This is a genomic window from Microbacterium phyllosphaerae, from assembly GCF_050628115.1.
Classification (GTDB): domain Bacteria; phylum Actinomycetota; class Actinomycetes; order Actinomycetales; family Microbacteriaceae; genus Microbacterium; species Microbacterium phyllosphaerae_A.
Window position 1 is genome coordinate 2424027 of the sequence record NZ_CP192502.1, and the last position, 226149, is coordinate 2650175.

General features: G+C 67.9%; 215 protein-coding genes, 3 tRNA genes, 3 rRNA genes and 1 riboswitch (2 of these 222 running past the window's edge). Of the genes, 148 read left to right on the forward strand and 73 right to left on the reverse strand.

Annotation, left to right across the window (positions count from 1 at the left end):
- Positions 1-1186, forward strand: the 3' portion of a protein-coding gene (gene mmsB, locus ACQ4LY_RS11445; RefSeq protein WP_431071562.1) for a multiple monosaccharide ABC transporter permease. It extends 173 nt beyond the left edge of the window; 1186 of the gene's 1359 nt are visible here — the last part of the coding sequence; its start codon lies beyond the left edge, outside the window; it ends in the stop codon at positions 1184-1186.
- A gap of 63 nt (positions 1187-1249) precedes the next feature.
- On the forward strand, positions 1250-2371 hold the full coding sequence (locus tag ACQ4LY_RS11450; protein ID WP_431071564.1) for a substrate-binding domain-containing protein: 1122 nt from the start codon (positions 1250-1252) through the stop codon (positions 2369-2371).
- 65 nt (positions 2372-2436) lie between these two features.
- On the opposite strand, the gene ACQ4LY_RS11455 is transcribed toward ACQ4LY_RS11450, so the two are convergent.
- From ACQ4LY_RS11455 to ACQ4LY_RS11465, 3 genes are all read right to left on the reverse strand, one after another.
- Positions 2437-3363, reverse strand: coding sequence for a spermidine synthase (locus ACQ4LY_RS11455; RefSeq protein ID WP_431071567.1), 927 nt, complete (start codon positions 3361-3363; stop codon positions 2437-2439).
- Between the two features lie 204 nt (positions 3364-3567).
- Entirely contained in the window at positions 3568-3963 is a 396-nt protein-coding gene (locus ACQ4LY_RS11460) for a hypothetical protein (RefSeq protein WP_431071569.1), read from the reverse strand.
- Between the two features lie 1081 nt (positions 3964-5044).
- Positions 5045-6403 (reverse strand): DUF222 domain-containing protein, encoded by a 1359-nt coding sequence (locus ACQ4LY_RS11465; RefSeq protein ID WP_431071571.1) that lies wholly within the window; start codon positions 6401-6403, stop codon positions 5045-5047.
- Positions 6404-6523: 120 nt separating this feature from the next.
- Between ACQ4LY_RS11465 and ACQ4LY_RS11470 the strand changes: the two genes are divergently transcribed.
- From ACQ4LY_RS11470 to ACQ4LY_RS11495, 6 genes are all read left to right on the forward strand, one after another.
- Positions 6524-7321, forward strand: a complete 798-nt coding sequence (locus ACQ4LY_RS11470) for a phosphotransferase (RefSeq protein ID WP_431071575.1) — start codon at positions 6524-6526, stop codon at positions 7319-7321.
- A 39-nt stretch (positions 7322-7360) separates the two neighbouring features.
- Positions 7361-9172, forward strand: a complete 1812-nt coding sequence (locus tag ACQ4LY_RS11475) for an ABC-F family ATP-binding cassette domain-containing protein (protein WP_431071577.1) — start codon at positions 7361-7363, stop codon at positions 9170-9172.
- Positions 9173-9294: 122 nt separating this feature from the next.
- Positions 9295-11118 (forward strand): Na+/H+ antiporter, encoded by a 1824-nt coding sequence (locus ACQ4LY_RS11480; RefSeq protein WP_431071580.1) that lies wholly within the window; start codon positions 9295-9297, stop codon positions 11116-11118.
- A 91-nt stretch (positions 11119-11209) separates the two neighbouring features.
- Complete coding sequence (locus ACQ4LY_RS11485; protein ID WP_431071582.1) at positions 11210-12130, forward strand: MetQ/NlpA family ABC transporter substrate-binding protein; 921 nt, start codon at positions 11210-11212, stop codon at positions 12128-12130.
- Between the two features lie 99 nt (positions 12131-12229).
- The gene (locus tag ACQ4LY_RS11490) at positions 12230-13273 is read left to right on the forward strand and encodes a methionine ABC transporter ATP-binding protein (RefSeq protein ID WP_431071585.1); all 1044 of its coding nucleotides are present in this window, start codon (positions 12230-12232) and stop codon (positions 13271-13273) included.
- The gene (locus tag ACQ4LY_RS11495) at positions 13273-13932 is read left to right on the forward strand and encodes a methionine ABC transporter permease (protein WP_056312350.1); all 660 of its coding nucleotides are present in this window, start codon (positions 13273-13275) and stop codon (positions 13930-13932) included. Before ACQ4LY_RS11490 ends, ACQ4LY_RS11495 begins: the two co-directional genes overlap by 1 nt.
- Here ACQ4LY_RS11495 and ACQ4LY_RS11500 read toward each other — a convergent pair.
- Positions 13919-14842 carry a pseudouridine synthase gene (locus tag ACQ4LY_RS11500; RefSeq protein WP_431075675.1) on the reverse strand — a complete coding sequence of 308 codons (924 nt, stop codon included), beginning with the start codon at positions 14840-14842 and terminating at the stop codon, positions 13919-13921. The two genes, ACQ4LY_RS11495 and ACQ4LY_RS11500, sit on opposite strands and share 14 nt — an antisense overlap.
- An 18-nt stretch (positions 14843-14860) precedes the next feature.
- A complete protein-coding gene (locus ACQ4LY_RS11505; RefSeq protein ID WP_056513455.1) occupies positions 14861-15355 on the reverse strand; it encodes a MarR family winged helix-turn-helix transcriptional regulator in 495 nt (164 codons plus the stop codon).
- A 71-nt stretch (positions 15356-15426) separates the two neighbouring features.
- Here ACQ4LY_RS11505 and ACQ4LY_RS11510 point away from each other — a divergent pair.
- From ACQ4LY_RS11510 to ACQ4LY_RS11535, 6 genes are all read left to right on the forward strand, one after another.
- Positions 15427-15498: transfer RNA gene (locus ACQ4LY_RS11510), tRNA-Gln, on the forward strand.
- A gap of 1 nt (position 15499) precedes the next feature.
- Positions 15500-16930, forward strand: a complete 1431-nt coding sequence (gene glmU / locus ACQ4LY_RS11515) for a bifunctional UDP-N-acetylglucosamine diphosphorylase/glucosamine-1-phosphate N-acetyltransferase GlmU (RefSeq protein WP_431071589.1) — start codon at positions 15500-15502, stop codon at positions 16928-16930.
- A 9-nt stretch (positions 16931-16939) separates the two neighbouring features.
- On the forward strand, positions 16940-17974 hold the full coding sequence (locus ACQ4LY_RS11520) for a ribose-phosphate diphosphokinase (RefSeq protein ID WP_431071592.1): 1035 nt from the start codon (positions 16940-16942) through the stop codon (positions 17972-17974).
- Between the two features lie 85 nt (positions 17975-18059).
- Positions 18060-18527, forward strand: coding sequence for an FMN-binding protein (locus ACQ4LY_RS11525; RefSeq protein WP_431071594.1), 468 nt, complete (start codon positions 18060-18062; stop codon positions 18525-18527).
- 16 nt (positions 18528-18543) lie between these two features.
- Complete coding sequence (locus ACQ4LY_RS11530; protein WP_431071598.1) at positions 18544-19401, forward strand: FAD:protein FMN transferase; 858 nt, start codon at positions 18544-18546, stop codon at positions 19399-19401.
- A gap of 27 nt (positions 19402-19428) precedes the next feature.
- On the forward strand, positions 19429-21003 hold the full coding sequence (locus ACQ4LY_RS11535; protein ID WP_431071601.1) for a flavodoxin reductase: 1575 nt from the start codon (positions 19429-19431) through the stop codon (positions 21001-21003).
- A 349-nt stretch (positions 21004-21352) separates the two neighbouring features.
- Here ACQ4LY_RS11535 and ACQ4LY_RS11540 read toward each other — a convergent pair whose 3' ends face one another.
- The 4 genes from ACQ4LY_RS11540 to ACQ4LY_RS11555 form a co-directional block, all read right to left on the reverse strand.
- Positions 21353-22825 (reverse strand): sensor histidine kinase, encoded by a 1473-nt coding sequence (locus tag ACQ4LY_RS11540; protein ID WP_431071604.1) that lies wholly within the window; start codon positions 22823-22825, stop codon positions 21353-21355.
- Positions 22826-22851: 26 nt separating this feature from the next.
- A complete protein-coding gene (locus ACQ4LY_RS11545; protein WP_056312334.1) occupies positions 22852-23580 on the reverse strand; it encodes a response regulator transcription factor in 729 nt (242 codons plus the stop codon).
- Positions 23581-23748: 168 nt separating this feature from the next.
- On the reverse strand, positions 23749-25197 hold the full coding sequence (gene gndA, locus ACQ4LY_RS11550; RefSeq protein ID WP_431071607.1) for an NADP-dependent phosphogluconate dehydrogenase: 1449 nt from the start codon (positions 25195-25197) through the stop codon (positions 23749-23751).
- 124 nt (positions 25198-25321) lie between these two features.
- Positions 25322-25447, reverse strand: a complete 126-nt coding sequence (locus ACQ4LY_RS11555) for a hypothetical protein (RefSeq protein ID WP_256381367.1) — start codon at positions 25445-25447, stop codon at positions 25322-25324.
- 221 nt (positions 25448-25668) lie between these two features.
- Here ACQ4LY_RS11555 and ACQ4LY_RS11560 point away from each other — a divergent pair, with 221 nt between their 5' ends.
- Both ACQ4LY_RS11560 and pth read left to right on the forward strand, forming a co-directional pair.
- On the forward strand, positions 25669-26277 hold the full coding sequence (locus tag ACQ4LY_RS11560) for a 50S ribosomal protein L25/general stress protein Ctc (RefSeq protein ID WP_431071611.1): 609 nt from the start codon (positions 25669-25671) through the stop codon (positions 26275-26277).
- Positions 26278-26396: 119 nt separating this feature from the next.
- A complete protein-coding gene (pth, locus tag ACQ4LY_RS11565) occupies positions 26397-26978 on the forward strand; it encodes an aminoacyl-tRNA hydrolase (RefSeq protein WP_431071614.1) in 582 nt (193 codons plus the stop codon).
- A gap of 42 nt (positions 26979-27020) precedes the next feature.
- Here pth and ACQ4LY_RS11570 read toward each other — a convergent pair whose 3' ends face one another.
- Positions 27021-27767 carry a hypothetical protein gene (locus ACQ4LY_RS11570; protein WP_431071617.1) on the reverse strand — a complete coding sequence of 249 codons (747 nt, stop codon included), beginning with the start codon at positions 27765-27767 and terminating at the stop codon, positions 27021-27023.
- Between the two features lie 24 nt (positions 27768-27791).
- Positions 27792-28769: a tryptophan--tRNA ligase gene (gene trpS, locus ACQ4LY_RS11575; protein ID WP_431075676.1), complete on the reverse strand. Its 978-nt coding sequence runs from the start codon at positions 28767-28769 to the stop codon at positions 27792-27794.
- Positions 28770-28853: 84 nt separating this feature from the next.
- On the opposite strand from trpS, the gene ACQ4LY_RS11580 reads away from it, so the two are divergent.
- The gene (locus tag ACQ4LY_RS11580) at positions 28854-29186 is read left to right on the forward strand and encodes a hypothetical protein (protein WP_431071619.1); all 333 of its coding nucleotides are present in this window, start codon (positions 28854-28856) and stop codon (positions 29184-29186) included.
- A 36-nt stretch (positions 29187-29222) separates the two neighbouring features.
- Here the strand turns inward: ACQ4LY_RS11580 and ACQ4LY_RS11585 are convergent, their stop codons facing one another.
- From ACQ4LY_RS11585 to sdhC, 6 genes are all read right to left on the reverse strand, one after another.
- A complete protein-coding gene (locus ACQ4LY_RS11585) occupies positions 29223-30065 on the reverse strand; it encodes an exodeoxyribonuclease III (RefSeq protein ID WP_431071622.1) in 843 nt (280 codons plus the stop codon).
- Positions 30066-30075: 10 nt separating this feature from the next.
- The gene (locus tag ACQ4LY_RS11590) at positions 30076-31281 is read right to left on the reverse strand and encodes a YihY/virulence factor BrkB family protein (protein WP_431071625.1); all 1206 of its coding nucleotides are present in this window, start codon (positions 31279-31281) and stop codon (positions 30076-30078) included.
- Positions 31282-31359: 78 nt separating this feature from the next.
- Positions 31360-32127 (reverse strand): succinate dehydrogenase iron-sulfur subunit, encoded by a 768-nt coding sequence (locus ACQ4LY_RS11595; protein WP_056312315.1) that lies wholly within the window; start codon positions 32125-32127, stop codon positions 31360-31362.
- Positions 32128-32129: 2 nt separating this feature from the next.
- Positions 32130-33956 (reverse strand): succinate dehydrogenase flavoprotein subunit, encoded by a 1827-nt coding sequence (gene sdhA, locus ACQ4LY_RS11600; RefSeq protein ID WP_431071628.1) that lies wholly within the window; start codon positions 33954-33956, stop codon positions 32130-32132.
- A gap of 19 nt (positions 33957-33975) precedes the next feature.
- On the reverse strand, positions 33976-34419 hold the full coding sequence (locus ACQ4LY_RS11605) for a succinate dehydrogenase hydrophobic membrane anchor subunit (RefSeq protein ID WP_056312310.1): 444 nt from the start codon (positions 34417-34419) through the stop codon (positions 33976-33978).
- Positions 34419-34853 carry a succinate dehydrogenase, cytochrome b556 subunit gene (gene sdhC, locus ACQ4LY_RS11610; RefSeq protein ID WP_116636409.1) on the reverse strand — a complete coding sequence of 145 codons (435 nt, stop codon included), beginning with the start codon at positions 34851-34853 and terminating at the stop codon, positions 34419-34421. The genes ACQ4LY_RS11605 and sdhC overlap by 1 nt, the downstream gene beginning before the upstream one ends.
- A 176-nt stretch (positions 34854-35029) precedes the next feature.
- Here sdhC and ACQ4LY_RS11615 point away from each other — a divergent pair, with 176 nt between their 5' ends.
- The 10 genes from ACQ4LY_RS11615 to ACQ4LY_RS11660 all read left to right on the forward strand — a co-directional run bounded on the left by ACQ4LY_RS11615 (position 35030) and on the right by ACQ4LY_RS11660 (position 46548).
- Positions 35030-36145: a mannose-1-phosphate guanylyltransferase gene (locus ACQ4LY_RS11615; RefSeq protein ID WP_431071632.1), complete on the forward strand. Its 1116-nt coding sequence runs from the start codon at positions 35030-35032 to the stop codon at positions 36143-36145.
- Positions 36146-36293: 148 nt separating this feature from the next.
- On the forward strand, positions 36294-37406 hold the full coding sequence (locus ACQ4LY_RS11620) for a BMP family lipoprotein (protein ID WP_431071635.1): 1113 nt from the start codon (positions 36294-36296) through the stop codon (positions 37404-37406).
- 161 nt (positions 37407-37567) lie between these two features.
- Entirely contained in the window at positions 37568-39082 is a 1515-nt protein-coding gene (locus tag ACQ4LY_RS11625; RefSeq protein ID WP_431071638.1) for an ABC transporter ATP-binding protein, read from the forward strand.
- A complete protein-coding gene (locus tag ACQ4LY_RS11630; RefSeq protein ID WP_431071641.1) occupies positions 39079-40398 on the forward strand; it encodes an ABC transporter permease in 1320 nt (439 codons plus the stop codon). The genes ACQ4LY_RS11625 and ACQ4LY_RS11630 overlap by 4 nt, the downstream gene beginning before the upstream one ends.
- Entirely contained in the window at positions 40395-41681 is a 1287-nt protein-coding gene (locus ACQ4LY_RS11635; protein ID WP_431071644.1) for an ABC transporter permease, read from the forward strand. Before ACQ4LY_RS11630 ends, ACQ4LY_RS11635 begins: the two co-directional genes overlap by 4 nt.
- A gap of 7 nt (positions 41682-41688) precedes the next feature.
- Complete coding sequence (locus ACQ4LY_RS11640; RefSeq protein WP_042536471.1) at positions 41689-42087, forward strand: cytidine deaminase; 399 nt, start codon at positions 41689-41691, stop codon at positions 42085-42087.
- Positions 42084-43376 (forward strand): thymidine phosphorylase, encoded by a 1293-nt coding sequence (locus ACQ4LY_RS11645; protein ID WP_431071647.1) that lies wholly within the window; start codon positions 42084-42086, stop codon positions 43374-43376. The genes ACQ4LY_RS11640 and ACQ4LY_RS11645 overlap by 4 nt, the downstream gene beginning before the upstream one ends.
- Before the next feature lie 51 nt (positions 43377-43427).
- Positions 43428-44543: an adenosine deaminase gene (locus ACQ4LY_RS11650; protein WP_431071649.1), complete on the forward strand. Its 1116-nt coding sequence runs from the start codon at positions 43428-43430 to the stop codon at positions 44541-44543.
- Between the two features lie 57 nt (positions 44544-44600).
- Positions 44601-45665: a polysaccharide deacetylase family protein gene (locus ACQ4LY_RS11655; RefSeq protein ID WP_431071652.1), complete on the forward strand. Its 1065-nt coding sequence runs from the start codon at positions 44601-44603 to the stop codon at positions 45663-45665.
- 31 nt (positions 45666-45696) lie between these two features.
- Positions 45697-46548, forward strand: a complete 852-nt coding sequence (locus ACQ4LY_RS11660; RefSeq protein WP_431071654.1) for a carbohydrate kinase family protein — start codon at positions 45697-45699, stop codon at positions 46546-46548.
- Positions 46549-46574: 26 nt separating this feature from the next.
- On the opposite strand, the gene ACQ4LY_RS11665 is transcribed toward ACQ4LY_RS11660, so the two are convergent.
- The 8 genes from ACQ4LY_RS11665 to ACQ4LY_RS11700 all read right to left on the reverse strand — a co-directional run bounded on the left by ACQ4LY_RS11665 (position 46575) and on the right by ACQ4LY_RS11700 (position 54363).
- Positions 46575-47324, reverse strand: coding sequence for an alpha/beta hydrolase (locus ACQ4LY_RS11665; protein WP_431071657.1), 750 nt, complete (start codon positions 47322-47324; stop codon positions 46575-46577).
- A 48-nt stretch (positions 47325-47372) separates the two neighbouring features.
- Entirely contained in the window at positions 47373-48680 is a 1308-nt protein-coding gene (locus ACQ4LY_RS11670) for a flavin-containing monooxygenase (protein ID WP_431071659.1), read from the reverse strand.
- 104 nt (positions 48681-48784) lie between these two features.
- Positions 48785-49942, reverse strand: a complete 1158-nt coding sequence (locus tag ACQ4LY_RS11675) for a mannitol-1-phosphate 5-dehydrogenase (RefSeq protein ID WP_431071661.1) — start codon at positions 49940-49942, stop codon at positions 48785-48787.
- Positions 49942-50373: a PTS sugar transporter subunit IIA gene (locus tag ACQ4LY_RS11680; protein ID WP_431071664.1), complete on the reverse strand. Its 432-nt coding sequence runs from the start codon at positions 50371-50373 to the stop codon at positions 49942-49944. The genes ACQ4LY_RS11675 and ACQ4LY_RS11680 overlap by 1 nt, the downstream gene beginning before the upstream one ends.
- 84 nt (positions 50374-50457) lie before the next feature.
- A complete protein-coding gene (locus tag ACQ4LY_RS11685) occupies positions 50458-52089 on the reverse strand; it encodes a PTS mannitol transporter subunit IICB (RefSeq protein ID WP_431071667.1) in 1632 nt (543 codons plus the stop codon).
- Positions 52086-53711, reverse strand: coding sequence for a phosphoenolpyruvate--protein phosphotransferase (gene ptsP, locus ACQ4LY_RS11690; RefSeq protein WP_431075677.1), 1626 nt, complete (start codon positions 53709-53711; stop codon positions 52086-52088). Before ptsP ends, ACQ4LY_RS11685 begins: the two co-directional genes overlap by 4 nt.
- Positions 53712-53767: 56 nt before the next feature.
- Positions 53768-54049 carry an HPr family phosphocarrier protein gene (locus tag ACQ4LY_RS11695; protein ID WP_311245848.1) on the reverse strand — a complete coding sequence of 94 codons (282 nt, stop codon included), beginning with the start codon at positions 54047-54049 and terminating at the stop codon, positions 53768-53770.
- Positions 54046-54363: a PTS sugar transporter subunit IIB gene (locus tag ACQ4LY_RS11700; RefSeq protein WP_431071670.1), complete on the reverse strand. Its 318-nt coding sequence runs from the start codon at positions 54361-54363 to the stop codon at positions 54046-54048. The genes ACQ4LY_RS11695 and ACQ4LY_RS11700 overlap by 4 nt, the downstream gene beginning before the upstream one ends.
- 169 nt (positions 54364-54532) lie before the next feature.
- On the opposite strand from ACQ4LY_RS11700, the gene ACQ4LY_RS11705 reads away from it, so the two are divergent.
- Positions 54533-56455, forward strand: coding sequence for a BglG family transcription antiterminator (locus tag ACQ4LY_RS11705; RefSeq protein WP_431071673.1), 1923 nt, complete (start codon positions 54533-54535; stop codon positions 56453-56455).
- 21 nt (positions 56456-56476) lie between these two features.
- On the opposite strand, the gene ACQ4LY_RS11710 is transcribed toward ACQ4LY_RS11705, so the two are convergent.
- Genes ACQ4LY_RS11710 through ACQ4LY_RS11720 form a run of 3 tightly spaced genes read right to left on the reverse strand, consistent with a single transcriptional unit; the run spans position 56477 to position 59252 of the window.
- The gene (locus ACQ4LY_RS11710; RefSeq protein WP_431071676.1) at positions 56477-56746 is read right to left on the reverse strand and encodes an HPr family phosphocarrier protein; all 270 of its coding nucleotides are present in this window, start codon (positions 56744-56746) and stop codon (positions 56477-56479) included.
- A gap of 5 nt (positions 56747-56751) precedes the next feature.
- A complete protein-coding gene (locus ACQ4LY_RS11715; RefSeq protein WP_431071679.1) occupies positions 56752-58422 on the reverse strand; it encodes a phospho-sugar mutase in 1671 nt (556 codons plus the stop codon).
- Positions 58419-59252, reverse strand: coding sequence for a purine-nucleoside phosphorylase (locus ACQ4LY_RS11720; protein WP_431071682.1), 834 nt, complete (start codon positions 59250-59252; stop codon positions 58419-58421). The genes ACQ4LY_RS11715 and ACQ4LY_RS11720 overlap by 4 nt, the downstream gene beginning before the upstream one ends.
- A gap of 48 nt (positions 59253-59300) precedes the next feature.
- On the opposite strand from ACQ4LY_RS11720, the gene ACQ4LY_RS11725 reads away from it, so the two are divergent.
- A complete protein-coding gene (locus tag ACQ4LY_RS11725) occupies positions 59301-60755 on the forward strand; it encodes an NAD(P)H-quinone dehydrogenase (RefSeq protein ID WP_431071685.1) in 1455 nt (484 codons plus the stop codon).
- 56 nt (positions 60756-60811) lie between these two features.
- A complete protein-coding gene (locus ACQ4LY_RS11730) occupies positions 60812-61693 on the forward strand; it encodes a hypothetical protein (protein WP_431071688.1) in 882 nt (293 codons plus the stop codon).
- A 56-nt stretch (positions 61694-61749) separates the two neighbouring features.
- On the opposite strand, the gene ACQ4LY_RS11735 is transcribed toward ACQ4LY_RS11730, so the two are convergent.
- The gene (locus ACQ4LY_RS11735; protein ID WP_431071691.1) at positions 61750-63516 is read right to left on the reverse strand and encodes a biotin carboxylase N-terminal domain-containing protein; all 1767 of its coding nucleotides are present in this window, start codon (positions 63514-63516) and stop codon (positions 61750-61752) included.
- 78 nt (positions 63517-63594) lie between these two features.
- On the reverse strand, positions 63595-64233 hold the full coding sequence (locus tag ACQ4LY_RS11740) for a Maf family protein (protein ID WP_431075678.1): 639 nt from the start codon (positions 64231-64233) through the stop codon (positions 63595-63597).
- 23 nt (positions 64234-64256) lie between these two features.
- On the opposite strand from ACQ4LY_RS11740, the gene ACQ4LY_RS11745 reads away from it, so the two are divergent.
- From ACQ4LY_RS11745 to ACQ4LY_RS11765, 5 genes are all read left to right on the forward strand, one after another.
- On the forward strand, positions 64257-65486 hold the full coding sequence (locus tag ACQ4LY_RS11745; RefSeq protein WP_431071694.1) for a class I SAM-dependent RNA methyltransferase: 1230 nt from the start codon (positions 64257-64259) through the stop codon (positions 65484-65486).
- Between the two features lie 38 nt (positions 65487-65524).
- A complete protein-coding gene (locus tag ACQ4LY_RS11750; RefSeq protein WP_431071697.1) occupies positions 65525-66187 on the forward strand; it encodes a response regulator in 663 nt (220 codons plus the stop codon).
- The gene (locus ACQ4LY_RS11755) at positions 66177-67409 is read left to right on the forward strand and encodes an ATP-binding protein (RefSeq protein WP_431071700.1); all 1233 of its coding nucleotides are present in this window, start codon (positions 66177-66179) and stop codon (positions 67407-67409) included. The genes ACQ4LY_RS11750 and ACQ4LY_RS11755 overlap by 11 nt, the downstream gene beginning before the upstream one ends.
- Positions 67406-68416 carry a hypothetical protein gene (locus tag ACQ4LY_RS11760; RefSeq protein ID WP_431071703.1) on the forward strand — a complete coding sequence of 337 codons (1011 nt, stop codon included), beginning with the start codon at positions 67406-67408 and terminating at the stop codon, positions 68414-68416. The genes ACQ4LY_RS11755 and ACQ4LY_RS11760 overlap by 4 nt, the downstream gene beginning before the upstream one ends.
- 297 nt (positions 68417-68713) lie before the next feature.
- The gene (locus ACQ4LY_RS11765; RefSeq protein ID WP_431071706.1) at positions 68714-69913 is read left to right on the forward strand and encodes an ROK family transcriptional regulator; all 1200 of its coding nucleotides are present in this window, start codon (positions 68714-68716) and stop codon (positions 69911-69913) included.
- A gap of 211 nt (positions 69914-70124) precedes the next feature.
- Here the strand turns inward: ACQ4LY_RS11765 and ACQ4LY_RS11770 are convergent, their stop codons facing one another.
- The 5 genes from ACQ4LY_RS11770 to ACQ4LY_RS11790 all read right to left on the reverse strand — a co-directional run bounded on the left by ACQ4LY_RS11770 (position 70125) and on the right by ACQ4LY_RS11790 (position 74705).
- Positions 70125-70370, reverse strand: coding sequence for an acyl-CoA carboxylase subunit epsilon (locus ACQ4LY_RS11770; RefSeq protein ID WP_431071710.1), 246 nt, complete (start codon positions 70368-70370; stop codon positions 70125-70127).
- Positions 70367-71956, reverse strand: a complete 1590-nt coding sequence (locus ACQ4LY_RS11775) for an acyl-CoA carboxylase subunit beta (protein WP_396653427.1) — start codon at positions 71954-71956, stop codon at positions 70367-70369. The genes ACQ4LY_RS11770 and ACQ4LY_RS11775 overlap by 4 nt, the downstream gene beginning before the upstream one ends.
- A gap of 103 nt (positions 71957-72059) precedes the next feature.
- Positions 72060-73061, reverse strand: coding sequence for a hypothetical protein (locus ACQ4LY_RS11780; RefSeq protein ID WP_431071713.1), 1002 nt, complete (start codon positions 73059-73061; stop codon positions 72060-72062).
- A gap of 80 nt (positions 73062-73141) precedes the next feature.
- A complete protein-coding gene (locus ACQ4LY_RS11785; RefSeq protein WP_431071714.1) occupies positions 73142-73834 on the reverse strand; it encodes an NTP transferase domain-containing protein in 693 nt (230 codons plus the stop codon).
- 280 nt (positions 73835-74114) lie between these two features.
- The gene (locus ACQ4LY_RS11790) at positions 74115-74705 is read right to left on the reverse strand and encodes a hypothetical protein (protein ID WP_431071716.1); all 591 of its coding nucleotides are present in this window, start codon (positions 74703-74705) and stop codon (positions 74115-74117) included.
- Between ACQ4LY_RS11790 and ACQ4LY_RS11795 the strand changes: the two genes are divergently transcribed.
- Genes ACQ4LY_RS11795 through ACQ4LY_RS11805 form a run of 3 tightly spaced genes read left to right on the forward strand, consistent with a single transcriptional unit; the run spans position 74665 to position 77856 of the window.
- Positions 74665-76008: an ATP-binding cassette domain-containing protein gene (locus tag ACQ4LY_RS11795; protein WP_431071718.1), complete on the forward strand. Its 1344-nt coding sequence runs from the start codon at positions 74665-74667 to the stop codon at positions 76006-76008. The two genes, ACQ4LY_RS11790 and ACQ4LY_RS11795, sit on opposite strands and share 41 nt — an antisense overlap.
- The gene (locus ACQ4LY_RS11800; protein WP_431071720.1) at positions 75984-77549 is read left to right on the forward strand and encodes a hypothetical protein; all 1566 of its coding nucleotides are present in this window, start codon (positions 75984-75986) and stop codon (positions 77547-77549) included. Before ACQ4LY_RS11795 ends, ACQ4LY_RS11800 begins: the two co-directional genes overlap by 25 nt.
- A gap of 40 nt (positions 77550-77589) precedes the next feature.
- Positions 77590-77856, forward strand: a complete 267-nt coding sequence (locus tag ACQ4LY_RS11805) for a DUF3039 domain-containing protein (protein ID WP_046013003.1) — start codon at positions 77590-77592, stop codon at positions 77854-77856.
- Positions 77857-77878: 22 nt separating this feature from the next.
- Here the strand turns inward: ACQ4LY_RS11805 and ACQ4LY_RS11810 are convergent, their stop codons facing one another.
- Positions 77879-79204, reverse strand: coding sequence for a nicotinate phosphoribosyltransferase (locus ACQ4LY_RS11810; RefSeq protein WP_431071723.1), 1326 nt, complete (start codon positions 79202-79204; stop codon positions 77879-77881).
- A 75-nt stretch (positions 79205-79279) separates the two neighbouring features.
- Here ACQ4LY_RS11810 and murI point away from each other — a divergent pair, with 75 nt between their 5' ends.
- From murI to ACQ4LY_RS11835, 5 genes are all read left to right on the forward strand, one after another.
- A complete protein-coding gene (gene murI / locus ACQ4LY_RS11815) occupies positions 79280-80113 on the forward strand; it encodes a glutamate racemase (protein ID WP_431071725.1) in 834 nt (277 codons plus the stop codon).
- Between the two features lie 49 nt (positions 80114-80162).
- Entirely contained in the window at positions 80163-80897 is a 735-nt protein-coding gene (gene rph, locus ACQ4LY_RS11820; protein WP_056312237.1) for a ribonuclease PH, read from the forward strand.
- A complete protein-coding gene (rdgB, locus tag ACQ4LY_RS11825) occupies positions 80897-81490 on the forward strand; it encodes an RdgB/HAM1 family non-canonical purine NTP pyrophosphatase (RefSeq protein WP_431071727.1) in 594 nt (197 codons plus the stop codon). The genes rph and rdgB overlap by 1 nt, the downstream gene beginning before the upstream one ends.
- A 60-nt stretch (positions 81491-81550) precedes the next feature.
- Positions 81551-82126 (forward strand): dihydrofolate reductase family protein, encoded by a 576-nt coding sequence (locus ACQ4LY_RS11830; protein ID WP_431071729.1) that lies wholly within the window; start codon positions 81551-81553, stop codon positions 82124-82126.
- Between the two features lie 83 nt (positions 82127-82209).
- Positions 82210-83130, forward strand: coding sequence for a cation diffusion facilitator family transporter (locus tag ACQ4LY_RS11835; protein ID WP_056312233.1), 921 nt, complete (start codon positions 82210-82212; stop codon positions 83128-83130).
- Positions 83131-83134: 4 nt separating this feature from the next.
- Here ACQ4LY_RS11835 and ligD read toward each other — a convergent pair whose 3' ends face one another.
- Positions 83135-85117 (reverse strand): non-homologous end-joining DNA ligase, encoded by a 1983-nt coding sequence (gene ligD / locus ACQ4LY_RS11840; RefSeq protein ID WP_431071731.1) that lies wholly within the window; start codon positions 85115-85117, stop codon positions 83135-83137.
- A gap of 58 nt (positions 85118-85175) precedes the next feature.
- Here ligD and ACQ4LY_RS11845 point away from each other — a divergent pair, with 58 nt between their 5' ends.
- Positions 85176-86030: a Ku protein gene (locus ACQ4LY_RS11845; protein ID WP_120493966.1), complete on the forward strand. Its 855-nt coding sequence runs from the start codon at positions 85176-85178 to the stop codon at positions 86028-86030.
- Positions 86031-86062: 32 nt separating this feature from the next.
- On the opposite strand, the gene ACQ4LY_RS11850 is transcribed toward ACQ4LY_RS11845, so the two are convergent.
- On the reverse strand, positions 86063-86833 hold the full coding sequence (locus ACQ4LY_RS11850) for a DedA family protein (protein WP_431071734.1): 771 nt from the start codon (positions 86831-86833) through the stop codon (positions 86063-86065).
- A gap of 66 nt (positions 86834-86899) precedes the next feature.
- Positions 86900-86981 (reverse strand) — tRNA-Leu (locus ACQ4LY_RS11855).
- 120 nt (positions 86982-87101) lie between these two features.
- Between ACQ4LY_RS11855 and ACQ4LY_RS11860 the strand changes: the two genes are divergently transcribed.
- The 7 genes from ACQ4LY_RS11860 to ACQ4LY_RS11890 are packed head-to-tail and all read left to right on the forward strand — an operon-like array spanning position 87102 to position 91546.
- On the forward strand, positions 87102-88289 hold the full coding sequence (locus ACQ4LY_RS11860) for a CpaF family protein (protein WP_431071736.1): 1188 nt from the start codon (positions 87102-87104) through the stop codon (positions 88287-88289).
- A complete protein-coding gene (locus tag ACQ4LY_RS11865) occupies positions 88286-89143 on the forward strand; it encodes a type II secretion system F family protein (protein ID WP_431071738.1) in 858 nt (285 codons plus the stop codon). The genes ACQ4LY_RS11860 and ACQ4LY_RS11865 overlap by 4 nt, the downstream gene beginning before the upstream one ends.
- Positions 89140-90078: a type II secretion system F family protein gene (locus ACQ4LY_RS11870; RefSeq protein WP_431071740.1), complete on the forward strand. Its 939-nt coding sequence runs from the start codon at positions 89140-89142 to the stop codon at positions 90076-90078. The genes ACQ4LY_RS11865 and ACQ4LY_RS11870 overlap by 4 nt, the downstream gene beginning before the upstream one ends.
- A gap of 20 nt (positions 90079-90098) precedes the next feature.
- Positions 90099-90296, forward strand: coding sequence for a hypothetical protein (locus tag ACQ4LY_RS11875; RefSeq protein WP_431071742.1), 198 nt, complete (start codon positions 90099-90101; stop codon positions 90294-90296).
- Between the two features lie 14 nt (positions 90297-90310).
- Positions 90311-90721 carry a TadE/TadG family type IV pilus assembly protein gene (locus ACQ4LY_RS11880; protein WP_431071744.1) on the forward strand — a complete coding sequence of 137 codons (411 nt, stop codon included), beginning with the start codon at positions 90311-90313 and terminating at the stop codon, positions 90719-90721.
- Entirely contained in the window at positions 90714-91145 is a 432-nt protein-coding gene (locus ACQ4LY_RS11885) for a TadE family protein (RefSeq protein ID WP_431071746.1), read from the forward strand. Before ACQ4LY_RS11880 ends, ACQ4LY_RS11885 begins: the two co-directional genes overlap by 8 nt.
- The gene (locus ACQ4LY_RS11890; RefSeq protein ID WP_431071748.1) at positions 91142-91546 is read left to right on the forward strand and encodes a hypothetical protein; all 405 of its coding nucleotides are present in this window, start codon (positions 91142-91144) and stop codon (positions 91544-91546) included. The genes ACQ4LY_RS11885 and ACQ4LY_RS11890 overlap by 4 nt, the downstream gene beginning before the upstream one ends.
- Positions 91547-91574: 28 nt before the next feature.
- Here ACQ4LY_RS11890 and ACQ4LY_RS11895 read toward each other — a convergent pair whose 3' ends face one another.
- Positions 91575-92129, reverse strand: a complete 555-nt coding sequence (locus tag ACQ4LY_RS11895) for an NUDIX hydrolase (RefSeq protein ID WP_431071750.1) — start codon at positions 92127-92129, stop codon at positions 91575-91577.
- Entirely contained in the window at positions 92126-93358 is a 1233-nt protein-coding gene (locus tag ACQ4LY_RS11900) for an MFS transporter (RefSeq protein ID WP_431075679.1), read from the reverse strand. The genes ACQ4LY_RS11895 and ACQ4LY_RS11900 overlap by 4 nt, the downstream gene beginning before the upstream one ends.
- Before the next feature lie 107 nt (positions 93359-93465).
- On the opposite strand from ACQ4LY_RS11900, the gene prfB reads away from it, so the two are divergent.
- Positions 93466-94575, forward strand: coding sequence for a peptide chain release factor 2 (prfB, locus tag ACQ4LY_RS11905; protein WP_431071752.1), 1110 nt, complete (start codon positions 93466-93468; stop codon positions 94573-94575).
- A gap of 7 nt (positions 94576-94582) precedes the next feature.
- Here prfB and ACQ4LY_RS11910 read toward each other — a convergent pair whose 3' ends face one another.
- On the reverse strand, positions 94583-95734 hold the full coding sequence (locus ACQ4LY_RS11910) for a DUF2510 domain-containing protein (protein ID WP_431071754.1): 1152 nt from the start codon (positions 95732-95734) through the stop codon (positions 94583-94585).
- Positions 95735-95757: 23 nt separating this feature from the next.
- The gene (locus tag ACQ4LY_RS11915) at positions 95758-97233 is read right to left on the reverse strand and encodes a DUF2510 domain-containing protein (RefSeq protein WP_431071756.1); all 1476 of its coding nucleotides are present in this window, start codon (positions 97231-97233) and stop codon (positions 95758-95760) included.
- Between the two features lie 138 nt (positions 97234-97371).
- Between ACQ4LY_RS11915 and ftsE the strand changes: the two genes are divergently transcribed.
- The 3 genes from ftsE (at position 97372) to smpB (ending at position 99922) form a co-directional block, all read left to right on the forward strand.
- The gene (gene ftsE, locus ACQ4LY_RS11920) at positions 97372-98433 is read left to right on the forward strand and encodes a cell division ATP-binding protein FtsE (protein WP_431071758.1); all 1062 of its coding nucleotides are present in this window, start codon (positions 97372-97374) and stop codon (positions 98431-98433) included.
- On the forward strand, positions 98430-99344 hold the full coding sequence (gene ftsX, locus ACQ4LY_RS11925; RefSeq protein ID WP_431071760.1) for a permease-like cell division protein FtsX: 915 nt from the start codon (positions 98430-98432) through the stop codon (positions 99342-99344). The genes ftsE and ftsX overlap by 4 nt, the downstream gene beginning before the upstream one ends.
- Before the next feature lie 101 nt (positions 99345-99445).
- Positions 99446-99922: an SsrA-binding protein SmpB gene (gene smpB, locus ACQ4LY_RS11930; RefSeq protein ID WP_056312202.1), complete on the forward strand. Its 477-nt coding sequence runs from the start codon at positions 99446-99448 to the stop codon at positions 99920-99922.
- Here the strand turns inward: smpB and ACQ4LY_RS11935 are convergent, their stop codons facing one another.
- On the reverse strand, positions 99923-101782 hold the full coding sequence (locus tag ACQ4LY_RS11935; RefSeq protein WP_431071762.1) for a prolyl oligopeptidase family serine peptidase: 1860 nt from the start codon (positions 101780-101782) through the stop codon (positions 99923-99925).
- 44 nt (positions 101783-101826) lie between these two features.
- On the reverse strand, positions 101827-102513 hold the full coding sequence (lexA, locus tag ACQ4LY_RS11940) for a transcriptional repressor LexA (protein WP_431071764.1): 687 nt from the start codon (positions 102511-102513) through the stop codon (positions 101827-101829).
- Positions 102514-102795: 282 nt separating this feature from the next.
- Between lexA and ACQ4LY_RS11945 the strand changes: the two genes are divergently transcribed.
- The 4 genes from ACQ4LY_RS11945 to hisH all read left to right on the forward strand — a co-directional run bounded on the left by ACQ4LY_RS11945 (position 102796) and on the right by hisH (position 105578).
- Positions 102796-103158 (forward strand): LysM peptidoglycan-binding domain-containing protein, encoded by a 363-nt coding sequence (locus ACQ4LY_RS11945; protein WP_431071766.1) that lies wholly within the window; start codon positions 102796-102798, stop codon positions 103156-103158.
- A gap of 73 nt (positions 103159-103231) precedes the next feature.
- A complete protein-coding gene (locus ACQ4LY_RS11950) occupies positions 103232-104326 on the forward strand; it encodes a histidinol-phosphate transaminase (protein ID WP_431071768.1) in 1095 nt (364 codons plus the stop codon).
- The gene (gene hisB, locus ACQ4LY_RS11955) at positions 104323-104940 is read left to right on the forward strand and encodes an imidazoleglycerol-phosphate dehydratase HisB (RefSeq protein WP_341954504.1); all 618 of its coding nucleotides are present in this window, start codon (positions 104323-104325) and stop codon (positions 104938-104940) included. Before ACQ4LY_RS11950 ends, hisB begins: the two co-directional genes overlap by 4 nt.
- Positions 104937-105578, forward strand: a complete 642-nt coding sequence (gene hisH / locus ACQ4LY_RS11960; protein ID WP_431071771.1) for an imidazole glycerol phosphate synthase subunit HisH — start codon at positions 104937-104939, stop codon at positions 105576-105578. The genes hisB and hisH overlap by 4 nt, the downstream gene beginning before the upstream one ends.
- 21 nt (positions 105579-105599) lie before the next feature.
- On the opposite strand, the gene ACQ4LY_RS11965 is transcribed toward hisH, so the two are convergent.
- Positions 105600-107408 (reverse strand): AAA family ATPase, encoded by a 1809-nt coding sequence (locus ACQ4LY_RS11965; RefSeq protein ID WP_431071773.1) that lies wholly within the window; start codon positions 107406-107408, stop codon positions 105600-105602.
- Positions 107409-107617: 209 nt separating this feature from the next.
- Here ACQ4LY_RS11965 and priA point away from each other — a divergent pair, with 209 nt between their 5' ends.
- The 3 genes from priA to ACQ4LY_RS11980 are packed head-to-tail and all read left to right on the forward strand — an operon-like array spanning position 107618 to position 109604.
- A complete protein-coding gene (gene priA, locus ACQ4LY_RS11970; RefSeq protein ID WP_056312186.1) occupies positions 107618-108364 on the forward strand; it encodes a bifunctional 1-(5-phosphoribosyl)-5-((5-phosphoribosylamino)methylideneamino)imidazole-4-carboxamide isomerase/phosphoribosylanthranilate isomerase PriA in 747 nt (248 codons plus the stop codon).
- Positions 108348-109172 (forward strand): SseB family protein, encoded by an 825-nt coding sequence (locus ACQ4LY_RS11975; protein WP_431071775.1) that lies wholly within the window; start codon positions 108348-108350, stop codon positions 109170-109172. Before priA ends, ACQ4LY_RS11975 begins: the two co-directional genes overlap by 17 nt.
- 39 nt (positions 109173-109211) lie before the next feature.
- Positions 109212-109604: a hypothetical protein gene (locus tag ACQ4LY_RS11980; protein WP_431071777.1), complete on the forward strand. Its 393-nt coding sequence runs from the start codon at positions 109212-109214 to the stop codon at positions 109602-109604.
- 171 nt (positions 109605-109775) lie between these two features.
- Here ACQ4LY_RS11980 and ACQ4LY_RS11985 read toward each other — a convergent pair whose 3' ends face one another.
- Entirely contained in the window at positions 109776-110174 is a 399-nt protein-coding gene (locus ACQ4LY_RS11985; protein ID WP_056513077.1) for a DUF1844 domain-containing protein, read from the reverse strand.
- 232 nt (positions 110175-110406) lie between these two features.
- Here ACQ4LY_RS11985 and infC point away from each other — a divergent pair, with 232 nt between their 5' ends.
- The 23 genes from infC to argH all read left to right on the forward strand — a co-directional run bounded on the left by infC (position 110407) and on the right by argH (position 134962).
- On the forward strand, positions 110407-111057 hold the full coding sequence (infC, locus tag ACQ4LY_RS11990; RefSeq protein ID WP_311245886.1) for a translation initiation factor IF-3: 651 nt from the start codon (positions 110407-110409) through the stop codon (positions 111055-111057).
- 73 nt (positions 111058-111130) lie between these two features.
- Positions 111131-111325, forward strand: a complete 195-nt coding sequence (rpmI, locus tag ACQ4LY_RS11995) for a 50S ribosomal protein L35 (protein ID WP_017828564.1) — start codon at positions 111131-111133, stop codon at positions 111323-111325.
- 32 nt (positions 111326-111357) lie between these two features.
- A complete protein-coding gene (rplT, locus tag ACQ4LY_RS12000) occupies positions 111358-111744 on the forward strand; it encodes a 50S ribosomal protein L20 (protein WP_045252681.1) in 387 nt (128 codons plus the stop codon).
- A gap of 102 nt (positions 111745-111846) precedes the next feature.
- Complete coding sequence (locus ACQ4LY_RS12005; protein ID WP_431071781.1) at positions 111847-112659, forward strand: TrmH family RNA methyltransferase; 813 nt, start codon at positions 111847-111849, stop codon at positions 112657-112659.
- A 74-nt stretch (positions 112660-112733) separates the two neighbouring features.
- Positions 112734-113402: a response regulator transcription factor gene (locus ACQ4LY_RS12010; RefSeq protein WP_431071783.1), complete on the forward strand. Its 669-nt coding sequence runs from the start codon at positions 112734-112736 to the stop codon at positions 113400-113402.
- Positions 113403-113408: 6 nt separating this feature from the next.
- Positions 113409-114785, forward strand: a complete 1377-nt coding sequence (locus ACQ4LY_RS12015; protein WP_431071785.1) for an ATP-binding protein — start codon at positions 113409-113411, stop codon at positions 114783-114785.
- 29 nt (positions 114786-114814) lie between these two features.
- Positions 114815-115762 carry a TAXI family TRAP transporter solute-binding subunit gene (locus ACQ4LY_RS12020; protein WP_431071787.1) on the forward strand — a complete coding sequence of 316 codons (948 nt, stop codon included), beginning with the start codon at positions 114815-114817 and terminating at the stop codon, positions 115760-115762.
- A gap of 353 nt (positions 115763-116115) precedes the next feature.
- Positions 116116-116865 carry an amino acid ABC transporter ATP-binding protein gene (locus ACQ4LY_RS12025; protein ID WP_431071789.1) on the forward strand — a complete coding sequence of 250 codons (750 nt, stop codon included), beginning with the start codon at positions 116116-116118 and terminating at the stop codon, positions 116863-116865.
- 46 nt (positions 116866-116911) lie between these two features.
- On the forward strand, positions 116912-117820 hold the full coding sequence (locus tag ACQ4LY_RS12030; protein WP_431071791.1) for a glutamate ABC transporter substrate-binding protein: 909 nt from the start codon (positions 116912-116914) through the stop codon (positions 117818-117820).
- Positions 117821-117880: 60 nt separating this feature from the next.
- The gene (locus ACQ4LY_RS12035) at positions 117881-118537 is read left to right on the forward strand and encodes an amino acid ABC transporter permease (protein ID WP_431071793.1); all 657 of its coding nucleotides are present in this window, start codon (positions 117881-117883) and stop codon (positions 118535-118537) included.
- Positions 118534-119475: an amino acid ABC transporter permease gene (locus tag ACQ4LY_RS12040; protein ID WP_431071795.1), complete on the forward strand. Its 942-nt coding sequence runs from the start codon at positions 118534-118536 to the stop codon at positions 119473-119475. The genes ACQ4LY_RS12035 and ACQ4LY_RS12040 overlap by 4 nt, the downstream gene beginning before the upstream one ends.
- A 48-nt stretch (positions 119476-119523) precedes the next feature.
- Positions 119524-120564, forward strand: a complete 1041-nt coding sequence (pheS, locus tag ACQ4LY_RS12045; protein ID WP_431071797.1) for a phenylalanine--tRNA ligase subunit alpha — start codon at positions 119524-119526, stop codon at positions 120562-120564.
- A complete protein-coding gene (gene pheT / locus ACQ4LY_RS12050; RefSeq protein WP_431071799.1) occupies positions 120564-123068 on the forward strand; it encodes a phenylalanine--tRNA ligase subunit beta in 2505 nt (834 codons plus the stop codon). The genes pheS and pheT overlap by 1 nt, the downstream gene beginning before the upstream one ends.
- A gap of 116 nt (positions 123069-123184) precedes the next feature.
- A complete protein-coding gene (locus ACQ4LY_RS12055) occupies positions 123185-123901 on the forward strand; it encodes a DUF402 domain-containing protein (protein WP_431071801.1) in 717 nt (238 codons plus the stop codon).
- A 64-nt stretch (positions 123902-123965) separates the two neighbouring features.
- Positions 123966-124931: an NAD-dependent epimerase/dehydratase family protein gene (locus ACQ4LY_RS12060; protein ID WP_431071803.1), complete on the forward strand. Its 966-nt coding sequence runs from the start codon at positions 123966-123968 to the stop codon at positions 124929-124931.
- A 23-nt stretch (positions 124932-124954) separates the two neighbouring features.
- Positions 124955-125048, forward strand: a riboswitch (TPP riboswitch).
- Complete coding sequence (thiM, locus tag ACQ4LY_RS12065) at positions 125039-125887, forward strand: hydroxyethylthiazole kinase (RefSeq protein WP_431071805.1); 849 nt, start codon at positions 125039-125041, stop codon at positions 125885-125887. It overlaps the preceding riboswitch by 10 nt.
- Complete coding sequence (locus ACQ4LY_RS12070) at positions 125884-128034, forward strand: bifunctional hydroxymethylpyrimidine kinase/phosphomethylpyrimidine kinase (protein WP_431071807.1); 2151 nt, start codon at positions 125884-125886, stop codon at positions 128032-128034. The genes thiM and ACQ4LY_RS12070 overlap by 4 nt, the downstream gene beginning before the upstream one ends.
- Positions 128035-128277: 243 nt before the next feature.
- Complete coding sequence (argC, locus tag ACQ4LY_RS12075) at positions 128278-129330, forward strand: N-acetyl-gamma-glutamyl-phosphate reductase (RefSeq protein WP_431071809.1); 1053 nt, start codon at positions 128278-128280, stop codon at positions 129328-129330.
- Complete coding sequence (gene argJ / locus ACQ4LY_RS12080) at positions 129327-130484, forward strand: bifunctional glutamate N-acetyltransferase/amino-acid acetyltransferase ArgJ (protein WP_431071811.1); 1158 nt, start codon at positions 129327-129329, stop codon at positions 130482-130484. The genes argC and argJ overlap by 4 nt, the downstream gene beginning before the upstream one ends.
- The gene (argB, locus tag ACQ4LY_RS12085) at positions 130481-131398 is read left to right on the forward strand and encodes an acetylglutamate kinase (protein ID WP_431071813.1); all 918 of its coding nucleotides are present in this window, start codon (positions 130481-130483) and stop codon (positions 131396-131398) included. The genes argJ and argB overlap by 4 nt, the downstream gene beginning before the upstream one ends.
- Positions 131395-132606 carry an acetylornithine transaminase gene (locus ACQ4LY_RS12090; RefSeq protein ID WP_431071815.1) on the forward strand — a complete coding sequence of 404 codons (1212 nt, stop codon included), beginning with the start codon at positions 131395-131397 and terminating at the stop codon, positions 132604-132606. The genes argB and ACQ4LY_RS12090 overlap by 4 nt, the downstream gene beginning before the upstream one ends.
- Positions 132603-133532 (forward strand): ornithine carbamoyltransferase, encoded by a 930-nt coding sequence (gene argF, locus ACQ4LY_RS12095; RefSeq protein WP_056312147.1) that lies wholly within the window; start codon positions 132603-132605, stop codon positions 133530-133532. The genes ACQ4LY_RS12090 and argF overlap by 4 nt, the downstream gene beginning before the upstream one ends.
- The gene (gene argH / locus ACQ4LY_RS12100; protein ID WP_431071818.1) at positions 133532-134962 is read left to right on the forward strand and encodes an argininosuccinate lyase; all 1431 of its coding nucleotides are present in this window, start codon (positions 133532-133534) and stop codon (positions 134960-134962) included. Before argF ends, argH begins: the two co-directional genes overlap by 1 nt.
- Positions 134963-135072: 110 nt before the next feature.
- Here the strand turns inward: argH and ACQ4LY_RS12105 are convergent, their stop codons facing one another.
- Entirely contained in the window at positions 135073-135663 is a 591-nt protein-coding gene (locus tag ACQ4LY_RS12105; RefSeq protein WP_431071820.1) for a DUF1349 domain-containing protein, read from the reverse strand.
- A 59-nt stretch (positions 135664-135722) separates the two neighbouring features.
- On the opposite strand from ACQ4LY_RS12105, the gene ACQ4LY_RS12110 reads away from it, so the two are divergent.
- From ACQ4LY_RS12110 to ACQ4LY_RS12125, 4 genes are all read left to right on the forward strand, one after another.
- On the forward strand, positions 135723-136367 hold the full coding sequence (locus ACQ4LY_RS12110; RefSeq protein ID WP_431071822.1) for a SatD family protein: 645 nt from the start codon (positions 135723-135725) through the stop codon (positions 136365-136367).
- Positions 136364-137254 (forward strand): hypothetical protein, encoded by an 891-nt coding sequence (locus tag ACQ4LY_RS12115; protein ID WP_431071824.1) that lies wholly within the window; start codon positions 136364-136366, stop codon positions 137252-137254. Before ACQ4LY_RS12110 ends, ACQ4LY_RS12115 begins: the two co-directional genes overlap by 4 nt.
- 60 nt (positions 137255-137314) lie before the next feature.
- On the forward strand, positions 137315-138616 hold the full coding sequence (gene tyrS, locus ACQ4LY_RS12120; RefSeq protein WP_431071826.1) for a tyrosine--tRNA ligase: 1302 nt from the start codon (positions 137315-137317) through the stop codon (positions 138614-138616).
- A 95-nt stretch (positions 138617-138711) separates the two neighbouring features.
- Entirely contained in the window at positions 138712-139509 is a 798-nt protein-coding gene (locus ACQ4LY_RS12125) for a DUF4184 family protein (protein ID WP_431071828.1), read from the forward strand.
- On the opposite strand, the gene ACQ4LY_RS12130 is transcribed toward ACQ4LY_RS12125, so the two are convergent.
- A complete protein-coding gene (locus ACQ4LY_RS12130; protein WP_431071830.1) occupies positions 139494-140828 on the reverse strand; it encodes a CoA transferase in 1335 nt (444 codons plus the stop codon). The two genes, ACQ4LY_RS12125 and ACQ4LY_RS12130, sit on opposite strands and share 16 nt — an antisense overlap.
- A gap of 593 nt (positions 140829-141421) precedes the next feature.
- Here ACQ4LY_RS12130 and ACQ4LY_RS12135 point away from each other — a divergent pair.
- The 3 genes from ACQ4LY_RS12135 to rrf all read left to right on the forward strand — a co-directional run bounded on the left by ACQ4LY_RS12135 (position 141422) and on the right by rrf (position 146679).
- Positions 141422-142944 (forward strand): 16S ribosomal RNA (locus tag ACQ4LY_RS12135).
- A gap of 409 nt (positions 142945-143353) precedes the next feature.
- Positions 143354-146456: ribosomal RNA gene (locus ACQ4LY_RS12140) — 23S ribosomal RNA — on the forward strand.
- A gap of 106 nt (positions 146457-146562) precedes the next feature.
- A 5S ribosomal RNA gene (rrf, locus tag ACQ4LY_RS12145) occupies positions 146563-146679 on the forward strand.
- The 16S, 23S and 5S rRNA genes sit together here, the layout of an rRNA operon.
- Before the next feature lie 45 nt (positions 146680-146724).
- On the opposite strand, the gene ACQ4LY_RS12150 is transcribed toward rrf, so the two are convergent.
- Complete coding sequence (locus ACQ4LY_RS12150) at positions 146725-148203, reverse strand: hypothetical protein (RefSeq protein ID WP_431071832.1); 1479 nt, start codon at positions 148201-148203, stop codon at positions 146725-146727.
- Here ACQ4LY_RS12150 and ACQ4LY_RS12155 point away from each other — a divergent pair.
- From ACQ4LY_RS12155 to ACQ4LY_RS12240, 18 genes are all read left to right on the forward strand, one after another.
- On the forward strand, positions 148162-148980 hold the full coding sequence (locus ACQ4LY_RS12155) for a hypothetical protein (RefSeq protein WP_431071834.1): 819 nt from the start codon (positions 148162-148164) through the stop codon (positions 148978-148980). The genes ACQ4LY_RS12150 and ACQ4LY_RS12155 overlap by 42 nt on opposite strands.
- Positions 148980-150017 carry an HAD-IIA family hydrolase gene (locus ACQ4LY_RS12160; RefSeq protein ID WP_431071836.1) on the forward strand — a complete coding sequence of 346 codons (1038 nt, stop codon included), beginning with the start codon at positions 148980-148982 and terminating at the stop codon, positions 150015-150017. Before ACQ4LY_RS12155 ends, ACQ4LY_RS12160 begins: the two co-directional genes overlap by 1 nt.
- A 77-nt stretch (positions 150018-150094) precedes the next feature.
- Positions 150095-150271: a hypothetical protein gene (locus ACQ4LY_RS12165; protein WP_431071838.1), complete on the forward strand. Its 177-nt coding sequence runs from the start codon at positions 150095-150097 to the stop codon at positions 150269-150271.
- Entirely contained in the window at positions 150268-151065 is a 798-nt protein-coding gene (locus ACQ4LY_RS12170) for a TlyA family RNA methyltransferase (RefSeq protein ID WP_431071840.1), read from the forward strand. The genes ACQ4LY_RS12165 and ACQ4LY_RS12170 overlap by 4 nt, the downstream gene beginning before the upstream one ends.
- The gene (locus ACQ4LY_RS12175; RefSeq protein WP_431071841.1) at positions 151062-151976 is read left to right on the forward strand and encodes an NAD kinase; all 915 of its coding nucleotides are present in this window, start codon (positions 151062-151064) and stop codon (positions 151974-151976) included. Before ACQ4LY_RS12170 ends, ACQ4LY_RS12175 begins: the two co-directional genes overlap by 4 nt.
- Positions 151973-153664, forward strand: coding sequence for a DNA repair protein RecN (gene recN, locus ACQ4LY_RS12180; protein WP_431071843.1), 1692 nt, complete (start codon positions 151973-151975; stop codon positions 153662-153664). Before ACQ4LY_RS12175 ends, recN begins: the two co-directional genes overlap by 4 nt.
- A 17-nt stretch (positions 153665-153681) precedes the next feature.
- Positions 153682-155379, forward strand: coding sequence for a CTP synthase (locus ACQ4LY_RS12185; protein ID WP_431071845.1), 1698 nt, complete (start codon positions 153682-153684; stop codon positions 155377-155379).
- A gap of 14 nt (positions 155380-155393) precedes the next feature.
- The gene (locus ACQ4LY_RS12190; RefSeq protein ID WP_431071847.1) at positions 155394-155972 is read left to right on the forward strand and encodes an NUDIX domain-containing protein; all 579 of its coding nucleotides are present in this window, start codon (positions 155394-155396) and stop codon (positions 155970-155972) included.
- Positions 155973-155974: 2 nt separating this feature from the next.
- A complete protein-coding gene (gene xerD / locus ACQ4LY_RS12195) occupies positions 155975-156877 on the forward strand; it encodes a site-specific tyrosine recombinase XerD (RefSeq protein WP_431071849.1) in 903 nt (300 codons plus the stop codon).
- A 166-nt stretch (positions 156878-157043) separates the two neighbouring features.
- Complete coding sequence (locus ACQ4LY_RS12200; protein WP_056517281.1) at positions 157044-157877, forward strand: ParA family protein; 834 nt, start codon at positions 157044-157046, stop codon at positions 157875-157877.
- Positions 157861-158748, forward strand: a complete 888-nt coding sequence (locus ACQ4LY_RS12205) for a segregation and condensation protein A (RefSeq protein ID WP_431071851.1) — start codon at positions 157861-157863, stop codon at positions 158746-158748. The genes ACQ4LY_RS12200 and ACQ4LY_RS12205 overlap by 17 nt, the downstream gene beginning before the upstream one ends.
- A complete protein-coding gene (scpB, locus tag ACQ4LY_RS12210; RefSeq protein ID WP_431071853.1) occupies positions 158738-159340 on the forward strand; it encodes an SMC-Scp complex subunit ScpB in 603 nt (200 codons plus the stop codon). Before ACQ4LY_RS12205 ends, scpB begins: the two co-directional genes overlap by 11 nt.
- Before the next feature lie 154 nt (positions 159341-159494).
- Positions 159495-160283, forward strand: coding sequence for a pseudouridine synthase (locus ACQ4LY_RS12215; RefSeq protein WP_431071855.1), 789 nt, complete (start codon positions 159495-159497; stop codon positions 160281-160283).
- Entirely contained in the window at positions 160280-161425 is a 1146-nt protein-coding gene (locus ACQ4LY_RS12220; RefSeq protein ID WP_431071857.1) for a prephenate dehydrogenase, read from the forward strand. The genes ACQ4LY_RS12215 and ACQ4LY_RS12220 overlap by 4 nt, the downstream gene beginning before the upstream one ends.
- Positions 161418-162092, forward strand: a complete 675-nt coding sequence (gene cmk / locus ACQ4LY_RS12225; protein ID WP_431071859.1) for a (d)CMP kinase — start codon at positions 161418-161420, stop codon at positions 162090-162092. Before ACQ4LY_RS12220 ends, cmk begins: the two co-directional genes overlap by 8 nt.
- A complete protein-coding gene (gene der / locus ACQ4LY_RS12230) occupies positions 162085-163605 on the forward strand; it encodes a ribosome biogenesis GTPase Der (protein ID WP_056306901.1) in 1521 nt (506 codons plus the stop codon). The genes cmk and der overlap by 8 nt, the downstream gene beginning before the upstream one ends.
- A gap of 227 nt (positions 163606-163832) precedes the next feature.
- Positions 163833-164765, forward strand: a complete 933-nt coding sequence (locus tag ACQ4LY_RS12235) for an NUDIX domain-containing protein (RefSeq protein ID WP_431071862.1) — start codon at positions 163833-163835, stop codon at positions 164763-164765.
- Positions 164765-165232, forward strand: coding sequence for a hypothetical protein (locus ACQ4LY_RS12240; protein WP_431071864.1), 468 nt, complete (start codon positions 164765-164767; stop codon positions 165230-165232). The genes ACQ4LY_RS12235 and ACQ4LY_RS12240 overlap by 1 nt, the downstream gene beginning before the upstream one ends.
- 95 nt (positions 165233-165327) lie before the next feature.
- Here the strand turns inward: ACQ4LY_RS12240 and ACQ4LY_RS12245 are convergent, their stop codons facing one another.
- From ACQ4LY_RS12245 to ACQ4LY_RS12270, 6 genes are read right to left on the reverse strand one after another with little or no spacing between them, the layout of a single operon-like run.
- Positions 165328-166782 carry a DUF222 domain-containing protein gene (locus tag ACQ4LY_RS12245; protein ID WP_431071866.1) on the reverse strand — a complete coding sequence of 485 codons (1455 nt, stop codon included), beginning with the start codon at positions 166780-166782 and terminating at the stop codon, positions 165328-165330.
- Between the two features lie 37 nt (positions 166783-166819).
- Entirely contained in the window at positions 166820-167206 is a 387-nt protein-coding gene (locus ACQ4LY_RS12250) for an RNA-binding S4 domain-containing protein (RefSeq protein ID WP_431071868.1), read from the reverse strand.
- Positions 167206-167871, reverse strand: a complete 666-nt coding sequence (locus tag ACQ4LY_RS12255) for a lysoplasmalogenase family protein (protein WP_431071870.1) — start codon at positions 167869-167871, stop codon at positions 167206-167208. The genes ACQ4LY_RS12250 and ACQ4LY_RS12255 overlap by 1 nt, the downstream gene beginning before the upstream one ends.
- A gap of 38 nt (positions 167872-167909) precedes the next feature.
- Entirely contained in the window at positions 167910-168365 is a 456-nt protein-coding gene (locus tag ACQ4LY_RS12260) for a hypothetical protein (protein WP_431071872.1), read from the reverse strand.
- Between the two features lie 20 nt (positions 168366-168385).
- Complete coding sequence (locus ACQ4LY_RS12265; RefSeq protein WP_431071874.1) at positions 168386-168583, reverse strand: hypothetical protein; 198 nt, start codon at positions 168581-168583, stop codon at positions 168386-168388.
- Positions 168580-169164, reverse strand: a complete 585-nt coding sequence (locus ACQ4LY_RS12270; RefSeq protein WP_431071876.1) for a GNAT family N-acetyltransferase — start codon at positions 169162-169164, stop codon at positions 168580-168582. The genes ACQ4LY_RS12265 and ACQ4LY_RS12270 overlap by 4 nt, the downstream gene beginning before the upstream one ends.
- Positions 169165-169282: 118 nt before the next feature.
- On the opposite strand from ACQ4LY_RS12270, the gene ACQ4LY_RS12275 reads away from it, so the two are divergent.
- Positions 169283-169356, forward strand: a tRNA-Pro gene (locus ACQ4LY_RS12275).
- Between the two features lie 65 nt (positions 169357-169421).
- Here ACQ4LY_RS12275 and ACQ4LY_RS12280 read toward each other — a convergent pair.
- Positions 169422-170258: a hypothetical protein gene (locus ACQ4LY_RS12280; RefSeq protein ID WP_431071878.1), complete on the reverse strand. Its 837-nt coding sequence runs from the start codon at positions 170256-170258 to the stop codon at positions 169422-169424.
- Positions 170259-170412: 154 nt separating this feature from the next.
- Here ACQ4LY_RS12280 and ACQ4LY_RS12285 point away from each other — a divergent pair, with 154 nt between their 5' ends.
- The gene (locus ACQ4LY_RS12285; protein ID WP_431071880.1) at positions 170413-170577 is read left to right on the forward strand and encodes a hypothetical protein; all 165 of its coding nucleotides are present in this window, start codon (positions 170413-170415) and stop codon (positions 170575-170577) included.
- A gap of 83 nt (positions 170578-170660) precedes the next feature.
- Here the strand turns inward: ACQ4LY_RS12285 and ACQ4LY_RS12290 are convergent, their stop codons facing one another.
- A complete protein-coding gene (locus ACQ4LY_RS12290) occupies positions 170661-170936 on the reverse strand; it encodes a hypothetical protein (protein ID WP_431071882.1) in 276 nt (91 codons plus the stop codon).
- Positions 170937-171001: 65 nt separating this feature from the next.
- Positions 171002-171487 carry a MarR family winged helix-turn-helix transcriptional regulator gene (locus tag ACQ4LY_RS12295; protein WP_431071884.1) on the reverse strand — a complete coding sequence of 162 codons (486 nt, stop codon included), beginning with the start codon at positions 171485-171487 and terminating at the stop codon, positions 171002-171004.
- A 74-nt stretch (positions 171488-171561) separates the two neighbouring features.
- Between ACQ4LY_RS12295 and ACQ4LY_RS12300 the strand changes: the two genes are divergently transcribed.
- The gene (locus ACQ4LY_RS12300; RefSeq protein WP_431071886.1) at positions 171562-172461 is read left to right on the forward strand and encodes a VOC family protein; all 900 of its coding nucleotides are present in this window, start codon (positions 171562-171564) and stop codon (positions 172459-172461) included.
- A 67-nt stretch (positions 172462-172528) separates the two neighbouring features.
- On the opposite strand, the gene ACQ4LY_RS12305 is transcribed toward ACQ4LY_RS12300, so the two are convergent.
- Both ACQ4LY_RS12305 and ACQ4LY_RS12310 read right to left on the reverse strand, forming a co-directional pair.
- Positions 172529-174118, reverse strand: a complete 1590-nt coding sequence (locus ACQ4LY_RS12305; protein WP_431071888.1) for an amidohydrolase — start codon at positions 174116-174118, stop codon at positions 172529-172531.
- Positions 174118-175353, reverse strand: coding sequence for an MFS transporter (locus ACQ4LY_RS12310; RefSeq protein WP_431071890.1), 1236 nt, complete (start codon positions 175351-175353; stop codon positions 174118-174120). Before ACQ4LY_RS12310 ends, ACQ4LY_RS12305 begins: the two co-directional genes overlap by 1 nt.
- 182 nt (positions 175354-175535) lie before the next feature.
- Here ACQ4LY_RS12310 and ACQ4LY_RS12315 point away from each other — a divergent pair, with 182 nt between their 5' ends.
- Positions 175536-176138, forward strand: a complete 603-nt coding sequence (locus ACQ4LY_RS12315) for a TetR/AcrR family transcriptional regulator (RefSeq protein WP_431071892.1) — start codon at positions 175536-175538, stop codon at positions 176136-176138.
- A gap of 31 nt (positions 176139-176169) precedes the next feature.
- Here ACQ4LY_RS12315 and ACQ4LY_RS12320 read toward each other — a convergent pair whose 3' ends face one another.
- Entirely contained in the window at positions 176170-177036 is an 867-nt protein-coding gene (locus ACQ4LY_RS12320; RefSeq protein ID WP_431071894.1) for a DUF72 domain-containing protein, read from the reverse strand.
- 423 nt (positions 177037-177459) lie between these two features.
- Between ACQ4LY_RS12320 and ACQ4LY_RS12325 the strand changes: the two genes are divergently transcribed.
- Positions 177460-177852 (forward strand): hypothetical protein, encoded by a 393-nt coding sequence (locus tag ACQ4LY_RS12325; RefSeq protein ID WP_431071896.1) that lies wholly within the window; start codon positions 177460-177462, stop codon positions 177850-177852.
- 40 nt (positions 177853-177892) lie between these two features.
- Here ACQ4LY_RS12325 and ACQ4LY_RS12330 read toward each other — a convergent pair whose 3' ends face one another.
- From ACQ4LY_RS12330 to ACQ4LY_RS12340, 3 genes are read right to left on the reverse strand one after another with little or no spacing between them, the layout of a single operon-like run.
- Positions 177893-181354, reverse strand: coding sequence for an error-prone DNA polymerase (locus ACQ4LY_RS12330; protein WP_431071898.1), 3462 nt, complete (start codon positions 181352-181354; stop codon positions 177893-177895).
- Complete coding sequence (locus ACQ4LY_RS12335; RefSeq protein WP_431071900.1) at positions 181354-182892, reverse strand: DNA polymerase Y family protein; 1539 nt, start codon at positions 182890-182892, stop codon at positions 181354-181356. Before ACQ4LY_RS12335 ends, ACQ4LY_RS12330 begins: the two co-directional genes overlap by 1 nt.
- Complete coding sequence (locus ACQ4LY_RS12340; RefSeq protein ID WP_431071902.1) at positions 182889-183686, reverse strand: hypothetical protein; 798 nt, start codon at positions 183684-183686, stop codon at positions 182889-182891. Before ACQ4LY_RS12340 ends, ACQ4LY_RS12335 begins: the two co-directional genes overlap by 4 nt.
- A 132-nt stretch (positions 183687-183818) precedes the next feature.
- Here ACQ4LY_RS12340 and ACQ4LY_RS12345 point away from each other — a divergent pair, with 132 nt between their 5' ends.
- From ACQ4LY_RS12345 to ACQ4LY_RS12365, 5 genes are read left to right on the forward strand one after another with little or no spacing between them, the layout of a single operon-like run.
- Positions 183819-184289, forward strand: a complete 471-nt coding sequence (locus ACQ4LY_RS12345; protein ID WP_431071904.1) for a prepilin peptidase — start codon at positions 183819-183821, stop codon at positions 184287-184289.
- 35 nt (positions 184290-184324) lie between these two features.
- Positions 184325-184537, forward strand: coding sequence for a response regulator (locus tag ACQ4LY_RS12350; protein WP_311244413.1), 213 nt, complete (start codon positions 184325-184327; stop codon positions 184535-184537).
- A complete protein-coding gene (locus tag ACQ4LY_RS12355; RefSeq protein ID WP_431071906.1) occupies positions 184530-185174 on the forward strand; it encodes a CYTH domain-containing protein in 645 nt (214 codons plus the stop codon). Before ACQ4LY_RS12350 ends, ACQ4LY_RS12355 begins: the two co-directional genes overlap by 8 nt.
- 54 nt (positions 185175-185228) lie before the next feature.
- Positions 185229-186383 (forward strand): type III polyketide synthase, encoded by a 1155-nt coding sequence (locus ACQ4LY_RS12360; protein WP_431071908.1) that lies wholly within the window; start codon positions 185229-185231, stop codon positions 186381-186383.
- Positions 186380-187090 carry a methyltransferase domain-containing protein gene (locus ACQ4LY_RS12365; RefSeq protein WP_431071910.1) on the forward strand — a complete coding sequence of 237 codons (711 nt, stop codon included), beginning with the start codon at positions 186380-186382 and terminating at the stop codon, positions 187088-187090. The genes ACQ4LY_RS12360 and ACQ4LY_RS12365 overlap by 4 nt, the downstream gene beginning before the upstream one ends.
- 57 nt (positions 187091-187147) lie before the next feature.
- Here the strand turns inward: ACQ4LY_RS12365 and lpdA are convergent, their stop codons facing one another.
- Both lpdA and ACQ4LY_RS12375 read right to left on the reverse strand, forming a co-directional pair.
- Entirely contained in the window at positions 187148-188545 is a 1398-nt protein-coding gene (gene lpdA / locus ACQ4LY_RS12370; protein WP_056306947.1) for a dihydrolipoyl dehydrogenase, read from the reverse strand.
- A 9-nt stretch (positions 188546-188554) separates the two neighbouring features.
- On the reverse strand, positions 188555-189205 hold the full coding sequence (locus tag ACQ4LY_RS12375) for a copper resistance CopC family protein (RefSeq protein WP_431071913.1): 651 nt from the start codon (positions 189203-189205) through the stop codon (positions 188555-188557).
- Between the two features lie 99 nt (positions 189206-189304).
- Here ACQ4LY_RS12375 and ACQ4LY_RS12380 point away from each other — a divergent pair, with 99 nt between their 5' ends.
- From ACQ4LY_RS12380 to ACQ4LY_RS12390, 3 genes are all read left to right on the forward strand, one after another.
- Positions 189305-189790, forward strand: a complete 486-nt coding sequence (locus ACQ4LY_RS12380) for an FHA domain-containing protein (protein ID WP_056306951.1) — start codon at positions 189305-189307, stop codon at positions 189788-189790.
- On the forward strand, positions 189790-190476 hold the full coding sequence (ftsR, locus tag ACQ4LY_RS12385; RefSeq protein ID WP_431071915.1) for a transcriptional regulator FtsR: 687 nt from the start codon (positions 189790-189792) through the stop codon (positions 190474-190476). The genes ACQ4LY_RS12380 and ftsR overlap by 1 nt, the downstream gene beginning before the upstream one ends.
- Positions 190477-190575: 99 nt before the next feature.
- Positions 190576-191121 carry a MerR family transcriptional regulator gene (locus ACQ4LY_RS12390; RefSeq protein WP_056306955.1) on the forward strand — a complete coding sequence of 182 codons (546 nt, stop codon included), beginning with the start codon at positions 190576-190578 and terminating at the stop codon, positions 191119-191121.
- Between the two features lie 78 nt (positions 191122-191199).
- Here the strand turns inward: ACQ4LY_RS12390 and ACQ4LY_RS12395 are convergent, their stop codons facing one another.
- Positions 191200-192012, reverse strand: a complete 813-nt coding sequence (locus tag ACQ4LY_RS12395; protein ID WP_311244406.1) for a ParA family protein — start codon at positions 192010-192012, stop codon at positions 191200-191202.
- Between the two features lie 93 nt (positions 192013-192105).
- On the opposite strand from ACQ4LY_RS12395, the gene ACQ4LY_RS12400 reads away from it, so the two are divergent.
- The 3 genes from ACQ4LY_RS12400 to def all read left to right on the forward strand — a co-directional run bounded on the left by ACQ4LY_RS12400 (position 192106) and on the right by def (position 198254).
- Complete coding sequence (locus tag ACQ4LY_RS12400) at positions 192106-195513, forward strand: pyruvate carboxylase (RefSeq protein ID WP_431071917.1); 3408 nt, start codon at positions 192106-192108, stop codon at positions 195511-195513.
- Between the two features lie 66 nt (positions 195514-195579).
- On the forward strand, positions 195580-197763 hold the full coding sequence (locus ACQ4LY_RS12405) for a MinD/ParA family ATP-binding protein (protein ID WP_431071919.1): 2184 nt from the start codon (positions 195580-195582) through the stop codon (positions 197761-197763).
- Complete coding sequence (gene def / locus ACQ4LY_RS12410) at positions 197763-198254, forward strand: peptide deformylase (RefSeq protein ID WP_431071921.1); 492 nt, start codon at positions 197763-197765, stop codon at positions 198252-198254. The genes ACQ4LY_RS12405 and def overlap by 1 nt, the downstream gene beginning before the upstream one ends.
- 63 nt (positions 198255-198317) lie before the next feature.
- Here def and ACQ4LY_RS12415 read toward each other — a convergent pair whose 3' ends face one another.
- Positions 198318-200150, reverse strand: coding sequence for an AMP-dependent synthetase/ligase (locus ACQ4LY_RS12415; RefSeq protein ID WP_431071923.1), 1833 nt, complete (start codon positions 200148-200150; stop codon positions 198318-198320).
- Positions 200151-200301: 151 nt separating this feature from the next.
- On the opposite strand from ACQ4LY_RS12415, the gene ACQ4LY_RS12420 reads away from it, so the two are divergent.
- Complete coding sequence (locus ACQ4LY_RS12420) at positions 200302-201000, forward strand: lysophospholipid acyltransferase family protein (protein ID WP_056311564.1); 699 nt, start codon at positions 200302-200304, stop codon at positions 200998-201000.
- Positions 201001-201038: 38 nt separating this feature from the next.
- Entirely contained in the window at positions 201039-202379 is a 1341-nt protein-coding gene (locus ACQ4LY_RS12425; RefSeq protein WP_056306963.1) for a class II 3-deoxy-7-phosphoheptulonate synthase, read from the forward strand.
- Between the two features lie 102 nt (positions 202380-202481).
- Here the strand turns inward: ACQ4LY_RS12425 and pknB are convergent, their stop codons facing one another.
- Positions 202482-204428, reverse strand: coding sequence for a Stk1 family PASTA domain-containing Ser/Thr kinase (gene pknB / locus ACQ4LY_RS12430; protein ID WP_431071926.1), 1947 nt, complete (start codon positions 204426-204428; stop codon positions 202482-202484).
- A gap of 79 nt (positions 204429-204507) precedes the next feature.
- Positions 204508-205701 (reverse strand): LysM peptidoglycan-binding domain-containing protein, encoded by a 1194-nt coding sequence (locus tag ACQ4LY_RS12435; RefSeq protein ID WP_431071928.1) that lies wholly within the window; start codon positions 205699-205701, stop codon positions 204508-204510.
- A 259-nt stretch (positions 205702-205960) separates the two neighbouring features.
- Between ACQ4LY_RS12435 and ACQ4LY_RS12440 the strand changes: the two genes are divergently transcribed.
- Positions 205961-206266, forward strand: coding sequence for an Rv2175c family DNA-binding protein (locus ACQ4LY_RS12440; protein ID WP_431075680.1), 306 nt, complete (start codon positions 205961-205963; stop codon positions 206264-206266).
- Positions 206267-206329: 63 nt separating this feature from the next.
- On the opposite strand, the gene ACQ4LY_RS12445 is transcribed toward ACQ4LY_RS12440, so the two are convergent.
- Positions 206330-207430, reverse strand: a complete 1101-nt coding sequence (locus ACQ4LY_RS12445) for a polyprenyl synthetase family protein (protein WP_431071930.1) — start codon at positions 207428-207430, stop codon at positions 206330-206332.
- An 85-nt stretch (positions 207431-207515) separates the two neighbouring features.
- Between ACQ4LY_RS12445 and ACQ4LY_RS12450 the strand changes: the two genes are divergently transcribed.
- The 19 genes from ACQ4LY_RS12450 (at position 207516) to ACQ4LY_RS12540 (ending at position 226047) form a co-directional block, all read left to right on the forward strand.
- Complete coding sequence (locus ACQ4LY_RS12450; RefSeq protein ID WP_431071932.1) at positions 207516-207887, forward strand: DUF3040 domain-containing protein; 372 nt, start codon at positions 207516-207518, stop codon at positions 207885-207887.
- A 295-nt stretch (positions 207888-208182) separates the two neighbouring features.
- Entirely contained in the window at positions 208183-208614 is a 432-nt protein-coding gene (gene mraZ / locus ACQ4LY_RS12455; RefSeq protein WP_056306971.1) for a division/cell wall cluster transcriptional repressor MraZ, read from the forward strand.
- Positions 208615-208731: 117 nt separating this feature from the next.
- Positions 208732-209670: a 16S rRNA (cytosine(1402)-N(4))-methyltransferase RsmH gene (gene rsmH, locus ACQ4LY_RS12460; RefSeq protein ID WP_431071934.1), complete on the forward strand. Its 939-nt coding sequence runs from the start codon at positions 208732-208734 to the stop codon at positions 209668-209670.
- Positions 209667-210266 (forward strand): hypothetical protein, encoded by a 600-nt coding sequence (locus tag ACQ4LY_RS12465; protein ID WP_431071936.1) that lies wholly within the window; start codon positions 209667-209669, stop codon positions 210264-210266. The genes rsmH and ACQ4LY_RS12465 overlap by 4 nt, the downstream gene beginning before the upstream one ends.
- A 39-nt stretch (positions 210267-210305) precedes the next feature.
- Positions 210306-212087 (forward strand): peptidoglycan D,D-transpeptidase FtsI family protein, encoded by a 1782-nt coding sequence (locus ACQ4LY_RS12470; RefSeq protein ID WP_431071938.1) that lies wholly within the window; start codon positions 210306-210308, stop codon positions 212085-212087.
- A 28-nt stretch (positions 212088-212115) separates the two neighbouring features.
- Positions 212116-213528: a UDP-N-acetylmuramoyl-tripeptide--D-alanyl-D-alanine ligase gene (locus ACQ4LY_RS12475; protein ID WP_431071940.1), complete on the forward strand. Its 1413-nt coding sequence runs from the start codon at positions 212116-212118 to the stop codon at positions 213526-213528.
- The gene (mraY, locus tag ACQ4LY_RS12480; RefSeq protein WP_056306980.1) at positions 213525-214637 is read left to right on the forward strand and encodes a phospho-N-acetylmuramoyl-pentapeptide-transferase; all 1113 of its coding nucleotides are present in this window, start codon (positions 213525-213527) and stop codon (positions 214635-214637) included. Before ACQ4LY_RS12475 ends, mraY begins: the two co-directional genes overlap by 4 nt.
- On the forward strand, positions 214627-216165 hold the full coding sequence (gene murD, locus ACQ4LY_RS12485; RefSeq protein ID WP_431071943.1) for a UDP-N-acetylmuramoyl-L-alanine--D-glutamate ligase: 1539 nt from the start codon (positions 214627-214629) through the stop codon (positions 216163-216165). The genes mraY and murD overlap by 11 nt, the downstream gene beginning before the upstream one ends.
- Positions 216134-217372 (forward strand): putative lipid II flippase FtsW, encoded by a 1239-nt coding sequence (gene ftsW / locus ACQ4LY_RS12490; protein WP_431071945.1) that lies wholly within the window; start codon positions 216134-216136, stop codon positions 217370-217372. Before murD ends, ftsW begins: the two co-directional genes overlap by 32 nt.
- Complete coding sequence (locus tag ACQ4LY_RS12495; RefSeq protein WP_431071947.1) at positions 217369-218445, forward strand: UDP-N-acetylglucosamine--N-acetylmuramyl-(pentapeptide) pyrophosphoryl-undecaprenol N-acetylglucosamine transferase; 1077 nt, start codon at positions 217369-217371, stop codon at positions 218443-218445. The genes ftsW and ACQ4LY_RS12495 overlap by 4 nt, the downstream gene beginning before the upstream one ends.
- 64 nt (positions 218446-218509) lie before the next feature.
- The gene (gene murC, locus ACQ4LY_RS12500; protein ID WP_431071949.1) at positions 218510-219907 is read left to right on the forward strand and encodes a UDP-N-acetylmuramate--L-alanine ligase; all 1398 of its coding nucleotides are present in this window, start codon (positions 218510-218512) and stop codon (positions 219905-219907) included.
- Between the two features lie 3 nt (positions 219908-219910).
- Positions 219911-220852, forward strand: coding sequence for an FtsQ-type POTRA domain-containing protein (locus ACQ4LY_RS12505; RefSeq protein WP_431071951.1), 942 nt, complete (start codon positions 219911-219913; stop codon positions 220850-220852).
- 176 nt (positions 220853-221028) lie between these two features.
- Positions 221029-222180 carry a cell division protein FtsZ gene (ftsZ, locus tag ACQ4LY_RS12510; protein ID WP_431071953.1) on the forward strand — a complete coding sequence of 384 codons (1152 nt, stop codon included), beginning with the start codon at positions 221029-221031 and terminating at the stop codon, positions 222178-222180.
- 62 nt (positions 222181-222242) lie between these two features.
- On the forward strand, positions 222243-222881 hold the full coding sequence (locus ACQ4LY_RS12515; protein ID WP_431075681.1) for a YggS family pyridoxal phosphate-dependent enzyme: 639 nt from the start codon (positions 222243-222245) through the stop codon (positions 222879-222881).
- A 43-nt stretch (positions 222882-222924) separates the two neighbouring features.
- Positions 222925-223404 (forward strand): cell division protein SepF, encoded by a 480-nt coding sequence (locus tag ACQ4LY_RS12520; RefSeq protein ID WP_056306994.1) that lies wholly within the window; start codon positions 222925-222927, stop codon positions 223402-223404.
- 3 nt (positions 223405-223407) lie between these two features.
- A complete protein-coding gene (locus tag ACQ4LY_RS12525) occupies positions 223408-223707 on the forward strand; it encodes a YggT family protein (protein WP_235559839.1) in 300 nt (99 codons plus the stop codon).
- A 154-nt stretch (positions 223708-223861) separates the two neighbouring features.
- Positions 223862-224464 (forward strand): DivIVA domain-containing protein, encoded by a 603-nt coding sequence (locus tag ACQ4LY_RS12530; RefSeq protein ID WP_431071955.1) that lies wholly within the window; start codon positions 223862-223864, stop codon positions 224462-224464.
- A 9-nt stretch (positions 224465-224473) separates the two neighbouring features.
- The gene (gene lspA / locus ACQ4LY_RS12535; protein WP_056306998.1) at positions 224474-225124 is read left to right on the forward strand and encodes a signal peptidase II; all 651 of its coding nucleotides are present in this window, start codon (positions 224474-224476) and stop codon (positions 225122-225124) included.
- 2 nt (positions 225125-225126) lie between these two features.
- A complete protein-coding gene (locus ACQ4LY_RS12540; RefSeq protein ID WP_431071957.1) occupies positions 225127-226047 on the forward strand; it encodes an RluA family pseudouridine synthase in 921 nt (306 codons plus the stop codon).
- A 5-nt stretch (positions 226048-226052) separates the two neighbouring features.
- Here the strand turns inward: ACQ4LY_RS12540 and ACQ4LY_RS12545 are convergent, their stop codons facing one another.
- Positions 226053-226149 carry the 3' end of a TetR/AcrR family transcriptional regulator gene (locus ACQ4LY_RS12545; protein WP_431071959.1) on the reverse strand. 503 nt of this gene lie beyond the right edge of the window, so the window shows 97 of its 600 coding nt (coding positions 504-600); its start codon lies off the right edge, out of view; it ends in the stop codon at positions 226053-226055.

Genomic DNA, 226149 nt, shown 5'->3' on the forward strand with positions numbered 1-226149 from the left:
GACGCTGACGTCGGGAAACCTGATCAACGTCATCAACCAGTACTCGTTCATCCTGATCCTCGCGATCGGCATGGTGATGGTGATCATCATGGGCCACATCGACCTGTCGGTCGGATCCGTGGCCGCGTTCACCGGCATCATCGTCGCGAAGGCGATGGCCGACTGGAACCTCCCTTGGCCGCTCGCGATCGTGCTCGGACTCGGTGTCGGTGCGCTGGTCGGCGCCTGGCAGGGATTCTGGGTCGCGTATGTCGGGGTGCCTGCGTTCATCGTGACGCTCGCCGGCATGCTCCTCTTCCGAGGCGCGCAGCAGTGGATCGGCGATGCGCAGACGATCCCGGTGCCCAAGGGCTTCCAGATCATCGGAACCGGTTATCTGCCCGAGGTGGGTCTTCCTGTTCCGTTCAACGTGCCGACGATGATCCTCGCGCTGGTCGCGGTGGCATGGCTGGTCTTCTGGGAGATCCGCACCCGTCGCCAGCAGCACAAGATGGGTTCCGACAGTGCGCCGCTGTGGGTCAGTGTCGTCAAGGTCGTGCTGCTCGCGATCGTCGTGCTCGTCGCCGCCTGGATGTTCGCGACCGGTCGCCCGGGCACGAGCTTCCCGGTGCCGGGTCTCATCCTGCTGGCCCTGGTCATCATCTACTCGTTCATCACCCGCAACACCGTGTTCGGCCGCCACATCTATGCCGTGGGTGGCAACCGTCAGGCTGCGCGCCTCTCGGGCGTGAAGGACCGCTGGGTCGACTTCTTCGTCATGATGAACATGTCGATGATGGCGGCGCTGGCCGGCATGATCTTCGTCGCCCGTTCGCAGGCCTCCGGCCCGAACGACGGCACCGGCTGGGAGCTGGATGCCATCGCATCCGTGTTCATCGGTGGCGCTGCCGTCGCCGGTGGTATCGGAACGGTGATCGGCTCGATCATCGGTGGTCTCGTGATGGCGTTCCTCAACAACGGCCTCGCATTGCTCGGTCAGGGTGCCGACGTCGTCTCGATGATCAAGGGCATCGTGCTCCTGTTCGCGGTCGGCATCGACGTCTGGAACAAGCAGCAGGGTCGTCCCTCGCTCATCGGTCTGCTGACGCGCCGGTCCGCTCTCCGGAGCGACCCGGAGGCCAACGCGATCTTCGAGCCCAACAAGACTTACCAGGCTCCGCCCGTCGACAAGACGCGGGGCGAGTAAGCGGATTCGACGCGCAGTGCTCGCGCGCAGGATCCGTCACACCACCACACAGAAAGAGATCACATGAAGAAGATCATCGTCACAGCGACAGCGCTCGTCGCGACGGCTGCCTTCGCACTCACGGGTTGCTCCGGTGAGCGCGGCGGCGGAACCGACACGGGATCTGGCGAAGAGGCCGCAGCGGGCTTCGAGGCCGGCTCCTCGATCGGTGTCGCACTTCCCGACAAGACCAGTGAGAACTGGGTTCTCGCAGGCAAGCTGTTCACGGACGGCCTGGAAGAGGCCGGCTTCAAGGCCGACGTCCAGTACGCTCCGGCGAGCAACACGGTCGCCGAGCAGCAGAACCAGATCCAGGCCATGGTCACCAACGGCGCCAAGGTCATCATCATCGGCGCGAAGGACGGCAAGCAGCTCGCCACGCAGGTGCAGGCCGCCAAGGACGCCGGCGCCTACGTGATCGCGTACGACCGTCTCATCGAGAACACCGAGGCTGTCGACTACTACGTCGCATTCGACAACTTCAAGGTCGGCCAGCTGCAGGGCCAGGCTCTGCTCGACGGTCTCGCCGAGCGTGCCGGTCACGAGGCTCCGTACAACATCGAGCTCTTCTCCGGTTCGCCTGACGACGCCAACTCGAAGGTCTTCTTCGACGGCGCCATGGACGTGCTGAAGCCGGAGATCGACAACGGCAACTTGGTCGTCGTGTCGGGTCAGACCGAGATCGCGCAGACCGCGACCGAGGGCTGGCTTCCGGAGAACGCTCAGAACCGCATGGACACCCTGCTGACCTCGTCGTACAGCGGTGACACCGTCGTCGACGGTGTGCTGTCCCCGAACGACACCCTTGCTCGCGCCATCATCACCTCGGTGCAGCAGGCCGGCAAGCCGGTTCCGGTCGTCACGGGTCAGGACTCCGAGGTCGAGTCGGTGAAGTCGATCATGGAGGGCATCCAGTACTCCACGATCAACAAGGACACCGCGCTGCTCGTCGAGCAGTCGATCAAGATGGTCGGCCAGCTGCAGAAGGGCGAGGACGTCGACGTCAACGACACCGAGTCGTACGACAACGGCGCCAAGGTCGTTCCGGCATACCTGCTCGACCCGATCATCGTCACCAAGGAGAACGCTGCCGAGGCTTACGCCAACGTGCCGAGCCTCCTCGAGATCGTGAAGTCGTACCAGTAAGCGATTCCGCTCGAACAGCGACGAGCCGTCCGGACCTTCGGGTCCGGGCGGCTCTTTGCCATGCGCTAGCCCCAGAGGGGGTCGTCGGGATCGGGAGAGTCGGTGCCGTCGGCATCTGTCATGATGCGCGCTTCAGCGATCCACGACGTCAGAGGGCGATCGCGGAGGAGATGAGGTCGCGGTGTGTCGAGCAATACGGAGGCGGTCACCTTGTCCAGCGGCTCATCGCTCGCGAAAATGACGACGTTGCCGAGTGGCCCTTCCGCATCTTCCGGCTCTGCGTCGAGCACGACAGCGACGTGATCGAACACGGTGCTCAGGGTCGCGGCCTGTCGTCGTGAGTATTCGAACGGATGCCCGTCGAGCAGGTTCACGGCGACCATGCCCGCTGCTGCGGAGCGCGCGGCGACCCGGCGATAGAACTCCTGGCTGGCCACACGATGCCGGATGACGGCGGCATCCCAGAGATCGACGACGGTGAAGCACGCCTCCACCCAATCGGTGTCGATTGCGGTGCGATAACTCGCTGCGTCGTCAAGTCCGGGGGACGGAGATGACTGCACCGGCGATGTCTTCTCATTCGGAAGAGCGGCGTCCGCGACCGTCCGAGCGTCACCCAGGATGACTCGTATGTCAGACCCGGGAGGCAATGGCAGCGCGTCGATGACGGCGGCGTAGAGCGCGGGTTCGAACTCCACCACCAGCTGAGGTGATCCGGCGCGCGTCGCCTGGACGTAGCGTGCCAGGGTGAGTGCTCCGGCCCCCAGATGCACGGTGAACAGTGGCGCATCAGGCTCGGCGGCGGCATCCATTGCGCGGGCGATGTGTTGGGTGTAGCTGTACTCGAGGGCGGTGGGTTCGGTGATCGAGACGACGGACTGCGCAACTCCATCCACGCTGAGCTCGAAGCGACCGGGTCGCCTTCTCGACTGCACCAGCTTTGCCTTGCGGTCGGCTAGTGAGAGCGAGAACACCCGGCGACTCCATGGCACCTGTCTAGTTTAAGCCGGAGGGATCGGTCGGCGGCTGCCTCTCGAGGAGCAGAGCGCCGTAGGCGAATTTGCTCTCGGAAGGCCGAGCCTCCTCGAGATCGTCGAGTCGTACAAGAAAGCGATCAGCCATCTAGCATGACAGGGCCGCTCGGACGCTCGGGGCCGGGGGCTCTTTCTTGTTGGCGTGCTGCTGTGGTGCGTTCTTCAGCAGCCTCTGCCAGCCGGGTTCTCGTCGCAGGTGTGGGTGACGAGCGCGGTGCGGGCTTCGAGGATGCGGATCTCCTGGACGGCACCGGGCGTCGTGAGCTGCCCGGGAACGTCGATCCATCCGCCGCCGAGGTCCACCTGCGCTGTGTATCGGATGTCAACTCGGGCTGGGTATACGCCGGGGTCGCGATACACGTGGCTCGTCGCGGTGGGCGTGAACTGCGCCTGACCCAGCGCCGCCCAGGTCTGCCCAGGTGTCGTCACTGTCGCGGAGCTGCCATCGCCGTACTTGTAGTCGTATCCGGCCGGGGTGAAGCGGACGCGGAGGGGGATGCCGAACAGCTCGCCGTTCTGGATCTGCGGTGTCGCAGCAGCGGTGAAATTAGTTGGCATCCCGGCGATCCCGAGGTTTCCGGGTTCGGCGGTGGCGAGGACGGATGCCGGGGCGAACCGCGCGAGGTCGGAGATGACGATCGTCGGTATGCCAGTCGCCGGCGGGGATGTCCCCGGGGCAGCGGGCCGGTTCAGACGGGGCGCACATCGCGTGGTGCCCGAGTCATCCATGCACGCCGCGAGATCGATCGCCTCCTGGCTCGGCCCCGATGGTCCGCCGGGGCCGGATGGGCCGCCGTTGCTTCGGCGTGTGTCCGTGTTCGGGTTGGTGCCCTGCTGCTGTTGCGTGCCGGAGATCGTAAGAGACGAGCCATCCGTGGAGCCGCACGCTCCGGCGAAGGCCAAGTCGCCCGTGCATGAGTTCATCTCGACTCGTGGGGTGGACACCGAAAAGCCGATCACGATCATGCTAACGACGCACAACATTCGCGCGCGAATCAGCATGTTGTCGTCTCCGCCGTTGCCTCATGCGAGATTACGAGCGACTGCTCTGAGCTTACAAAGTCCACGCGTTGCGCCACTGTCTCGCCCCGTTCGGGTGGAGTCACATTCGCACCCGTCTCGTTGACAAGTGAGACTCCCGAGACGTCAATACAGACCAAGCCCACCACGCGCGAGCCCTCGGCCCGAAGCTCCGCCGATTCGCCGGTGAATGACGTTACCTCCGCGGTCCCTTCGATTCGTAAACCTTGGGTGCTAAGACTGTTCTGCGCGTCAATGTCACTCTCTAGCGCGATTCCAATCAGATATTGCTGCGGATCAGCGCCCTCCGCTCCTCCCCGTCGTTCGTTCAGCGCATCGTTGTACGCCCGGTACACCTCTTCCGCCGCCGCAAACGCCTCTTCCTCGCTTGCGAATGCGGGTGTCGGCGTGGGCGCCGGTGCCGGCCCCGGTGCGCACCCGAGCAGCTGGCCGAGAGCGATCGCAACCAACACGACAGCCACACTTCTTGTGCGCGTCGTCATCGGTCGGGGAGCGGGCGAGGGTCGCGAGCGAGGAGGGGTCACCGCGCCACCGTAGTCAAAGTGCGGTCGGTGCCGCCGCAGTTATCCACAGCGCCAGACGGCTACCAGCGCTTCGCTCAGAACGGCGCGCGTGCAGCATCCTCTTCAACGGTGAAGGTGACCGTGTTCGGTGCAGGAGGAGTGTCGATGTAGGTACGGCCCGTCGGGCTCGTCCACTCCATGACCCCACCGGGTTTCTGCTCGACGTGCCAGGGGGAGTGGTGTTTCAGGACGTGGTGTCGCCGACAGAACGAGGCGAGGTTCGTCTCGCAGGTCGCGCCGCCCGCCGACGCTGCGTGGTTGTGGTCGAGGTCGCACTTCCGCGCCGCTATCCCACACCCGGGGAATCGACAGCGTTGGTCTCTCGCTCGAAGATGTCGTCGGAGGTGCTTGCCGGGTCTGTACCGGTCGACAGCGAGCACCCGCCCGCTGATCGGATGCGTCATCACCCTGTCCCAACCGGTGGCGGTGCCCGCGAGCCTTCGCGCGGTGTCGGTATCGATGGGGATCACGCCGTCGAGTTCGGCAGGCGGGCGCATGAAGCTCTCGCCGCCGCGCGTCGTCTCGTACGATTCCGGGTTGGCGTCATCTGCCATCAGGGTCGTCACCGGAACCGTGACCTCGATGCGTGCCGTGATCTCTGCGAGCAGCCCGTCTTCGGTGTCATGCCCGGTCGGCGTGCCGCTGAGCACCAGATCGGTGAGCAGATCGGCGCGGATCTCATCGATCGTGCGGTCATCGGCCTCGAAGTCTCGTCCTTCTCGCTTCGCCTCACGCCTGGCTCGGAGGTTCTCATCACGCAGTGCGTGCGCCATCTGCGAGAGGCGGTCGAACATGCCGTGGATCAGCGCTGCAGGCGCGTGCGCATGCAGCCCGGCCATTCCGTCTTCGCCGTCGGTCACCCAGACGCGCCGCTGAGCGCGCGCCGTGCGGTGTCGCTCGGTCACGGTCGTTGGGGCGAACCGCTCGGCCACTCGACGCGCCAGCGCGCGCAGCCTGTTGGGGGACTCGACCTCGGCGAGCGGAAGCATGATCGCGGCGTACGCCTCGCGGGCGCTCGGCGAGTCGATGTGCGACCCGGCGTCGACGATGACCCGGGAATGTGCGGCGCTGATGCGACCCTGGCCTTGCGCCTCCCACACGCTCGGGAAGAGGTCGATCAGCATTCCCGCAGCTGCCATCCGCCGCTCGATGGTGCGATCGCTGACGTGCTGCACGGTCGCGATCTCGGCTGCGATGGTGCGGATCGAGTGGTCGCCACGATCAGGACGGTCACCCTGTTTCGCGATGTCGATCGCCAGCCGCCCGGCAATCGCCAGAAGGCCGTCGCGAGCCGCCATTGCGCTGCTCACCGTCGCCTCCGCGACCTGCAGCGACGTCACCAGATCGGCGAGCGTCGCCATCTGTGAGTCCGTCGCGTCGAGCAGTGCTGTCATGCAATAAGTAGATCAGCAACCACCGACATTCGAACAAAGATGCGAGATATTCCCGATATGCAATGCAGCGGCCGGTCTATCAGCACTCCCGCCCAGACCCGCCTCCCGTAGCCTCGACCCATGGCCACGGCACTCCCACCCTCACGCGCCACGCTCGCCGAGTTCGGAATCGGGAGCGCGCATCAGGACGAGATCCTGAACCTTCCCGGCGGTCGAGGGCAGACGTGGCGGGCCGGCGACACGGTGCTGCGTCCGTCCGCAGGTGACGGGGAGACGGTGTGGAAGGCTGCTGTCCTCGCAGGGCTGCCCCACTCCGTGGGGTTCCGCACATCGCGCCCGATCCCGTCGGCATCCGGAGAGTGGACGGTCGACGAATGGGAGGCCTGGCAGTGGCTCCCGGGTGCTGCGGATGAGACCCGCGTGAGCGACGTGCTCGACGCGGGGGCGGCATTCCACCACGCGGTCCGGGGTCTCGATCGCCCCGAGTTCCTCGATCAGGCCGACGATCCGTGGGCGAGATCCGACAGGATCGCCTGGGAAGAGGAAGAAGCGCCCGCGAACCCGACCCTCCACCGTCTGATCGCCGCCTTCCGGCCGGTCTCGGCGCAACCGCAGATCATCCACGGCGATCTCCTCGGCAACGTCATGTTCGCGCAGGGACAGCCTCCGGCGATAATCGACTGGGCGCCGTACTGGCGTCCGGTCGCCTTCGCCGATGCGATCGTCCTCGCCGACGCCGCGTGCTGGCACGGCCTCGACCCCGCTGAGATGATCCGTCTCGCAGAAGCCAGGAACGTGGGCCGGCAGCTCCTGGTCCGCGCTCTCGTCTTTCGCATCGCGACCTTCGAGCTCCTCGGGCACTGGGTCGACCGGATGCAGGCGCGGCACGCTCCGGCGATCGAGGCCGCCCTAGTCTGACCGGCCCACTCAGCGCACCCGGCTACCCTGGGAAGCAACATGGCACATCTTCTCGGGGCAGAAGCCCTTCACCTCGAATATCCGACCAGGGTCGTCTTCGACTCCGTGACCCTCGGCATCGAAGAAGGTGACCGCATCGGCATCGTCGGCCGCAACGGCGACGGCAAGTCGAGCCTCCTCGGCATGCTGGCCGGGATCAAGGAGCCGAACTCGGGCCGCGTCACCGTGCGCGGCGGTACGACCATCGGTGTTCTCGATCAGGCCGACACCCTCAGCGACGACCTGACCATCAGCGCCGCGGTCGTCGGTGACACCCCGGAGTACGAATGGGCCGGCGATCCCCGCATCCGCGATGTGATCGAGGGACTGCTGAAGGATCTGCCGTGGGATGCCGAGATCGGCTCGCTCAGCGGTGGCCAGCGTCGTCGGGTCTCGCTCGCCAAGCTGCTCACCGGCGACTGGGACGTCATCGCCCTCGACGAGCCCACCAACCACCTCGACGTCGAAGCCATCACCTGGCTCGCCGGGCACCTCAAGAAGCGCTGGAGCCCGAACTCCGGTGCCCTCATGGTCGTGACCCACGACCGGTGGTTCCTCGACGAGATCTGCACCGAGACCTGGGAGGTGCACGACCGCATCGTCGAGCCCTTCGAGGGTGGCTATGCGGCCTACATCCTGCAGCGCGTCGAGCGCGACCGCATGGCGGCCGCCACCGAGGCCAAGCGTCAGAACCTCGCCAAGAAGGAGCTCGCCTGGCTGCGCCGAGGGGCACCGGCCCGAACCGCGAAGCCGAAATTCCGCATCGACGCGGCCAACGAGCTGATCGCCGATGTGCCCGAGATCCGAGACAAGGTCTCACTGCAGTCGCTCGCCGTCTCGCGCCTCGGCAAGGACGTCGTCGACCTGCTCGACGTGGGCGTGACCTACCCGACCGTGGACGGCGGCACGCGCGAGGTGCTCCGCGACGTCGAATGGCGCATCGCACCGGGGGAGCGCACCGGCATCCTCGGCGTCAACGGCGCCGGCAAGTCGACGCTGCTCGGACTCATCTCGGGCACGGTCGAGCCCACCGTCGGCCGCGTGAAACGCGGCACGACCGTGAAGGTCAAGACACTCACCCAGCGCCTCGATGAACTCGAGGACGTGCGACGCGAGCCGGTGCGCGTCGTGATCTCGCGTCTGCGCACGTCCTACACGATGGGCGCAGGATCCAAGGCGCAGGAGCTCACCCCCGGGCAGCTCCTCGAGCGCCTGGGCTTCGACTCCGCGCAGCTCTCGACCCCGGTGAAGGACCTCTCGGGTGGTCAGCAGCGTCGCCTCCAGCTGCTGCTCGTGCTCCTCGATCAGCCGAACGTGCTGATCCTCGACGAGCCGACCAACGATCTCGACACCGACATGCTCGCGGCGATCGAGGATCTGCTCGACTCGTGGTCGGGAACCCTCCTGGTCGTCAGCCACGACCGGTACTTCCTCGAGCGCGTGACGGATCAGCAGTTCGCGATCCTCGACGGGCACCTGCGGCACCTCCCCGGAGGCGTCGACGAGTACCTGCGTCTACGTCAGCTGCAGACCTCGGCGCCCGGCAAGTCCCAGACGGCCGTCAACACCGAGAAGAAGGCCCCCAGCCTCGACGGCGCCGCTCTGCGCGCAGCGCAGAAGGAGGTCGCATCGCTGGAGCGTCGCATCCAGAAGCTCACGCAGCAGGTCGACAAGGCGAAGACCTCTCTCGCTGATCACGATCAGTCGGACTTCGCAGGCCTCGGCGACAAGATGAAGGCGATCAGCGACCAGCAGGCGGAGATCGAGGAGCTCGAGCTCCGCTGGTTCGAGCTGACGGAAGAGCTCGACTGAACTGACCCTCGCCATCCGGGCTCCGTGGGAATACGGTGGCACTGCCATGCGCTGTGCTCTGGGCGGGGTTCGATGCCATCCGGGATCGCACAGCTTGATCCTGCGGTACCCGGGAGGTTCAGATGGAAGGACTCGAGGTCACCGTCCTGATCGGACTCACGATCCTCGTGGGGACGCTGCTCGCGCCGCGAGTGCGGCTGGCGCTGCCCCTGGTGCTCGTCATCATCGGTCTGCTGCTCGGCTTCGTGCCGCAGCTGCGTGAGATCCAGCTCCCGCCCGAGACCGTGCTGCTGCTTTTCCTCCCGGTGATGCTGTTCTGGGAGAGCCTGACGACGTCGCTGCGCTCGATCCGTCGTGACTTCCGGTACATCCTGCCGATGAGCACGGTGCTGGTCGTCGCGTCCGCCTTCGCCGTCGCGGGCGTCGGACTGCTGTTCGGGATGCCGTGGGAGACCGCCCTGATCCTCGGTGCCGCTGTCGCGCCGCCGGATGCGACAGCCGTCGCCGCACTCGGCCGGCTGCTGCCGCGCCGCATGTTCATGAAGCTCAAGGCCGAGAGCCTGACCAACGACGGCACCGCGCTCGTGCTCTACGCGATCGCCGTGTCACTCGCGCTCGGCGGCAACATCACGCCTCTGTCGGTGACGATGTCGGTGCTCACCTCGTATGTCGGAGGGATCGCTGCCGGCGTCGTGATCGCGGCCCTCGGATACCTGCTTCTGCGCCGCACGTCGTCGACGATCGTGATCAACGTGACACTGCTGCTCATCCCGTTCTCGGCCTTCCTCGTCGCCGAGATCGTGCACGCATCCGGAGTGCTGGCAGTCGTCGTCGCCGGTCTCATCGTCGCGTACGTCTCGCCGAGGGTGACCACGGCCTCGTCGCGCAGGCAGGCCGACGCCGCGTGGCCGTTCGGAGTCTTCCTCCTCAACGGAGCGCTGTTCGTGCTGATCGGGCTCGAGGTGCAGTTCGTCGCGCACGAGATCTCCGCGGCGGCCATCGGTCGTCTCGTGCTCATCACCCTCGGCGTGTGGATGACGCTGCTCGTCGTGCGCTACCTCTTCCAGGTCATGAACATCCTCTTCCAGCGCAGGACAGTTCCGCGCCCGTCGCCCGGTGCGCGAGCACGCTCGATGGCGGTGTCGACCGTCGCGGGCATGCGCGGAGCCGTGTCGCTGGCGATCGCTCTCTCCGTCCCTGCGGCGAGTGCGACCGAAGGCGAGATCGCCGGCCGCGACGAGATCGTGTTCGTCACGGCGGGTGTGATCCTGCTGAGTCTGCTCGTGCAGGGGCCGCTGCTTCCGGCGATCGTGCGCTGGGCGCGGTTCCCGGTCGATCACAGGGACGACGAGGAGTACGAGCTCGCGGAGCGCACCATCTCGGGCGCGGCGCTCGCCGCCCTCGACGACCTCGCCACGGAGCACGGCGTCGGGCAGGAGATCCGCGACAAGGTGCGCGCCGAGGGCTACCAGATGCTCGAGTTCTCGAACGCGCGGGCACTGGCCCGTGAACAGGCGATCGTCGATGCCGAGGCACAGGCGCTCGACGTGCTCCTCGACGAACCGGATCCGCTCGGCAGCGGCGGGAACACCATGTCCGAGGCGGCCGGCGACGGCGGGCCGCGAGACGATGGATCGGATGCTGCGCAGACGGTGCTGCGGCTGCCGGACGCCACCCGCATCGGCGCCGACGGTGAGAACCCCGACGGCGAGGTCAGGACTCTGCAGATGCTCGCCACATCGGTCGACGTCGACGTCATGCAGCGCTCGCCGCTGCTGCGCCACGAAGAGCACACGCGCCTCAAGCTCGCTCTCATCGACCGCAAGCGCGAGGTGCTCCTGGGGCTCCGCAGAGAGGGCACGGTCGACGATCTCGTCGTGCGCCGCATCTCGGCTCGGCTCGACCTCGAGCAGGTCCGACTGCAGGGCATCGAGGAGTACGACTGAGAGCTGTGACGCTCTGTGACACTCGATTGTCGCGCGCGGCGTCGCGCTGCCTAACGTATTCGAGTCCCCCAAGAGAGGAACCCGAACACTCATGTCCATCACAGCATCCCGTCGGACCACATCCGTCATCGCCGCGCTCGCCGCGGTCCCGCTCTTCGTCGCGCTCGCAGGCTGCGCGACGGCATCGTCAGACGCCGGCTCCGGCGGCGGTGACTCCGAGAACGAGACCGTCAAGATCGGCGTCGTCGGAAAGGGAGACGCACAGTGGGCTCCTTTCGTCGAGGCAGCCGCTGACGAGGGCATCACGGTCGAGCTCGTAGACTTCGGCTCGTACGAGCAGCCGAACCCCGCACTGACCGAGGGCGAGATCGACCTCAACCAGTTCCAGCACATCGTGTACCTGGCCGAGTACAACAGCGCCTCGGGCTCCGACCTGACGCCGGTCGGCTCGACCGCGATCTACCCGCTGGGTCTCTACTCGCAGAAGTACGACGATGTCGACGACATCCCCGAGGGGGAGACCGTCGCGGTTCCCGACGACGCATCGAACCAGGCACGCGCACTCCTCGTGCTGCAGTCGGCCGGTCTCATCGAGCTCAAGAGCGGCGGAACGATCTTCTCCGACCTCGCCGATGTCGACACCGACAAGTCCAAGGTGAAGGTCACGGCCCTCGAGGCCGCCCTGATCCCCACGTCGCTGCCCGATGTCGCCGCGGCGATCATCAACAACGACTTCGTCGAGGACTCCGGTCTGACCTTCGACGACGCGATCGCGCAGGACGACCCGGAAGACCCGAACGCGCTGCCGTACGTGAACATCTTCGCGTCGCGCGCCGAAGACGCCGACAACGAGACGTACCTCAAGCTCGTCGAGATCTTCCAGACGAACGAAGACGTGCAGGCCGGTCTGATCGAGTCCTCGGGTGACACCGCGGTTCCGCTGCAGACGCCGGTCGAGGACCTCGTCGCCTCACTGAAGAAGGTCCAGGAGGACACCGAGGCCAAGAAGTAGGACGACCGGGTGCAAGACACCCCCGTCCGATGAGGGAGAATCGGGTGGCGCTTCGTGCGTCACCCGATTCTTCGTTCCCGAAGCAGACCGGAGCACCACATGCCGATCGTCACCCTGACGAACGTCTCGAAGACCTACCCTTCCCGCACCCGTGAAGACGCCGAGGTCGTGGCCGTCGACGACGTCACCCTCTCGATCGAGAAGGGCGATGTCTTCGGCATCATCGGGTACTCCGGCGCGGGCAAGTCGACCCTCGTGCGGCTGATCAACGCGCTCGAACCCGCGACCGCCGGCACTATCACGGTCGACGACGTGGACATCACCTCTCTTCGTGAGAGCGACCTGCGCAAGGTCCGCGGCGGCATCGGCATGATCTTCCAGCAGTTCAACCTGTTCGCCTCGCGCAGCGTCAAGGCGAACATCGCGTACCCGCTCAAACTCGCCGGCTGGTCGAAGGCCGACATCGAGACGCGCGTCGCCGAGCTCCTCACCTTCGTGGGCCTCGCCGACAAGGCGAAGGCCTACCCCGAGCAGCTCTCCGGCGGACAGAAGCAGCGCGTCGGCATCGCCCGCGCCCTGGCCACCGGCCCCGCCATCCTGCTCGCCGACGAGGCCACCAGCGCCCTCGACCCGCAGACCACGCACGAGGTGCTGGATCTGCTCAAGCGGGTCAACCGAGAGCAGGGAGTCACGATCGTCGTGATCACCCACGAGATGGATGTCATCCAGACGATCGCCACCAAAGTCGCGGTCATGGAGAACGGTCGCGTGATCGAGCAGGGCGATGTCTTCGACGTCTTCTCCGCCCCGCAGAACCCCGCGTCGCAGCGCTTCGTCGGCACGGTCGTAAAGGGCATCCCCTCGCCGTCCGAGCTCGGCGTCCTGCGCGAGCGGCATCGGGGCCGCCTCGTCACCTTCTCGTTCCGCGACGGGGACTCGTCGCAGGCGCAGGTGTTCCTCGACCTCGCCGGCGCCGGCCTCGACTTCGAGCTCGTGTACGGCGGGATCAACGACATCCGCGGGCGGGCCTTCGGCCACCTCACGCTCGCGATCCGCGGTGAGAGCGCCGTGATCGACCGCACGCTGGGGGAGATCTCGCAGCGCGTCGAAGTCACCGAGATCGCCGGAGAGGAGGCGCGCTGATGGATCGTCTGAACGAACTGTGGCCCGAGTTCTGGAAGGCCGCGCTCGAAACCCTCTACATGACGTCGTTCGCACTCGTGCTCGGCGGCATCCTGGGTCTCGCGATCGGTGTCATCCTCTACGTGAGCCGGCCAGGCGGGCTCGCGCAGAACCGACCCGTCTCGGTCGTCGCGAACCTCGCGGTGAACTTCTTCCGCCCGATCCCGTTCGTGATCTTCATGGCCGTCGCGCAGCCCTTCGCCCGCGTGGTGGTCGGCACCGGCATCGGCACCACGGCCGGCGCGTTCATCATCGGTCTCGCCGCAGCCTTCGCGATCGGCCGCATCGTCGAGCAGCACCTCGTCTCGGTCTCGCCCGGAGTCATCGAGGCCGCCCGCGCGATGGGTGCCGGCCCCTGGCGCATCCTCTTCACCGTCGCGATCCCCGAATCCCTCGGACCGCTGATCCTCGGGTACACGTTCATCGTCGTCGCGCTCATCGACATGACCGCTATGGCCGGTCTCATCGGCGGTGGCGGTCTCGGTGCGTTCGCCCAGATCTACGGCTTCCGTCAGTTCGAGCCGCTCGTGATGTGGGCGGCGATCGTGCTGATCGTGGTGTTCGTGCACCTCGTGCAGATGCTCGGCACGCGGCTCGCGCGCAAGATCATGCGCCGCTGACGGGCGCGTCCTGCAGCGTGCGCGTCGTGGAGAACACCCTCGGCGCGCCGCTCAGCGGATCCACGAAGTGCAACTCGCGGGCGAGCAGCTGCATGGGGTGATCGAAGTCGTCGGGGCGCTCGCCGCGCAGCTCGGGGTAGAACGGGTCGTTCAGGATGCCGAGGCCGAGAGCTGAGAGGTGCACCCGCAGCTGATGCATCTTGCCGCTGTGCGGGCGCAGCAGCGTGTGCACGACGAGGTCGTCGGCATCGAGGACCTCGATCAGCGTCTCGGCGTTCGGCTCCCGTTCGTCGTCGACCTGCACCTTCAGCTCGTTGCGCAGCTTCACGATGTGGTTGCGGTAGACGAGGGGGAACCGCGACGCGTCCCAGTCGGCCGGGCGGGCGGAGACCGCCTCGTAGACCTTCTGCACCTGTCGGGTCTCGAACAGCAGCTGGTACGGCCCTCTGGTGGCAGGGCGGGCCGAGAACATGAGCACCCCGGCGGTCGCCCGATCGAGTCGGTGGATCGGTGCGAGCTCGTCGTTGCCGAGCAGATTGCGGAGGCGGATCAGCGCGGAGTTCTGCAGGAACTTGCCGCCGGGGATGGTCGGCAGGAAGTGCGGCTTGTCGATGACCACCAGGTCGTCGTCCTGATGGATGACCTCGATCTCGACGGGGAGCCGGGTCTCGACAGGGGGATCACGGTAGTACCAGATGAACTCCTCGACGCCCAGGGGTGTGTCGCGAGCCAGGGGAGTGCCGTCGCGGGCCACGATCTCGCCCCGGTCGAAACGGCTGAGCAGGCCTTCGGGATCGAGGTGGAAGAACCGGTCGATCATGTAGTCGCCCACGGTCGGCCATTCGCCGCTCATCGGGACGTGCAGACGCGTGGCGCCGACGCCGTCGCGCACCGGAAGAGGGGAGAGCATCGCCATGTCGTCGGTTCCTCACGCGTCGAAACTGAGGCTCAGCTTGCGCAGCAGCGCGGCGAGGCGGTCGCGATCGCCCTTGGAGAGAGCTTGCAGCAAGTCGTCCTCGACGTCGACGAGACGCGTGATCGCGGCATCCACCCTGATCCGCCCGTCATCCGTGAGCGTGACGAGCACGCTGCGGCCGTCGGCCGGGTCGCCCTCGCGTCGCACGAATCGGCGCCCGACCAGCCGGTCGATGCGGTTGGTCATGGTGCCGCTCGACACCAGCGTCTGCTGCAGGAGCTGCTTGGGGGAGAGCTGGAACGGTGCTCCTGCGCGGCGCAGCGCCGAGAGCACATCCCACTCCCAGGCCTCCAGGTCGCTGCGGCGGAACACGTCGCGCCGAGCGCGATCGAGCAGGCGGGTCAGCCGATCCATTCGCGACAGGACTTCGAGGGGCGAGAAGTCGAGGTCGGGGCGCTGGGTGTTCCAGGCGCCGACGATCCGATCAACCTCATCAGCCTCTGTCATCCGTCCATTATCGCCGGTAGCACGCAGGCGGACGTGGCAGACTTGATCCGCGGCTCCCTCGAGGGCCGCGGTCCGCCGTGGTGTAATGGCAGCACGACAGCCTTTGGAGCTGTTAGGTCTAGGTTCGAGTCCTGGCGGCGGAGCATGACTGGGAACAATCTCGCGATCATCATCCTCGCCGCAGGCCAGGGAACCCGCATGCGCTCGCGCCTGCCCAAGGTGCTGCACGCGATCGGTGGGCGACCGCTCGTCGGACACGTGCTCACGACCGCCGGCCGGCTCGGGGCCTCCCACGTCGAGGTCGTCGTGCGCCACGAGCGCGACCAGGTGATCGCCGCTCTCGAAGCCGACTACCCGGATGCCGTGTTCATCGATCAGGACGAGGTGCCAGGCACCGGACGCGCCGTGCAGGTCGCGGTCGACGCGCTTCCCGCATCCTTCGACGGCGACGTCCTCGTGCTCTCGGGCGACTGCCCGCTCGCGGATGCCGACACGCTGCGCTCGTTCCTCGACGCCCACCGCGAGGCGGATGCCGAGGCGACCCTGATGACCGCGGTCGTCGACGACCCGAACGGCTACGGTCGTGTCATCCGCGATGCCGAGGGCGGCGTCGACCGCATCGTCGAGCAGAAGGACGCCAGCGCCGATGAGGCGGCGGTTCGCGAGATCAACGCCGGCATGTACGTGTTCCGCGTCGGTACGCTCCGCAAGTACCTCCCGTCGGTGGGCGTCGACAACGCGCAGGGCGAGATGTACCTGACCGATGTCCCCGGACTCCTTCGCCGCGACGGCAGTCGAGTCGCGGCATCCGTGGTGTCCGACGTCACCGTGACGTATGGCGTGAACGACCGCGCGCAGCTCGCCGAGGTCGGTCGCCTCCTCAACCGTCGCATCGTCCGCCGCTGGCAGCTCGAGGGCGTCACGGTCATCGATCCGTCGACGACCTGGATCGACGACGACGCGACGCTCGCACCCGACGTCACGATCCTCCCGAACACGCACATCCTGCGCGCCACGACGATCGCTGAGGGGGCCATCATCGGACCCGACACGACGCTCGTCGACTGCGAGGTGGGCGAGGATGCGATCGTCCGTCGCACCGACGCGACTCTCGCCGTGATCGGCGCGGAGGCCACGGTCGGACCCTTCTCGTTCCTCCGCCCCGGCACCGTGCTCGGCGCCAGAGGCAAGATCGGCGCCTACGTCGAGACGAAGAACGCCGAGATCGGCGAGGGCAGCAAGGTTCCGCACCTGTCGTACGTCGGCGATGCGACCATCGGACGCGGCGTCAACCTCGGCGCGAGCACCATCACCGCGAACTACGACGATGTGAACAAGCACCGCACCGTGGTCGAGGACGAGGTGCACACCGGGTCGCACACGACCCTCGTCGCGCCCGTTAGGCTGGGAGCCGGCGCCAAGACAGGTGCCGGCGCCACAGTCCGCAAGGACGTCCCCGCCGGTTCCCTTGCCATGAGCGTCGCCCCTCAGCGCAACATCGAGGGTTGGGTCGAGAAGAACAGGGCAGGCACGGGCGCGGCAGACGCCGCAGCCCGATCCCGAGTGGCGGAATAGGCGAAAACGATGGCGCGCAAGAAGAAGACTGTCGATCTGGACCGGGACAACGGCATCGCCCCCGGACTCGTCGCCAAGACCAAGAAGCGACTCGTGGTCGCGGGTGGGCGTTCCCACCCCGCTCTCACTGCCGCGGTCGCCGCGTCGCTGGGCACCGAGGTCGTGCCCACCGAGCACCGCACGTTCGCGTCGGGGGAGATCTACGCCCGGTTCGACGTCTCGATCCGTGGATGCGACCTCTTCCTGATCCAGACCTTCGGTGAGCCGGTGAACGAGTGGCTCATGGAAGCGCTCATCATGATCGACGCCGCGAAGCGCGCATCGGCCAAGCGCATCACCGTCGTCGCCCCGTACTATCCGTACTCGCGCCAAGACAAGAAGGGCCGCGGTCGCGAGCCGATCAGCGCCCGCCTTGTCGCAGACCTTCTCAAGACGGCAGGTGCCGACCGCGTGATGAGCGTCGACCTGCACGCAGCTCAGATCCAGGGTTTCTTCGACGGTCCCGTCGACCACCTGTTCGCCAAGCCCGTGCTGCTGGACTACTTCGAGCGCACGCTGAGCGCGGAGGACCGCGAGATCCTCACCGTCGTCTCACCGGACATGGGGCGCGTGCGCGTCGCCGACACCTGGTCCGACAGCCTCGGTGCGCCTCTGGCCATCATCCACAAGCGTCGTGACCCGAAGGTCGCCAACCAGGTCTCCGTGCACGAGATCGTCGGAGCCGTCGAGGGACGCACCTGCCTCCTCGTCGACGACATGATCGACACGGGTGGCACCATCGTCAAGGCCGCCCAGGCGCTCAAGGCGAACGGCGCGCATCGCGTGATCGTCGCAGCGACCCACGCGATCTTCAGTGACCCCGCCTCCGAACGCCTTCAGGATGCATCGATCGACGAGGTCGTGATCACCGACACGATCCCTCTGACCGAGTCGCGCCGTTGGGACAAGCTGACGATCCTCCCGATCGCTCCGCTTCTGGGTCGCGCGATCCGCGAGGTCTTCGAAGACGGATCCGTCACGAGCATGTTCGGCGGAGACGCGTAAGCCACACCTATATCGGGCACAGCCCGCGCATAGATCATGTCCCTACGGTCGAATCAACACATCGATCAAGGCCGGGAGGACCATCATGATCCGCACGACTGTACCGACTTCTGTTCGCAAGGGCGCAGCTCTCGCCGGCGTCGCAGGGCTCCTCGTCCTTGCGGGATGCTCCGGCACCGCTGACGCCGAAGACCAGTCCACCGACACCGGGACCGACACGAGCACCGAATCCACCGATTCGGGAGCATCGACCGGCGACTACACCGACGGCACCTACTCGGCCGACGGCTCGTATCAGACGCCCGAGACGGTCGAGTCGATCAGCGTGACCCTCACGATCGCCGACGGCGTCGTGACCGAGGTCGAGGTGACGGGCGACCCCAAGGCCCGCGAGACCGAGCAGTACCAGGGACAGTTCATCGACGGCATCTCGGATGAGGTCGTGGGCAAGTCGCTCGATGAGCTGAATGTCAGCCGTGTCGCCGGCTCGTCGCTCACCAGCGGCGGCTTCAACGAGGCGGTCGACTCGATCAAGGAGCAGGCCGCCGCCTGAGGCGCCTGATACGGCGATGGCGATCTGGCGCTTCGACGCGATCGGCACGACCTGGGAGATCGAGACCTCGAACGAGCTCGGCACCGACGAGCGACAGCTCGTCGGCGCCGAGATCGACAGGTTCGACCGCGAATGGTCTCGGTTCAGACCAGACTCCGCGGTCACCCGTGTGGGGCGCGACGGCGGATCGATCTCGTCGCCGGACGCGGGCCCGATGCTCGACGCCTACCTCGACCTCTCGCGGGCGACGACGGGAGCGGTCAACCCGCTCGTCGCCGACAGCCTCGCAGCCCTCGGATACGACGCGTCGTACTCCCTCGTCGCGAGAGACCCGATCGCCGCGCCGCGGCACTGGACCGATCGCCTCCGATGGACTGAGGGGGACGTCATGGCATCCTCCCCGTCACTTCTCGACGTGGGCGCACTCGGCAAGGGTCGTCTCGTCGACATCGTGGCCGACGTGCTCGCCGAAGTGCCCGGTGATCTCGTCGTCGACGCGGGCGGTGACATGAGGGTGCGCGGCAGCGCGGTGCGCATCGGCCTCGAGCATCCGTACGATGCGAGCAAGGCGATCGGTGTGATCGAGCTGCAGGATGCGGCACTGTGCGCCTCGGCGATCAACCGTCGCGTGTGGGGCGACGGCCTGCACCACGTGCTCGATGCCCGCACCGGAGTCCCCGTGCGCACCTGGGCTGCGACCTGGGCGATCGCGCCTGCGGCGATGAGGGCGGATGCCGTCGCCACCGCGCTCTTCTTCGACGGCGGTCCCGGGCTCGCAGCCACGTGGGGCGTCGAATGGGTGCGGATGTCGACGGACGGCCGAGCCGAATGCTCGCCGGGATGCCCGGCGCAGCTGTTCACCGCACGCCACTGAGCCTTCGAAGTAGGGAAGAGTAGACCCGTGATCACCTCCATCACCGCCCTGCGCCAGCGCGTCCTCGCGCTGCTCGGCGGCATCTCGATGTACCGCCTGGTTCTGTTCTCGCTGCTGACGCTCGCGCTCATCGCGCTCGTGCTCTCGGCGCTCGGCGTGATCGTCTCGCCCGCACCGCTCGAGATCATCGCCTCGTTCATCGTTCTGGCGGTCGTGATCTCGCTCGTGGATGCGGCGGCGCAGCGAATCCTGCGCCTGCCCTGGCGCATCGAGTCCTCGCTCGTCACCGCGCTGATCCTGCTCTTCGTCCTGCGGCCCGGTTACGAGCCGACGGCGCTGCTGGGGCTCGCTATCGCCGGTGCGGTCGCGAGCCTGTCGAAGTATCTGATCGCCTGGCGCGGGCGGCACATCCTCAACCCGGCGGCGTTCGGCGCCGCCGTGGTCTCGATCCTCGGTTCCTTCGGAGCGTTCGAGTGGCTCGGCACGTCGTCCTCATGGTGGGTCGGCACGCCGTCGCTCTTCATCCCCGTGGCGATCCTCGGTCTCGCCATACTGTGGCGCACCGAGAAGGTGCGGATCGTGGTGATCTTTCTCCTCGTCGCGGTCGCCGTGTCGGTGCTGCGGCAGGCGGTGCAGGCACAGGAGTTCGCGATCTCCTTCGACCTCGGCTCCGCCCTCTCGTTCGCCGTGCTGCAGTCGCCGTTCCTGTTTCTCGGGGCGTTCATGCTGTCGGAGCCGTTGACACTGCCGCCTCGTCGCAGGCAGCAGTTCGCCGTAGCCGCGCTCGTCGGCGTGCTCGCCGGGTGGCCGATCGAGGTCGCCGGGCTCTTCACCCTCGGCCAGGAGCGCGCGCTGCTCATCGGCAACCTGCTCGCCTTCGCCTTCGCGCTACGGGGGTCGGTGCGCCTCGTGCTCGAGAAGCGCCAGTTCATCACCCCCACCGCGCAGGAGCTCACCTTCCGCGCGAAGGGCAAGGTCCGCTTCCTCCCTGGCCAGTACCTGGAGCTGGACGTGCCGCATCACCGGCCGGACGCACGAGGTACCCGTCGAGAGTTCAGCATCGTCTCGGCACCCGCCGACCTTCCGACACTGCGGATCGCGTACAAGGACGGCGATCAGAAGCATCCGTCGAGCTACAAGCGCGCGTTGGCCGCCGCGGAGCCCGGGTCAGCGCTCGCGGTGACGGGAACCTGGGGAGACTTCCTGCTGCCGCGTGCCGGGACCCCGGTGCTGATGGTGGCGGCCGGCATCGGTGTGACGCCGTTCGTGTCGCAGCTGCGCCAGCTGCAGCTCACGGGGCAGCGGCGTGACGTCGTGCTCGTGTACGTCGCATCCGACAGCGCGGAGCTCGCATTCCGCGACGAACTCGCCGCCACCGGTGCTCGAGTCGTCGTGTTCACCCGTGACGAGCCGGCCGATCTTCCCGCGCACTGGACGTGGGCACAGGGTGCCCGGCTCGACGCCGCGGGGTTGGAGCGGTACGTTCCCGACCTCGGCACGCGGCACTCGTTCATCTCCGGCCCGCCGCGCCTGATCGCCGATCTCGCCCCGGCCATGCAGAAGGCCCGGTCGCTCACGACCGACGCGTTCGCCGGCTACTGAGTCGGCCCGAGTCCGGGGGCCTTCGGGCCGGGGGCGGTCGCTCCCGTACCGGACGGGAACTCCCTGCGGGAACTCCCGTGTGGGAACTCCCGTGTGGGGCTGTGTGCGGGGTCACTTCCGCACGGAACCTCCCGTGCGGGGTCACTTTCGCACGGCAATCGTCCGTTTCGGATGCTTTTCTGGACCCGCCTGCGGGCGGGGCGGTGCGGATGGGGCGGTGCGGACACTGCATCCCGGGGCGGTGCGGGGTCACTTCCGCACGGGAATTCCTATGCGGGGTCACTTCCGCACGGGAACCGCCTGGTCCCGGTGCGAAAGTGGCCCCGCATAGGCAGGGAGAGCCGCGAGGTCAGTCGGTTGAGGTCTGAGCCGGGCTGATCGGGATGCGCACGGTGAACGTCGTGTCTCCGGGCTCGCTCGCCACGGCGATGTTTCCGCCATGCCCTTCGACGATCGCCTTGGCGATGGCGAGGCCGAGGCCCGTGCCGCCGGTCTGGCGGGCTCGGGAGCTGTCGCCGCGCGCGAAGCGAGCGAAGAGCTCGTCGCGCACACCGGGGTCGATGCCGGGGCCGTCATCGTGCACGCGAAGCACGGCCTCGTCGCCCTCGCGGCTCACGCTGAGCGTGATCGAGGTGCCGGCCGGAGTGTGCGTCCGCGCGTTGGCGAGGAGGTTCGCCACGACCTGGTGCATCCGTCCGGCGTCGCCGATGACGACGATCGGCTCTTCGGGGGCCTCGATGTTCCAGTGATGATCGGCCGCGGTCGGGCGGGCATCCGACAGCCCCTCCAGGGCGAGCTGCGTGAGGTCGACAGTCCCGTGCACGAGCTCTCGGCCTTCATCGAGGCGGGCGAGGAGCAGCAGGTCCTCGACCAGGCTCGTCATCCGCAGCGACTGGGCCTGGATGCGCTCGAGCGAGGTCGTCGTTCCTTCGATCGCGGCCGGGCCGCCCTGCTGCTTCAGAGCGCGCAGCGAGAGCTCCGAGTATCCGCGGATCGACGAGAGCGGCGTCCGCAGCTCGTGGCTCGCGTCGGCGACGAACCGTCGCATACGCTCCTCGTTCTTCTGTCGTGAGGCGAGGGAGTCGTTGACGTGGTCGAGCAGGGTGTTCAAGGATGCGCCGACGAGTCCGGTCTCGGTGCGGGGATCGGCCTCGGACGCGGGTACGCGCTCGGTGATCTGCACCTCGCCGCGATCGAGCGGCTGGTTCGCGACGCGCGTGGCGGTCGCCGCGACCGCGCGCAGCGGCCTCAGACCGACTCGGATTGTGATTGCCGTCGTCAGCGCGAGGAGGATCAGGCCGCCGATCGTCGCGAGGGCGATCACGGTGAGCAGCGTCGTCAGCTGATTCTGAATCTCGGTCCGGGGGAGACCGGTGACGACGTTGACGCCGTTGGGAGCCTGCTGCACGACGACCAGATACGAACCGAAGTCGTCGAGCGTCACCGTGCCGCTCGGGCGTCCATCGAGCGCCCTGTTGATGCGTTCGAGATCAGCGCTGGTGAGCGTCTGCGAGACTCCGCTCAATTCCCCTTTGGTGTCAGGGAAGACGACGCCGCTCGTGCCGCCCTCCGTGCTCGAGACAGCGAGCAGAATTCCTGGCACACCAGGAATCCTGTCCGCGAGGATCGTGTCGATGTCCGCGAACTGCGCCGGCACCTGGCTGACCCACTTGGTCACCTGAATCGAGTAGCTGCTCAGACGCGCCTCGAGTTGTCTCTCGAGAGTCCCGCCGACAAGCGCACTGGTGATGACGGCGACGATCACGAGGATGAGCGAGACGAAGCCGATCACGGCTGTCATGAGCCGGGTCTGCAGGCTCATCGGCCGCCGAGTCATCCTCGTCGAGCTCACTGGGGCGCCTTGATCATGTAGCCGACACCTCGCACGGTGTGGAGCAGCGGGGTGCGTCCGGCGTCGATCTTCTTGCGGAGGTACGAGATGTACAGTTCGACGACCGACGACTTGCCGCCGAAGTCGTAGCTCCAGACGCGGTCGAGGATCTGCGCCTTCGACAGCACGCGGCGCTCGTTGCGCATCAGATAGCGGAGCAGCTCGAACTCGGTCGCGGTCAGCTCGATCTCGGTGCCGTCGCGCACGACCTCGTGGCTGTCCTCGTTGAGGGTGAGGTCGGCCACGCGCAGGATCGACTGGCCGTCGTCAGCCGTCGCGTGCCCAGTGCGGCGGATGATCGCACGCAGGCGCGCGATGACCTCTTCGAGGCTGAACGGCTTCGTGACGTAGTCGTCTCCTCCGGCGGTGAGCCCGGCGACGCGGTCTCCGACGGCATCCTTCGCGGTGAGGAAGAGCACCGGCACGAGGCTGCCGGACTCGCGAAGGCGACGCAGCACGGCCATGCCGTCGAGGTCGGGCATCATGATGTCGAGCACCAGCGCATCAGGCTCGAACTCACGTGCGACCTGCAACGCCTCGAGCCCGGACGACGCGGTGCGCACCTCCCAGCCCTCCATGCGCAGTGCCATCGCCAGCAGGTCGGTGAGCATCTGCTCGTCGTCGACGGCGAGGATGCGCAGGGGCGAGCCGTCGGGGCGGCGCAGTTCGGGGAGATCGGTGCTCATGAGTACATTCTGCGGAATCTCCTATGGGGTTTCTATGGAGAGCGCTATGCGTCTGCTGGGAGGTACGCGTCATGGACTTCTCGTCTTCGATCCCTCGGACATCACCCGATGAGACATGACGAAGGCCCCGGCGGAATCGCCGGGGCCTTCGTCATGTGCGGGACGCGCTCAGTGCGTGTCTTCGGCTTCGATCTCGGTGCGGTCGCCCGACCACTGCGTGTGGAACGTGCCCGGCTTGTCGATGCGCTTGTAGGTGTGCGCACCGAAGAAGTCGCGCTGGCCCTGCACGAGGGCTGCGGGGAGGCGGTCGGCACGGATGCCGTCGTAGTACGACAGCGACGACGAGAACGCCGGAGCCGGGATGCCGGCCTGTGCCGCCGCGACCACGACGCGACGCCACGGTGCCTGAGCGCGCGTGATCGCCTCGGTGAAGTAGGGAGCGGTCAGCAGCACGGGAAGGCCCGGCTCTGCCGCGTACGCGTCGGCGATGCGGTTGAGGAACTGGGCGCGGATGATGCAGCCGCCGCGCCAGATCTTGCTGATCGCGCCGAGGTCGATGTTCCAGCCGTACTCGGCTGCGCCGGCACGGATCTCGTCGAAGCCCTGCGAGTACGCGACGATCTTCGAGGCGTACAGCGCGAGACGGACGTCTTCGATGAAGGCGGCCTGGTCGGTGACCACGAAATCCTCGTCGGGACCGGGCAGGGAACCCGCGACCTCGCGCTGCTCGGGGTGCGACGACAGCGAGCGGGCAAAGGTGGCCTCGGCGATGCCCGAGACGGGGACGCCGAGCGACAGCGCGGTCTGCACGGTCCACGCGCCGGTGCCCTTGGCGCCGGCCTGGTCGAGGATGACGTCGACGAGGGGCTTGCCGGTCTCGGCATCCACCTGGCGGAGCACCTCTGCGGTGATCTCGATCAGGTAGGACTCGAGCTCGCCCTTGTTCCACTCGGCGAAGATGTCGGCGATCTCGGCGGGGGACTTGCCCGTGCCGCGGCGGATGAGGTCGTAGGCCTCGGCGATCAGCTGCATGTCGGCGTACTCGATGCCGTTGTGCACCATCTTCACGAAGTGCCCGGCACCGTCATGGCCGACGTGCGTGACGCACGGCTCGCCCTCGGCGACGGCGGCGATCGACTTGAGGATCGGGCCGAGAGTGATCCAGGACTCGTCCGAGCCGCCCGGCATGATCGACGGGCCTGTGAGCGCGCCCTCTTCGCCACCCGAGATCCCGGCGCCGACGAAGTTGATGCCCGTCTCGCGGACGGCCTTCTCGCGGCGGATCGTGTCGGGGAAGTAGGCGTTGCCGCCGTCGACGATGATGTCGCCCGGCTCGAAGACCTCGACCAGCGAGTCGATCACGGCGTCGGTCGGGCCGCCGGCCTTGACCATGATGATCGCGGTGCGCGGCTTCTGCAGCGAGTCTGCGAACTCCCGGTACGTCTTGGCGGCGACGAAGCCGGCCTCAGGATGCTCGGAGACGAGGGTCTCGGTCTTCTCGTAGCTGCGGTTGAAGATCGCCACCGTGTTCCCCTCGCGGCTGGCGAGGTTGCGGGCGAGGTTCGACCCCATGACGGCGAGTCCGACGACTCCGATGTTCGCTGATGCTTCGGGCACAGATGGCTCCTAGATCGAGAAGAAAGGGATGCACCCAGATTATCGCGACGGCAGGGGTGCTTCTCCCGTGTGTCGCCGGAATGCGCTTCTCGCGAGCGTGCGGTGACCGCCCGATCAGGAGCGATCAGTCCTTGCGGTAGCCCGAGCGGCCGAGCGAGAAGAGTGCGGCGAACGTGAAGCCGGCAGCGCACACGGTCATGGCGCCGATGAGCCAGGCGATCGCGTGGGAGAAGAAGACGCCGTCGAGCATGAGAAGAACTCCGTGTTCTGCAGAGAGGGATCGTGTCCTCAGCCTACCGGCTCATCCGGTACCATGAGAGGAGTACCTCGGCGAGGGATGCTTCTGCGCGTGCGCTGGCATCCGTTATCGACGCGGCGAAGCAAGCCGGTGGCTTTCCTCACGTGTCTGCGTTCGAGAACAATTCCAAGACCACCGCGTAGCTCTCGCTGCGTGCCCCGAAGGAGAACCCCATGTCTGAAGACACCAAGGTCAAGGCCGAGCTCCGCGAGAGCTTCGGCAAGGGCTTCGCCCGTCGTCTGCGCGCCGCAGGCAAGATCCCCGCCGTCATCTACGGTCACGGCACCGAGCCTGTGCACGTCGCACTGCCGGGCCACCAGGTCTCGCTCATCATCCGCCGCGCCAACGCGCTGCTCGAGCTCGACATCGAGGGCAAGGCTCAGCTCGCCCTGGTCAAGGACGTCCAGAAGGACCCCGTGCACCAGATCATCGAGCACATCGACCTGATCGTCGTGAAGAAGGGCGAGAAGGTCGCGATCGACCTTCCCGTCATCGTCACCGGCGAGCCGGCTCCCGGCACGATCGTCAACCAGGACGCGAACACCCTGTCGATCGAGGCCGAGGCCACGCACCTCCCGCAGAACGTCGAGGTCTCGGTCGACGGTCTCGAGGACGGCACGCACATCACCGCTGCCGACGTCAAGCTCCCCAAGGGCTCGACGCTGCTGACCGACCCCGAGGTCCTGGTCGTCGCGATCTCGATCCCGGCGGAGGAGTCGCTCGAAGAGGACGAGGCCGGAGCCGACGAGGCTGCCGCCGAGGAGGCGCCCGCCGCGGAGTGATCTCCGCAGGCGCAGCGCACAGCTGACTGCATCACAGAGGGGGCGCGAGCAGATCGCGCCCCCTCTGTCGTATTCTGACCCGGGAACCGCACGGCGCCCGCATCCGAGAGGACGAGGACATGGCATCCACCTGGCTCGTGGTGGGGCTCGGCAACCCCGGCCCGCGATATGAGGCGACGAGACACAACATCGGCCAGATGGTGGTCGATGAGCTGGCGTCGCGACGGGGCGAGAGCTTCCGTGAGCACAAGGGCGGCGCGCGTGTCGTCGAGACCTGGCTGCGGCCGGGGGGAGACAAGCTGGTCCTCGCCAAGCCCAACACGTTCATGAACGTGTCGGGCACACCGGTCGCCGCTCTGGCGCGCTTCTATTCCGTGCCGGCCGAGCAGATCATCGTCGTCCACGACGAACTCGACATCCCCTTCGACACGGTCAAGCTCAAGACCGGAGGCGGGCACGGCGGACACAACGGGGTGCGCGACATCGCCCGGGCGATCACCACGCCCGACTTCCCGCGAGTGCGCGTCGGCATCGGGCGACCGGTCGGACGGCAGGATCCTGCCGACTGGGTGCTCTCTGCGTTCGGCAAGGACGAGCGCGCGAACCTGCCGATCCTCGTGTCGGACGCGGCGGACGCGGTCGAGCTGCTCGTCGCCGAGGGGCTGCTGGCGGCGCAGCAGAAGCACCACGCGCCACGCTGACCCGCCGCGTGATCCTTCGGCCGGCAGGCCGGGGCCGATGGACTAGGGCAGGAAGCCCGCTGCGGTGCCGGTCGAGACGGCGACGAAGAGCACGACCCAGAAGATGATCGGTCCGAGTACGGCGACGACCAGCGCGCCGATGCCGGCCCCGCGGGCCTGCTTCTTGCGGATGGCGAGGATGCCGATCACGATCGCGGCGATGCCGAGGATCGTTCCGGTCCAGAATGAGAGCTCGGCCCACAGCACCTGATCGCGTGCGGGGGAGAGGATCGACAGGAAATCGGGATCCGTCGTGTCGAGCCCGCCGGGGATCCGACGTCCGATCTCGAACCCGGCGATTCCGGCGACGATCGGCGTCACGACAGCGGCGACGATCGCGAAGATCAGAGCGAGGATGCCGAGGAGCCCGGACTTCTTCTGCTCCATCGCGGGCGCCTGGTATGCGCCGGCAGGAGCAGCGTACCCCCCGACAGGCACCTGGTACGCACCGGGAGGGGCGGCCTGGTAGGCCGGAACGCCGGGCTGGCCCGCGGGAGGAGAGGCGGGGTACACCGGGCTGCCCGCCGGGGCGGGGTATGCCGGTGCCGCAGGGGCGGTCGCGGAGGCGGGCTGGTAGGCGGGAGGAGCGGGCTGCTGGAACGCCGGAGAAGCGGGCTGGTACGCGGGCGGAGCCGGGGGAGCCGGGGCGTAGGCGGGCGGCTGCCGGTCAGCGGGCTGAGGCTCAGCGGGCTGGGGTGCCGGTGGCACGGGAGGAACGGCACCGGACGGGGGCAGCTGCGGATCAGTCACGCCCCCATCCTATGGCCGGTCGTGTCAGATGCGACGAAGCAGACCGACCCGGTCGTACACGGCGGCGAGAGTCGCGTCGGCGACGGCGTCGGCCTTGGCGGCGTTCGCCGCGAGGATCCGATCGAGCTCGGCGGGGTCGTCCAGGAGGTCGAGTGCGCGGGCGCGGACCGGCTCGAACTCGTTCACGACGACCTCCGCGAGGCCCTTCTTGAAGTCTCCGTAGCCGCGACCCGCATACTCGTCTTCGATCGCCGGCACCTGGCGACCCGACAGAGCCGCATAGATCGTGAGCAGGTTCGAGACACCGGGCTTGTTCTCCCGGTCGAAGCGCACGGAGCCCTCATTGTCGGTGACGGCCCGCATGATCTTCTTCGCCGACTTCGCCGGGTCGTCGAGCATCCACAGCACGCCAGCGTCGCTCTCGGCGGACTTCGACATCTTCGACGTCGGATTCTGCAGATCGTAGATGCGCGCCGTGTCCTTCTGGATCACCGGTCGGGGCACGACGAACGTCTCTCCGAAGCGCGAATTGAATCTCTCGGCGAGATCGCGGGTGAGCTCGACGTGCTGCTTCTGGTCGTCGCCGACCGGCACGACGTCGGTCTGGTAGAGCAGGATGTCGGCAGCCATCAGGACGGGGTAGGTGAACAGGCCGACGCTCGTGGCGTCAGCGCCGTATCGGGACGACTTGTCTTTGAACTGCGTCATCCGTCCGGCCTCGCCGAACCCGGTGATCGTGGAGAGTATCCACGCCAGCTCCGCGTGAGCACGCACGTGCGACTGCACATAGAGCGTCGACAGGGACGGCTCGATGCCTGCGGCGATGTACTGCGCGGCGGTGCGGCGGGTCTTCTCGCGAAGCTCCGCCGGGTCCTGCGCGACGGTGAGCGCGTGCAGGTCGACGACTGAGAAGTAGGCGTCGTAAGAGCTCTGCAGGTCTCGCCACTGCAGGAGCGCCCCGATGTAGTTGCCGATCTGCAGAGAGTCGGCGGAGGGCTGCATTCCTGAGTAGAGGCGAGGTTTCGTCACGATATCAATCCTATGGGGGTGGTGGTGGTGCGCGAGCCCGCGGGAGAGACTCGCCTCATGACGTCTGCCCCTGAGTCCGCCGGCCTCCCCGCGGAGCGTCGGGACGCCTTCTCCCGCATCATCGGCGTCGTGCTCACGGTGCTGTTCGGCGCACCTTTCGTGCTGCTCGCGTGGATGGCCTTGAGCAGCCGCTTCGGCTGGACGAACGGTGACCCGCACGGGTACGGGATGATCTTCGGGACGTTCCTCGCGCTCGTCACGGGCATCCTCGTCGCGATCGCGGTTCCGCTCGTGTTCCCGCGCGCACGCCGGGGCGCGGCATACCTGTGGAGCATGCTCGGCTACCTCGTGGTCGCAGCGGGACTGATCGTCGCTCTCGTCACAGCCTGATCGGCACCGGGCCGCCCGCGTCCGATGCGCGGGCCGTCAGTATGTGTAGTCGACCACGACCGGTGCGTGGTCGCTCCACCGCTGGTCGTAGGCCGCTGCGCGCGCGACGTGGTACGCGGTCGCCCGCTCCGCCAGCGCGGGGGTGGCCAGGTGGTAGTCGATCCGCCACCCGGAGTCGTTGTCGAAGGCCTGACCGCGCATCGACCACCAGGTGTACGGGCCCTCGACCTCGCCGTGGAAGGCGCGCCCGACGTCGATCCAGCCGAGTCCGGTGCCGCGGGTACCGTCGACGCCCTCGACGGTCTCGCCGGCTGCGCCGAGGAACCGATCGAAGTAGGCGCGTTCGCGGGGCAGGAACCCGGCCTTCTTGCGATTGCCGCGCCAGTTCTTGATGTCGAGTTCGCGGTGCCCCACGTTCAGATCGCCGGTGACGAGCGCGAGTGCGCCGTCAGCGTCGCCGAGTTCTGCGAGCCGGATGCCGAACGCATCGAGGAAATTCCACTTCTCCTCCTGCTTCGGAGTGTCGGCCTCGCCGCTGTGCACGTAGGCGCTGACCACGGTGAGCGGGCGGTCGCCGATCTGGAAGTCGGCCTCGATCCAACGGCCCTTCGAGTCGAAGTCGGCGTCGCCGAAGTCGGTGCGCGATGCGATCGCCGGCACGCGGCTCGCGATCGCCACGCCGGCACGACCCTTGGCCGTCGCCTCGTCGTGCACGAACGACCAGCCGGGGAGGGCGGCCTCGAGGTGCTCGTCCTGCCCGCGGACCTCTTGCAGGGTCAGGATGTCGACGTCGGCCGCGTCGAGCCAGCTGCTCATTCCGTTGCGAGCCGCCGCTCGGATTCCGTTGACATTGACCGAGGCGATACGCAGATGAGGCATGGTCACCAGCCTAACGAGGGCCGCCGACATCCTTCGACGGACGCTGCAGCTCCGCGAGGAGACGCTGGGCGAGGGGAGAGCTCTCGTCGACGGGCGGGGGACCGGATGCCTCGAGGGACTCGAGTTCGTTCTCCGCCGCACGCAGGGCGCGTTCGGTCTGCCAGCCGCGGTACCAGGGTGCGTCGCCACGAGCGGCGTGGGCTTCGCGTACCCGGATACGCGCAGCCTCGAGCAGCGTCCGGTACTCAGCCAGACGTCGCTCCGCCTCGGTCTGGGACAGCAGCGGGAGATCCCGGTCCTGGGCACTGACCGCGATCCATGAGGACGCCACCAGCATGACCACCCCGTTGACGCGGAACCACAGCAGAAGGCCGATGAAGATCGCGAACGTGGCGAGCAGGGGATTCGACGGGGTGTAGCTCAGGAGGAACCCCGCGCCGAACTGCAGGATCGTCATCGCCCCGCCGCCGAGGAGAGCACCGGGCCAGATCGTGCCCCAGTGCAGAGACGTGCCGGTGAGGAAGCGGACCATCGCCGCGAGCGCGGCCGACAACACGGCGAAGGACACCAGCACCGTGCCGATGCGGATGCTGGTCAGTCCATCGAGGGATGCCCCCCAACCCAGCAGGCTGAGGATCCAGGCCAGCGCGACGGCGCTTGCGGAGCTGAGCAGCGAGCCGACGATCAGCGAGGCGCCGAAGATCAGCGCCGCCAGCAGGTCGCGCGCTTTCAGGATGACGTAGCTGCGGCGATCGGGCGGCAGACCGAAGATGTCCCTCGTCGCGCGCCGCGAGAACGTCACCCATCCGATGGCGGTCCAGATCACGGTTCCGAGGGCGATCAGACCTGTGACGCTCAGGATCCCCGTGGTGCTGGCCGCGATCTCCTGCACCTGGTCCGGGGTGAACACCCCGCCCTGATCCTGGATCAGATTCGGGATGTAGCTGTTGATGATGTCGATCATGCCGTCGACCGCCTCGCTGCTGCCACCGAGCCAGAGGCCGGCGATCGCGAAGGCGAGGTAGATCGCCGCGAAGATCGCGAACAGCGCCTGATAGCTCACGCCCGCGGCGAGGAGGAATCCGTTGTGCTGCAGGAAGTGACGCCACACGCGCACCGGGAACAGGCCCAGTGTGCGCCTCGTCAGCGCTGTCGCTCTTTCGACAGCCGCATCGAGGCGGCCGCCCTCTGACTCCTCGCGATCGGGATCTGACACGTCTTCACCTTATCCACACGACGAAAACGGGCGGGATCCCCGTGGGGAGCCCGCCCGATCTCGTCGATGTTCCGTGCGTCAGGCGCGACCGCGCAGCACAGCCTGCTTGACCTCGGCGATGGCCTTGGTGACCTCGATGCCACGGGGGCACGCCTCGGAGCAGTTGAAGGTCGTGCGGCAGCGCCACACACCTTCTTTGTCGTTGAGGATGTCGAGGCGCACGGCGGCGTTGTCGTCGCGCGAGTCGAAGATGAAGCGGTGCGCGTTCACGATCGCGGCGGGGCCGAAGTACTGGCCGTCGGTCCAGAAGACGGGGCACGACGAGGTGCATGCGGCGCAGAGGATGCACTTGGTCGTGTCGTCGAAGATCTCGCGATCCGCGATCGTCTGGACGCGCTCCTTGCCCTTCTCGGGAACCGAGTTCGCGACGAGGAAGGGCTGCACCTCGCGGTAGGAGGCGAAGAACGGCTCCATGTCGACGACGAGGTCCTTCTCGAGCGGCAGTCCCTTGATCGCCTCGACGTAGATCGGCTTCGAGATGTCGAGGTCTTTGATCAGCGTCTTGCAGGCGAGGCGGTTGCGGCCGTTGATGCGCATGGCGTCGGAGCCGCAGATGCCGTGGGCGCAGGAGCGGCGGAACGTGAGGGAGCCGTCGACCTCCCATTTGATCTTGTGCAGTGCGTCGAGCACGCGGTCGGTCGAGTACAGCTCCACGTCGTAGTCGACCCAGTGCGGCTCGGCGTCGACCTCGGGGTCGAACCGGCGGATGTTGAACGTGACGATGAAGGACTGGATGCCCGTCTCTTCGGTCGTGTCAGCGGGAGCTTCAGCGATGGCGTTGGACATGCTCAGTACTTCCTCTCCATCGGCGGGTAGTTCAATTCGCCCTGGTCGTTCTTGGTGAACACGACGGGCTTCCAGTCGAGCTTGATGTGGTCGCTCGGGGTGGAGGAGTGCGGATCGCCCGTCAGGTAGGCCATCGTGTGCTTCATGTACTTCTCGTCGTCACGCGTCGGGAAGTCGTCGCGCATGTGACCGCCACGGCTCTCCTCGCGGTTCTGCGCGGCGTAGACGACGACCTCGGCGATGTCGAGGAGGAAGCCCAGCTCGACGGCCTCGAGCAGGTCGGTGTTGAACCGCTTGCCCTTGTCGTCGACGTGCACGTTCTTGTAGCGTTCCCGCAGCTCGGCGATCACTCCGAGCACATGCTGGAGGGAGTCGTGCGTGCGGAACACCTGCGCGCCCTTGTCCATCTCGTCCTGCAGCGCCTTGCGGAGCACGGCGATGCGCTCGGTGCCCTGGTTGTTGCGCAGGCCCTCGAGCATGTCGGAGACGAAGGCGGCCGGGTTCTCGGGAAGCGGCACGAAGTCGGCGGTCTGGACGTACTCGACCGCGTTGCGCCCCGAGCGCTTGCCGAACACGTTGATGTCGAGCAGCGAGTTGGTGCCGAGGCGGTTGGCGCCGTGCACCGAGACGCAGGCGCACTCGCCGGCGGCGTAGAGACCGGGGACGACCGTGTCGTTGTCGGCGAGGACCTCGCCGTTGTTGTTGGTCGGGATGCCACCCATCGCGTAGTGCGCGGTGGGCATGACCGGCACGGGCTCGACGACCGGGTCGACGCCCAGGTAGGTGCGGGCGAACTCGGTGATGTCGGGGAGCTTGGTCTCGAGGACCTCGGCGCCCAGGTGCGTGCAGTCCAGCAGCACGTAGTCCTTGTGGGGGCCTGCGCCGCGACCCTCCGCGACCTCCTGGACCATGCAGCGAGCGACGATGTCGCGGGGAGCGAGGTCCTTGATGGTCGGGGCGTAGCGCTCCATGAATCGCTCACCCGAGGCGTTGCGAAGGATCGCACCCTCGCCACGTGCGCCCTCGGTGAGGAGGATGCCGAGACCGGCGAGGCCGGTGGGGTGGAACTGGAAGAACTCGAGGTCCTCGAGGGGGAGGCCCTTGCGCCAGACGATGCCGACGCCGTCACCGGTGAGGGTGTGCGCGTTCGAGGTCGTCTTGAAGATCTTGCCGAATCCGCCGGTCGCGAAGATGACCGCCTTGGCCTGGAAGACGTGCAGCTCGCCGGTCGAGAGGTCGTACGCGACGACTCCCGAGACCTGGGTCTTGCCGTCGGCGTCCTTCACCGTGAGCAGATCGAGCACGTAGAACTCGTTGAAGAAGTTGATGCCGAGCTTGACGCAGTTCTGGAACAGCGTCTGCAGGATCATGTGACCGGTGCGGTCGGCGGCGTAGCAGGCGCGTCGGACCGGGGTCTTGCCGTGCTCGGCGGTGTGGCCGCCGAAGCGACGCTGGTCGATCTTGCCCTCGGGCGTGCGGTTGAAGGGCAGACCCATGTTCTCGAGGTCGATGACCGCGTCGATCGCCTCCTTCGCGAGGATCTCCGCAGCATCCTGGTCGACCAGGTAGTCGCCGCCCTTGACGGTGTCGAAGGTGTGCCACTCCCAGCTGTCTTCCTCGACGTTGGCGAGCGCAGCCGCCATGCCGCCCTGCGCCGCACCGGTGTGCGAACGCGTGGGGTACAGCTTGGAGATCACCGCGGTCTTCGCGCCGGGGCCGGCCTCGATCGCCGCGCGCATGCCGGCGCCGCCGGCGCCCACGATGACGATGTCGAACTGGTGGTAGTGCACACCGTCGCGCACGACGGAATCCTGGGTCTCGGTAGTCACTTCTCGTATGCCTTCTCTTCTACTTGCCCAGCGTCTGGCACTGTTCCCACAGCGTGCTCGTCTCGGTCACGCCGAGGCACGGGTCGAACGTGAAGACGACCAGGGTGCCGAGGATGATGAGCAGGGCTGCTGCCAGGCCCAGGGCCCAGGTCAGCGCCTTGCGAGCGGTGTTGTTCGTGACGTAGTCGTTGACGATCGTCCGCATGCCGTTGGCGCCGTGGATCAGGGCCAGCCAGAGCATGATGACGTCCCACCACTGCCAGAACGGCGTGGCGAACTTGCCCGCGATGAACGCGAAGTCGAGGGCGTGGATGCCCTCTCCGACCATCAGGTTGATGAACAGGTGGCCGAAGATCAGCACGACCAGCACCACGCCGGAGCCGCGCATGAAGAGCCAGCCCCACTTCTCGAGGTTGAATCCGCGCTGACGGCGGACGGGGGCGGCGACAGTCTGAGCGGTCATCAGTGTCCTCCTCCGAAGCCGGCGAAAGCGAGCATCAGGTGACGCGGCACGAAGCCGGCCATGATCACGACCCACACCGCGAGCACACCCCAGAACAGCTGGCGCTGGTACTTGGCGCCCTTCGACCAGAAGTCGACCGCGATGATGCGGAGGCCGTTCATCGCGTGGAACACGATTCCGGCGACCAGCACGACCTCGCCGAGCGCCATGATCGGGTTCTTATAGGTGCCGATGACGGCGTTGTACGCCTCGGGGGACACCCTGATGAGTGCAGTGTCGAGCACATGCACCAACAGGAAGAAGAAGATGGCGACTCCGGTGATGCGGTGAAGCACCCACGACCACATGCCTTCGCGACCCCGGTAGAGGGTGCCGCGAGGTGTCTTGGAAGTGGTTTCCGAAATCGACGGTGTCAAGCGAGCGCTTGTGGACACGGTCGTCCTCCCTGGATCGATGTGACTCGGTCGCGTGCGATGCGTGGTCCAAGCATGAGCCTGCTGCCAGGCACGGCCGATCGGACACCATCCTATTCCCGTGCGGCGCCTGTGGGCGACGAAGGGGAGCCTAACTATCTCGATGTCGAGATGTTCCGTCGGGATACCCTGGCTGGGTGAGCCAACCCATCAAGGACTTCTACGCAGTGATCCCCGCCGGCGGCATCGGCAGCCGGCTGTGGCCTCTGTCCCGCGCCGACGCCCCGAAGTTCCTCCACGATCTCACGGGGTCCGGGCATTCCCTGCTCCGCGACACGTGGGACAGGCTCGAGCCGCTCGCCGGTGCCGACCGCATCGCCGTGGTCACCGGGCGGGCGCACCGCGCGGCGGTCGAGGCGGAGCTGCCCGGCATTCCGGATCTGAACGTCTTCCTGGAGTCCGAGCCCCGGGAGTCGGCGGCGGCGATCGGGCTCGCCGCCGCGATCCTGCATCGCCGCGACCCCGACGTCATCATCGGCTCGTTCAGCGCCGATCACGTCATCCGGAGCACCCGCGTGTTCGAGTTCGCCGTGCGCGATGCGGTGGAGGTCGCACGCGAGGGATACATCTGCACGATCGGCATCGCCCCGTCGGAGCCCGCCATCGGGTTCGGTTACATAAAGAAGGGGCCGGAGCTCGTCGTCGACGGAGCACGCGAGGCCGCGCTGGTCGAGAGCTTCGTCGAGAAGCCGGATCTCGAGACCGCTCAGGCCTACTTCGCCGACCGGGGCTACCTCTGGAACGCGGGCATGTTCATCGCCAAGGCGAGCGTGCTCCTCGACGAGCTCGCCGCGAACGAACCCGCCCTGCACGCAGGACTGCTGGAACTCGCCGAGGCGTGGGATGACCGCGAGCGTCGCGGTCCGGCCGTCGACCGGATCTGGCCCGGTCTCAAGAAGATCGCGATCGACTACGCGGTGGCCGAGCCCGCCGCCCGGCGCGGACGCCTCGCCGTCGTTCCCGGCCACTTCGACTGGGACGACGTGGGGGACTTCGCGTCGCTCACGAAGCTCATCAACAACGGCCGCAAGAACGACCTCGCGGTGCTCGGTCCGAAGGCGCGCGTGCTCTCGGATGCCGCAAGCGGCATTCTGGTCAGTCAGACCTCTCGGGTGATCAGCCTCATCGGCGTGCAGGACATCGTCGTCGTCGACACCCCCGACGCGCTGTTGGTCACCACCGTGCAGCATGCTCAGCGGGTGAAGGGCGTCGTGGAGTCGCTCAAGCTCACGGGCCGGGGCGACGTGCTCTGATGAGCACCGACCGCCGCTCATCGGCTGTCTTGGTTTCAGCTTTGTAACCATTCGATTGCCGCTCGGGTGCGGGTATGCACAAAAGTCGAAACAGTAGGTAACTTTGAGCGATCCGCGAGGGCCGCGGGATCGTTGAGGGAGGCATGAGTTGACCATCTCCACCACCAAGAAGCTGCTCGGCGCGACAATCGCCGCGGGCGTCGTCTTCGCACTCGCCGGCTGTGGCCAGGCTCCGACCGAATCGGGCGGCAACGGGGGCGGGGATGCAGCATCCGATTTCCTCCCCTGCCTCGTCTCCGATGCCGGCGGTTGGAACGACAAGTCGTTCAACCAGTCCGCCAAGGAGGGCATGGACGCCGCCGCTGACGAGCTCGGCGTCAAGCCGCTCGAGTTCGAGTCGGCGAACGACAACGACTACGCGCCGAACCTCGAGACCGCGGTCTCGGAGGGATGCTCGCTGATCGTCGCAGTCGGGTTCAAGCTCTCGGCAGCGACCGTCGAGTCCGCTCTCGCCAACCCCGAGATCAACTACGCGATCATCGACGACTACGCGGACAACGACTTCGACGGCACCACCGACGCCCCGAACATCAAGCCGCTCGTCTTCGACACCGCTCAGGCCGCGTACCTCGGTGGCTACGCCGCCGCGAGCTGGTCGTCGGCTGCCGGCGTGAACAAGGTCGGCACCTTCGGCGGAATGCAGATCCCGTCGGTCGCGGTCTTCATGGACGGCTTCCAGCTCGGTGTCGAGAAGTACAACGAGGACAAGTCGGGTGCGGTCGAGGTCTTCGGCTGGGACACCGCCACGCAGAAGGGCTCCTTCACCGGCGGCTTCGACGCGAACGACACGGCCAAGCAGACCGCTCAGGGCGTGCTCGACCAGGGCGTCGACGTCATCCTCCCGGTCGGCGGTCCCGTCTACCAGAGCGCGGCTGCGGCAATCGCCGACAGCGGCAAGGACACGCTCCTCATCGGCGTCGACAGCGACCTCGCAGTCGCTGACGAGTCCGTGGCCGACGTCACGCTCTTCTCGATCATGAAGGCGATCGACGTCGCGGTCCAGGATGCGACGATCGCAGCCTCGAAGGGCGACTTCGATCCGGCTCCGTACGTCGGCACCCTCGAGAACGAGGGCGTGAAGCTCTCGGGCTTCGGCTCGTTCGAGGGCGACCTGCCCGACGGCCTGCTCGACGAGATCGCCGCTCTGCAGAAGCAGATCATCGACGGCGACATCACGGTGGAGTCCCCGAACTCCCCGTAAGTCATCGAGTTCCAGCGCGGGGCGAGTGGTGCAAGCGGCCACTCGCCCCGCGCCGTGGACGGACGACGATGACTGTTCACGGCGCACCCGGGCGATCCCCGAGGGATGCGCCGCAGATTCTTCAGACTCTTCTGGATGACACTTCTGGATAAGGTGCAGATATGAAGCTCGAACTCCGCGGCATCACCAAGCGGTTCGGAACCCTGGTGGCCAACGACCACATCGACCTGGTCGTCGAACCGGGGCAGATCCATGCGCTGCTCGGCGAGAACGGCGCAGGCAAATCGACCCTGATGAACGTCCTCTACGGGTTGTACCAGGCCGACGAGGGCGAGATCCTCCTGGACGACGTCGTCCAGCGGTTCCGCGGCCCCGGCGACGCGATGAACGCCGGCATCGGCATGGTGCACCAGCACTTCATGCTCGTCCCCGTGTTCACGGTGGCCGAGAACGTCATGCTCGGTCACGAGCAGACGAAGGGCGTCGGCACCCTCGACATCGCGAAGGCGCGCGAGCACGTGCGCTCCGTCGCCGCGCGCTTCGGCTTCGACATCGACCCTGACGCGATCGTCGGCGACCTGCCCGTCGGAGTGCAGCAGCGCGTCGAGATCATCAAGGCACTCTCGCGCGACGCCAAGGTGCTCGTGTTCGACGAGCCCACCGCCGTGCTCACCCCTCAGGAGACCGACGAGCTGATGGGCATCATGCGCCAGCTCCGCGACGAGGGCACAGCGATCGTCTTCATCACCCACAAGCTGCGTGAGGTCCGCGAGGTCGCGGACACCATCACCATCGTGCGCCTCGGCCGCATCGTCGGAGAGGCGTCGCCCACCGCGACGAACGGCGAGCTGGCTTCGCTCATGGTCGGACGCGCGGTCGAGCTCACCGTGCACAAGGACGCGCCGCGCCTGGGCGACGGCGGCCTCGAGGTGAAGGGCCTGCGGGTTCTCACCTCCGCCGGCGCGATCGTCGTCGACAACGTCGACTTCACCGTGCGACCCGGCGAGGTCCTCGCCGTCGCCGGTGTGCAGGGCAACGGACAGACCGAGCTCGTCGAGGCCATCGTCGGTCTCGCGGCCCGTGTCGAAGGCTCCATCTCCCTCGACGGCACCCAGCTCGTCGGCAAGAGCGTGCGAGCGATCCTCGACGCCGGTGTCGGCTTCGTCCCCGAGGACCGCACCGAAGACGGCCTCGTCGCCGCCTTCTCGGTCGCCGAGAACCTCATCCTCGACCGCTCCGGCGATCCCGAGTTCAGCCGCGGCGGCACTCTGCGCCGCGCAGCGCTCGAGGAATTCGCCCACGCGCGCATCAAGGAGTACGACATCCGCGCCCAGGGCCCGCACACTCCGGCGGGGACTCTCTCCGGCGGAAACCAGCAGAAGGTCGTGATCGCTCGCGAGATGAGCCGTGAGCTCCGGCTGCTCGTGGCGGCGCAGCCGACCCGTGGGGTCGACGTGGGCTCGATCGAGTTCATCCACAAGCGCATCATCGAGACGCGTGACGCCGGCATCCCCGTCGTCGTGGTCTCGACGGAGCTCGACGAAGTCGCAGCTCTCGCCGACCGCATCGCGGTCATGTACCGAGGCACGATCGTCGGGATCGTTCCCGGCGACACCCCGCGCGAGACGCTGGGTCTGATGATGGCGGGCGCCGCCGAGGGAGAGGTGGCCGCATGAGCGGTTCGACGCCACAGGCCGGGGGAGCGGGCACCGAGGGTTCCGGTGACCAGCTCTCGGTGAACACCACCACGACCCTCCGCGATCCCGTTGATGTGCCGCCGCCCCCTCGGGGCAACGTGATCCTCAAGGAGATGCTGCGCGGCAGCGCGGTGACCACGATCCTGGCGATCTTCCTCGCGCTCGTCGTCGGCGGCATCCTGATCGCCTTCACCAACGAAGACGTGATCGAGGCCTCCGGCTACTTCTTCTCGCGTCCGACCGACACGATCGCCGCGGCGTGGAACGCCGTCTACAACGGCTATGAAGCGCTGTTCCGCGGAGCGATCTTCAACGCGCGAGGTGCGGACTTCGCCGCGCAGATCCGCCCGCTCACGAACACCCTCGGATTCGCGGCGCCGCTGATCGCCGCCGGACTCGGCGTGGCGCTCGCGTTCCGCGTCGGCCTGTTCAACATCGGTGCGCGCGGGCAGATGCTCATCGGCGTCGCGGTCGCAGGTCTCCTGACGTTCCAGCTCGACCTGCCGTTCTGGCTGCACATCCCCGTCACGCTGATCGCCGGCATCGCCGGTGGCGCTCTGTGGGGAGCGATCGCCGGTCTGCTCAAGGCGAAGACGGGCGCCCACGAGGTGATCCTCACGATCATGCTCAACTACGTGGCCTACTACCTGCTCCTGTGGATGATCCGCACCCCTGGCCTCCTGCAGAAGCCCGGCACGAACCAGGCGCTCGGATACGCGACCCCTGAGAGCGCGCAGTTCCCCTCGCTCCTCGGCCCGCAGTTCCCCCTGCTCGACCTCGGCTTCGTCATCGTCATCATCGCGACCCTGTTCGTCTGGTGGCTCATCGAGAGGTCGTCGCTCGGCATGCGCATGCGCGCCGTGGGTGAGAACCCGCATGCGGCTCGCGCCGCGGGCATCAGCGTGCAGCGCGTGTACGTCTACGCCATGCTGCTCGCGGGTGCTCTCGCCGGTCTCGCCGGGATGAACCAGGTCCAGGGTGCGGTCACGACCGGAATCACCGAGACCATCGATGCCGGCATCGGCTTCGATGCGATCACGGTCGCCCTGCTCGGACGCAGCCGCGCCTGGGGCACGTTCGCCGCCGGCATCCTGTTCGGTGCGCTGAAGGCCGGATCGTTCTCGATGCAGGCCCAGGACATCCCGGTCGACATCGTGCTCGTCGTGCAGTCGCTCGTCGTGCTGTTCATCGCCGCGCCGCCGCTGCTGCGCACGGTGTTCTTCCTTCCCAAGACCGACGCGGAGAAGGCTGCCAAGGCGAGAGCCAAGGCCGCGAAGAAGGCGGTGACCGCATGACCTCCCTCGTCCAGAGTGAAGCCGCCGACGGAACCGTGCAGCTCGCCACCGTGCGCGAGCGGCACCTGAAGGCGCCGATCGTACTCGCCGCAGCCACCGTGCTGCTGGCCCTCCTGTTCCTGCTCGTGCCGCGCACCGGCACCAGCAGCTTCCGACTCAATGACCCGTCGTCGCCGTTCGCGCTGGCGGATGTGGCGCTGCCGACCGGGCCGACCAGCTGGGTCGTCATCGTGATCCTGGCGCTGCTGTCGGTTGTCGCGTTCCTGCGGGCCTGGTCGTATCGCAAGGCGTCGATGTGGCTGGTGATCGCCTTCAGCGTGCTCGCCGTCTTCGGATTCCTCGTGTGGGCCGGCGCCGGCGGACTCGTGCCCGTCAGCAGCCTGCTCTTCGGAGCGGTCTCGCTCTCGGTCCCGCTCGTGTTCGGAGCGCTCGGCGGCGTCATCGGCGAGCGTGCCGGTGTCGTCAACGTCGCGATCGAGGGGCAGCTGCTCCTCGGAGCGTTCTCGGCAGCGCTGCTCTCGAGCATCACCGGCAGCCCGTTCATCGGGCTCCTGGGCGCGATGCTCGGCGGCGTGCTCGTGGCCGCCGTGCTCGCCGCGTTCGCCATCAAGTACCTCGTCGAGCAGGTGATCGTCGGTGTGGTGCTCAACGTCCTCGTCAGCGGCCTCACCGGGTTCCTCTACGGGGCACTGCTCGCGCCGAACGAGGCCGCCCTCAACACGCCGGTGCGCTTCAGCCGCATCGAGATCCCGCTGCTCAGCGACATCCCGATCATCGGACCGGTGCTGTTCAACCAGACGTTCATCGTCTACCTCATGTTCATCACCGTCGCGATCGTCGCCTGGGGTCTGTACCGCACGAAGTGGGGACTCCGGGTCCGTGCCGTGGGTGAGCACCCGCAGGCCGCCGACACCGTCGGCATCAAGGTGAACGCGACGCGATTCTGGAATGTCCTGCTCGCGGGTGCGATTGCGGGCATCGGAGGCGCGTACTTCACGCTCGTCTCGGTGCCGCAGTTCGGCAAGGACATGACGGCGGGGCTCGGCTTCATCGCCCTCGCCGCAGTGATCTTCGGACGCTGGGACCCGATACGCGCGACGCTCGCCGCTCTGCTGTTCGGCTTCGCGACGAACCTGCAGAATCTGCTGTCGATCCTGAAGACGCCGATCCCCGGCGAGTTCATGCTGATGCTGCCGTACGTGGTCACGCTGCTCGCGGTCGCCGGGTTCGCAGGTCAGATCCGTGGACCCGCAGCCAGCGGCAAGCCGTACATCAAGTCCTAGGAGCGACATGACAGACATCGACTGGGACGAACTCCGTCAGGTCGCGACCGACGCCATGACGAAGGCGTACGCGCCGTACTCCCGTTACCGGGTGGGCGCGGCCGCTCTCGTCGGCGACGGACGGATCGTCGCCGGCTGCAACGTCGAGAACGCCTCCTACGGCGTGACGCTGTGCGCCGAGTGCGCGCTGGTCGGCGACCTGCACATGTCGGGCGGCGGCCAGCTCGTCGCCTTCGTGTGCGTCAACAACGACGGGCAGACGATCATGCCGTGCGGCCGTTGCCGCCAGCTGCTCTACGAACACGCGATGCCCGGGATGCTGCTGGAGACCGTCTCCGGCATCCGGACCATCGACGAAGTACTGCCGGATGCGTTCGGCCCCCGAGACCTGGAGGACGCCCGATGAGCGTTGAGCCCTTCGACGCCGTCGATGTGATCCGTGCCAAGCGCGACGGAGGCGTGGTGCCCGAGAAGGCGCTGCGCTGGATGGTCGACGCGTACACGCGCGGCTACGTGTCGGACGCGCAGATGGCGTCGTTCGCGATGGCTGTGTTCCAGCGCGGCATGGAGCGCGATGAGATCCGTGTGCTCACCGATGCGATGATCGCGTCGGGGGAGCGGATGAGCTTCGCGACGCTCGGCAAGAAGACGGTCGACAAGCACTCCACCGGTGGGGTCGGCGACAAGATCACCCTGCCGCTCGCGCCGCTCGTCGCGGTATTCGGCGTCGCCGTGCCGCAGCTCTCGGGCCGCGGCCTCGGCCACACCGGCGGTACTCTCGACAAGCTCGAGTCGATCCCCGGCTGGCGCGCCGCCCTCAGCAACGAAGAGATGTTCGCCCAGATGCAGGGCGACGTCGGTGCCGTCATCTGCGCCGCAGGCTCCGGCCTCGCCCCCGCCGACAAGAAGCTCTACGCGCTGCGCGACGTCACCGGCACGGTCGAGGCGATCCCCCTGATCGCTTCGAGCATCATGTCGAAGAAGATCGCCGAGGGCACCGACGCCCTGGTGCTCGACGTGAAGTTCGGCTCGGGAGCGTTCATGCAGGACATCGACCGTGCCCGAGAGCTGGCCCGCACGATGGTCGCTCTCGGCACCGACTCGGGTGTCGCCACGACCGCGCTGCTCACCGACATGAACGTGCCCCTCGGCCTCGCCATCGGCAACGCGAACGAGGTCCGCGAATCCGTCGAGGTACTCGGCGGAGGAGGCCCCTCGGATGTCCGCGAGCTGACGATCGCGCTAGCTCGCGAGATGCTCTCGCTGGCGGGCCAGCCGGATGCCGATGTCGAGGCCGCTCTCGACGACGGCCGAGCGATGGACAGCTGGAAGGCCATGATCCGCGCGCAGGACGGCGACCCTGACGCTCCGCTGCCGACCGCCCGCGAGACCCACGTGGTCACGGCTCCGTCCGACGGCGTCGTCTCGCAGATGGACGCGCTGCCGTTCGGCATCGCCGCCTGGCGTCTCGGTGCGGGGCGCGCGCGGGCGGAGGACCCTGTGGTGTTCGAGGCCGGCATCGATCTGCACGCGAAGCCCGGCGATCGTGTCGTCGCGGGGCAGCCCCTGTTCACGCTCTCCGCGGCCGACGAGGCGCGGTTCCCGCGGGCACTCGAGGCGCTGGAGGGATCCTGGGCGATCGGTGCCGAGGCTCCCGCCGGGGGCCCGATCGTGCGCGAGCGCATCACGGCCTGATCCGCTGACCGCTAGCCTGAACTGAGCGAATCAGCGACCGAGAGGATTTTCATGTCGATCGACGCGAACGGTGATGTCACCATCCAGGGAGCATCCCTGCGCAGCCTGCCCAAGGTGTCGCTGCACGACCACCTGGACGGCGCCGTGCGGCCGTCGACGATCATCGAGCTGGCGGATGCGATCGGCCTCGAGGTCCCGGAGTCGAAGCCCGCAGCTCTCGGCAAGTGGTTCGCGAAGAAGAGCGACTCCGGTTCGCTCGTCGAGTACCTGAAGACCTTCGATCTGACGACCGCCGTCATGCAGACGAAAGAGGGCCTGACCCGCGTCGCACGCGAGTTCGTGCAGGACCTCGCGGCGGATGGCGTCATCTACGGCGAAGTGCGCTGGGCTCCGGAACAGCACCTCACCCGCGGACTCACGCTCGAGCAGACCGTCGAGGCGGTGCAGCAGGGCATCGAGGAGGGTGAGGATGCCGCTGATCGAGCCGGCCACAGCATCCGCGTCGGCCAGCTGATCACCGCGATGCGCCACACCGACCGCTCGCTCGAGATCGCTGAGCTCGCAGTGGACTTCCGCGGTCGCGGAGCGGTCGGCTTCGACATCGCAGGCCCGGAGGACGGCTTCCCCGCCTCGAACCACCGCAAGGCGTTCGACTACCTCGCCGAGAACTTCTTCCCCGTCACGGTGCACGCCGGTGAGGCCGCAGGCCCTGCATCGATTCGCTCGGCCCTGCTCGACGGGCGCGCGCTGCGCCTCGGCCACGGTGTGCGGATCGCAGAGGACCTGCAGGTCATCACGCAGGAGGGGGACGAGGTGCAGGTGCAGTTCGGCGACCTCGCGCGGTGGGTGCGCGACCGGGAGATCCCGCTCGAGCTCTCGCCGTCGTCGAACCTCCAGACCGGGGCGATCGCGGCCTGGGGCGACACGCTCGCCGACCACCCGTTCGATCTGCTCTACCAGCTCGGCTTCGCCGTCACGGTGAACGTCGACAACCGCACGATGAGTGCGACCTCGCTCACGCGCGAACTCGCGAACCTGGTCGAGACGTTCGAGTACGACCTGGACGACCTCGAGACATTCCAGTTCAACGCCGCGGCCGGAGCCTTCCTGCCCGTCGAGGAGCGCGAGGAGCTCGTCGAGATGATCGCAGAAGGATTCGACGTCTGAGACATGGGCAACTGAGTCATGGCTTCCGGGGGGAAGCGACGCCGAGTAGGCATCGCAGTGGTCATCAGCGCCGTCATCGTGCTTGCAGCAGGTGCGGCCGCAGCATACGCGTGGTTCACCCGCGAGCCTGAGGAGGTCGTCCCGAGGGCGACAGCGGCGGTCATCGAGCGTCCGCTGACGGCGGCCCAGCAGATCGTCGCCGACGCCGACGATCCGCTGGCGTGCGCCGTGAGCTTCATCGGTGACGGTGCACCGCTTGACCCGTCGCTGCAGTGGCAGAACGCGCTCTATGCCGGCCTCCCGATCCCGGCACAGGACGGACGTGTGTTCGCGGGCTGGTACGCGAGCGAGGCGGATGCGGCGGCGTTCACCGTCGCGGAACGGATCAACGGCGCCGACCCCGTCGTCTGCGTCGATCAGCAGGTCGACCTGTTCGCCGGGTGGACGACGCCCGAAGCGAACGCCGCTGCCGCCGTGCAGGTGCCGATCCTGATGTACCACCAGTTCACGGCGAACCCCGAGGGCGAGACGGGGTGGCTGCGCGGCAATTATGCGTACATCGGCGACTTCGACGCGCAGATGAACCACATCGCGACGACCGGCTTCTACCTCCCGACCTGGGATGAGCTCAGCGCGTTCATCGACGGCAGGCTCTCGCTCCCCGCGCGTTCGGTGGTCATCACCGACGACGACGCCGATCAGACCTGGTTCGACCTGGCGGTGCCCGTGATCGACAGGTACAAGCTGCTCTCGACGTCGTTCATGATCACCGCCTACCGTCAGGATCCACCTCCGTCGCTCTACGTGCTGCGCCGGTCGCACACGAACGACATGCATCAGGCCGGCGAGAACGGTAAGGGCCGGATGGTGAACTGGACGGCCGACGAGATCGCCGCAGACCTCAACGCCTCGGCCGATGTGCTCGGCGTGCGCGAGGTGATCGCCTATCCGTTCGGTCACTACGACGACACCGCGAAGCAGGGCGTCGCCCAGGCCGGGTTCGAGATGGCCAGGACGATCGAGCCCGGCTACGTCGAGATCGGGACGGACAAGCTCGCCCTGCCCGTCGTCCGCATCGACTACGGCATGGGGTTGGACTCGCTGATCAAGCGAATCGGCTGACCTGACGCTCGGGCGCGGCAGGATGGAGCCCATGACCGCATCCGTCTTCATCGCGGGCCCCGCTTCGTGGAACTCGATCGTCGTGCTCGACAGGCTTCCCGAGCCCGTGCCGCACATGCAGTTCGCTGAGGAGAGCTGGGAGACCCTCGGAGGCACCAGCGCGGGCAAGGCGCTCAGCCTGACGGGTCTCGGACGCCGGACGCTGTTGTACGCGCTGACTGCGTCGGATGAGCCGGGGGAGCGCGTGCGCGGCGCCCTTGAGAGAGCAGGGGTACGCGTGGTGTGGGGTGACGGCGATGCCACCGAGCGCCACCTCAACCTCATGACGCGGGAGGGCGGCAGGGTGTCGCTCTACCTCGCGTCGCCGTCGGCCACCGATGGCGACGATGACAAGGTGATCGAGGCCGCGATGGCCTCGTCCGATGCGATCGTGCTCGACCTCGCCGCGGAGCCGCTGAGGCTTCTCCCCGCGGCGATGTCCACCGGTCGCCCGATCTGGGTCGACGTGCACGACTACGACGGTGAGGCCGACTTCCACCGTCCGTTCCTCGCCGCGGCCGACGCGGTGTTCTGCAACGCCGACCGCCTCGACGACCCGGTCGCGTTCCTCCGCTCCCGAATAGAGGCGGGTGCATCGCTCGCGGTGTGCACTCTCGGCGCGGAGGGCGCGGTGGCGATCGATGCCGACGGCACGGAGCACCGGGTGCCGGCGGCGCCCGCCGAGGTGGTCGACACGAACGGCGCAGGTGACGCGTTCCTCGCAGGTGTGCTCGATGCCCGCCTCGAAGGTCTCGACCTGCCGACCGCGCTCGCGGCGGGGGCACGGACGGCATCCCTCGTGCTCGGCACCAGACACCTGCATCCGCTGCTCGAACGCGGCTGACGCTCCGCCCGGTCCGTCGGCGCCGCTCAGCTCCGGGGAAGCTCGGCCATGAAGGAATTCAGTATCTCGGCGACCTGCGCGTGCATCTCGTCGTCCGTGATCGTCGGCTCCCCGTCGCCCGACTGGGGGCCGTAGTCGCCGAACGACGCGTGGGATGCGCCCTCGATCTCGACCATCTCGGCATCGGTCGGGAGGAGGTCCCGGGCCGCGTCGATCTTCTCGGGCGTCGACAGTCCGTCCTCGCTGCCCGAGATGCTGAGCACGGCGAGATCGCTGTCGGAGAGGTCGTTCGAGCAGTACGAGCCGAACAGCACGAGCGCCTCGGCGTCGGCCGCCAGCTGGCAGGCGCGCACTCCGCCCAGCGAGTGCCCGCCGATGGCCCAGTCGTCGATGTCGGGGGCAGCGGACGTGAAGGCGTCGAGTCCACGCAGGTCGAAGAACGCGAGGTTCAGCCACGGGCGTGTGATCACGACGGTGACACCCTCTTCGGCGAGGCCCTGCAGGATCGGGGCATACGCCCACGGGTCCACCTTCGCACCGGGGACGAAGACCAGGCCGAGGTCGGATTCTCCGTCGGCCGGAGTCATCACGATGCCCTGCTCGGCATCCTCGATGTGGATGGCGGGATTCTCGCGGACTGTTGCCAGCGGGGCCTGCTCGGCGGGCATCACCCCGATCTGGCTCCAGGCGACGATGCCGCCGATTCCGAGCACGAGGACGGCGACGAGTCCCCAGACGATCACCTTCAGGACACGACGGCCACGCTTCTTCTGCACAGGATCAACGTTAGGGCTTGCGCGTGTGAACAGCCTCGGGGCCGATGATCACCCGCGACGGTGAGGCGCGGGGCTCTCGAGCGCTTCCCGCTCGCGGCGGACCGCAGCGCGGTAGGCGTCCTTGTTGACGTAGTACGCCATGCGCGCGAGCCCGAGGTAGCGGTAGCCGCCGGTGAGGTCGGGCCACGGCCGCGTGGACACCCGCTCGCGGAACCGCGCCGCGTTCGCGGCGTCGTGCTCCACGGCGTCGAGATAGCCGGCGAGCAGGTCGGCCTGCTCGTAGCGGCCCTGCCAGCCGATGCCCGAGGCCTCGATCATGCCCATCACATACAGGCCGTTGAACGAGGCGGGGAAGATGTTGAGGAACAGCCGGGGAGCTGCGCCCTGCCACTGCAGATGTCGTCGATCCACGAAGGGGTAGTCGAGGGTGTAGCCGGTCGCGAGCAGCACGAGGTCGTAGTCGTCGGCTGTACCGTCGCGGAACCGCACGGTCGGCCCGTCGAAGCGGTCGATGTCCGGTCGGATGTGCAGATCCCCCTGCCCGAGGTGGTTGAGCACCATGGTGTTGACGATCGGGTGCGATTCGTAGATGTGGTAGTCCGGCTTCGGGAACCCGAAGCGCACGGGATCGCCCGTGAACGCCTTGAGCACACGGCTGTCGACGGCCTGCTTGAGGCGGGCGGGAAGCGGTCTGCCCTGATTCAAGGTGTCGCTGGGCCTTCCGAACAGGTAGCGCGGCACGAAGTAGTAGCCGCGGCGCACGCTCATGTCGACCGAGGCTGCGTGGTGCACGGCATCGACCGCGATATCGCATCCGGAGTTGCCCGCACCGATCAGGAGCACCCTCTTGCCGGCGAGCTGCGCGGGAGACCTGTAAGAGCTCGTGTGCATCAGCTCGCCGCTGAAGGCACCGCGGAACCGCGGGATGTTCGGCTCGGCCAAGGTGCCGTTCGCGAGCACGACGCCCGCATACCGATGCGTCTCCTCGCCCGACGGCCCTGTGCACGTGAGGTCCCAGCCGCCGTCACGCGGCTCGAGTCGGGTGACCGCGGTCTCGAACCGGAACAGCTCGGCGAGCCCGAAATGCTCGGCGTAGTCCTCGAAGTACTCCCGCAGCACGCGGTGGCCTGGATAGTCGACGGTCGAGCGCATCGGGAACTCGGTGAACTCGGTCGTGGTGCGCGACGAGATCAGGTGCGCGGACTCGTACATGGTGCTGCGGGGGTTGTCGATGTCCCACAGCCCGCCGACGCCCGACGAGGCCTCGTAGCCGTCGATGCCGATCCCGCGTCTGGTGAGCGCCCGCGCGGCCGCGAGTCCGGACGGCCCTGCGCCGATGATCGCGTACCTGTTCATGCTGCTCCCCGCACTCCTGCGTGCTCGCACCTCACGCCCCCTGACCGATCGTATCGGCAGGGGGCGCAGAGAGAGCGGTCGGTGGTCGGCCGCCGGCGGGAGCGTCAGGAGGCGTGGAGCGCCGTCTGGCGTGAGACGACCGCATCGCGGATCGCGGGGAACAGCGGATGCTCGGGGTCGAGGCCCGTCGCGCGCGAGGTGAACACGAGAGCGTCCTCCGTGCGCAGGAGCTCCTGCAGCTCGACCGCCTGTTCGTCGTCGGACTCCTCGAATTCGAGCGCGGCGGTGACGGCGCCGACCAGGGCGACCGTGGGCAGGCCGCGTTCGGCTGCCATGGCGGCGGGACCGATGAACCGCTCGTGTCGCGAGATCTTGCGCAGCGGCTGGCGTCCGACGCGCTGGACGGTGTCGACGAGAGCAGGATTGCGGAATCGCTCGAGGATCGTCGCGCGGTACTCGGCGAGGTCGGCGGGATCGAGCCCGTGCTCTGCCACCAGCACCGCAGAGGTCTCCTCGAGGGCCGCCGACACGCGAGCTGCGATGTCGGGGTCGGCGAGGGCATCCGAGATGCGTTCGATTCCGGCGCGGGCGCCGAAGTACGCCGTGGCCGCGTGGCCCGTGTTCACAGTGAACAGCTTGCGCTCGATGTACGGAGCCAGGTCGTCGACGAAGTGCGCACCGGGGATGTTCGGCAGCGTGGCGCCGAAGGCTCCGGATTCGATCGCCCACTCGAAGTACGGCTCGACCGTGACGTCGACGCCTCCGCCCACGGGCTGGCCAGGGACGATGCGGTCGACGGCCGTGTTCGCGAACACGGCGCGCGAGAGCAGCTCGGCGGCATCCGCTCCTGCCGCCTTCTCGACCTCGGCGCGCAGGGTGTCGGTCGCACCGATCGCGTTCTCGCAGGCCATGACCTGCAGAGGTGCGGCATCGGGGGAGCGGCGTCGAAGACCCTCGACGATCGTGGGGGCCACGAACCGCAGCACGGTCGGTCCGACAGCGGTGGTGGCGACGTCTGCGGTCGCGACCTCGTCGGCCACGGCATCCGGATCCGTCCTGCTGTTCACCGCGCGGAAGCCGGTCACCACGTGATCGGTGCCGCCAGGACCGGCCTCGTGCACGGTGTACGAGTCGACCGCGTTGATCGCATCGACCAGCGCGTCGGCGACGTCGGAAAAGACGACCTCATAGCCGCCTTCGTGCAGCAGCAGGCCGACGAAGCCGCGGCCGATGTTGCCAGCACCGAAGTGGACGGCCTTCATCACTCGTTCACCGCCGAGAGCAGCGCGTACAGCTCATCGGGGGTCTGCGCGGCGTTGAGCTTCGCGACGTCGTCCTCGTCGGAGAAGAGGATCGCGATCTGCGAGAGGATCTCGAGGTGCTCGTCGCCGCGGCCGGCGATGCCCACCACGAACGTCGCGGGCTCACCCGCCCAGTCCACGCCGCCGTCGTAGCGGACCACCGACAGGGCCGATCCGAGGATCGCGTCCTTCGTGTCGTTGGTGCCGTGCGGAATCGCCAGGCCGTTGCCCATGTACGTCGACACGGTCGCCTCGCGCTGACGCATCGCGTCGACGTAGGCGGGGGTGACGGCGCCGGCCGACACGAGGATGTCGGTCGCCTCCTGGAGGGCGGCCTCCTGGGTGCTGGATCCTGCGTGGATGCGGACCTGGCCGAGGGTGAGAACGCTCATGGTGATTCCTTCTTTCTGAGAATGTGGGGGCGGGGCGGATGCCGTGGCACCCGCCCCGCCCGGTCTGTCATGCGTCGGATTCTGTCACGCGTCGGAGTCGCGCTGCTCGCGCACCATCTCGACGACCTCTTCGTACTTCGGAGAGTTCATGAAGTTGTCGACCGACACGTGGATCGAGTTCGGCGACTGCGCCTTCGCACGGTCGGTCAGCTGCTGCTGCGTGATCACGAGGTCGGCGCTGCCGTCGAGGTTCGCGATCGCCTGGTTGGTGACCGTGACCCCGTCGATCTCGGCCTTCTTGAACTTGTTGCGCAGCACGCTCGCACCCATCGCGGAGGAGCCCATGCCGGCGTCGCAGGCGAACACGATGTTCGCGATACGCCGATCGGTGGCGACCCCCGTCCCGGCGGCTGCGGCGCCTGCGGCACCCGCACCGGATGAGGCGCGGAGCGCGTCCATCGCGGCGGAGGACTTGCCCTTGTTGGCCTCGGTCTGGGCGATCGCGTCGCCGAAGCTGTCGCCTTCGGCTGCGAGGTCGCGCTTGCGCGAAGCCCGCAGGATGACGCCGGTGATGAGGAAGGTGACGACCGCGGCGATGACCACCGAGAGGTAGACGACCAGCAGGTTGCCGACTCCGGGGCCGACAGCCGCGGCGGTGACGGCGATGATGCTGCCGGGCGCTGCCGGGAACGCCAGCCCGCCACCGAGCACCATGTTCGTCGTGACGCCGGCCGCGCCACCCGCGATCAGCGCGAGGATGGTGGTCGGCTTGCTCAGCGCGTACGGGAAGTAGATCTCGTGGATGCCACCGAAGAACTGGATGATGGCAGCTCCCGGCGCGGAGGCCTTCGCCGCTCCGACACCGAAGAAGGTGAACGCGAGCAGGAGGCCGAGACCCGGTCCGGGGTTCGCCTCGATGAGGAACAGGATCGACTTGCCGGTCTCCGCGGCCTGCTCGATGCCGAGTGGCGTGAACACGCCGTGGTTGATGGCGTTGTTCAGGAACAGCACCTTCGCGGGCTCGACGATGATCGACACGAGCGGGAGCAGGTTCAGCGAGACGAGCCAGTCGACCGCCCCACCCAGGACCGCGCTGATGCCGAGCATCACGGGACCGAAGGCGAAGAAGCCGAAGATCGCGAGGACCATGCCCAGGATGCCGGCCGAGAAGTTGTTCACGAGCATCTCGAAGCCGGGGCGGATCCTGCCGTCCCACAGCTTGTCCATCTGCTTGGTGATCCAGGCCGCGAGCGGGCCCATGATCATCGCGCCGAGGAACATCGGGATGTTCGTCCCGACGATGACACCCATGGTGGCGATCGTCGCCACGACGCCGCCGCGCTCGCCGTAGACCATGCGGCCGGCGGTGTTGGCGATCAGCAGGGGCAGCAGATACGTGACCATCGGGCCGACGAGGCCGACGTAGGCGAGGATGTTGCCGTCGGCGCCTTCGGCCACAGCCGTCATGGCACCCTGCCAGCCGACGACGGCCGAGTCGCCGCCGCCGCCGATGATCTCGGCGACCCCGGCCCAGTGCCAGCCGAACGGGCTGTCGGAGCCGAAGAAGCCGGCGGGGATGAAGAGCATGGTGATGAATCCCCACGCGATGAACGCGGCGATGTTGGGCATGATCATGCCCGAGAGGAACGTGCCGAAGCGCTGCACGCCCGTTCTGAGGCCGCCTGCCTTCGTGGCGGCCGGTGACGTCGTCGTCATGATGTCGTCTCTTTCTGGTGAGGGGGAAGGGTTGCTGTGGCATCGGCCACGGCGAGGCGGGCTCCGGCGGCGTCGTCGGCCGCCAGCGCCAGTTCGGCGAGGTTGCGGGCCTCGTCGAGGGTTCGGGTGGAGAGCATCTGACGCACGTCTGCGAGCGCCGACGGAGCCATCGAGAGGCTCGTCGCGCCGAGGCCGACAAGCACCACGGCGAGCATCGGGTCTGCAGCGGCCTCCCCGCAGATGCCGACGGGCTTGCCGAGGCGGGCACCGGCGGCACCGACCTCGCGCACGAGTCGGAGCACTGCGGGGTGCCAGGGGTCCTGGAATCCGGCGACGGAACCCAGCATGCGATCGGCGGCCATCGTGTACTGCGTGAGGTCGTTCGTGCCGATCGACGCGAAGTCCGCATGCGCGAGGATCCGGTCGGCGAGCAGCGCGCTCGACGGAATCTCGACCATGACGCCGGCGGTCTTGAGACCGTATTCGCGGGCGAGCGAGGTGAAGTACTGCGTCTCCTCGACGGTCGCGACCATGGGCGCCATGACCCACAGGTCGGCCGATGTCGCGGCATCGGCCTCGGCGAGAGCGGTCAGCTGCTCGCGAAGGATGTCCTCGCTCGCACGCAGGGCCCGAAGGCCACGCAGGCCCAGCGCCGGGTTCTCCTCGTGCGCGTCGTTGAGGAACGCCAGGGGCTTGTCGGCCCCGGCATCCAGCATCCGCACGACGACCTTCTTGCCGGGGAAGGCTGCGAGCAGCTCCCGGTACGACTCGCGCTGCTGCTCGACCGTCGGCGCCTGGGCCGACGAGAGGAACAGGAACTCGGTGCGGAACAGCCCGACGCCCTCGGCCCCGCGTTCGACGGCATCGGATGCGTCTGCAGGCTTCCCCAGATTCGCCAGCAGCGGGATCAGCGTGCCGTCGGCGAGGGCGCCGGGAGTCAATGGTGCGTCGTCCGCGGAGCGTCGGGCGGCGGCGCGCTGCTCGGCGCGCTCCTTCTCGTCGTCGGTCGGATCCAGCGTCACGAGTCCTGCGGCTGCATCGACGATCACGGACTGGCCGGTGGCGAGTGCGGATGCCGAGGCCGCGCCGACGATCGCGACGATGCCCTTCTCGCGGGCGAGGATCGCGGTGTGCGACGTGGGTCCGCCGTCGAAGGTGATGAGGGCGAGCACCTGGTCGAGGTTCAGCAGCGCCGTGTCTGCCGGAGCGAGATCACGGGCGACGAGGACGAACGGATGCCCGGGGTCGGGCACGCCGGGCGCATCCACGCCGCGCAGCCGTGCGAGCACCCGCTGGGCGATGTCGTCGAGGTCGGCCGCGCGCTCGCCGAGATAGCCGCCGACCGCTTCGAGGGTGGCGCGGAAGCCGGCGAAGGCATCGTGCACTGCCCACTCGGCGGTGGCACCGTCATCGATCCTCGCGTCGACCTCGTCCTGCAGCGTGGGGTCCTCGGCGATCATCGCCTGGGCCTCCAACACCTCCTGGGCCGAGCCTCCGGCCGTCTCGCCCCGGGCGGTCAGCTCCTGAGCCACCGCGGCGACGGCCTCACGCACCCTGGTGCGCTCGGCATCGATGCCCTGCGTGCTGGGCGTGTTCTCCGGAGCGGGAAGCGCCTCGGTCATCCGCACGACGACGCCCTGGGCGACGCCGAGACCGATTCCGACCCCTCGCAGTTCGCTCACGCGCCGGCGTCCTGATCATGGTCGGTCGTCAGCAGCTCCGTGAGCGTGTCGAGAACGCCCTCGGCGCTGTCGCCGTCCGCGGTGAGAGTGACGTAGTCGCCGTGCTCGATCGCGAGCGCGATGACACCGAGGATGCTGGCCGCGTTGACCGCCTTGCCGGAGTCCTTCGCGATGGTCACGGGGATGCCGGAGTCCTTGGCCGCCTGCGCGAACAGCTTCGCGGGGCGAGCGTGGAGTCCGTGGGATGAGCCGATGCGTACGGTGCGGGAGACGGTCATGATGTTCCTTTCGGGGTGTTCCTCGCGTCGGCGAGGATCGAGCGGGCGAGCGCGAGAGTGCGGGTGCCGTCGTGGTCGGCGAAGACGTCGTCCGGGAGGACGGCCACGGGCACGGCGACCGCACCGCGGATGGCATCGAGACGGTCGGCGAGATGAGGGCCGACCAGGACGATGTCGTGATCGCCGCCGGTGACGGAGTGCTCCATGCCGGCTGCCGCGTCCCAGTCGAGACCGGCGTCGGAGGCCGCTCTGCGCAGTCGCTGTGCGACGAATGTGCTCGACGCGCCGGCGCCGCACACCACGAGGATCTTCATCGATGCCCACTACCTTTCCTGAGAACAGTCTGGGAACTGGTGCGCACGCTCGCCAACAGGTTCCTTTCCGCCCCTGCGGAACATCGGTTTCGGAGCGGGGTTACGCGCTTACTGACATCATGGAAGTCACGTCAGGACAGTGCAGTCGGCACGGAAGAGGGGGAGGATCATGTCGCGACAGCGCCAGGACCAGCTCCTCTCGACCCTGCTCCGCCAGGGCGACTGGGCGACGGCAGCGAGCCTCGCCGATCAGCTCGGAGTCACCCCACGCAGCATCCGCTCGTATGTGGCGGCGCTGAACGCCCGGACAGGTGGCGCGGATGCCGTCGAGTCAGGGCCCGCGGGCTACCGGGCGGGCTCAGCGGCGCGCGATGCGCTGCGAACCCGGCAGGGTGGCGATTCCGCTCCCAGAGACCGGCTGCACGGCATCGTCCGCACCCTGCTCGACCTGCCTGGCGGCGTCGACGTGTTCGCGATGGCCGACGAGCTGCATGTCAGCGAGGCGACCCTCGAATCCGACCTCGCCCGGGTCCGCGGTCTGCTGGACGGCACCGAGCTGACCCTGGAGCGCGACCGCGAGATCGTGCGCCTGCGCGGCACCGAGGCGGCGCAGCGCCGTCTTCTCAGCAGGCTCGCACACGACGAGATGGATGCCGCGTCCTTCCACCCCGAGACCTTCCGCCGGGCCCTCGCCGGTACCGCCGTCGCCGCAGGCTCCGTCGCCCCGTTCAAGTCCGAGCTCGTGCGCGAACTCGGCGAGCTGGGCTACTACGTCAATGAGCTCGCGATCTCGGACGTCCTCCTCCACATCGCGATCGCCGCCGAGCGGGTCGCCGCCGGTCACGCGCTCGAGGCCGGCCCTGCCGGCGCGCGCGAGGAGATCCCGAGAGTCGGCGCGGTCATCGCCCGTCTCGCCCAGGAGCACTTCTCTGTGGCGCTCGGCGACGGCGACAGCGGCCACCTCGCCTCGCTCGTCCTCACCCGCATCGTCGCTCCGGGAGAGGATGCCGCCGGCGACGTGGCTCGCAGCGGTGTCGCCCCCGCGGTCGAGGCCGCGGTCCGCGCCGAGATCACGAGGGCTGCCGACGACTTCCAGGTCGATCTGGTCGACGAGACCTTCGTGCTGCGCCTCGCCCTGCACGTGCAGAACCTGCTGCGCCGTGCCGAAGAGAGCGCCCTCACCCGCAATCCCCTCACGCGATCGCTGAAGACCTCCTATCCGATGATCTTCGAGGTGGCGGTGTCGATCGCGAGCGGTCTGCACGACCGACTGGGGACGCCCATCCACGACGACGAGATCGCCTACATCGCGATGCACGTCGGCGGACGGCTCGAGCGCAGCCGCAAGGCCGAGTCGATCCTCACGGCGACCATCGTCTGCCCCGGCTACTACGAGCTCCATGAGCTGCTCCGCTCCAGCGTCGACCGTTCGCTGGGATCAGCGATCGAGGTCACCAGCGTCGTCACGAACGTCGACCCGGATTGGGCCTCCTTCGACACGGACCTGGTGCTCAGCACGATCGAGCCGGGTGCGACCGGTGACCGGTTCGTGCGCATCCAGCCTTTTCTCACCGATGCCGACGTCGACCGCATCCAGCAGGCTGCGGCACGGGTCAGGAGAGGGCGGCGTCTGACGCGCCTGCGCGCGGAACTCGCACGGTACTTCGTCGCGGATGCGTTCGTCTATCCGCTCCCTGACGAGGGCGAGGAAGCGATCATCCGCAGTCTCGGCGGGCTCCTCGTGAACGCGGGGCTCATCGGGGAGGACTACGTCGAGAACACGATCCTGCGAGAGCGGATGTCATCGACGGCGTTCACTGACGCCCTCGCCGTGCCCCATGCGTTGCAGATGACGGCGTCCAGGACCGCGATCGCGATCGGCGTCGCCGACGGGTCGGCGGCATGGGGCGAGGGCCGGGTGCAGGTGGTCGCCCTCGCCGCGTTCAGCGAGAGCGACCGAGCCGCGTTCCAGACCGTCTTCGAGCAGCTCGTCGAGGTGTTCAGCGAGCGCGACAGCGTGCAGCGCATCCTGCGTCGCGGCACCAGCTTCGAGGCTTTCCTCGACGAGCTCGTGGCAGTCATCGACGGCTGACCGCTCGGGCTCGGCTGAGGCTCAGGCCCAGTGCCCAGGGTCGAGCACGCCCGCCAGAGTGTCGAGCACGGCGTCGGCATCTGCCGACTCCGCCGTCTCGAGCACCACGGCGTCGCCGGGCGCGAGTGCGAGGTCCATCAGCGCGAGAACGCTGCTGAGGTCCACGACAGCGCCCGACGACGTACGCAGGGTCACCGCGTGCTGGTGCGCCTGCACGACGCGCACCAGCTCGGCGACGGGGCGCGCGTGCACCCCGTTGTGCGCGCTGATGACGACATGTCTTCTCGGCATGCGGCCTACGAGCGTTCTTCCAGGAGGTTCCGCACAGCGGCCTCGAGCTCGCCGACGATCTCGGCGGCGCGTGCGGCCGACTCGGCCTTCGCGTCGATGTAGACCTTGAGCTTGGGCTCGGTGCCGCTGGGGCGGACGATGATCCGTGATCCGTCGGTGAGGCGGTATCGCAGAACGTCTCCGGACGGCTGTCCGGGTCCCGCCTGCAGCAGATCCTCCGCGGAGGCGATGGTGTGGCCACCGAACTGCGACGGCGGCAGTGTGCGCAGCGACAGCATCACTGCGCCGATCACCGAGAGGTCGTCGACGCGCACCGACACCTGACCGCTGGCGAAGTGGCCGTAGGCGTCACCGAGCTCCGTCAGGAGATCGGCCAGCGACTTGCCTCGCTCGTGCGCTTCAGCCGCGAGACCGAGGATCGCCACTGCGGCCGAGATGCCGTCCTTGTCGCGGACGGTCTCGGGGTTCACGAGGTAACCGAGGGCCTCCTCGAATCCGAACACGATGCCGGGGGCTCGCGAGATCCACTTGAAGCCCGTGAGCGTCTCGCGGAAGTCGAGTCCGTGATGTGCGGCGACCGCGCCGAGACCGGGGGAGGAGACGAGCGAGCAGGCCAGGGATGCGCCAGGCGTGCCCGCAGCCGCCTTCGCCGCGCGGGCGCCGAGCAGGAGGCCCACCTCGTTGCCCGTGAGGCGACGCCAGCCGTTCTCGGACGACGCATCGGGGATCGCGACGGCCAGACGGTCGGCGTCCGGGTCGTTCGCCAGGATGAAGTCCGCCTGCACCCGGCGGGCGCGGGCGAACGACAGATCCATCGCCCCAGGCTCCTCCGGGTTCGGGAACGACACGGTGCGGAACGTGGCGTCGGGCTTCAGCTGCTCCCCGACGACCATCGGCTGCGGGTAGCCGGCGGCGGCGACGATCTTCGACAGGGTCTCCCATCCGACTCCGTGCATGGCGGTGTACACCCATCGGATGTCGGATGCGGATGCGGGAGCGGGTGCCACAGCGGCGGTCGCGGCGACATAGGCGTCGACCACGTCCTCACCCGCCGTCTCGTAGACGGTCGACCGGGGGAGAGCGCTGGCGTCATCCGCGTCGGCGATCCGCTGGATGTGCGCGGCGATCTCGGCATCCGCCGGTGCGACGATCTGCGAGCCCTGATCCGCGCCGCCCAGGTACACCTTGTAGCCGTTGTCGTTCGGGGGATTGTGCGATGCCGTCACCATGACCCCGGCGTCCGCACCCAGATGTCGCACTGCGAAGGCGAGCACCGGGGTGGGCAGAAGGCGCGGGAGGAGGATGGCGCGCAGTCCTGCACCGGCGAAGAGCTCAGCCGAGTCGGTGGCGAACACCCGCGAGTTGCGACGCCCGTCGTAGCCGATGATCACGGTCGGGGTGCCGCCGTGCGCCCGCTCGCGCAGGTACGAGGCGAACCCGGCCGCCGCCTGGGCGACGAGCACGCGATTCATGCGGTTGCTTCCGGCTCCGAGAGCGCCGCGAAGCCCGGCGGTCCCGAACGCGAGGCGCGTGCTGAAGCGATCGTCGAGATCGGCGATCGCTGCGTCGTCGCCGTCCGCCGCGCGGGTGATCACCGCGGCGAGCTCGTCGCGGGTCTCGTGGTCGGGGTCCTGCCTCATCCAGGCGCGAGCCTGCGCGAGGCGCTCCTCGCTCACAGCGCCTCGACCACTCGGGCCAGCAGAGCCGAGATCACAGGCTCCGCCTCGCGGCCCGCCTCGATGACCTCGGCATGGCTGAGGGGCGTCTTCTGGATGCCGGCGGCGAGGTTCGTGATGAGCGAGAAGCCGAGGATCTCCATGCCGGCCTCGCGGGCGGCGATCGCCTCGAGCGCGGTCGACATGCCGACGATGTCGCCCCCGATGTGCTTCGCCATCTGCACCTCGGCCGGCGTCTCGTAGTGGGGGCCACGGAACTGCGTGTACACGCCCTCGTCGAGCGTGGGGTCGACGCTGCGAGCGATCTCACGCAGACGCTTCGCGTAGAGATCGGTCAGGTCGATGAAGGTCGCGCCCTCGAGCGGGGAGTCGGCTGTGAGGTTGATGTGGTCGCTGATCAGCACGGGCTGTCCGGGCGTCCAGGTCTCGCGGACGCCGCCGGCGCCGTTGGTGAGGACCATGATCCGAGCGCCCGTGGCCGCGGCGGTGCGGACCGAGTGCACGACACGGCGGACGCCGTGGCTCTCGTAGTAGTGGGTCCGGGCGCCGATGACGAGCACGTTCTTGCCATCGGGGGTGCGGATGCTGCGGAGGGTCCCCACGTGGCCCTCGAGGGCGGGCTTCGAGAAGCCGGTGACTTCGGTGGCGGGGACGGTCGCGATGGTCTCGCCGATGATGTCGGCGGCCTTGCCCCAGCCGCTGCCGAGGGTGAGGGCGATGTCGTGCTTCTCGACTCCGGTCAGGCGCGCGATGTCGGCGGCTGCGTCGGCTGCGACCTCGAACGGGTTCGCATTCGGGTCGTCGAGGGGGTTGCTGTGTGTTTCAGACATGGATCCACTCTAGGAAGGTGCAGGCTCCGGGGCCAGGATTGCGGAAGAATGGAGATCATGTCTTCCACCCCTTTTGAGCGCACTCAGCGCGTCGCCGTCCTCGGTGGCGGTCCCGGCGGTTACGAAGCGGCACTCGCAGCCGCTCAGCTCGGAGCCGAGGTGACCCTGGTCGAGCGCGTCGGCGTGGGTGGTGCTGCAGTGCTCACCGACGTCGTCCCCTCGAAGAGCCTGATCGCCACGGCGGACGCCGCGGTCGCGATCTCGGAGGCCTCGGACCTCGGTGTGCAGTTCTACGCCAAGGGCGAGCACGGCAAGCCGCTCAAGCCCGAGATCGCGATCAATCTCGCCGCGGTGAACAAGCGCCTCATCGCCCTCGCCGGGCAGCAGTCCGAGGACATGCGCACCACTCTGCTCGAAGCAGGTGTGCGCATCCTCTCGGGCCACGGCCGGCTCGAGGGGCCGAACGCGATCATCGTGTCGACGGGGCAGAAGGGCACCGACTTCGACCGCATCGAGGCCGACACGATCATCGTCGCCGTGGGTGCCTCGCCGCGGGAGCTGGATTCGGCGAAGCCAGACGGCAAGCGGATCCTCACCTGGACGCAGCTGTACGACATGAAGGCGCTTCCCGAGCACCTCATCGTCGTCGGCTCCGGTGTGACCGGTGCCGAGTTCGCCTCGGCCTACATGAACCTCGGAGCCAAGGTGACGCTCGTCTCCAGCCGCGACCAGGTGCTGCCGGGCGAGGACCAGGATGCCGCGCGAGTGCTCGAGAAGGTCTTCAAGCGCGGCGGCATGACGGTGCTCTCCAAAGCTCGAGCCGAGAAGGTCGAGGTCACGAAGGACGGCGTGACGGCGACGCTCTCCGACGGTCGCACGGTCGACGGCAGCCACTGCCTGATGGCCGTCGGCTCGATCCCCAACACCGCGGGCATCGGCCTCGAGGAGGCGGGAGTCGAACTCGACGACACCGGACACGTCCGCGTCAACCGCGTGGCTCGCACGTCGGTGCCGAACGTCTACGCCGTCGGCGACTGCACGAACTTCTTCCCGCTGGCATCCGTCGCGTCGATGCAGGGCCGCACGGCCGTGTTCCACGCACTGGGCGACATCGTGATCCCGCTCGAGCTCATCAAGATCACCTCGAACATCTTCACGGCTCCCGAGATCGCGACGGTCGGCTACTCCGAGAAGGACGTCGAAGACGGTGTCGCGGACGGGCTGGTCTTCAAACTGCCGCTGGCCGCGAACCCGCGCGCCAAGATGATGGGCATCAAGGACGGCTTCGTCAAGCTGATCGCCCGCAAGGGCTCAGGCACGGTCATCGGCGGCGTGATCGTCGCGCCGAAGGCCTCCGAGCTGATCTACCCGATCGCGGTCGCCGTCGAGCGGCGTCTGACGGTCGACCAGGTCTCGCGAGTGTTCGCGGCGTATCCCTCGCTGTCGAGCAGCATCACCGATGCGAGTCGGGCGATGCACCTCGTCAATGCGAACATCTCGTAGGTGTCGGTGTCGTCCGCCGATCCTGTCCCGGGGATCGTCTTCGTCGTAGGGGAGCCGTGACGGACCCGTTCGCATCGCCACGGTTGCAGGGGTGGCCGGCGAAGTGGGGCGAACGTCGTCCCCGACGCAACCCCGGCATGCTCTGGCTCGGAGTCGTCCTCTTCGCCGCCGCGGTCGCCATGATCGGATTCTCGAGTGGTGCCGCCGGCCCGCTGTGGTCGGGGGCGTTCGTCGCGCTGTTCGGTCTCACGGCCCTCGCGGTGGCTGCCCGCAGGCCTTTCGCCGAAGGGCGCGCGCGTCTGGTCGACGCGGCGACGCTCACGCGCGGGCGGATGGGAAGCCCTGATGCACGCGTGCACTTCGTGCCGGAGCGGCGCCCGGGCGTCGTCATCCTGACGCTGTGTGTCGTGTGGGCCATCGTGCTCACGGCTGCGACGATCGTGGCGGTCGGGATCGGGCTGACCGGCCGATCGGAGGCCTTCCTCGGAGTGGCGGTGCTCGCGGCGACCGCCGGGCTGTTCGTCTACACGGCCGTGCGCGCGGCCATCACGCAATACCGCTCGGATTCCTTCGGCCGTCGACCGATGGGGCTGGGCATCGGCCACGACGGGGTGCTCCTGATGCGTGCCACCGAGGCACTGTACATGCCGTGGAGCGCGATCCTCCGGGTGGAGCCGGACCTGACCGAGCCGCGACGCGGCATGGACGAGCTTCCGCTCATCAGACTCCGCGTGGACCCGAGTCGCGTGACCGCATCCGACGGGATGCGTGTTCCCGCCACGGTCACCGTGGCCCCGGCGATGTTGAAGACGCACCCGCAGGTCGTCTGGTCCGCGCTGCGGGAGTTCCACGATTCGCCTGCAGCACGCGCCGCCCTCGGCACATCGACAGGACAGCGACTGTTCGACGAGTGGTGCGCGTCTGCCCCTGCGGACTGAAGGAATCACGAAGGCCCCCGCCTCGAGGCGGGGGCCTTCGTCATGACTCTCTGCGGTCAGCTGATCGTGAGCAGCTGGTGGCCGGCGGCGACGGTGGCACCGGCGGTGGCGGCGATGTTGCCGACCGTGCCGTCCTTGTGCGCCTGCAGCGGCTGCTCCATCTTCATGGCCTCGAGGACGACGACGAGGTCGCCCTTGACGACCTGCTGCCCCTCTTCGACGGCGACCTTGACGACTGTGGCCTGCATGGGCGACTTCACGCCGTCACCGGATGCGCCTGCGCTGACCGAAGTGGCGTGGCTGCGACGAGACGGCGGCACTGCGGCCGGTCGTCCCGCGGTTCCTGCGGCGACCGCGACGCGGTCGGGCAGGCTGACCTCGAGCCTCTTGCCGGCGACCTCTACGACCACGGTGTGGCGGTTCTCGGCGGCGGCCGGAGACTCGAGCTCGCCGTCCCACGCGGGGATGTCGTTCTCGAACTCGGTCTCGATCCAGCGGGTGAAGATGCCGAACTCGCCGTTCTCTGCTGTGAAGGCGGGGTCGCGGACGACCTTGCGGTGGAACGGGATCACGGTCGGGAGGCCGGCGACCTCGAACTCGTCGAGGGCGCGGCGCGAGCGCTCGAGCGCCTCGGCGCGGTCCTTGCCCGTGACGATGATCTTCGCGAGCAGCGAGTCGAACGCTCCCGAGACCGAGTCGCCGGCGGTGACGCCGGAGTCTAGACGGATGCCGGGGCCGCCGAAGGTCTTGAAGACGTGGATCGGGCCCGGCTGGGGGAGGAAACCGCGACCGGGGTCCTCGCCGTTGATGCGGAACTCGATCGAGTGTCCGGTCGGCTTCGGGTCGTCGTAGTCGATGGTGCCGCCGGCGGCGATGCGGAACTGCTCGCGTACCAGGTCGATGCCGGTGACCTCTTCGGAGACGGGGTGCTCGACCTGCAGGCGGGTGTTGACCTCGAGGAACGATACGGTGCCGTCGGCGCCGATCAGGAACTCGCAGGTGCCTGCGCCGACGTAGCCGACCTCCTTGAGGATGGCCTTCGACGCCGAGTACAGCAGGTCGTTCTGCTCGTCCGTGAGGAACGGCGCAGGCGCCTCCTCGACGAGCTTCTGGTGACGGCGCTGCAGTGAGCAGTCGCGGGTCGAGATGACGACGACGTTGCCCTCGGCATCCGCCAGGCACTGCGTCTCGACGTGGCGGGGCTTGTCGAGATACTTCTCGACGAAGCACTCCCCGCGGCCGAAGGCCGTGACGGCCTCGCGGGTCGCGGATTCGAACAGCTCGGCGACCTCGTCGAGTTCGCGGGCGACTTTGAGGCCGCGTCCGCCGCCGCCGTACGCGGCCTTGATCGCGATCGGCAGGCCGAATTCCTTCGCGAAGGCGACGACCTCGTCGGCGCCGGCCACGGGGCCGGGGGTGCCCGGGGCGAGCGGGGCGCCCACCTTCTCGGCGACGTGACGGGCTGTCACCTTGTCTCCAAGCGCCTCGATGGCGTCGGGGGAGGGGCCGATCCACGTCATTCCCGCACCGATGACGGCACGCGCGAACTCGGCGTTCTCGGCAAGGAATCCGTACCCCGGGTGCACGGAGTCCGCGCCGGCACGGCGGGCGATCGAGAGGATCTTCTCGATCTGCAGGTAGGTCTCGGCGCTCGTCGCTCCGCCGAGGGCGTAGGCCTCGTCGGCGAGGCGTGTGTGCAGAGCGTCGCGATCCTGGTCGGCGTACACGGCGACGGAGGCGATCCCCGAGTCGCGAGCGGCACGGATGATGCGGACGGCGATCTCGCCGCGGTTGGCGATGAGCACCTTGGCGATATCAGGCATGGTTGCCAGCCTAGCGAGAAGGTAGTCGATCTCTTTGACGACTCTCCACAAGAAAGAGGGAGAAACGTCGACGAGACCCTACGACCAGAGGTCGGTCCAGGTGACGCCCAGTTCCGCGGCCAGGCGCCGCACGGTCGACAGGGACATGCCCACGACGGTCGACGGATCGCCGTCGACGCGGGTGATGAAGGCTCCGCCCAGGCTGTCGACCGTGAACGCGCCCGCGACGTGCAGGGGCTCGCCCGATGCGACGTAGGCGGCGATCTCGGCATCCGTGATGTCGTCGGCGAACGTCACCGCCGCTTCGGCGGTCGCGGTGGCCTCGACGGGGGCGACACCGGGGGAGACTCGGAACACCGAATGGCCGGAGTGCAGGATGCCGGTGGCGCCGCGCATCTCGTGCCAGCGTCGGGTGGCCTCCTCCGGCGTGTAGGGCTTGCCGTACACGCGGCCTCCGAGCGCGAACATCGAGTCGCCGCCGATCACGATGCCGTCGAAGAGACCCTCCGCGGCGAGCTTGTGCGCGACGTCCGCGGCCTTCGCGCGGGCGAGGAGCAGCACGAGTTCCGGCGGGGGCAGGTCAGTGCCGCGGGATTCCGCGGCGACGGCCGCCACGGCGTCCTCATCCACGGCGGGCGACTGAGTGAGGGGCTCGATTCCGGCCTGCCGCAGCAGCATCAGACGGGCGGGAGAAGTGGAGGCGAGGCAGACGCGCATGTGCACCACCGTATCCTCGAAGGATGACTTCTTCCCCAGCCCTGCTCGATCTGGACATCACCGGCATCGCGCACGGCGGTACCTTCATCGCCCGCCACGAAGGACGCGTCGTCTTCGTCTCCGATGCGATCCCGGGAGAGCGGGTGCGTGCGCGGCTGACCGAGAACTCGACGGATGAGTCGAAGAGCTTCTGGCGCGCGGAGACGGTCGAGGTCCTCGAGGCGTCCCCGCACCGTCGCCCGCACATCTGGTCGGAGGCCGACGTCTCCCGTGCACCCGAAGACCGCCCTGGTGGCGCGGACCTCGGGCACATCGACCTCGTGCATCAGCGGGTCCTGAAGCGCCAGGTGCTGACCGAGGCACTCGACCGGTTCGCGGGTGCGGGTCTCGAGGCCCCCGAGATCGAGGCGGTCGACTCCTCCGACGGCACCGGATGGCGGACCAGGGTCACGCTGCACGTCGACGATGAGGGGCAGGTCGGGCCCTACGCCGCTCGCAGCCACCGCGTGATCCCCGTCGGCTCGCACCCGCTGGCGCGACCGTCGATCGCCAGGGCCGCGCTCGCGCTCGCCGGCGGCGAAGCAGGCAGCGTCGACCTGGTCGAACCCGGTGACGGCAAGGTGCGGATCATCCGTCGTGAACGCCTCGATGCGCGCCCCGCGCGAGGACAGGGCCGACGCCCCGCGCCCGAGGTCGTCTATGAGCAGGTGGGCGATCGACGGTTCCAGGTCGATGCCGGCGGCTTCTGGCAGGTGCATCCGCGCGCCGCATCCGTGCTCGACGGTGCCGTGTACGGCATTCTCGACGGCCATGTCGACCCCGAGAAGAAGCACTTCGACCTGTACGGAGGCGTGGGACTCTTCGCCGCGTCGCTCGCGGACCTCGGCGGCACCGACATCGTCACGGTCGAATCCAGCAGGCGCGCGACGGCACACGCCCAGCAGAACCTCGCTCCGCTCGACGTCAGCGCCGTCACCGCACGCGTCGACCGCTACCTGGCGGGAATCCCGGCGGGCACGAGCGCGGGCGCCGTCGTGCTGGATCCGCCCCGAGCCGGTGCCGGACGTGCGGTGGTCGATGCGCTCGACGCCCTCGCGCCCGAGGCGATCGCCTACGTCGCCTGCGATCCGGTCGCGCTGGCGCGCGACCTCGGCACCTTCCGCGAGCGCGGGTGGAAGGTGGGGACTCTCCGCGGTTTCGATCTGTTCCCGCACTCTCATCATTTCGAGGTCGTCGCCCTGCTCACGCGCTGACGGGGATCCGCGCCCGCGAGAATCACTAGGCTGGGTGGATGAGCAGGGTCGCACTCATCGACGATCACGAATCCGTCCGCCTCGGTCTGGAGGCCGCGTGCGCCCGTGACGGCGCGCAGACGGTCGTCTTCTCCGGCAGCACGGTCGTGTCGTACCTCGAGTGGCGGTCCGCGTCCTCAGCCCCGCCCGCGGACGTGGTGGTGCTCGATCTCACGCTGGGCGACGGCACGACGGTCACCGAGAACGTCAGGTCTCTCGTCACCGACGGCGCAAGCGTCGTGATCCACAGCGTCGCCGACCGACCGGCGGCCGTACGCGAGGCGCTCGCGGCGGGTGCCGCCGGCGTCGTCAGCAAGTCCTCGGCACTCGACGATGTCCTCGACGCCATCCGCACCGTCGCCGACGGAGAGGCCCTCAACAACGTCGAGTGGGCGAGTGCCGTCGACGGCGACCGGGATTTCGCGGATGCCCAGCTCTCCTCGCGCGAACGCGACGTGCTGCGTCTGTACGCGGCGGGTCTGCCGCTGAAGGCGGTGGCCGAGCGTCTCGGCGTCGCATACTCGACCGCCAAGGAGAACATCACCCGGATCAGGGTGAAGTACGTCGAGGTCGGGCGTCCGGCGCCGACGAAGGTCGATCTTCTCCGCCGCGCGATGGAGGACGGGATCGTCGCCGCAGACGGGGCTCCGAGTGCCCACTGATCCGCTCAGCATCCGAGATGCCTGGAGCAAGATCCCTTCTCCCGGCAGTGTGGAGACCGAGTTCGAGCGGTTCACGGGCAAGCGCATGGAGCGCATCCTCGCGACGGTCGTCGCGATCGGATCGGCGATCCTCGGAGCCCAGGCGCTGATCGCCGGGATCACGACCATGTCGTGGTCGGACGGCGCGCGGATCGCGATGCTGCTGGTGGTCTTCATCCCGCTCGTCGTGATGCTGATCGCCTGCGTCGTCGGGCGAGGGGTGCGCACAGCATCGGGTGCGTTCGCGATCATCTACACCGTGGCTTTGGGGGCCTGGCCGAGTTTCGTCGACCCGGTGGGAAAGGCCGCCGATCAGCCGTGGATCTTCTTCCTCGTCAATGTCGGCGTCGTCGCCGCGATGCTCGCGTTCCCGCTGTGGCTGCAGTTCGCCTGGGCGGTGGGCCTTCCGTTCGTCTACGGGTACGTGCGGCTCGTCGAGGGAGAGTTCTCGCGAGACTTCTGGGTGACCACGGCGTTCGACGTGTCGTTCACGCTGATCCTCGGCATCGTGATCATCTCGCTGGGCTGGATGTTCCGATCCGTCGCCGCCGGTGTCGACGAAGCGCGTGCACACGCCGTCGCCTCGTATGCGGCAGCGGCAGCAGCTGCCGCCGCTGAGGAGGAGCGGGCGACCATGTCGGCGCTCATGCACGATAGCGTCCTCGCCGCCCTCATCGCCGCGGAGCGGGCTGAAGGCGAACGCGCCCAGGACCTCGCCGTCGGCATGGCGCGCGAGGCCCTCACCCGACTCGCGAACACCGAGGCCGCGGTGGCGCAGGAGGGAAGTGACGAGCCGGTCGGAGCAGCGCAGATCGTCGTCGAGCTGCGCCGGGCGCTCTCCGAGCTCGGAGCGGATGCCATCGTCGAGGAGCGCGGAGGGATCGGACTGATCCCCGGCCGCGCCGCGCGGGCCCTCGTGCTCGCCGCCCGGCAGGCTCTCGGCAATGCCGTGACGCACGCGAACGGACGGGGTCTGCACATCCTCGCGGAGGGGAAGGGCGACGAGGGGATCAGCGTGACGATCACCGACACCGGTCCCGGGTTCGACATGAGTGCCATCGGCGCCGACCGACTGGGTATCAGCGCCTCGATCCTCGCGCGTATGGCCGGAGTCGCCGGTACGGCAGAGATCGATTCGAGCGAGTGCGGCACCACCGTGACGCTCGGTTGGGAGCAGCCATGAACCGGACTGTTCGCAGCGTCGCGACCTCACTCGCGGTCGGATTCGCGATGTACTTCGCCGCCAGAGGCGTCTGGTGGATCGAGCAGCCCACCGGACCCCTGCTGATGGTGGCGGCGATCGGTCTCTACCTAGTGGTAGTGAACGCGGCGATCCTGTGGGATTCGGCCACCTCGGTCCGGATGCCTCTGTGGGTCGCACTCGTCACGCTGGTCTCCAGCGTGCTGATTCCGATCCTCGTGACGTTGTCGCTCGATCCTCTGACTCTGACCGCGCCGTTCGCCACCTGGTACATCGGTGCTCTCGGGCTGATGGGAATCGTGTGCATCGTGCGTCGCCGATTCGTGATCGGATGGCTCGTCGTCCTGATCCTCGTGATCGCCTCGTCGGCGTTCCTGGGGTTCTTCGTGGCGTTGTCGCTCGGCCTCGTCGGATCCTTCATGTGGGTCGCTGTGGCGCACCTGCTGGTGATGTTCTGGGATCGGGCGGTGCGTGATACGGAGCGACTCGCCGGCATCCAACAGGCGGTGTCCGCGTGGCACGCGACCCAGCAGGTGCGGCAGAAGGAGCGGCGACTGCGCACTCAGTTCGCGCTCGCCGTCGCCGGCCCCGTGCTCAGTCGTGCGGTCGCCTCCCGTGGTGCACTCGATGCCGGCGAACGGCTCGAGGCGCGGCTCGCCGAGGGGCGGCTCCGCGACGAGCTGCGCGGTGCCGATCTGCTCAATGATGCGGTGCGGGATGCGATCGAGGATGCCAGGCGGCGCGGCGCCGTCGTGACCGTCTTCGACGAGGGCGGTCTGGATGATGTCGACGAGGGGCGACGAGCAGCGATCCGCGACGAGCTGGCGAGGGTGCTGCGCGAGGCCGATGCGGAGCGTTGGATCATCCGTGCCGCACGGGACCCGGTGACGGCGGTGACGGTGGTCGGACGGGCCGGTGCCGGCGGCCAGAGCGACGATGACGCCGTGGACGTCTTCCACGAGATCCCCCGCGGGGTGCCCGAGCACTGAGCGGCGGGCCCTGCCCTCGGCTCTGGCCGGGGGAGGGGGTCAGAGTCGAGGTCAGACAGAGTGGGCGAGGGGCGGCGAATCCGCCAGCCCCTCGCCATGCGGACAGTTACCCGAAAACCATCCGCTGGTGGCCGGTCTGCGTCTATCTACCCTGGGACAGAGAGACCAGCCGAACGCGAAGCGTCTTACTCAGTCTCACGGTTATTCAAATCGTTGTCTGTAGGTATTTTGGGGGGGGATGGCCCCCATGCGAGAAGATGGGGCATGGGAATGCGCCGAGGAACCAACCTCCCCCGAATGGGTGACTTCAACCAGTCGGTGATCCTCGAGGCCATCCGCCGCTCGGTCGTGGGGCTCAGCCGTATCGAGCTCGTCGAGGCGACCGGGCTCTCGGCGCAGACGATCACGAACATCACCCGCCGCCTGCTCGATGAGGGATTCATCGCCGAAGCGGGGCGGACCATCAACGGACCGGGAAAGCCCCGTGTCACACTCCGCCTGGTGGCGGAGAGCCGCTTCTCGGTGGGTGTCCATCTCGACCCGGCCGTGATCACGTTCGTGCTGCTGGACATGTCGGGCGCCGTGGTCCACCGGCATGTCATCCGGACGCCGGACAAGGATCCGCGACGCATCGTCGAGGCCATCGCTCAGACGATCGATGTGCTCGTCGACGAGGCCGGTGTCGACCGCGCCCTCGTCGCAGGTGTCGGGGTCGCGGCTCCGGGCCCGCTCGATGCGCGGAAGGGAACCGTGATCGATCCGCCGAAGCTGCACGGGTGGCATCGTGTGCCGCTGCGCTCCGTGCTCGCAGAGGCGACCGGGTTCGACGTCACTCTCGAGAAGGACACGACTGCCGCCGCGGTGGGCGAGCTCTGGACGGGCAGCGATGACACCGAGGGCTCGTACCTGTTCATCTACCTCGGCACGGGGCTCGGCGCGTCCGTCGTGCGCGAGGGCGGGGTCATCACGGGCAGTTCCCACAACTTCGGCGAGATCGGCCACATCATGGTCGATCCGGAGGGCCCGGTGTGCTCGTGCGGCTCTCGCGGATGCGTCGAAGTGGTGTGCACGCCTCAGGCGATCGTCGAACAGGCCGAGGCTGCGGGGCTGTTCGAGGACAATCGACAGGCAAGCGACGAGCGAGCGGTCGAAGAGCGATTCACGCTGCTGGGCGAACGGGCCGCTGCCGGCGACATGCCTGCGCTCGGCGTGCTGCGCCGTTCGGCAGGACACCTCGCGGTCCTGATCTCGGTGCTGACGAACGTGCTGGACGTCGACCGTGTCGTGTTGGGCGGGCCGTTCTGGGGGCGTCTGGCCGAGGTGTACCTGCGCGAGCTCCCCGAGCCGCTGAACCGGAGCAGCGCGACGCGGGCGGTTCACGTGCTCCCTGTCGACGGCACTGTGGTGGGCGATGACGTGGCCGCCGTCGGAGCGGCCTGCGTGGTCCTCGACGCCGTCCTCACGCCCCGGGCCTCGGACCTCTACCTCGAGGACTGAACGCTCCCTCAACTGCCATACCGGTATATCGGATTGGGAGCCACGCCGATAATTCCAATCGATGTACTATCGAAGGGATGCGCCGACTGGGGTGATCCGACAGCCGGGACGACGGTCCCGCGTCGACCGGGGGAGACCGTCTGCGTGGCCCGGGAGCTGGGGGGCTCCGGGCCTCGCAGACCTCGTCCGTCGTCCGCTCATCGACGGGCGCTCAGCGCGAGAAGCGACCCCACGGGATGTCGCGCCGGAGCGGGGTGCGCAGCGGGCGCTGCGTGCGAGTCCACGCCGAGACGCGCGGCTCATCAGCGACTGCATCCGCCGATTCCTGCGCGTACGCGTCGCTGACCACCGCGATGAGCGCGGCGAGTTCCTCTTCCGTGGCGGAGCCGCGGGTGATCTCGATCGTCGGCGGGCGCTCTGCCTCCGCCGACGATCCCGGTGCGTCCTGCACGCTCACAGCGGGATGTTCCCGTGCTTCTTGGGGGGCAGCTCCGCCCGCTTGCCACGCAGGGCGCGGAGAGCCTTGGCGATGGAGACGCGGGTGTTCGCCGGCTCGATGATGCCGTCGATCTCGCCGCGCTCGGCGGCGAGGAACGGTGAGGTCACGCTGTACGTGTACTCGTTCGCGAGACGGGTACGCACGGCGGCGACGTCTTCGCCTGCCTCTTCGGCGCGCTTGATCTCACCGCGGTAGAGGATGTTGACCGCACCCTGACCACCCATGACAGCGATCTCGGCGGTGGGCCAGGCGAGGTTGACATCGGCGCCGAGCTGCTTCGAGCCCATGACGATGTACGCGCCGCCGTACGCCTTGCGGAGGATCACGGTGACCAGCGGCACCGTCGCCTCTGCGTACGCGTAGATGAGCTTCGCGCCGCGGCGGATCACACCGGTCCACTCCTGGTCGGTGCCCGGCAGGTAACCGGGCACGTCGACGAGCGTGACGATCGGGATCGAGAACGCATCGCAGAAGCGTACGAACCGGCTGGCCTTCTCGCCGGCCTCGATGTTGAGAGTTCCGGCCATCTGCGACGGCTGGTTGGCGATGATGCCGACCGAGCGGCCTTCGACGCGGCCGAAGCCGATCACGATGTTCGGGGCGAAGAGCGGCTGGACCTCGATGAAGTCCCCGGCATCGACGACGTGCTCGATGACCGTGTGGATGTCGTACGGCTGATTGGGGGAGTCCGGGATGATCGTGTTCAGCGTGCGGTCGGCATCCGTGGTCTCCCACTCGAAGCCGCTCTCGTAGCCGGGGATCTCCGCCATGTTGTTGTCGGGCAGGAAGCCGAGAAGCGTGCGTGCGTAGTCGATCGCATCATCTTCGTCTTCGGCGAGGTAGTGCGCGACGCCGGAGCGGGTGTTGTGCGTGAGGGCTCCTCCGAGCTCCTCCATGCCCACGTCCTCGCCGGTGACCGTCTTGATGACGTCCGGGCCGGTCACGAACATCTGGCTGGTCTTGTCGACCATGATCACGAAGTCGGTCAATGCCGGGCCGTAGACGGCACCACCGGCAGCCGGGCCCATGATGATCGAGATCTGCGGGATCACGCCGGACGAGCGGGTGTTCAGGCGGAAGATCTCGCCGTACTTGCTGAGCGCGAGCACACCCTCCTGGATTCGCGCGCCGCCCGAGTCGAGGATGCCGATGATCGGCATGCCGCCCGAGAGGGCGAACTCCATGATCTTGATGATCTTGTCGCCGGACACCTCGCCGAGCGAGCCGCCGAACGTGGTGAAGTCCTGCGAGTAGACCGCGACCGTTCTTCCGTGGATCGTACCGACGCCCGTGACGACCGAGTCGCCGTACGGGCGGTTCTTGTCCATCCCGAATGCCGTCGTGCGGTGGCGCACGTATTCGTCGAACTCGACGAAGCTCCCTGGATCGACGAGCAGCTCGATGCGCTCGCGGGCGGTCATCTTGCCCTTGGCGTGCTGCTTGTCGTGCGCGACCTTCTCAGCGTCGACAACGGCTTCGTTGTAGCGAGCGCGGAGGTCTGCGATCCTGCCGGCGGTGGTCGAGAGTTCGGGCTTGTCCGTCACGGATTCCACCCTATCGTCGGCTCGGCCCCGTCCGTTGGATGCTCGCTACAACGGGTCGCCGGATCCTTTGGCGGCTCTCTCGGGTCGGGCGGTTCTCACGGAGTCAGTCGCTTCGAGTCGGATCCGCGCCCGCGCCGAGCTCGCCCGACAGGTCGTGGGTTCCCGACTGCTCGTCCATGCCGCCTTCGATCTCGGCCGCGCCGCTCCGGCGGCCTCGGCCCACCGATGCGATCTTCCGACCCGCCCAGCCGACACCCCGCACGGCGGAACCGGCAGCGCCCGCGACCGCCCCGCCGACGAACTGCGCGCCGTGCAGCATCCTCAGTTCGAGCTTCTCGGCACCGTCGACAGGCTCGAGGTCGAGCGGCAGATCCATCGGAGCGGCGCCGAACGCGCGGTGCGAGGTCGTGAGCACGCGGCGTCCGAGGATGTGGTTGCCGGCCCCGCCCACCGCGGCGCCGACGCCGAACGGCAGTGCCTTGCCGATGAACGAGGCACCGCCCTTGGCCGCGAACTGCCTCACGAACATGCTCTTGAGTCGGTCCACCAGCGGCCCGACCGCGGCGCGGGGCAGCGACTTCGTCACCATCTCGCCCCAGTACGTCGATCGGCTGCCACCCTTGCCCGTGGCCTCCCCGGCGAGCTGACCGACGAGGGCGACTCCCTCCTTGCCGAGCATCAGCGTCATCACGAGAGCTCTGGCTCTGTCGGGGTTCGAGACGGCGATGCCGTGCACCTCGGCGACGGATTGCGCGAACAGGGCTGTCGACTCGACGAAGCCGACGGTCTCGACGCCCGAGAGCGCGAGCGTGATGCCAGTGCCGATCCCGGGGACCACAGCCGTCGCGCCGACGGCTGCGCCACCCGTGGTCACCGCGGCCAGGTAGCGACGTTCGAGGATGCGGATGATCTGCTCGGGCGACGCGTGGGGATTGCGCAGACGGATGCTGCGGATGTGCGCGAGCACGAGCGGACGTTGGATTGCGAGGACGCGATCCAGGCCCCGCACCATGAACGGGTGCTCGGTGGAGCCCACCGGCGGCACACCCCGGTCCCACGGGGAGTCGTCGGGGAGGGAGTGGATCTTGTGCACCTTGGGGGCCATGGATCGATCCTAGGAACACAGGCCGCGAAAACGCCGAAAGCCCGGCGCCCTTGACGGGGCCGGGCTTTCGTGGAACGCGATCAGACGAACAGGTTCGCCCGCTCGAGGTCTTCAGCGAAGTCGACCTCGACCGCGTAGAGGTCGGAGACGTCCATCGGCTCGAGCAGGAGGCCGTCCTCGGCGATCGCGAGCTCGAGACCGCGCTCGAAGTAGTCCTGGTCCTCGACGCGCTGCAGCTGGCGCATGAACGCCTTCTTGTTCGCGGACGAGATGTAGTTGATTCCCACGGCCTCGCCGAGTCCGCCCTTGACGGTCTTGGAGAGCTCGTTGATGAAGCCCTCGGCGGTGACCGTGTACTTCACCTCTTCGTCGCTGACCTTCGAGGTGTTGACCGTGACGAACGACTGATCGCGCTCGATGTAAGCCGCTGCGCGGCCCAGGATCATCGGATCGAAGACGACATCGCCGTTCATCCACAGGACGCCGGCCCTGCCGGTGGCGCCCAGTGCCCGCAGCAGGCTCTTCGACGTGTTCGTCTCGTCGTAGCGCTCATTGTGCACGTAGTTGACGTTCGGGAAGGCCTCGATGATCGTCTCGGCGCGGTAGCCGACGACGGAGGTGATGCGGGCGTCGGTGCCGAAGGCCGCGCGGATGTTGTCGTGCTGCTGACGCATGATCGTGCGGCCGTCGCTGAGCTCGGTGAGCGGCTTCGGCAGCGCGCGGCCCAGGCGTGAGCCCATTCCTGCTGCGAGGATGACGGTCTGAAGAGTCACGAGTGCTCCTAAAGGAAGTATGTGTTCACGGTCGGTTCACCGACCAGACACTTCGTCGTGCCGAGAGTCATGCTAGCGATCAAGCCTGGGAACCCCCGGGGGTTGTCGCCCCTGTTGCCAATTCGTGATCCAGTACACACCCAACACTCAGATTCGTCCAGATCGGCGCCATGCGCGGTCCGATCTGTGATTCCGGGGCCAATTGTTGCGGCGACCCTAAGAAAGTGGGCACCCGTTGATACCGTAGGACGGTGACTGCTTCCCCCGACGACCGCACCGATCAGGTGGCCGACGCCGCGCCCTCGAGCGCCGAGAAGACGCCGGCTCGGAAGACGCCCGCCAAGAAGAAGACGGGCGCGCGAACTCCCGCGAAGTCAGCCGCAGACAAGGCTGCCGCGACGATCGAGGTGGTGGCGGAGCCCGCGATGAAGATCGATAGGAGCGCTGATGCTTCGGCGTCGCGTTCGACCGCGCCGAAGAAGACCGCATCGGCCACGGCTCGCACGGCCGCGGCGAAGAACTCGGCCCGCCCGACGAGCGCTCGCGGTGCTGCCGCGAAGACGACCGCGGCGCGATCGGCGACGGTGAGGCCGAGCGCCGCGAAGAGCACGACGGCGAAGGCGGCACCCTCGACGGCTGCCGCCGCGAAGACGACGGCAGCGAAGACGACGGCCGCTAAGACGACGGCCGCGAAGACGACGGCCGCGAAGACGACGGCCGCGAAGACGACGGCCGCGAAGACTGCTGCCGCGAAGGCTGCGGCCGAGAAGAGTGCTGCGGCGAAGTCCACCGCTCGTACGTCTGCCGCGAAGACGGCTTCGGCCAGGACGGTGGCCGCGAAGACCGCCGCCGCGAAGACGGCTGCGGCCAAGGCCGCGGCGGCGAAGGCCGCTGAGGCTGAAGTTGAGGACGCGAAGGCCGCTGAGGCTGAAGTTGAGGACGCGAAGGCCGCTGAGGCTGAAGTTGAGGACGCGAAGGCCGCTGAGGCTGAAGCTGAGGACGCGAAGGCCGCGGAGGCTCAGGCGGCGCAGGCAGCGGCAGAAGCGAGCGCCGCCGAGGCTGAGGCGGCTGCGCAGGCGAGGGCCGCGGCTGAGGCGAAAGCTGAGGCTGAGGCGAAGGTCGCAGAGGCGACAGCTGCTGTTCCTGATGCGGCGGCCCCTGTTGCGGAAGACGCAGAGGACGTGTCGTCCGTGATCGAGGAGCCCCGCATCGCCGACGTCGATTCGCCGTCGATCGAGCCCGCGACGGCTGACGCCGCTCCGCTCGACGGTGCGACCGCCGACGTCGTCGAGGTCGACGAAGACGCCGCAGCCGGCGAACCCGCAGACGAGAGTTCCGTGACCGAGGTCGACGACGCCGTCTCCGACGCGGATGCGACGGAAGAAGCCGTCAGCGGTGTCGAGGCGGCCTCCGCCTCCGAGGCGATCCGGATCCGCGGCCTGGTGAAGACCTTCGGCGACCATACGGCGGTCAACGGCATCGATCTGACCGTGCCCGCCGGGTCGTTCTACGGAATCGTCGGACCCAACGGAGCGGGCAAGACGACGACGCTCTCGATCGTGGCGGGGCTGCTGCGTGCCGATGAGGGGAACGTCGTGATCTGCGGCATCGACCAGGCGGCCAAGCCGCTCGCGGCGAAGCGGATGATGGGTGTGCTGCCTGATCGGCTGCGCACGTTCGATCGCCTCACCGGTCGGCAGCTCCTCTACTACTACGGCCTGCTGCGAGGTCTCGCCTCCAACGTCATCGAGAAGCGCGTCGGCGACCTCGCTCGTGCCTTCGACCTCGGCGAGGCGCTGAACCGCGTGGTCTCCGACTACTCGGCAGGCATGACAAAGAAGATCATGCTCGCGGGTGCGATGATCCACTCGCCACGCGTCCTGGTGCTCGACGAGCCGTTCGAAGCGGTCGATCCGGTGTCGTCCGCGGTCATCCTCGACATCCTGCGCGCATACGTCGACCACGGCGGGACGGTCATCCTCTCCAGCCACGGCATGGATCTCGTCGCGCGCGTCTGCTCGCGGGTGGCGATCATCGTCGGAGGAGAGGTCCTCGCCGAGGGAACGATCGACGACGTCCGCGCAGGGCAGACGCTCGAGGCGCGATTCGTCGAGCTCTCCGGCGGCATCAGCGAGGTGGAGGGTCTCGAGTGGCTGCACACGTTCTCCGACTGAGGGCGGCGCTCCTGATCGGATCGCTCCGCGGCGAACGTCGGGTGCGCACCCTGGTCATGCTCGCGGTGATCGTCATCCTCACGGCCGTGGTCTGCGCCGCGGTCCTGAGCCTCGACGACGCGCCTGTCGCCGTCGCACGCACCGTCATCGTGCTCGGCAGCGCCGCACTGCTGCTGGGATTCCTGGTCGGCCCGATCCTCGTGGGCGCCGTCGATCAGCTCGACCCCCGGCGCTTCGCCGTGTTCGGCGTCGACGAGCGGCAGATGCCGTGGATCCTGGCCCTCGCCTCGTTCATCAGCGTGCCGAGCCTGGCGCTGCTCGCGGTGAACATCAGCGTCTGCATCGTCGCGATCAGGCTGGGCGCTCCGTGGCTCCTCGCAGTGCTGATGAGCTTCATCAGTCTCGTGTCGACGATCCTGGCGGCGCGGGTCGGAATGGCCGTCAACGCACTCGTCCTGCCCGAGCGTCGATCGCGTGAGCTCACCGCGCTCTTCGCGCTGGCCGTGATCGTGATCGCCTTCCCGGTGGCCGTCTTCCTGGCCTCCCTGAAATGGGACGGGGAGGTGCCCGCAGCAGTCGGCACTCTCGCGGCAGCCGTCGGAGTCACACCCTTCGCGGCGTCGTCGCGCTTCCTCTTCTCCTTCGCGACCGACGACACCACCGGCGCCTGGGTCAGCGGCGTCGTGGCTTTCGCGACGGCTCTGATCCTCTGGGCGCTGTGGACCTGGCTCGTGCGCCGACTCCTGACGACCACGGAGCGACCCGTCACGTCACGCGAGCGATCCGGACTCGGCTGGTTCGGTCTGCTCCCGTCGAACGCCTTCGGCGCGATCGCGTCGCGGAGCCTCGTCTACTGGCTGCGCGACCGTCGGTACATCATGAACCTGATCGTGGTCCCTGTCGCCGGAGTGCTCACGGTGCTCCCGCTCCTCGTCGCAGGCGTGCCGCTCGAGATCGCAGCGCTCGTCCCGGTCCCGGTGATGGCGCTGTTCTTCGGCTGGCTCCCGCACAACGACGTCGCCTACGATTCGACGGCGCTGTGGACCCACGTAGCGAGCGGCGTGCGCGGCATCCCCGATCGCCTGGGCCGACTGGTTCCGGTCGTGCTCGTGGCCGTGCCCGTGCTGGCGATCTCCGTGCCGCTGACGCTGTTGTGGATCGACGACTGGCGTCTGCTGCTCCCGCTCACAGGACTCGGGGCCAGTCTGCTGCTGTCGGCGCTCGGGTTCTCGAGCATCGTGTCGGTGATCGCGCCTTATGCGGTGTCCCGTCCGGGCGACAGCCCGTTCCAGCAGCCGCAGCGTCCGACGTCGCGCGGAGCCTACGGCCCGGCCGCGGCGTTCCTGGGCGCCATCGTGGTGAGCATCCCGACGATCTGGCTGCTCGTGCTCACGATGCTCGAAGGCTCGCAGTTCGCCCCGGCGACGTTCTGGGCCGGGATCGCCACGGGGCTGGTCATGCTCGCCGTCGGCGTGAGCGTCGGTGGTCGGATCTTCGAACGCGGGGGCGAGCGTCTGATGGAGTTCGTCGAGACCGCGTGACAGCCGCCCACCGTGGGCTGTGCACGGCTAGACTCTCGGCATGAGTACTCCGCTGGACAGCCCCGATCAGGGCGGCGTGGCAACGCTTGATCGCGAACTGGAAGAGCTCCTCCGGGAGGAGAATCTCGAGCCGGGCGACCACGAGCGCTTCTCGCATTACGTCAAGAAGGACAAGATCCTCGAGTCCGCCATCACCGGCAAGCCGGTGCGTGCACTGTGCGGCAAGAAGTGGACCCCGGGTCGCGACCCGGAGAAGTTCCCGATCTGCCCCACGTGCAAGGAGATCTACGAGTCGATGATCAGCTGAACCGCGCGGGTTCAGCGTCGGATCAGCTCGCGTCGACGAAGACGGTCGGGATGGCAGGGTCTGACTTGCTCAGGGCGAGGGCTCGGACCGGAAGCTCCTCACGCACGCGCAGATGATGCGACCGAGCGGATGCTGTGCCCTCCGGCCCTTCGAACGCGGTGTCGATGTCTCCGGCCTCGACGAACGTGGTCTGCAGTGCGCGACCCTCCGGGTGCTCCGCAGGGGTGTCCAGCTGCTCGAAGCCGTCCGAGACCACGACGGTCTCGGACTCGGCCACACCGTCGACGAGTGTGCGGAAGGCTGCCTTGCGGCCTCCGTGCGACGCCTTGTCGGTCGAGGCCTTCGCCACGCCGATCCAGGCTCCCGTCGGGTCCTGCCGGGCGACGAGCTTGTAGACCATGCTCGCGGTGGGGTATCCGGATCCGGTGACGACCGACGTGCCCACGCCGTACGCGTCGACCGGTGATGCCGCGAGCGCCGCGATGGCGTATTCGTCGAGGTCGCTCGTGACCGTGATACGCGTGCTCATCGCGCCGAGCTCGTCGAGCTGAGCCCGCACCTCTGCTGCCACGATCGGCAGGTCGCCGGAGTCGATGCGCACGCCGCCGAGACCGGTGCCGGCGACGCGGACGGCCGTCTCGACTCCTGTACGGATGTCATAGGTGTCGACCAGCAGCGTCGTGCCGGTTCCGAGGCTGTCGATCTGCGAGCGGAAGGCCTCCTCCTCGGTCTCGTGCAGAAGCGTCCACGAGTGCGCGGCCGTTCCCATGGTCGGGATGCCCCACCGACGGCCGGCCTCGAGGTTGCTCGTCGCACGGAAACCGGCGATGTATGCGGCGCGGGCTGCAGCGACGGCGGACTGCTCGGCCGCTCGGCGCGATCCCATCTCGGCGAGCGGCCGCTCGCCCGCGGCGATGCTCATGCGTGAAGCGGCGGTCGCCACCGCCGAGTCGTGGTTCAGCACGCTGAGCGCGAGGGTCTCGAGCACGACCGCGTCGGCGAAGGATCCCTCGACGGTCAGGATGGGGGAGCCGGGGAAGTACAGCTCGCCCTCACGGTAACCGCGGATGGAGCCCGTGAAGCGGTAGTTCTCGAGGTAGGTCAGCGAGTCGGCATCGACCACGTCGTTGTCACGCAGGAAACGCAGTTCGTCGTCTTCGAAGCGGAACTCGCGAAGGAGCGTGAGCAGACGTCCGGTGCCGGCGACCACGCCGAAGCGGCGTCCGCCTGACAGCCGCCGTGAGAAGAGCTCGAACACGCTCGGCCGTGCGGCTGTTCCGTCGCGGAGCGCGGCGGCGAGCATCGTAAGTTCGTAACGATCGGTCAGAAGCGCCGTGGACGTCGTCATGCGCTCAGCTTAGTGACGACATCCGCTCGGGTTGCTGAGCGTGACAGGGGATGCGCGCGGGTAGGCTGGTGAGTCATGAACGACGCCCCGATCGGAATCTTCGACTCCGGTGTCGGCGGACTCACGGTGGCCCGGGCCATCCGAGCCCAGCTGCCCCGGGAATCGTTCGTCTACATCGGCGATACCGCGCACTCTCCCTACGGGCCGAAGCCGATCGCCGATGTGCGGCGATACAGCCTCGAGGTGCTCGACACGCTGGTCGATCAGGGCGTCAAGATGCTCGTGATCGCCTGCAACACGGCATCCGCGGCCATGCTGCGTGATGCGCGTGAGCGTTATGACGTCCCGGTCGTCGAGGTCATCGGCCCCGCGGTCCGTCGGGCCGTGTCGACCACGCGCAACGGGCGGGTGGGCGTGATCGGCACCGTCGGGACGATCGGCTCGCGCGCCTACCAGGACATGCTCGAGGTGAACGAGCGTCTCGAGGTCTTCACTGCCGCGTGCCCCCGCTTCGTCGAGTTCGTCGAGGGCGGCATCACCGGCACGCCCGAGGTCCTCGCCACGGCCGAGGAGTATCTTGCTCCGCTGCGCGACGCAGATGTGGACACCCTGGTGCTCGGGTGCACGCACTACCCGTTCCTCCGGGGCGCGATCAGCTATGTGATGGGGGAGGGCGTCACGCTCGTCTCCAGTGACGACGAGACCGCGGGCGACGTCTACCGTCAGCTGGTTCGCGGCGACCTTCTCGCGTCGCCCGATGCCACCGCGTCGTATGTCTACGAGGCGACGGGCGACTCGACCACCGAGTTCACCGCGCTCGCCAACCGCCTGATGGGCCGGGAGGTGCGTGACGTGCAGCTCGTGCAGACCGGTGTCATCACGCTTCCGGAGTCGGCCGCAGGGCTCTGACTCCTCCGCAGCATCCATCCGCTTCTTCCACCTCCACAGAAGGATTCCCATGACCAGCATCGTCCGCGCCGACGGCCGCTCCACCGACCAGCTCCGTGAGATCACGATCGAGCGAGGCTGGAGCAGCCACGCCGAGGGATCGGCTCTGATCAGCTTCGGCGGCACCAAGGTGCTGTGCACCGCATCGTTCACGAACGGCGTGCCCCGGTGGCTCACCGGCAAGGGCAAGGGATGGGTGACCGCCGAGTACTCGATGCTTCCCCGCGCGACCAACAGCCGCAACGACCGCGAGAGCGTGAAGGGCCGCATCGGCGGACGCACGCACGAGATCTCGCGCCTGATCGGCCGAGCGCTGCGTGCGGTCGTCGACACCAAGGCTCTCGGCGAGAACACGATCGTGATCGACTGCGACGTGCTGCAGGCCGACGGAGGCACACGCACCGCCGCGATCACGGGTGCCTACGTGGCTCTGGCCGATGCGATCGAATGGGGTCGCGAGAAGAAGTTCATCGGCAAGAACTCGACCCCGCTGCTCGACTCGGTCGCCGCCGTCTCGGTCGGGATCATCGACGGCGAACCCATGCTCGATCTCGCATATGTCGAGGACGTCCGCGCCGAGACCGACATGAACATCGTCGTGACCGGTCGGGGCCTGTTCGTCGAGGTGCAGGGCACCGCCGAGGGCGCGCCGTTCGACAAGCGCGAGCTCGATGCGCTTCTCGAGCTGGGCGTCGCGGGCTGCGCCGACCTGAAGGACCAGCAGCTGAAGGCACTCGCGGGCTGATGAAGGTCGTTCTCGCCACGCACAACCCGCATAAGATCGCGGAGTTCCAGCAGATCGTCGCGTCCACGCGTCCCGATCTCGAGGTCGTCGGTTACGACGGCCCGGAGCCGGTCGAGGACGGCGTGACGTTCGCTGCGAATGCGCTCATCAAGGCGCGTGCTGCATCGCTGCACACGGGGCTCGCGGCCCTCGCCGACGACTCAGGCATCTGCGTCGACGTGCTCGGCGGGTCGCCGGGGGTGTTCTCCGCCTATTGGGCAGGGCAGAAGAAGGATGCTGCGGCCAACCTCGAGCTGCTGCTCGACCAGCTGCGTGACATCGCGGATCCACACCGCGCCGCCCACTTCAACTCGACCATCGCGTTGGTGACGCCGGGGGGCGCCGAGCATGTGGTCGTCGGGAACTGGCCGGGTCGCCTGGCTTCCGAGGCATCCGGCGGAGGCGGGTTCGGCTACGACCCGATCTTCATCCCGGACGGCCAGCCGGAGGGAGCCGAGCGCACCGTGGGAGATTTCACTGCCGCGGAGAAGCAGGCGCAGTCGCATCGCGCCCGTGCGTTCGCAGAACTGGTGCCGTTGCTCGCCGGTCTCTAGCCCACCGAGATGGAACCACTACGCTTGACGTACTTCATGCGTAGTGGTTACTGTGTCGACATGCGAGAACTCACCTACTACATCGGCGTGACCCTCGACGGGTTCATCGCGGGGCCCGCAGACGAGGTCGACTTCTATCCCGTGACCCCGGCGTTCGCCGAGATGATGGGAACCGAACTCGCCGACATCCAGCCCGCATTCGTCCGCGCCGACCGCGGCGGAGTCGACGAGCCGCTCACCCGATTCGACACCGTCGTGATGGGGCGTCGCACTTACGAGCCCGCACTGCAGGCCGGCATCACCGATCCGTACTCGCAGCTGCGCACGATCGTCTTCAGCACCACGCAGGCCGATCCGGACGAGCCGAACGTCGAGATCGTCCACACGGATCCCGTCGCGCGGGTGCGCGAGCTCAAGGCGGAGCCCGGTCTCGGCATCTACCTGGCCGGCGGGGCCGTGCTCGCCGGCGTGCTCCTCGACGAGATCGATCGCCTGATCGTCAAGAAGTATCCGACGATCGCCGGGTCCGGTATCCCGATGACGAGGCATCCCTTCGCTCCGGTCCAGTTCGGCCTCGATCAGATGCGCTCCTTCGACAACGGCTGCGTCGTGCTCGAGTACACCCGACTGCGCTGAGGGCGCGGCTACTGAGAATCATCACCATTCCCGACTGCGCGCAGACCCGCCGAACGGCACGATCGCCGGTCTAGCCTGGAAGCATGCACGATCATGCGCCCGCTGCCGGCGGCATCCGCTCTGCGAGTCATCGCCGTCTTCTGGCGATCTCGCTGAGCCTGACCGCGACCATCATGGTCGTGCAGGTCGTGGGTGCGATTCTGACCGGCTCGCTCGCGCTGCTGGCGGATGCAGCCCACATGTTCACCGACGCGTCGGCGCTCGTGATCGCGCTGATCGCCGCAGCCGTCGCCGCGCGTCCGGCCGACGACCGCCGCACTTTCGGGTATCAGCGCGCCGAAGTGTTCGGTGCGCTGATCAACGCCATCATCCTGATCCTGCTCGCCGGGTGGGTCGGCATCGAGGCCGTCGGCCGTCTGATCGACCCGGGCGAGACCGAGGTCGCCGGAGGGCTGATGCTCATCGTCGCGATCGTGGGCCTCGTCGCCAACGCGATCTCGATGTGGCTGCTGAGCCGCGCCCAGCGCACCAGCATCAACGTCCGCGGTGCATACCTCGAGGTGATGGGCGACCTGATCGGCTCGGCGATGGTGATCATCGCCGCGATCGTGATCGTGACGACGGGATGGATGCCGGCAGACGCGCTCGCATCGATCATGATCGCCGTGCTGATCATCCCGCGCGCGATCGCGCTGCTGCGCGAGGTGTTCTCTGTGCTCTCCGAATCCGCTCCGGAGGGCACAGCGGTCAGCGACATCCGCCAGCACCTGCTCGACTACGACGGAGTCGTCGGAGTGCACGACGTGCACGTGTGGCAGCTGACCCGCGGTGCTCCGGTGTTCAGCGCGCACGTCAGCGTCGAACCGGCGCTCCTCGCCGACGGGCGATCCGCGAAGCTGCTGAGCGACCTGCAGTCGTGTCTCGCGCACCACTTCGACGTGGAGCATTCGACCTTCCAGATCGAACCCGCCGAGCAGTCGGACTGTGAACCGCATCACGCGTGATCGGTCAGCTCTCGACCACGACCTCGTCTGGGGATTTGTCGGGGCGGAGGCCTCGCCAGCGGGAGTGACGGAGGACCCCGTCGGGGGTCCAGTTGGCGAACTCGACCTCGCCGACCAATTCGGGCTCCACCCAGAGTGCGTCCGAGGCGTCGAGAGCGGGGACCCCGGCCAAAGGTGCTGATTCGACGCGCAGCGGCGCGAGTCGGGCGAGCAGGTCGCGCAGCATCCGGTCGGTGAAGCCGGTGCCGACGCGTCCGACGTAGCGCAGCCGTCCCTCGTCGGGTACGGCGAGCAGCAGTGACCCGAACGTGCCCTCGCGGTCACCCCTGCCAGGACGGATGCCGACGATCACGACCTCCTGCATCCGGGTGAGCTTGAGTTTGAGCCAGGCGGGGGAGCGTTGCCCTGCGCGATAGCGGGACGCGGGGTCCTTCACGACCACGCCCTCGAGCCCGAACTCCTCGCTCGCTGCCAGCGCGGCGTCCACGTCGTCGAACACGGGCGGCACCTGCACAGGGGCCTCCAGATCCGAGACCACCTCTTCGAGCAGAGTGCGCCGCTGTGACAGCGGCATCGAGCTGAGGTCGTGCCCGTCGAGGCGCAGCAGGTCGAAGACCATGTAGATGATCGGGGTGCGAACGACTTCGCGTTCGATCTCGCGGGGCCGCGTGAGGTGCATCCGATTCTGCAGCAGCGAGAAGCTCGGCCTGCTGTGCGAGTCGAACGCGACGATCTCCCCGTCGACGATCGCGTCGCGGACCGGAAGGAAGGGCGCACCGTCCGCGGTGAGCTCGGGGTAGCGGGCGGTGATGTCCGTGCCGCTGCGGGCATGCAGCAGCATCCGTCCGTCCGTCCAGGTGCCGATCGCGCGGATGCCGTCCCACTTCACCTCGACCCAGGAGGGCGAGCTGAGCCCGCGGGCGATCGCGGGCGTGCCGTTCTCGGCGAGCATCGGGGACATGGATGCCGGGGCCGAGGATGCCGGGGCACTCGCCGCGCCGGAGATCCGCGGGCGGTGTCGCCCAGATCCTGGGGGCTTCGCGGAGGCGGCGTCCTCATCGGATGCTGCGGGGCTCGTCGTCCGCACTCGCGGTGCGTGTTCTGTGCGCAGCGGTGCGATCGGATCGATCCCCGATTCCGCGCGCTCCAGCACCGTCGCGAAGTCGAGTTGCGCCAGGTCGGGGTCGTCGAGTTCATCCCAGGTGCGCGGCGCGGCCACCCAGGGCTGTGCTCGGCCGCGCATCGAGTACGGCGAGATCGTCGTCTTCTTGCCGTTGTTCTGGCTCCAGTCGAGAAACACCTTGCCGTCGCGGGCGGCCTTGGCCATGGTGCTGGTGGCGAGGTCGGGGTGCTCGGTCTCGATGAGCCGGGCGACCTCCTTCACGACTGCCGAGATCTCGTCGCTGGTCTGCTGACCGGGAAGAGCGGCATACAGGTGGATGCCCTTGCTGCCGCTGGTGACGGGAACGGGATCGAGGCCGATGTCGGTGAGCAGACCGCGGGCGATCCGCGCGACCTCGGCGCACTGGGGGAGACCGACGCCGGGGCCGGGGTCCAGGTCGAGCACGAGGCGGTCGGGGTTGCCCGGCAGGCCGTCCGATGCGAAGCGCCACTGCGGCACGTGCAGCTCGATCGCGGCGACCTGGGCGAGCCAGACGAGAGTCGGCACATCGTCGACGAGCGGATACTCCTTCGGGCCGTCGGAGTGACGGATCTCGTGCCGCGGGATCCAGCTGGGCGCTCCGGGCTCGAGCTGTTTCGTGAAGAAGGAATCGGCGGGACGCTCCGCTGTTCCGACTCCCTCGACCCAGCGCTTGCGGGTGACCGGGCGACCCTCGAGGAGGGGGAGGATGTGGGGCGCGATCGCCGTGTAGTAGGCGATGATCTCGCCCTTGGTCGTGCCGGTCTCGGGGTAGACGACCTTGTCGAGGTTGGTGATGCGCAGGCGGCGGCCGTCGATCTGCACGTTCTGCGCCTCCGGAGCCATAGCGCCAGCGTAGTCAAGGTACTGGCCGCGACCGGGGCGCCTGGTGTTCACTGGGGGCATGAGAACGATCTGGAAGGGCGCGCTGACCTTCGGCCTCGTGAACGTGCCGGTCAAGGTGTACTCCGCGACGGAGGACCACGACGTGCCGCTGCATCAGGTGCACGAGAAGGACGGCGGTCGTATCCGGTATCAGCGCACGTGCGAGGTGTGCGGCGAGACGGTGGCGTATGCCGACATCGATCGTGCGTACGTCGACGAGGGGCAGACGGTCGTGCTCACGAAGGACGACCTGGCAGCGCTGCCCGCCGAGAAGAGCCGAGAGATCGACGTCGTCGAGTTCGTGCCGTCGGATCAGGTCGATCTGCTCACCCTCGACAAGCCGTACTACCTCGAGCCCGACTCGAAGTCGCCCAAGGCCTACGTGCTGCTGCGCAAGACCCTCGAGCAGACCGACCGCACGGCGATCGTGAGGTTCACCCTGCGGCAGAAGACCCGTCTTGCGGCGCTCAGAGTGCGCGGCAAGGTGCTGGTGCTGCAGACGCTGCTGTGGGCCGACGAGGTGCGCGAGGCGGAGTTCCCGGCGCTGGATGAGGACGTCCGGATCTCGAAGAAGGAGCTCGAGCTCTCGGCATCTCTCGTCGACAGCTACTCGGCCGACTTCGACCCCGAGTCCTTCGTCGACGAGTACCAGAAGGAGCTGCGCACCCTGATCGACGCCAAGATCGAGGCGGGTGACACGTTCGACGTGTCGGAGACGTTCGGGGAGGCAGAGGGCGACGCCAAGAGCGGTGAAGTGATCGATCTCATGGAGGCGCTGCGAGCCAGCGTCGCGCGCACCAAGGCTGCGCGTTCGGAGTCAGCCGACACCAAGGCGAGCACTAAGAAGAGCCCGAGCAAGAAGAAGGCGGGCTGAGAACTCAGCCCGCCCTTCTCAACCTTTCGAGGTCAGTGCTTGCCGTCGCCGTCGAGGTCGGGGGCACGGTCGAAGACCTCGGGGTCGAGCGCGAGCTCTTCCGCCTCGGCGGCGTCGGTCTCGCCCTCGCCGGCCGCGGCCTCCTTCTTCGCCTTGTGGCGCTCGGACAGGTAGTGCCAGAGCGTGACCAGCGCGGTGCCGCCCACGGCCGCGAGCAGGATCAGGTCGATGTAGCTCTCGACGAAGTGCGCGACGGGCGGGATGAAACCGATCAGGTAGCCGAACATCGTGAGGCCGAAGCCCCAGAGGATGGCGCCGATGAGGTTGTAGAGCGTGTAGCGGCGCCACGGCATGTGGCCGACGCCGGCGGCGACCGGCGCGAACGTGCGGACGATCGGCACGAAGCGGGCGAGGATGACGGTGATGCCGCCGAAACGCTCGAAGAACGCGTTGGTGCGCTCGACGTTCTTCTTGCTGAAGAGGCCCGATTCCTTGCGCTCGAAGACCGCAGGCCCACCCTTGTGGCCGATCAGATAGCCGACTTCACCACCGACGAAGGCGGACAGTCCGATGAGCAGAGCCACGATCCAGACGTTGATGCCGAAGACACCGTGCTCGGAGCCGGCGATCGGGTGCGACAGCAGACCCGAGATGACGAGCAGCGTGTCGCCCGGCAGCAGGAAGCCGACCAGCAGACCGGTCTCGGCGAAGACGATGAAGCACACCACGAGGAGCGCCCAGGGGCCGGCCGAGCCGATGATGGTGGCGGGGTCGAGCCAGGGGATGAGAGCGGCGTGATGCATGGATTTCCCGTCGTAGTGCGCTGTGCGGCGGTCAAGTCGTCGGCCGCACGGCATGCGACTGATCGGTGCGGAAGGTGGGACTTGAACCCACACGCCCTAGGGCACAGGAACCTAAATCCTGCGTGTCTGCCAATTTCACCACTCCCGCGCGGTGAAATCAGTCTACTGATCGGGGGATCATGCGTAGCTGAGGATCCGCCCGCAGGCGAGGGGACCGTGCTGTGGATAACTCCGGAGGCGGGATCGGGATCCTTGCGAGGATGCTCGGGTGACCCACCCCTCCGTCCTCGTCATCGAGCGTGTCCGTCAGCGCCTCCGTGCCGAGGGCACGGACCCGTCGCTCGATGCGGAGGTCGCCCGCGCCGTCGCGCTCGCCGAGGTGCGCCGGTTCAACGATGTCGCGCTCGCTCGAGGTGAGACTCCGATCGATGACGAGGCCGCGTGCGTGCGCGATGTCCTTGCCGCTGTGAGCGGATTCGGGGTGCTTCAGCCGCTGCTCGACGACCCTGAGATCGAGGAGATCTGGCTCAACGGCCCCGAGAGCATCCATGTCGCGCGGGGAGGTGTCTCGCAGCGGCTCGCGCTGCGGCTGAGCGACGCGCAACTGCGGGACCTCGTCGAGCGGATGCTGCAGTCGACCGGTCGCCGGGTCGACATCAGCCAGCCCTTCGTCGACGCATCGCTTCCGGACGGGTCACGACTGCATGTGGCCATCGCGGATGTGGTGCGCGGCTCCTGGTCGGTGAACATCCGCAAGTTCCTTCCGCGCTACCGATCGCTCGATGCGCTCGTGGAGCACGGCGCGCTCTCCGCCGACCTCGCGGCGACTCTGCGTCAGGCGATGATCGACGGGATGAGCGTCATCGTGTCGGGGGCGACGCACGCGGGCAAGACCACGTTCCTCGGTGCTCTCCTCGCATCCTGCGCGGATCAGCAGCGCATCATCACGGTCGAGGAGACGTTCGAGCTCGCCGTGGACGGCGCTGACGTCGTCTCGTTGCAAGGACGCCAGGCGAGTCTGGAGGGAACAGGCGAGATCACACTTCGCAGGCTGGTGAAGGAGGCACTGAGAATGCGTCCCGATCGCCTCGTGGTGGGAGAGGTCAGGGATGCGGAGGCGCTCGACCTCGTCCTCGCACTCAACACCGGTGTGCCGGGTGCGGCCACGGTGCACGCGAGTTCGGCAGCCGACGCGCTCGACAAGCTGACGCTCCTGCCGCTGTTGGCAGGCAGGAACATCGACCGCTCCTTCATAGCGCCGGCGCTCGCCTCCGCAGTCGACCTTGTGGTGCATTGCGTGCGCGGCAGCGACGGTGTCAGACGAGTGAACGAGGTCATAGCGCCGACGGGTGAGGTCCTCGACGGCCGACTCGTCACCCGGTCTGTGTATGCGCAGGGCGCGGCTGCGAGTGCGGGGCTGCGCGGCGACCTTCGACGGGTCGGGGGCCAGGGGTGACGGCTCTGCTCGGTGCCTTGCTCGCCGCCGGCGTGCTGCTGTGCGCGTCGCCTTGGCTCTGGCCGCCGCGCCCTGAAGAAGAGAAGGCCAAGCGGCGGGGAGTCGTCGTCCGCATGCTCGAAGAGGCGGGTTTCGGCAGCGTCCGCCCTCGCGCGCTCCTGGCCATCGCGGCTCTGGTCGCGCTCGGCGCCGCATCCGTCGTCTGGCTCGTCACCGCGATCCCGATCCTCGCCGCGCTGGCCGGTGCGACCGCGGCGGTGGCTCCGGTCGTGTTCCTGCGGTCGCGTCGCCTGCGATTGCGCAAACTGCGTCGCCAGCTATGGCCCGACGTCTGCGACCTGCTCATCGCGTCCATCCGCGTAGGGCTCTCGCTGCCGGACGCCGTGGCGAGTCTGGGCGAGACCTCGCCCACGATGATGAGGCCCGCTTTCATCGTGTTCGCGCTGGATCTGCGGGCGACGGGACGATTCGAGACGAGCCTCGATCGGCTGAAGTCATCGCTGGCCGATCCGATCGCCGACCGCATCGTCGAGACGCTCCGGATGGCGAGGCAGGTGGGCGGTACCGAGCTCGTCGGCGTCCTGCGGGCGCTGTCGTCGTCGGTGCGTGCGGATGCTGCTCTCCGAGGAGAGGTCGAGGCTCGTCAGTCGTGGATCCGCGGTGCGGCCGTCCTCGGTTCCGTCGCGCCGTGGGTGATCCTCGGCCTCCTGGTGCTGCGGCCCGAAGGCGCCGCCGCCTACGGCACACCCGAAGGTGTGGTGGTGATCTGCCTGGGCGCAGCGGTATCCGTCATCGCATACCGCATCATGATCCGGATCGGGCGCCTGCCGGAACCAGGGCGGTGGTTCGGATGAGTCTCCTGTCTTCGCTCGCTGTCGCGGTGCTCGGCGGCGGGGCACTGTCTGCAGGACTGCTGTGCATCCTCGCGACGCTCCCACGGTGGTCGGCGGCATCGCTGACGCTGCGGATAGCTCCCTACGTGCGAGACGCCGTCGCCGACGAACGGCTGCCGGAGAGCGCCCTCCCGCGAGCAGGAGTCCTTCCCGGCGGGGGAGGATCGCCCTGGAGCCGTTCGTCGGCGATGTTCGAGAGACTGCTCGGCGGTGGCGAGGCGCTGCGGGGCAGGATCGCCCAGGCCGGTCTCTCCGTCGACCACGCGACCTTCCGCGGCAGACAGCTCGGCTGGGTGCTCGGCGGGATCATGAGCGGGGCGCTCGCGCTCATCGTGCTTGCTGTAGCCGGGCGCATGAGTCCTCCGATCGCTCTGCTCCCGGTCCTGCTCGGAAGTTGCGCGGGGGTCGGCTATGACATGCACCTCACCGCCCGCGTGAGGTCACGTAGAGCACGGCTCACCGATGAGCTGCCGACGACACTCGAGTTTCTCGCGCTTTGTCTCTCAGCGGGCGAAGGATTCCTCGACTCGGTACGCCGCGTGGCGGCGGTCGGCTCGGGCGAACTCACCGTCGAGTTCCGCCGAGTGGTGGTGGCAGTCGGCACGGGCTCCTCCCTCGCCGACGCGCTCGGTGAGATGGCGGGACGTCTGCAGTTGACCGGACTCGCGCGCGCGATCGATCAGGTCGTCGCCGCGCTCGAACACGGTGCGCCGCTGTCGGGCGTCCTGCACGCGCAGGCGGAAGACGCACGTGAGGACGCCAAGCGCGTGCTGATCGAACAGGCCGGCCGCAAGGAGATCCTGATGCTCCTCCCGCTCGTGTTCCTGATCCTCCCGCTCTCGGTGCTCTTCGCCATCTATCCGGGCCTCTTCATTCTGCGACTCGGCATCGGCTGAGCACTCCACGAAAGGACGACATGAACACTTTTCGACACAGGCAGGGAGGCAGGACTGCCATAGCGCGCCAGTTCCTCGACGACGAGCGCGGCGACGTGCCCGGATGGGTGCTCGTCACGTTGATGACAGCCGGACTCGTCGTGCTGATCTGGGCAGTCGCGGGTCCGGCGCTGAGCACCCTGTTCGAGCAGGCGATCCAGCGCGTGTCGGGCATCTGACGGGTGGCGATCGCATGCCCGACCCGACGAACCGTCATCGATTCTTCGACGAACGAGGTTCCAGTCCCGTCGAGTTCGTGATGGTGGGGACCCTGCTCACCCTGCTGACCCTCGCCGTGTTGCAGCTCGCGCTCGCGGTGTACGTCCGCAACGTCGTACATGATTCGGCTGTCGAAGGTGCGTATTACGCGGCACTCGCCGACACGAGCCTCGAAGACGGCGCAGAGCGTGCGCGAGACCAGATCATCCGTGCCGTCGGAGGGGCCTATGCCGAGGACGTGACAGTCGGGCGTTCGACGTCGCTCGGGCAGCCGACGATCGACGTGCGTGTGCGGACCACGCTGCCGGTGATCGGGCTGCTCGGGATCCCCTTCGCGATGGAGGTGGAAGCCCATGCTCCGGAGGAGTCGTTCGAGGATGGATGACGACGGCTCGGCGGCGCTCGAGTTCATCGCCGTCGGAGTGGTGCTGCTCGTCCCTCTCGTCTACCTGATCATCGCGCTCGGTGCGATCCAGGAGCAGACGCTCGGCGCGGAGGCGGCAGCCCGACACACAGCTCGGGCCATCGCCCTCGCACCGGACGCGGAGAACGCAGAGCTGAGCGGAGAACGCGTGCTCGCCAGCGTCTCGGAGCAGTACGGCATCGACCCCGACTCGGCCGAGGTGTCCGTGACGTGCACTCCCGAGGTCGCGGCATGCCCCTCCGCGGGCGCGACGATCACGGTCGTGGTCGCAGCGAAGGTATCGCTGCCGTTGATCCCGGCGATCTTCGGGCTGGATGAGGCGGCATCCGTCTCCGTCGAGGGAACCGCGGTGCAGAAGGTCTCGCGGCTGTGGGGCGGGGGATGAGAGAAGACGACGGGAGCGTGCTGCTCCTCACCCTGGGATACGCGCTGCTCGCTCTCGCACTCATCTTCGTGAGTGTGTGCGCCACAGACCTGTACATCTCCCAGAAGCGGCTCGATGCGCTCGCCGACGCGGCTGCGCTCGCCGGGGCCGACGGTTTCACACTGGTCGTCGACGGGGAGACGGCGCGTGCCGACCTCACTGATGACGGCGTGAGAGGGCAGGCGCTCGCGCTGGTCGCCGCGTGGCCGGGCGACGCGAATCTGCTGTCAGCCACCGCGCCCGACGGGCTCTCGGCGCGGGTGACGGTCGCCGCCGAATGGGATCCGCCGTTGCTGTCGCTGTTCGTCCCCGACGGTGTGCGGCTGGAGGCGACGGGGACGAGTCGCACGGCGCTGAGATGATGCCCGGCCCGGCAGAGCCTGTCACCTGTCAGACGAGAAGCCGGTCGCGCAGTCTCCGCACGCGCCCGCCGAAGCCCGGCGGAACCTGATCGGGGAGCGCACCGATCGGCCACCACCGCACGTCCTCCGACTCGTCGCTCACGATCAGCGCCGCGTCATCCGAGACGACGACGGCGACCCCGATGTCGAGATGGGAGGAACACCGGCCGAATGCCGAGGAGAGCCCGTGATGATCGAGGTCGTACACGAGAGGCGCGGTGAGATCTGGCACGACGACACCGGTCTCCTCCCGCAGCTCGCGCAACGCGGCATCCGCGATCGACGCATCGCCGGACTCGAGATGGCCGCCCGGCTGGACCCAGAACCGTCCCTTGGCATGGAACACGAGGAGCGTGCGGGTGAGTGTCGGATCGAACACCAGGGCTGACGCTGTGGCGTGGTCGGGGCCGTCGTCGCGGGACACGGGGCCATGCTCGTCGGGGAAGAACGTCGCGAAGTCTGCCTTCGCCGCCCGCTCGACGTCGGAAGCCGCCACGGCCCCGAACACCAGGCGGTGGACATCTGCGGCGAGCTCAGCGCTCACGAGGGCTCCTCTTTCGCGCGGGGAACGAACCGGGGGATCCACCGGATGAAGCCTCCGGCGCCCACCAGGCCGATCACGCCCATGGCCGCGGCCGCTATCGGCAGGGACGCGATCGCGATGATCCCCGACACCATCAGCGGAGCGACGGCGCCGCCTGCATCCGTCAACGTGCGCCACGAGCCGAGGAATGCGGCGGGTTCGGTCTTCGGAGCGACATCGGCTCCGAGAGTGAGCAGAATGCCGCTCGACAGGCCGTTGCCCACTCCGAGGACGGCAGCGAACATGCCGAACCAGAGCACCGCGGCATCGAGGTCGTGGGTGAACGACATCGCGAGGAATCCGGCGCCCATGAGGACCATCGCCGGCATCGCCGCCCACAGGCGACCGAACCGGTCCATCACCTGCCCGCTCGCGTAGAACAGGGCGAAGTCGATCGCCCCCGAGATTCCGACGACGAGGGCGATGGTCGACGCGTCGAGGCCCAGTGAGAGCCCCCAGAGCGGCAGCACGACCTGCCGCGCTGACCGCACCGCCGAGAGCGATGCGGCGGCGAGGCCGAGGCGTCCGAGCACGGTGCGCTGCTGCCACATCGTGCGGAAGATGCCTGTGCGACCGACGGTCGGGATCGCGCCGGTGACCGGCTCGCCGGAGTCCTCCGACAGAGGAGCGGTGCGCACTGGGGTGGTCGGCGGGATCGTCTTCTCAGGGTCCGGACCGAACAGCACGAGAACCACCATGACGACCAGGCACCCGAGGAAGAACCAGATCGCTGCGGTCTCTGCCCCGAACAGCTGCAGGAGACCCGCGGCGACGAACGGGCCGATGAAGATCCCGAGTCGGAAGCTGCCGCCCAGCAGCGAGAGCGCACGGGCGCGGAACGCGATCGGCACCCTCGTCGTCATGAAGGCGTGACGGGCGAGACCGAAGGCGGCGGCGCAGAAGCCGAGCAGGAAGACGGAGGCCGCGAGCACGCCCAATGACGGAGCGAAGACCATGCCGACACCTGCGCCGATCGCGATCGCTCCCGCGATGACCATGGTGAACCGCTCGCCGATGCGCGATACGGCCCAGCCCGCGGGCAGGTTTCCGCACAGCTGACCCACGACCAGCGCGGAGGCGACGAGTGCGGCGAACGCCACATCCGCTCCCATGCGCGCCGCGATCACGGGAATCAGAGGGATGACCGCTCCCTCGCCGAGCGAGAACAGGACGGTGGGGAGGTACACCATCGGTCCGAATCGTCTCAGGACCGTGGATGCGCTGCTCACTCGTTTCACGCTACTCCCGTTCCAACCCGTCCCCGCCCGCACAGGCGGCACGTTAGGCTGGACGCGACATGCTCGAACTCGATCTCTCCGCCGACATCCAGGCCCTGCGACTCACCTACGGTGACATTCGCGAGGTCATCGACGTCGATACGCTCCGTTCCGACATCGCACGCCTCAGCGAGGAAGCCGGCGTGCCGGACCTCTGGGACGACCCCGAGCGCGCCCAGAAGGTGACCAGCGCGTTGAGCCACCGCCAGTCGGCGCTCGCGAGGGTCGAGGGCATCGGCTCGCGACTCGACGACCTCGAGGTCCTGGTCGGACTCGCGAACGAGATGGGCGATGAGGAATCGGCCGTCGAGGCGCGCGCCGAGCTCAGCGCTCTCACCGAGATCATCAACCAGCTCGAGGTCCAGACGCTGATGGACGGCGAGTACGACGAGCGCTCGGCCATCATCACGATCCGCTCGGGTGCCGGTGGCGACGACGCCACAGACTTCGCCGAGATGCTCATGCGCATGTACCTGCGGTGGGCCGAGCGTCACAAGTACCCCGTCAAGGTTCTCGACACCTCGTACGCTGAGGGCGCCGGCATCAAGTCGGCGACGTTCGAGATCGACGCGCCCTACGCGTTCGGCACCGTCTCGGTCGAAGCCGGCACGCACCGTCTGGCCCGCATCAGCCCGTTCGGCTCTGCCGACAAGCGTCAGACGTCGTTCGCCGCGGTCGAGGTCATCCCGCTCATGGAGGAGGCGACCGAGGTCGACATCCCCGAGAGCGACATCCGCGTCGACGTGTTCCGCTCCTCCGGGCCGGGTGGGCAGTCGGTCAACACCACCGACTCCGCCGTGCGCCTCACGCACCTCCCGACCGGCATCGTCGTCTCGATGCAGAACGAGAAGTCGCAGATCCAGAACCGCGCCGCCGCCATGCGCGTGCTGCAGACCCGCCTCCTGCTGCTCCAGAAGGAGGAGGAGGCCGCGAAGAAGAAGGAACTCGCCGGCAACATCACGGCGAGCTGGGGCGATCAGATGCGCTCGTACTTCCTCTACGGCCAGCAGCTCGTCAAGGATCTGCGCACCGGGCACGAGTCGGGAAACCCCGCAGCTGTGTTCGACGGCGATCTCGACGGGTTCATCTCGGCGGGCATCCGCTGGCGCAAGCGCAAAGACGAGGACTGAGCTCGTCTCAGCGGGCGGCGCCTTCGAGCGTCCCCGTGACGTCTTCGTAGCTGAACACGATGCACTGGATGGCGCGGTCGTTCGCCCGCTTCCATGACGTCTCGGTGGGCACGAACCAGTAGTTGTCGAGCTCGGAGTCCGCATACGGGATGCCGATGAACTCCTCGAAGGCGGGATCGCAGCGCTCGGTCGCGAGGGTCTGCAACTCGGCGTCGCCGGGGAAGTCGCCGTCCGGCGCATCGAAGATGAAATAGACCTCGTCGGTGTGCGGCTGATCGCACGGGACGACGGGAAGGTCGTAGACCTCGTCCTCCCACTCGACCAGGGGAAGGCAGTGCCCGACCTCGAGGTCGTTGATGTAAACCCTCTCGGTGCCCTCTGTCGCCGACCCATCGAGCTCTTCGTCATCGGACGACGAGGAGTCGGGCGACGACGTCGGGACTGTCGCGCCGGGCGCGGCCACGCTGAGCGACAGGAGCATCACCGCGAGCGCGACGATGGCTCCGAGAACGCTCACGGCGATACCGAGGATTCCGGGCCACTTCGTTCCACGGAGGAACACCGACACCAGGGAGACGACGAAGCCGACGCCCAACAGCACCCAGCCCGCGAGCGCGATCGGCGGGAAGCAGGAGACGACGAGTCCGATCACCGCGACGGCGAGGCCGATGATGCCGAGAACGGAGACCCTCGGCTTCGTCTGCGGGGGAGTGGGCACTCCGAACGGAACACCCAGGCCCTGCGCGGGATAGGCCGAGCCCTGCTGGCCGTACATCGGAGCGTGGCCCCAGACGGGCGCACCTGCAGCGAGCCCGGGGTCGGCGTCGGTCGAGTGCGCCGTCTGCAGAACATATGGGGGCTCGAACGTGGCGGACTCGGTTGCGGAGGCCTGGGCGCTGCCGACGACCCGAGCCACGCCCGCCGTCGAATGCCCGGAGGCGTCGACGGCGGGCTTGGCGACGCCTTCAGTGGGCGTGCGCGGTGCGACGGGAGGCTGTGCCGAACTCTGTCCCTGCGCGGTGGCAGAAGCCGGCGTCGTGGCAGGATCCTGCGCGGTGGCCGGAACCTGCGCGGTGACGGTGTGCTCCGTCCACGCGATTCCGTCCCACCAGCGCTGTCGGCCTGAACCATCGTCGTACCAGCCCGCCGGGGTCGTCATGACCGGTACTCCGTGCTCGGAGCTCAGCCCGCCGATGGAGTGAACGAGACGCGAGCGACGTCCTGCAGGAGTTCATCGGTGAAGGTGATCACGTACGAGGAACTCTGCGCGACGTCGAAGGTGATCTTGCCGCTGACGGTGTCTCCTGCCGCGAGCTCCTCCGCCACGATTCCGTCGACGTAGTAGTCGTAGGTGCCTTCGGCGCCTTCGGCGGTCTCGAGCGCGAAGTAGAACGGGTTGATGTAGCTCGTGCCCGAGATGCCGGTGAACGTGACATCGAGGACCACGTAGCCGCCGTTGGTGGAGGGGATGCTGGAACCGTCGGACGTCGTCCACGTGGCCGAGTTGATCGTGACCTCGCTCGTGCCCGACATCTGCTCGATCGTGACGGGGGAACCGAGCTCGCCCTCGACGACGTCCGTGGGGCCGGTGTCTCCGTCGTCCGTGCCTTCGTCGGTACCGGGGTCGGTGCCGTTGTCGGTGTCGGAATCACTGGACGGCGGTGCAGTCGGAAGATCGCGGACGACGTCCGAGACCGTCGCGAACACGATGACGAAGAACATCACGATCGCGATGATCGCACCGACCACAGAGAGGATGAGGCCCGAGATGCCCGGCCACTTCTTTCCCTTCAGGAAGAGGGAGATCAGCGACACGATGAAGCCCGCGGCGAGCAGCAGCCATCCGAACCCGAAGATCACCGGGATGCACGACAGGATCGTGCCGAGTGCTGCGAGGCCGAGACCGACGATGCCGAGGATGGACGGCTTGGTGGCCGCTGCGGGCGCGCCACCTGCGTATGCGGGCGGGTAGGCGCCCGCGGCGCCGTAGGCCTGGCCTGCGGGCGCGTAAGCGCTTGCGCCGGGGTGGCTGGGTGCCGCTCCGGGATAGCCGGGCGCGGCGTAGGCCTGCGTCTGACCTGCGTCCGCGGCGCCGGGGTAGGCGGGGTAGGCGGGCGCGCTGCCGGGGTAGGCGGGTGCCGCGTTCGCATACGGCGGGGCATTCCCGTCGAGGGGCGGGGTGGCACCGGGCGCGGTGTATTCCGTCGAAGACGTGTCGGAAGGAGTCTCGGGGGCCGACCACGATGCGGCGGTGTCGGGAGCTGTGGGCTCGCCGACGGGCGACGAGGAGTCCGAGCCCGAGTCGCCTGCGACGGACTCGGAGGCGGGGGCGTTCCACGAGGGGCTCTCGACGGCCGCCACGGAGTCGAGCGCTGCCGCGGTCTCGGCGGCTGCTGCGGACTCGGGGGTCGTGTCGACTGCGGGGGATGCATCGCCGGCGGCACCGTCATCGGTCGCCGCCGTGTCGTTGCCTGCCGCAGCGGAGTCGGAGAACGATGTGTCGGCCGAGGCCGCCCAAGTCTCAGGCTCGGTCGCCGCAGACTCTGCCTCGGCTGCTGCGGGCTCCGCGATCGGAGCGAAATGCTCGGTCCACTGCGTGCCGTCCCACCAGCGCTGGCGCCCGGATCCGTCGTCATACCAGCCTGCAGGCGTCGTCATGGTTCCCCCTCGGAGTCGTGGTCCACGCGGACGGCATGGATCGGCACCTCCATGTATAGCAGTGCGGGGCGACACTCCGGGGGTGCGCGGGGTGTCGCTCGCGGGCACGGGACACCCCGCGCTTAGGCTCGAACAGCCATGATTCGGTTCGAGAACGTCACGAAGCGCTACCGCGGGACCTCACGGCCCGCCCTGTCCGCTGTCGACTTCGAAGTACAGCGCGGGGAGTTCGTCTTCCTCGTGGGTGCATCGGGGTCCGGCAAGTCGTCCTGTCTGCGACTCATCCTCCGAGAGGACGTGCCGACGACCGGCCGCGTCGCCGTGCTCGGACGCGACCTGCGATCCCTCGCGAACCGAAAGGTGCCGTACTTCCGTCGCCACATCGGGTCCGTGTTCCAGGACTTCCGCCTCCTGCCGTCGAAGACCGTCTACCAGAACGTCGCATTCACGCTGCAGGTGACGGGATCCTCGCGTGGATTCATCCAGCAGGCGGTGCCCGAGGCACTTGCTCTGGTCGGGCTCGACGGCAAGCAGAAGCGGATGCCGCACGAGCTGTCCGGTGGAGAGCAGCAGCGCGTCGCGATCGCGAGGGCGCTCGTGAACAGGCCCCAGGTGCTGCTCGCGGATGAGCCCACAGGAAACCTGGACCCTGCGACCTCGGTCGACATCATGCAGTTGCTCGCGCGGATCAACGCCGGCGGCACCACCGTTCTCATGGCCACGCACGAGGCCGCGTTCGTCGATCAGATGCAGCGTCGAGTCATCGAGCTCCGTGACGGAGAGATGGTGCGAGACGAGGTGCACGGCGGGTACGGGGACACCTCGAACATCCCCCGTCTCGTCCCCGAAGAAGTCCGAGGAGCTGCGGCAGCCGCCGCTCTCACCGCGGTGCAGGAGGTGCAGCGCCAGACGGCCGACCTGTCGGTCGTCCGGGCTGCGCTCGCGGAGGAGCTCAGCGCGCAGCGAAAGGCCGCTGCCGCATCGTCCGACGCCGTGCCCACGGCATCCGAGACTCCTGAGGCGCAGGCCGCGCCCCTCGAGCCGCCTGTCGCCGACGAGAGGCCCGCCGAGGCTGCGGCATCCGTCGGGCCGCTCACGCACCCGATCCTGCTGCCGCAGGTCGACGTCGCCGAGCTCGGCGTCGCCGATCGTCTCGGCCTGTCCGACGACGGCGCCGAGGAAGTGGGGCCGACCTCATGAGAATCGGACTCATCCTCACCGAGGCCCTCGGAGGCCTCCGGCGCAACATCTCGATGGTCATCTCCGTCGTTCTCGTCACCTTCGTGTCGCTGACCTTCGTCGGCGCCGCGATCCTGATGCAGGCCCAGATCGGCACGATGCGCGGCTACTGGACCGAGCGCGCGCAGGTCGCGGTTTACATGTGCTCCGACATCTCGGAGCAGAACACGTGCGTCGACGGCGGCGCCTCGGAAGAGCAGGTCAACGCCGTGCGTGCCCAGCTCGAAGGCGAGGCGCTCGCACCGCTCATCAGCGAGGTGAGCTACGACTCCAAAGAAGACACCTACGCGAAGCTCGTGGAGCAGCTGGGTCAGGAGCAGGCGAGCGTCATCACCCCCGAGCAGGCCTTCGAGGTGTTCTTCGTGACCATGAAGGATCCTGGCCAGTCCCAGGTGATAGCCGAGGCGTTCAACGGTGTAGCGGGCGTGGAGCAGGTCACGGATCAGCTCCAGTATCTCGAGCCGCTGTTCTCCGCGCTGACGGTCGCCACGTACATCGCCGTCGGCATCGCCGTGCTCATGCTGATCGCCGCCATCCTGCTGATCGGCACGACCATCAGGCTGTCTGCATATGCCAGACGCAAGGAGATCGGCATCATGCGCCTGGTCGGCGCGTCCAACCGATTCATCCAGACACCGTTCGTGCTCGAGGGCGTGTTCGCCGCCTTCCTCGGCTCTGTGCTCGCGAGCGCCGCCGTGGTCGCAGGCGTGCACTTCGGCGTCAACGGCTATCTGCGAGGGCGAGTCCCGTTCATCACCACCTGGGTGTCGATGCAGGATGCCGCAGTCGTCGTGCCCGTGCTGATCGGTATCGGCGTGATCCTGGCGGCGCTGTCGGCCGGCTTCGCCATCCGTCGCTGGCTGCGTACCTGACCGCGTCGACTGCGGGAGCGTCGTCGGTATAGACTGACAGGCTGTCGTGCGCCCGGGATCGGGCTCTGGAACCACTGCGCGACGCGGATCAGGAGAGAATCATGCCCAGGGAACGCGGGGAGAAGGTCATCGCGACCAATCGTCGCGCACGTCACGACTACAACATCGAGAAGTCGTACGAGGCGGGGATGGTGCTCACCGGCACCGAGGTCAAGTCGCTGCGCCAGGGGCGCGCGAACCTGAGCGACGGATATGCGTTCGTGAAGGGGAACGAGGTCTTCCTCGACTCCGTGCACATCCCGGAGTATTCGCAGGGCCACTGGACGAACCACTCCGCCAAGCGCATCCGCAAGCTGCTGCTGCATCGTGAGGAGATCGCGAAGCTGCAGCATGCCGTGTCGGCCGGCGGCTACACGCTGATCCCGCTCAAGCTGTACTTCTCCGACGGGCGCGCCAAGGTCGAGATCGCCCTTGCGAAGGGCAAGCGCGAGTTCGACAAGCGTCAGACCCTGCGCGAGCGTCAGGACACACGCGAGGCCGAGCGGGCGATGCGCCTGCGCAACCGCACCGGGGACTGATCAGCTCGACGGGGTGAATCCGAACGCACGCCCGAGAAACGCGAGCTCCCGCTCGAGGGCGTCGACGATCGTCTCGCTCGAGCGGAATCCGTGTCCCTCACCCGGGTACAGGACGTACTCGTGATCGATGCCCCGAGCCTCCAGAGCGTCGCGCACGGCTTCCGACTGCGCGGGCGGCACGACACGGTCATCCGCCCCCTGCATGAGCAGCACGGGCACGTCGATCCGATCGACGTGCGTCAACGGGGAGCGGTCGACGTAGAGCGCCTCGGCCTCGGGTAGCGGACCGACCAGACCCTCGATGTAGGGCGCTTCGAAGTCGTGGGAGTGCTCGACCAGCATCCGAAGATCCGTGACTCCGTATCGGCTGATCCCTGCGGCGAACGTCCCTCCGCGCACGAGAGCCGAGAGCACCGTCCAGCCGCCGGCGGAGCCACCGCGGATCGCGATGCGCGCGGGATCCGCGACACCCGTCTCAGCGAGGCCGCGAGCGGCCGTGATCACATCGTCGACATCGACCACGCCCCACTGTCCGTCGAGCCGTTCGCGGTATGCGCGCCCGTATCCGGTGGAACCGCCGTAGTTCACGTCGAGCACACCGATTCCGCGGCTCGTGTAGAAGGGGATCACGGCCGACACGGCGCCCGTCACATGCGCCGTGGGGCCGCCGTGCACGAGCACGACATAGGGAGGAAGCTCTCCTTCCGGAGCCGATTCCGTGGGATGGGCCGGCGGATAGGCGAACGCGTGCACGGGGCCGTGCGTGCCGTCGAGGAGGATCGGCGATGCGGGCGGCATCCACGCCGGATCGGTCGGCTCCGCGCCGGCGACCGCGATCACCTCGTCGGAGTCGAGGTCGACGCACCAGACGCCGGGCGATGTGGTCGAGCTGTTCCCGGAGAGCAGGACCCGGGATCCGGAGACATCGTCGACACTGACATGGCCGTCGGCGGGGAGATGGAGCACACGGGCACGTCCGTCCGCGTCGAGCACGACCACCTCGTCGCGTCCGTTCGTGCGCACCGAGACGATCCGGCCGTCGTCGAGCGGCCGATACCAGCGGTTGCCCAGCACCCACAGGCCGTACCCGGTGTCCGCATCGACGTCGTCGACACGGACGGCAGGGCGTGCGCCGCCGCTGCGGTCCAGCTGCAGCCGGTACAGCGCCCAGCGCCCGCTCGGGTCGTCCGCGTACAGCAGCTCGTCGTCCCCGGTCCACTCGGGCTGCAGGGCGGCGCGCGTGGACAGCTCGACGGTGTCGATCCCGTCTGAGATGGCGAGTGTGGCATGCTGCCACGGCATCCGTGCGCCCGTCCACTGCACCCATGCGACCCGTGACCCGTCTGGCGACAGCGCCGGATGCGCATAGAACCCCTCGCCGTCGACGACGGTCGTCACCAGTGACGGATCCTCTGCCGCGGAGCCGTCGACGGGGATCTCGACGATGCCGCGACGATGCGGGTTCTTGGTGAGGTCCTCGCGGACGGCGAGGAGCCGCCCCTGCTGCAGTCGCAGACCACCGTGAGCGGGGCCCGCCTGGGTGAGCGGCACGGGGCGCGCTCCGCGGCGCATCCGGTGCACCCGCTGATCCTTCGCATCGACGAAGTAGAGGGTGCCCTCGGAATCCGCGGCCCAGGCTCCGCCGCCGTACTCGTGGACGCGGGAGCGGGCGCTCCATGGCGCAGGCAGGATCTCGGCGCCGGTCGAGCTGCGTACGGTGAATCGCCCGCCTTCGGAAGGAACCGACTCACCCCACCAGATCTCGTCGCCGACGAACGCTGATCCGTCGATCCTCGGAGAGGACGCAGCGATCTGGGAGGCGGAGAAAGGGGAGGGCCAGGTACCGAACGGCGATGACATGGTTCGAGCCTAGGCGTGGTGCCCGCAACGCGGGCTCGGAGGCGTCAGACGGCGCGCAGCACCGCGACGATCTTTCCGAGGATGACGGACTCGTCACCGAGGATGGGCTCGAATGCCGAGTTGCGCGGCAGCAGCCAGGTGTGGCCGTCGCGGCGGCGCAGCACCTTGACCGTGGCCTCGCCGTCGAGCATCGCGGCCACGATCTCGCCGTTCTCCGCGCTGCCCTGCGAGCGGACGACGACCCAGTCGCCGTCGCAGATGGCAGCGTCGATCATCGACTCTCCCGAGACCTTGAGCATGAAGAGATCGCCCTTGCCGACGAGCTGGCGGGGGAGCGGGAAGATCTCCTCGACCTGCTGATCAGCGGTGATCGGCACGCCGGCGGCGATCCGGCCGACCAGGGGAACCAGGGCGGCATCGCCCACGGGCGTCGCGACGTCGGCCGGGTTCTCGCCGCTCGTGCCGGGAAGATCGATCAGGACCTCCATGGCACGGGTCTTGCCGGGGTCGCGTCGCAGGTAGCCGCTGAGCTCGAGCTGCCCGAGCTGATGCGTCACGCTCGACAGCGACTTGAGCCCCACCGCATCGCCGATCTCACGCATGCTCGGCGGGTAGCCGTACCTGCTGATCGACGTCTGGATGACCTCGAGGATCGCCATCTGCTTGGGGCTCAGGCTCTTCCGGCGACGAGTGCGCGGGACGTCGGCGTCGATGGCGGAGTTGTCGCTCATGGTGCTCCTCAGGTGTGCGACTCCGGCGTCTCAGTTCGAATGTCGGAGGCCCGTGGTGGGGTGTTCGTATCGAAACCGTATCCGAGAATCGGGCAGATGTGGAAGATCTGTTCGAGCGTGTCTCCTGATTCACGGGTCACTTTTTCGAAGAACGCTTGACAGATGTTCGAATTCGAAGATAACTTCGGAACGTAGCTTCGCATTCACGGCTCCCGGCCGAGGCGCGGATGCGAACGCTACGCCAACTTCACCGTCCAGGCGGTAGATGCAGAGGAGCACGACATGAGCACCATCACCTTCAGCAACGCAGCAGTCCTCCCGGCGCGTCCGGCGACGAAGCTCCGCCTGACGGTGCGCGGTCGTCGGGTCGTGCTCGCGCTGGCCGCAGTTCCGCTCGCAGCTGGCATCGCCTTCGCCGCGCTCAGCGGCGGCAGTGCGATGGCCTCGGGGGAGCAGGTCGCGACGGCGTCATTCGCGACCGTGACCGTGATGCCAGGGGACACTCTCTGGTCGATCGCAGAAGGCATCGCGCCGGGCGCAGACCCCCGCGAGGTGATCGGAGACATCACCAGACTGAACCTGCTTCGGGGCGGCGCTCTCCAGATCGGCCAGGAACTGGCGATCCCCGCGCAGTACTCGGAGTGATCGATCGAGCGGGTCGTGGCGTGGACTTCATTCTCCGTCACCACGCGCGTCTGTGAGGTTCACGCCGCCTACCATGGGAAGGGTGACTGCATCACTCGCTGACCTCCCCCTTCGCGACGACCTCCGAGGGCTCACGCCGTACGGAGCTCCTCAGGCGCCGCTCCCGATCGCTCTCAACGTCAACGAGAACACGCATCCGGTTCCGGACGCGGTCGCCAGTGACATCCTCGATGACATCGCCGTCGCTCTCCGCGATGTCAACCGCTACCCCGACCGCGAGTTCACCACGCTGCGCGAGGGCTTCGCCGAGTACCTCGGCCACGGCCTCGACGCCAGTCAGATCTGGGCTGGCAACGGATCGAACGAGGTCCTTCAGCACATCCTGCAGGCGTTCGGCGGCCCTGGTCGTACGGCCTTCAGCTTCGCACCCACCTACTCGATGTATCCGCTGATCTCGCAGGGCACGGGAGCACGATGGATCGCGGGCTCCCGGCAGCCGGATTACACGATCACACCGGACGAAGCGGCCGCGCAGGTGGCCGAGATCGACCCCGACGTGATCCTGCTGTGCTCGCCGAACAATCCGACGGGCACGCCGCTCGGCCTCGACGTCGTCGAAGCGGTCTACGAGGCGTCCAGCGGAATCGTCGTGGTCGACGAGGCATACCAGGAGTTCGCCCCTCGCGATGCTGCCTCCGCGCTGACCCTGCTCGAGGAGCGCCCACGTCTCGCGGTCTCGCGCACGATGAGCAAGGCGTTCGCGTTCGCGGGTGCCCGCGTGGGCTACCTCGCAGCCGACCCGGCCTTCATCGACGCCCTGCGGCTCGTGCGGCTGCCCTACCACCTCAGTGCGCTCACGCAGGCCGCGGCGGTCGCAGCGCTGCGCAACTCCGACGTGATGCTGGGCATGGTCGAGGAGATCGTCGAGCAGCGCGATCGGATCTCGGCGACCCTCGAGGCTCTCGGCTACACGCCGCACGAGTCCTGGTCGAACTTCGTGCTCTTCGGGGGAGTCGCAGAGCCCCAGAAGATCTGGCAGCAGCTGTACGACCGGGGAGTGCTGATCCGCGACGTCGGAATCCCCGGACACCTCCGCGTCACCGCCGGCACCGAGGCGGAGACCACCGCGTTCCTCGATGCCCTCGCCTCGATAGGATCGGCTTCATGAGCACCCCCGCCCAGACCCCGCGCACCGCCACGCGTGTGCGCAGCACGTCGGAGTCCACCGTCGAGCTCGAGCTGAACCTCGACGGCACCGGTGCGAGCCGCATCGACACGTCGGTGCCGTTCTTCGACCACATGCTCACGGCGTTCGCGAAGCACTCGCTCACCGACCTCACCGTGCGCGCCTCCGGCGACACGCAGATCGACGCGCACCACACCGTCGAAGACATCTCGATCGTGCTCGGTCAGGCGATCCGAGAGGCGCTGGGTGACAAGTCCGGGATCTCCCGCTACGGCGACGCCCTCGTCCCGCTCGACGAAGCCCTGGCGCAGGCCGTCGTCGACATCTCCGGCCGCCCTTACCTCGTGCACACCGGAGAGCCTGCCGGCTTCGAGCACCACCTCATCGGGGGTCACTTCACGGGCTCGCTCGTGCGCCACTCGTTCGAGGCCATCACGTTCAACGCCGGTCTGACCGTGCACGTGCGTGTGCTCGGCGGGCGCGACCCACACCACATCGCTGAGGCCGAGTACAAGGCCTTCGCGCGTGCGTTCCGCCAGGCCAAGGCGCTCGATCCGCTGGTCGACGGGATCCCGTCGACCAAGGGTGCGCTGTGAACGCAGCTCCTCGGGTCGCCGTCTTCGATTACGAGTCCGGCAATGTCCACTCTGCGGTGAAGGCTCTCATCGCGGCGGGGGCGGATGCCGTGCTCACGCGCGACCGCAAGGAGGCGCTCGAGGCCGACGGCCTCGTCGTGCCGGGTGTGGGCGCCTTCCAGGCCGTTCGTGACGCGCTGCACGCGCACGGCGGTGACGAGATCATCGATCGGCGGCTCGCCGGTGGGCGACCTGTTCTCGGTATCTGCGTCGGCATGCAGGTGCTCTTCTCGCATGGCGTCGAGCGCGGCCACGACTCGGAGGGTCTCGGCGAATGGCCGGGGGCCGTCACCGAGCTGAACGCGCCGGTGCTGCCGCACATGGGCTGGAACACGGTCGAACCCGGCGCCGACTCAGTGCTCTTCAAGGGGATCGAGAATGAGCGCTTCTACTTCGTGCACTCGTACGCCGCGCAGTCATGGGAGCTCGACGTCATCCCGCCCTTCCCGCAGCCGGTGCTGACATGGACGACCTATGGCGATCCCTTCCTCGCGGCCGTCGAGAACGGTCCGCTGTCGGCGACGCAGTTCCACCCGGAGAAGTCCGGCGAGGCCGGCATCCAGCTGCTCCGCAATTGGGTCGACAGCCTGCGGTCCTGAGACGAGACGCGCGGTCGCGTGTCAGAAACCGCGCGCGACCGCGGCTGCGGCCGAGAGCCACGCCTGTTGGGTGGCGGCGGAGAGCGCACGCAGACGCAGGTGTCCGTCGACCATCTCCCGATCGAACGGGATGTCGACGACTTCGCGCGCCAGCGGGCGGTACCCGGCGACGACCTCCGCGACCTCGGCCGGTGACGCCTTGGGGTCGGCCTGGCTGACCACGACCACGGAATCGCGCGCGAGGCGGGCTGAGCGCTCGTCGCGGTCCTCGAGTGCTTCGAGAAGAAGTGCTCCGGCCTCTGCATGGTCGTCACGCGTCGTCGTGGCGACGACGATCTGATCCGCGAGGTCGATCATGCGCAACCACATCGGATCGGACTCGTCGTTGCCCGAGTCGATGATGATCAGTCGGTAGAACTTCGCGGCGACCGCGTGGATCGAATCCACGTCAGCCGGGCTGAGGCGATTCTCATGTGCCAGCCGGATGGGCTTGGACCGCAGCACGTCGTACTTCTCCTGCGGCTGGTGGTGCACGAAGTGCGCCAGGTCGGCCGACTGGCCCTGGGCGCCGAGCAGACGCTGCGTCTGCGGCAGGAGCTCGAGCAGAGTGCGGTCGTGAGCGCCGGTCTCGGTGCGCCATCCGAGCGTGCCCCGGGTCTGATTGTTGTCCCAGGCGAGCACGCCGGCGCCGCCATACTGCGCGAACACAGCCGACAGCAGCACCGTGGCGGGAGTCTTGCCGGCACCGCCCTTGCCGTTGACGACGGCGACGGTGCGCGGGCCGGGCCAGTGGCGGCTGACCTCATGCTCGTCGTCGCGCACCGCGCGCTCACGCGCATTGGGGCCGAGAGAGAACCCGACACGATTGAGGAATCCGCGACCGCCGCGGCGGGCGGGCTCCTCCCGCCGTTCCTCCTGCAGGAAGGAGCGGCGTTGGATCCCCTGTTCCCGCTGGCGGCGACGCGACGACGCTGCTGCTTCCGCCTGTGTCAGTGCGGTGGTGCCGGAGGCGAGCGTTGCGGGCGGGATCGGGGGCACTGCCGCCGCGGCGGGAGCCGGCGCCTGCGCCGGTGCCTGGACCGACGACTGTGCCTGGGCCGGCGACTGTGCCTGGGCGGGCGACTGTGACGAATGAATCGCGGTGGGCCGCGTGTCCGGAGCGCCCGCGGCCGGTGCGGACGGGATGGTCGCTGGGGGAGCGGTGAAGCTCGGTGCTCCCGCCGCTCCCGCTGGCGCTGCGGTCGAGGGGCGGAGAGGTGCTGTTGCAGGCTGTTCATGCGCTCCCGGGAGCGTCGGCGTGAGGGGTACGGCTGCGCCGGGCGTCTGCAGAACCGCGGCGGGCTGGGAGGGCGGAGCGGACGCGGGTGGAGTCGTCGGAGCCGCTGCTGCCGGCACAGTCGAAGATCCCCCGGCGGGGATCGTCCGCACAGGTGCGGGCGGGACGACGGGAAGCTGCGGCTCGGTGCGCGGGGTCTGCCGAGCGGGGGGAGGCGTCAGAGGAACGGGTCCGGCGTCCGCGGATGCGGGAGTCATCGGTGCCGGCGACTGTGCCGGTGCTGGCACATCGGTCTGAGGGAGGGCGGGGGCTGCCGCTGCGGCAGCCGCTGCTGCAGCGCGCGTTCCCGGCGCAGGGGAGTTCGTCGGCGTACCCGCTGCAGGGGACCGCGGCGGCGTCGGAGCCGACCAGTCGACGCCAGCCCCTTCGTTCGCGGGGGCGCCGTTCGAGGTGCCGGCTGCGGGGTTCGACGGCTGCGGATCGTTCGATCGCTGCTCGGCATCCTCGTTCGTGCCCTGCGCGGGCTCGACGCTCTCCGGAACCTCGGTAGGCATCGGATTGCCCCGACGAAGGGGTCCGCTTCCCCGCGCTTCCGCATCGCGCACCATGGAACATCTCCTCACCGACCGAACAGGGGCGTCTTCGAGGCTACCGCGTGGTGTCCGCCGTTCTCTGCCGTCATCATTTTGGAGCGGGCGGATGCGCGGGCTAGTGTCGACTCTCGTGCCGACGAATCGGCCCTCCCATCTCACCTGAGGACGTCATGAACGACTTCGCGCAGTCCCCTTCGCTCACTCTGCTCCCCGCTGTCGATGTCGCGGGTGGCAAGGCCGTCCGCCTCACGCAGGGCGAGGCCGGCACCGAGACCAGCTACGGTGACCCGCTGGATGCGGCAGGGGAGTGGGTCGCGCAGGGCGCGAAGTGGATCCACCTCGTCGATCTCGACGCGGCATTCGGTCGCGGCAGCAATGCTCCGATCCTCCGCAAGGTGATCAAGCAGTTCAAGAATGTCAACGTCGAGCTGTCGGGCGGCATCCGTGACGACGCCACTCTCGAGGCCGCTCTCGAGAGCGGCGCGACGCGCATCAACCTCGGCACCGCCGCGCTCGAGAACCCCGAGTGGGCGGCCGACGTGATCGGTCGCTTCGGCGAGGCGATCGCCGTGGGCCTCGACGTCCGCGGCACCACCCTCGCCGCACGCGGCTGGACGAAGGAGGGCGGCGATCTCTGGGAGGTTCTCGAGCGCCTCGAGGATGCCGGCTGCAGCCGCTATGTCGTCACCGACGTCACCAAGGACGGCACGCTCAAGGGCCCGAACCTCGAACTCCTGCGCGAGATGACCTCGCGCACTCCGAAACCCGTCGTCGCATCGGGTGGCATCGCGAACCTCGACGACATCGCCGCGCTGCGCGAGCTGGTTCCGCTGGGCGTCGAGGGCGCGATCGTCGGCAAGGCACTCTACGCCGGAGCATTCACGCTGGCTGAGGCTCTGGATGTCGCAGGGGACTGACGACGCCTGCGGCCACGGCCCCGAGGGTCATGGTGCGAACGATCATGGCGCGGGGAACCGGGGCGACTCCGCGGGCGTGCCCTGGGAGGGGCGCAGTTTCGAGTCGAACCCGCACGCGGGCGACGACGGCTCCGCCGACCCCGCACTTCTCGACGCCCTCCTGCGATTCCGGGCAGGATCCGGTGCTCAGGTCGAGGTGGTCGACGCGTTCCGCACCGCGCGTGTTCTGATACCGCTGATCGCGGAGAAGGGTGAAGAGGGGGTGGCGCCCAGCGGGCTCGCGGTCGACAAGACTCAGGAGCTCTCCATCGTCACCGTGGCCGCCCCTGACGGCCGCCGCGTGCAGCCCGTGTTCTCCTCCGTCGAGGCGATGCAGCGATGGGATGCGACTGCGCGACCGATTCCGGTGGAGGCCACGCGCGTGGCGCTGGCGGCGTCCGCCGAAGACACCGACCTGATCGTGCTCGATCCGACCTCCGAGACCGAATTCGTGTTCCGTCGCCCCGCTGTCTGGGCCATAGCCCAAGGGCATCGATGGGAGCCGAGCTTCTTGTCTCCCGAGGTCTACGGTGCTTTGCAGGAGAGCGTCGCCCACGAGCTCGCGGTCATCGACGTGGCGGTGGCCGCCGGGGATCCGGATGCGCGCCTGCGAGGACCCGAGCTGATCGTCGTGCTCGAGCTCGTCGACGGGCTCGAGCGTGAGGTTCTCGACGCGGTGCTCGCTCGGCTGGCTCAGCGATGGGCGGCGGATGACCGCATCGCGGTGCTCGCGGATTCGCTCACCGTGAAATTGCGACGCTCCGCCTGAGCCTCGCGGCCGCGGTATCCGCGTCGCTAGGGTGGCGGCATGCACAGGGCGGCGGTGGCGGTCATCGGACTCGTCGTCGCGCTGCTGTTGCCGGGCTGCGCGACCGCGTGCCCTGCGATCGGGTGGTCGAACGGCGTCGAGATCGACGCGTCCGCCTACGGTCCCGACGTCTTCCTGCAGGTCTGCTCGGATGCGGGATGTTCGGCGGACCCCGGGGCGGCACCGACTCTGGAGACGGATCTGTCCGTGCCCGCACAGGGTGACGCCGGGACCTTCCACTTCGGCTTCGCCGCCCCGGACGACATCACGGTGCGCGTCTACGACGACTCCGGCATCCTGATCGCGGAGACGCAGGAGGCCATCGCGTGGACGCATTCGTCGGGCCCCTGCGGCGGCCCGTCCACGGCTCCGCCCATCGTCCTGCATCCCTGACCCCAGCACCGCGAAAGGTCGACGGGCTGGCGACGCTCCGACACGAGGCGAGGGCGCAGGGATGCTCTGTCGAGGAGAATCGGGAGGGGCCCACGAAGTGGGAGGGTCCCCGCTCTTCTCCTCGACAGAGCAGCCCGGCGCCCGGACCACGAGATCCGAACGGATGGAGGCCTAGTTGACCGGCCCCGTCCACTTCTCGCCAGGGCCCTTGCCGATCGGGTCGGGGATCGTGGAGGCCTCGCGGAACGCGAGCTGCAGGGAGCGCAGGCCGTCACGGAGAGAACGTGCGTGCATGTCGCTGATCTCAGGCGCTCCGGCGGTGATGAGACCGGCCAGGGCGTTGATGAGCTTGCGCGCCTCGTCGAGGTCGAGCTGGGCCGCGGCATCCGGGTCGTCGGCGAGGCCGAGCTTCACGGCCGCGGCGCTCATGAGGTGCACGGCGGCTGTCGTGATGACCTCCACGGCTGGCACGTCGGCGATGTCTCGGGTGGCGGAAGACGCCGCCTCCTCCTGTCGGGCCCAACGCTCTTCGCGCTCGCGTGCAGCCTCATCCGATGCCTGGTTCGTCACTTCGCCTTGCCTTCTGTTAGACTTTGTCGGGCTCCGGAGCGTAATGCTCCGGCACGAAAGAGGATTCACTTCCCACCCGCGCTTGCCGTTCCAGGCTACCGGGTCTTGCACTCCACCGGATCGCGTCGTCAGATGCATCCGGCAGGCAGGGTGCAGAGCCGGCGTCTGAATGCCGGTGGGTGGGGGACGATTCTGATTTCGCCCGGGATGCTGACTGCATCCTGGTGGCCGAATCCACTCGTCTAAGGAGTTACGCATCAGCGATCCCCGCACCAATGAGCGCATCCGCGTCCCCGAGGTCCGCCTCGTCGGCCCCGCGGGTGAGCAGATCGGCGTCGTCCGCATCGAGGCGGCGCTGCGCCTTGCGCAGGAAGCCGACCTCGACCTCGTCGAGGTCGCACCCAACTCGAAGCCGCCCGTGGTCAAGATCATGGACTACGGCAAGTTCAAGTACGAAGCTGCCCAGAAGGAAAAGGAAGCTCGCCGCAACCAGGCGAACACCATTCTCAAGGAGGTCCGCTTCCGACTGAAGATCGAGGCGCACGACTACACGACCAAGCTCAAGCGCGCAGAGGGCTTCCTTAAGGCGGGCGACAAGGTGAAGGCCATGATCCTCTTCCGCGGTCGCGAGCAGTCGCGTCCCGAGCAGGGTGTCCGTCTTCTCCGAAAGTTCGCAGAAGATGTCGCCGAGCTCGGAACCGTCGAGTCGAACCCGACCATCGACGGTCGCAACATGGTCATGATCGTGGCTCCGCTGAAGAGCAAGTCCGAGGCCAAGCAGGAGCAGAACGCGGTTCGTGACGCACAGCGCGCAGCGAACAAGCAGGCTGCTCGTGAAGCCAAGAGCGACGCAGACGCACCGGCCGAGGCCGCAGCGGAGTAACTCCCGCCCCCAAGACTCCCGCACCGCGGGTTGACACCGTCGCCTGAGAAGGCGCCATACGAAGGAAGAGAAGATGCCGAAGCAGAAGACCCACTCGGGTGCTAAGAAGCGCTTCAAGATCACCGGCAGCGGCAAGCTGAAGAAGCAGCAGGCCGGAATGCGCCACAACCTCGAGCACAAGTCGAGCCGTCGCACCCGCCGCCTCAACCAGGACCAGGTGCTGTCGAAGGCTGACACCAAGGTCGCGAAGAAGCTTCTCGGTCGCTGACGCGCCCGAACGCACGATAGGAACACAGGAAAATGGCAAGAGTCAAGCGGGCGGTAAACGCCCACAAGAAGCGTCGCGTCATCCTTGAGCGCGCGTCCGGCTACCGCGGTCAGCGTTCGCGCCTCTACCGCAAGGCCAAAGAGCAGGTCATCCACTCGCTCGTCTACTCGTACCGTGACCGTCGCAAGCGCAAGGGCGACTTCCGCCGTCTCTGGATCCAGCGCATCAACGCCGCTGCTCGCCAGAACGGCATCACGTACAACCGTTTCATCCAGGGCCTCGGCCTCGCGGGTGTCACCGTCGACCGTCGTATGCTCGCTGACCTCGCGGTCAACGACGCCGCGACCTTCACGACGCTGGTCGAGACGGCGAAGAAGGCTCTGCCCTCTGACGTCAACGCCCCGAAGTCGGCCGCGTAAGCAGCTCTTCACCACAGAGGACGCTCTCCTTCGGGAGGGCGTCCTCTGTCGTTTCCCCGGTGTTTGCGCAGCAAGGTGTCCGCGGTTCTCTAGACTGTGAACGTGCTGGAGAACCCCCGTTCGCCCCGAGTCCGAGCCGTCGCGAAGCTGACCAAGCGCAGTGCGCGCAGCGAAACGGGTCTGTACCTTCTCGAAGGACCGCAGGCCGTCCGCGAGGCGCTGACCTACAGCCCCGAGGCCATCGTCGAGCTCTTCTCGACCCCGACCGGGTGGGAGAAGCATCCCGATATCCGATCGAAAGCGGCGGATGCCGACGTCGAGGTCGAATACGTCACGGAGTACGTGCTGAACGCGATGGCCGACACCGTGACACCGCAGGGACTCGTCGCCGTCGTCCGGCAGACTCCGACCTCGGTGCGCGACGTCTTCGCGTCATCCCCTCGTCTCGTCGCGATCTGCGAGGAGATCCGTGACCCGGGCAATCTCGGCACGATCATCAGGGCCGCCGATGCGGCGGGTGCGGATGCGGTGATCCTCACCGGTAGGACGGTCGACCCGTACAACCCCAAGGTCGTGAGGGCCACCACGGGTTCTCTGTTCCACCTGCCCGTGTCTGTGGGCGCCGAGCTCGACGACGTCGTGAAGAAGGCGCACGCTGCGGGACTGCGGGTGCTGGCCGCTGACGTGAAGGGAGACGATCTGCTGCGGGCACGTGCTGATGGTGTCCTGGCGGAGCCGACCGCATGGCTGTTCGGCAACGAGGCGCGTGGTCTCGAGGATGAGGCGTTGGCTCAGGCCGATCAGGTGCTCAGGCTCCCCATCTTCGGTCGAGCCGAGTCGCTGAACCTCGCGACCGCGGCGAGCGTCTGCCTGTACGAGAGCGCATTCGCTCAGCGGGCGGACTCTCTCGCCTGACCTCCCGGCCTGAGACGAGCGCGCCCGACTGGTAGGTTTGTGCCTGCTCGAGCGGAGAAGGGGACCCGGAATCGATGCGGATTCTGATCGTGGAGGACGACGAGCGCGTCGCCGCTGCGCTCGAGGCCTTCCTCGCGCGATCGGGGTATGCCACGGTGCGGGCGGCCGACGGCGCCTCCGCGTTGGAGATGCTGGGCGCCGACACCGAGGTCGTCCTTCTGGACCTGGGGCTGCCCGACATCGACGGCATCGACTTGTGCCGTCGCATCCGTGGCCGCTCCGAGGTTCCGATCGTCATCGTGACCGCGCGAAACCAGGTCACGGAGCGCATCCGAGGTCTGCGCGCCGGTGCCGACGACTTCGTCGTCAAGCCCTATGACGTTCACGAGCTTCTCGCCCGGATCGAAGCGGTGACGCGCCGCTCACGGCCGGTGCGTCCGGAGTCGGAGGCGCGAGTCCGGCTCCAGGACGGAGAGGTCGAGATCGACCTGATCGCCCGTCAGGTGATCATCGACCGGGAGCCGATCGAGCTCACCCGCAAGGAGTTCGACATCGTCGCCGTCCTCGCCAGATACCCGGGCGTCGCCGTGCCGAAGGAGCGCCTCATCCGTGAGGTGTGGAACACCGACTGGCGCGGTTTCGGGCATTCGCTGGAGGTGCATGTCGGCGCGATCCGGCGTAAGGCCGGCCAGCGAAGCCTCATCGAGACCGTGCGCGGCGTCGGCTACCGGTTGGCTGGGTAGCGTCCGATGCGCAGGCGCCTGATCGTCGTGTTCCTCGTCCCTCTGGTCGCGATCCTGCTGTCGCTCGGCGGCGCTGCGGCCTGGAGCGCCACCCGCAGCATCCAGCAGGCGTTCTACACTGAGCAGCTCGGTGACGTGGGGTACTTCGTGACCAGTGCGCGTCAGGCGCTGCGCTCGGGGAGCGCGACGGTGATCGACGCCGAGGTCAGGCGCTTCGAGCAGGTCTACGGCATCGATGTCGTGGTGTTCGATCTGACGGGAAGCATCTGGGCCGCCGGGAACAGCGACGCCGCGGTGATCGCCGAGGACGAAGGGGCTCGAGTCCTGCTCGCTCTCTCCGGTCGCCGGGCGGAGGCCCCTGAGCCGGTCTTCCCCTGGGGCACCGCGGAATCCTCGATCGTCGAACCGGTCTTCGACGACGGCGACGTCATCGGAGCGGTCATGGTGTCGGCGGATGCGGCGGCGCCGCGCGCCGAGATCGTGCAGCAGGTGCTCGCACTGGCGGTCGTGTCCATCGTGTCGATCGGCCTCGGCGTGCTTCTCGTCTTCCAGCTCGCGCGGTGGGTGCTGTCTCCCGTCCGTCGCCTGGACGAGGCCATGATCGCGATCGAACGCGGAGAGATGGATGCCAGGGTCGCGGAGGACACAGGGCCTCCGGAGCTGCGAAGGATGACACGGGTCTTCAACGGCATGGCGGATGAGATCGAGAGGGTCATGACGCGACAGCAGGAGTTCGCGCTCAACGCCTCGCACGAGCTGCGCAACCCGCTCAATGCGCTGCTGCTGCGCGTGGAGCATCTCTCGACCGGTCTCGACCGCGACTGGGACGACGACGTGGAGGAGACGAGGGAGGAGGGGAGACGGATGGCTCGGATCCTCGAGACCCTGCTCGGACTCGCCCGAGGAGGACGCGCTGACACCACCATCTCGGCCGTCGATCTCATGACGCTCGCGACCAGGCGTGCCGACGCATGGAGCGAAGTGGCATCCCAGCAGGGGATCCGCACGCACGCGACCGGAGGCGAACCGGTGATGAGTATCACCGACCGCACGATCGTCGAGAGCGCGCTCGATGCGGTCATCGACAACGCGGTGAAGTTCTCGCCCTCGGGCGCGGTGGTCGAGATCGGCGCGCGTCGTGACGGCGACCTGTGTCGGCTGACCGTCCGCGACCACGGGCCGGGGCTCCGCCCGGAGCAGCTGGCGAACGCGTCCGACCGATTCTGGCGCAGCGATGACAGCGGCGAGACGCCGGGCTCGGGACTGGGGCTCGCGATCGCCACCGACCTGCTCGGGTCGATCGGGGGCGAGCTGCGGGTCGGGTCGCCCGAGGGCGGCGGCCTGCTGGTCACGCTGCTGCTCCCGGACGGAGCCGCAGAATGAGTCGGCGGGCCAGCGCTCGTCGGAGCTGGATGCGGGTCTCGGCGACGATCGCCGTGCTGACGGTCGTCGGGGCGTCGAGCGCATGCAGCACTCGGGCCAGCCAATGGGACGACTCTCGGTACGAGATCGCGAGCGGCGGCTCCGACGGGGTCTATTTCGCGTACGGTTCGGAGCTCGCCGACGAGCTGTCGGCGTCGCTCGATGTCGACATGGTGGCGGAGGAATCGGCGGGCTCCGTCGATAACCTCCTGCGGGTGGGCTCGGGGCAGGCGCTTCTCGGCTTCGCCCAGGGCGATGCGGCGGCGGATGCGGTGGCGGGGGTCGGAGCGTTCGACGAGCCCCTGCCGGTGCGGGCCGTCGCGCGCCTCTACGACGAGTACCTGCATGTGGTCGTCCGCGCGGATTTGGGCATCGACGACCTCGGGGACCTCGCCGGGATGACGGTGTCGCTCGGCGCGGAGAACTCCGGTGTGCATGTCATCGCCGCTCGAGCGCTGGATGCGGCGGAAGTCGACATCACGTCGATCAGTGACCCGCAGCTCGACCTCCGCGAATCGATCGACGCGCTCGAGCGATCGGAGATCGCCGGTTTCTTCTGGGTCGGTGGCATCCCCACACCGGGCATCGCGGAGCTCGCGATGACGACGCCTGTGCGATTGGTCCCGATCGAGCAGACCTGGGTCAACGCGATCAATGCGCGATACTCCGACGCCTATCGTCCCTCCGACTTCCCGGTGGGTCTCTACGGGCTCGACGAGTCGCAGCCCACGATGGCTGTCCCGAACTACCTCGTCACGGCATCGGCCACACCGGACGGCGTCGTCCGCGACGTCCTCACGAGCCTGTTCGGTGCGAGAACCCGGATCGCCCAGGATGTCCCCGCCGCTGCTCTGCTCGACCGCAGGCAGGCCATCTTCACGGGGCCCGTCGAGCTGCATCCCGGGGCGATCGAGTACTACCGGGACCAGCGGGACTGAGCCCTCAAGAAATCCTCAAGAAGTCCGCTCGCGAAGGCGGGGCTCTGCCAATCTGGGGGTCGATCGCGATCGATTCGATGGAGAATTCAGATGCCACAGAGCCCACGCCATTCATGCAGGCGCGGGCTCCGTCCATCCCCCGGATCGTCTCGCGATCGGATCCGATCGGAGGCTTGCCGCTTCGTCCCGCCTGGGGGAGGAACGGGTCGGCAGGGACGCCCCCACGGTCCGCGGGGGCGGGCCGTGGGGCACTCCGATGCGCCCGTGCGATCGGGTGCCTCCCGTGGTTACGAACGTGTAAATGTCCACTCGACTGTGTGTCGCCGCGCGATCGACCTGGCTAGTTTGGAGAAATGATGACCACCGGTAAGCCTCTCGTCGTTGTCGACAACGTCCAGAAGCACTATGGCGACTTCCAGGCGCTCACGGATATCGACCTCACGGTGAACGCCGGCGAGGTCGTCGTCGTGATCGGTCCCTCGGGTTCGGGCAAGTCGACGCTGTGTCGCACGATTAACCGGCTCGAGACGATCACGAGCGGCACGATCAGCATCGACGGCAAGGCGCTGCCCGCGGAAGGCAAAGGCCTCGCGAACCTGCGCGCCGATGTCGGCATGGTCTTCCAATCGTTCAACCTCTTCGCGCACCTGACGATCCTCGAGAACGTCACACTCGGGCCGATCAAGGTCCGTGGGATGAAGAAGGCGGATGCCGACAAAGAGGCGATGACGCTCCTCGAGCGCGTCGGCGTCGCCCAGCAGGCGTCGAAGCTCCCCGCTCAGCTCTCGGGCGGACAGCAGCAGCGCGTGGCGATCGCCCGTGCTCTCGCCATGCAGCCCAAGGTCATGCTCTTCGACGAGCCGACCAGCGCGCTCGACCCCGAGATGATCAACGAGGTGCTCGACGTCATGGTCGAGCTCGCCCACGACGGCATGACCATGATCGTCGTCACCCACGAGATGGGCTTCGCGCGCAAGGCCGCGAACCGCGTGGTGTTCATGGCCGACGGCCGCATCGTGGAGGAGGCGACTCCCGAGGAGTTCTTCACGAACCCGAAGAGCGATCGCGCCAAGGACTTCCTCTCCAAGCTCCTCACACACTGACGGGCTTCACAGACCTTTGCACACACAGCACACGAAGGAGACGCACATGCGACGCACACGCACACTGGCAGGGATCGGGATCGCGACGGTGGCACTGTTCGCGCTGACCGCCTGCAACAGCGGCAGCCCGTCCAGCCCCGGCGCCGGCACCGGCGGCGACGAGGGCGAGGACTCGACCTGGTTCGAGGTCGCCGATGACGTGCAGCTCGAGGGCAGCCCGACGTTCGACGCCATCCAGGAGCGCGACAAGGTCATCGTCGGCGTCAAGGAGGACCAGCCCGGTCTCGGCTACCTCGATGTCACGACGGGGGAGCGCACCGGCTTCGACGTCGACATCGCCCGCTGGATCGCGGCCTCGCTCGGCTATGACGAGGACAAGATCGAGTTCAAGCCGATCGCCTCGGCGAACCGCGAGCAGGCGATCACCAACGGCGACATCGACTACTACGTCGGCACCTACTCGATCAACGACAAGCGCAAGGAGCTCATCGACTTCGCGGGTCCGTACTTCATCACCGGCCAGGGCCTTCTGGTCGCTGCGGATGCGGATGACGCCGAGGCGCTCGAGGACTTCAACGGCAAGACCGTCTGCTCTGCGACCGGCTCGACGCCGATCCAGAACATCAAGGCGAACTTCCCCGACATCAAGACGCAGGAGTACGACCTGTACTCCGCCTGCGTCCAGGACCTGATCGACGGCAAGGTCGATGCGGTCACCACCGACCAGGCGATCTTGATCGGCTACGCGGCGCAGTACCCGGATGACGTGAAGGTCACCGGCGGCCTCTTCACCGAGGAGCGCTACGGTGTCGGCCTCACCAAGGGCGACGACGCACTGCGCACGCACATCAACGAGCTCTTCACCGACGGTGGCGACATCTGGCAGGCGATCTTCGACAAGAACCTCGGCTCCAGCGGCATCGAGGTCGAGCAGCCCGAAGTCGACGCGTACTGATCTGACCTGGGCGGCCTCCTCGCGGAGGCCGCCCACACAGTCTGAAGAAGGGAGGGTGGCGTGGACGTCATCTTCGGCAACCTCGATCTCTGGGGAGAGGCGATCAGCAACACGCTGCTCGTGTTCTTCGCCGGAGGCATCATCGCGCTGATCCTCGGCCTCATCGTCGGGGCGATGCGCGTGTCGCCGGTGCCGATCGCCCGGGGCGTCGGCACGGTGTACGTGAACACAGTACGCAACACCCCGCTGACCCTCGTGTTCTTCTTCTTCATCTTCGGGTACCCGCAGCTGGGCCTCCCCGAGCTGTCGAACCTGGTGCTCGGCATCCTCGCCATCGGCATCTACACCGCCACCTACGTGGCTGAGGTGCTGAGGGCCGGAATCAACACGGTTCCGGTCGGACAGGCCGAGGCCGCGCGAGCGATCGGCCTGCCTTTCGGGCAGGTGATGGGTCTCGTGATCCTTCCGCAGGCGTTCCGCTCCGTCGTCCCGCCGATGATGAGCGTGTTCATCGCCCTGCTGAAGAACACGACCGTCGCTGCCGGGTTCTCGGTCGCCGAGCTCGCCGCACTGCGATCGACGGTCAACGATTCCGCCGACCGACCCGGCAACCCCATGGAGGTCCTGCTCTGGGTCGCCGTGGTGTTCGTCGCCCTGGTGCTGCTGTTGAGCTGGCTGCAGCGATATCTCGAGAACCGATGGAGGATCGCGCGATGAGTTCCGTACTGTACGACGTCCCGGGTCCCCGGGCGATCGCCCGCAACCGCATCATCGCCGTCCTCACGGTCGTCCTCGTCCTCGTCGCCGTCGGGTTCGTGGTCCTTCGGATGGTGGAGACCGGTCAGTTCTCGGCGGAGAAGTGGTACGTCTTCACTTTCGCCAACGTGTGGATGGGCATCCTCAAGGCGCTCGGCAACACCCTCGCCGCTTTCGGGTTCGCTGCGCTCCTGAGCGTCATCCTGGGCTTCCTGCTCGCGATCGGTCGTCTGTCCGACCGCGCGTGGATCCGCATCCCGGTCACCGCAGTCACCGAGCTGTTCCGTGCCGTGCCGGTGCTGGTCTTCATGATGCTGCTCTATTACGGGCTTCCCGTGATCGGCATCAAGATGGACCCGTACTGGGCCGTCGTCCTCGCCCTCATGGCGTACAACGGGTCCGTCCTCGCCGAGGTGCTGCGCGCCGGGGTCGAGTCGCTGCCCCGCGGGCAGAAAGAAGCCGGATACGCGATCGGCCTGCGCAAGAGCGGTGTGATGGGGCTCATCCTGCTGCCGCAGGCCATCCGTGCGATGCTGCCGGTGATCGTGGCGCAGCTCGTCGTCACCATGAAGGACACCGCACTCGGGTTCATCATCACCTACCCCGAGCTGCTGTACTACGCCAAGCAGCTGACCTCGCAGCAGGGGCGCCCGATTCTGCAGTCCGCGTTCGTGATCGGTGGCATCTACATCGTGATGTGTCTGATCCTCTCGGGCATCGCACGCCGGGTCGAGGTCAGCACCCGACGCTCGCCGAAGGTGCAGGCCATCCACGCCGCAGAGGATCCCCGCCAGCATGGCGACGGCACGGACACCGAGCTGATCACTCTGCAGCGCGGAGGCAGCGGATTCGGCGGCACCGGCGGTGTAGGCGGGCTGGACAGCTCCGATCCGAAGTGACCTCTACCGGCGCGGGGCGACCGCCCCGCGCCGGTAGACTCCTGTCTCGTGTCTGAGTCTCCCGAAATCACCCCGGAAGCAGTCGAGGCCGCAGTCGCTGCGGCGCTCGAAGCGATCGCCGCAGCCGCCGATACGGCCGAGCTGAAGGCCGCCCGCGCCGCTCACGTCGCAGAAGGATCGCCTCTGGCGGTGCTGAACGCGTCGATGCGCCAGGTGGCTCCCGAGAACAAGGCCGCGTTCGGCAAGCTCGTCGGCCAGGGCCGCGGCCAGGTCACCAAGGCGCTCGCCGCCAAAGAGGCCGAGCTCGCGACCGCGGAGGTCGCCGCCCGCCTCGAGTCCGAGCGCGTCGACATCACCGCGGTGCCCTCGCGCACGCGCGTCGGCGCACGGCATCCGCTGACTCTGCTCAGCGAGCAGATCTCCGACATCTTCGTCGGCATGGGATGGGAGATCGCGGAAGGACCCGAACTCGAGCACGAGTGGTTCAACTTCGACGCCCTGAACTTCGACGTCGACCACCCCGCCCGCCAGGAGCAGGACACCTTCTACGTCGATCCGCCGTCGCGCCACCTCGTGATGCGCACGCACACGAGCCCCGTGCAGGTGCGCTCGATGCTCGACCGCGACGTGCCGATCTACGTGCTGTGCCCCGGTCGCGTGTACCGCACCGACGAGTTCGACGCGACGCACCTCCCCGTCTTCACGCAGTTCGAGGGGCTCGTCGTCGACAAGGGCATCTCGATGGCGCACCTCAAGGGCACGCTCGACCATGTCGCGCGCCAGCTCTTCGGTCCGGAGGCCAAGACGCGCTTCCGTACGAACTTCTTCCCCTTCACCGAGCCGTCCGCCGAGCTCGACCTGTGGCACCCGACCTTCAAGGGCGGCGCCCGCTGGATCGAATGGGGCGGCTGCGGAATGATCAACCCGAACGTCCTGCGGGCGGCCGGGATCGACCCCGACGTCTACAGCGGGTTCGCATTCGGGATGGGCGTCGAGCGCGGACTGATGTTCCGCAGCGATGTGCAGGACATGAGGGACATGGCAGAGGGCGATGTCCGATTCAGCGAGCAGTACGGGATGGTGGTGTGATGCGCGTCCCGCTTTCGTGGCTGCGTGAGTACGTCGATCTGGCAGCGGATGCGACGCCCGAGGACGTCCTCGCGGCGATGGTCACCGTCGGCTTCGAAGAGGAGGACGTGCACCGCTTCGAGATCTCCGGTCCCGTGGTCGTCGGTCAGGTCGTCTCGCTCGAGGGGGAGCCCCAGTCGAACGGCAAGACGATCAACTGGTGCCAGGTCGACGTCGGAGAGGCGAACGGCGGCATCCGCGGGATCGTCTGCGGTGCGCACAACTTCGTCGCCGGCGACAAGGTCGTCGTGACCCTGCCAGGCGCTGTGCTGCCCGGTCCGTTCCCGATCGCCGCGCGCAAGACCTACGGTCATGTGTCCGACGGCATGATCGCGTCGGCGCGCGAGCTGGGTCTCGGCGATGAGCACAACGGCATTCTCGTGCTCGCCGACCTCGGCATCGACGCGCCGGTCGGCACCGACGCCATCGCCCTGCTCGGGCTCGATGACGTCGCGGTCGAGATCAACGTCACCCCTGACCGCGGATACGCGTTCTCGCTCCGAGGCGTCGCCCGCGAGTACTCGCACGCCACCGGCGCCAGCTTCCGCGACCCGGCCGAGCGCGACTTCGCCGAGCTCCAGCCCGGCACCGGCCACACGGCGACCGTCGACGACGCCGCCCCCATCCGCGGACGCGCCGGCGCGAGCGAGTTCGTCACCCGCGTGGTCCGCGACGTCGATCCCACGCGTCCGACCCCGCCCTGGATGATCGCCCGGCTGTCGCTCGCGGGCATGCGCTCGCTCGGCATCCTGATCGACATCACCAACTATGTGATGCTCGAGCTCGGTCAGCCGCTGCACGGGTACGACCTCGACAAGCTCGCGGGTGGGATCACGGTGCGCCGGGCGACCGCCGGAGAGAAGATGACGACCCTCGACGGCCAGGAGCGCACGCTCCACGCCGAGGATCTGCTCATCACGGATGAGTCGGGTCCGATCGGCCTCGCCGGTGTCATGGGCGGCGGCACCACCGAGATGAGCGACACCACGCACAACGTGCTCATCGAGGCCGCGACGTTCGACCCGATCACGATCGCGCGCACCGCCCGTCGACACAAGCTGCCGAGCGAGGCCTCCAAGCGCTTCGAGCGCGGCGTCGATCCGCTCGTGCCGTTCGTCGCTGCTCGTCGCGCCGCCGACCTGATGGTCGAGTTCGCGGGCGGCACGCTCACCGAAGAGGGTGGCGCGCTGTTCGCCGAGGTCTTCGTCGCCGACATCGACCTGCCGAAGGGGTTCGTGCAGGGCCTCATCGGCGTCGACTACACCGACGCCGAGATCGAGGGGGCGCTGACGACGATCGGCGCGGACGTCACCGAGACGGACGCCGGCTGGACCGTCATCCCGCCGACCTGGCGCCCCGACCTCACCGACAAGTGGTCGCTCGCCGAAGAGGTCGCCCGCATCCACGGACTCGACCGCATCCCGTCTGTTCTGCCGACACCCCCGTCCGGTCGCGGTCTGACCGCTCACCAGCACGGCCGTCGTCGGGTCGCCGACGCGCTGGCCGCCGCCGGCTTCGTCGAGACGCCGTCGTTCCCGTTCACGACCGAGGCCGAGAACGACCTGCACGGTTCGGCGTCGGGCGCGCACCTGCCCAGTATCCGGCTCGCGAACGCGCTCGACGGATCCGCTCCGTTCCTGCGCCGCTCGCTCATCCCCGGGCTCCTGCAGACCGCGCATCGCAACATCTCCCGCGGCCTCACCGATCTCGCGCTGTTCGAGACCGGTGTCGTCTTCCTCCCGGAGCCGGGCGTCGAGTACGGCACCGACGAGGTGCCTCCGCTCGGGGCGCGTCCGTCCGATGAGACGCTCGCCGTGCTGAACGCGTCGATCCCGCCGCAGCATCGCCACGTGGCGGTGCTGCTGACCGGCAACGTCGTCGCGCGCCAGCCCGGCCGCGCCGCAGAGCCGGCCGGCCTCTCCGAGGCACTCGACGCTGCTCGTGTCATCGCCGCGGCCGCAGGCGTCGACATCGACGTCGTCCAGGGTCAGCGAGCCGCGCTGCACCCCGGGCGCACCGGCGTCCTGTCGGTGGGCGATGTCGAGGTCGGGTATGTCGGCGAGCTCCACCCCGACGTCGCCGCCGGCGCCGACCTTCCCGGTCGCGCCACGGTGCTCGAGCTCGACCTCGACGGAATCCTGGCGCTGGCTGACGCCCGTGCCGTGGCGGCCTCCCTGTCGACGTTCCCCGCCGCCACGCAGGACGTCTCGCTCGTGGTCGGCGCCGATGTGCCGGCGGGCGCTGTCCGCGCCGCGCTGGCGGAAGGAGCCGGTGCGCTGCTCGAGGCGATCCGTCTCGTCGACGACTACCGCGGAGAGGGCCTCTCCGAGGGGGAGAAGAGCCTCACGTTCGCGCTGCGGTTCCGCGCCGATGACCGCACGCTCACGGCTGCCGAGGCCACCGAGGCGAAGCTCGCCGGTGTCGCCGTCGCCTCCGAGCGCTTCGGCGCGATGCTGCGCGACTGACACCCGCCGTACGACTGACCCGCTGCACGACTCTGCATCCCTGAGCGGGATGCAGAGTCGTGCGGCTCTCGCATGCGCTCCACGGACGGCCGGATCGACCGGGGTACCGTGTCGTGATGAGCATCCTTCCTCACAGCACCCCCGCGGCGGTGCCGGACGGGGTCCGGGCGATGGGCGAGGGGCCCTTCCTGCAGCCGGGCGATCAGATCGACTGGCACTACCGCAAGCCGGGCTGGCAGCCGGGTGACCCGTCGACCATCACGCCCATGCGCGTCGTGCGCGACGACGAGCGGGGTCTCGTGGCCTGGCTCGCGCCGGGAACCCTCCAAGAGGGGCAGGGGACGCCCGAGGGCGAGCGGATACGCGCGGTCCCGCTGGAGCGTCGCTGGCTCGATCCACGCACCCGGATCGTCGAGGAGTGGTGGGGCAATGGCATCCTGCGCATCGCTCCGGCTGGCGCCGCATGGTCGGTGTGGTTGTTCTGGAGCGATGTGAGCGGATCGGACTGGCAGTTCGCCGGATGGTACGTGAACCTCGAGAACGCTCATCTGCGCACCGACCGCGACACCTACTCGTCGGACCACATCCTCGACGTCGAGATCGAACAGGACGGCCGGGTGAGCCTCAAGGATGAGGACGAGCTGGTCGCCGCGATCGCACAGGGGCGCCTCACGCGCGAGCAGGCCGCGCAGATCGAGCGACACGCCGACGCCGCGATCGAGTCGTTCCACGCGGGCGAGTGGCCGTTCGATCGGGAGTGGCGGGAGTGGCGCCCGGACTCCTCGTGGACGGTTCCTGAGCTGACCGGGCTGGGCGAGCTGCGCAGGTCCTGAGCACGGCATCCGCCCTGAGCGGAAGACCCTTCCCCTCGGGGACGGTTGCTGATGGCATGGGCTCATGACAGACGTACTGATCCTCGGCGGAACGGGCTGGCTGTCGGGCCGGATCGCCCGACGGATGCTGGTGAACGGGGCGACCGTGATGTGCCTCGCACGGGGAGGGCGCCCGTCCCCTGAGGGAGCGAGCCTCGTGCTGGCTGACCGGGATGATCCCGCGGCCTATGACGCCGTGTCGGGTCGCGATTGGGACCACGTGATCGACATCTCGTCGAATGCGGCCCACGTCGAGGCGGCGGTGGCCGCGCTCGGGGAGAGGGCCGCCCGCTGGACGTATGTCTCGTCGATGTCGGTGTACTCCGACGATGTGACGGTGGGTGCCGATGAGACGGCGCCCGTGCATGCTCCGGCGGAGCCGAGTGATGAATACGAGTACGCCGCGCAGAAGGTCGCGGCCGAGAACGCCGTGCGTGCGCTCGGCGAGCGAGCGCTGATCGTGCGCCCCGGGCTGATCGTCGGCGAGGGCGACCCGAGCGATCGCTTCGGTTACTGGGCCGCGGCGTTCCTGCGCGCGGTCGACGGGCCCGTTCTGCTGCCGAGTGCCGAGGGGCGCAGTGCGCAGGTGATCGATGTCGACGACCTTTCGGAGTTCGTGGCCACGACGCATGCCACCGGCGTGATCAACGCGATCGGCGACCGGCATCCGCTCGCCGAGGTGCTCGCGACCGTTCGACGGAGTGCCGCACACGGGGGCGACACGGTGACGGCTGATGATGAGTGGCTGGTCGCGAACGGCGTCGGGTACTGGGCGGGGGAGCGCTCGCTGCCTCTCTGGCTGCCCGCCGAGATGACCGGCTTCATGACCCGCACCAACGCCCGGTACCACGCCGCGGGCGGCACCCTCCGACCGCTCGACGAGACCGTCGCGGCCGTCATCGCCGACGAGCAGGAGCGAGGGATCGACCGTGACAGGCGCGCCGGCCTCACGCGGGACGACGAGCTGGAGCTGCTGCAGCGGCGAGGGTGATCGTCGGTCGTCGCTAGACTGCGAGCAGTGACACGGGGTGCCGCATCCGCGGCTGAGAACAGACCCGTCGAACCTGATCTAGTTCGTACTAGCGAAGGGATGTCGCATTGAGCGATCGTCTGCGTCCAGAATCCGAATCGACCCTGGCGGCCTCAGCCGCCGAGCTGCTGTCCGCGCTCCGTGAGTCACCACCGCTGACCCACTGCATCACCAACACCGTCGTCACGGGCTTCACGGCGAACGTGCTGCTGGCTCTCGGGGCAGCACCCGCGATGGTCGACATCGTCGACGAGGCGGGTCTCTTCGCGGGCGTCGCGTCCGGAGTGCTCATCAACCTCGGGACTCCGACCCCCGAACAGCGCGCCGCGGGTCTCGAAGCCGTCGCCGGTGCCGCCGCCGCGGGCACTCCCTGGGTGCTCGATCCGGTCGCGATAGGTTCGCTGCCGGTGCGCACGGCGCTCGCGCACGACCTCGTCGCCTCGCGCCCCACGGCGATCCGCGGGAACGCCTCCGAGATCCTCGCACTCGCAGGGCTCACCGCCGGAGGGCGCGGGGTCGATGCCACCGACACTACGGATGCCGCGTCCGACGCCGCCCTCGCACTCGCCTCCCGTCACGGCTCGGTCGTCGCCGTCTCGGGCCCAGTCGATCTGATCACCGACGGGCGGCGCGTCATACGGATCGCGAACGGCGACGAGCTGCTCACCAGAGTCACCGGTGGCGGGTGCGCGCTGGGCGCCGTGATGGCCGCCTTCCTGGGGGCCGCTCGCACGGCCGGGATCGATCCGCTGACCGCCGTCGGGTCGGCGAGCCTGGTGTACACGATCGCCGCAGAGCGCGCCGCCGCACGGGCATCCGGTCCCGGCAGCTTCGCGGTCGAGCTCCTCGACGCGCTCGCCGCGGTGGGGCCGCAGGACATCGCCGCTGCGGCACGCGTCGAGGAGCGTGCGCTGTGATCGCGGACCTCTCGCTGTATCTGGTCACCGACCCGGATCTCTGCGGGGAACGCGGTGTCGTCGAGACCGTCCGCCGTGCCGTCGACGGGGGTGTCCGGATCGTGCAGCTGCGGGACAAGACGGCGACGGATGCCGAGACCACGGCGCAGCTCGTCGAGCTCTCCCAAGTGATCGAGGGTCGAGCACTGCTGGTCGTGAACGACCGGCTGGACGCTGCCCTCGCCGCGCGTGAGCTGGGCGCGCGGGTCGACGGCGTGCATCTCGGGCAGGGGGATGCGTCGGTGCTGCGTGCGCGAGAAGCTCTGGGCGCCGAGGCGCTGATCGGCCTCACGGCGAACAGCCGGGAGCACTTCGAGGCTGCGCGCGCCCTGCCGCCCGGCACGGTCGACTACCTGGGCGTCGGCGTCATCCGCCCCACCAGCACCAAGCCCGACCATCCGCCGGCCCTCGGCGTCGAGGGCTTTCGAGCTCTCGTCGAGACGACCGTGCTCCCGTGCGTGGCGATCGGAGGCGTGGCGATCGACGACACCGAGCGGCTGCGGACTGCGGGGGCGGCCGGCCTCGCCGTGGTCTCGGCGCTGTGCGCGGCTGCCGAGCCGGCCGAGACCGCAGCGACGTTCGTGCGTCGTTGGCGCGCGGCCGGCACGCCGCGTGTGCTCAGCATCGCCGGGAGCGACCCGTCCGGTGGAGCGGGGATCCAGGCCGACCTCAAGTCGATCGCCGCGAACGGCGGGTACGGCATGGCGGCGCTCACCGCGCTGACCGCTCAGAACACCACCGGCGTGCGTGGCGTGCATGTACCTCCTGCGGCCTTCCTGCGCGAGCAGCTCGCGGCGATCTCCGACGACATCGTCATCGACGCGGTCAAGATCGGGATGCTCGCGAACGCCGACGTCATCCGCACGGTCGCCGACTGGCTCGATGCCGTTCGGCCGCCCATCGTCGTGCTCGATCCGGTGATGGTCGCCACCAGCGGCGACAGGCTGCTCGATCAGGATGCCGAGGCGGCACTTCGAGAGCTCCTCCGGCGTGCGCACGTCGTGACCCCCAACCTCGGCGAGCTCGCCGTGCTGGTCGGGCGGACGATCTCGGGATGGGACGACGCGCTCGCCGCAGCAGAGGATCTGTCGACGGCGATCGGGGCGGCGGTGCTCGTCAAGGGCGGGCATCTCGCCGGAGACGGTGTGCCCGATGCGTTGGTGGACGCTGTCGGGGGAGTGCGTCGGGAGTACCCGGGCACTCGTATCCGCACCGCGAACACGCACGGCACGGGCTGCTCGCTCTCGTCTGCGCTGGCCACCCGTCTGGCTCGCGGCGAGTCGGCCGTCGACGCCGTCGCCTCGACCCGGGCGTGGCTGCGTGAGGCGCTGCGCGAGAGCGAGACGCTGCACGTCGGGCGCGGTCACGGACCGGTCAGCCACTTCGCCGGACTGTGGGAGCGCGGCGGGCTCGACACGCGACCGACGCCGGAGCAGATCCGGGCCGCGTGGTGGGCGCGCACAGCCGACGTGAGGGCGGGGATCGACGAACTCCCCTTCATCCGCGGACTGGCCGACGGCACTCTCGCTCGGGAGCCGTTCCTGTTCTACCTCGCGCAGGACGCGGTCTACCTCCGCGAGTACGCCCGCGTGCTCGCCGAAGCCTCACGCCTCGCTCCCACTCCGCACGAGCAGGCGTTCTGGGCGCGCTCCGCCGAGGGGGCGATCATCGGCGAGCTCGAGCTGCACGCATCGTGGCTGACTCCGGGTGAGGGAGTGGATGCGGCGATGTTCTCGGTCGCTCCTGCTCCTGCGACCGTGGCCTATCTCGACCACCTGCGGTCCGTGGCGTTCGGCGGCGACTATGCCGAGCTCGTCGCCGCGTTGCTGCCGTGCTTCTGGCTCTACACCGACCTCGGGCAGCGCCTCCACGCGGGGGAGTTCGGCGAGTACGCGCAGGATCCGCGGCATCCGTATGCCTCCTGGCTCTCTACCTACGCTGACCCGGCGTTCGAGGATGCCACGGAGCAGGCGATCGCTCTGGTCTCGGCGACAGCGGCGACCGCCGCCCCGGCCACGCGGGATCGGATGCTCCGCGCCTTCGAGGTGTCGAGCGCCCACGAGCTCGCCTTCTTCGCCGCACCGTTCGCCTCTGACGGCTCTGCGTGACGGAGCGGATTTGCGCATGCCGCGACGAGCGCGCTATCGTCGCGGCATGCCTTCGGCCGCCACCGCAACTCTGACGCTCGCTCCGAGCGTCATCGCCGTGCGCCGACGCCGCAGCGGCCGCCGACTCTAGGCGACCCTGCGCTTCTGCCTGCTCACGCACGGCGGTCGAGTGCCGGTGTCGCCGCCCCGGTTCCCGACACTGCGCCCCGAGTTCTACACGGGCCTGACCGTTAAGGTAGAAGCATGACGTACTCCGTCGCCGTCTCCGGCGCATCCGGCTACGCGGGCGGCGAGATCCTGCGCCTCCTCGCGTCGCATCCCGACATCGATATCCGCACCGTCACGGCGCACTCGAATGCAGGCCAGCCGCTGGTGCAGCACCAGCCGCATCTGCGTTCCCTCGCCCACCTCACGCTGCAGGAAACGACCCCCGAGATCCTCGCAGGCCACGACATCGTCTTCCTCGCCCTCCCGCACGGTCAGTCCGGCCAGTACACGGATGCGCTCGGCGACACGCCTCTCGTCATCGATGCAGGAGCCGACCACCGACTCACTTCGCAGGACTCATGGGACGCGTTCTACGGGGGCGAGTTCCACGAGCCCTGGGCGTACGGCGTGCCCGAGCTGCTGGTCGGCGGCGTCAAGCAGCGGGAGACGCTGCGGGGCGCGACACGGATCGCTGCCCCCGGCTGCAACGCCTCGACCGTGAGCCTCAGCCTGGCGCCGGGAGTCGCGGGCGGTGTGATCGATGCGAATGACATCGTCTCGGTGCTCGCGGTCGGCCCCTCCGGTGCCGGCAAGAGCCTCAAGACCAACCTGCTCGCCAGCGAGATCCTGGGCAGCGCCAACCCCTACGCGGTCGGCGGCACCCATCGGCACATCCCCGAGATCCGCCAGGCGCTCGCCGCAGCCTCCGGGGCCGCTCCCGACCGCATCCGCATCTCCTTCACGCCCGTGCTCGTGCCGATGTCGCGGGGGATCCTCGCCACGTCGACGGCTCCCATCGTCGATGGCGTCAGCGATGCCGAGATCCGGGCGGCCTGGGAAGACGCATACGGTGACGAGACCTTCGTGCAGCTGCTGCCGGCCGGTCAGTTCCCGCGCACGGCGGATGTCCTCGGTGCGAACACCGCCCTGATCGGTCTCGCCATCGATCGCGCGGCGAACAGAGTGACCGTGGTCACCGCGGTCGACAACCTCGTCAAGGGCACCGCAGGCGCTGCCATCCAGTCCATGAACCTCGCGCTGGGGCTGCCCGAGTCCCGCGCCCTCTCAGTGAACGGAGTCGCGCCGTGAGCGTCACCGCCCCCGCAGGATTCGAGGCGGCAGGAGTCGCCGCCGGTCTCAAGTCGACCGGCAAGCCCGACGTCGCCGTGGTCGTCAACCGTGGCCCGCGCAAGGTCGGTGCCGCGGTCTTCACGAGCAACCGTGCCAAGGCCAACCCGATCATCTGGTCGCAGCAGGCCGTCGCCGACCGCGTGGTCGAGGCGGTCGTGCTGAACTCGGGGGGAGCGAACTGCTTCACCGGCAGCTTCGGCTTCCAGACCACGCACCAGACCGCCGAGAAGGCGGCCGAACTCCTCGGCATCAGCGCCGGCGACGTGCTCGTCTGCTCGACCGGTCTCATCGGCGTCGGCGACGAGGTCTTCCGCGCCAAGGTGCTCTCGGGCACCGAGCAGGCCATCGCTGCGCTCTCGACCGATGGGGGAGGCGTCGCCGCCGAGGCCATCATGACCACCGACAGTGTGTCGAAGACCGCTGTCGTCACCCGCGACGGCTGGACCATCGGAGGCATGGCGAAGGGCGCGGGCATGCTCGCGCCGGGGCTCGCGACGATGCTCGTCGTCATCACGACGGATGCCGTGCTCGAGCCGCTCCAGGCCGATGCCGCGCTGCGTGCCGCGACCGGAACCACGTTCGACCGCCTCGACTCCGACGGCTGCATGTCGACGAACGACCAGGTCACTCTGCTCGCGAACGGCGCATCCGGCGTCACCCCTGACCTCGACGACTTCTCGGCGGCGCTCGCCGAACTCTGCCAGCAGCTCGCGGTCAAGCTGCAGGGCGATGCCGAGGGTGCGAGCCACGACATCACCATCGAGGTGCAGCACGCGGTCTCCGAGGGTGAAGCGGTCGAGGTCGGACGCTCGGTCGCGCGCAACAACCTCTTCAAAGCGGCGATCTTCGGCAACGACCCCAACTGGGGTCGGGTGCTCGCCGCGATCGGCACCACGAGCGCGCAGTTCGACCCGTATGACGTCGACGTCTGGATGAACGGCGTGCGCGTCTGCAGCGCGGGCGGCCCCGACCGGCCACGTGAAGAGGTCGACCTGACCCCCCGGGCGACGCACCTCGTGATCGACCTCAAGGTCGGCGAGGCGACGGCCACGATCCTCACGAACGACCTCACCCACGACTACGTGCACGAGAACAGCGCCTACGCCTCATGACCGACATCCAGGACACCACACCGGACGTCGCCGCCGTCAAGGCCGCGACGCTCATCGAGTCGCTCCCGTGGCTGAAGAAGTTCCGCGACCAGATCGTCGTCGTCAAGTACGGCGGCAACGCCATGGTCTCCGACGCGCTGCAGGAGGCCTTCGCACAGGACATCGCCTACCTGCGCTACGTCGGTGTGCTGCCGGTCGTCGTGCACGGGGGCGGGCCGCAGATCTCCGACATGCTGCAGCGGCTCGAAATCCCGAGCGAGTTCAAGGGCGGCTACCGCGTCACCAACACCGAGGCCATCAGCGTCGTGCGCATGGTGCTCACCGGTCAGGTGAACCCGCAGCTCGTCTCCAAGATCAACTCGCACGGTCCGATCGCGACCGGGCTCAGCGGTGAGGACGCAGGGCTCTTCGGCGGACGACGCCGCGGCGTCGTCATCGACGGCGAGGAGATCGATCTCGGACGCGTCGGCGACGTCGTCGAGGTAGATCCGACGCCCGTGCTCGACCATCTCGCGGCCGGGCGTGTGCCGGTGGTCTCCAGCATCGCGCCCGACCTCGACCACCCCGGTCAGTCGCTCAACGTGAATGCGGATGCTGCGGCTGCAGCCCTCGCCGTGGCGCTCAACGCGCGCAAGCTCGTCATCCTCACGGATGTCCCCGGGCTCTACGCCGATTGGCCCAACCGCGACTCGCTCGTCTCGCACCTCACCTCGGAGGCCCTCATCGAGATGCTGCCGACACTCGAATCCGGCATGATCCCGAAGATGAAGGCCTGCCTGGATGCGATCCAAGGGGGCGTCGACGCCGCCGCCATCATCGACGGACGCGTGCCGCACTCGGTGCTCGTCGAACTCTTCACCAGCAAGGGAATCGGAACAGAAGTGGTCATGGGAAGCGCAGGGACGAACGCATGAGCAATTGGCAGGATGACGCAGCGAGCGATCTGGTCCTCAACGCCGGGCCCCGCCTGGCGATGCTCACGCGCGGCGAGGGCTCGTACCTCTGGGATTCCGAGGGCAAGCGCCACCTCGACTTCCTCGCCGGCATCGCGGTGACGTCGCTCGGGCACGCGCATCCGGTGTTCGTCGAAGCCGTCTCACGGCAGGCGGCGACTCTCGCGCACGTGTCGAACTACTTCGCGACGCCTTCGCAGCTCGCGCTCGCCGCACGGCTGAAGCGCCTCGCCGGTGCCGGCATCGACGGCCGGGTGTTCTTCTCGAACTCGGGCGCCGAGGCCAACGAGGCGGCGTTCAAGCTCGCCCGCCTGCACGGCGGCACGGAGAAGCCACGCATCATCGCTCTCGAGAACGGATTCCACGGGCGCACCATGGGATCGCTCGCCCTGACGGCCAAGGCCGCCATGCGAGCGCCATTCGAGCCCATGCCCGGGGGAGTCGAGCACATCCCGGCGACGATCGAGGCTCTCGAGGCAGCGATCGACGACCGGGTCGCGGCCGTGATCGTGGAGCCCATCCAGGGCGAAGCCGGTGTCGTCGAACTGCCGGACGGCTACTTGCAGGCCGCGCGGTCGCTGACTCTGAAGCACGGAGCGCTGCTCATCGTCGACGAGATCCAGACGGGAGCCGGACGCACCGGAGCCTGGTTCGGCTTCAGCCACGAGGGCATCACCCCCGACGCCATCACACTCGCGAAGGGCATCGGCGGTGGCTTCCCGATCGGTGCGCTCGTCACCTACGGTGCGGCGAGCTCGCTGTTCACCCCGGGCTCGCACGGCTCGACGTTCGGCGGCAATCCGCTGGCGACCGCCGTGGCCGATGCCGTGCTCACCGAGATCGAGAGAGCGGGCCTCGTCGACAACGCGGCGCGTCGAGGAGACGAGCTCCGTGAGATCATCACCGGGCTCGACTCGCCCCTCATCACCGGCATCCGCGGCCGCGGACTCCTCATCGGCGTGGCGCTCAGCGCCCCCGTCGCGATCGACGTGGTCGCCGCCGCTCAGGAGCGCGGGCTGATCGTGAACGCCGCGAACCCCGAGACCGTGCGCATCGCGCCGGCGCTCACCATCGGAGACGCCGAGCTCGCCGAGTTCCGCGAGCTCTTCGCCGCATCCCTCGCCGATGTCCAGGCATCCCTCACCGAATCCGGAAAGGCCCTCGCATGACCCGCCACCTTCTGCGTGACGACGATCTGACCCCCGCAGAGCAGGCGGAGATCCTCGATCTCGCCATCGAGCTGAAGAAGGACCGCTGGGCGAACAAGGCTCTCGCGGGTCCCCAGACGGTCGCTGTGATCTTCGACAAGTCCTCGACCCGCACCCGCGTCTCGTTCGCGGTGGGCATCGCCGACCTCGGCGGTTCGCCGCTGATCATCTCGACCGCCAGCAGCCAGCTCGGCGGCAAGGAGACACCGTCCGACACGGCGCGGGTGCTCGAGCGCCAGGTCGCCGCCATCGTGTGGCGCACGTACGCGCAGGCGGGTCTCGAGGAGATGGCCGCCGGCACCACGGTTCCGGTCGTCAACGCGCTCTCCGACGACTTCCACCCGTGTCAGCTGCTCGCCGATCTGCTCACGATCCGCGAGCACAAGGGAGACCTCAAGGGCCTCACTCTGACGTTCTTCGGCGACGGTCAGAGCAACATGGCGCACTCATATGCGCTGGCGGGCGTCACCGCCGGCATGCATGTGCGCATCGCGTCGCCTGCCGACTACGCGCCCCGCGCCGACGTCGTCGAGGCTGCCGATCGCCGTGCGGCCGAGACCGGTGGGTCCATCACCCTCTACACCGACGCCGTCGAGGCGGCGGCCGGTGCCGACGTCGTGGTCACCGACACCTGGGTGTCGATGGGCAAGGAGGAGGAGAAGCTCGCGCGCATCCGCGATCTCGGCGGCTACAAGGTGACGCCCGAGACGATGCAGATCGCCGATTCTGAAGCGATCTTCATCCACTGCCTGCCCGCCGACCGCGGCTACGAGGTGGACTCCGAGGTGATCGACGGCCCGCAGAGCGTCGTCTGGGACGAGGCCGAGAACCGTCTGCACGCGCAGAAGGCGCTGCTCGTCTGGCTGCTCGGCAAGAAGGACGCGTGATGGTCGACTCGAAGAACGAAGGCACCAACGAGGGCGCGCTGTGGGGAGCTCGTTTCGCGAGCGGACCCTCACCCGAGCTGGTCGAGCTCAGCCGTTCGACGCACTTCGACTGGGTGCTCGCGCCATACGACATCGCCGGCTCCCACGCCCACGCGACCGCGCTCGCGGCGGCCGGGTATCTCGAACCCGACGAGGCGGCGCGGATGCACGAGGGCCTGGACGCCGTCGCGCGCAAGGTCGCCGACGGCACCCTGCAGCCCGTCCCGTCCGATGAGGACGTGCACGGCGCTCTCGAGCAGGCGCTCATCGTCGAGCTCGGGCCGGAGCTGGGCGGGCGCCTGCGCGCCGGCCGCAGCCGCAACGACCAGATCGCCACGCTCGTGCGGATGTATCTGATCGATCATGCCCGAGTGATCGCCCGTGACCTGCTCCGCGTCATCGACGCGCTCGTCGCCCAGGCGGAGACGCACCCCGACGCGATCCTCCCCGGACGCACGCACCTGCAGCACGCCCAGCCGGTGCTGCTCGCCCATCACCTGCAGGCGCACGGATGGCCGCTCGTACGCGAGCTCGAGCGTCTCGTCGACTGGCGTCGTCGTGCCGGCGTCTCGCCGTACGGCGGAGGAGCCCTCGCGGGTTCGACGCTCGGCCTCGACCCTGCTCTCGTCGCGACCGAGCTCGGTCTCGATCGTCCGGCCGAGAACTCGCTCGACGGCACGGCCGCACGTGACGTGGTGGCGGAGTTCGCCTTCATCACCGCGATGACCGGCGTCGACATCTCGCGTCTGAGCGAGGAGATCATCCTCTGGAACACGCGTGAGTTCGGATTCGTGACGCTGCACGACAGCTACTCGACCGGGTCGAGCATCATGCCGCAGAAGAAGAACCCCGACATCGCCGAGCTCGCCCGCGGAAAGTCCGGGCGCCTGATCGGAAACCTGTCGGGTCTCATGGCTACGCTCAAGGGCCTCCCGCTCGCGTACAACCGCGATCTGCAGGAGGACAAGGAGCCGGTCTTCGACTCCGTGCAGACCCTCGAGGTCGTGCTCCCCGCGTTCGCCGGAATGGTCGCGACGCTGCGATTCGACACCGATCGGATGGCGGCGCTCGCGCCCCAGGGCTTCTCGCTGGCGACAGACGTCGCCGAATGGCTCGTCAAGCGGCGCGTTCCGTTCCGCGATGCGCACGAGATCTCCGGCGCCCTCGTCCGCGCCTGCGAGGAGCAGGGGATCGGCCTCGAGGATGCCTCCGACGAGCTGCTGCTGTCGGTCTCGCCGCACCTGGTCCCGGAGGTCCGTGAGGTTCTCACGATCGAGGGTTCGGTGGCCTCGCGCACAGGCGCCGGAGGAACCGCGCCCGTGCGGGTGGCGGAGCAGCGCGCAGAGCTCGTGGCCCGTGCTCAGGCGGCCGCGCACGCGCTCGGCCTCTAACCGGCATCCCGACGGCGCGACGACTCGCACGACCTAGGCGGCCCGCGGAGGCTCTCGATGAGAGCTTCCACGGGCCGTTCGGTTCTCCGCCGGCGGCCCGCTGGTGAGGCTCAGTGCAGCGCGGCGTCGGCGGCCGAGCGCGTCCAGCGGGTGAAGCGCACGACGAGACCGGAACGCGTGGGCCCGGCGAGGAAAGGACCGGCGGATGCGGCGACATCGCCGTCGAACGGAGCGACCCGGACGAGGCGCCATTCGCCGTCATCCGCACGCGCGCGCACGATCACGGCATCCGGCCAGCGGCTCACGCGGACGGTGATCTCGCTGCCGTGCCAGTCGTCGACGTACCCGACCGACCAGTCGGAGCGGATGTCGGTGACGACGGCTCCGAGGCCGAGGTGCTCGTCGGCGTATTCGATGCCCGCCTTGATCCAGTGCTCGTCGTCGATGCGCACGAAGACGCCGGCCTGGTCGAACTGGCCGTCCCACGGCGCGCGGAAGGTGACGTCCATCGCGTCTCCCACCGCCAGGGGAGCGAGAAGTGCATGCTCGGTGTCGTGCACGAAGCCGTAGGCGGTGTGCCTCCAGGCATCGCTGCCTTCGACGGCGGTCACATCGAGACTCTCGTCTTCTGCGGAGGAGAGAGCGGCGGGTGCGTGGGTCCAGGAGCCTTCGGCCCAGGGGATGATGTCTGATTCAGGCATGTTCCGAGACTATAGCCAAATAAGGCATAAATGGAAGTTATTCGTGATACGGTTATCACATGGTCATCGCCGTACTCGCCGACATCGTGGGCTCCCGCAAGCTCCACGATCGATCGGCGGCGCAGCGCACCCTCGACGACACCATCAGGCGGGTGGAGGGTGATCTGCCCCTCGCGCACCAGCCGCTGACGCCCACGGTGGGGGACGAGCAGCAGGGCGTCTACCTCGCACTCGAAGATGCGATGGTGTCGCTCGTGATGATCCAGCTCGCTCTTCCCGACGGCATCGCCTTCCGCTTCGGGATCGGCGTCGGCGACGTGCGCGCGGTCGACTCCGTGCACGGCGAGCTCGCCGACGGCCCCGGCTGGTACGCCGCGCGTGCCGCGATCGAGACCGTGCACGCGAGAGAAGGTCGAACCGTGCCGCGCACGCGCACGTGGATTGTCGGTGCCCCCGGGCAGGATGAGGTCATGGACAGCGTGATCGCCGCATCGAACGCCTACCTCCTCGTCCGTGACGAGCTGGTCGGCGCGATGAACGAGCGAGAGCGCCGCCTCACCTACGGGCGCCTGATCGGCAGATCGCAGCATGAGCTGGCGGCCGAGGAGGGCATCTCGCAGCCGAGCGTCTCGAAGTCGCTGCGGAGCGCGGGGAGTGCCGCACTGATCGAGGGCGTGGCGGCCTTGAGAGGATCGAACGCATGATCGTCGCCGGATTCCTGCTGCTGGCGGTGGGCGCCGCCGATCTCGTGCGGCAGTTCGCGCCGCGTCGGTGGATCGGCTACCTCGCGGTGGCCGTCATCCTGTTGCTCCTCGGCAGCGTGAGCGATGCGCTGCTGCCGATGCTCGCAGGTCTGGTCGTCGGTGCGCTGTGGGTCTGGTGCATGCCGTCGGAGCGACCGGCGCCGCTGGGGTTCTGGCCCGCCGTGCTGCTCGGCGTGCTGAGCATCGGTGCCGTGGTGTGGCTCGGTGCTCGAACGGATGCCGGTCTGATCGGTTCGGTGTGGACCCTGCGTTCGCCCTTCGGAGACGTCCCGTTCGATCTCGCGATACTCACCCTGGGCGCGGCTGTCTTCCTGCTCGAGTCCTCGAACCTCGTGGTGCGCGCCGCGCTCGACGGAGAGCACACCTGGCGGCCCGCCGAGCTGCGGCTCGTCGCGTCTGACGCCGACGTCTCGATCCCTGCTGCCACGGACGGCGCCCCTGGCGAACAGGGCCATGACGCCCCGGCCGCAGGCCCTCCAGTCGAAGACGCGGCAGTCAAAGGCGCGGCGGTAGAGGGAGCGACTGTCGAAAGCGCGTCTGTCGAGGGGGTGACCGCCGTCACTCCGGCATCCGACCCTCGGGCCGGATTCAAGGGTGGGCGCCTGATCGGACCGCTCGAGCGCATCCTCGTGATGATCCTCACGCTGGCCGCCGCCTACCCGATCCTCGCGGCGATGCTCGCGGCCAAGGGCATCGTGCGATTCCCCGAGATCTCGCGCGACGGCGAGACCGGGGCGCGGGCCGAGTACTTCCTGGTGGGCAGTCTCGTGAGCTGGGTGATCGGGCTGGGCGCGGCGTTCCTGGTGTGGTGGGCAGCCCACAGCTGACAGCAGCATCCGTCCGTGCCGCGGCGATGGCGGGCATCCACCGCTGATAGCCTGGAGCGCGTGTCGAATACCGATCTGACGACCGCCCCGCCGGCGATCGACCCCACGTTCGAGAACGTGTGGGACGAACTCCTGTGGCGCGGCCTCGTCCATGTGTCCACTGACCAGGAGGCGCTGCGCGCCCTTCTCGCCGGGGATCCGATCACGTATTACTGCGGTTTCGACCCGACTGCTGCCAGCCTGCACCTCGGCAACCTGGTGCAGCTGCTGACGCTGCGTCGCATCCAGCTCGCCGGGCACAAGCCGCTCGGCCTGGTCGGCGGCTCGACCGGCCTCATCGGCGATCCGCGGCCCACCGCCGAGCGCACGCTCAACACGCGTGAGACCGTCGAGGAGTGGGTCGGGCGCCTGCGGACGCAGGTCGAGCGCTACCTCAGCTTCGAAGGCGACAACGCCGCGCGCATCGTGAACAACCTCGACTGGACGGCGCCGCTGTCGGCGATCGACTTCCTGCGCGAGATCGGCAAGCACTACCGTGTCGGCACGATGCTGAAGAAGGATGCGGTCGCCGCGCGGCTGAATTCGGATGAGGGCATCAGCTACACGGAGTTCAGCTACCAGATCCTGCAGGGCATGGACTTCCTCGAGCTCTACCGCCAGTACGACTGCGTCCTGCAGACCGGCGGCTCGGACCAGTGGGGCAACCTCACCAGCGGCACCGACCTCATCCGTCGGTCCGAGGGCGTCGCCGCGCATGCGATCGGCACGCCGCTGATCACGAACAGCGACGGCACCAAGTTCGGCAAGAGCGAGGGCAATGCGATCTGGCTGGATCCTGAGATGTGCAGCCCGTACCGGATGTACCAGTTCTGGCTCAGCACGGCGGATGCCGACGTGATCGAGCGGCTCAAGGTCTTCACGTTCCTGACCCGTGCCGAGATCGAGGAGTACGAGACGCTCGTCGAGTCCGAGCCGTTCCGACGTGCCGCGCAGAAGCGTCTGGCGCTCGAGGTCGTCGCCACCGTGCACGGCATCGACGCGACGGCCGCCGTGATCGCAGCATCCGAGGCGCTGTTCGGCCAGGGCGACCTGAACGCACTCGACGCGTCGACGCTGCGCACCGCGCTGGAAGAGCTCCCGAACGCCACGGTCGATGCGGGTTCGTCGGTCGTCGACGCGCTCGTCGCGACGGGGCTGGTCTCGAGCCTGTCCGAGGCTCGCCGTGCGATCGGCCAGGGCGGCGTGTCGCTCGACGGCGAACGCGTCGACGACGAGGCGGCCACCGTGCAGGGGAACCTTCCCGGAGGTGTCTCGGTGCTTCGCCGCGGCAAGAAGACCCTTGCGGGAGTCTTCCTCGCCTGACGATCGATCTCTGATCGCGAGACGACGGCCGCCTGGACAGCCCTCAGGCGGCCGCCGTCACGCTTCTCGCCAGCCGGATCGACAGGAGAAGTCGGATGCCGTTCACCCCGAGCCACGCACTGGTCGCGCTGCCTTTCATCCGAACTCCGCTGGTGCCGGCCGCGATCGCGATCGGCGCGATGACGCCCGATCTTCCGCTGTTCCTGCGCGGTGTCGGCCTCGACTACTCGTTCACGCACACGTTCGGCAACGTGGTGTGGACGGCGCTGGTCGCTTTCGTGCTGTTCGTGATCTGGCGGGTCGTGCTCCGTCCGGCCGTCGGCGAACTCGCGCCGCTGTGGCTGGCGACGCGGATTCCTGCCGAGTGGTCCCGGTCGGGAGTGCAGGCGGCCCGTGCTGCGGTGGGCGTCGGGTCGAAGCGCCCGCTGTACCCGGTGCTGCTCGCCGCCTCACTGATCCTGGGTGTGCTGTCGCACATCCTCTGGGATCTCTTCACGCATGAGGGGCGCTGGGGCGTCGACGCGTTCCCCGCACTCGACGAGATGTGGGGACCTCTGACCGGCTACAAATGGCTCCAGCACGGGTCGAGCGTGATCGGGCTTGTGGTCATCGGGATCTGGGCGCTGCTTCGATTGCGTCGAGCCGAGCCGCGGCGTGACGTGCCTCGAACGCTGCCTGCGGGGGTGCGGATCGCCTGGTGGTTGTCGCTTCCGGTGGTGCTGGTGACGGCCACCGTCGTCGGATACCTGGCATACGGTCCGTTCACCGAGGAGTTCACGTACCAGCACCTGGCCTATCGGATGCTCCCGCCGGCCTGCGCACTGTGGGGTGCGCTGACCCTGGCGCTGTGCCTCGCCCTGCCGCTCTTCCGCCGGCATCACCAGCGCGGCTGATCCGACCCCCACCGATGCGGAGCCGCGAACTCGAGCCCGGAAAGCGCGGGACTCGCCGTGGTGACCTTCCGCCCGGCGACGTCGAAAGTCGTGGAGTGAGCGCCGGTGTCGAACTCACGCATCGGTTCCGGTTCATCGGCGCGTGGCATCCCGAGCAGCTCAGCGGCCACCCGACGCAGTGAGGTGCGCACCGTCCAGCTGCCGCCTTCGTGTCGACGCCGCTTCAGAACCGCGATGACGGCGGTGGCGAGCAGGTAGCCGGCGCTGTGGTCGAGTGCCTGAGCCGGGAGTGCTCCTGGCCGATCGCCGTCGGGCGACTCGATCAGCGAGATCCCTGATGCGGCCTGCACCAGGCTGTCGAAGCCGGCGCGATCCGGCTCGTCCATGCCCCAGGCGCTGAGCTGGGCGATCACCAGCCCCGGATACTGCTCGGTCAGTGCGGTTGCAGACAGGCCGAGGCGGTCGAGTGATGACGGCCGGTATCCGAGCACGACGACATCCGCGGCTGCGAGGAGTTCGTGGAAGCGCCCGCTTCTCGCCTCGAGCAGCGTCGTTCGCTTGCCATGGCCGGTGTCGAGGTGCTGCCACTCGGGCTCTGCGAGGTCGGTCGGATCCACTCGGAGCACGTCGGCGCCGAGCAGAGCGAGAGTCCGGGTGCACACGGGACCTGCGATCACGCGTGTGAGGTCGAGGACACGAATACCGGCGAGCGGTGCAGCACGGTCCTGCGCGAGCGGACCGCGGCGGGAGCGGGTGCGGGGCTCCCCGGCATCCTGTCGTGTGACCTCGAGCAGGGGAGTGGCGCGCCACCGTGCATCGAGGTGAAGATCCTCGGGGAGCACGGGGACGGCGAGTCCACGCTCGGCCGTGATGAGTCCGACCGCCTCGGCGGTCGTGCACTCCAGGATGGCTGCACGCACCACGTCACCGCTCGCGCCGAGATCCAGTCCGAGCCCGGTGAGGAGGCGGCGGGCGTGATGCGGGTAGTTGCCGTGAGTGCGCACCCATCCGTCTACCGAGCGCCAGAACCCCGAGTACGCCGACCACACGTCGGGAGCCTTGCCATCGATCTCGAGAACGCGATCGCTCCTGTAGGCGGTGGAGATGCGATCCGGGTCGGGGAGTTCGCGGATGCCGGCCACCAGGCCGACAGCGCGCACGCTCGCCCACGCGAGATCCGCGGTGGACAGACGCGAGGGGAGGGGGACGGGGTGCGGGGGCACAGCGTCGAAGTCCGCCGTGCCGTCCGTCGTGCCGAGCTCGGAGAACACCCGCTTCACCAGGGCTGTCGAGGGGGAGGAAATCGAGGGCGGAGTCACGCTGCGATCGTACTCGTGAAGCCGATCCGATGAGATAACGGCCTCTGGACTGGGGAATTCCCGGCGAGGAGCATCTGCGACACGCCCGGGGGTGGTGCCCCGATTTGCCAGAACCCCGGAACCCACGTAACTTATTACTTGTTCGCCCCACAGGGAAGCGGAGGAGCCAAGAGCTTCACCCCCCTCAAGCGGAGAACCACCTCCCACCCACTCACTTGTGAGAACAGACGCCTGCGTCTAGGATGGGAGATCCACCCCTTCTGCGGCTGTCACCAGCTGCGCAGCGGATCCAAGATCTGCACGGCGCGCTGATTTGACAAGCGAGTCAGGGTGGCTAAGATAGAGAAGTTGCCCTTCGGGCCTGGTTGTGATGACTGGGTCGTGGGAGCATCCGATCCTTGAGAACTCAACAGCGTGCACTTGTCAAATGCCAAATAACCTCGATTCAGCTTCGGCTGGATGAGATTCCTTTGGATCAAAGACCAACCTCCTTGTGGGGTTGGCATTCGGATGAAGTCAGCAATGAATTTGTCTCTTTGGTCAGCATCAAACTCGCTGCGTCACCGTTTTCCCGGTGTCGTATGCATTTCTTTTTTACGGAGAGTTTGATCCTGGCTCAGGATGAACGCTGGCGGCGTGCTTAACACATGCAAGTCGAACGGTGAAGCCCAGCTTGCTGGGTGGATCAGTGGCGAACGGGTGAGTAACACGTGAGCAACCTGCCCCTGACTCTGGGATAAGCGCTGGAAACGGCGTCTAATACTGGATACGAGTAGCGACCGCATGGTCAGTTACTGGAAAGATTTATTGGTTGGGGATGGGCTCGCGGCCTATCAGCTTGTTGGTGAGGTAATGGCTCACCAAGGCGTCGACGGGTAGCCGGCCTGAGAGGGTGACCGGCCACACTGGGACTGAGACACGGCCCAGACTCCTACGGGAGGCAGCAGTGGGGAATATTGCACAATGGGCGCAAGCCTGATGCAGCAACGCCGCGTGAGGGATGACGGCCTTCGGGTTGTAAACCTCTTTTAGCAGGGAAGAAGCGAAAGTGACGGTACCTGCAGAAAAAGCGCCGGCTAACTACGTGCCAGCAGCCGCGGTAATACGTAGGGCGCAAGCGTTATCCGGAATTATTGGGCGTAAAGAGCTCGTAGGCGGTTTGTCGCGTCTGCTGTGAAATCCGGAGGCTCAACCTCCGGCCTGCAGTGGGTACGGGCAGACTAGAGTGCGGTAGGGGAGATTGGAATTCCTGGTGTAGCGGTGGAATGCGCAGATATCAGGAGGAACACCGATGGCGAAGGCAGATCTCTGGGCCGTAACTGACGCTGAGGAGCGAAAGGGTGGGGAGCAAACAGGCTTAGATACCCTGGTAGTCCACCCCGTAAACGTTGGGAACTAGTTGTGGGGTCCATTCCACGGATTCCGTGACGCAGCTAACGCATTAAGTTCCCCGCCTGGGGAGTACGGCCGCAAGGCTAAAACTCAAAGGAATTGACGGGGACCCGCACAAGCGGCGGAGCATGCGGATTAATTCGATGCAACGCGAAGAACCTTACCAAGGCTTGACATATACGAGAACGGGCCAGAAATGGTCAACTCTTTGGACACTCGTAAACAGGTGGTGCATGGTTGTCGTCAGCTCGTGTCGTGAGATGTTGGGTTAAGTCCCGCAACGAGCGCAACCCTCGTTCTATGTTGCCAGCACGTAATGGTGGGAACTCATGGGATACTGCCGGGGTCAACTCGGAGGAAGGTGGGGATGACGTCAAATCATCATGCCCCTTATGTCTTGGGCTTCACGCATGCTACAATGGCCGGTACAAAGGGCTGCAATACCGCGAGGTGGAGCGAATCCCAAAAAGCCGGTCCCAGTTCGGATTGAGGTCTGCAACTCGACCTCATGAAGTCGGAGTCGCTAGTAATCGCAGATCAGCAACGCTGCGGTGAATACGTTCCCGGGTCTTGTACACACCGCCCGTCAAGTCATGAAAGTCGGTAACACCTGAAGCCGGTGGCCTAACCCTTGTGGAGGGAGCCGTCGAAGGTGGGATCGGTAATTAGGACTAAGTCGTAACAAGGTAGCCGTACCGGAAGGTGCGGCTGGATCACCTCCTTTCTAAGGAGCATCTGACTCTTCGGAGTCCAGAACCCAGATCGAAGGCATACGTTCTTCGCTGGGAGCTCATGGGTGGAACATTTGACATGACATCGAGATCTGATCTCGGAGCTAGTACGCAACTTCGGTTGTTGGAAAGGTCTGGGTGAGGGGGCCGGTGTCTGCACGCTGTTGGGTCCTGAGGGACCGGATGCGATCTTCGGATCGTTTTCGTACCTCTGGGCCTCTTGTTGTTTCCCCTGTGTGGGGTTGCGAGAAGGGGTACCGCCCGTACTTTGAGAACTACACAGTGGACGCGAGCATCTTGCAGCCGGCTTCGGTCGGTTGCACAAGATGATCTTAAAGATCATTAGTCAATTTCATGCCAGGCTTTCGAGTCTGGTGTCGATTCTGATTCAAACTCATGTGATTTCAAGTCTTTAAGAGCAAACGGTGGATGCCTTGGCATCTGGAGCCGAAGAAGGACGTAGCAATCTGCGATAAGCCTCGGGGAACTGATAAGCAAGTTTTGATCCGAGGGTGTCCGAATGGGGAAACCCCGCTGGGCGGCGTGCCGACCTAGTGACTCCCGCCTGAATATATAGGGCGGGTAGAGGGAACGTGGGGAAGTGAAACATCTCAGTACCCACAGGAAGAGAAAGCAACCGCGATTCCGTTAGTAGTGGCGAGCGAAACCGGAACAGGCTAAACCTAGCGTGTGTGATAGCCGGCAGGCGTTGCACGTTGGGGGTTGTGGGACTTTTCAGTCATCTCTGCCGAGATGGCGGCGTTACACGATGGTATAGACGAACGGTCTTGAAAGGCCGGTCATAGAGGGTGCCAACCCCGTAGTCGAAATGCCAACCGTGGCGCGAAGAGTATCCCAAGTAGCACGGGGCCCGTGAAATCCCGTGTGAATCTGTCAGGACCACCTGATAAGCCTAAATACTCCCAGATGACCGATAGCGGACAAGTACCGTGAGGGAAAGGTGAAAAGTACCCCGGGAGGGGAGTGAAATAGTACCTGAAACCGTTTGCTTACAAACCGTTGGAGCAGCCTTAGTAGCTGTGACAGCGTGCCTTTTGAAGAATGAGCCTGCGAGTTAGCGATATGTGGCGAGGTTAACCCGTGTGGGGTAGCCGTAGCGAAAGCGAGTCTGAATAGGGCGATTCAGTCGCATGTCCTAGACCCGAAGCGAAGTGATCTATCCATGGCCAGGTTGAAGCGACGGTAAGACGTCGTGGAGGACCGAACCCACTTAGGTTGAAAACTGAGGGGATGAGCTGTGGATAGGGGTGAAAGGCCAATCAAACTTCGTGATAGCTGGTTCTCTCCGAAATGCATTTAGGTGCAGCGTTGCGTGTTTCTTGCCGGAGGTAGAGCTACTGGATGGCCGATGGGCCCTACAAGGTTACTGACGTCAGCCAAACTCCGAATGCCGGTAAGTGAGAGCGCAGCAGTGAGACTGTGGGGGATAAGCTTCATAGTCGAGAGGGAAACAACCCAGACCACCAACTAAGGTCCCAAAGCGCGTGCTAAGTGGGAAAGGATGTGGAGTTGCCTTGACAACCAGGAGGTTGGCTTAGAAGCAGCCACCCTTGAAAGAGTGCGTAATAGCTCACTGGTCAAGTGATTCCGCGCCGACAATGTAACGGGGCTCAAGCACGCCACCGAAGTTGTGGCATTGACATTATTGGTAGGCCTTCGTGGTCCAGCCGTGTTGATGGGTAGGAGAGCGTCGTGTGGCCAGCGAAGCGGCGGTGTAAACCAGCCGTGGAGGCTACACGAGTGAGAATGCAGGCATGAGTAGCGAAAGACGTGTGAGAAACACGTCCTCCGAAAGACCAAGGGTTCCAGGGTCAAGCTAATCTTCCCTGGGTAAGTCGGGACCTAAGGCGAGGCCGACAGGCGTAGTCGATGGACAACGGGTTGATATTCCCGTACCGGCGAAGAACCGCCCAAGCTAATCCAGTAGTGCTAAGTGTCTGAATCCCAGTGACTGATCCCTTCGGGGTGACGCTCTGGGCCTAGCGCACGACCCCATTCTGGTGCGGTTAGCGTATTAACAGGTGTGACGCAGGAAGGTAGCCCAGCCGGGCGATGGTTGTCCCGGTGCAAGTGCGTAGGCCGAGTCGTAGGCAAATCCGCGACTCACATAGGCTGAGACACGATGCGAATAAAAAGTGGGTGATCCTATGCTGCCAAGAAAAGCATCGACGCGAGGTTCAAGCCGCCCGTACCCCAAACCGACTCAGGTGGTCAGGTAGAGAATACCAAGGAGATCGAGAGAATCGTGGTTAAGGAACTCGGCAAAATGCCCCCGTAACTTCGGGAGAAGGGGGGCCTTCGACGTATTAGGACTTGCTCCGAAAGCGTTTGGAGGCCGCAGAGACTAGTGGGTAGCGACTGTTTACTAAAAACACAGGTCCGTGCCAAGTCGCAAGACGATGTATACGGACTGACGCCTGCCCGGTGCTGGAAGGTTAAGAGGACCGGTTAGCCGCAAGGCGAAGCTGAGAATTTAAGCCCCAGTAAACGGCGGTGGTAACTATAACCATCCTAAGGTAGCGAAATTCCTTGTCGGGTAAGTTCCGACCTGCACGAATGGCGTAACGACTTCCCAACTGTCTCAACCGCGAACTCGGCGAAATTGCATTACGAGTAAAGATGCTCGTTACGCGCAGCAGGACGGAAAGACCCCGTGACCTTTACTACAGCTTGGTATTGGTGTTCGGTGTGGCTTGTGTAGGATAGGTGGGAGACTGTGAAGCATGGACGCCAGTTCATGTGGAGTCATTGTTGAAATACCACTCTGGTCACTCTGGATATCTAACTTCGAACCGTAATCCGGTTCAGGGACAGTGCCTGGTGGGTAGTTTAACTGGGGCGGTTGCCTCCCAAAAAGTAACGGAGGCGCCCAAAGGTTCCCTCAACCTGGTTGGCAATCAGGTGTCGAGTGTAAGTGCACAAGGGAGCTTGACTGTGAGACTGACAGGTCGAGCAGGGACGAAAGTCGGGACTAGTGATCCGGCAGTGGCTTGTGGAAGCGCTGTCGCTCAACGGATAAAAGGTACCTCGGGGATAACAGGCTGATCTTGCCCAAGAGTCCATATCGACGGCATGGTTTGGCACCTCGATGTCGGCTCGTCGCATCCTGGGGCTGGAGTAGGTCCCAAGGGTTGGGCTGTTCGCCCATTAAAGCGGTACGCGAGCTGGGTTTAGAACGTCGTGAGACAGTTCGGTCCCTATCCGCTGCGCGCGTAGGAAATTTGAGAGGATCTGACCCTAGTACGAGAGGACCGGGTTGGACGAACCTCTGGTGTGTCAGTTGTTCCGCCAGGAGCACCGCTGATTAGCTACGTTCGGGATGGATAACCGCTGAAAGCATCTAAGCGGGAAGCCGGCCTCAAGATGAGATTTCCATACCTTCGGGTGAGAGGCTCCCAGCCAGACTACTGGGTTGATAGGCCAGATGTGGAAGTGCAGTAATGCATGCAGCTGACTGGTACTAATAAGCCGATGACTTGATAACACACCGTTTGTTGGTGCTACGCGTCCACTGAGTGGTTCTCGATGTACGGTCGAGAACCGCATGACAATGACTTTGTTATGTGTTTTGATTGAAACATCTATAGTGTTTCGGCGGCCATAGCGTGAGGGAAACGCCCGGTTACATTCCGAACCCGGAAGCTAAGCCTCACAGCGCCGATGGTACTGCAGGGGGGACCTTGTGGGAGAGTAGGACACCGCCGGACTTCTTTTAAGCAAATGGCCACCCATCGTTGGGTGGCCATTTTGCGTTAACAACATCTAGAACAGGGAGCATCATGCCGGAAGACCAAGAGCGCCGTCCGCGTCGCAACGACGACAATGGATCGCGCGGTCACCGTCCTTCCGGTGGACGCCCCGACCAGAACCGCAGCAGCGGCCCTCGCCGTGATGACGCTCCTCCTTCGGGTGGTTACAACCGCGACAACCGTGATGGCGGAGCCCCGCGCACGGGCGGCTACAACCGCGATAACCGTGATGGTGGTGCTCCTCGCACGGGTGGCTACAACCGTGATGGTGGTGCTCGTCGCACCGGTGGTTACAACCGTGACAACCGTGACGGTGGTGCTCCTCGCACTGGTGGGTACAACCGCGACAACCGTGACGGTGGAGCCCCTCGCTCCGGCGGGTACAACCGTGATGGTGGAGCCCCTCGCTCCGGCGGGTACAACCGAGATGGCGGAGCCCCTCGCTCCGGCGGGTACAACCGAGATGGCGGTGCTCCTCGCTCCGGTGGTTACAACCGCGACAACCGCGACGGTGGTGCTCCTCGCACCGGTGGTTACAACCGTGACATCCGTGATGGTGGTGCTCCTCGCACCGGTGGTTACAACCGTGACAACCGTGACGGTGGTGCGCCTCGCACCGGTGGTTACAACCGTGACAACCGCGATGGCGGTGCGCCTCGCACCGGTGGTTACAACCGTGACATCCGTGATGGTGGTGCGCCTCGCACGGGTGGGTACAACCGTGACGGTGGAGCCCCTCGCTCCGGCGGGTACAACCGTGACGGTGGAGCCCCTCGCACCGGCGGGTACAACCGTGATGGCGGTGCGCCTCGCACCGGTGGTTACAACCGTGACAACCGCGACGGTGGTGCGCCTCGCTCCGGTGGTTACAACCGTGACAACCGTGACGGTGGCGCGCCTCGCTCCGGTGGTTACAACCGCGATGGTGGTGCGCCTCGCTCCGGTGGTTACAACCGCGACAACCGTGACGGTGGCGCGCCTCGCTCCGGCGGGTACAACCGTGACGGTGGTGCTCCTCGCACCGGTGGTTACAACCGTGACAACCGCGACGGTGGCGCCCCTCGCTCGGGCGGTTACAACCGTGACAACCGCGACGGTGGCGCTCCCCGCACCGGCGGCTACAACCGTGACAACCGCGACGGTGGAGCCCCCCGCACCGGCGGCCACAACCGTGACAACCGTGATGGCGGAGCCCCCCGCACCGGTGGTTACAACCGCGACGACCGCGCGCCCCGCCAGGACCGTGACTCGTCTCGCTCGTATCCGCAGCGCGGGGGAGCGGGTCGCGAACGTCCCGTACAGGCCGATGGCGACCGTCCGCGGTTCAACGACCCGCACATCCCCGATGAGGTCACTGCGCGCGACCTGCACACCTCTGCTCGCAACGAGCTGAAGACGCTGAGCAAGGAGAACGCCGACCTCGTCGCGCGTCACCTGGCCATGGCATCCCGTCTCATCGACGAAGACCCTGCGCTCGCCCACGAGCACGCCCTCGCGGCGTCGCGTCGCGCAGGGCGTATCGCGATCGTCCGCGAGACCCTCGGCATCACGGCCTATGCGACGGAGGACTTCGCTCTCGCTCTCCGTGAGCTGCGCACGTACCGTCGTATCTCCGGCAAGGACGATCAGATCGCCCTCATGGTCGACAGCGAGCGCGGGATCGGTCGCCCCGACCGCGCGCTCGAGACCGGCCGCGCGATCGACCGTTCCGCTCTCACCACCCCTGTCCGCGTCTCACTCGCGATCGCCATGTCGGGCGCACGTCTCGACCAGGGCGATCTGGAACTCGCACTCGGCGAGCTCGAGATCCCCGAACTCGACCCGGACCGCGCGTTCGAATGGAGCCCCGCGCTCTTCGCCGCTCGCGCCGCCGTTCTCGAAGATCTGGGACGCACCGACGAAGCCGAGTTCTGGGCGCACCGCGCCGAGGTCGCTGCCGAAGCCCTCGGAGTCGACGAGGCCGGCGATGAGGAGATCATCATCGAGGACGGCCTCATCGAGGGCGACTTCGACGACGAGGACCACGCTGAGCAGCCCGTCGCTGAGGACACTCACGCTGATGCGGCTGACGCCGTCACGGCAGATGCAGACGCCGACGCCGACGCAGACGCAGACGCAGACATCGAGCCCGAGCCGTCGATCGACGACGAGGTGCGCGAGCTTCTCGGCGAAGACGACGTCGAGCACGAGTCCGACGACTCCGACTCCGCCCCGGATGACGAGAAGCGCTCCGCAGCGGACTCCTCCGAGGAGGCGTAGTGGGGTTGTTCTCGAAGAAGCCTGCGCTTCGGACGCCTCTCGACGGGGTGGATGCCGTGCTGGCCGACCTCGACGGTGTCGTCTACGCGGGTCCGGGCGCGCTTCCGTACGCGGTGGAGAGCCTCAACGCCGCCGCGGCGTTCGCACGGCTCGGGTACATCACGAACAACGCGTCGCGCACGGACGCCTCGGTCGCCGAGCACCTGAGCAGCCTCGGCCTCGACGTCGCTCCCGCCGATGTGATCACCAGCCCGCAGGCGGCGATGCGCCTGCTCGCCGGGATCGTCCCGCCTCCGGCGAAGCTGCTGATCGTCGGGGGAGCAGGACTCGTCGATGAAGCGGAGAAGGCCGGCTACACGGTGACCCGCAGCGCGGAGGATGCACCCGACGCCGTCGTGCAGGGCTTCGCTCCCGAAGTCGCATGGACCGATCTGGCTGAGGCCGCCTTCGCGCTGAAGGTGCCCGAAGAGGACGGTGGCATCCCCTGGATCGCCACCAACACCGACTGGACGATCCCGCGTGAACGTGGCGTCGCCCCCGGCAACGGCACGCTCGTGTCGGCCGTGCACACGGCCATCGGTCGTCTCGCGACGGTCGCAGGAAAGCCCGAGACCCCGATCTTCGAAGAAGCGACGGAGCGTTTCGGCGCGAAGAAGCCCCTGTTCATCGGAGACCGCCTCGACACCGACATCCTCGGTGCCGTCCGCGCAGGTATCGACTCCGCGCTCGTGCTCACGGGCATCGACCGACCCAAGCACGTGCTCGCGGCTCCTGAAGGATCCCGACCGACGTACATCCTCAGTGACCTCCGGGAACTGCATGAGCCGTATCCGGAGGTCACGTCGAAGGACGGCATCCATTCGGTCAACGGTGCGTCCGTCCGCGTCACAGGAGCTGATGTCGAGATCGTCGCCGCGGGCGACTCGCAGATCGACCTGCTGCGTGCCGGCGCGGCCGCGATCTGGGCATCCGGAACTCCGGTGTTCGTGCTTCACGTACCCGAGCGCCTCTACGACGACCCGTTCCACCGTCCCTGATCGGTGCTGGCGTGGGCCAGGTGGCTCCCGTCGCCGTGGCTCCGCCGACCAGTCGGCCCGCCGCGTAAAGTGGAACTGTGAGCGAACAGACGACGAACGCACCGACCGACGGTCTGTGGAGTCGCCTGCGCCTGATCGAGGGGCAGCCTCTCGCTGCCCGCGCGGGCGCATACTCCGGGCTGCATGACGAACTCTCCCGCCGCCTCGACAGCGGCGCGAAGCTCGATCAGCGCGACGCACCGGGCGCCCGATGACGCGACTCGATGCCGCCCTCGCCGCGCGAGGACTCGCCCGTTCGCGCACCCATGCCGCCACTCTGATCGCAGAGGGCGTGGTGAGCATCGACGGGCGACCGGTCGTGAAGGCGTCGACGCCCGTCGCGGACTCCGCCGAGATCACCGTCGCCGCGACCGATCACTACGTCGGCCGGGCGGCTCACAAGCTGATCGCCGCACTCGACGGCTTCGCGATCCCTGTCGAAGGACGCCTCGCGCTCGACATGGGAGCCTCCACGGGCGGATTCACCCAGGTGCTCCGTGAGCGCGGAGCACGTCGGGTTCTCGCTGTCGACGTCGGCCACGACCAGATGGCGTCGTCCATCGCCGCCGACCCGGCAGTCGTGCTCGTCGAGGGTTACAACGTCCGTCACATGACGCAGGAGAACCTGAAGGACGTCACAGGTGAGAACGAGGCTCCCGACCTGATCGTCGGAGATCTCTCCTTCATCTCCCTCGAACTCGTCCTTCCCGCAGTCGCGGGTGTCGCCGCGCCCACGGCCGACATCGTGCTGCTGGTGAAACCGCAGTTCGAGGTCGGGCGCACGGCGGTGCGCGGCGGGCTCGTCACCGACCCCGCGACCCGCGCCGATGCCGTGGCCCGCACGGCGTGGAGCGCATTCGACGCAGGGCTCGGGATGCTCGGCATCTTTCCCTCTCCGATCCTGGGGACGCACGGCAACTCGGAGTACCTTCTGCACCTCGCGCCGCGGCGCGGAAGCGATCCGTCAGAATGGTCGGATCGCATCAACACACTGGCAGGGAGACGATGAACGAGCGCAACATCCTGGTCGTCGCCCACGCCGGGCGCGAAGACACAGTCGACGCAGCCCGGAAGGTGATCGATGAACTCCGCGGCGCCGGTGCGCGTCCCGTGCTCGCGGCCGACGACAGCGTCGACCTGCGGGCGGTCGACCCGCGCTTCGCCGACGTCGACGTGCTCGGCGAGACTGTGCAGCAGGAGGAACTCGAACTCGCCATCGTCCTCGGAGGCGACGGCACGATACTCCGCGCCGCAGAGCTCGTGCGAGGATGTGCGGCACCGGTGCTCGGCATCAACATGGGCCACGTCGGGTTCCTCGCCGAGATCGATCGGGACCACATGGATGCTGCCGTGCGCCGCGTCATCGACCGCGACTATGAGGTCGAGGATCGGCTGGCTCTGTCCGTACGGGTCAAGGACGCCGACGGCACGGTCGTGTACGAGACCTTCGCCTTGAACGAGGCGACGGTCGAGAAGGCCAGCCGTGAGCGCATGATCGAGGTCGTGCTCGAGATCGACGGACTACCGCTCTCGAGCTTCGGCTGCGACGGCATGGTCGTGTCGACCCCGACCGGGTCGACCGCCTACAACTTCTCGGCAGGAGGCCCCGTCATCTGGCCCAGCGTCGAGGCGATCGCCGTCGTGCCGCTCTCGGCCCACGCACTGTTCGCGAAACCACTCGTCGTGAGCCCGGATGCGGCAGTGGCGATCGAGATGCTCGAAGGAACCTCGGGCGCCGGCATCCTCTGGTGCGACGGACGACGATCGCACGATCTCCCGCCGGGCGCGCGCGTCGTGGTGCGACGCTCGTCCCGCCCCGTGCGGCTCGCACGCCTGCACCCCACCGCGTTCACGAACCGGTTGGTGCGCAAGTTCCAGTTGCCGGTCGCAGGCTGGCGAGGACAGGGGCCGACCGCATGATCGAGGAGATGCGGATGCAGGGGCTCGGCGTGATCGCCGACGCCGTGCTGCCTCTCGGCGCGGGGTTCACCGCGATCACCGGCGAGACCGGTGCGGGCAAGACCATGGTGGTGACGGGCCTCGGGCTGCTGCTCGGACAGCGTGCGGATTCCGGTGCGGTACGAGCCGGAGCGACGCAGGCGTCGGTCGCCGGAGTCTGGATCGTCCCCGAGACCGGCGACGTGGCCGACATCGTGGCGGAGGCCGGGGGAGAGCTGGAGCCCGCTGGAGCGGGTGCTGCCGAGCTGTACGTATCGCGCACGCTCAGCGCCGAAGGGCGCAGCCGTGCGAGCGTCGGAGGCCGCGCAGCGCCCGCCGGGGTGCTCTCCGCCCTCGCCGAGGAGCTCGTCGTCGTCCACGGACAGTCCGAGCAGCTTCGACTGCGGTCATCCGCGGCTCAGCGGGATGCTCTCGACCGCTTCGGAGGTGCCTCGATCGCCACCGCGCTCGAGGCCTACTCCTCGTCGTTCGCGCGCTGGCGCGAGCTCGACGCCGAGATCACCGACATCACCGAGAACCGGTATCGGCGCGCCGAAGAGGCCGCGCGTCTGCGCGAGGCCCTCGCCCTGATCGAGGCCGCAGCTCCCGAGCCCGGCGAGGATGTCGAGCTGTCCGCCCGGGCCGAACGCCTGGCGAATGCGGAGGAGCTCAGGCTCGCCGCATCCCTGGCGCACAGCGCGCTGTCGAACGAAGAGGGCGAACCCGATGCCTCCGCTCTGATCGCCGAAGCGCGTCGGTCGCTCGAGCGCGTCTCCGACGCGTCTCTCACCGAGATCTCCGCCGGTCTCGCAGACATCGGCTATCGCATCGCCGATGTCGCAGGCCAGCTGTCCGCCTATCTCGCCGATCTCGACGAGACCGGCCCGCATGAGCTCGCCGCGGTCGAGGAGCGCCGTGCCGCGCTCGGCACTCTGATCCGCGCCCATGGCTCGCTGGATGAGGCTCTGCAGCTGTGGCAGACCGGTTCCGCTCGACTCGCCGAGCTCGACGACGACGGCGAACGGCTTGATCGGCTCGAGGCGGAACGCGACACCGCTCGCACCGAACTCGACGCCCATGCCGCTGCGCTCACCGCCGAGCGCACGGCGGCCGCCGCGAAGCTCGGCGTCGCTGTGAGCGATGAGCTGCACGCGCTCGCGATGCCGGACGCCCGACTCGAGGTCGCCGTCACGCCGGGCGCCGAGAGCGCGCACGGACGCGATGACGTCGCGATCCTGCTCGCTCCGCATCCCGGAGCCGAGCCGCGCTCGGTCGGCAAGGGGGCGTCCGGAGGAGAGCTCTCCCGTGTGATGCTCGCGATCGAGGTCGTGATCGCCGGAACCGACCCGGTGCCGACCTTCGTGTTCGACGAGGTCGATGCCGGCATCGGCGGGGCTGCGGCGATCGAAGTCGGGCGACGACTCGCCCGACTCGCCGAGAAGTCGCAGGTCATCGCGGTGACGCATCTCGCGCAGGTCGCAGCGTTCGCCACGAACCACCTTTCGGTCGTCAAATCCCATGATGGCGCGGTCACAGCGTCCAGCGTCCGCCGTCTGGAGGGGGAGGAGCGCGAGGCCGAGATGGCCCGACTGCTCTCCGGACTGACCGATTCGGACGCCGCGATCACCCACGCTCGGGAACTTCTCACCCTCGGCACCTCCACTGACTGATAGGATCGAAGCCCGTGATGAACTCTTCTTCTGCGGGGCCCAAGAACGACACGACCAAGCACATCTTTGTGACGGGTGGTGTCGTTTCGTCTTTGGGTAAGGGGCTCACTGCCGCAAGCCTCGGAAACCTTCTGACGGCACGCGGACTCCGCGTCGTCATGCAGAAGCTCGACCCGTACCTCAACGTCGATCCGGGCACGATGAACCCGTTCCAGCACGGTGAGGTCTTCGTCACGGACGACGGCGCCGAGACCGATCTCGACATCGGGCACTACGAGCGCTTCCTCGACATCAACCTGTCGCAGGCCGCCAACGTCACGACCGGCCAGATCTACTCGCAGGTCATCGCCCGCGAGCGCCGCGGCGAGTACCTCGGCGACACCGTGCAGGTCATCCCGCACATCACCGACGAGATCAAGCGACGCATGCGTCTGCAGGCGACCGAGGACCCCCGTCCCGACGTCATCATCACCGAAGTCGGCGGCACGGTCGGTGACATCGAGTCGCAGCCGTTCCTCGAGGCGGCACGTCAGCTCCGTCACGAACTCGGTCGCGACAGCGTGTTCTTCGTGCACGTGTCGCTCGTGCCCTTCATGGGCGCGTCCGGCGAGCAGAAGACCAAGCCCACCCAGCACTCGGTCGCAGCCCTCCGCCAGGTCGGCATCCAGCCCGACGCACTCGTGCTGCGCAGCGACCGTCCGGTCAGCGAGAGCAACCGCAACAAGATCGCGCTCATGTGCGACGTCGACGCCGAGGGCGTCATCAACACCGTCGACCTGCCGAGCATCTACGACATTCCGTCGACGCTCAACGATCAGGGACTCGACACGTACATCGTCCGTCGTCTCGGCCTCGATCAGAAGGCCGCGGACGAGGTCGACTGGTCGCGCTGGAGCAAGGTGCTGCACGCGGTGCATAACCCCAAGCATGAGGTGACGATCGGCCTGGTCGGCAAGTACATCGACCTGCCCGACGCCTACCTCTCGGTCACCGAGGCCCTCAAGGCCGGCGGGTTCGCCCAGGAGACCAAGGTCAACATCCGCTGGATCCCCTCGGACCGCTGCGAGACCCCCGAGGGCGCGCAGGAGCAGCTCGCCGCGCTCGACGGCATCTGCGTTCCCGGTGGATTCGGCATCCGCGGCATCGAGGGCAAGCTGGGCGCGCTGAAGTTCGCACGCGAGCAGGGCATCCCCACACTCGGCCTCTGCCTCGGCCTTCAGTGCATGGTCATCGAGTACGCCCGCGACGTGGCCGGCATCGCCGGAGCATCCTCGAGCGAGTTCGACCCCGAGACCACCGAGCCCGTCATCGCGACGATGGCCGAGCAGGTCGAGATCCTCGACGGGGGCGACCTGGGTGGGACCATGCGCCTCGGCCTCTACCAGGCCGCACTCGCCGAGGGGTCGCTGGCGCGCGAGCTGTACGGCACCCCGGAGGCCTCTGAGCGCCACCGCCACCGCTATGAGGTCAACAACGCGTACCGCACGCGTCTGTCCGAGGCCGGTCTCGTGTTCTCGGGGCTGAACCCCGAGCTCGACCTCGTCGAGTACGTCGAGCTTCCGCGCGACGTCCACCCGTACTACATCGCCACGCAGGCCCACCCCGAGCTCCGCTCGCGTCCGACCGACCCGCACCCGCTGTTCCGTGGTCTGGTCGGAGCCGCGATCGAGCGTCACCGGTCGAGCGAGCTGTTCGACGTGGAAGCCGATGCCTGAGTTCGGCGAAGCCGATGCCTGATCTCGAGGCACTGCGGGACGAGCCCTTCGAACCCGAGGTCCTCCACAGTGAGGTCGGGTTCGAGGGCGTCGTCTGGGACGTGCGCGACGACCGCGTCCGCTACGGCGACGGAGAGATCCGTCGTCAGTACGTCGCGCACACCGGCGCCGTCGCGATCCTCGCGCTCGACGACGACGGGCGCGTGCTGCTGATCCAGCAGTATCGGCATCCGATCCGTCACCGCGACTGGGAGCTGCCTGCCGGCCTGCTCGACGTGCCGGGGGAGGAGCCCGTCGAGGCTGCTCGCCGCGAGCTCGCCGAGGAGGCTGACCTGGTCGCCGCGGACTGGGAGCCCCTCGTGTCGTCGTGGACGACCCCCGGCGGCAACGACGAGGTGATCCACATCTTCCTCGCGACGGGCATCTCGGCGGCGCCGTCCGCGCACGCTCGGGAGGACGAAGAGGCCGACATCCGCATCGAGTGGGTTCCGCTCGATGATGCGATCAGTGCCGTGCTCGACGGCCGTATGCGCAACGGCATCCTCAGCATCGGTGTGCTCGCGGCCGCGCAGAGGCTGCGCGACCGGAGCTGAGCATGCAGCTCGACCGTGCGTTGGACACGTATCTGCGCCACGTCACGATCGAGCGCGGGCTGAGTGAGCACACGATCTCGGCCTATCGCCGAGATCTCGGCGGCTACCTGGAGTGGTTGGATTCCGAGGGCATCGTGGACACCGCCGAGATCACGCCGGCGGTCGTCGCGCGCTTCATCGCGGATCGCTCCTCCGCCGAACCGGCGCCAGCCGCGACGAGCCTCGCCCGGCTGCAGTCATCCGTGCGGGGGTGGCACCGCTTCCTCGCCCGCGAGGGCATCGAGGACGACGACCCCAGCGGCCGTCTGCGTCCCCCCAAGGCTCCGCAACGCCTGCCCAAGGCGCTGACCATCGACCAGGTCGAGCGGCTCCTCGGAGCGCCGAGCGCCGAGGAGCCGATAGGCATCCGCGACCGCGCTCTGCTCGAGCTGCTCTACGCGACCGGTGCACGGGTGTCAGAGGCGGTGGGACTCGACGTCGACGACCTCGCCCACGGCGACGTCCTGCGGCTTCGGGGCAAGGGATCCAAGGAACGTATCGTGCCGATCGGATCGTTCGCCCGTGCGGCGGTGGACGCGTACCTCACGCGGGTACGGCCGGGGCTGGCGGCGAAGGGGCGAGCGTCGGCCCGCCTGTTCCTCGGTGCGCGCGGTGCCCCGCTGTCTCGGCAGAGTGCGTGGCTCGTGATCCGTGCGGCGGCCGAGCAGGCGCAGATCACCGTGGAGGTCTCGCCGCACACACTGCGCCACTCGTTCGCGACGCATCTGCTGCAGGGCGGCGCCGACGTGCGCGTGGTGCAGGAGCTGCTCGGACACGCATCGGTGGCGACGACCCAGATCTACACGCACGTGTCGGTGGACACCCTGCGCGACATCTACGCGACCTCCCACCCCCGGGCACGCTGACCCGCCACGCGCGGGCGGCGCGGCGAAAACGCGGGATCGCCGGGGCTGAGGCGTCGATCCCCCCGGGCGATCGCTAGAATCGACCAAGCACGAAGGAGCAGGAGAATCGGTGGCTGAGAACGCGGCGAAGTCCAGGGCGAAGACGTCGAAGACCGACGACACACCCATGGGACCCACCGGGCGTCCCTATCACGGCTTCGCGACCCCGGAACCGCTCGCCTCGCACGGTCCTGCTCGCATCATCGCCCTGTGCAACCAGAAGGGCGGCGTCGGCAAGACGACGACGTCGATCAACCTCGCCGCGGCACTGGCCGAATACGGTCGCAAGGTGCTCGCCGTCGACTTCGACCCCCAGGGTGCGCTGTCGGCAGGCCTCGGCATCCAGACGCACGATGTGCCGACCATCTACGACCTGCTGCTCGACACCAAGCGCGACGCGCACGACGCGATCGTGCACTCGGGCGTCGAGGGCCTCGACGTGATGCCCGCCAACATCGACCTGTCCGCCGCCGAGGTGCACCTCGTCAACGAGGTCGCGCGCGAGACGATCCTCGCCCGCGTGCTGCGCCAGGTGGCGGGGGAGTACGACGTCATCCTCATCGACTGCCAGCCGTCGCTCGGACTGCTGACCGTCAACGCGCTGACCGCGGCGCACGGTGTGATCATCCCGCTCGAGTGCGAGTTCTTCGCCCTGCGCGGTGTGGCCCTGCTGATCGAGACCATCGACAAGGTGCGCGACCGGCTGAACCCGTCGATCACGATGGACGGCCTCCTCGCCACCATGTACGACCCGCGCACGCTCCACTCGCGCGAGGTGCTCGAGCGCGTGGTCGAGGCGTTCGGCGACGACGTGCTCGAGACCGTGATCGGTCGTACGGTGAAGTTCCCCGACGCATCGGTGTCCGGTGTGCCCATCACCGAGTTCGCTCCGGAGCACGCCGCCGCCCAGGCATACCTGCGGCTGGCGCGGGAGCTGGTCGCCCGTGGCGCTGTCGCCTGAGGTCGAGCCGTCCGACACAGCGGCTGAGGCCGCAGCCACGGCTGCCGAGGGGCCGGTATCGGCCGATCTGAGCGATCCACCGGTAGCCGACCCGGGATTCCGGGTGTCGTTGACGAACTTCGATGGTCCGTTCGACCTGCTGTTGAACCTGATCTCGAAGCATGAGATGGACATCACCGAGGTGTCGCTGAGCGCCGTCACGAACGAGTTCATCGCCTACCTCAAAGAGCTCGACGACGACGAGGAGCTCGACCAGGCCTCCGAGTTCCTGGTGGTCGCGGCGACCCTGCTCGACATGAAAGTGGCCGGTCTCCTTCCGCAGGGCGAGCTGGTGGATGCCGAGGCTGTCGCACTGCTCGAAGCCCGCGATCTGCTCTTCGCGCGTCTTCTGCAGTACCGCGCGTTCAAGGAGGTCGCGTCATGGTTCGCCCGCTGCCTGCAGCGAGAGGACCGCCGCCATGTGCGGGCCGTGCGTCTCGACGAGAAGCATCGCAAGAAGACCCCCGAGCTCGTCTGGTCACTCAGCGCCGACGACTTCGCCGCTCTGGCTCTGCTGGCGTTCGCGCCGAAGGAGATCCCGCACGTCGGGCTCGACCATCTGCATGCGCCGCTCGTCAGCATCCGGGAGCAGGCCGCGATCGTGGTGACTCTGCTGCGCACCGCCGAATCGGTGAGCTTCCGTGAGCTCGTCGCGGGTGTGACCGAGCCCGGGATCGTCGTCGCGCGTTTCATCTCCGTGCTGGAGCTGTACCGTCATGCCGCGCTCTCCTTCGAACAACTCGAACCGCTCGGCGAGCTGACGCTGCGCTGGGCCGCCGACTCCTGGTCGGACGAGACTCTGGCATCTCTGGGAGCCGATTATGACCGATGACCTGACAGAATCCCCGACCGACGAGGTCGTCCGCGAGTCGCCTCTCTCCGAAAGGATCGAGGCGATCCTGCTGATCATCGACGAGCCGATCGGGCTCGTCGCTCTCGCGGCCGCGGTCGGCTCGCCCGTCGCTGCGGTGCGGCAGACGATCGAGACGCTCGTCGACGACTACGACGGCAAGGGACAGGGACCGCGCCGCGGTTTCGAGCTCCGCGAGGTCGGCGGCGGGTGGCGTCTCTACGTCCGCGAGGATCACGACGACGTGGTCGCCGAGTTCGTCGGTGGACAGGCGCCGGCGCGGCTGTCGCAGGCCGCGCTCGAGACGCTCGCGGTGATCGCCTACAAGCAGCCGGTCACTCGTAGCCAGGTGGCCTCGATCCGTGCGGTGAACGTCGATTCCGTGGTGCGCACGCTCCTCGCGCGCGGCCTCATCACCGAGCTGTTCGCGGACTCCGAGACCGGCGCGATCAACTACGGCACCAGCGACGCACTCCTGCAGCACCTGGGCATCAACTCGCTCGAAGAGCTGCCCCCCATCTCTCCTCTGCTCGACGACGGTGCCGACGGCTTCGACGAAGGGACCATCCGATGACGTCATCCGATCCGATCGGATCGAACGCGGTCGGTACGTCACAGAGTCGCGGCTTCGACGAGAGGGGCCATCCGATGATCTCTGTTGCGACGGCGGCCGTTCCCGTGGCCTCTGCGCCGAGTTTCAGTTTCAGTTTCAACGAAGGGACCATCCGATGAGCGGCTTCGAGACACCCGAGGGCGTGCGCCTGCAGAAGGTGCTGTCAGCGGCGGGCGTGGCCTCGCGGCGCGTGATCGAGCAGTACATCGTCGAAGGACGCATCCGTGTCAACGGCGTGACCGTCACCGAGCTCGGCCGACGCGTGGACCCCGAGAACGACCTCATCGACGTCGACGGCACAGCCGTGCAGCTCGATGTGTCGAAGCGCTACGTGATGCTCAACAAGCCCACCGGCGTCGTGAGCAGCCTGCGTGACGAGAACGGTCGTCCCGACCTGCGTCAGTTCACCGACGACTATGAAGAGCGCCTCTACAACGTCGGCCGTCTGGATGCCGAGACCAGCGGCCTGCTGGTCCTCACGAACGACGGCGACCTCGCACACGTGCTCGCGCACCCGTCGTTCGGTGTCACCAAGGTCTACATCGCCAAGGTCGAGGGCGAGGTGACGGCGCAGACGATCTCGAAGCTCACCAAGGGGATCGAGCTCGAAGACGGGCCCATCGCCGCAGACAAGGCCCGCCTGCTCGACACCTCGCGTGGGTCGAGCCTCGTGGAGCTGACGCTGCACTCGGGGCGCAACCGGATCGTGCGCCGGATGCTGGCCGCGGTCGGCCACCCTGTCACAGAGCTCGTGCGTCGGCAGTTCGGCCCGCTGCACCTGGGAACCCTCCCGGTTGGGAAGACGCGCGAACTGACTAAAATCGAACTGGGCGCGCTCTTGACTCTGTCGCGCCGTGATTCCGGTGTCGCCGAGGCGCCAGGCGAGCAGCAGGAGAACGAGTGACCGATACGACGAGTGCGCCCACGGGGGCCCGGAGTGCTGTCGCGCCGCGAATCGCGGCCAGGCTCTCTGGAACCGTGCGTGTCGTCGGCGCCGGTCTGCTCGGTGCGAGCATCGGCCACGCCCTCCGCGCCAAGGGCATCGACGTCGTCCTCGCCGACACCTCACCCGCACAGCTGCGTCTCGCGATCGACTACGGCGCAGGTCGTGCCGTGGCCGACGACGACGCACCGACGCTCATCGTCGTCGCCGTGCCGCCTGATGTCACGGCCGACGTGATCGAGGCGGAACTCGCCCGATTCCCTGATGCCGTCGTCACCGACGTCGCGAGCGTGAAGCTCGAACCCTTCCGCAGCCTGCGCGACCGCGGTGTCGACATCACCCGCTACATCGGCTCGCACCCGCTCGCCGGGCGCGAGCGCGGCGGGGCGATCTCCGCGCGCGCCGACCTCTTCATCGGTCGCCCCTGGGTCGTGTGCCGCGATGCCGACACCAGGGCGGCAGACCTCGCTCTCGTCGAGGCCCTCGCCCTCGACGTCGGCGCGATGCCGCTCGAGATGACCCCGGAGGAGCACGACCGCTCCGTCGCTCTCACCTCGCACGTTCCGCAGGTGGTCGCCAGCCTCCTCGCCGGACGGCTCGCCGTGGCCGACGAGGGCGCGTTGCGCCTGTCGGGCCAGGGAGTGCGTGACACGACACGCATCGCGGCATCCGCTCCTGAGCTCTGGGTGCAGATCCTCGGTGCGAACGCGGAGCCCGTCGTGGAGATTCTCGACGCTCTGGCAGCCGATCTCCGTGAGGTGTCGGATGCGCTGCGCGCCCCCGAGGCGCCCGGTGCCCGGCGAGTGGTCGCCGAGACCATCCGGCAGGGCAACGACGGTGTCGATCGTCTGCCGGGCAAGCACGGGCAGAACCAGAGGTTCGAGTCTCTCGTCGTCATGATCGACGACACCGCGGGTCAGCTCGGTCGTCTGTTCGGTGAACTCGGAGAGCTCGGCGTGAACGTCGAGGACCTCCGCCTCGAGCACTCGCCGGGAGCGCAGTTCGGTCTCGCCGAGATCAGCGTCGACCCCGCTGCACTGCACGGCGCGATCACCGGACTCCAGGAACGCGGCTGGCGGATTGCAGGTACCACCAATGACTGATTTCATCGCCATCGACGGACCGGCCGGCTCCGGCAAGTCCAGCGTCTCCAAGGCCGTGGCTCGCAAGCTCGGATTCGGATACCTCGACACCGGTTCCGCCTATCGTGCGCTCGCCTGGCATGTTCTCGACCGGGGTGCGGACACGGCGGATGCCGAAGCCGTCCTCGCCGCCGTCGCCGAGTTCCCGGTGCGACTGGGCCTCGACCCCGACGACCGCACAGTGCAGGTCGGTGACGTGGACGTCACCGACGCGATCCGCGAGCCGTCGGTCTCCGGCGCCGTGAGCGGTGTCGCACGCGTGCCAGAGGTGCGCGAGCAGGTCAATCGTCTGTTCCGTTCCCTCGTCGCCGATGCACCGTACCCGGCCGTCGTCGTCGAAGGTCGGGACATCACGACCGTCGTCGCCCCGGATGCGCCTGTGCGCATCCTTCTCACGGCGGCACCCGAGGTGCGCGCCGCACGACGTGCCGGCGAGCTCGCCGGCGAGAACGCCGAGGCCGTCGCCGCCGCATTGCACAAGCGCGACGCATCCGACAGCGCCGTCGTCGACTTCCTGAACGCCGCAGAGGGCGTCGAGGTCGTCGATTCGACGGAGCTCGATTTCCCACAGACCATCGACGCCGTCCTCACGGTGATCGAACGAATCCGAGGAGTACACCATGGCTGACGACGAATACGAAGGCGGCCCCGACCAGCTCGCCGAGAAGATGGAGCAGCTCGACGAGCAGCTAGCCGAGGCGCGCGCCGAGACGCTGCGTGCAGGTCTCGCCGACTACGACCTGGACGATGAGGATGCTGCGCTCCTCGCCGGGATCACGATGGGCGAGGACGGGATCCAGTTCTTCCCCGCACTGCCGGTCGTGGCGATCGTCGGTCGACCGAACGTCGGCAAGTCCGCGCTCGTGAACCGCATCCTCGGGCGCCGTGAGGCCGTCGTCGAGGACACCCCCGGTGTGACCCGCGACCGCGTGACGTACAAGGCCGAATGGGCCGACCGTCGGTTCTCGCTCGTCGACACCGGCGGCTGGGAGCCCGACGCGCGCGGTATCGACCGCTCCGTCGCCGCTCAGGCCGAGGTCGCGATCGATCTCGCCGACGTCGTGCTGTTCGTCGTCGACGCGATGGTCGGTGCCACGTCGACCGACGAGCACGTCGTGAAGCTGCTCCGCAAGAGCGGCAAGCCGGTCTTCCTCGTCGCCAACAAGATCGACGATGCCCGTCAGGAGCCCGAGGCCGCGGCTCTCTGGAACCTCGGACTCGGCGAACCGCACCCGGTCTCGGCCATCCACGGTCGTGGAGTCGCCGACCTGCTCGACGCTCTGCTGAAGACGCTTCCTGATGTCTCCGCGGTCGCGAAGGCGGAGATCGGCGGACCTCGTCGCGTCGCGATCCTCGGTCGCCCGAACGTGGGCAAGTCCTCGCTGCTCAACAAGGCAGCGGGCGAGGAGCGTGTGGTCGTCAACGACCTCGCGGGTACGACGCGTGACCCGGTCGATGAGATCGTCGAGCTCGGCGGCAAGCTGTGGCGTCTGGTCGATACCGCCGGCATCCGCCGTCGCGTGCACATGGCGCAGGGTGCGGACTTCTACGCGTCGCTGCGCACCTCGGCTGCTCTCGAGAAGGCCGAGGTCGCCGTGGTCGTCCTCGATGTGTCCGAGACGATCAGCGAGCAGGACGTGCGGATCATCGATCTCGTGCTCGAGTCCGGTCGCTCGCTCGTGCTGGCATTCAACAAGTGGGACCGTCTGAACGACGACGACCTCGAGAACGCCGACCGCCGACGCTACCTCGAGCGTGAGATCGAGCAGGACCTGGCGCACGTCGCCTGGGCCCCGCGCGTGAACATCTCGGCCAAGACCGGCCGTCACCTCGACAAGCTGGTGCCTGCGCTCGAGACAGCTCTCGAGAACTGGGACCGTCGTATCCCGACGGGCAAGTTCAACGCCTTCCTCGCCGAGCTCGTCGCCGAGCACCCGCACCCGCTCCGTGGAGGAAAGCAGCCGCGCATCCTGTTCGGCACCCAGGCGTCGACGCGTCCGCCGACGTTCGTGCTGTTCACGACCGGCTTCCTCGACCCGGGATACCGCCGATTCATCCAGCGTCGCCTCCGCGAGCTGTACGAGTTCGATGGAACCCCGATCGTCATCAACATGCGCGTCCGCGAGAAGCGCCAGCGCTGAGTCGTATCCGAGACGCCAACTGTGCCCGCGCGAACCCGCGCGGGCACAGTTGTGTCTGCGGGCCTCCGCCTGAATGCCCAGGGACGTGCGATCTGCCGATACGGCTGTTCCCGCGTGCTGCGTGGCACCGCGCGCGAACGCCCACGACATGCAGCCTGCGAGCTTGGCTGTTCCCGCGTGTGACCCTCGCGGATGCCGATACCCGGATGCTGTGACAGGCTGAAGGGGTGACTGTCGTACCTCCCGCTGCCGGTGAACCTCGTCGCCCGGACGGGCCGCGGAATCCTGGTGATGCCTGGGTGATCGCGCCGTCGGGTGAGAAGTACTGGGGGCGCTTCGGCGCGGCCGGTCTGCTGGCGTTCGACCCCGAGCGAGGGGTCCTGCTGCAGCACCGGGTCTCGTGGAGCCATTTCGGAGGCACCTGGGGTCTGCCCGGGGGTGCGCTGCATGCCGACGAGAACGCGATCGCGGGGGCTGTGCGCGAGGCGCAGGAAGAAGCGGGTGTTCCCGACGGTTCCGTGCGCCCCCGGTTCACGAGCGTCCTCGATCTGGACATCTGGTCGTACACGACCGTGGTCGCCGACGTGGTGCGGCCGTTCGAGCCCGTCATCAGCGATCCTGAGAGCGTGGCTCTCGAGTGGGTGCCGGTGGATGAGGTCGAGTCGCGCCCACTGCATCCCGGGTTCGGCAGCGCCTGGCCCGTCCTGCGGGAACTGCTTCGCATACGTCCCGCTCTCGTCGTGGACGGCGCGAATGTCGTCGGTTCCGTACCGGACGGGTGGTGGAAGGACCGGGCCGGAGCCGCGACGCGACTCGCCTCGCGCTTGGACGGGCTCGCTGTGCCGGCTTCTGAACTCGGTCTCGGCGGAACGACGTGGTTCCCGGAGATCGCTCTGGTCGTGGAAGGGAAGGCGCGGGGCATCTCGGCACCGGCCCCGGACGAGTCCACTGAGCTGCTGCCGGCAGGGGTGGTGTCTGTGGTCGAAGCGGATGCTGCCGGTGACGACTCGATCGTGACCGAGGTCGAGCGTCGCGTTCGAGCAGGGCAGCATGTCGTCGCGGTGACGAGTGATCGTGAGCTCCAGGGTCGCGTCACTGCGGCGGGCGCGTCGCAGGTGCAGTCCGCAGGGTGGCTGCTCGGTGTGTTCGACGCGGCATGATGAGCCTGCGTCGTACCCCGTCACCGTCGTCGACCGACCTAGTGGGAGATGCGATCGGGATCGGCGCCGCGATCATCGGCACAGTCGCAGTGCACCTCGCCATGTTCGGCGGTGACAGGTACTTCCCTCTGCGATTCCTGCTCTTTCCTCTTGATAACGTGATCGCCTTCAGCGCCTTCTGGATATCGGCGGCACTTCTCGTGATCGCGATCGTGCGCGCGACCCGGATCCGTGCGTGGGCGGTTCTGAGCCCGAACGGTGAGCAGCCGGTCGATACCGTTTCTCCGGGAGAGGTAGCCAAGCGCGCACTGCGAGTCGCTGCCATCATCGCCGCTCTCAATGCACTGTTCATGATCGTGTTCGTCATCGGAGCCGTCGTCGCCTTCGCCGTGATCTTCCTCATTGCTGCTGCGCTCATCGCAGGCGTCTACATCGTGCTGAAAGCGCTCGCGCCCTCGGGAGGGTGAGGCGACGGCTGGGCGGTTGTGTGCCCCGCATCACTCTGCTTCTCGTGCTCTGCTTCTCGTGCTCTGCTTCTCGTGTGACGGGCAACGAGCCGGGGTCAGATGAACATGACGCGTCGACGCGGTGGGTCGGCGTAGCTTCTGCCGAGCGGACTCGTCCAGGTCACCGTCCCATCAGCCGTCTGACGTGCAGTCCACCGATACCTCTCATCGATGTCGGGGTGCTTGAGCGAGTGGTGCGTTGTGCAGAAATGGCTGAGGTTGTCGATGCGTGTCCGCCCACCGCGCGCATGGTCGTGGTTGTGGTCGATCTCGCATCGGTGAACCGGCATCCTGCACCCGGGGAACCTGCAGTGCTCATCCCGCGCTCGAAGGAAGCGCTTCATCTGCTCTGTGGGGGAGTATGAGTCGGTCTCGGTGACCAGGCCGGTCGCGGCGAGGAACAGGCGCGCCCATCCTTTGCAGCGGCCTGCGAGCCCGCGGGCGACATCGGGATCCAGCGGTCCGTGGCCGTCGAGTTCGGCTGGTCGGTCGTCGTCTCCGGCGAGAGTGCTCGCGGCAACGGTGACCTGGATGCGGGCCGAGATGTTCTCGAGCCCGGTGCCGTTCGCTTCGCTCGGGTCGGCGGTGAGCAGCAGGTCGGCGAGCACGTCGGCGCGGATCTGATCGAAAGTGCGGATGTCGCTGGAGAGATGCTCGATGTCGGGGCTGGTCGGATCGGTCATCGGGTCGATCAGGCCAGCGAGCGGGTCGACGACGAAGGTGCCGTCGGCGGCGATGACTCCGGCTTCGAAGTAGGCGTCGTATCGCTGGTCATCGGGGGCGAGGTCGGAGAGGCGGAGCGTGTTCTCGCTGTCGTCGAGAGGCTCGAGGATAGGCTCTCGCTCGTCGCGAGAGCGAGTGATCTGCCGCGCCATCTGCGTGAGCCGATCGGAGATCGCCACGGCGACCCACTCGGGCAGAATCGCCGTGAGTGCGGCCAGACCGTCGCCGACAGATTTGACGCTGACGCAGCGTTCGGCTGCTGCGCGCCGCTGAGTCTCGACGACGGTCTCGCCCACGAGGCCCGCCGCTACCTTGCGGGCGTGGGGCTTCGTGCGCGAAGCAGTGTCGTGTTCGGCGACCACGAGTACTGCGGCCTCATAGAGCCCCATCGTCGCGGCTTCCACACGGCCGTCTCGGATGGCGTCGTCGACGACCTCGCCGGCGCGCACGATCTCACGGACATGGTGCGCACTGATCGAGCCCGCGGCGAACGAGGCCTGCACGGCAGGGAGTGCTCGGGAGACGGTGCGCGCGTCGGTGAAGGCGTATTCGATCGACCCCTTCGGGATGTGCCCGGCCGCGGAGTACTCCGCGATCATCGAGCGGAAGATGGCATCGCGATGGTGAGGGCTCTCGGAGACGTCGCTGTCGTGCACGCCGATGCGCTCGACGAGGAGTGCGTAGGACTCAGCCTCGAGAGCAGCGATCCGACGTCGCTTGTCGACCCACTCGTCGAGCAGGCGGCAGCGCTCCTCGAGATCGAGGTCGAGGTCGGTGCGCTGAGCCATGCCTCCAGTTTAGAAGATATGTTCGATAGATCCAGGGTCAGCCGTGGAATATACCGTCATCCTCTGCGCTGCGCCCGCGCAACCGATCGATGTCCCGCCGCTCGCGCTTCGTGGGCCTGCCAGCCCCTCGATCTCGCAGTCCGAGTGCCGCTTGCGGCTCGCGCTCCGGGGTGCGGTCCTCATATGCCAACGCGGCGAGGGGAGCGCCGACGCGCTTGACGAGCAGCTGGCGGACGATGAGGATCCGGTCGAAACCCGCGATGCGCACGCGCAGTTCGTCGCCGATCCGGATGTGCTGCGCGGCCTTGACCTTGTCGCCGTTGACGCGCACATGCCCCGCACGGCATGCGGTCGTCGCGGCCGAACGCGTCTTGTAGACGCGGATCGCCCAGAGCCAGCTGTCGACCCGTGCGGCATCAGCCATCAGGCATCTCGCTTTCTCAGTGCGATCAGCGCGCCCGCGATGATCAGTCCCTGCCCGATCGTATAGGTCGCCATGATCGCGGGATTGCTCCAGGCGGGGAGCGAGTCGGGGAGGAAGAGGCGGAGCGCCAGCAGCGTATCGCTGGCGAGGAAGAATGCGCCGCCGACGGCGACGAGCGGGTGGCATCGGGTTGAGAACGCGGCGGTCGCGCCCAGGACGAGCCCGTAGATGGCGACGGCGATCAACAGCCCTCCCGTGTGCGGGCCGAGGAAGAGCAGCATCGCGATCCACCAGGCGGCGTAGATGAGTGCCCACCACGGCATCCGTCGCACGCCGAGGTGCCGGACGAAGAGGGCGATGTATGCCAGGTGCGCGATGCCGAAGAAGAGGAGCATGAGCGGCACCTCGGGAGCGTCGGGGAAGAGCGCGCCCACGCTGTCGCCGAGCCAGGACAACGCGATCGCCGCAAAGAGCAGCGCCAAGGCGGCGCGTGAGCGGATCGCGCGTATCGACACGAGGACGGGCAGCGCGAGCAGCGGCATCAACAGCAGCTTGCTCGGGGCCGCCGCGGGACTCTCGAGAGCGAGCAGCGCCACGTGAATCGCCGACACCGTGATGTACGGGATGAAGGCCCACAGGGGCGGGGTGGGCGAGCGGCGTTCCATCCACCCATCGTATGGCGGGTGGCGCAGACGCCCTGCTGTCAGGACTCTACGGTCACCTGGGTGATCTGGCCGTCGGCGCCGAGGTGCACTGCGGGCCAGTACCCTTCGGGGAAATGCTCGCCGCAGGAGTCGATGAAGTGGAGCACGACCGTTCCGTCGGCGGATGCCTCGAGCGTCTCGAGGGTGAGATCGGATGCGGCGTCGTCGAGCTCGTGCTGCTCAGGCGTTCCCGTGCTGAACGCCGTGACGATGGCGTCGGATGCGAGGCGTCGGAGAACCGCGAGAGCAGCGATGGTCTCGCGGACGTGGGGGAGCAGGGCGCTCGCCTCAGCTGCGTTCGTTCCTTCGATCATCAGGTCGAGGGGTGCGCCGTGCGCGGCGGTTCCGCCGGCGTACCAGTCGTGGGTGAGGACCGTGCCGTCGGTGAGCTCGGTCGTCGCGCGGGTGAGGGTGCCGAGCTCTGGATCGTCGATGGTCGGGTGCTCTTCGCTCATGTCCCCACGCTAGCGGTCGCTCAGGGTGCGAGCGAGCGGCTCTGGAGCTCCAGATGCTCGCGAAGGATGCGGATCGCCTTCGGCCCGACGCCGTGGATGGCCAGGAGCTGCTGCTCGGAGGCGCCGTCGAACTGATCGAGACGCGTGAAGCCGTGCAGGGCCAGCTCACGTCGCGCGACCTTGCCCATCGATGCGGGCAGCTCTGAGTCGTCGCTCACGCGGTCAGCTCCAGCGCGACGAGGGTTCGGCCGGGCTTGAGCTCGGTCTGCTCAGCGAAGCCGGCGGCCAGGAATGTGCCCAGCGTGCCGTGGAACAGATCGTTGGTGCGCTTCTTCTCGCCTCGGGTGTCGACCGGGTAGCCCTCTATGAGTCGCGCTCCGGACGTTCGCGCGAAATCGACTGCGGCGCGCAGCAGCTCGTGGTTGAGTCCAGCCCCTCGATGCTCGCGGCGGACGACGAAGCACGTCACCGCCCAGACCGAATCGTCGTCGAACGGCTCGGCGGTGGCGGCTGCGATCATTCGGGTGCGCGGGATTCGCGCCTGCACCGAGCGCGGTCCGATGCGGATCCACCCCGCGGCCTCGCCATCGACGTAGGCGATCAGGCCAGGAGGGGGACCGGCGGCGATCTCGTCGCGGAGCATCTCCGTTCGCTGCGGGGTCGTCGTCTCGTTCCAGTCCTTGTTGCTCAGCATCGGCCAGATGCACTGACAGCTGGCGCCGTCGCCGCCGCCGGTGAGCGCATGCTGAACGTCATCCCATCGGGCGGTCGTCGCCACCTCTGTCGTGATCGTCACCATGCATGCGACGGTACGCCGGGCCTTCGACACCCCGCAACGCCCGGCGGTCGCTCGGTTCGCGGAGCGCCCGCGAGTGGGGCTAAGATAGGGGAGTTGCCTGCGCGAGAGTGCAGAACAACGGGCTGTGGCGCAGCTTGGTAGCGCACTTGACTGGGGGTCAAGGGGTCGCAGGTTCAAATCCTGTCAGCCCGACAGAAAAGCCCAGGTGAGAGATTCCCTCACCTGGGCTTCGTCGTCTCTGCCGTTCCTGCAGATCGTCACCAGGTCGCGCCTGTGTTGGCCCACTCCAGTGTCGACGACTTCGCCTCGATCGTCTCGAGGCCGACGTCCCCGCATCCGACCAGAGTGAGTCTGCGCAGTCGCGGGAGGTCGTTGATGGCGGCGATGCCGGTGATCTTCTTGCAGTACTGGATGTTCACGATCTCGAGTCGCTGGAGTGTGGCCAGCTCCGAGATGTCGCCCAGGGAGGTGAGGTTCTTCAACCGCAACGACTCCAACTGGGGAAGCGCGCTGATCCCGGTGAGGCTCATCAGGGTGCGTCCGCCGATCAGCCCGAGACGGCGAAGCCCTACCGGTTCGACGAGGCGGAAGATCTCCTCGTCGATCGGCACATTCAACAGGTTCAATTCTTCCAACGGCAGTTCGAGGGCCTGCCGCACGTTGTTCAGAGATCTCTGCGGATAGAGGGAGAGCGCTCGCAGCGCAGGGAAGTGCTCGTTCTTGAATCGGAAGGGCTCGCCGACGTAGAGGGTCTTCAGATTCGGCACCACCACCTCCGGCCACACCAGTGTGCGATCGCTGATGTGCACCGAGAGCTCTTCCAGGCTCTCGGGGAGGTCGCCCTGCCGCAGTCCGGTGACGACGGTGGGGAGGATCCTCCCCGGGCCGATGCTGAGGGTTCTCGCGTTCGTCATCGCCGAGATGATCTCCGGCAGACGGTCGATCGGCCCGTCGAGGGGTGACCACAGGTGCACATCGGTGACGCGTGAGAGCTGTTCGGTGTCGTACGGCTGGTCGTAGAACACGAGATCCCTGTCGGGCACGTCGAACTGGTCCTTGTGCGCACTGTGCAGCACCATGGTCCGCTTGCTCATGATCCCGTCATCCGTTCGTCCTTCGGTTCCGCCGGCTGGTCGTGCGCCTCACGACTCAGGGTAGTTGTGCATTCGGTCGCCATGCCCGTCAACCCCCTCCGCCGATCGAGCGGCCGCGCGTAGCGTCGGGTCCTCACCGAACAGAGGAGATGCGATGAGCGATCTGCAGAACACGCACGGAACGCCCGGTGGCGACGAAGAGGCGGACACCGCCTCTGGCGGCGCTCCAGAGGAGTCGTCGAAGAGCACCGACGAGATCCTCGAGGACGAGACCACAGACGAAGACGGTAAGCCGCTCGAGAACCCGTCGGGCGGTTGAGTCGACCTCGATCTCGGACGAAGACCCCCATCCGGCCTCCGGGCCGGGTGGAGGTCCCGCGTGTGAGGCGAGAGTCCGTCGAGCTACGCCGTCCGCACCGTCAGCATCCGCCAGCCCTCGGGGACCTTCGCCCTGAGGGACGCCATGTCGTCGGCCTCGATCTGCTCGATGCCGTCGACCCGCTTGAAGGTGCCGGTGGCCTCCATCTTCGCCTCACCCTTGAGCATCCGCACGGGCGCCGACGTCAGGTCGAATCCGGGCTTGCGGTGCTGCTCGAGCTCCACGAGCACCTCTGCGAGAGTCGTCCCGATCACGTCGGCGGTGCTGGACTCGACGGGGCGGATCAGAGCGATGAGCATCGTCCCAGCCTATGGCGCGATCGCTCCGAGAGCCGATGCCCCACCGACGCCGCCCAGTCGAGTGCTCAGCGGGGTACGGGGGAGCGGTACTCTCCCTCCGTGAGCCGTTCGGTGATCGCGCCCGTGATCTCAGCCAGTGATTCCAACTGTGCGGGTGTCAGCGCGTCTATCACGAGCCATCGGGCCGTGTCGATGTGACCGGGCATCGCATGGATCAACTCCCGTCGCCCCTCGGCGGTGAGGCGCACGTTGGTGGCGCGCCTGTCTTCGGGGCTGGGGAGGCGGTCGACGAGACCGCGGGTCGCGAGCCGGCTGCAGACGTGCGAGAGCCGAGGGAGCGTCGCGTTCGTCGATGCGGCGAGTTCGGTCATCCGCAGAGTGTTCTCGGGAGCGAAGCGCAGGGCGGTCAGCACCATGAACTCGAAATGCGTCAGGTGCGCGTCCCTCTGCAGCTGTGAGTCCAGCGCGGCGGGAAGCAGCTGCGAGACGGCGATCAGCCCGAGCCAGGCTTCGGACTCGCGCTCGTCCATTCGAGGGACCCGGAATACCATGCGTTCATCGTACGTTACTTGTCGCGACAATCAATTACGACAACGCCCGCATCTCGGGCGGAACGGAGCCGATCATGACAGGCACGATCGACGCCTGGCGGGCACCGGCCGTCGCCACGGCAGGGTCCGCGCCCGACGGCGCACGCATGAACGCCGTCGAGCTGCTGGTGCGAGACCTCGATGCGATGACGGCCTACTACCAGCAAGCCGTGACCCTCGACCTACTCGATCAGTCCGGAGCGACCGCGACACTCGGTCGCGCCGGCGAGCCGATCATGCGGCTGCGCCAGGAGAAGGACCTTCCGGCCGCCGATCCCCGTGCCGCCGGGCTCTACCACACGGCGATCCTGTTCCAGGACGAGTCGCGGTTGGCGGCTGCGCTGCTGTCGGTGGCGCAGCGCGCTCCGCAGACCTTCACGGGGTCGGCCGACCACCTCGTCAGCGAGGCGTTCTACTTCACCGACCCCGAGGGGAACGGGCTCGAGCTCTATCACGACCGTCCGCGCGAGCAGTGGCAGGTCACCCCCGACGGCTCGGTCCATATGGACTCGCTCGCACTCGACCCGAATCAGTTCCTCAGGCAGTGGCTGACGCCGGATGCCGCGGCCGAAGGTCGGACAGCGACGATCGGGCACGTGCACCTGCAGGTCGGCGACATCCCGACGGCTCGCCGGTTCTACTCCGACATCCTCGGATTCGACGTCACCGCGGCCCTCGGGAACTCGGCGCTGTTCGTGTCCGCAGGCGGATATCACCACCACATCGGCATGAACACCTGGCAGAGCGCCGGAGCAGGACCACGTGCGGCCTCGCTCGGGCTCGGCGACGTACGCGTGAGCGTGCCCACCCGCTCCGACATCGACGAACTCGCCGACCGGCTCTCGTTCCACGGCATCCCATCGGAGGACGACGGGCGCACGCTATGGCTGAACGACCCGTGGGGGACCCGGCTGGCGCTCACTCCGGACGAGTGACCGGAGCTGATGGCCGACGACATGGAGGCGCCCCAGCCTGACAGGCCGCCGCTCCTCCGTCTCGAACTCAGGCCTCGTACTCCGTGCGTCCGGCGATCACTGTCCGCACGACCCGCGCCGTGAGCAGCGCACCGCTGCCCGCCGTGAACGGATCGGTGTCGAGCACCGCGAAGTCCGCTGCCTGACCGACCGCGATGCGGCCACGCCAGGCCCCGTCGCCGATCGATGCCGCAGCATCGCGGGTGGCATGAGCGATCGCGCGATCGAGCGGCAGCGCGAACTGCGGATGCGCAGCCGCCACGTCCGGGTCCAGGGCCGATGCCCGCGTCGCGGCGACGTACATGTTCGCGAGAGCTTCGTGCGGGGCGGTCGGCGCATCGGTCGAGAACGCGAGCAGCGCTCCGGCATCCTCGTACTCCGGCCAGGCGAACGCACGATCGGCGCGGTCGTCGCCGAGCTGTGCAGCCCAGTTCGCGAAGATCGCCGGGTCGGCATGCACGGGCTGCATGGATGCCGTCACGCCGAGGCGCGCCATCCGCTCGGCCGTCCCGGGCGCCGCGTACTCGAGGTGCTCGATCCGGTGACGGCGTGGGCGGTCGCCGTTCACGGCGATCGCGTGCTCGATGGCATCCAGCGCGAGGGTGCTCGCCTCGTCGCCGATCGCATGCATCGCCACCTGCAACCCGGCGGCATCCGCGGCGGCGACCACCGGCAGCAGCCGCTCCGCGGGCCAGATCGGAGCAGCGTTCGTCCCGTCGGCGTATGGCGCCCGCATCGCGGCCGTGCACGCGTCGATCGTGCCGTCGAGGACGACCTTGATGCCGATCACGCTGGCACCCGTCGCCTCGGCACCTGCGAGTGCCGTCGCCTCGGCGACCTGAGCCAGGTTGGCCTCGTCGTCTCCGGTGTTCGCCACGAACCAGTGCGCGGCGATCCGCAACGGCAGCCCGCCGCGTTCCGCTGCCCGACCGAGTGCGTCCAGGGCGAGACCGTCGAAAGCCATGTCCACGGCGCCGGTGACCCCCGAGGCGAGGTACGCCTCGATGACCCGCTCGACGGCGGCATCCCGCTGCGCGTCCGTCGTCACCGCGTCGCGGTGTGCCCAGGCGTGCTGCTGCGCAGCGGTCTCGTAGAGCATCCCGGTCGCGTCTCCATCGGCATCCCTCTCGATCCGTCCGCCGATGGGGTCCGGCGTCTCGCGGGTGATGCCGAGAGCGATCAGCGCTGCCGAGTTGACCCAGCAGGAGTGATAGTCGTTCGCGTCGAGGTATACCGGGATGTCCGAGACGACGGCGTCGATCATCGCGGACGTCGGTGCGCCGCCGGGTATCGCGTCGAAGAGCCATCCACGTCCGCGCAGTTCTCCGTCGGCGCTCTGTCGCGCCCGGCTCAGTCTGCTCTGGATCTCCTCGAGCGAGCCCGCATCGGTGAGCCCCACCTGGCCGAGCGCCTCGCCCATCATGAGCAGATGGGTGTGCGCATCGGTGAAGCCGGGGAGCACCGTGCGGCCATCGAGGTCGATGATCTCGTCGGCAGGGGGAGCATCGTCCTCGGCGCCGACGAAGACGAACGACTCCCCATCGACGACGACGGCGTCGGCCCAGGCGACATCGTCGGCGGTGAAGAAGCGGGCGTTGCGGAACAGGGTGCGTGGCATCAGAGGGGCTCCGGACTGGTGGCGGCACGCTCGAGGCGTGTGGAGAGGAGGGCGATCGCGCTCGTGGGTACCGCGAGGACGAAGCTCGCGATGCCGAGGGCGACGGCGAAGCCCTGGAACCCGAGAACGCTCACGAGCGCGGCGCCGATCACGGGCGTGAGTGCCGAGCCCACCAGGTAGACGGCGAGCAGGGGGCCCGACCAGCGGCCGTCGGCGTCGAGTGCCGCCGACGTCGACACGAAGTACATAAAGGCGATCGCGTACACGGTGTTCCAGGCGATGAAGACGACGATGAACGCGGTGGGGTCTGTCGTGAACCCTTCGACGATCTTGAGCACACCTCCGGCGACGAGCAGCACCGCCAGCGGCAGCGCGCGTCCGAGTCGGGATCCCACGATCATGAGCAGCAGCGATCCGATCAGGCCGCCCGCGGTGGCTCCGCTGAGGGCGATGCCGAGACCCTCGGGCGTCAGCCCCGTCTGCTCGGCGCCCATGACGCCGGCCATCGCCCAGAGGGAATCCTCACTCGCCGCCCACAGCGCGAACACGACGAGCAGGCCGAAGCCGGCGACCGTGACCGTGCGGGAACGCGCGGGGGAGAGTCGGACCGTGCCGGTCGGCGGCACCTCGATCGGCATCGCCTCGGCCACAGCGGCCGCTGCCCGAGGATCCACGACCGGGGCGGCCGGCAGCCACGCAGACACGACGAGACCAAGGATGCTGAACAGCGCCAGCGCGCCGAAGACGTCGATCGGGGCCAGGCCGACGAGGGGGATGACCGCGAGGACGATCGTGATCACGCCGCGGTTCGCGAGACCGTTGAAACCGGCGACGCGGTCGGGGTTGCGGAATGCGGCGAGGGCGGCGCCGGAGGCCGCGACGGCACCGCCGGCGCCCGCACCGCCGAGGAGGAGGGCTGGAAGCATGAGCGGGGGGACGAGGGCAGCCGTGGCGAAACCTATCGCCGCGATCGCGAGTCCCGCTCGCGCGACCGTGCGTCGGTGCGCGCCGGCGCAGAGCGGCGCGATGGCGAGGCCGGTCACAGCGGTGAGCAGCAGAGTCGCGGTGACGAGCCAGCTCGCGGCGAGCACGTCGATGCCGAGACCGGTCTGCGCGGCCGTGATCATGTAAGGCGACAGATTGACGCCGAGGTAGCCGGCGATGCCGATCGCGAAGGTCGCGGTGGCGGTGGGCAGCCGAAGGGGGACTCGGGTGCTGAGGTCGATGGCGGTCATGAATCTCCCACGGAGAGGGGCACGGCGATGTGCGCGGAGGTGAGGCCGGAGTGCGTCGGGTGGGGCACGGTTCCGTAAACGAATGGTGTTCGTCAACGAATGGTGTTCACTATTATGCACAGGAGGGATGCCGCGGGGAAGACCTTTCTCGCCACCCCACCGGATCAGAGAGCGAGCGTGCGATGCCCAGGCCGTCGAGTCCCCTTCTGTCGCCCGAGATCATCGGCGCGGCCGGCCTCGAGCTGTCGAGGGCGGGAGAACCGTTCGGAGTGAACGCGATCGCCCGCAGGCTGGGCGTGCGCCCCTCGTCTCTGTACAACCACGTCGACGGCATGGACGGCATCGTCGAGCTCATGCGCGGCAGGCTCATCGAGGACTACCGCGTCGAATCGCACGACGAACCCTGGGATCGGTTCCTCATCGAACTGCTCCGGCGGCAGCGGCATATGTACGCCGATCACCCGGCGCTCGTGCCTCTGCTGATCGGCAAGACCATCACCCACCCCGCGGTGATCGCGGCATATGACGACCTCGCGACCGTGCTCGTCGAGGGAGGCTTCCCCGAAGACGAGGTGCTCACCGTGATAGCGGTCATCGACGCCTTCGCGATCGGCTTCGGTCTCGACCTGGCCTCACCAGACGAGGTCTGGGAGCCCGGGGAGGGCACGCGCACACTCGGTCGAGTGCTCGCCGGGGCGGAGCGAGGCACAGCGAGGGCCGATCGCACGTTCGAACTCGGTGTCGGGCTGCTTCTCGACTCGCTGCGTGCGCGTCTGGCTCGATGAGGACGGATCGATCTCCGGCGACGGGGTGAGCTCAGAGTGCGTTGCGCGACGTGATGAGCGCCTGAAGCGCGGTCGCATCGTGAGGTGCGTGTCCGCGCGCATCGTTGTCGAAGTAGACGTAGACGTCTCGGGGCCTTCGGTCGCCGGTGCCCGTGCCTGCGGACCAGGCACAGAGCAGGTCAGCCCATTCGTCGAGTTCGGCCGCGGTGTAGGCGCTGTGGTAGAGCATCTGCGCTCCGTGCAGCCTGACATAGACGAAGTCACTCGTGAGCGCGTCGAACCGCGGCCACTTCCCCGCGGTGTCCGCGACGACGAGGGATGCGCCGTGGTGCGTGAGTATGCGCAGCGCAGCAGGGTCGTCGAACGTCTGCGATCTCGGTTCGATCGCGTATCGGATCGGCTCGTCCTTCTCGAGCTCCGTCCAGGCGCGGCCATCGAGGCGGGAGTCGTGCGACTTCGCCATCTGCTGAGCATCGCCGGTCGTGCGGGGGAGTGAATCGAGGAAGCGTTCCAGAACCTGGGCGTCGAACTTCTCGCGTTCCGGCAGCTGCCACAGGATCGGCCCCAGCTGCGCCCCGAGCGCGAGGACCCCGGAGGCGAAGAAGTTGGCGAGCCCCTGCTCGGTGTCGCGCAGCCGCAGCATGTGCGTCACGTAACGTGACCCCTTGACGGCGAAGCTGAAGTCTTCCGGCACGTCGCCGCGCCAGCGACGGTAGCTCTCAGGACGCTGGAGCGAGTAGAACGAGCCGTTGATCTCGACGGTGCGAAAGTGCTGGCCGATATGCTCGAGCTCCCGGCGCTGAGGCAGTCCTCGCGGGTAGAAGTCGCCACGCCAGCTCGTGTACCGCCAGCCGGACACGCCGATCCGCACCTTCGCGGCAGCAGGTGCGGCGGTCATCGGCTGATCCTCCTCTGCCGAGCCCTGATCAGGCCCGGGGGAAGTGACCATAGATGCGCGTTCGCGGATTCGGAGCGGGCTTGACGGCCGCGGAACACCTTGGTATCCGCGACGCCGTTCGTTCGTCTGCGACATCCGCCGCGATCCGCGTGGTGTGGGAGTGGTTGCCCTCTCGAGTCATCCAAACCCCATTCTGGATCGCCCGAGAGGGCTCACCGTCCTTCCCGGACGGTAGGGGAGGCGGCGAAAGACTTTCGCTGCTCTCTCGACTGATATCCCCAGATGTTCAGCCGGTAGCCCCCGCTACTTCTTGCAGAATATCGCTTAATCGTCTTGTCCGCCATTTGGGGGACAAAGAAATCTACGAATATTTCTTCCGAGACTGGGGCTTGCCGCGAGAACGTCCACTCATAGAGTGGTTTCATGGACAGAAAGCTCGTGGTCAACGCGCCCCTTGCCATCGCACACGGACACCGCGTCGAGGTGTCGGAGCGCGTCGACGAGCTGACCGGGGAGTCCGTGATCCTCTCTGTCATCGACCTCGACGCCCGCATCCGGTATCGCCGGCCCGAAGAGCCGCGCGGGCAGGTCAGCCGGTGGCTGGGCCGGGTGGTCGACTGCACGGTGACGATCGGCGCCGGCCATGGATCGCACACCGCGCTCACGGTCGAAGCCGAGGGCGACGGACGCGGCGCGACCAGCGCACGGACGGCGCTCCACGGCGCGGATGCCGCGGTGGACGCGGCGAAGGCCGAGGCTGACCGCTGGGGTGGTGGGGATCGCGTGCCCGAACCGGAGCCTGAACGCTTCTGGTGAGCGCGCCGTGCGGCACCCGGGGCGTGCTCCGACACCACGCTCATCGGAAATCCCGCGAGCGATGGGTGACTCCTGTGCGGAGGTCCTCGAAGGCATCCGCGAGGACGTTCACGACGCCCTCCGCCGAACGCTCGAGGATGCCGCGGATGATGAGAGCGGGTGAATCGCGCGCCACCCGGTGGTAGCGGCTCCACACACCTGTCGAGCAGATGACGTTGACCAGGCCGCTCTCATCCTCGAGGTTGAGGAAAGTGACGCCCGCTGCGGTGGCCGGGCGCTGCCGGTGCGTCACGAGGCCCGCGACCTCGATGCGCCGTCCTGTCTCGTGGCTCTGGAGGTCGGCGGAGGTGAGCACACCCCGCTCGCGGAGGAGCGCGCGGAAGTGCGTCATCGGGTGGTCGTCGGTCGAGACCCCGGTCGCCCAGAGGTCGGCGGAGAGCCGCTCATAGCTGGACTGATCCGTGAACAGCGGCGGCTGCACGGCGACGGTCGTTCCCGGGAGGAATCGCGAGCGGTCCTCTGCGGCCGCTCCGGAGAGCCAGATCGCCTCCCGGCGCTGGAGGCCGAGACACTCGAACGCCCCGGCGGTCGCCAGGGCCTCCAGCTGCGCAGCCGTGGCATCCGTCCGTCTCACCAGATCGTTCAGATCGCGGAAGAGGCCGCCGGACTCGCGCGCGGCGACGATCCGCTCCGCCAACGGCAGACCGATGCCGCGGACCCCGCTGAGCCCCATGCGCACCGCGTACCCGCCGTCCCTGCGGTGCGCCACCGATTCGTCGGGCAGTGATCGGTCGAAGCGCGGCACGCGGGGTTGCAGCGGGTCGGGGCAGGAGTCCAGGCCGGTCGGAGCTCGCAGAGGAGCCCCCTCGAGCGACTCCAGGGTCTCGGTCGTCCCCGAGGCGTGCAGATCGGGACGACGGACCTCGACTCCGTGTCGACGGGCGTCTGCGGTGAGCGTCGAGGCGGAGTAGAAGCCCATCGGCTGCGACCGCAGCAGTCCCGCGAGGAACGCCGCCGGGTAGTGCAGCTTGAGCCAGGAGCTGGCGTAGACGAGCAGGGCGAAGGACAGCGAGTGCGATTCGGCGAAACCGAAGTTCGAGAACGCCTGGATCTGCGCGTAGATGCGATCCGATTGCTCGGCGGAGAGTCCGCGCCTGGTCATCCCCGCGTAGAGCTTGTCGCGGACCTTCTCGATCTTCTCGAGTCCGCGCTTGGAACCCATGGCGCGGCGGAGCAGATCGGCCTCGTCTGCCGTGCAGTCGCCGATGGCCGTCGCCATCTGGATCAGCTGCTCTTGGAAGATCGGGATGCCCAGCGTCCGCTCGAGGATCGGCTTGAGATCGTCGTGCGGATAGGGGATCTCGAGCACCACCGGCTCTTCGCCCCTGGCGGCCCTCGCGCGGTTCTCCTCGTCGAGTGCGTCCTTCGCCATCTTCCGTCGGACGAAGGGATGCACCGCGCCGCCCTGGATGGGCCCTGGGCGGATGAGCGCGATCTGGATGGCGAGGTCGTAGAAGGCTCGCGGCTGCAGCCGGGGGAGCAGACCGATCTGGGCACGCGACTCGACCTGGAACACCCCGATCGAGTCCGCACGGCAGAGCATGTCGTAGACCGCCGGCTCTTCTTTGGGCAGCGTCTCGAGAGTCCACCGCTCGCCCGTGGCATCGTGGATGAGATCGAAGCAGTGCTGGAGGGCCGCCAGCATCCCGAGGCCCAGCAGATCGAACTTGACGAGCCCCATCCAGGCCGCATCGTCTTTGTCCCACTGGATGACCGTGCGGTTCTCCATGCGCGCATGCTCCACGGGCACGACCTCACCCACGGGTCTCGCAGTCAGCACCATGCCGCCGGAGTGGATGCCGAGATGCCGAGGCGCCTTCAGCAGCTCGCCCGCGTAGTCGAGCACGTTCGCGGGGATGTCGTGCTCGTCGGCGACCTCGAGACCCGCGCTCCATCCGTCGACCTGCCGGGACCAGGCGTCCTGCTGACCGGGCGAGTAGCCGAGAGCCCTCGCCATATCGCGCACAGCGTTCTTCGGTCGGTACTGGATGACATTCGCCACCTGCGCCGCGCGTTCCCTCCCGTACTCGCGATACACCCACTGGATGATCTCCTCCCGGCGGTCGGAGTCGAAGTCCACATCGATGTCCGGCTCCTCCTGACGTGTGGTCGCGAGGAAGCGCTCGAAGGGCAGGCGGTAGAGGATCGGGTCGACGGCGGTGATCCCGAGCAGATAGCAGACGGCGCTCGCCGCAGCCGAGCCGCGGCCCTGACAGAGGATGCCGCGACGCTTCGCCTCGGTGACGATCCCGTGCACGATGAGGAAGTAGCCGGGAAAGTCTTTCTCCTCGATGACGTCGAGCTCGCGTCCGATCCTGCGGCGACCGTCGGCATCCAGACGGGGATACTTCGTCGGCACGGCCTCCCACACCAGATGTCGCAGCCAGCTCATCGGAGTGTGGCCGTCCGGGACCTCCTGCTTCGGGAGCGCAGGGCGCGCTCGGCGGAGGGGGAAGGCGGATGCCGCGGCGAGCTCCAGTCCGTACGAGATCGCGCCGGGGTGACGCCGGAAGCGCGCCGCCATCTCCGCACCGCTGCGCAGATGCGCTCCTCCGTGTGCGGGGAGCCAGCCGTCGAGGTCGTCCATGCTGCGGACGGCCCGCACTGCGGCGACGGCTTCGGCGAGGGATGCCCGTTCGGGTGCGGCGTAGTGCACGTTGTTCGTCGCCACCACAGGCAGCCGCATCTGCCTGGCGAGGTCTGCGAGAGCATCGTTGCGGCGGGAGTCCTGCGGGTCGCCGTGGTCGAAGAGTTCGACGGCGACGTGATCCTGCCCGAACAGATCGACCAGGCGGCGCAGCGGTGTGTGCGCGTCTCCGGCTTCGAGCCCGCGGCGGACACCGCCCTTGCGGCATCCGGTGAGGATCGTCCAGTGCCCGTCTGCGGCGGCGGCGAGCTCGTCGAGGTCGTAGACCGGGCGACCCTTCTCTCCGCCTCGGAGATGGGCGGCCGTCATCGCGCCGGAGAGCCGGTGGTAGCCCTCCAACCCGTCGGCGAGCACGAGCAGATGGTCGCCGACCGGATCGGGGGTGCCCCGCTGCGGCGCGTCGAGTCCGAGCGAGAGTTCGGCTCCGTACACGGTCTGCACCTTCACCTCCATCAGCTCTGCGACCTCGGCGAAGCGGGCCGCACCGTAGAAGCCGTCGTGGTCGGTGAGCGCCAGAGCGGTCAGGCCCAGCCGTTCGGCCTCGGCGAGGAGGTCTTCGGGGGAGGAGGCGCCGTCGAGGAAGGAGTACGACGAATGCGCATGCAGTTCGGCGTAGGGAACGGCGTCCGCCGGCCGCCCGACCGTGGTCGGAGGAGTCCTCTTGCGTCGGGTGCTGATGGGGCCGGGGTCCGGTCGTATGCTCGGTGGCGTCCCGCCGGTCGGGTAGGGCGACTCCTCACCGCTGAGGGTGCGTTCCAGCTCGTTCCATGACAGAGGCGGATTGTGCCAGCCCATCAGCGATACCTCCCCTCGGCCCACCAGCGGTCGCCCGTGCAGAAGACCAGCCAGGCGCGGTCATGATCGTCGATGATCTGCAGGCGGTGCCCCCGCTTGCCGCCGGTGGCATCCCATCGACGCTCGTGGATCGGCCAGGGTCCTGCCCACGCCTGAACATCGTCACCGTCGATGCGGGTCGGCGCGGCGGAGAGCGCCCCTCGGTCGTCGACGAGAACAGTCGCGCCGTCGGGAGCGAGCACCCCGATCGGGCGCGGGGGACGGAACACCTCGGCGGGGAGAGGATCCGGAAGGCTCCCAGGCCAGGGGCGACCAGGATCTCGGGGCGCGACCGCGCGTTCTCCCCAGGGAGTGAGCACCTGTCGGTCGGCGAGCCAGCGCCCGCCGGAGAGCGCTGCGGTGACGACGCCCTCGTGGCCGAGCATCGTCTGCACGCGGGAGATGGCGTGGTGCAGACGCTCGTCGGTGCCTGAGCCGAAGAGGCCCGGCTGGTGGTGTGCGGCATCATCGACGGCCACGGGGACGATCCGCACCAGTTCGATGCCGCCGAAGGCCCGTGCCTCATCGACCGGCTCTTTGGCGGACTCGGCCCCCAGTGCTTCGAGCTGCCAGCGCACCCGGTCTACGAGATCGGCCGCATCGAAGCAGGTCGGGTGCAGCCAGGGGCGGGAGAACACCTTGCCGTTGTCATCGATCAGGTCGATGCGCACTTCGGTGCAGACGACCGATGCGTCGCCGAGAGCGAGCATCACCGCGTCTGCCGTCTGCCGGACCGCGAACGCCACCTGGTCGGCTCCGGCCAGAGCGGGCTCGAACTCGACTGAGCGCACGAGCTCGGGGTCGGGCGGTCGCGGCACCACGGCGCGGGAGTCCGCTCCGGCAGCGAGGGCGTGCAGGCGTGCTCCGCGCTCGCCGAAGCGATCACGAACCTCGATCTCGTCGAGGCCGGCGAACTCGCCGAGCGTGCGCACCCCCAGCCGGATGAGAAGACCTGTGAGCTGTTCGTCGCGCAGCACGCTCACGGGCAGCGGATCGAGGAATTCCTTCGCATGCCCCGCAGGCACGACGGTGCAGGGGGTGCGGCCCCTGGCGGCGAGCTCTGCCGTGAAGGGTCCGTCGGCGATGCCCACACGAACCTCAGGAAAGCCGGCGTCGGCGAGGACGTCGATCAGCGCCCGACCGGCTTCGGCCTCACCGTCGTGGTACCGGGAGATGCCCCGCGCGCGCACCGCCGCGAGCCCAGGGCGCAGCAGGGCCGCACCGGGAGCGTGCTTCTCGATGAGCTGCAGCACCGGCAGGAAGGCCCGTTCATCTCTGGCGGCATCGTGGGGGAGCACGCGCAGCGACGAGATGTGCCCCTGTGCGACGCGGCGACGCTGACCCGCGCGTACGCCGTGCTCCCTGGCCGATGCGGTGCAGGCGATGACGGTGTTCGCCTGCACCAGGGCCGTCGGCGCATGCGGTGGGGGCCCGCCCAGAGCGGCTCGCAACGGCCAGTCGGGGAACCACAGGACCAGGACGCGGAGAGGCGAGGTCATCCGGCCACCGCCAGGCGTGGGTACTCGAGCGGGGCGCCGACTCCGCCGCGCAGGCCGTGCAGCGTGGTCGGCTCGGTCGTGATCTCTCCGACGCTCTTCTCGGTCGGCAGCTCTTCGACCGCTCCGTGGGTTCCTGGAAGGCGCACACGAACACTCGAGGACAGCGGGCTGTGCCTCGTCCTCGCGGTCACGGTCGCCGTCGATCCCTCGATCAGCCCCCACCCCTTGCCGACCCCGAGCCAGTGCTGGTCATGGAGCCGGATCGCGCCCTCGCTCTGCGGCCAGGCGCCTGTCGTCGTGGATTCGGTGACCAGGAGCGTGCTCCCACGGTCGCGCAGTCGGGCGCTCAGGCGGGACACGTCGGCATCGCGTGCCCTGCTGCCCGGCTGCACGGCGATCAGCGGGACGACCTCGGCGAGTGCGGACGTCGCGGCGAGCCAGCGGTCTCCCGGCTCGGGGACGAGGATGAGTCGGGCGAGTTCGATGCCGAAGGCGGCTGCGGCCTCGACCCCCAGCGTGGGCATGCCGACAACGGCGCACCAGAGTCCCTTGCTCGACGCGGCGGCTAGCAGGGCGAGGACGAGGCTGGGCGAGGGGGAGACGGTGTAGGCCGTGCCGGTCTGCAGCCCCTCTTCGGGAAGCAGGGAGGAGAAGGCCGGATCGAGGGGCAGCAGCGGATGCTCGCTGCGTCTGCGCTGCATGCGGCTGATCTCCCGGCGCAGCCGAAGCACCTCTCCGGCGCGGGAGTCGCCAGCCGGAGAGAGCGCGGTCACCGCATCGAGCCCGATCCCCATGAATCCATCCTCGAAGATATGTACTAATAAAGCAACTGGAGATGATCACGATAGTTCGAACCTCCGACATGGAGGCGGATGGTTATCCACACCCGGTCGAGGGCGGCATCCGTCTTCTCCTACCCTTCCGGGATGGATCTCCGCAGCGTGCTCGTCGTGACCGTCCACCTGGCGCTGTTCGCTGTCGGCTGCCGACTCGTCGTGGTCGACATCCGCACCCACCGACTGCCGGATCGGATCGTCCTGCCGACCCTCGCGGCCCTCCTCGTGCTCACGGCGGTCGATGCCCTCGTGTCCCGCGACACCGGCGCGCTGACCAGAGCCGCGCTCGGGATGCTGATCCTCGGCGGCTTCTACGCGATGCTCCGCCTGCTCGGGCGAGAGGGGATGGGCGGGGGAGACGTGAAGCTCGCCGCCGTGATCGGTCTGGTGCTCGGATGGCACAGCTGGCAGGCGCTCGCCGTGGGCGCGGCGTCGGCCTTCGTCCTCGGCGCGCTGTACGCGCTGGCGCTGATGGCATCGCGCACGGCCGACCAATCCACGCGCATCGCCTTCGGACCGTGGATGATACTCGGCGCGCTCCTCGGCATACTCGGGGGATGACCCCTCATCGGCGACGACGGGGATAGGGTGAGCACATGGCACTCGCACGACTTCACGGCGGCCCGCTCGACGGGCAGATCATTCCTCTCGGCGACGCGGACGACAAGCTGATCGTTCCCTACAGCGAGACCCAGGTGGTGTACAACCGACGCGGCGAGGAGCAGAACACCGGCGACGCCGACGGTCCCACCGAGATCGACTACTGGTTCGACGAGTCCCTCGAGGACCTCAACCCTTCGGATGACTGAGAGCGCCACTCCTTCGCAGTCCGGCTCCGAGCCGACCAGGGTCGTCGAGGTCGAGCGCAAGTACGACGTCGATGAGGCCACGTCTCTTCCCGAGTGGGAGGGGCTGCCCGGTGTCGACGCGGTGTCCGATGGCGAGGTGCGCGAGCTCGACGCGCGCTACCTCGACACCGACGACGCCGAGCTCTCGCGTGCCGGAGTGGCGCTTCGCCGCCGCACCGGCGGCCCGGATGCCGGATGGCACATCAAAGGACCCCGCGAAGGCGACGGGCGTCTCGAGATCGGCTGGCCGCTGGGCGACGACGACAGCATCCCGGATGCGGTGACCGACACACTCTCCCGATGGACGACGGGACGGCTGACGCCGCTCGCGCGCATCGAGAACAGCCGCACCGCCTATCTGCTCTCGGGTGCAGACGGCGTGATCGCCGAGTTCGTCGACGATCGGGTCCGCGCGACGGACCTCCGTCAGGACATCCGGCGCGAGTGGCGTGAGTGGGAGTTCGAACTCGGCCCGGCCGCTCCGGAGGATGCAGCAGGGCGCGAGGCCCTGTTCGATGCGGTCGAGAGGGCGATCTTCGCCGTCGGCGGTCGTGAGGCGGCATCCGGCTCGAAGCTCGCCCGTGCTCTCGGTTTCTGACACACGGCGCAAGCCCCTTCCGTCTCGACGCGCGATGGTGCTTGAGTGACTGACATGAGCCGTTCCGCCGTCCTCCGCTCGCTGCAGACGATCGTTCCCGACACCGTCCTCGAGCAGAACGAGGTGCGCGACATCTTCGCCTCGCAGCCGGAGGTCGGAAGGCTCGCGCAGCGGATCATCGGAGCCTCCTTCAACGGCTCGGGCATCGACACACGGCATACGGTCATCGACGAGTTCTCGCCGCAGCCGCAGCCGGAGGAACCGATCTTCTTCCAGCGGGAGACGAACCTTCTCCGCTCACCCGGCACCAAGGCGCGCAACGACCTCTACGTGCGGGAGGCATCGCGTCTCTTCGTCGAGGTCGCGCGCCGCGCCCTCGATGCCGATCCCGACGTGTCCGCCGCCGAGGTCACGCACGTCATCACGGCATCGTGCACGGGCTTCCACGCCCCCGGCCCGGAGTACGAGATCGTGCGAGGGCTCGGGCTCCCGGACAGCGTGCAGCGCTATCACCTGGGCTTCATGGGGTGCTACGCCTCGATGCCGGCGCTCCGCGCCGCGAGCCAGTTCTGCGCGGCCGACCCCGACGCCGTGGTTCTGGTCGTCAGCGTCGAGCTGTGCACGGTGCACCTGAGATCGACCGAGGACCCTGACCTCATCGTCGCCAACTCCCTCTTCGCCGACGGAGCGGCCGCGGGCATCGTCACGGCTCGTGATCTTCCCACGCCGGCTCCGGGGGTCCGTCTCGACGGCTTCCACACGGCGATCGCCGAAGAGGGCGAGCAGGACATGGCGTGGACGATCGGCGACAACGGCTTCGAGATGATCCTGTCGACCAGGGTTCCGCAGATCATCGGCGAGACGATCATCGGAGCGATCCGCCCGCTCTACTCCCGTGAAGGAGAACTCGCCGAGGCCTTCGACGACGGACGGGTCGGGGACCGCGTCGAGCACTGGGCCATCCATCCCGGTGGCCGGAGCATCCTCGATCGGGTGCAGGAGCGACTGAATCTCTCGGATGCTCAGCTGCACCCAGCGCGCGAGACGCTGCGGGTGAACGGCAACATGTCGAGTGCGACGATCCTGTTCGTCATCAAGCGCATCCTGGACGACGGCGCAGCCGAAGGGTCGCGCGTCGCGGCGATGGCCTTCGGGCCGGGGCTGACAGCCGAGAGCGCCCTGATGACGGTCGCCGCCGGCGTCGCATGAGCCACGACCTCTCGACCCGCGCATCCGATGCGCGAGAGCTCATGGACGACCCCGACGCGGACATCGCCATGCTCGAGCGCACCTACGAGCGCTTCCGCCTCGTGAACGCCCTGGTTTCGGGCCCTGGGGAGTTCTATCGCAGAGACATCCGGCCCCGTGCCCGGCGCGGTCCTATCCGCATCCTCGACATCGGGGCCGGCGGCGGCGACTTCTGCCGGATGATCGCCGCGAAGCTGCGTCGCGACGGACTGATCGCCGAGATCACCGCGCTGGATGCGGATGAGCGCGCCATCCGGTGGGCCGCCGGCCACGACGGAGGATCCGGCGTGCGATACCGCTGCGCTCTGTCGGAGGAACTCGTCGCCGCGGGGGAGCAGTACGACGTGGTCTTCTCGAATCACCTGCTTCATCACCTCACGGAGCTGGAGCTGGAGAGTCTGCTGCGCGACTCGCGACGGCTCGTCGGCGAAGACGGGCTCGTGGTGCATCGCGACATCGCTCGAAGCAGGGCCGCGTACGCGCTCTACAGTGCGGTGACCTGGCTCTTCTCGGGAACGCTCTTGCGAGGATCGTTCATCCGCGAGGACGGCCTCATCAGCATCCGCCGCTCGTACACGCCGAAAGAGCTGGCGTCGACCGCACCGGCCGGATGGACCGTGCGGTTCGCCCTTCCGTCGCGGCTCGAGCTTCGGCGCGCCGGACGGTGACGCACGAAGGCCCGGTCACGCGCGAGCGTGCCGGGCCTTCGTGCTGTCCGGGTGGGATCAGAAATTGATCATGTGACCCGCGAGGCCGTGGAAGCCCTCCTGCAGCGCCTCCGACAGAGTCGGGTGGGTGTGCACGTTGCGAGCCAGCTCGAGAGCAGTGAGGTCCCACTTCTGCGCCAGCGTCAGCTCGGGCAGAAGCTCGGAGACGTCGGGGCCGATCATGTGGGCGCCGATGAGCTCGAGGTGCTCGGCGTCGGCGATCAGCTTGACGAAGCCGACGGGCTCGCCGAGTCCGTGCGCCTTGCCGTTCGCCATGAACGGGAACGTCGCGACCTTGATCTCGCGCCCCTCGTCCTTGGCCTGCTGCTCGGTGAGGCCGAACGACGCGACCTGCGGCGAGCAGAACGTCGCGCGGGGCATCATGCGGTAGTCGCCGAGCGTCTGGGTCTCGGCGCCGCCGATGGTCTCTGCCGCGACGACACCCTGGGCCTCTGCGACGTGCGCGAGCTGCAGCTTGGCGGTGACGTCGCCGATGGCGTAGATGCCCTCGACGTTCGTGCGCATGTGGTCGTCGATGTCGATCGCACCGCGCTCGGTGAGCTTCACTCCGGTGGCCTCGAGTCCGAAGCCTTCGATGTTCGGGGCGAAGCCGACGGACATGAGCACCTTGTCGGCCTCGATCGACGACTGCTGCCCGTCCTTGCCGGTGTACGAGACGGTGACGGACGAGCCGTTGTCGACGACGGACTCGACCTTGGTGGAGGTGAGGATGTCGACGCCGTAGTTCTTGTACTGCTTGGCGATCTCCTTCGACACGTCCGCATCCTCGTTGGGGAGTGCGCGGTCGAGGAACTCGATGATCGTGACCTTGACGCCGTAGTTCGTCATCACGTAGGCGAACTCCATGCCGATGGCGCCGGCGCCGACGATGACGATCGACTTCGGGAGCTCGCGGCTGAGGATCTGCTCCTCGTAGGTCACGACGTTGTCGCTGAGCTGCACGCCGGGGAGCAGTCGGACCTTCGATCCGGTCGCGATGATCGCGTTGTCGAAGGTGACCTCTTCGGTGGTGCCGTCGGCCTTGGCGACCGAGATCGCCTTCGGGCCGGTGAAGGTGCCGCGACCGTCGTACTCGGTCACCTTGTTCTTCTTCATCAGGAAGTGGATGCCCTTGACGCGCCCGTCTGCGACGACACGGCTGCGGTCGAACGCCTTGCCGTAGTCGATCGTGAACTCACCCGAGATGCCGAAGAAGTCGGCCTTGTGGTTGAGCGTGTGTGCGAGCTCCGCGTTCTTCAGAAGAGCCTTGGAGGGGATGCAGCCGACGTTGAGGCAGACACCACCCCAGTACTTCTCTTCGATGATGGCGGTGGACAGACCGAGCTGCGCGCTGCGAACCGCAGCGACGTATCCGCCAGGACCTGCACCGAGGATGACGACATCGTAGTGTGGCATGCCTTAAGCCTATCGCTCCGTGGGGACGTCGGAATCGGTCGATCCGGGGCTGCGGCGACCGCGGATCACGAGCCACACGACGATGCCGACGATCACGAGCGCACCGGTGATCGCGAGCACCCAGATCATGGTCGTCGCGGGGGACGAGTCGCTCTCCTCCGGTGCGGACGTGGCGTCGGTCCCGGGTCCGGCGGTCGCGGCGGGAGTCGGCTCGGCGGTCGTGGGTGATGCCGTCGGCTCCTCGGTCGCGGTGCTCTCCGTGCCGGTCGTGACGGTGAAGTCGAACTCGCCGGAGGTGGGGTGGCCGTCGCTCGAGACGACCTTCCAGATCACGTGGTAGGCACCGGCCGGTGCTTCGGACGCGAGCGGCTGGGTGACGATCGCACCGTTGAGGGTCGGCGCACCATCGGTGACGGAGATGCCGGCGGGGTCCGTGACGACGATCTCGGTCGCGCCTTCTCCGTCGATGAGCTTCGCGCTGAAGGTGAGGGTGAGCTCTGCCGGAAGTGTCTCGACCGTGCCGTCCGCCTCGGGGGACGAGGCGATGAGGCTGTCGTGCGCTGAGGCGGAGAGCGGCATGAGCAGCACCAGGAACGCTGTCAGAAGGGCTGCTGCGAGAGCGATCGGGGCTGCGGGGAGGCGGCGAGCTGTGGTTTTCACATGCCCAGCCTATGAAGCATCGGTATGGGATGGCTGAGTATGAAGGGAGCTCCCGCACGAGGTCGCTGATCAGTTAGTCTGGAGGACTAGGAGGGCAAAGTGACAGACAGCGAAACCCGATCGGGCGGAGACGCCGCGATCCATCGTGCCGGCGAGCAGAGGCACGACGTGACGCAGACGTTCGGGCATGACTCGGACCTTTCCTTCGTGCCCTTCGGCGCGGAGTTGACCGACGTGGAGCAGGCCGCCATCTCGGCACTTCCCTCCGGTTCCGCGCTGCTGCTGGTGCGCTCCGGAGCGCTGGCGGGTGCGCGCTACCTGCTCGACACGGACGTGACGACCGTGGGCCGCCATCCCGAGGCTGACATCTTCTTCGACGACGTGACCGTCTCGCGTCGTCACGCCGAGGTCACCCGCACCGGATCGACCTTCGAGATCATCGACCAGCGCTCCCTCAACGGCACGTATGTGAACGGTGAGCGCGTCGACCGCAGTGCTCTGGTCGACGGCACCGAGCTTCGCGTCGGCAAGTTCCGGTTGAACTTCTTCGCCTCTCCCGTCGATCGCGTCGCGGCGATCGACTGATGGCGGCTTCCCCCGCCCGCGAACGCTCAGCGTCCGCGGGTCTTCTGAGCATCGGTCAGGTCCTGGCGCGACTCACGCCGGAGTTCCCCGAGCTCACCTCCAGCAAGCTCCGCTTCCTCGAGGTCCAGGGGATCGTCACGCCGTCGCGCACCGAGTCCGGCTACCGCAAGTTCTCGCAGGCCGACATCGAGCGGCTGCGCCTGGGCCTCACTCTGCAGCGGGACCACTACCTCCCTCTCAGCGTCATCCGCGAGCAGCTCGACGAGGCCGAGGCGAACGGCGAATCCGCGGCTCTCGTGCCGCCGCCCTCGATCACTCCGACGCCACGTCGCTATCGTCGGAGCGAGCTTCTGTCGGCCGCGGGCGCGGGGCCGCAGCTTCTCAACGATGCGATCAGCACCGGCGTGATCGTGGCGCAGGAGAGCTATCCGGAATCAACGGTCACGCTGCTGCGCGGGCTGGTCGCTCTCGACCGTCACGGCATCGAGCCCCGACATCTTCGGTCACTGAGACAGGGTGCCGAACGCGAGGTCGCGCTGATCGAATCGGCCATGTCTTCTCTGCTGCGCCGCACGGATGCCGCCTCGCGTGCCAAGGCGAGCGACATGGCTCCGAACCTGGCCGCGAAGATCGACGAGGTGCGCTCGCTCTTCGTCAAAGACGCGATCGCACGGCTGCTTTCGTAACGAACTGATTGCGACACACCCTCGGTGTCGCACGGATGTCATTGCCGGTGCCGGAGGGCTGCTCTAGCGTGGAGGTAACGGCTCCAGGGAGGACTTCAGATGAATGCGGATGAGCGTGCAGGCGACCCGCGGTTCGTACCCGAACTCCTCTTCACCGACGGCCTGCCGGCCATGGATGACGAGGTCGGCTATCGCGGTGCCGTAGCTGCTCGTGCAGCGGGCATCACCTACCGTCAGCTGGACTACTGGGCACGCACCGAGCTGGTGGAGCCCACTGTTCGCGGCGCGAGCGGCTCCGGCTCGCAGCGCCTCTACGGCTTCCGCGACATCCTCGTGCTCAAGCTCGTGAAGAGCCTGCTCGACACGGGTATCTCGCTGCAGCAGATCCGCACCGCGGTCGACGAACTCCGCCGCGCGGGCATCCGCGATCTCGCGGGAACGACCCTCATGAGCGACGGCGCCTCCGTCTACCTCTGCACCTCGAATGACGAGGTCATCGACCTGGTCAGCCGCGGCCAGGGCGTCTTCGGCATCGCTGTCGGCAAGGTACTCCGTGAAGTGGAGTCCACGCTGGTCGCGTTCGATGCGACGTCACCGGACCCGGTCGACGAGCTGTCGGCCCGCCGCACCAAGCGCTCCGCCTGAGCATTCGCGGTCTCGAGCCGCACAGACGAAGAAACGGCCACCCTCGCGAGAGGATGGCCGTTCTGCTGTCTGCGGCCGTCAGGCCTGTGCGCCCGATTCCGCGACCTGGATGCGGCCGGTGCGGATGATCCGGTCGAGCAGCTGGTCGAAGTCCGAGGCGAGTTCCTGAGCCGAGTCTCCGGGCCAGATGTGGAGCGGCTTGGCGGCCCCCTGTGCCTGCTGCAGCGACGTGCGCTCGGGCAGCTGCGGGGAGAGGACGAGCGGACCGAACATGTCGCGCAGCTCCTTGATGCGGAACTGGTGCTCGATCGATTGCGGGCGCACACGGTTGACCACGATGCCGAGCGGTTGCAGGCGAGGGGAGAGACCTCGACGGATCTCCTCGATCGCACGAAGAGCGCGGTCGGCGGCGGCGACCGAGAAGAGGCCGGGCTCGGTGACGACCATCACGCGGTCGCTGGCAGCCCAGGCAGTGCGGGTGAGCGCGTTCAGCGAGGGCGCGCAGTCGATGAGCACCAGGTCGTAGTCTGCTTCGACGGCTGCCAGCGCCTCTTCGAGCTTCCAGACGTCGCGCACGCTCGGGTGCGGTCCGTCGAAGTTGATCGCGGAGGGGCTTCCGATCAGCACGTCGATGGTTCCGGGGTGCACTTTGGCCCAGCCGCTGGAGGTGATCGCCTGACGGACGACCTTCTCCTTCGGGTTCGCCAGGACATCGGCGATGTTGAGCCGACCTGCCACCTGGATGTCCATTCCGGTGGACACATCGGACTGCGGGTCGAGGTCGACGACGAGCGTTCGGACACCACGGGCGAAGGCCGCTGAGGCCAAGCCGAGGGTCACGGTCGTCTTGCCGACGCCTCCCTTGAGAGAGCTGACGCTGAGTACGTGCACGAACACCACGTTACCTTCCCCTAGGCTGGGTGCACACTCAGCCCCGCCCCATGCGCGACGATTCAGGCGTGCATCGAGCCCCCAGAGGTGTGCATGTTCCAGAAGATCCTTGTGGCGAACCGCGGCGAGATCGCGATCCGTGCCTTCCGTGCGGCATTCGAGGTCGGTGCCAGGACCGTCGCCGTCTTCCCTCATGAGGACCGCGGGTCGGTCCATCGGCTCAAGGCCGACGAGGCGTACGAGATCGGCGAGCGGGGCCATCCCGTGCGCGCCTACCTCGACGTGGACGAGATCATCCGCGTCGCGAAGGATGCCGGGGCGGATGCGATCTACCCGGGCTACGGATTCCTCTCCGAGAACCCGGAACTGGCGGAGAAGGCCGCAGCGAACGGCATCACCTTCATCGGTCCACCGGCGAAGGTCCTCGAGATGGCAGGCAACAAGGTCGAGGCCAAACGCCACGCGATCGAGGCCGGCGTCCCCGTCCTCCGGTCGACACAGGCATCCGACGACGTCGACGCACTCGTCGCGGAGGCTGCCGAGATCGGGTTCCCACTCTTCGCCAAGGCCGTCGCCGGTGGCGGCGGTCGCGGCATGCGTCGCGTCGAGTCGGCCGCGGAGCTCGCCCCCGCCCTCGCCGAGGCGATGCGCGAGGCCGAGAGCGCCTTCGGGGATCCGCGGATGTTCCTCGAGCAGGCCGTGCTCCGGCCGCGCCACATCGAGGTCCAGATCCTGGCCGACAAGTCCGGTGAGACCGTGCACCTGTTCGAGCGCGACTGCTCGGTGCAGCGTCGCCACCAGAAGGTGGTCGAAATCGCACCGGCCCCGAACCTCGACGACAGCATCCGCACGGCACTTCACGGCTACGCGGTGGCCTTCGCCCGCTCGATCGGGTACGAGAACGCCGGCACGGTGGAGTTCCTTCTGGAGACCGCGGGGGAGCGCACCGGCGAGGTCGTCTTCATCGAGATGAATCCACGCATCCAGGTCGAGCACACGGTCACAGAGGAGGTCACCGACGTCGATCTCGTGCAGAGCCAGATGCGCATCGCCGCCGGTCAGACCCTCGCCGAGCTGGGACTCGAGCAGAAGAACCTCCACGTGCGGGGCGCAGCCCTGCAGTGCCGCATCACGACCGAGGACCCGACGCAGGGGTTCCGCCCCGACACCGGGAAGATCACGACCTACCGCTCGCCCGGCGGCGCCGGAATCCGCCTCGACGGCGGCACGGTCCACCAGGGCGCGCAGATCAGCCCGCACTTCGATTCGATGCTCGCCAAGCTCACCTGTCGAGGGCGTGACTTCCCGGCGGCGGTCGCTCGTGCGCGGCGTGCGCTGGCGGAGTTCCGCATCCGCGGCGTCTCGACGAACATCCCCTTCCTGCAGGCGCTGCTGGACGATGACGCGTTCATCGCCGGAGACGTGAGCACCTCGTTCATCGACGAGCGCCCCGATCTGCTCCGAGGCCGCGAGTCGAAGGATCGCGGCACGAGGATCCTCAACTGGCTGGTCGACGTCACGGTCAACAAGCCGCACGGCACGCACCCGGGGTCGCTCGACCCACGGACCAAGCTGCCGGCGATCGACCTCTCCGTCGAGCCGGCCGCGGGATCGCGCCAGCGGCTGCTCGAGCTCGGGCCCGAGGGATTCGCCAGAAGCCTGCGTGAGCAGAGTGCTCTGGCCATCACCGACACGACGTTCCGCGATGCCCACCAGTCGCTGCTCGCCACCCGAGTGCGCACGCGGGACCTCGTCGCCGTCGCCCCGCACATCGCCAGGATGACGCCCGGACTGCTCTCGGTCGAGGCCTGGGGCGGCGCGACCTACGACGTCGCACTGCGGTTCCTCGGGGAGGACCCGTGGGAGCGACTCGACAAGCTCCGGGCAGCTCTGCCGAACGTCGCGATCCAGATGCTGCTCCGAGGACGCAACACGGTGGGCTACACCCCGTACCCGACAGCCGTGACCGAGGCCTTCGTGCAGGAGGCGGCAGCCAGCGGCGTCGACATCTTCCGCATCTTCGACGCGCTGAACGATGTCGAGCAGATGCGCCCGGCGATCGAGGCCGTCCGGAACACCGGCACGGCAGTCGCCGAGGTGGCGCTGTGCTACACGGGCGACCTGCTCGACCCCGCCGAGGATCTCTACACGCTCGATTACTACCTGAAGCTCGCGGACCAGATCGTCGCAGCCGGCGCTCACATCATCGCCATCAAGGACATGGCAGGACTGCTGCGCCCCGCCGCAGCGGCGAAGCTCGTCGCCGCACTGCGAGAGCGCTTCGACCTTCCCGTGCACCTCCACACGCACGACACCCCCGGCGGACAGCTCGCGACCCTTCTGGCCGCCAGCGCTGCGGGGGTGGATGCGGTGGATGCGGCATCCGCACCGCTCTCCGGCACGACGAGTCAGCCATCGCTCTCGTCGCTCGTCGCGGCGCTCGCGCACACCGACCGCGACAGTGGCATCGACCTCGACAGCGTCTCTGACCTCGAACCGTACTGGGAAGCCGTCCGTCGGGTCTACGCGCCGTTCGAGTCCGGTCTGCCCGGACCCACAGGGCGCGTCTACCGCCACGAGATCCCGGGTGGCCAGCTGTCCAACCTCCGCCAGCAGGCGAAGGCGCTGGGCCTCGCAGACGACTTCGAGCTCATCGAGGACATGTACGCCGCCGCCGATCGCATCCTCGGACGAGTTCCCAAGGTCACTCCGTCGTCGAAGGTCGTCGGCGACCTGGCGCTGCACCTCGCGGCGGTCAAGGCCGATCCCGCAGACTTCGAGGCGAACCCCGAGAAGTACGACGTGCCGGATTCCGTCGTCGGGTTCATGGCGGGCGAGCTCGGAGACCTCCCCGGCGGCTGGCCGGAGCCCTTCCGCACGAAGGTGCTGGCCGGTCGGTCTGTGCGCACCGGACTCACCGAGATCTCGACGGACGACGAAGCCGCGCTCGCGGGCGACAGCGCCACCCGTCGGGCTCGTCTGAACACCCTTCTGTTCCCGGCTCCGATGCGCGAGTTCACTCAGATGAGAGAGCAGTTCGGCGACCTCTCGGTGCTGGACACCAGCGACTACCTCTACGGCCTCGTGCAGGGGCAGGAGCATCTGATCGAGATCGACCGAGGAGTGCAGCTGTTCGTCGGGCTCGAGGCCATCGGCGACGCGGACGACAAGGGCATGCGCACGGTGATGACCACCCTCAACGGTCAGCTTCGACCGGTGTTCGTGAGGGACAGGGCGGTGGCCGTCGACACGCACGAGGTCGAGAAGGCCGACACCTCGGTAGCAGGTCACGTGGCCGCCCCGTTCTCCGGCGTGGTGACGCTCAAGGTCGAGGTCGGCGCTGCCGTGCGGGCCGGCGAACCGGTCGCATCCATCGAAGCCATGAAGATGGAGGCGGCGATCACCGCCACCGTCGACGGCGTGATCGAGCGCCTCGCCATCGGCGCGACGCAGCAGGTCGAAGCAGGAGATCTTTTGGTCGTCATCAGTCCGGCGCACTAATCTTGTGCGGGCGAGGCCGCGCTCGACGCAGCGCACCCGAGGCCCGCACAAGCTTGGAGCGACAACGTGACCCCGAAGAACGTGGCAGAACCGCCGGACGAGGAGTCCAGAGGAGTGCTCGACGACGCCGCATCCCTGGACACTGCGGGCATCGGCATCCTCGGCAACACCGCTCAGGTGAGCGTGATCCTCCCGAAGGACGACGATGACGACCTCGAAGACGACAGTGTCATCGACGGTGAGGTCGTCGCCGATCTGATCATCGACGAGCCCGTGGCAGCTGCAAAAGCGGCCGCCGAGACCGCAGCGGCGGAGATCTCTCAGCCGGTGCTGGGATCCGCCCCGATGATCATCGAGCTGCCTCCGGAACCCGCGAACACGGCGGCGGAGTCCGAGCCGGAGCCGGACGACGAGGCTGACATCGAGGCTGAGGCCGAGGCTGAGGACAAGGCGGAAGACGAGCCGGCTGTCGCTTCTCTGCCCGGCCGCTCGGCCGAGCCCGAAGCCGACACGGTGGTTGTGTCGAACGTGGTAGTCGAGGATGACATCGAGCCCGAGCCCGAGCCCGAGCCCGAGCCCGAGCCCGAGTCCGAGCCCGAGCCCGAGCCCGAGCCTGAGCTCGCTGACGATATCGCGATCGCGACGTCGTCCGAGACCGTAGCCGAGGCTGAGTCGGCCTCGGATGTAGCCGACGCCGAACCCGAAGCTGAAGCTGAAGCTGAAGCCGAAGCCGAAGCCGAAGCCGAAGCCGAAGCCGAAGCCGAGGCCGAACCGGAAGCCGAAGCCGAAGCCGACGCCGAGCCCGCCGACGACTCCAAGATCGCGCCAGCATCCGAGGAGGAGCGGGAACCGGAGACCGAGCCCGTCTCCGCTGAAGACTCTGAACTCGAAGAGGTGTCTGACCCCGAGACTGAGACTGTCCCGGAACCAGAGGGAACCTCCGAGCCCGAGCCCGAGCCCGAGCCCGAGCCCGAGCCCGAGCCGCGGATCACTCGTGAACGCGCGATCGAGCGCGATTCTCCTGTGTCGACGCCGGTCGCGGCTGCCGCCACGGCCGAGTCCACGGGCACCGACGTGGTAGCCCAGGAGGCCGCGGCTGCTGCGGCATTCATCGCGAGGGCGCGCGCCGACCTCGACGCCGGACGCGGCTCGCGCCGATCGGCGGCCGCGGCATCACTCGCCAAGAAGGAGAGTCAGCCAGTGGAACCATCCAAGAAAGTGTCGGCCCCCGCACAGGCCACCCGTGCCGGCCGCGCGGAGGTGCAGCTCGCGTCGAAGCGCCTGGACGACATCGGAGACTCGTCGCGCGAGAGCGCCGACCTGCTCACGGCGGATCGTCTGCTCGATCCGCATCGACTCACCAAGCCGGAACCGGAAGGCGCTTGGAGCCACTTCCTCTATACGATCTCCGGCCGTCGGATCAACATCGGCGACGGCAAGCGCGCGCGCGAGCGCAAGGCGCTGAGCGCGAGGATCGCCGCCCCGATCATCGGGGGTGCTCGATTCGTCCCCGTGCTGTCGCGCAAGGGCGGCGTCGGAAAGACGACGATCACCGCACTGCTCGGCATGGCACTCGCTGATGCGCGTGACGACCGAGTCATCGCCGTCGACGCGAATCCTGATCGCGGCACACTCGCCGAGCGCGTCGTGCGCCCTCACCACAACAAGACGGTGCGTGACCTCGTGCGCATCCACGACGAGGTGCGGGGTTACCATGACATCTCCGCGATCGTCGCTCGCGATGCGACCCGACTCGATGTACTCGCCTCCGATTCCGACCCCCGCATCGCGGAAGCATTCAGTGACAGCGATTACCGGGATGTCGCCGGGGTCGCGGCCCATTACTACTCGCTGGTCCTGACGGACACGGGGACAGGCATCGTCCATTCGGTGATGTCGGCCACGCTCGACCTCGCCGATCAGCTCGTGATCGTGTCGGGGCTCAGCGTCGACGAGGCTCGCCTCGCATCAGAGACACTCACATGGCTCGAGAGCAACGGGTACGCCGAGCAGGCGCGCGATGCGGTCGTGGTGCTGAACCAGTCGACGCCTGGTGCGCCGCTCGTGCGCCTCAACGAACTCGAGGCGCACTTCCGCACGCGCGCGAAGAACGTGGTGCGGATGCCGTACGACGCGCAGATCGCCGGCGGCGGAACCATCGTGTTCGCGAACCTCCAGCCCGAGACGAGGGTGGCCGCGCGAGAACTCGCCGCACTGCTCGTCGAGGGCATCCGGGCCAAGGGCGCCTGATGGCGGTTCGCGAGATCCGGGTCTTCGGAGACCCCGTGCTTCGTACCGTGTGCAGCCCGATCGACGACATCGATGACGGCGTGCGCGCCCTGGTGACGGATCTGATCGACACCGTGGAGGTGCCGGGGCGCGCAGGCGTCGCGGCTCCCCAGATCGGGGTCGCCGTTCGCGCCTTCAGCTACAACATCGACGGTGATATCGGCTACGTGCTCAATCCGGTCCTGACCGAGGTGCGTGGCGAGCCCGTGCCGACGGGGGAGGGGTGCCTTTCCGTCCCCGGGCTCTGGCACGATGCGATGCGTCACCCCTGGGCTCGCGTCGAGGGGATCGACCTCGACGGCTCGCCGGTCGTGCTCGAAGGCGATGGCCTCCTGGCCCAGGCGCTGCAGCACGAGACGGATCATCTCGACGGCAACCTCTACCTCACGCGACTGGATGCTGAGACCCGCAAGCGCGCGATGCGCGAGGTGCGCGAGAGCGACTGGTTCTGAGCGGTCGACACACATGAGAAGGGCCCCGCCGGAGCGGGGCCCTTCTCATGTGCGCGGGTCGTCTCAGCCGCCGATGGCGACGTTCGTCGTCGAGACGGGCTCGTCGTAGATGGCGGCGATCTCGTCGGCGAAGTCGCTCATGATGACATTCCGCTTGATCGAGAGCTTGGGCGTCAGGTGCCCGGATGCCTCGGTCCATTCGCTGTCGAGGATCGTGAACTTGCGGATCGACTCGGCCCGGGAGACGCGGGCGTTGGCGGCATCCACCGCCTTCTGGATCTCGGCGCGCACCGCATCGTTCTTCGCGGCGACCGCGAGCGACATGTCCTTGTCGAGTCCGGCGTTCGCGAGCCACGTCGGCAGCATCTCGGAGTCGAGCGTGACGAGCGCCGAGATGAACGGGCGCTGGTCGCCGACGACGACGACCTGGCCGATGATCGGGTTCGCACGGATCGGGTCCTCGAGGGCGGCCGGTGCGACGTTCTTGCCGCCCGCCGTGACGATGATCTCCTTCTTGCGGCCGGTGATCGTGAGGAAGCCCTCGGAGTCGAAGCTGCCGATGTCGCCGGTGTGGAACCAGCCGCCTTCGCTGAAGGCCTCCGCAGTGGCCTCGGGATTGTTCCAGTACTCCTTGAACACGTTGATGCCGCGCACCTCGATCTCGCCATCGTCGGCGAGTCGCACACCCACGCCGGGCAGAGCGGGGCCGACGGTGCCGATCTTCGACTTGTCGGCGAGGTTCACGGTCGCAGGGGCCGTGGTCTCGGTGAGGCCGTAGCCCTCGAGGATCACGACGCCGAGGCTGTGGAAGAAGTGACCGAGTCGCGCGCCGAGCGGAGCAGAACCCGAGACGGCGTAGACGATCCTGCCGCCCATCGCTTCGCGCAGCTTGCTGTAGACCAGCTTGTTGAACAGTGCGAACTTGAGCCGGGTGCCGAACGGGATGCTCTTTCCCTCTTCGACCAGCTTGGAGTGCTGGATCGCGACGTCGGCCGCCGCGCGGAAGATCTTGCCCTTGCCGCCGGCCTCGGCCTTCTGCTCCGCCGAGTTGTACACCTTCTCGAACACGCGCGGCACGGCGAGGAGGAAGGTCGGCTTGAAGGAGCCGAGCGCAGGCAGCAGCTGGCGGGTGTCGGGCTGATGACCGGTGCGGACGCCCGCGTGGATGTTCAGGATCGAGATGAAGCGCGCGAAGACGTGCGCGGTCGTGATGAACAGCAGCGTCGAGGAACCGGGAGTCTGCACGACCGCATCCAGCGCCTTGGCGGAGTTGCGGGAGAGCTCGACGAAGTTGCTGTGCGTGAGCACGCAGCCCTTGGGGCGACCGGTGGAGCCGGACGTGTAGATGAGGGTGGCGATGTCGGAGCCGACTGCGATGTTGCGGAGGCGCTCGATCTCGGCGTCCGGCACGGACGCTCCCTGCGCGGTGAGTGCGTCGATGGCTCCGAGGTGGAGCTGCCACACCTCGCGGAGCAGCGGGAGGTCGCCACGGACCTCGTCGAGTCGGGCGAAGTGCTCGGGGGATTCGACCATGACGGCGATCGCGCCCGAGTCCTCGAGGATCCACTGGATCTGCGACGGCGAGCTGGTCTCGTAGATCGGCACCATCACCGCGCCGGCATAGAAGAGCGCGAAGTCGACGAGCGTCCACTCGTAGGTGGTGCGAGCGAGGAAGCCCACCTTCTCGCCTGGCTGGATGCCGGCTGCGACGAAGCCCTTCGCGAGAGCGATGACCGCGGTCTGGAAGTCGGCGGCGGAGATGTCGCGCCAGCCCTCTCCATCCGGGACGGCGAACAGGGGGCGATCCGGAGTCGCCTCGACGCGCTTGGCCAGCAGGTCGGCGATGTTCGCATCGGGATCGGCGGGGACGACGGCGGGGACTTCAAACTGGACCACGGCAGCTCCTTCGGTACCGGTCGGGCACTGGGTTGCACACGAGTCTAGGGCATGACACCGGGTCGCACATCAGATGAGACTCAGTCGCCTTTCGTGGTCGACCTGAGGCAGGCGCTGGTGTATCGCGATCGCGGCGCTAGACTTCACCTCGATGTTCTACTGGCTGATGAAGTACGTCGCGATCGGACCCGTCGTCAAGGCCGTCTTCCGACCGTGGGTGGTCGGGCGTGCGAACATCCCGGCGAACGGCGCGGCGATCCTCGCCAGCAACCACCTCTCGTTCGCGGACTCGATCTTCCTGCCGCTCATGATCGATCGCCCCATGTCGTTCCTCGCGAAGAGCGACTACTTCACCGGGCGCGGGATCAAGGGCTGGGCCACGAAGTTCTTCATGAAGGCCACCGGTCAGATCCCGATCGACCGCTCGGGTGGCAAGGCGTCCGAGGCGTCGCTGAACACCGGCCTGCAGGTGCTGGGACGGGGCGACCTCCTGGGCATCTACCCTGAGGGCACCCGCAGCCCCGACGGGCGTCTCTACCGCGGCCGTACCGGCATCGCCCGGATGGCCATGGAGGCGAAGGTCCCCGTCGTCCCTGTGATCATGGTCGACACAGATACAGCGATGCCGATCGGCCAGCGACTGCCGCGCGTGGTCCGCGTCGGGATCGTCATCGGAGAGCCCCTGGACTTCTCGCGTTACGCGGGCATGGAGAACGACCGATACATCCTGCGCTCCGTCACGGACGAGATCATGGTCGCCCTCCAGCGGCTGGGCGAGCAGCAGTACGACGACGTCTACGCGTCGACCGTGAAGGACCGTCTCCCGGTGCGCGTCACACGGCGCTCCTGAGGCATCTCGGCTCCGCCGCGCGCACTAGGCTGGACTTCATGCTCCAGCACCACATCGACGCGCTTGACGCGTGGCGCTCGCTCCCGATCAAGCAGCAGCCTCAGTGGCCCGACGCCGAGCGCGTCTCCGAGGTCTCGACGCAGATCGCAGCGCTTCCGCCCCTGGTGTTCGCCGGCGAGGTCGACAACCTCCGCGACCGTCTCGCACGCGCAGCATCCGGGCGGGCCTTCCTGCTCCAGGGCGGCGACTGTGCAGAGACGTTCGCCGGCGCCACCGCCGATCAGATCCGCAACCGGATCAAGACCGTCCTGCAGATGGCGGTCGTGCTGACGTATGGCGCATCGATGCCCGTCGTGAAGATGGGCCGCATGGCCGGTCAGTTCGCCAAGCCCCGCTCCAGCGACACAGAGACCCGCGGCGACGTCACGCTGCCCGCGTACCGCGGCGACATCGTGAACGGCTACGACTTCACCGAGGGTTCGCGTCGTGCCGACCCGGGCCGTCTGCTGCAGGGGTACCACACCGCCGCCTCGACGCTGAACCTCATCCGTGCCTTCACGCAGGGTGGCTTCGCCGACCTCCGCGAGGTGCACTCGTGGAACAAGGGCTTCGCACAGAACCCGGCGAACCAGCGCTACGAGCGCATGGCCGCCGAGATCGATCGCGCCATCAAGTTCATGGAGGCGGCCGGCGCCGACTTCGACGAGCTCACCCGGGTGGAGTTCTTCACGGGCCACGAGGGTCTGCTGATGGACTACGAGCGGCCGATGACACGCATCGACTCCCGCACGGACACGCCGTTCAACACCTCGGCGCACTTCCTGTGGATCGGTGAGCGCACGCGCGAGCTCGACGGTGCTCACATCGACTACTTCTCGAAGATCCGCAACCCCATCGGCGTCAAGCTGGGCCCGACCACGACGCCCGAGACGGCTCTGGCTCTGATCGACAAGCTCGACCCGAACCGTGAGCCCGGCCGACTGACGTTCATCACGCGCATGGGAGCAGGAAAGATCCGCGACGCTCTGCCGCCGCTGCTCGAGGCCGTCCGCGACTCGGGCGCGCAGCCGCTGTGGGTCACCGACCCGATGCACGGCAACGGCATCACGACACCCACCGGCTACAAGACGCGTCGCTTCGACGACGTCGTCGACGAGGTGCGCGGCTTCTTCGAGGCGCACCGCGCCGCGGGCACGTTCCCCGGCGGCATCCACGTCGAGCTCACCGGCGACGACGTCACGGAGTGCCTCGGCGGATCCGAGCACATCGACGAGGCCGCGCTCGCGACTCGCTACGAGAGCCTCTGCGACCCGCGTCTGAACCACATGCAGTCGCTCGAGCTGGCTTTCCTCGTGGCTGAGGAGCTCGAGAAGCGCTGACCCGCACCTCTGATAGACGAACCGCCCTTCCCGAGATCGGGGAGGGCGGTTCGTCTTTGCTGAGTCGTACGCGACTCCGCAGTCGCAGGCGCGACGCGCGGATCAGCCGCTGAGCTGGATCGAGAGCTTGACGTTGCCGCCGCGGGGGAGCTGCTTGTCGGCTCCGGGATCCTGGGCGGTCACGCGCGCCAGGTCGGCGAATCCGGGCAGATCGCCCCACGCGGCGTAGCTCGATGTGAAGCCGGCGTTTTCGAGGATGCCCTTGGCCTCGACGAGGGTCTTCCCCGAGACATCCGGAACCGGGAACAGCTCCGGCCCCTTCGAGACGATGAGCTGCACAGTGTCGCCGGGACGCCAGTTGCCCTCTTCGGCGCGATCTGCGACCCCGACGACGAGGTCCTTCGCGACAGACTCGCTGAAGACGGACTGGACGTCGCCCGCGACCAGAAGCTGCTTCTCGGTGAGTGTATTCGTCGCCTGGTCCACCGACATGCCTGACACGTCGGGGAAGGCTCCGGCAGAGACGTAGAGCTCGACAGTGTCGTCCTCGAGCAGCTCGCAGCCCTCGGCGCAGGGATAGACCTCGCCGCCGTCGCGCGGAGTGACGAAGGCGTTGATCACCCGCCCGGCATCGGCATCGGAGAACAGCACCAGAGACGTCTCGGTCGTGTTGACCTTGATGCCCGACAGGTAGTCGCGGGCCTCCTGCTCGGTCTTGCCGTTGAGGGCGTCCGCCGTGTGCGAAGCGGGGCCGACGGAGATGTAGACAGTGACCTCGGTGCCCTTGTCGAGTCGCTCGCCTTCATCGGGATCGGTGCGGATCGCCTGATCCCGCGCGACATCGATGGAGTTCTCCTCACCGCGGACGGGAACGAATCCTTCTGCGGTCAGGGCGTCGGCTGCGGCCTCGTAAGACAGCCCTGCGACACCCGGTACGGCGACGAGGGAGCCGGGCCCGGACCCGAACCACCAGCCGACGCCGCCGGCGACGGTCGCGAGGAGCAGGACGAGGGTCAGCAGGAACGCTCCGCGTGCGCGACGTCTCGAAGATCGGCGACGCAGGAGGGTGGCATTGTCGACGGCTTCCGCAACCGGGGCCGTCGGGTCGGCGATCACCATCGTGTTCGGCATGACCTTCGTCAGGTCGGCCGAATCGGCCTGAGAGCGCTGCGACGTGGTCGCGGCAGCGACGGCCGGTGCGATGCCGAGGCCTCGCTCGATCTCGCGCAGGCGCTCGAGCATCTGCCCGGCATCGTCCGGACGCTCGTCGGGGGACTTCTCGGTCGCCCACAGAACGAGCTCGTCGAGCTGCTCGGGAACTCCGGGGTTGCGCACACTCGGGCGCGGCACGGACTCGGTCGCGTGCTGGAAGGCGATCTGCATGGGCTGCTCGCCCTTGTAGGGCTGCTCGCCGACGAGCATCTCGTAGAGCATGATGCCGAGTGCGTAGATGTCGCTGCGGGCATCCGCGGTGCCTCGGGTCACGAGTTCTGGGGCGAGGTAGGCGATCGTCCCGAGAAGCTGCTGCCCGGTGGCGGTGTTCGCGGTCGTCGCCCGCGCGAGCCCGAAGTCGCCGATCTTGATGCGACCGTCCTCGGCGAGCAGCACGTTCTCGGGCTTGACGTCGCGGTGGACGATTCCGGCGCGATGGGCGGCGGAGAGACCGGCGAGCACCGCATCCATGATCGTGATGGTCTGGGGGATCGTGAGCCGCTTCTGCTCGCGTAGGAGCTCGCGCAGCGTGATTCCGGGGAGGTACTCCATCACCAGGTAGGCGAGTTCGCCGTCCTGGCCCTGGTCGAACACGTTCACGACGTGCGGGTCGGCCAAACGAGCGGCTGCACGTGCCTCCTGGATGAAGCGGCTCTGGAAGGCCGAGTCGTCGCTGAGGTGTGCGTGCATGACCTTGAGCGCGATGCGTCGCTCGAGCCGGAGATCCGTCGCCACATACACGGTGGCCATGCCGCCGCGTGCGATCCGGGCGCGTACCCGATACCGACCGTCGACAAGCCGCCCGATGAGGGGGTCGGCCCGCTGATTGGTCGTCACGTCAAGATTCTATGGAGAACTGCCTGAAAGCTTGGGGAGCGGCTCACCCCTGGACCCTGCGGGTTTGCCCGGAAGAGGGTCACCCGTGAAGGCCGAGCCACTGGTAGGCCTGGGTCTCCCACTGGCCATAGCGCTCGGGGTAGGCCGAGATCTGCACCGCCTGCGCGGCATCCGTGAATCGCATGCCCTCCCAGCCGGTGATGTCGAGAAGGCCCCGGGAGCCCTGCCCGTTGGGGTCGGATGCACCGCCGAAGAACACGCGGGTGCTTCGGTCGGCGTCGATCGCCTGCTCCGGTGTTCCCCAGCCCATGCTCGGCCGCTGTTGGAACAGTCCCAGTGAATCGCGGTCCCCCCACGAGAGGTTCCGCAGGCTGGACTCGACCATCGCTGTCGCGAGGGCGATGGCGATCCCGCGGTCGGAGACACCGAGATTCCGCCCGACACTGATGATCAGGTGGGCGTTTGCGGCCTGCTCCGCATCGAGATTCGCGAACAGCTGGGCGGCTGGCGCGGTGGCAGCGGCGGGCGCCGGTGCCGGTGCGGTGACCGCGGCGGCACCGGCGACGACGATGCTCTGCCCCGGGTAGATGATCGAGCCCGAGCTCAGTCCGTTCATCGCGTAGAGCTGAGCCACCGACGTGCCGTAGCGCTGAGCGATCCCGAAGAGCGTGTCGCCCGCGACGACGGCATGCGTCTGCCCACCCGTCGCCACCGGGGCGGGGGCAGCGGGGGCGACGGCGGCCGGTGCGGGCGTCGACGTTCCCGAGAGCGCGAGCTGCTGGCCGGGGTAGATGACGGATGCTCGGGTGAGGCCGTTCGCCGCCAGCACGGCGTCGACGCTCGTGCCGTACCGCTGCGCGATGCCGAACACCGTGTCGCCCGCGGCGACCACGTGGGTCGCCGTCGCGGGGGCTTGAGCCGGGGGAGCGGCCGGTGCCACGGGCGCGGACGCCCCGGCGAGCGACAGAGTCTGCCCCGGGTAGATGACGGATCGCCAGGTGAGCGCATTCCACGTGAGCACGTCGACCGTACGAAGGCCGAAGCGGTTCGCGATCGACGAGATCGTGTCGCCCGGCTGCACGGTGTAGGCGGCGGGGGGCGCCTCTGCCGTCTTGACCTGAGTGGCGCTCGACTGGAGCCGTTCGATGGGCGGCGTGACGGCGTCTGCGGACGCGGGCACGACGGCGATCGCGCCAGACAGGGTGCCCAGCACCGCGGCGGGCACTCCGAGCTGGAGATAGCGCGTTCGGCGCGCGACAGCATGCGTTCTCAAGGTGGTCTCCCTTGTTCGGCGTCTGCCCACGCTGACACGTATGTATACGGAAGTCAACAGAAGTGACGAGAGGTGCCATTGTGACCAATGGGACGAAAGTAACTTGAGGGGCGGCTGAAATGCGGCGGCCGCGAAGAGATGAGATAGTTGCAACGTGTCTGTTCCGTCTGAAAGCAAGCCGTCTGAAACCTCGCAGTCCGAGACCGCGTCCGAGAACAGCGTGAGCGCTCCCGGCGTCACCGCCACCGAGTGGCTGACGATGCCCGACCTGGTCGAGGTCCTCGACGAAGCGCTGGGCCGTGTGCGCCGACTCATCGACGAGCATTACCTCATCGGGTCGCGTCGCTCCGGTGTGTTCGCGGTTCCGTCGATCTTCATCGTCGACGGTCAGCCGCTGTCCTCGCTGCGCGGCACGATCATCGTGCTGCAGGACGCAGGTTTCAGCGACGACGAAGTCATCGACTGGCTGCTCGCCCCCGAGGAGGAGCTGGGTCGTTCGCCGATCGACGCACTCCTCGCGGGCCACAAGAGCGCGGTCCGCCGCGTCGCCCGCACGCTCGCCTGAATCGGCGAGCCCGACCGGCGTCAGTGAGCTCGACTGCGTCAGCGAGCGGACTCGGAGCCGCGTTCAGGCTGACCGGACGGTCGCCGCACGCGCGAGATCGCGCAGGTCGCCCACGGCCGCATTGTCGAGACGCGCACCGGAGAGCGCGCGGTCGGCATCCTTCGCGTAGTCGTCGATCATGCGTTCGACACGATCGAGCGCTCCGGAACCCGAGATGGTCGCCTGGAGGAACGCGATCTGCTCGGTTGTGAGGTCCGGGTCGCCGAGCATCTCGTCGAACAGATTGCGCGCCGACGTGTCGAGGGTCTCCCTGGTGAGCGCGACGAGAACCGTCCGCTTGCCCTCACGCAGATCGTCGCCCGTCGGCTTCCCCGTCACCGCGGCATCCCCGTAGACCCCCAGAACGTCGTCACGCAGCTGGAACGCCATGCCCACGGGGTGGCCGAACCGGCGCAGGGCGTCGAGCTGATCGTCGGCGCCGCCGGCGATCGCCGCACCGAGGACCAGGGGCTGCTCGATGCTGTAGCGCGCGGACTTCAGCGAGACGACGCGCAGGGCACGCTCGACATGGGAGTCGGTCGCGTGGACGCTCCACGCCGACTCCTCGGCGATGTCGAGGAACTGGCCGACCGTGACGTCGCGGCGCATGCGACCGTATTCGCGGCGCACGGCCGCGGCATGGGGCAGCGGATCGATCGCGTCCTCGAGCAGGTCGTCGCTCCAGGCCACGAGGAGGTCGCCGAGGAGGATCGCTGACGAGCGACCGAACGCCGCCGCGTCGCCGACCCACCCGGCCTCACGATGCGTCGATTCGAGCGCCCGGTGAGCTGCGGGGCGACCGCGGCGGGTGTCGGAGTTGTCGATGAGGTCGTCGTGCACGAGGGCGGCCGACTGGAAGATCTCCAGAGCCGCGCAGACGTCCCAGAGGGCGGTCGATTCCTCGGCGTCCCGGTCTCTGAATCGAGCGACGGCCTGCCAGCCCGCATGGCAGAAGCGCGCGCGAAGGCGCTTGCCCCCGACGAGGGTGTCGGCCGCCGACTCGAGCAGGCCCATGGCGTCCGGCCCATAGTCGATCGATTCCTCCCTCATCCGGTCGAGGAAGAGTCGCAGGCGAGCGGCGACGGCGTCGGAGACGAGTGTGGGGGACGGCACGACTCCCAGCATACGTAAAGCCAAACGGGGGCCTTACGGCTAGCCCCGACCGACATACCGCGCGTAGAATGGACGGACGATACCCGAGGGGGACGAAATGCCACTCTCCGAACAGGAGCAGCGTCTGCTCGACGAGATGGAACGCCATCTCCTCCACAACGACGCCGACGTCGTGAGTGCGCCATCAGGTGACCGCGCACTCAGCTACCGCAATCTCGTGTACGGAGCTCTGCTGCTCCTCGCGGGTGTCGGTGGATTGATCGTCGGTGTCGTGCTCGGTGACGTGTGGGGCGTCGTGGTCGGCGTCATCGGATTCGCCGCGATGCTCGGCGGCGTGATGCTCGCCGTCACCCCGGTTCGCAAGCCCCTCTCCGCCGTTCCCCGTGAGCGGGCACCCAAGCAGAAGAGTTCGGCATCCTTCATGGATCGCATGAACGACCGATGGGATCGCCGCCAAGACGGTCAGTGACCCCCTCCTCTTCCTCGAAGGCCCGGATGCTCTGAGCATCCGGGCCTTCGTCGTTTCCGGACCCGGGCGCCGGTGAGGAACGGTTGTGTGCTCGTGAGCGAGCGCTTTCTGCTGCTGGTGCTCCACCGTCCTCCACTTGCCCTCCACCTCTCTCCACCGCGTGATCACGCGGAACTTCGGTGTGCCTTCATCCGCTCAGGCCGTCAATCCGAGGATTGACCGTAGGTTTGTGGAGGAAAGTGGAGTAAAGTGGGGCTCACCTCGAGTTGGCCGGACGCAGAGGGGGTGATGGCTGATGTTGCTGGGAACGCATTCTCCGAAGTTGGACGACAAGGGACGGGTCATCCTTCCCGCGAAGTTCCGCGAAGACCTCGGTGGCGGCATCGTCGTCACGCGAGGCCAGGAACGCTGCCTCTATGTCTTCAGCACGGCCGAGTTCGAGGCGATGCACGAGCGGATCCGTCAGGCACCGCTCGCGAACAAGCAGGCGCGTGACTTCATGCGTCTGTTCCTCTCCGGTGCGAGTGCGGAGATGCCAGACAGCCAGAACCGCATCACCATCCCCGTGCACCTTCGTCAGTACGCGGGCCTGCAGAAGGAACTCATCGTCACCGGTGTCGGCGCCCACGCCGAGATCTGGGATGCCGAGAGCTGGAACACCTACCTCGCAGCCGGCGAGGAGACATATGCCGATCTCGAGCAGGAGGTGATCCCGGGACTGTTCTGACCACGGCTGTGATGCCCCGCCGCTCCTGCCCCGACACACTTCCCCGGTGCCGGGTCGAGAAGCGGAGGGGGATCAGGGCCCTGGTCTCCGACTTACAGAGGTCACCCGAGAAAGATCATGAACCTCCGCGACATCCACACCCCCGTATTGCTCGAGCGCTGCGTCGAGCTGCTCGCTCCCGCCCTGCAGGCCGACGGAGCGGTGCTCGTCGATGCCACTCTCGGCATGGGCGGGCACTCCGAGGCTCTGCTCGAGCGCTTCCCGAACATCCGTCTGGTCGGTCTCGACCGCGACACCGACGCGCTGCGCATCGCGGGGGAGCGGCTCGCCCGCTTCAAGGACCGGGTAACGCTCGTGCACACCGTGTACGACGAGATCGGGCTGCACGCCCAGGGCGCGGCCGGCATCCTCTTCGACCTCGGCGTGTCATCCCTGCAGCTCGACGAAGCCGACCGCGGCTTCGCCTACTCGAAAGATGCTCCGCTGGACATGCGGATGGATCAGACGAAGGGCGTCACCGCCGCAGAGGTCATCGCGACCTACAGCGAAGGCAACCTCCGTCGCATCTTCGAGCGCTACGGCGAGGAGAAACTGGCCGGCCGCTATGCGCGATTCATCATCGCCGCACGCGACAAGCAGCCGATCACCCGTTCGGGAGAGCTCGTCGAGATCCTTCAGGCCGCCACTCCTGCTGCGGCTCAGCGCGCAGGGCACCCCGCGAAGCGCGTGTTCCAGGCTCTGCGCATCGAGGTCAACGCCGAACTCAACGTCCTCGCCGACGCGATCCCCTCGGCCATGGACGCACTCGCCGTCGGCGGACGGATCGTCGTGATGTCGTATCAGTCGCTCGAGGACCGACTCGTGAAGCAGGCCTTCGCCGCAGGTGCGGCGTCGACCGCGCCACGGGGCCTGCCCGTCGAACTGCCGGAGCACGCGCCCCGCTTCAAGATCATCACCAAGGGTGCCGAGCTCGCCGATGACGACGAGCGCGCCAGGAACCCCCGTGCGATCCCGGTGCGACTGCGGGCTGCCGAGAAGCTGCGGGAGACCTCATGAGCTTGAACGCGCTGGCACCCCGGCCCCACTCTCAGCCTGACGCACCGTCGCGCGCGCCGCGTCGCCGCCTCGAGCCGGTCACGGGAACGCCGGCCCGCCGCAGGCCGAAGCTCGCCTATGCGCTCATCGCCGTCGCGGGTGCGATGGCGATCGGAGCCGTGCAGATCGGCCTGTCGCTCGCGATCACCCAGGACTCGTTCACGCTGGCGAGCCTCTCGTCCGAGCAGCACGAGCTGGACCTCCGCACGAATGCGCTGCAGGAGGACCTGACCGGTCTGAGCTCGCCGCAGTCCCTCGCGACGGGAGCCGCCGCGCTCGGCATGGTGGTCGCCGGCTCGCCGGCCTATCTGCGTCTCAGTGACGGCGCCGTGTTCGGCCAGGGGACAGGCGCGGTCGGAGCATCGACCATCGACCCGAACGGCGCAGGCGCGGTGAGCAACGCGCTGCTGAACGACGTGCCGGTCAACGCCTCCACAGAGGATGACGCCACGCCGGACGGCACGCCGGACGGCACGCCGGACGGCACTGCGGAGCAATCCGCCGAGGAGCTCCCGCCGGCCATCACCGACGGGCTCCCGAGCCCCAGTACCCGCTAGCCGGATCCACCGACCATCAAGACCTGACGGAGAGAGTCCATGACGACACGAGCCACCCGGACGCCCCGGCGACGCACGGTCGTCGCGCTGGCCGTGATCCTGTCGATCCTCGCCGCCTTCGTCGTGCGCCTGGTCGACATCCAGGTGGTCAAGGCCGACGAGCACGTCGCCCAGTCGTTGGAGTTCATCGCGCACGGCACCGCCATCCCCGGGCAGCGCGGATCCATCGTCGACGCGGACGGCGCGGTGCTCGCCGAGAGCGTCAACGTCTATGACGCGCAGCTGAGCCCTCAGGTGATCCGCCTCCTCGAAGAGGACGAGAAGAACCCTCCAGAGCTTCCATGGGCCGAGGCCTCCACCCGCATCGCCGAGATCATGGGACTCGATGCCGAGAAGCTCCGCGCCGATGTGGCCGCGGCGCTGGCCGCGAACCCCGACTCCCAGTACCTTCCGCTCGTGAAGGGCCTCAGCACCGAGAAGTACATCGAGCTGCGTGACCTCAAGATCTCCTCCTACCTCACGATGAAGCCGCGCGAGGTGCGGGTCTACCCGAACGGTGCCGTCGCCGGAAATCTCCTCGGATTCCTCGACGGAGCGGGTACAGCGCAGGCCGGCATCGAGAAGATGGACGAGAAGTGCCTCGCACCGACGAACGGGGAGGAGTCGTACCGCACCGGCAAGAACGGCGTGGTCATCCCCGGCAGTGAGAGCAAGGTCGACGCCGTCGACGGCGGCGCCGTGCAGCTCACCATCAACAGCGATCTGCAGTGGTACATGCAGCAGATGATCGCCGAGGAGGCGCAGACGCAAGGCGCGAAGGGAGGCACGGTGACGGTCGTGGAGGTCGCCACCGGAAAGATCCGGGCGGCCGCGGAGTGGCCGACCATGGACCCCAACGATCTGGATGCCTCGTCGTCCGACACATGGGGCAGCAAGCTCTTCACCTACCCGTTCGAGCCCGGCTCCACGTTCAAGGCGGTCACCGCCGCGGCGATCATGGAGAACGCCGGCGTGACCATGACGAGCCCCACGGTGTCGGCATCGTCGAAGGAGAAGTTCGACAACGGTGCCGTGATCAACGACGCGTTCGTGCACCCGACCTTCCAGTACACCCTCGCCGGCGCGCTCATCGACTCCTCGAACGTGGCGCTGTCGAAGTTCGGCACCATGGTGAGCCCCGATGTGCGTTACGACTACCTGCAGCGCTTCGGCGTCGGCACCAGGACCGTCGACTTCCCGGACGAGGCCGGCGGCCTGCTGCACCCCACGAGCGAGTGGGACAACCAGTCGCTGTACACGACCACGTTCGGACAGTACTTCACCGTCACCGCCCCGCAGCTCGCCGGCGCGTACCAGGCCATCGCGAACGGCGGGGAGAAGATCGGCCTGTCGCTGATCGAGTCCTGCACGACGCCCGACGGCACGGTCGTCACCCCCGAGGCGGCGGCGCACGACCAGATCATCAAGCCCGAGACCGCCGCCGACCTGACGCGGATGCTCGAGAACGTCGCCGTCCAGGGCGGCAACGCCGAGCGCATCCAGGTTCCCGGCTATCGCGTGACAAGCAAGACCGGTACCGCGCAGATCCCGGACGGCAACGGCGGATACAAGGCGGGCGTGTACTACACGAGCATGGTGGGCTTCGCTCCCGTCGATGACCCGCAGTACGTCGTCGTGGTGACCCTCGACGAGCCGACTAGAGTTACATCGTCTGCTGCTACCGCGTCGGCCTTCCAGAAGGCGATGACCCAGACCATGAAGACCTACCGCGTGATGCCGTCCTCGACTCCGATGGACGCACTGCTTCCCAAGTTCGAATAGACGGCGCCCCGCCGCGCCTGGAGACGTCATGATCGCCCTGTCGCTTGCTGAGATCGCCACCGTCCTCGGGGGTGATCTCCGACTCGCCGGTACAGCGACGGCCGAGACTCTCGTCGACGGCGTGGTCGACACCGATTCGCGCAACATGGCGCCCGGATCCGTCTTCGTCGCGAAGCCGGGGGCCGAGACCGACGGTCACCGCTTCGTCGGATCCGCACTGGCCGCCGGCGCCGCGCTCGCCATCGTCGAGCATCCGGTCGACGACGAGATCACGCAGATCGTCGTCCCGAGCGCCGTCGGCGCCCTCGCCGATCTCGCGCGAGAGGTCGTGGCGCGCGTGCGTGCCGAGGGGCATCTCAAGATCGTCGGCATCACGGGGTCGAACGGCAAGACGACGACCAAGAACTTCCTGGCGCGCATCCTCTCCGGCGAGGGAGAGACGGTCGCGCCCGTCAACTCGTTCAACAACGAGGTGGGCGCTCCGGTGACCATGCTGCGGATCACGCACGACACGCGGTTCCTCGTGAGCGAGTTCGGTGCGGACGCGCCGGGCAGCATCGCTCGCCTCGCGGGCCTCGTGGAGCCGGACATCGCCGTGGTGCTGATGGTCGGCATGGCGCACGCCGGAGGCTTCGGCGGCATCGAGGCGACGGCGAAGGCCAAGTCCGAGCTCGTCTCGGCCGCCATCCCCTCGGGGACCGCCGTGCTCAACGTCGACGACCCCCGTGTCGCGGCGATGCGCGAGCTCGCGGTCTCGCGCGGCATGCAGGTGGTCGGCTTCGGTCAGAGCGCCGCGGCGGATGTGCGGGCCCATGACCTCGAGGTCACCGCATCGGGCACCTCCTGTGTGATCGAGGCCGCGGGGGAGCGGCTCCCGCTCCGGCTGCAGGTCCTCGGTGCGCATCACGTCGGCAACGCTCTGGCCGCCATCGCGGCTGCACGTGTGCTGGGCGTCTCGACGGCAGACGCGATCGCCCGTCTCGAGACGGTCGAGATCGCCGAGCGCTGGCGCATGCAGCCGATGGGCAACGAACGGGTGCGCATCATCAACGACGCGTACAACGCGAGCCCCGACTCGATGGCCGCGGCGCTGCGCACCCTCGCGCAGATCACCGGCCCCGACGAGCGGACGGTCGCCGTGCTCGGTGCCATGAGCGAACTCGGCGAGACGGCGGGTGAGGAGCACGACAGGATCGGTCTGCTCGCCGTACGGTTGAACATCCAGCGGATCGTGGTCATCGGCCCCGAGGCCCGCCGCCTCTTCATCTCCGCGATCGGCGAGGGCTCGTGGGACAGCGAGGCCGTGTTCTTCGCAGATCAGGATTCCGCGTTCGAGTACCTGCGAGGCGAGCTGCGCGACGGCGACCGCGTGCTCGTGAAGTCATCCAATTCCGTGGGGCTCCGGCACCTCGGCGATCGTCTGGGAGAATTGTTCTCGTGAGATCTCTCATCATGGCGGCCGCCATATCGCTCGCCTTCACTCTCTTCCTGACTCCCGTCTTCCTCCGGCTCTTCCGGAAGTGGGGCTGGGGGCAGGTCATCCGCACGCCCGAAGCGATCGAGAACCCGAGCCACGAGGCGAAGCGGGGAACCCCGACGATGGGCGGCGTGATCTTCATCGTCGGCACCATGGTCGGCTACTTCACCGGGACATACGTCGGCGGCGGGACGCCCTCGACATCGGCGCTCCTCGTCATCTGGCTGATGGTCGGATTCGGTGCCGTCGGCTTCATCGACGACTACATGAAGGTGCGCAGTCAGCGCAGCCTCGGGCTCTCGGGTTGGCGCAAGATCATCGGCCAGCTGCTGGTGATCATCCCGTTCGGCATCATCGCCCTGAACTTCCCGAATTCGTACGACCAGACACCGGCATCCGGCTCGATCTCGCTCTTCCGCGACATCCCCTGGCTGAACCTCTTCGCCTTCGCCGCGATCCTGGGCTGGGCTCTGTACCTGCTGTGGATCTCGGTCATCGGCGTGGCGACGTCCAACAGCGTCAACCTCACGGACGGTCTCGACGGCCTCGCTGCGGGAGCAGGAGTCATCGTCGTCGGCGCGTACAGCCTGATCGCCTTCTGGCAGTTCAAGCAGTCCTGCGTCGGCGAAGGCGTCGAATCGGCGGCCATCGGCGGATGCTACGAGGTGCGCGATCCGTTCAGCCTGGCGATCATCGCCGCGTCGTTCGCCGCCAGCCTCATCGGCTTCCTCTGGTGGAACGCCCCCAAGGCCAAGGTCTTCATGGGCGACGTCGGCTCGATGGCGATCGGCGGCGTGATCACCGCCATGGCGATCCTCACGCGTACCGAGCTGCTGCTCTTCGTGATCGCCGGCGTGTTCGTCCTCGCGTCCGGCTCGGTCATCCTGCAGCGTGCCTACTTCAAGGTCACTCGGGGCAAGCGTCTGTTCCTGATGAGCCCCTTCCACCACCATCTCGAAATGCGCGGGTGGTCAGAGGTGACGATCGTCGTCCGGATGTGGATCATCGCAGGACTCCTCGCCGTCTCGGCCGTCGGACTCTTCTACGTCGAATGGCTCACGCGTGTCAGCTGAGTCCAGGCTTGCGACGCTGACCAGCTGGCGCTCCGACTGGTCGGGTCTGCGGGTCGCCGTGCTCGGACTCTCGATGACCGGCTTCTCGGTGGCCGATACGCTCACCGAGCTCGGTGCCGATGTGCTCGTGCTCAGCGAGTCGGCCGAGCAGGAGTACGCCGACCTTCTGCCCGTGATCGGAGCGCGCCTCGAACTGGGTTCGCTCGCCGAGGTGCCCGGGTCGCTCAGCGACTTCGCACCAGAGGTCGTCATCGCCTCTCCCGGGTTCTCTCCCACGCACCCCGTGATCCGGTGGGTGCAGGAGTCCGGCATCGCGATCTGGGGTGACATCGAGCTCGCCTGGCGCATCCGAGACAAGGTCACGCGCGCCGACGGCACTCCGGCCGACTGGGTGCTGATCACCGGCACCAACGGCAAGACCACCACTACGCAGCTGACGGCATCCCTCCTCGTCGAGGGCGGGCTGCGTGCGGCCCCGTGCGGAAACATCGGCGTGCCGGTGCTGGACGCCGTGCGCGACCCCGAGGGCTTCGACGCGCTGGTCGTCGAGCTCTCCAGCCACCAGCTCTGGTACCTCGGGCAGTCCAGCGCAGAGGGGCAGCTCTTCCCGCACGCGTCGGTGTGCCTGAACCTCGCGGACGACCACCTCGTATGGCACGGCAGCGCCCAGGCGTATCGCGACGCGAAAGCGATCGTCTATCGCAACACCCGCGTCGCCTGCGTCTACAACAAGGCCGATGAGGCCACCCGGCTCATGGTCGAGGAGGCCGAAGTCGTCGACGGCGCACGCGCCATCGGATTCGACCTCGGCATCCCCGGGCCGAGCGACCTCGGTGTGGTCGAGGGGCTGCTCGTCGATCGGGCGTTCCTCGACGATCGCGCGACCAGCGCTCTGGAGCTGACGACGGTCGCCGACCTGCAGTCCGTCGGCCTCGCCGCGCCGCACATCGTGCAGAACATCCTGGCGGCCAGCGCACTCGCGCGTTCGCTCGGGGTGGAGCCCGAAGCCATCCACACAGCCCTCCAGTCCTTCCGACTCGACGAGCACCGCATCCAGGTCATCGCGCGCCACGCCGGCATCACCTGGGTCGACGATTCCAAGGCGACGAATCCGCACGCCGCGGCCTCGTCGCTGCGTGCATACCCCGGCGCGGTCTGGGTCGTCGGAGGAGATCTGAAGGGCGTCGACATCGCCGATCTGGTCGCATCCGTCGGCTCGACCGCCCGCGCGGCCGTCGTGATCGGTGTCGAGCGCACGTCCGTCGTCGCGGCATTCGAGCGACACGCGCCGGGGGTGCCGGTATTCGAGGTGGATGCTGGCGAGACTGGTCACGTCATGAATCGCGTCGTGGAGATCGCCGCGGGGATCGTCGAGGGCGAGGGCACAGTTCTGCTGGCCCCCGCAGCGGCATCCTTCGATCAGTTCTCCAGCTACGCGGATCGCGGACACCGCTTCGCCGAGGCGGTGCGGGACTGGATAGACCGGGGGAGCGCCGATGACGCAGGTCGCACGCCCCCCTCGGTCTGAGCCCGGGCGCACTTCCTCCGGGGGCCTCGCCGCCCGCGTCTCCCTCGGGAGGCGTTTCACACCGGTCTCGACCGAGTTCCTGATGATCGCGTCGGCTGCCCTGATGCTGACGATCTTCGGACTCGTGATGGTGCTGTCGGCGACGAGTGCGACCGCTGTGTCCAAGGGTGAGAACCCGATGGACGGCGCGCTGCGCCAGGGGATCTTCGCCGTGCTCGGCATCCCGCTGATGTTCCTGATCTCGCGGCTGCCCATCGCCTTCCTCAAGCGTATGGCGTGGCCGGCGCTGTTCGGCTCGATTGCCCTGCAGATGCTCGTCTTCACACCTCTCGGCATCGAGGACGGCGGTAACCGCAACTGGATCATGATCGCCGGGTTCACCCTGCAGCCGTCGGAGTTCCTGAAGCTCGCGCTCGCGCTCTGGGTCGGATACGTCCTGCTGCGCAAACAGACGATGCTCGGCACCTGGCACCAGGTGTTCATCCCGGTGGTTCCGGTCGGCGCCCTCGCGATCGGCACGGTCATCGCCGGAAAAGACCTCGGCACCGCGATGGTGCTGGTCATCGTGCTGCTCGGCTGCCTGTTCTTCTCCGGCGTGAAGCTGCGGCTGTTCATCCTGCCTGTGCTGCTCGGCGTCGTCGCGGTCATCGCCCTCGCCGTGACGAGCCCGGACCGCATGCGACGCATCACGGCGACGTGTTCCGACATGTCGGCGTACACGGGCGACTGCTACCAGTCGATCCACGGGATCTGGGGCATGGCCTCCGGCGGCATCTTCGGCGTCGGTCTCGGCAACTCGCAGGAGAAGTACGGGTGGCTGCCCGCCGCCGGCAACGACTTCATCTTCGCGATCGTGGGCGAGGAGCTCGGGCTGATCGGCTGCATCGTCGTCCTCGCGCTCTTCACTCTCTTCACGGTCGGCGCCTTCCACATCATCCGCAAGACGGACGACCCGTTCATCCGCGTCGCAGCCGGTGGCATCACCGTCTGGATCACGGGACAGGCCGTGTTCAACATCGGCGTCGTCATCGGGCTGTTCCCCGTCATGGGCGTTCCGCTGCCTTTCATGTCGCAGGGCGGCACGGCGCTCCTCGCGGTGCTCATCGCCTGCGGCGTCCTGCTGTCCTTCGCGCGCACTCTCAAGGTCCCCGAAGCACGTGCGGCTGAGCGGACCCCCTCGGCAGGGCGGGGTAGGGTCACACGGTGACCACGTACCTTCTCGCCGGCGGTGGAACCGCCGGTCACGTCAATCCCCTGCTCGCCGTCGCCGACGGGCTGCGCGCCCGCGATGCCGATGCGACCGTCTTGGTGCTGGGCACGGCGGAGGGACTCGAGTCTCGGCTCGTCCCCGCCCGAGGATATGAGCTCCTCATCGTCGACAAGGTGCCGTTCCCTCGCCGTCCCAACAGGCAGGCGGCGGCATTCCCCGGCCGTTTCCGTCGTGCGATCGCCCAGGTGCGTGCGCACATCCGCACGCACGGCGTCGACGTCGTGGTCGGCTTCGGCGGATACGCCTCGGCTCCTGCCTATGTGGCAGCCCGCCGAGAGGGTGTGCCGTTCGTCGTGCACGAGGCGAACGCCAAGCCCGGCCTCGCGAACGTGCTGGGTGCGCGTCGCGCCGCGGCGACCGGAGTCGCCTTCGGCGGCACGAAGCTGCGCGGCGGCGAGGTCGTCGGCATGCCGCTGCGCCGCGAGGTTATCGAGCTCGACCGCGCTGCCGCCCGCGACGAGGCCGCAGAGCACTTCGGACTCGATGCCTCTCGTCCGGTCCTGCTCGTGTTCGGCGGATCGCTCGGAGCTCAGCGCCTGAACGAGGCCCTCGCCGACTCCTGGGGCGACGTCCTCGCCGCAGGATGGCAGTTGCTGCACGTCACGGGCGAGCGCAGCGACCTCGCCGACCCCGACGTGCCCGGCTATGCGCTGCGCCGCTACGTCGACCGCATGGATCTCGCGTTCGCCCTCGCCGACCTCATCGTCTCGCGCTCCGGGGCGGCGACGGTCAGCGAGATCAGCGCGCTCGGCATTCCCGCGCTGTATGTGCCGTACTCGGTGGGCAACGGCGAGCAGCGGCTCAACGCGGCATCCGCCGTCGCCGCCGGCGCCGCACGTCTGCTCGACGACGCCACCTTCGACGGCGGCGCCGTGCGACGCATCGTGATACCCGTGCTGAAGGATCCGCAGCGGATCTCGGCGATGGCGGACGCTGCCGGTCAGGTGGGCACGCGCAGCGGCACCGAGAATGTGATCGCGCTCGTGGACCGAGCTCTCGGGCTCGTCTGAGTCCGCCGCAGACACGGCTCAGCGCCGCCGAAACGTCCTCACCGAAAAGTAGACTGAATCCGACATGATCAGACCTGACCTCACCCTCCCGATCCCCGAGTCGATCTCCTCCGCGCACTTCATCGGCATCGGCGGATCCGGCATGAGCGGCCTCGCCAAGATGTTCCTCGATGCGGGGATCCGCGTCTCCGGGAGCGACCGCGCCGACAGCGACAACCTCCGCGCTCTGGCGGCGGCCGGGGCCACGGTGCACGTCGGACACGACGCCGCCCACCTCGGCGACGCCGACACCGTGGTGCACACGGGGGCGATCTGGCCCGAGAACCCCGAGTTCGTCCTCGCGAAGGAACGTGGATTGCACGTGATCCATCGTTCGCAGGCGCTGCACTGGCTCATCGGCTCACGTCGACTCGTCTCGGTCGCCGGTGCGCACGGCAAGACCACGTCCACCGGCATGATCGTGACGGCTCTCCAGGCGCTCGGTGCCGATCCGAACTTCGTGAACGGCGGCGTGATCGAGCAGCTCGGCGTCTCCAGTGCGACGGGCACCGGTGAGCTCTTCGTGGTCGAGGCCGACGAGTCCGACGGCACGTTCCTGCTCTACGACACCGCGGTCGCGCTCATCACCAACGTCGACCCCGACCACCTCGATCACTACGGCTCAGACGAGGCCTTCCACGACGCGTTCGTGCGCTTCGCCGACGCCGCCACCGAGGCCGTCGTCATCTCCAGCGACGACGCAGGCGCGCTGCGCGTGGGTGCGGGGCTGTCGCACCCGAACGTCATCACCTTCGGGCAGGCGGAGGACGCCGATGTCCGCGTCACCGACATCGTGGCCGCAGGCCCTGTCTCCGCGACGATCACCCGGGGCGATGAGAGCGTGCGGCTGCAGCTCGCCGTGCCCGGTGTGCACAACGCGATCAACGCGGCGGGAGCCATCACGGTCCTCCTCTCCGTCGGCTTCGGGCTGAGCGAGTCCGCGCGCGCCGTCGAGGGCTTCGCCGGCACCGTGCGCCGGCTCGAGCAGCACGGAGTCGAGCGCGGCGTCACGGTCTACGATGACTACTCGCACCACCCGACCGAGGTGCGGGCCGCGCTCGAGGCGATGCGCTCGATCGCCGGCTCCGGCAGGATCATCGCGATCCAGCAGCCCCACACGTACTCGCGCACGCAGCACATGTTCCGCGAGTTCGCCGATGTGCTCGAGACCTACGCCGACCACACGGTCGTGCTCGACGTCTACGGTGCCCGCGAGGACCCGGTGCCCGGTGTCACGGGTGAGCTGGTCAGCGGTGCTTTCCAGGATCCCTCGCACGTGCACTTCGTCGCGGACTGGCAGCAGGCCGCCGACTACACGGCGTCGGTCGCGCGTGAGGGCGACTTCGTCGTGACTCTCGGGTGTGGCAACGTCTATCAGATCATCCCGCAGGTGCTCGAGTCGCTGCGGACCACAGAGGTCTAGGCGATGCGACGTCCGCCTCCGCTTCCCACGCCTCCCGCGGGTCCCGCGGAGGACGAGTCCGCAGCCGGGCGACGGACGGGCTCTCGTGGTCGCGCGCGCGCCGCTGAGGATGAAGGCCGGCGCGACGATGCGGATGTCGTCGATCTCGGGGCCTTCGCAGGAGACGCGGGCGCGGATGATGCCGAGCGGCCGATGTCGACGCGTGACGTCTGGCGTGCCGCGCGCGCACGGCGCAAGGCGCTCCGCGCCGAGATCCGGCGCTTCACCCAGCGCTCACGTCGCAGACGGATCATCTGGCTGAGCGCGATCGGCGCTGTCGTGCTCCTCGTCGGGGGGACGACCGTCGCGGCGTACAGTCCGCTGTTCGCGGTCGAGAAGATCACCGTGGTGGGCGCGACGACTCTGGATGCCGCGACGGTCGAAGCCGCACTGGCCGACCAGATCGGCACCCCGCTCGCCTCGATCGACACGAGCGAGGTGAAGGCGTCGCTGCTGGCCTTCCCGCTGATCGAGACCTATGCGCTGGAGGCTAGGCCCCCGCACGATCTCACCGTGCGGATCGTCGAGCGCACCCCCGTCGGCGTCATCCGCTCAGAGGCGGGGTACACCCTTGTCGATGCTGCAGGAGTCGCTCTTGCGACGACATCGGATCAGCCCGCCGGACAGCCTCTCCTCGACATCGAGGGCGGCACGGACTCTGCAGCCTTCGAGAGTGCGGGTCTCGTCGTGCGATCCGTGCCAGCCGATCTGAGAGCGACGCTCACGGGTGTGCGCGCGACGTCGCCGGATGACGTGACGCTCACGTTGAGCTCGGGCCTCACCGTGGTGTGGGGGAGCTCCGAGGATTCGCCGATGAAGAGCGAGGCCCTCTCGAAGACCCTGATCGGGCGTCCGGACGCATCCACGATCGACGTCACTTCGCCCCACGCAGTCGTCGTCGGCTGAGGTTTCGACGGCAAACGGGCGACACGCCCGTGTCGTTGCGTGTGCGCGGGGGCGTGACGCTTACCTTCGAACAAGAGAAACCAATACCGGGAAATACTTTACACCTCTAGTTGAGGTTTAAGGTTCAACCCTCGGGATCTCGCCCAAAGACAGGCTCGACTATTCGGAGGCCGGCCATGAGCCAGAACCAGAACTACCTCGCCGTGATCAAGGTCGTCGGCGTCGGCGGTGGCGGCGTCAACGCCGTCAACCGCATGATCGACCTCGGTCTCCGCGGAGTCGAGTTCATCGCAGTGAACACCGACGCGCAGGCGCTGCTGATGAGCGACGCCGACGTCAAGCTCGACGTGGGCCGCGAGCTCACTCGCGGACTCGGCGCAGGAGCCGACCCCGAGGTGGGTCGCCGCGCAGCCGAGGACCACGCCGAAGAGATCGAGCAGGCGCTCACGGGTGCCGACATGGTCTTCGTGACCGCGGGAGAGGGAGGCGGAACCGGAACCGGTGGTGCCCCCGTCGTCGCTCGCATCGCGAAGTCGATCGGCGCACTGACCATCGGTGTCGTCACCAAGCCGTTCTCCTTCGAGGGGCGTCGTCGTCAGAGCCAGGCCGAAGCCGGCGTGGTGAAGCTCAAGGAAGAGGTCGACACGCTCATCGTGGTGCCGAACGACCGCCTCCTCGAGATCAGCGATCGCGGCATCTCGATGATCGAGGCCTTCGCCACGGCCGACCAGGTGCTCCTCGCCGGTGTGCAGGGCATCACAGACCTCATCACGACCCCGGGGCTGATCAACCTCGACTTCGCGGACGTCAAGTCCGTCATGCAGGGCGCGGGTTCCGCGCTCATGGGAATCGGATCCGCCCGCGGAGCCGACCGTGCGATCAAGGCCGCCGAGCTGGCCGTCGAGTCGCCGCTCCTCGAGGCCAGCATCGAGGGAGCTCACGGAGTCCTGCTCTCCATCCAGGGTGGTTCGAACCTCGGGATCTTCGAGATCCACGACGCCGCGGACCTCGTCAAGGAAGCCGCGCACCCCGAGGCGAACATCATCTTCGGTACGGTCATCGACGACACGCTCGGCGATGAGGTGCGCGTCACCGTGATCGCCGCCGGCTTCGACAGTGGCGAGCCCTCACTGCGCCTCGACCCGATGGTCGTCACGCGTCCCGCCGCAGCGAGCACGCTCCCCGAGGTCGCTCTCTCGAACGACGACGAGAGCAAGCCCGCCTCCGAAGCCGTCGAGGCCGAGAAGGCCCCGCAGCGCGTCACCGCGACGAGCATCGAGCCCGCGTTCGCGGATGACGACATCGACATCCCTGAATTCCTGAAGTGACCCTCGCGCAGGGCCCCGAGGAATCGGGTCTGGCCGCGCGGCTCTCGGCGATCGATGAACGTATCGCCGAGGCTGCGCGACTGGCCGATCGGGATCCGGGTGAGATCACCCGGATCGTCGTGACGAAGTTCCATCCCGCATCGCTCGTGCGCGACCTGCAGGCGCTGGGCGTGCGTGAGGTGGGGGAGAACCGCCAGCAGGAGCTCTCCTCGAAGGTCGGCGAGCTCGACGGCCTCGATGTCCGCTGGCATTTCATCGGACAGGCGCAGACCAACAAGGCCTCCGCGATCCGGCGGAGCGCGGATGCCGTGCATTCGGTCGACCGCGACAGGCTCGCCGATGCCCTGCACAGGGCTGCCGAGGGGGATGACGTCCTCGACGTCCTCGTCCAGGTCAACCTGACGGCCGACGAGGGGCGAGGCGGTGTCGCGCCTGACAACGCGCGCTCGCTCGCCGAGCACATCCTGACCCTTCCGTCGCTCCGCCTGCGAGGCGTGATGGGCGTGGCTCCTCTCGATGAGGAACCCGCATCGGCCTTCGCCCGGCTGCGCGCCGTCGCAGACGGCGTGCGAGAGATCGAGCCCGCCGCCGACTGGATCTCTGCAGGCATGACCGGTGACTTCGTCGAAGCCATCGATGCCGGCGCGACACACCTGCGGATCGGCTCCGCAATCACGGGACCCCGCCCCGACCGGGGTTAACCTGTGAACAGACCAGCCCGACACGTTCGAACCGGAGGACACGATGGGTAACCCGCTGAAGAAGACCATGGTGTATCTCGGCCTCGCCGACGAGGAAGAGGCTTACGAGGAGCAGGCTCCGGCCCGCGCCCACCGCGAACGTGATCGCGACCGCGACCGTGACCGGGAAGAGCCCGCTCCGGCGCCCGTCACCCCGCTGCGGCGCCCCGTCGCCGTGCGCCAGCCCGCAGGAGGGGCAGTGAACGAGATCCTCACCGTGCACCCGAAGCAGTACCGCGATGCTCAGCTCATCGCCGAGAGCTTCCGCGAAGGTGTCCCGGTCATCATCAACCTCTCTCAGATGAGCGACGCCGACGCGCGCCGTCTGATCGACTTCGCATCCGGTCTCTCGCTCGGTCTGTACGGCCGCATCGAGCGGGTCACCTCGAAGGTGTTCCTGCTCTCGCCGGAGAACATCGCTGTGTCGGGCCACGGGGGAATCGCGCACGCAGACGCTGAGTCCGCGGGCTTCGACCAGTCGTAGACCGTGGGGATCGTCGTCTCCATCGTCGCCAGCATCATCCATCTGGCGCTTCTGCTGTATCTGCTGGTGCTGTTCGCTCGCTTGATCCTGGGCTACATCCCGATGTTCAATCGGGAGTGGCGACCCAAGGGTGCGGGTCTCGTCGCAGCCGAGCTCGTCTACACGCTGACCGATCCGCCTGTCCGGTTCTTCCGGCGGATCATCCCACCCCTCAGGATCGGCTCGATCTCGCTTGATTTCGGGTTCTCGATCACGATTCTGATCGTGCTGATCCTCATGAGCATCGTCCGCAACTTCATCTGAATCCTGCGCGACTTCGACGCCGCGGAGTGTCGCGGCGTCGCGGCTGACAGGCGCGGGGACTATGCTTGGCTCCCAGGTGCGCGCCCCGGGTTCGCGCCACATCACGACCACGCCATTCTCGAAACTGGCAACCGAACTCATCGAAGGAGCCACCATGGCACTTACCCCGGATGACGTCGTCACCAAGCAGTTCCAGCACGTCCGCTTCAAGGACGGCTTCGACCCGGACGAGGTCGACGACTTCCTCGACGAGATTGTCATCGAGTGGCGCAAGGCCCTCGAGGAGAACGTCGAGCTCAAGGCCAAGCTGGCCGCGTTCGAGTCCGGCGATGCGCCGGTCGCTGCTGCGACTCCCGCAGCCGAGGCCCCCGCGCCCGTCGTCGAAGAGGCGCCCGTCGCCGCACCGGCCGAGCCCGCTCCGTCGGGTTCCGCGACCGCGACCGCCGGCATCATCGAGCTCGCACAGCGCCTGCATGACGAGCACGTCGCCGAGGGTGAGGCCAAGCGCGCTCAGCTCATCGCCGACGCCGAGGGCGAGGTCAACCGCATCCGCACCGAGGCCGAGGCCAAGCAGCGCGAAGAGTCGGCACGTCTTGAGCGCGAGCGCAACACGCTCGAGGCTCGCATCACCGAGCTCCGCAACTTCGAGCGCGACTACCGCTCGCAGCTGCGCGGCTACATCGAGGGCCAGCTCCGCGACCTCGACGAGAAGTCGGCGTCGACGGACTCGACCCCGGTCTCCGCGATCGGACTGTAGGTCGTCCCTTTGCCAGGACGCCCTGCCCTTCGTCGGTCGGCGGCTGGCGCGATCGTTGCGATTCTCGCAGCGATCGTGCTGGCCGCCGATCAGTTTGTGAAGTACCTCACCACCGAGAACCTGCCGCTGCAGGAGCCCGTCCCGGTGCTCGGTGAGTTCCTTCAGCTGTACTACGTGCGCAATCCCGGTGCGGCGTTCTCGCTCGGGTCAGACGTCACGTGGATCTTCACCATCGCGCTGGCGGTCGTCGCCGGTGTGATCGTGTGGAAGGCCTTCGGTCTGCGCTCCCGGCTCTGGGCCGTCGTCCTCGGCTGCCTTCTCGGTGGAGTGCTCGGCAACCTCACGGATCGCCTCTTCCGCGATCCCGGTTTTCCCATGGGGCACGTCGTCGACATGATCTCGATGCCGTGGATGATGCCGGCGATCTTCAACGTCGCGGACATCTTCATCGTCACGGGCATGATCTCCGTGGCGCTGCTCGTCGTCTTCGGGCTGCGTTTCGACGGCACGCGCGAACGCGACCACGCCCCCGTGGAGACGGACGAAGAGGCCGAGGCCGTCGCGATCGCCGAAGAGGCGGATGCTGTGGAGCAGACGGACGCCTCGCAGGCCGACACCACGTCTCCCGATGCGCCCGCCGCCGCGTCGGACGGGCGCTGAGCGTGGAGTTCCGCTCCCTTCCCGTTCCTGACGGGCTGGAGGGAACGCGCGTCGACGCCGCCTTGGCGAAGATGCTCGGCTTCTCCCGGACCTTCGCCGCGGATGTCGCCGCAGCCGGCGGCGTGCGTCTCGACGGCGTCACACTCGACAAGTCCGATCGTCTTCGCGGCGGCGGATGGCTCGAAGTGGAGTGGCAGCCGAAAGAGGAGCCGAGGATCATCCCGATCGCGGTACCCGAACTCGGGATCGTCTACGACGATGACGACATCGTGGTGATCGACAAGCCCACAGGCGTCGCCGCCCACCCGTCTGTCGGCTGGGAGGGCCCCACGGTGGTGGGTGCCCTCGCCGCCGCAGGGTTCCGTGTCGCCACGAGCGGTGCGCCCGAACGTCAGGGCGTCGTGCATCGCCTCGACGTCGGCACCAGCGGGCTGATGGTCGTCGCCAAGAGCGAGTCGGCCTACACAGCGCTCAAGCACGCCTTCAAGGAGCGCACGGTCGAGAAGATCTACCACGCGGTCGTGCAGGGGCACCCCGATCCGTTCACGGGCACGATCGACGCGCCGATCGGTCGGCACCCGAATCACTCGTGGAAGTTCGCGGTCGTCTCTGACGGCAAGCCCTCGGTGACCCAGTACGAGACGCTCGAGGCGTTCCCGGGCGCCTCGCTCCTCGAGATCCATCTCGAGACCGGTCGCACGCACCAGATCCGCGTGCACATGGCCGCGCTCCGGCATCCGTGCGTCGGCGATCCGCTCTACGGTGCAGACCCCACGCTGTCGGCGAAGCTCGGTCTCACCCGCCAATGGCTGCATGCGCACAAGCTCGCATTCTCACACCCGGCGACGGGGGAGCGGGTGCAGTTCGAGTCGGCGTACCCTGCGGACTTCGAGCACGCTCTGGCGGTCCTGCGAGGCGAGTAGCGCGGTCAGAATCGGGCGTCGCCGGCGGCGGCGACCACGCTGTCGAGCGTGGCCTCGAGGAAATCGACCACCGGGACGGCGTCGACCTGGCGGTCGACCACC

Coding starts and splice junctions, on each gene's coding strand:
- recN (WP_431071843.1), top strand. CDS start 151,973: ATGATCGAGGAGATGCGGATGCAGGGGCTCGGCGTGATCGCCGACGCC.
- pheT (WP_431071799.1), top strand. CDS start 120,564: ATGCGCGTCCCGCTTTCGTGGCTGCGTGAGTACGTCGATCTGGCAGCG.
- ACQ4LY_RS12040 (WP_431071795.1), top strand. CDS start 118,534: ATGAGTTCCGTACTGTACGACGTCCCGGGTCCCCGGGCGATCGCCCGC.
- ACQ4LY_RS12055 (WP_431071801.1), top strand. CDS start 123,185: ATGAGCATCCTTCCTCACAGCACCCCCGCGGCGGTGCCGGACGGGGTC.
- ACQ4LY_RS12060 (WP_431071803.1), top strand. CDS start 123,966: ATGACAGACGTACTGATCCTCGGCGGAACGGGCTGGCTGTCGGGCCGG.
- ACQ4LY_RS11980 (WP_431071777.1), top strand. CDS start 109,212: ATGCACAGGGCGGCGGTGGCGGTCATCGGACTCGTCGTCGCGCTGCTG.
- ACQ4LY_RS11885 (WP_431071746.1), top strand. CDS start 90,714: ATGGATGACGACGGCTCGGCGGCGCTCGAGTTCATCGCCGTCGGAGTG.
- ACQ4LY_RS11875 (WP_431071742.1), top strand. CDS start 90,099: ATGAACACTTTTCGACACAGGCAGGGAGGCAGGACTGCCATAGCGCGC.
- ACQ4LY_RS11540 (WP_431071604.1), bottom strand. CDS start 22,825: ATGAGCCTGCAGACCCGGCTCATGACAGCCGTGATCGGCTTCGTCTCG.
- ACQ4LY_RS11910 (WP_431071754.1), bottom strand. CDS start 95,734: ATGACGACCCCGGCGGGCTGGTACGACGATGGTTCAGGCCGACAGCGC.
- ACQ4LY_RS11830 (WP_431071729.1), top strand. CDS start 81,551: ATGCGAGAACTCACCTACTACATCGGCGTGACCCTCGACGGGTTCATC.
- xerD (WP_431071849.1), top strand. CDS start 155,975: ATGCAGCTCGACCGTGCGTTGGACACGTATCTGCGCCACGTCACGATC.
- cmk (WP_431071859.1), top strand. CDS start 161,418: ATGACTGATTTCATCGCCATCGACGGACCGGCCGGCTCCGGCAAGTCC.
- ACQ4LY_RS12400 (WP_431071917.1), top strand. CDS start 192,106: ATGTTCCAGAAGATCCTTGTGGCGAACCGCGGCGAGATCGCGATCCGT.
- ACQ4LY_RS12310 (WP_431071890.1), bottom strand. CDS start 175,353: ATGACCGCCATCGACCTCAGCACCCGAGTCCCCCTTCGGCTGCCCACC.
- ftsE (WP_431071758.1), top strand. CDS start 97,372: ATGATTCGGTTCGAGAACGTCACGAAGCGCTACCGCGGGACCTCACGG.
- ACQ4LY_RS12325 (WP_431071896.1), top strand. CDS start 177,460: ATGGACAGAAAGCTCGTGGTCAACGCGCCCCTTGCCATCGCACACGGA.
- ACQ4LY_RS11625 (WP_431071638.1), top strand. CDS start 37,568: ATGAAGCTCGAACTCCGCGGCATCACCAAGCGGTTCGGAACCCTGGTG.
- ACQ4LY_RS11560 (WP_431071611.1), top strand. CDS start 25,669: ATGTCTGAAGACACCAAGGTCAAGGCCGAGCTCCGCGAGAGCTTCGGC.
- ACQ4LY_RS12355 (WP_431071906.1), top strand. CDS start 184,530: ATGACTGAGAGCGCCACTCCTTCGCAGTCCGGCTCCGAGCCGACCAGG.
- ACQ4LY_RS12125 (WP_431071828.1), top strand. CDS start 138,712: ATGCCGTTCACCCCGAGCCACGCACTGGTCGCGCTGCCTTTCATCCGA.
- ACQ4LY_RS11945 (WP_431071766.1), top strand. CDS start 102,796: ATGAGCACCATCACCTTCAGCAACGCAGCAGTCCTCCCGGCGCGTCCG.
- ACQ4LY_RS11765 (WP_431071706.1), top strand. CDS start 68,714: ATGGGTGACTTCAACCAGTCGGTGATCCTCGAGGCCATCCGCCGCTCG.
- ACQ4LY_RS11890 (WP_431071748.1), top strand. CDS start 91,142: ATGAGAGAAGACGACGGGAGCGTGCTGCTCCTCACCCTGGGATACGCG.
- ACQ4LY_RS11495 (WP_056312350.1), top strand. CDS start 13,273: ATGGATCGTCTGAACGAACTGTGGCCCGAGTTCTGGAAGGCCGCGCTC.
- ACQ4LY_RS11760 (WP_431071703.1), top strand. CDS start 67,406: ATGAACCGGACTGTTCGCAGCGTCGCGACCTCACTCGCGGTCGGATTC.
- ACQ4LY_RS11490 (WP_431071585.1), top strand. CDS start 12,230: ATGCCGATCGTCACCCTGACGAACGTCTCGAAGACCTACCCTTCCCGC.
- prfB (WP_431071752.1), top strand. CDS start 93,466: ATGCTCGAACTCGATCTCTCCGCCGACATCCAGGCCCTGCGACTCACC.
- ACQ4LY_RS12185 (WP_431071845.1), top strand. CDS start 153,682: ATGAACTCTTCTTCTGCGGGGCCCAAGAACGACACGACCAAGCACATC.
- murC (WP_431071949.1), top strand. CDS start 218,510: ATGATCAGACCTGACCTCACCCTCCCGATCCCCGAGTCGATCTCCTCC.
- ACQ4LY_RS11915 (WP_431071756.1), bottom strand. CDS start 97,233: ATGACGACGCCTGCAGGCTGGTATGACGACGGATCCGGGCGCCAGCGC.
- ACQ4LY_RS11870 (WP_431071740.1), top strand. CDS start 89,140: ATGAGTCTCCTGTCTTCGCTCGCTGTCGCGGTGCTCGGCGGCGGGGCA.
- ACQ4LY_RS11545 (WP_056312334.1), bottom strand. CDS start 23,580: ATGAGCACCGATCTCCCCGAACTGCGCCGCCCCGACGGCTCGCCCCTG.
- ACQ4LY_RS12440 (WP_431075680.1), top strand. CDS start 205,961: ATGCCCGACCTGGTCGAGGTCCTCGACGAAGCGCTGGGCCGTGTGCGC.
- ACQ4LY_RS11465 (WP_431071571.1), bottom strand. CDS start 6,403: ATGACAGCACTGCTCGACGCGACGGACTCACAGATGGCGACGCTCGCC.
- ACQ4LY_RS12290 (WP_431071882.1), bottom strand. CDS start 170,936: ATGCTCATCGCTCTGATCCGCCCCGTCGAGTCCAGCACCGCCGACGTG.
- ACQ4LY_RS12295 (WP_431071884.1), bottom strand. CDS start 171,487: ATGGTATTCCGGGTCCCTCGAATGGACGAGCGCGAGTCCGAAGCCTGG.
- ACQ4LY_RS11450 (WP_431071564.1), top strand. CDS start 1,250: ATGAAGAAGATCATCGTCACAGCGACAGCGCTCGTCGCGACGGCTGCC.
- ligD (WP_431071731.1), bottom strand. CDS start 85,117: ATGGCTCCGGAGGCGCAGAACGTGCAGATCGACGGCCGCCGCCTGCGC.
- der (WP_056306901.1), top strand. CDS start 162,085: ATGGCTGACGACGAATACGAAGGCGGCCCCGACCAGCTCGCCGAGAAG.
- ACQ4LY_RS11640 (WP_042536471.1), top strand. CDS start 41,689: ATGACAGACATCGACTGGGACGAACTCCGTCAGGTCGCGACCGACGCC.
- ACQ4LY_RS12365 (WP_431071910.1), top strand. CDS start 186,380: ATGAGCCACGACCTCTCGACCCGCGCATCCGATGCGCGAGAGCTCATG.
- ACQ4LY_RS11605 (WP_056312310.1), bottom strand. CDS start 34,419: ATGACCGCTCAGACTGTCGCCGCCCCCGTCCGCCGTCAGCGCGGATTC.
- ACQ4LY_RS12345 (WP_431071904.1), top strand. CDS start 183,819: ATGGATCTCCGCAGCGTGCTCGTCGTGACCGTCCACCTGGCGCTGTTC.
- ACQ4LY_RS11880 (WP_431071744.1), top strand. CDS start 90,311: ATGCCCGACCCGACGAACCGTCATCGATTCTTCGACGAACGAGGTTCC.
- ACQ4LY_RS11555 (WP_256381367.1), bottom strand. CDS start 25,447: ATGCTCGACGGCGTCTTCTTCTCCCACGCGATCGCCTGGCTCATCGGC.
- ACQ4LY_RS12360 (WP_431071908.1), top strand. CDS start 185,229: ATGAGCCGTTCCGCCGTCCTCCGCTCGCTGCAGACGATCGTTCCCGAC.
- murI (WP_431071725.1), top strand. CDS start 79,280: ATGAACGACGCCCCGATCGGAATCTTCGACTCCGGTGTCGGCGGACTC.
- rdgB (WP_431071727.1), top strand. CDS start 80,897: ATGAAGGTCGTTCTCGCCACGCACAACCCGCATAAGATCGCGGAGTTC.
- ACQ4LY_RS11500 (WP_431075675.1), bottom strand. CDS start 14,842: ATGCTCTCCCCTCTTCCGGTGCGCGACGGCGTCGGCGCCACGCGTCTG.
- ACQ4LY_RS12445 (WP_431071930.1), bottom strand. CDS start 207,430: ATGCTGGGAGTCGTGCCGTCCCCCACACTCGTCTCCGACGCCGTCGCC.
- ACQ4LY_RS12300 (WP_431071886.1), top strand. CDS start 171,562: ATGACAGGCACGATCGACGCCTGGCGGGCACCGGCCGTCGCCACGGCA.
- ACQ4LY_RS12505 (WP_431071951.1), top strand. CDS start 219,911: ATGCGACGTCCGCCTCCGCTTCCCACGCCTCCCGCGGGTCCCGCGGAG.
- lpdA (WP_056306947.1), bottom strand. CDS start 188,545: ATGCCACACTACGATGTCGTCATCCTCGGTGCAGGTCCTGGCGGATAC.
- ACQ4LY_RS12320 (WP_431071894.1), bottom strand. CDS start 177,036: ATGACCGCCGCACCTGCTGCCGCGAAGGTGCGGATCGGCGTGTCCGGC.
- ACQ4LY_RS11505 (WP_056513455.1), bottom strand. CDS start 15,355: ATGACAGAGGCTGATGAGGTTGATCGGATCGTCGGCGCCTGGAACACC.
- ACQ4LY_RS12030 (WP_431071791.1), top strand. CDS start 116,912: ATGCGACGCACACGCACACTGGCAGGGATCGGGATCGCGACGGTGGCA.
- ACQ4LY_RS12090 (WP_431071815.1), top strand. CDS start 131,395: ATGAGCAATTGGCAGGATGACGCAGCGAGCGATCTGGTCCTCAACGCC.
- ACQ4LY_RS11780 (WP_431071713.1), bottom strand. CDS start 73,061: ATGGCCCCCAAGGTGCACAAGATCCACTCCCTCCCCGACGACTCCCCG.
- ACQ4LY_RS12170 (WP_431071840.1), top strand. CDS start 150,268: ATGACGCGACTCGATGCCGCCCTCGCCGCGCGAGGACTCGCCCGTTCG.
- ACQ4LY_RS11470 (WP_431071575.1), top strand. CDS start 6,524: ATGGCCACGGCACTCCCACCCTCACGCGCCACGCTCGCCGAGTTCGGA.
- smpB (WP_056312202.1), top strand. CDS start 99,446: ATGCCCAGGGAACGCGGGGAGAAGGTCATCGCGACCAATCGTCGCGCA.
- ACQ4LY_RS11805 (WP_046013003.1), top strand. CDS start 77,590: ATGAGTACTCCGCTGGACAGCCCCGATCAGGGCGGCGTGGCAACGCTT.
- ACQ4LY_RS11725 (WP_431071685.1), top strand. CDS start 59,301: ATGGAGATCATGTCTTCCACCCCTTTTGAGCGCACTCAGCGCGTCGCC.
- ACQ4LY_RS12465 (WP_431071936.1), top strand. CDS start 209,667: ATGAGCTTGAACGCGCTGGCACCCCGGCCCCACTCTCAGCCTGACGCA.
- ACQ4LY_RS12245 (WP_431071866.1), bottom strand. CDS start 166,782: ATGGCTCAGCGCACCGACCTCGACCTCGATCTCGAGGAGCGCTGCCGC.
- ACQ4LY_RS11845 (WP_120493966.1), top strand. CDS start 85,176: ATGAGAACGATCTGGAAGGGCGCGCTGACCTTCGGCCTCGTGAACGTG.
- ACQ4LY_RS12020 (WP_431071787.1), top strand. CDS start 114,815: ATGCGGGTCTCGGCGACGATCGCCGTGCTGACGGTCGTCGGGGCGTCG.
- argF (WP_056312147.1), top strand. CDS start 132,603: ATGACCCGCCACCTTCTGCGTGACGACGATCTGACCCCCGCAGAGCAG.
- ACQ4LY_RS11650 (WP_431071649.1), top strand. CDS start 43,428: ATGTCGATCGACGCGAACGGTGATGTCACCATCCAGGGAGCATCCCTG.
- argB (WP_431071813.1), top strand. CDS start 130,481: ATGACCGACATCCAGGACACCACACCGGACGTCGCCGCCGTCAAGGCC.
- ACQ4LY_RS11850 (WP_431071734.1), bottom strand. CDS start 86,833: ATGCATCACGCCGCTCTCATCCCCTGGCTCGACCCCGCCACCATCATC.
- ACQ4LY_RS12450 (WP_431071932.1), top strand. CDS start 207,516: ATGCCACTCTCCGAACAGGAGCAGCGTCTGCTCGACGAGATGGAACGC.
- ACQ4LY_RS11460 (WP_431071569.1), bottom strand. CDS start 3,963: ATGCCAACTAATTTCACCGCTGCTGCGACACCGCAGATCCAGAACGGC.
- glmU (WP_431071589.1), top strand. CDS start 15,500: ATGACTGGGAACAATCTCGCGATCATCATCCTCGCCGCAGGCCAGGGA.
- lexA (WP_431071764.1), bottom strand. CDS start 102,513: ATGAGCGACAACTCCGCCATCGACGCCGACGTCCCGCGCACTCGTCGC.
- ACQ4LY_RS12390 (WP_056306955.1), top strand. CDS start 190,576: ATGAATGCGGATGAGCGTGCAGGCGACCCGCGGTTCGTACCCGAACTC.
- ACQ4LY_RS11975 (WP_431071775.1), top strand. CDS start 108,348: ATGTCGCAGGGGACTGACGACGCCTGCGGCCACGGCCCCGAGGGTCAT.
- ACQ4LY_RS12010 (WP_431071783.1), top strand. CDS start 112,734: ATGCGGATTCTGATCGTGGAGGACGACGAGCGCGTCGCCGCTGCGCTC.
- ACQ4LY_RS12190 (WP_431071847.1), top strand. CDS start 155,394: ATGCCTGATCTCGAGGCACTGCGGGACGAGCCCTTCGAACCCGAGGTC.
- ACQ4LY_RS12475 (WP_431071940.1), top strand. CDS start 212,116: ATGATCGCCCTGTCGCTTGCTGAGATCGCCACCGTCCTCGGGGGTGAT.
- ACQ4LY_RS12105 (WP_431071820.1), bottom strand. CDS start 135,663: ATGCCTGAATCAGACATCATCCCCTGGGCCGAAGGCTCCTGGACCCAC.
- ACQ4LY_RS12175 (WP_431071841.1), top strand. CDS start 151,062: ATGAACGAGCGCAACATCCTGGTCGTCGCCCACGCCGGGCGCGAAGAC.
- scpB (WP_431071853.1), top strand. CDS start 158,738: ATGACCGATGACCTGACAGAATCCCCGACCGACGAGGTCGTCCGCGAG.
- ACQ4LY_RS12315 (WP_431071892.1), top strand. CDS start 175,536: ATGCCCAGGCCGTCGAGTCCCCTTCTGTCGCCCGAGATCATCGGCGCG.
- ACQ4LY_RS11700 (WP_431071670.1), bottom strand. CDS start 54,363: ATGAAGATCCTCGTGGTGTGCGGCGCCGGCGCGTCGAGCACATTCGTC.
- ACQ4LY_RS11695 (WP_311245848.1), bottom strand. CDS start 54,049: ATGACCGTCTCCCGCACCGTACGCATCGGCTCATCCCACGGACTCCAC.
- ACQ4LY_RS11580 (WP_431071619.1), top strand. CDS start 28,854: ATGACGTCTGCCCCTGAGTCCGCCGGCCTCCCCGCGGAGCGTCGGGAC.
- ACQ4LY_RS12215 (WP_431071855.1), top strand. CDS start 159,495: ATGAGCGGCTTCGAGACACCCGAGGGCGTGCGCCTGCAGAAGGTGCTG.
- ACQ4LY_RS11660 (WP_431071654.1), top strand. CDS start 45,697: ATGACCGCATCCGTCTTCATCGCGGGCCCCGCTTCGTGGAACTCGATC.
- ACQ4LY_RS12425 (WP_056306963.1), top strand. CDS start 201,039: ATGCTCCAGCACCACATCGACGCGCTTGACGCGTGGCGCTCGCTCCCG.
- ACQ4LY_RS11935 (WP_431071762.1), bottom strand. CDS start 101,782: ATGTCATCGCCGTTCGGTACCTGGCCCTCCCCTTTCTCCGCCTCCCAG.
- argC (WP_431071809.1), top strand. CDS start 128,278: ATGACGTACTCCGTCGCCGTCTCCGGCGCATCCGGCTACGCGGGCGGC.
- ACQ4LY_RS12015 (WP_431071785.1), top strand. CDS start 113,409: ATGCGCAGGCGCCTGATCGTCGTGTTCCTCGTCCCTCTGGTCGCGATC.
- mraZ (WP_056306971.1), top strand. CDS start 208,183: ATGTTGCTGGGAACGCATTCTCCGAAGTTGGACGACAAGGGACGGGTC.
- ACQ4LY_RS11720 (WP_431071682.1), bottom strand. CDS start 59,252: ATGTCTGAAACACACAGCAACCCCCTCGACGACCCGAATGCGAACCCG.
- ACQ4LY_RS12240 (WP_431071864.1), top strand. CDS start 164,765: ATGAGCCTGCGTCGTACCCCGTCACCGTCGTCGACCGACCTAGTGGGA.
- def (WP_431071921.1), top strand. CDS start 197,763: ATGGCGGTTCGCGAGATCCGGGTCTTCGGAGACCCCGTGCTTCGTACC.
- ACQ4LY_RS11635 (WP_431071644.1), top strand. CDS start 40,395: ATGACCTCCCTCGTCCAGAGTGAAGCCGCCGACGGAACCGTGCAGCTC.
- ACQ4LY_RS11835 (WP_056312233.1), top strand. CDS start 82,210: ATGCACGATCATGCGCCCGCTGCCGGCGGCATCCGCTCTGCGAGTCAT.
- ACQ4LY_RS11810 (WP_431071723.1), bottom strand. CDS start 79,204: ATGACGACGTCCACGGCGCTTCTGACCGATCGTTACGAACTTACGATG.
- ACQ4LY_RS12350 (WP_311244413.1), top strand. CDS start 184,325: ATGGCACTCGCACGACTTCACGGCGGCCCGCTCGACGGGCAGATCATT.
- ACQ4LY_RS11675 (WP_431071661.1), bottom strand. CDS start 49,942: ATGAAGGCCGTCCACTTCGGTGCTGGCAACATCGGCCGCGGCTTCGTC.
- pth (WP_431071614.1), top strand. CDS start 26,397: ATGGCATCCACCTGGCTCGTGGTGGGGCTCGGCAACCCCGGCCCGCGA.
- ACQ4LY_RS12340 (WP_431071902.1), bottom strand. CDS start 183,686: ATGGGGATCGGGCTCGATGCGGTGACCGCGCTCTCTCCGGCTGGCGAC.
- hisB (WP_341954504.1), top strand. CDS start 104,323: ATGAGCACCCCCGCCCAGACCCCGCGCACCGCCACGCGTGTGCGCAGC.
- ACQ4LY_RS12420 (WP_056311564.1), top strand. CDS start 200,302: ATGTTCTACTGGCTGATGAAGTACGTCGCGATCGGACCCGTCGTCAAG.
- ftsX (WP_431071760.1), top strand. CDS start 98,430: ATGAGAATCGGACTCATCCTCACCGAGGCCCTCGGAGGCCTCCGGCGC.
- ACQ4LY_RS11740 (WP_431075678.1), bottom strand. CDS start 64,233: ATGCGCGTCTGCCTCGCCTCCACTTCTCCCGCCCGTCTGATGCTGCTG.
- ACQ4LY_RS12260 (WP_431071872.1), bottom strand. CDS start 168,365: ATGAGCGAAGAGCACCCGACCATCGACGATCCAGAGCTCGGCACCCTC.
- trpS (WP_431075676.1), bottom strand. CDS start 28,769: ATGCAGCCCTCCGCCGACTCTCTGCAGATCGGCAACTACATCGGGGCG.
- ACQ4LY_RS12335 (WP_431071900.1), bottom strand. CDS start 182,892: ATGACCTCGCCTCTCCGCGTCCTGGTCCTGTGGTTCCCCGACTGGCCG.
- ACQ4LY_RS11950 (WP_431071768.1), top strand. CDS start 103,232: ATGGGAAGGGTGACTGCATCACTCGCTGACCTCCCCCTTCGCGACGAC.
- rpmI (WP_017828564.1), top strand. CDS start 111,131: ATGCCGAAGCAGAAGACCCACTCGGGTGCTAAGAAGCGCTTCAAGATC.
- ACQ4LY_RS12250 (WP_431071868.1), bottom strand. CDS start 167,206: ATGGCTGATGCCGCACGGGTCGACAGCTGGCTCTGGGCGATCCGCGTC.
- ACQ4LY_RS11705 (WP_431071673.1), top strand. CDS start 54,533: ATGTCGCGACAGCGCCAGGACCAGCTCCTCTCGACCCTGCTCCGCCAG.
- rsmH (WP_431071934.1), top strand. CDS start 208,732: ATGAACCTCCGCGACATCCACACCCCCGTATTGCTCGAGCGCTGCGTC.
- rplT (WP_045252681.1), top strand. CDS start 111,358: ATGGCAAGAGTCAAGCGGGCGGTAAACGCCCACAAGAAGCGTCGCGTC.
- ACQ4LY_RS12520 (WP_056306994.1), top strand. CDS start 222,925: ATGGGTAACCCGCTGAAGAAGACCATGGTGTATCTCGGCCTCGCCGAC.
- ACQ4LY_RS11735 (WP_431071691.1), bottom strand. CDS start 63,516: ATGCCTGATATCGCCAAGGTGCTCATCGCCAACCGCGGCGAGATCGCC.
- ACQ4LY_RS11520 (WP_431071592.1), top strand. CDS start 16,940: ATGGCGCGCAAGAAGAAGACTGTCGATCTGGACCGGGACAACGGCATC.
- ftsR (WP_431071915.1), top strand. CDS start 189,790: ATGGCGGCTTCCCCCGCCCGCGAACGCTCAGCGTCCGCGGGTCTTCTG.
- ACQ4LY_RS11595 (WP_056312315.1), bottom strand. CDS start 32,127: ATGTCCAACGCCATCGCTGAAGCTCCCGCTGACACGACCGAAGAGACG.
- ACQ4LY_RS12470 (WP_431071938.1), top strand. CDS start 210,306: ATGACGACACGAGCCACCCGGACGCCCCGGCGACGCACGGTCGTCGCG.
- ACQ4LY_RS11965 (WP_431071773.1), bottom strand. CDS start 107,408: ATGCCTACCGAGGTTCCGGAGAGCGTCGAGCCCGCGCAGGGCACGAAC.
- rph (WP_056312237.1), top strand. CDS start 80,163: ATGACCAGCATCGTCCGCGCCGACGGCCGCTCCACCGACCAGCTCCGT.
- ACQ4LY_RS12330 (WP_431071898.1), bottom strand. CDS start 181,354: ATGGGCTGGCACAATCCGCCTCTGTCATGGAACGAGCTGGAACGCACC.
- argH (WP_431071818.1), top strand. CDS start 133,532: ATGGTCGACTCGAAGAACGAAGGCACCAACGAGGGCGCGCTGTGGGGA.
- ACQ4LY_RS11710 (WP_431071676.1), bottom strand. CDS start 56,746: ATGCCGAGAAGACATGTCGTCATCAGCGCGCACAACGGGGTGCACGCG.
- ACQ4LY_RS12530 (WP_431071955.1), top strand. CDS start 223,862: ATGGCACTTACCCCGGATGACGTCGTCACCAAGCAGTTCCAGCACGTC.
- ACQ4LY_RS12155 (WP_431071834.1), top strand. CDS start 148,162: ATGGCATCCCGTCTCATCGACGAAGACCCTGCGCTCGCCCACGAGCAC.
- ACQ4LY_RS11680 (WP_431071664.1), bottom strand. CDS start 50,373: ATGAGCGTTCTCACCCTCGGCCAGGTCCGCATCCACGCAGGATCCAGC.
- ftsZ (WP_431071953.1), top strand. CDS start 221,029: ATGAGCCAGAACCAGAACTACCTCGCCGTGATCAAGGTCGTCGGCGTC.
- priA (WP_056312186.1), top strand. CDS start 107,618: ATGAACGACTTCGCGCAGTCCCCTTCGCTCACTCTGCTCCCCGCTGTC.
- ACQ4LY_RS11530 (WP_431071598.1), top strand. CDS start 18,544: ATGGCGATCTGGCGCTTCGACGCGATCGGCACGACCTGGGAGATCGAG.
- ptsP (WP_431075677.1), bottom strand. CDS start 53,711: ATGACCGAGGCGCTTCCCGCTCCGGAGAACACGCCCAGCACGCAGGGC.
- ACQ4LY_RS12255 (WP_431071870.1), bottom strand. CDS start 167,871: ATGGAACGCCGCTCGCCCACCCCGCCCCTGTGGGCCTTCATCCCGTAC.
- ACQ4LY_RS12115 (WP_431071824.1), top strand. CDS start 136,364: ATGATCGTCGCCGGATTCCTGCTGCTGGCGGTGGGCGCCGCCGATCTC.
- ACQ4LY_RS11585 (WP_431071622.1), bottom strand. CDS start 30,065: ATGCCTCATCTGCGTATCGCCTCGGTCAATGTCAACGGAATCCGAGCG.
- ACQ4LY_RS12305 (WP_431071888.1), bottom strand. CDS start 174,118: ATGCCACGCACCCTGTTCCGCAACGCCCGCTTCTTCACCGCCGACGAT.
- ACQ4LY_RS11670 (WP_431071659.1), bottom strand. CDS start 48,680: ATGAACAGGTACGCGATCATCGGCGCAGGGCCGTCCGGACTCGCGGCC.
- ACQ4LY_RS11480 (WP_431071580.1), top strand. CDS start 9,295: ATGGAAGGACTCGAGGTCACCGTCCTGATCGGACTCACGATCCTCGTG.
- ACQ4LY_RS11525 (WP_431071594.1), top strand. CDS start 18,060: ATGATCCGCACGACTGTACCGACTTCTGTTCGCAAGGGCGCAGCTCTC.
- ACQ4LY_RS11630 (WP_431071641.1), top strand. CDS start 39,079: ATGAGCGGTTCGACGCCACAGGCCGGGGGAGCGGGCACCGAGGGTTCC.
- ACQ4LY_RS11685 (WP_431071667.1), bottom strand. CDS start 52,089: ATGACGACGACGTCACCGGCCGCCACGAAGGCAGGCGGCCTCAGAACG.
- ACQ4LY_RS11745 (WP_431071694.1), top strand. CDS start 64,257: ATGACTTCTTCCCCAGCCCTGCTCGATCTGGACATCACCGGCATCGCG.
- ACQ4LY_RS11485 (WP_431071582.1), top strand. CDS start 11,210: ATGTCCATCACAGCATCCCGTCGGACCACATCCGTCATCGCCGCGCTC.
- ACQ4LY_RS12110 (WP_431071822.1), top strand. CDS start 135,723: ATGGTCATCGCCGTACTCGCCGACATCGTGGGCTCCCGCAAGCTCCAC.
- ACQ4LY_RS11475 (WP_431071577.1), top strand. CDS start 7,361: ATGGCACATCTTCTCGGGGCAGAAGCCCTTCACCTCGAATATCCGACC.
- ACQ4LY_RS12285 (WP_431071880.1), top strand. CDS start 170,413: ATGAGCGATCTGCAGAACACGCACGGAACGCCCGGTGGCGACGAAGAG.
- ACQ4LY_RS11900 (WP_431075679.1), bottom strand. CDS start 93,358: ATGGTGTACCTCCCCACCGTCCTGTTCTCGCTCGGCGAGGGAGCGGTC.
- ACQ4LY_RS11750 (WP_431071697.1), top strand. CDS start 65,525: ATGAGCAGGGTCGCACTCATCGACGATCACGAATCCGTCCGCCTCGGT.
- ACQ4LY_RS12200 (WP_056517281.1), top strand. CDS start 157,044: ATGGGACCCACCGGGCGTCCCTATCACGGCTTCGCGACCCCGGAACCG.
- ftsW (WP_431071945.1), top strand. CDS start 216,134: ATGACGCAGGTCGCACGCCCCCCTCGGTCTGAGCCCGGGCGCACTTCC.
- ACQ4LY_RS12280 (WP_431071878.1), bottom strand. CDS start 170,258: ATGAGCAAGCGGACCATGGTGCTGCACAGTGCGCACAAGGACCAGTTC.
- ACQ4LY_RS11645 (WP_431071647.1), top strand. CDS start 42,084: ATGAGCGTTGAGCCCTTCGACGCCGTCGATGTGATCCGTGCCAAGCGC.
- ACQ4LY_RS12025 (WP_431071789.1), top strand. CDS start 116,116: ATGATGACCACCGGTAAGCCTCTCGTCGTTGTCGACAACGTCCAGAAG.
- ACQ4LY_RS12270 (WP_431071876.1), bottom strand. CDS start 169,164: ATGGTGACGATCACGACAGAGGTGGCGACGACCGCCCGATGGGATGAC.